This is a genomic window from Tenacibaculum retecalamus (assembly GCF_027941755.1).
GTDB lineage: Bacteria > Bacteroidota > Bacteroidia > Flavobacteriales > Flavobacteriaceae > Polaribacter > Polaribacter haliotis_B.
On sequence record NZ_CP115916.1, the window covers coordinates 2,563,187 to 2,793,872 of the forward strand.

The 230,686-nt window shown below is 30.8% G+C and carries 208 protein-coding genes, 1 tRNA gene and 4 pseudogenes (2 of these 213 cut by a window edge); 96 read left to right on the top strand and 117 right to left on the bottom strand.

The genetic code is table 11. The annotated features are described in order from the left end of the window. The 4 genes in view from nrfD to PG912_RS12130 are tightly spaced (at most 31 nt apart) and all read right to left on the bottom strand, a layout consistent with a single transcriptional unit that may run on beyond the window. On the bottom strand, window positions 1–795 hold the 5' portion of the coding sequence (nrfD, locus tag PG912_RS12120; RefSeq protein ID WP_260587065.1) for an NrfD/PsrC family molybdoenzyme membrane anchor subunit. It extends 606 nt beyond the left edge of the window; the window shows 795 of its 1,401 coding nt (coding positions 1–795); it begins with the start codon at window positions 793–795; its stop codon lies beyond the left edge, outside the window. 27 nt (window positions 796–822) lie between these two features. Continuing rightward, the gene (locus tag PG912_RS12125) at window positions 823–3,963 is read right to left on the bottom strand and encodes a TAT-variant-translocated molybdopterin oxidoreductase (RefSeq protein ID WP_275687737.1); all 3,141 of its coding nucleotides are present in this window, start codon (window positions 3,961–3,963) and stop codon (window positions 823–825) included. A 31-nt stretch (window positions 3,964–3,994) separates the two neighbouring features. After that, window positions 3,995–4,201, bottom strand: coding sequence for a hypothetical protein (locus PG912_RS13850; RefSeq protein WP_408648396.1), 207 nt, complete (start codon window positions 4,199–4,201; stop codon window positions 3,995–3,997). Then, window positions 4,191–5,273 carry a c-type cytochrome gene (locus PG912_RS12130; RefSeq protein WP_408648397.1) on the bottom strand — a complete coding sequence of 361 codons (1,083 nt, stop codon included), beginning with the start codon at window positions 5,271–5,273 and terminating at the stop codon, window positions 4,191–4,193. Before PG912_RS12130 ends, PG912_RS13850 begins: the two co-directional genes overlap by 11 nt. Window positions 5,274–5,497: 224 nt before the next feature. Here PG912_RS12130 and PG912_RS12135 point away from each other — a divergent pair, with 224 nt between their 5' ends. After that, complete coding sequence (locus tag PG912_RS12135) at window positions 5,498–5,860, top strand: SPOR domain-containing protein (RefSeq protein WP_260587068.1); 363 nt, start codon at window positions 5,498–5,500, stop codon at window positions 5,858–5,860. A 67-nt stretch (window positions 5,861–5,927) separates the two neighbouring features. On the opposite strand, the gene PG912_RS12140 is transcribed toward PG912_RS12135, so the two are convergent. Both PG912_RS12140 and PG912_RS12145 read right to left on the bottom strand, forming a co-directional pair. Next, complete coding sequence (locus PG912_RS12140) at window positions 5,928–7,826, bottom strand: amidophosphoribosyltransferase (protein WP_275687738.1); 1,899 nt, start codon at window positions 7,824–7,826, stop codon at window positions 5,928–5,930. Between the two features lie 72 nt (window positions 7,827–7,898). After that, window positions 7,899–8,825 (bottom strand): PfkB family carbohydrate kinase, encoded by a 927-nt coding sequence (locus tag PG912_RS12145; protein ID WP_275687739.1) that lies wholly within the window; start codon window positions 8,823–8,825, stop codon window positions 7,899–7,901. A 73-nt stretch (window positions 8,826–8,898) separates the two neighbouring features. Here PG912_RS12145 and PG912_RS12150 point away from each other — a divergent pair, with 73 nt between their 5' ends. The 6 genes from PG912_RS12150 (at window position 8,899) to PG912_RS12175 (ending at window position 13,085) form a co-directional block, all read left to right on the top strand. After that, window positions 8,899–9,324: a SufE family protein gene (locus PG912_RS12150; RefSeq protein ID WP_260587071.1), complete on the top strand. Its 426-nt coding sequence runs from the start codon at window positions 8,899–8,901 to the stop codon at window positions 9,322–9,324. Between the two features lie 12 nt (window positions 9,325–9,336). Further along, on the top strand, window positions 9,337–9,657 hold the full coding sequence (locus PG912_RS12155) for an iron-sulfur cluster assembly protein (RefSeq protein ID WP_260587072.1): 321 nt from the start codon (window positions 9,337–9,339) through the stop codon (window positions 9,655–9,657). A gap of 1 nt (window position 9,658) precedes the next feature. Then, window positions 9,659–10,165, top strand: a complete 507-nt coding sequence (locus tag PG912_RS12160) for a DUF2480 family protein (RefSeq protein WP_275687740.1) — start codon at window positions 9,659–9,661, stop codon at window positions 10,163–10,165. A gap of 25 nt (window positions 10,166–10,190) precedes the next feature. Continuing rightward, window positions 10,191–11,042, top strand: coding sequence for a DUF3078 domain-containing protein (locus PG912_RS12165; RefSeq protein WP_275687741.1), 852 nt, complete (start codon window positions 10,191–10,193; stop codon window positions 11,040–11,042). Window positions 11,043–11,117: 75 nt separating this feature from the next. Then, window positions 11,118–11,957: a DUF3078 domain-containing protein gene (locus PG912_RS12170; protein ID WP_275687742.1), complete on the top strand. Its 840-nt coding sequence runs from the start codon at window positions 11,118–11,120 to the stop codon at window positions 11,955–11,957. Between the two features lie 90 nt (window positions 11,958–12,047). Further along, window positions 12,048–13,085, top strand: a complete 1,038-nt coding sequence (locus PG912_RS12175) for a CNNM domain-containing protein (RefSeq protein ID WP_275687743.1) — start codon at window positions 12,048–12,050, stop codon at window positions 13,083–13,085. Between the two features lie 100 nt (window positions 13,086–13,185). Here the strand turns inward: PG912_RS12175 and PG912_RS12180 are convergent, their stop codons facing one another. The 18 genes and pseudogenes from PG912_RS12180 to PG912_RS12260 form a co-directional block, all read right to left on the bottom strand. Continuing rightward, a complete protein-coding gene (locus PG912_RS12180) occupies window positions 13,186–15,801 on the bottom strand; it encodes a TonB-dependent receptor (RefSeq protein WP_275687744.1) in 2,616 nt (871 codons plus the stop codon). Window positions 15,802–15,901: 100 nt separating this feature from the next. Further along, complete coding sequence (locus tag PG912_RS12185; protein WP_275687745.1) at window positions 15,902–16,630, bottom strand: energy transducer TonB; 729 nt, start codon at window positions 16,628–16,630, stop codon at window positions 15,902–15,904. A gap of 149 nt (window positions 16,631–16,779) precedes the next feature. Continuing rightward, window positions 16,780–17,412: an energy transducer TonB gene (locus PG912_RS12190; protein WP_275687746.1), complete on the bottom strand. Its 633-nt coding sequence runs from the start codon at window positions 17,410–17,412 to the stop codon at window positions 16,780–16,782. Window positions 17,413–17,722: 310 nt separating this feature from the next. Continuing rightward, window positions 17,723–18,418 (bottom strand): HflX GTPase family protein, encoded by a 696-nt coding sequence (locus PG912_RS13855; protein WP_408648419.1) that lies wholly within the window; start codon window positions 18,416–18,418, stop codon window positions 17,723–17,725. After that, window positions 18,398–18,924: pseudogene (locus PG912_RS13860) on the bottom strand (HflX GTPase family protein); the annotation flags it as partial. The pseudogene PG912_RS13860 and the gene PG912_RS13855, both read right to left, overlap by 21 nt. 36 nt (window positions 18,925–18,960) lie before the next feature. Then, window positions 18,961–19,524 (bottom strand): uracil-DNA glycosylase family protein, encoded by a 564-nt coding sequence (locus tag PG912_RS12200; RefSeq protein ID WP_275687747.1) that lies wholly within the window; start codon window positions 19,522–19,524, stop codon window positions 18,961–18,963. 466 nt (window positions 19,525–19,990) lie between these two features. Beyond that, window positions 19,991–20,353 carry a Na(+)-translocating NADH-quinone reductase subunit F gene (locus PG912_RS12205; protein WP_275687748.1) on the bottom strand — a complete coding sequence of 121 codons (363 nt, stop codon included), beginning with the start codon at window positions 20,351–20,353 and terminating at the stop codon, window positions 19,991–19,993. Then, entirely contained in the window at window positions 20,353–21,705 is a 1,353-nt protein-coding gene (locus PG912_RS12210) for a DEAD/DEAH box helicase (RefSeq protein ID WP_275689055.1), read from the bottom strand. Before PG912_RS12210 ends, PG912_RS12205 begins: the two co-directional genes overlap by 1 nt. A 383-nt stretch (window positions 21,706–22,088) precedes the next feature. Then, window positions 22,089–22,967 carry a PorP/SprF family type IX secretion system membrane protein gene (locus tag PG912_RS12215; protein ID WP_275687749.1) on the bottom strand — a complete coding sequence of 293 codons (879 nt, stop codon included), beginning with the start codon at window positions 22,965–22,967 and terminating at the stop codon, window positions 22,089–22,091. 45 nt (window positions 22,968–23,012) lie between these two features. Next, window positions 23,013–30,203 (bottom strand): MBG domain-containing protein, encoded by a 7,191-nt coding sequence (locus PG912_RS12220; protein ID WP_275687750.1) that lies wholly within the window; start codon window positions 30,201–30,203, stop codon window positions 23,013–23,015. Between the two features lie 102 nt (window positions 30,204–30,305). Then, a complete protein-coding gene (locus tag PG912_RS12225; RefSeq protein WP_275687751.1) occupies window positions 30,306–31,034 on the bottom strand; it encodes a LytR/AlgR family response regulator transcription factor in 729 nt (242 codons plus the stop codon). Next, window positions 31,035–32,945: a sensor histidine kinase gene (locus tag PG912_RS12230; protein WP_275687752.1), complete on the bottom strand. Its 1,911-nt coding sequence runs from the start codon at window positions 32,943–32,945 to the stop codon at window positions 31,035–31,037. It lies immediately after the preceding gene. A gap of 209 nt (window positions 32,946–33,154) precedes the next feature. Next, a pseudogene (nqrF, locus tag PG912_RS12235) lies at window positions 33,155–34,472 on the bottom strand (NADH:ubiquinone reductase (Na(+)-transporting) subunit F). Continuing rightward, window positions 34,472–35,230 carry an NADH:ubiquinone reductase (Na(+)-transporting) subunit E gene (gene nqrE / locus PG912_RS12240; RefSeq protein ID WP_260587084.1) on the bottom strand — a complete coding sequence of 253 codons (759 nt, stop codon included), beginning with the start codon at window positions 35,228–35,230 and terminating at the stop codon, window positions 34,472–34,474. Before nqrE ends, nqrF begins: the two are co-directional and overlap by 1 nt. Window positions 35,231–35,261: 31 nt before the next feature. After that, window positions 35,262–35,905, bottom strand: a pseudogene (locus PG912_RS12245) (NADH:ubiquinone reductase (Na(+)-transporting) subunit D). Window positions 35,906–35,907: 2 nt separating this feature from the next. Continuing rightward, entirely contained in the window at window positions 35,908–36,648 is a 741-nt protein-coding gene (locus PG912_RS12250) for a Na(+)-translocating NADH-quinone reductase subunit C (RefSeq protein ID WP_260587086.1), read from the bottom strand. 2 nt (window positions 36,649–36,650) lie between these two features. Beyond that, complete coding sequence (locus PG912_RS12255) at window positions 36,651–37,856, bottom strand: NADH:ubiquinone reductase (Na(+)-transporting) subunit B (protein ID WP_275687753.1); 1,206 nt, start codon at window positions 37,854–37,856, stop codon at window positions 36,651–36,653. A gap of 3 nt (window positions 37,857–37,859) precedes the next feature. Further along, window positions 37,860–39,212: a Na(+)-translocating NADH-quinone reductase subunit A gene (locus PG912_RS12260; RefSeq protein WP_275687754.1), complete on the bottom strand. Its 1,353-nt coding sequence runs from the start codon at window positions 39,210–39,212 to the stop codon at window positions 37,860–37,862. A gap of 157 nt (window positions 39,213–39,369) precedes the next feature. On the opposite strand from PG912_RS12260, the gene PG912_RS12265 reads away from it, so the two are divergent. Genes PG912_RS12265 through PG912_RS12275 form a run of 3 tightly spaced genes read left to right on the top strand, consistent with a single transcriptional unit; the run spans window position 39,370 to window position 42,135 of the window. Further along, on the top strand, window positions 39,370–40,593 hold the full coding sequence (locus PG912_RS12265; RefSeq protein WP_275687755.1) for a type IX secretion system plug protein: 1,224 nt from the start codon (window positions 39,370–39,372) through the stop codon (window positions 40,591–40,593). A 40-nt stretch (window positions 40,594–40,633) separates the two neighbouring features. Then, a complete protein-coding gene (gene apaG / locus PG912_RS12270; RefSeq protein ID WP_260587090.1) occupies window positions 40,634–41,020 on the top strand; it encodes a Co2+/Mg2+ efflux protein ApaG in 387 nt (128 codons plus the stop codon). Beyond that, the gene (locus PG912_RS12275; protein WP_275687756.1) at window positions 41,020–42,135 is read left to right on the top strand and encodes a DUF3667 domain-containing protein; all 1,116 of its coding nucleotides are present in this window, start codon (window positions 41,020–41,022) and stop codon (window positions 42,133–42,135) included. Before apaG ends, PG912_RS12275 begins: the two co-directional genes overlap by 1 nt. Here PG912_RS12275 and PG912_RS12280 read toward each other — a convergent pair. The 3 genes from PG912_RS12280 to PG912_RS12290 are packed head-to-tail and all read right to left on the bottom strand — an operon-like array spanning window position 42,113 to window position 45,886. After that, entirely contained in the window at window positions 42,113–43,486 is a 1,374-nt protein-coding gene (locus PG912_RS12280; RefSeq protein ID WP_275687757.1) for a hypothetical protein, read from the bottom strand. The two genes, PG912_RS12275 and PG912_RS12280, sit on opposite strands and share 23 nt — an antisense overlap. A gap of 4 nt (window positions 43,487–43,490) precedes the next feature. Further along, complete coding sequence (locus PG912_RS12285; RefSeq protein WP_275687758.1) at window positions 43,491–45,206, bottom strand: hypothetical protein; 1,716 nt, start codon at window positions 45,204–45,206, stop codon at window positions 43,491–43,493. An 8-nt stretch (window positions 45,207–45,214) separates the two neighbouring features. Further along, window positions 45,215–45,886, bottom strand: coding sequence for a hypothetical protein (locus PG912_RS12290; protein ID WP_275687759.1), 672 nt, complete (start codon window positions 45,884–45,886; stop codon window positions 45,215–45,217). A gap of 437 nt (window positions 45,887–46,323) precedes the next feature. Here PG912_RS12290 and pruA point away from each other — a divergent pair, with 437 nt between their 5' ends. Both pruA and PG912_RS12300 read left to right on the top strand, forming a co-directional pair. Next, the gene (gene pruA, locus PG912_RS12295; protein ID WP_275687760.1) at window positions 46,324–47,949 is read left to right on the top strand and encodes an L-glutamate gamma-semialdehyde dehydrogenase; all 1,626 of its coding nucleotides are present in this window, start codon (window positions 46,324–46,326) and stop codon (window positions 47,947–47,949) included. Between the two features lie 317 nt (window positions 47,950–48,266). Continuing rightward, the gene (locus PG912_RS12300; protein WP_275687761.1) at window positions 48,267–50,945 is read left to right on the top strand and encodes a M16 family metallopeptidase; all 2,679 of its coding nucleotides are present in this window, start codon (window positions 48,267–48,269) and stop codon (window positions 50,943–50,945) included. Between the two features lie 238 nt (window positions 50,946–51,183). On the opposite strand, the gene infB is transcribed toward PG912_RS12300, so the two are convergent. The 3 genes from infB to rimP form a co-directional block, all read right to left on the bottom strand. Beyond that, the gene (gene infB / locus PG912_RS12305; RefSeq protein ID WP_275687762.1) at window positions 51,184–54,051 is read right to left on the bottom strand and encodes a translation initiation factor IF-2; all 2,868 of its coding nucleotides are present in this window, start codon (window positions 54,049–54,051) and stop codon (window positions 51,184–51,186) included. A 131-nt stretch (window positions 54,052–54,182) separates the two neighbouring features. Continuing rightward, window positions 54,183–55,439 carry a transcription termination factor NusA gene (gene nusA, locus PG912_RS12310; protein WP_260587098.1) on the bottom strand — a complete coding sequence of 419 codons (1,257 nt, stop codon included), beginning with the start codon at window positions 55,437–55,439 and terminating at the stop codon, window positions 54,183–54,185. Between the two features lie 12 nt (window positions 55,440–55,451). After that, window positions 55,452–55,913 (bottom strand): ribosome assembly cofactor RimP, encoded by a 462-nt coding sequence (rimP, locus tag PG912_RS12315; protein WP_260587099.1) that lies wholly within the window; start codon window positions 55,911–55,913, stop codon window positions 55,452–55,454. Between the two features lie 158 nt (window positions 55,914–56,071). Here rimP and PG912_RS12320 point away from each other — a divergent pair, with 158 nt between their 5' ends. Beyond that, window positions 56,072–56,905, top strand: a complete 834-nt coding sequence (locus PG912_RS12320) for a universal stress protein (protein WP_275687763.1) — start codon at window positions 56,072–56,074, stop codon at window positions 56,903–56,905. A 7-nt stretch (window positions 56,906–56,912) separates the two neighbouring features. Here the strand turns inward: PG912_RS12320 and PG912_RS12325 are convergent, their stop codons facing one another. After that, a complete protein-coding gene (locus PG912_RS12325; protein ID WP_275687764.1) occupies window positions 56,913–57,926 on the bottom strand; it encodes a DUF3089 domain-containing protein in 1,014 nt (337 codons plus the stop codon). 67 nt (window positions 57,927–57,993) lie between these two features. After that, a complete protein-coding gene (locus tag PG912_RS12330) occupies window positions 57,994–58,803 on the bottom strand; it encodes a hypothetical protein (RefSeq protein ID WP_275687765.1) in 810 nt (269 codons plus the stop codon). Between the two features lie 101 nt (window positions 58,804–58,904). Here PG912_RS12330 and PG912_RS12335 point away from each other — a divergent pair, with 101 nt between their 5' ends. Genes PG912_RS12335 through mscL form a run of 3 tightly spaced genes read left to right on the top strand, consistent with a single transcriptional unit; the run spans window position 58,905 to window position 61,066 of the window. Continuing rightward, window positions 58,905–59,516 carry a thymidine kinase gene (locus PG912_RS12335; RefSeq protein WP_260587103.1) on the top strand — a complete coding sequence of 204 codons (612 nt, stop codon included), beginning with the start codon at window positions 58,905–58,907 and terminating at the stop codon, window positions 59,514–59,516. Beyond that, window positions 59,509–60,609 (top strand): alanine racemase, encoded by a 1,101-nt coding sequence (alr, locus tag PG912_RS12340; RefSeq protein WP_275687766.1) that lies wholly within the window; start codon window positions 59,509–59,511, stop codon window positions 60,607–60,609. Before PG912_RS12335 ends, alr begins: the two co-directional genes overlap by 8 nt. Before the next feature lie 52 nt (window positions 60,610–60,661). Beyond that, window positions 60,662–61,066, top strand: a complete 405-nt coding sequence (mscL, locus tag PG912_RS12345) for a large-conductance mechanosensitive channel protein MscL (RefSeq protein WP_275689056.1) — start codon at window positions 60,662–60,664, stop codon at window positions 61,064–61,066. Window positions 61,067–61,131: 65 nt separating this feature from the next. Here mscL and PG912_RS12350 read toward each other — a convergent pair whose 3' ends face one another. After that, entirely contained in the window at window positions 61,132–61,722 is a 591-nt protein-coding gene (locus PG912_RS12350) for a carboxymuconolactone decarboxylase family protein (protein ID WP_260587105.1), read from the bottom strand. Window positions 61,723–61,831: 109 nt separating this feature from the next. On the opposite strand from PG912_RS12350, the gene PG912_RS12355 reads away from it, so the two are divergent. The 3 genes from PG912_RS12355 to PG912_RS12365 all read left to right on the top strand — a co-directional run bounded on the left by PG912_RS12355 (window position 61,832) and on the right by PG912_RS12365 (window position 64,457). After that, on the top strand, window positions 61,832–62,257 hold the full coding sequence (locus tag PG912_RS12355; protein ID WP_275687767.1) for an OsmC family protein: 426 nt from the start codon (window positions 61,832–61,834) through the stop codon (window positions 62,255–62,257). 114 nt (window positions 62,258–62,371) lie between these two features. After that, a complete protein-coding gene (gene recJ, locus PG912_RS12360) occupies window positions 62,372–64,057 on the top strand; it encodes a single-stranded-DNA-specific exonuclease RecJ (protein WP_275687768.1) in 1,686 nt (561 codons plus the stop codon). Between the two features lie 55 nt (window positions 64,058–64,112). Continuing rightward, window positions 64,113–64,457: a hypothetical protein gene (locus tag PG912_RS12365; protein ID WP_260587108.1), complete on the top strand. Its 345-nt coding sequence runs from the start codon at window positions 64,113–64,115 to the stop codon at window positions 64,455–64,457. A 26-nt stretch (window positions 64,458–64,483) separates the two neighbouring features. On the opposite strand, the gene PG912_RS12370 is transcribed toward PG912_RS12365, so the two are convergent. Beyond that, the gene (locus PG912_RS12370) at window positions 64,484–65,533 is read right to left on the bottom strand and encodes an endonuclease/exonuclease/phosphatase family protein (RefSeq protein WP_260587109.1); all 1,050 of its coding nucleotides are present in this window, start codon (window positions 65,531–65,533) and stop codon (window positions 64,484–64,486) included. Between the two features lie 165 nt (window positions 65,534–65,698). On the opposite strand from PG912_RS12370, the gene PG912_RS12375 reads away from it, so the two are divergent. The 6 genes from PG912_RS12375 (at window position 65,699) to PG912_RS12400 (ending at window position 76,553) form a co-directional block, all read left to right on the top strand. Further along, a complete protein-coding gene (locus PG912_RS12375; RefSeq protein ID WP_275687769.1) occupies window positions 65,699–66,799 on the top strand; it encodes an acyltransferase family protein in 1,101 nt (366 codons plus the stop codon). Between the two features lie 277 nt (window positions 66,800–67,076). After that, entirely contained in the window at window positions 67,077–69,437 is a 2,361-nt protein-coding gene (locus PG912_RS12380) for a TonB-dependent receptor (RefSeq protein WP_333780663.1), read from the top strand. Window positions 69,438–69,874: 437 nt separating this feature from the next. Then, the gene (locus PG912_RS12385) at window positions 69,875–71,848 is read left to right on the top strand and encodes a DUF5689 domain-containing protein (RefSeq protein WP_275687770.1); all 1,974 of its coding nucleotides are present in this window, start codon (window positions 69,875–69,877) and stop codon (window positions 71,846–71,848) included. 59 nt (window positions 71,849–71,907) lie between these two features. Beyond that, window positions 71,908–72,801 carry a metallophosphoesterase gene (locus PG912_RS12390; RefSeq protein ID WP_275687771.1) on the top strand — a complete coding sequence of 298 codons (894 nt, stop codon included), beginning with the start codon at window positions 71,908–71,910 and terminating at the stop codon, window positions 72,799–72,801. Window positions 72,802–73,024: 223 nt separating this feature from the next. Next, complete coding sequence (locus PG912_RS12395) at window positions 73,025–74,227, top strand: porin (RefSeq protein ID WP_275687772.1); 1,203 nt, start codon at window positions 73,025–73,027, stop codon at window positions 74,225–74,227. 76 nt (window positions 74,228–74,303) lie between these two features. Beyond that, on the top strand, window positions 74,304–76,553 hold the full coding sequence (locus tag PG912_RS12400; RefSeq protein ID WP_275687773.1) for an inorganic phosphate transporter: 2,250 nt from the start codon (window positions 74,304–74,306) through the stop codon (window positions 76,551–76,553). Window positions 76,554–76,619: 66 nt separating this feature from the next. Here the strand turns inward: PG912_RS12400 and PG912_RS12405 are convergent, their stop codons facing one another. The 9 genes from PG912_RS12405 to tyrS all read right to left on the bottom strand — a co-directional run bounded on the left by PG912_RS12405 (window position 76,620) and on the right by tyrS (window position 87,067). Then, complete coding sequence (locus PG912_RS12405; RefSeq protein ID WP_275687774.1) at window positions 76,620–77,486, bottom strand: acyl-CoA thioesterase; 867 nt, start codon at window positions 77,484–77,486, stop codon at window positions 76,620–76,622. Between the two features lie 18 nt (window positions 77,487–77,504). Beyond that, on the bottom strand, window positions 77,505–78,689 hold the full coding sequence (locus tag PG912_RS12410) for a GNAT family N-acetyltransferase (RefSeq protein WP_275687775.1): 1,185 nt from the start codon (window positions 78,687–78,689) through the stop codon (window positions 77,505–77,507). A gap of 51 nt (window positions 78,690–78,740) precedes the next feature. Beyond that, the gene (locus tag PG912_RS12415; protein ID WP_275687776.1) at window positions 78,741–79,037 is read right to left on the bottom strand and encodes a hypothetical protein; all 297 of its coding nucleotides are present in this window, start codon (window positions 79,035–79,037) and stop codon (window positions 78,741–78,743) included. A gap of 5 nt (window positions 79,038–79,042) precedes the next feature. Next, complete coding sequence (locus PG912_RS12420; RefSeq protein ID WP_275687777.1) at window positions 79,043–79,699, bottom strand: hypothetical protein; 657 nt, start codon at window positions 79,697–79,699, stop codon at window positions 79,043–79,045. 107 nt (window positions 79,700–79,806) lie between these two features. Then, entirely contained in the window at window positions 79,807–83,127 is a 3,321-nt protein-coding gene (locus PG912_RS12425; RefSeq protein WP_275687778.1) for a leucine--tRNA ligase, read from the bottom strand. Between the two features lie 152 nt (window positions 83,128–83,279). Continuing rightward, the gene (locus PG912_RS12430) at window positions 83,280–83,822 is read right to left on the bottom strand and encodes a DUF2911 domain-containing protein (protein WP_275687779.1); all 543 of its coding nucleotides are present in this window, start codon (window positions 83,820–83,822) and stop codon (window positions 83,280–83,282) included. Window positions 83,823–83,954: 132 nt separating this feature from the next. After that, window positions 83,955–84,995, bottom strand: a complete 1,041-nt coding sequence (locus tag PG912_RS12435; RefSeq protein ID WP_275687780.1) for a transporter — start codon at window positions 84,993–84,995, stop codon at window positions 83,955–83,957. An 83-nt stretch (window positions 84,996–85,078) separates the two neighbouring features. Then, window positions 85,079–85,396, bottom strand: a complete 318-nt coding sequence (locus PG912_RS12440; protein WP_260587128.1) for a hypothetical protein — start codon at window positions 85,394–85,396, stop codon at window positions 85,079–85,081. Between the two features lie 366 nt (window positions 85,397–85,762). Further along, a complete protein-coding gene (tyrS, locus tag PG912_RS12445; protein WP_275687781.1) occupies window positions 85,763–87,067 on the bottom strand; it encodes a tyrosine--tRNA ligase in 1,305 nt (434 codons plus the stop codon). Between the two features lie 61 nt (window positions 87,068–87,128). On the opposite strand from tyrS, the gene PG912_RS12450 reads away from it, so the two are divergent. Continuing rightward, on the top strand, window positions 87,129–88,130 hold the full coding sequence (locus PG912_RS12450) for an SDR family oxidoreductase (protein ID WP_275687782.1): 1,002 nt from the start codon (window positions 87,129–87,131) through the stop codon (window positions 88,128–88,130). Here PG912_RS12450 and PG912_RS12455 read toward each other — a convergent pair. The 3 genes and pseudogenes from PG912_RS12455 to PG912_RS12465 all read right to left on the bottom strand — a co-directional run bounded on the left by PG912_RS12455 (window position 88,127) and on the right by PG912_RS12465 (window position 90,638). After that, a complete protein-coding gene (locus tag PG912_RS12455; protein ID WP_275687783.1) occupies window positions 88,127–88,576 on the bottom strand; it encodes a DUF4296 domain-containing protein in 450 nt (149 codons plus the stop codon). The two genes, PG912_RS12450 and PG912_RS12455, sit on opposite strands and share 4 nt — an antisense overlap. Continuing rightward, window positions 88,577–89,913, bottom strand: a pseudogene (locus PG912_RS12460) (dihydroorotase). Window positions 89,914–89,915: 2 nt separating this feature from the next. Beyond that, the gene (locus PG912_RS12465) at window positions 89,916–90,638 is read right to left on the bottom strand and encodes a polyprenol monophosphomannose synthase (protein ID WP_275687784.1); all 723 of its coding nucleotides are present in this window, start codon (window positions 90,636–90,638) and stop codon (window positions 89,916–89,918) included. Between the two features lie 62 nt (window positions 90,639–90,700). On the opposite strand from PG912_RS12465, the gene PG912_RS12470 reads away from it, so the two are divergent. The 4 genes from PG912_RS12470 (at window position 90,701) to PG912_RS12485 (ending at window position 94,167) form a co-directional block, all read left to right on the top strand. After that, window positions 90,701–91,360 (top strand): DUF4271 domain-containing protein, encoded by a 660-nt coding sequence (locus tag PG912_RS12470; RefSeq protein WP_275687785.1) that lies wholly within the window; start codon window positions 90,701–90,703, stop codon window positions 91,358–91,360. 12 nt (window positions 91,361–91,372) lie between these two features. Continuing rightward, complete coding sequence (locus tag PG912_RS12475) at window positions 91,373–92,119, top strand: uroporphyrinogen-III synthase (RefSeq protein ID WP_275687786.1); 747 nt, start codon at window positions 91,373–91,375, stop codon at window positions 92,117–92,119. 123 nt (window positions 92,120–92,242) lie between these two features. After that, window positions 92,243–93,238, top strand: a complete 996-nt coding sequence (locus tag PG912_RS12480) for an inorganic phosphate transporter (protein ID WP_275687787.1) — start codon at window positions 92,243–92,245, stop codon at window positions 93,236–93,238. Window positions 93,239–93,282: 44 nt separating this feature from the next. Continuing rightward, complete coding sequence (locus tag PG912_RS12485) at window positions 93,283–94,167, top strand: sterol desaturase family protein (RefSeq protein ID WP_275687788.1); 885 nt, start codon at window positions 93,283–93,285, stop codon at window positions 94,165–94,167. A gap of 18 nt (window positions 94,168–94,185) precedes the next feature. On the opposite strand, the gene PG912_RS12490 is transcribed toward PG912_RS12485, so the two are convergent. Genes PG912_RS12490 through PG912_RS12500 form a run of 3 tightly spaced genes read right to left on the bottom strand, consistent with a single transcriptional unit; the run spans window position 94,186 to window position 97,323 of the window. Further along, a complete protein-coding gene (locus PG912_RS12490) occupies window positions 94,186–95,448 on the bottom strand; it encodes a BamA/TamA family outer membrane protein (protein WP_275687789.1) in 1,263 nt (420 codons plus the stop codon). Continuing rightward, window positions 95,438–96,394 carry a glycoside hydrolase family 113 gene (locus PG912_RS12495; RefSeq protein WP_408648398.1) on the bottom strand — a complete coding sequence of 319 codons (957 nt, stop codon included), beginning with the start codon at window positions 96,392–96,394 and terminating at the stop codon, window positions 95,438–95,440. The genes PG912_RS12490 and PG912_RS12495 overlap by 11 nt, the downstream gene beginning before the upstream one ends. A gap of 59 nt (window positions 96,395–96,453) precedes the next feature. Continuing rightward, window positions 96,454–97,323, bottom strand: a complete 870-nt coding sequence (locus PG912_RS12500) for a transporter family protein (protein ID WP_275687791.1) — start codon at window positions 97,321–97,323, stop codon at window positions 96,454–96,456. Between the two features lie 139 nt (window positions 97,324–97,462). On the opposite strand from PG912_RS12500, the gene PG912_RS12505 reads away from it, so the two are divergent. From PG912_RS12505 to PG912_RS12530, 6 genes are read left to right on the top strand one after another with little or no spacing between them, the layout of a single operon-like run. Beyond that, window positions 97,463–98,809: an NAD(P)/FAD-dependent oxidoreductase gene (locus PG912_RS12505; protein WP_275687792.1), complete on the top strand. Its 1,347-nt coding sequence runs from the start codon at window positions 97,463–97,465 to the stop codon at window positions 98,807–98,809. A gap of 58 nt (window positions 98,810–98,867) precedes the next feature. Beyond that, window positions 98,868–100,490: a 4Fe-4S binding protein gene (locus PG912_RS12510; protein WP_275687793.1), complete on the top strand. Its 1,623-nt coding sequence runs from the start codon at window positions 98,868–98,870 to the stop codon at window positions 100,488–100,490. Beyond that, window positions 100,480–100,956 (top strand): toxin-antitoxin system YwqK family antitoxin, encoded by a 477-nt coding sequence (locus PG912_RS12515; RefSeq protein WP_260587143.1) that lies wholly within the window; start codon window positions 100,480–100,482, stop codon window positions 100,954–100,956. Before PG912_RS12510 ends, PG912_RS12515 begins: the two co-directional genes overlap by 11 nt. Continuing rightward, window positions 100,957–101,649: a glycosyltransferase family 2 protein gene (locus PG912_RS12520; RefSeq protein WP_275687794.1), complete on the top strand. Its 693-nt coding sequence runs from the start codon at window positions 100,957–100,959 to the stop codon at window positions 101,647–101,649. Beyond that, window positions 101,649–103,139 carry a cellulose synthase family protein gene (locus PG912_RS12525; protein WP_275687795.1) on the top strand — a complete coding sequence of 497 codons (1,491 nt, stop codon included), beginning with the start codon at window positions 101,649–101,651 and terminating at the stop codon, window positions 103,137–103,139. Before PG912_RS12520 ends, PG912_RS12525 begins: the two co-directional genes overlap by 1 nt. Beyond that, a complete protein-coding gene (locus PG912_RS12530; protein WP_275687796.1) occupies window positions 103,139–104,602 on the top strand; it encodes a mannosyltransferase in 1,464 nt (487 codons plus the stop codon). The genes PG912_RS12525 and PG912_RS12530 overlap by 1 nt, the downstream gene beginning before the upstream one ends. Window positions 104,603–104,637: 35 nt before the next feature. Here PG912_RS12530 and PG912_RS12535 read toward each other — a convergent pair whose 3' ends face one another. The 8 genes from PG912_RS12535 to PG912_RS12570 form a co-directional block, all read right to left on the bottom strand. Beyond that, the gene (locus tag PG912_RS12535; RefSeq protein ID WP_275687797.1) at window positions 104,638–105,219 is read right to left on the bottom strand and encodes an acyltransferase; all 582 of its coding nucleotides are present in this window, start codon (window positions 105,217–105,219) and stop codon (window positions 104,638–104,640) included. Between the two features lie 45 nt (window positions 105,220–105,264). Next, complete coding sequence (locus PG912_RS12540; protein ID WP_275687798.1) at window positions 105,265–106,002, bottom strand: energy transducer TonB; 738 nt, start codon at window positions 106,000–106,002, stop codon at window positions 105,265–105,267. Window positions 106,003–106,106: 104 nt separating this feature from the next. After that, a complete protein-coding gene (locus tag PG912_RS12545) occupies window positions 106,107–106,829 on the bottom strand; it encodes an energy transducer TonB (RefSeq protein ID WP_275687799.1) in 723 nt (240 codons plus the stop codon). 72 nt (window positions 106,830–106,901) lie between these two features. Beyond that, window positions 106,902–107,270 (bottom strand): VanZ family protein, encoded by a 369-nt coding sequence (locus PG912_RS12550; protein WP_260587150.1) that lies wholly within the window; start codon window positions 107,268–107,270, stop codon window positions 106,902–106,904. After that, window positions 107,236–107,616 carry a glycine cleavage system protein GcvH gene (gene gcvH, locus PG912_RS12555; RefSeq protein ID WP_260587151.1) on the bottom strand — a complete coding sequence of 127 codons (381 nt, stop codon included), beginning with the start codon at window positions 107,614–107,616 and terminating at the stop codon, window positions 107,236–107,238. Before gcvH ends, PG912_RS12550 begins: the two co-directional genes overlap by 35 nt. Window positions 107,617–107,640: 24 nt before the next feature. Continuing rightward, window positions 107,641–114,774 (bottom strand): T9SS outer membrane translocon Sov/SprA, encoded by a 7,134-nt coding sequence (sov, locus tag PG912_RS12560; protein WP_275687800.1) that lies wholly within the window; start codon window positions 114,772–114,774, stop codon window positions 107,641–107,643. A gap of 6 nt (window positions 114,775–114,780) precedes the next feature. Continuing rightward, window positions 114,781–115,362 (bottom strand): Holliday junction branch migration protein RuvA, encoded by a 582-nt coding sequence (ruvA, locus tag PG912_RS12565; RefSeq protein WP_275687801.1) that lies wholly within the window; start codon window positions 115,360–115,362, stop codon window positions 114,781–114,783. A 52-nt stretch (window positions 115,363–115,414) separates the two neighbouring features. Next, on the bottom strand, window positions 115,415–117,691 hold the full coding sequence (locus PG912_RS12570; RefSeq protein ID WP_275687802.1) for an NADP-dependent malic enzyme: 2,277 nt from the start codon (window positions 117,689–117,691) through the stop codon (window positions 115,415–115,417). A 133-nt stretch (window positions 117,692–117,824) separates the two neighbouring features. Between PG912_RS12570 and PG912_RS12575 the strand changes: the two genes are divergently transcribed. The 7 genes from PG912_RS12575 to PG912_RS12605 all read left to right on the top strand — a co-directional run bounded on the left by PG912_RS12575 (window position 117,825) and on the right by PG912_RS12605 (window position 124,672). Continuing rightward, on the top strand, window positions 117,825–118,427 hold the full coding sequence (locus PG912_RS12575; protein ID WP_275687803.1) for a PAS domain-containing protein: 603 nt from the start codon (window positions 117,825–117,827) through the stop codon (window positions 118,425–118,427). Window positions 118,428–118,489: 62 nt separating this feature from the next. Beyond that, window positions 118,490–119,113: a PAS domain-containing protein gene (locus PG912_RS12580; RefSeq protein ID WP_275687804.1), complete on the top strand. Its 624-nt coding sequence runs from the start codon at window positions 118,490–118,492 to the stop codon at window positions 119,111–119,113. 136 nt (window positions 119,114–119,249) lie between these two features. Further along, entirely contained in the window at window positions 119,250–121,178 is a 1,929-nt protein-coding gene (locus PG912_RS12585; protein ID WP_275687805.1) for an AsmA-like C-terminal region-containing protein, read from the top strand. Further along, window positions 121,175–121,906 (top strand): AsmA-like C-terminal region-containing protein, encoded by a 732-nt coding sequence (locus PG912_RS12590; protein WP_275687806.1) that lies wholly within the window; start codon window positions 121,175–121,177, stop codon window positions 121,904–121,906. The genes PG912_RS12585 and PG912_RS12590 overlap by 4 nt, the downstream gene beginning before the upstream one ends. 105 nt (window positions 121,907–122,011) lie before the next feature. Then, complete coding sequence (locus tag PG912_RS12595; RefSeq protein ID WP_275687807.1) at window positions 122,012–122,596, top strand: carboxypeptidase-like regulatory domain-containing protein; 585 nt, start codon at window positions 122,012–122,014, stop codon at window positions 122,594–122,596. After that, on the top strand, window positions 122,536–124,419 hold the full coding sequence (locus tag PG912_RS12600) for a DUF5686 family protein (protein ID WP_275689057.1): 1,884 nt from the start codon (window positions 122,536–122,538) through the stop codon (window positions 124,417–124,419). The genes PG912_RS12595 and PG912_RS12600 overlap by 61 nt, the downstream gene beginning before the upstream one ends. Window positions 124,420–124,429: 10 nt before the next feature. Continuing rightward, window positions 124,430–124,672: a MoaD/ThiS family protein gene (locus PG912_RS12605; protein ID WP_275687808.1), complete on the top strand. Its 243-nt coding sequence runs from the start codon at window positions 124,430–124,432 to the stop codon at window positions 124,670–124,672. Between the two features lie 9 nt (window positions 124,673–124,681). Here the strand turns inward: PG912_RS12605 and PG912_RS12610 are convergent, their stop codons facing one another. The 6 genes from PG912_RS12610 to PG912_RS12635 form a co-directional block, all read right to left on the bottom strand. Beyond that, window positions 124,682–127,345, bottom strand: a complete 2,664-nt coding sequence (locus PG912_RS12610; RefSeq protein ID WP_275687809.1) for a carboxypeptidase-like regulatory domain-containing protein — start codon at window positions 127,343–127,345, stop codon at window positions 124,682–124,684. 5 nt (window positions 127,346–127,350) lie between these two features. Beyond that, on the bottom strand, window positions 127,351–128,097 hold the full coding sequence (locus PG912_RS12615) for a GLPGLI family protein (protein WP_275687810.1): 747 nt from the start codon (window positions 128,095–128,097) through the stop codon (window positions 127,351–127,353). Window positions 128,098–128,108: 11 nt separating this feature from the next. Continuing rightward, on the bottom strand, window positions 128,109–128,780 hold the full coding sequence (locus tag PG912_RS12620; protein ID WP_275687811.1) for a GLPGLI family protein: 672 nt from the start codon (window positions 128,778–128,780) through the stop codon (window positions 128,109–128,111). 17 nt (window positions 128,781–128,797) lie between these two features. After that, window positions 128,798–129,238: a GLPGLI family protein gene (locus PG912_RS12625; protein WP_275689058.1), complete on the bottom strand. Its 441-nt coding sequence runs from the start codon at window positions 129,236–129,238 to the stop codon at window positions 128,798–128,800. After that, complete coding sequence (locus tag PG912_RS12630; RefSeq protein WP_275687812.1) at window positions 129,238–129,519, bottom strand: hypothetical protein; 282 nt, start codon at window positions 129,517–129,519, stop codon at window positions 129,238–129,240. Before PG912_RS12630 ends, PG912_RS12625 begins: the two co-directional genes overlap by 1 nt. Before the next feature lie 765 nt (window positions 129,520–130,284). Next, window positions 130,285–130,854: a DUF3109 family protein gene (locus PG912_RS12635; protein WP_260587168.1), complete on the bottom strand. Its 570-nt coding sequence runs from the start codon at window positions 130,852–130,854 to the stop codon at window positions 130,285–130,287. Between the two features lie 110 nt (window positions 130,855–130,964). Between PG912_RS12635 and PG912_RS12640 the strand changes: the two genes are divergently transcribed. Both PG912_RS12640 and PG912_RS12645 read left to right on the top strand, forming a co-directional pair. Continuing rightward, window positions 130,965–131,549: a MarC family protein gene (locus PG912_RS12640; RefSeq protein ID WP_275687813.1), complete on the top strand. Its 585-nt coding sequence runs from the start codon at window positions 130,965–130,967 to the stop codon at window positions 131,547–131,549. After that, window positions 131,550–132,164: an NAD(P)/FAD-dependent oxidoreductase gene (locus tag PG912_RS12645; protein WP_275687814.1), complete on the top strand. Its 615-nt coding sequence runs from the start codon at window positions 131,550–131,552 to the stop codon at window positions 132,162–132,164. Here PG912_RS12645 and PG912_RS12650 read toward each other — a convergent pair. Continuing rightward, window positions 132,154–132,840, bottom strand: coding sequence for a LytR/AlgR family response regulator transcription factor (locus PG912_RS12650; RefSeq protein WP_275687815.1), 687 nt, complete (start codon window positions 132,838–132,840; stop codon window positions 132,154–132,156). The two genes, PG912_RS12645 and PG912_RS12650, sit on opposite strands and share 11 nt — an antisense overlap. Before the next feature lie 6 nt (window positions 132,841–132,846). Next, entirely contained in the window at window positions 132,847–133,506 is a 660-nt protein-coding gene (locus PG912_RS12655; protein WP_275687816.1) for a sensor histidine kinase, read from the bottom strand. 495 nt (window positions 133,507–134,001) lie between these two features. Between PG912_RS12655 and PG912_RS12660 the strand changes: the two genes are divergently transcribed. Beyond that, window positions 134,002–134,886, top strand: coding sequence for a thioredoxin domain-containing protein (locus tag PG912_RS12660; protein ID WP_275687817.1), 885 nt, complete (start codon window positions 134,002–134,004; stop codon window positions 134,884–134,886). Between the two features lie 51 nt (window positions 134,887–134,937). After that, entirely contained in the window at window positions 134,938–135,321 is a 384-nt protein-coding gene (locus PG912_RS12665; protein WP_275687818.1) for a DUF1573 domain-containing protein, read from the top strand. Window positions 135,322–135,444: 123 nt separating this feature from the next. Here the strand turns inward: PG912_RS12665 and PG912_RS12670 are convergent, their stop codons facing one another. The 8 genes from PG912_RS12670 to PG912_RS12705 all read right to left on the bottom strand — a co-directional run bounded on the left by PG912_RS12670 (window position 135,445) and on the right by PG912_RS12705 (window position 144,742). Beyond that, on the bottom strand, window positions 135,445–136,377 hold the full coding sequence (locus PG912_RS12670; protein ID WP_275687819.1) for a M28 family peptidase: 933 nt from the start codon (window positions 136,375–136,377) through the stop codon (window positions 135,445–135,447). An 85-nt stretch (window positions 136,378–136,462) separates the two neighbouring features. Then, window positions 136,463–137,209, bottom strand: coding sequence for a succinate dehydrogenase/fumarate reductase iron-sulfur subunit (locus PG912_RS12675; RefSeq protein ID WP_275687820.1), 747 nt, complete (start codon window positions 137,207–137,209; stop codon window positions 136,463–136,465). A gap of 9 nt (window positions 137,210–137,218) precedes the next feature. After that, a complete protein-coding gene (locus PG912_RS12680) occupies window positions 137,219–139,231 on the bottom strand; it encodes a fumarate reductase/succinate dehydrogenase flavoprotein subunit (RefSeq protein ID WP_275687821.1) in 2,013 nt (670 codons plus the stop codon). A gap of 12 nt (window positions 139,232–139,243) precedes the next feature. After that, window positions 139,244–139,936, bottom strand: a complete 693-nt coding sequence (locus PG912_RS12685; RefSeq protein ID WP_260587362.1) for a succinate dehydrogenase cytochrome b subunit — start codon at window positions 139,934–139,936, stop codon at window positions 139,244–139,246. 134 nt (window positions 139,937–140,070) lie between these two features. Then, window positions 140,071–142,407 carry a TonB-dependent receptor gene (locus PG912_RS12690; RefSeq protein WP_275687822.1) on the bottom strand — a complete coding sequence of 779 codons (2,337 nt, stop codon included), beginning with the start codon at window positions 142,405–142,407 and terminating at the stop codon, window positions 140,071–140,073. A gap of 140 nt (window positions 142,408–142,547) precedes the next feature. Next, window positions 142,548–143,645 (bottom strand): helix-turn-helix domain-containing protein, encoded by a 1,098-nt coding sequence (locus PG912_RS12695; RefSeq protein ID WP_275687823.1) that lies wholly within the window; start codon window positions 143,643–143,645, stop codon window positions 142,548–142,550. A gap of 71 nt (window positions 143,646–143,716) precedes the next feature. After that, window positions 143,717–144,397 carry an alpha/beta fold hydrolase gene (locus PG912_RS12700; RefSeq protein ID WP_275687824.1) on the bottom strand — a complete coding sequence of 227 codons (681 nt, stop codon included), beginning with the start codon at window positions 144,395–144,397 and terminating at the stop codon, window positions 143,717–143,719. A 96-nt stretch (window positions 144,398–144,493) separates the two neighbouring features. Further along, window positions 144,494–144,742 (bottom strand): Lacal_2735 family protein, encoded by a 249-nt coding sequence (locus PG912_RS12705; RefSeq protein ID WP_275687825.1) that lies wholly within the window; start codon window positions 144,740–144,742, stop codon window positions 144,494–144,496. Between the two features lie 306 nt (window positions 144,743–145,048). Between PG912_RS12705 and PG912_RS12710 the strand changes: the two genes are divergently transcribed. The 7 genes from PG912_RS12710 (at window position 145,049) to PG912_RS12740 (ending at window position 153,001) form a co-directional block, all read left to right on the top strand. After that, on the top strand, window positions 145,049–146,308 hold the full coding sequence (locus PG912_RS12710) for a type 1 glutamine amidotransferase domain-containing protein (protein ID WP_275687826.1): 1,260 nt from the start codon (window positions 145,049–145,051) through the stop codon (window positions 146,306–146,308). A 12-nt stretch (window positions 146,309–146,320) separates the two neighbouring features. Further along, a complete protein-coding gene (locus tag PG912_RS12715) occupies window positions 146,321–147,883 on the top strand; it encodes an amidohydrolase family protein (protein WP_275687827.1) in 1,563 nt (520 codons plus the stop codon). 194 nt (window positions 147,884–148,077) lie between these two features. After that, the gene (locus PG912_RS12720) at window positions 148,078–149,043 is read left to right on the top strand and encodes a helix-turn-helix domain-containing protein (protein ID WP_275687828.1); all 966 of its coding nucleotides are present in this window, start codon (window positions 148,078–148,080) and stop codon (window positions 149,041–149,043) included. A 105-nt stretch (window positions 149,044–149,148) separates the two neighbouring features. Next, window positions 149,149–150,102 carry an MBL fold metallo-hydrolase gene (locus PG912_RS12725; protein ID WP_275687829.1) on the top strand — a complete coding sequence of 318 codons (954 nt, stop codon included), beginning with the start codon at window positions 149,149–149,151 and terminating at the stop codon, window positions 150,100–150,102. A 570-nt stretch (window positions 150,103–150,672) separates the two neighbouring features. Then, window positions 150,673–151,518 carry a helix-turn-helix domain-containing protein gene (locus tag PG912_RS12730; protein ID WP_275687830.1) on the top strand — a complete coding sequence of 282 codons (846 nt, stop codon included), beginning with the start codon at window positions 150,673–150,675 and terminating at the stop codon, window positions 151,516–151,518. Window positions 151,519–151,994: 476 nt separating this feature from the next. Continuing rightward, a complete protein-coding gene (locus tag PG912_RS12735) occupies window positions 151,995–152,552 on the top strand; it encodes a carboxymuconolactone decarboxylase family protein (RefSeq protein ID WP_275687831.1) in 558 nt (185 codons plus the stop codon). 86 nt (window positions 152,553–152,638) lie between these two features. Beyond that, the gene (locus PG912_RS12740; RefSeq protein WP_275687832.1) at window positions 152,639–153,001 is read left to right on the top strand and encodes a cupredoxin domain-containing protein; all 363 of its coding nucleotides are present in this window, start codon (window positions 152,639–152,641) and stop codon (window positions 152,999–153,001) included. Between the two features lie 729 nt (window positions 153,002–153,730). On the opposite strand, the gene PG912_RS12745 is transcribed toward PG912_RS12740, so the two are convergent. From PG912_RS12745 to PG912_RS12765, 5 genes are all read right to left on the bottom strand, one after another. Next, window positions 153,731–155,023, bottom strand: coding sequence for an aminopeptidase P family protein (locus PG912_RS12745; RefSeq protein WP_275687833.1), 1,293 nt, complete (start codon window positions 155,021–155,023; stop codon window positions 153,731–153,733). Window positions 155,024–155,097: 74 nt separating this feature from the next. Next, a complete protein-coding gene (locus PG912_RS12750; protein WP_275687834.1) occupies window positions 155,098–155,667 on the bottom strand; it encodes a Crp/Fnr family transcriptional regulator in 570 nt (189 codons plus the stop codon). 7 nt (window positions 155,668–155,674) lie between these two features. Next, window positions 155,675–156,985 (bottom strand): DEAD/DEAH box helicase, encoded by a 1,311-nt coding sequence (locus tag PG912_RS12755; protein ID WP_275687835.1) that lies wholly within the window; start codon window positions 156,983–156,985, stop codon window positions 155,675–155,677. A gap of 130 nt (window positions 156,986–157,115) precedes the next feature. Beyond that, window positions 157,116–157,367 (bottom strand): hypothetical protein, encoded by a 252-nt coding sequence (locus tag PG912_RS12760; protein ID WP_275687836.1) that lies wholly within the window; start codon window positions 157,365–157,367, stop codon window positions 157,116–157,118. A 172-nt stretch (window positions 157,368–157,539) separates the two neighbouring features. Next, a complete protein-coding gene (locus PG912_RS12765) occupies window positions 157,540–158,430 on the bottom strand; it encodes a RimK family alpha-L-glutamate ligase (protein WP_275687837.1) in 891 nt (296 codons plus the stop codon). A gap of 166 nt (window positions 158,431–158,596) precedes the next feature. Between PG912_RS12765 and PG912_RS12770 the strand changes: the two genes are divergently transcribed. The 4 genes from PG912_RS12770 to PG912_RS12785 all read left to right on the top strand — a co-directional run bounded on the left by PG912_RS12770 (window position 158,597) and on the right by PG912_RS12785 (window position 162,252). Continuing rightward, the gene (locus PG912_RS12770) at window positions 158,597–161,392 is read left to right on the top strand and encodes a VPS10 domain-containing protein (protein ID WP_408648399.1); all 2,796 of its coding nucleotides are present in this window, start codon (window positions 158,597–158,599) and stop codon (window positions 161,390–161,392) included. A 95-nt stretch (window positions 161,393–161,487) separates the two neighbouring features. Further along, window positions 161,488–161,850 (top strand): dihydroneopterin aldolase, encoded by a 363-nt coding sequence (gene folB, locus PG912_RS12775; protein WP_260587191.1) that lies wholly within the window; start codon window positions 161,488–161,490, stop codon window positions 161,848–161,850. Window positions 161,851–161,906: 56 nt separating this feature from the next. After that, a tRNA-Cys gene (locus tag PG912_RS12780) sits at window positions 161,907–161,977 on the top strand. A 149-nt stretch (window positions 161,978–162,126) separates the two neighbouring features. Continuing rightward, window positions 162,127–162,252, top strand: a complete 126-nt coding sequence (locus PG912_RS12785) for a hypothetical protein (protein WP_275687838.1) — start codon at window positions 162,127–162,129, stop codon at window positions 162,250–162,252. Between the two features lie 573 nt (window positions 162,253–162,825). Here the strand turns inward: PG912_RS12785 and PG912_RS12790 are convergent. From PG912_RS12790 to PG912_RS12820, 7 genes are all read right to left on the bottom strand, one after another. Next, a complete protein-coding gene (locus PG912_RS12790; RefSeq protein WP_275687839.1) occupies window positions 162,826–163,575 on the bottom strand; it encodes a nuclear transport factor 2 family protein in 750 nt (249 codons plus the stop codon). A gap of 114 nt (window positions 163,576–163,689) precedes the next feature. After that, window positions 163,690–164,190, bottom strand: a complete 501-nt coding sequence (locus PG912_RS12795) for a GNAT family N-acetyltransferase (RefSeq protein ID WP_275687840.1) — start codon at window positions 164,188–164,190, stop codon at window positions 163,690–163,692. A 23-nt stretch (window positions 164,191–164,213) separates the two neighbouring features. Beyond that, window positions 164,214–164,603 (bottom strand): tautomerase family protein, encoded by a 390-nt coding sequence (locus PG912_RS12800; RefSeq protein ID WP_275687841.1) that lies wholly within the window; start codon window positions 164,601–164,603, stop codon window positions 164,214–164,216. Between the two features lie 5 nt (window positions 164,604–164,608). Next, a complete protein-coding gene (locus PG912_RS12805; RefSeq protein ID WP_275687842.1) occupies window positions 164,609–165,463 on the bottom strand; it encodes a CPBP family intramembrane glutamic endopeptidase in 855 nt (284 codons plus the stop codon). A 291-nt stretch (window positions 165,464–165,754) separates the two neighbouring features. Then, a complete protein-coding gene (locus tag PG912_RS12810) occupies window positions 165,755–166,327 on the bottom strand; it encodes a hypothetical protein (RefSeq protein ID WP_275687843.1) in 573 nt (190 codons plus the stop codon). Between the two features lie 461 nt (window positions 166,328–166,788). Next, on the bottom strand, window positions 166,789–168,636 hold the full coding sequence (locus PG912_RS12815) for a helix-turn-helix domain-containing protein (protein WP_275687844.1): 1,848 nt from the start codon (window positions 168,634–168,636) through the stop codon (window positions 166,789–166,791). A gap of 388 nt (window positions 168,637–169,024) precedes the next feature. Continuing rightward, window positions 169,025–169,660, bottom strand: coding sequence for a TetR/AcrR family transcriptional regulator (locus PG912_RS12820; protein WP_275687845.1), 636 nt, complete (start codon window positions 169,658–169,660; stop codon window positions 169,025–169,027). A gap of 8 nt (window positions 169,661–169,668) precedes the next feature. On the opposite strand from PG912_RS12820, the gene PG912_RS12825 reads away from it, so the two are divergent. The 7 genes from PG912_RS12825 to PG912_RS12855 all read left to right on the top strand — a co-directional run bounded on the left by PG912_RS12825 (window position 169,669) and on the right by PG912_RS12855 (window position 175,703). Next, the gene (locus tag PG912_RS12825; RefSeq protein ID WP_275687846.1) at window positions 169,669–170,826 is read left to right on the top strand and encodes a DNA alkylation repair protein; all 1,158 of its coding nucleotides are present in this window, start codon (window positions 169,669–169,671) and stop codon (window positions 170,824–170,826) included. Window positions 170,827–170,871: 45 nt separating this feature from the next. Continuing rightward, on the top strand, window positions 170,872–171,918 hold the full coding sequence (locus PG912_RS12830) for a helix-turn-helix domain-containing protein (RefSeq protein WP_275687847.1): 1,047 nt from the start codon (window positions 170,872–170,874) through the stop codon (window positions 171,916–171,918). Window positions 171,919–172,018: 100 nt separating this feature from the next. Beyond that, window positions 172,019–173,131 (top strand): nuclear transport factor 2 family protein, encoded by a 1,113-nt coding sequence (locus tag PG912_RS12835; RefSeq protein WP_275687848.1) that lies wholly within the window; start codon window positions 172,019–172,021, stop codon window positions 173,129–173,131. A gap of 88 nt (window positions 173,132–173,219) precedes the next feature. Continuing rightward, window positions 173,220–173,822, top strand: coding sequence for a Crp/Fnr family transcriptional regulator (locus PG912_RS12840; protein ID WP_275687849.1), 603 nt, complete (start codon window positions 173,220–173,222; stop codon window positions 173,820–173,822). Between the two features lie 74 nt (window positions 173,823–173,896). Beyond that, a complete protein-coding gene (locus tag PG912_RS12845) occupies window positions 173,897–174,526 on the top strand; it encodes an NAD(P)H-dependent oxidoreductase (protein WP_275687850.1) in 630 nt (209 codons plus the stop codon). Next, window positions 174,523–174,972, top strand: coding sequence for a DMT family transporter (locus PG912_RS12850; RefSeq protein ID WP_275687851.1), 450 nt, complete (start codon window positions 174,523–174,525; stop codon window positions 174,970–174,972). Before PG912_RS12845 ends, PG912_RS12850 begins: the two co-directional genes overlap by 4 nt. After that, a complete protein-coding gene (locus PG912_RS12855) occupies window positions 174,969–175,703 on the top strand; it encodes a GNAT family N-acetyltransferase (RefSeq protein WP_275687852.1) in 735 nt (244 codons plus the stop codon). The genes PG912_RS12850 and PG912_RS12855 overlap by 4 nt, the downstream gene beginning before the upstream one ends. On the opposite strand, the gene PG912_RS12860 is transcribed toward PG912_RS12855, so the two are convergent. Beyond that, the gene (locus PG912_RS12860; protein WP_275687853.1) at window positions 175,691–176,092 is read right to left on the bottom strand and encodes a hypothetical protein; all 402 of its coding nucleotides are present in this window, start codon (window positions 176,090–176,092) and stop codon (window positions 175,691–175,693) included. The genes PG912_RS12855 and PG912_RS12860 overlap by 13 nt on opposite strands. A gap of 237 nt (window positions 176,093–176,329) precedes the next feature. Here PG912_RS12860 and PG912_RS12865 point away from each other — a divergent pair, with 237 nt between their 5' ends. The 21 genes from PG912_RS12865 (at window position 176,330) to PG912_RS12965 (ending at window position 190,903) form a co-directional block, all read left to right on the top strand. Beyond that, entirely contained in the window at window positions 176,330–177,217 is an 888-nt protein-coding gene (locus PG912_RS12865; protein ID WP_275687854.1) for an alpha/beta hydrolase fold domain-containing protein, read from the top strand. Window positions 177,218–177,222: 5 nt separating this feature from the next. Next, the gene (locus PG912_RS12870; RefSeq protein WP_275687855.1) at window positions 177,223–177,558 is read left to right on the top strand and encodes a hypothetical protein; all 336 of its coding nucleotides are present in this window, start codon (window positions 177,223–177,225) and stop codon (window positions 177,556–177,558) included. Between the two features lie 13 nt (window positions 177,559–177,571). Then, entirely contained in the window at window positions 177,572–178,333 is a 762-nt protein-coding gene (gene map, locus PG912_RS12875) for a type I methionyl aminopeptidase (RefSeq protein WP_275687856.1), read from the top strand. Next, window positions 178,320–179,168 (top strand): class D beta-lactamase, encoded by an 849-nt coding sequence (gene blaOXA, locus PG912_RS12880; protein ID WP_275687857.1) that lies wholly within the window; start codon window positions 178,320–178,322, stop codon window positions 179,166–179,168. The genes map and blaOXA overlap by 14 nt, the downstream gene beginning before the upstream one ends. Before the next feature lie 4 nt (window positions 179,169–179,172). Then, window positions 179,173–179,796 (top strand): CatB-related O-acetyltransferase, encoded by a 624-nt coding sequence (locus PG912_RS12885; RefSeq protein WP_275687858.1) that lies wholly within the window; start codon window positions 179,173–179,175, stop codon window positions 179,794–179,796. A gap of 5 nt (window positions 179,797–179,801) precedes the next feature. Further along, window positions 179,802–180,533 (top strand): NAD(P)-dependent oxidoreductase, encoded by a 732-nt coding sequence (locus PG912_RS12890; protein WP_275687859.1) that lies wholly within the window; start codon window positions 179,802–179,804, stop codon window positions 180,531–180,533. Window positions 180,534–180,537: 4 nt separating this feature from the next. Further along, a complete protein-coding gene (locus PG912_RS12895) occupies window positions 180,538–181,101 on the top strand; it encodes a Crp/Fnr family transcriptional regulator (RefSeq protein ID WP_275687860.1) in 564 nt (187 codons plus the stop codon). A gap of 62 nt (window positions 181,102–181,163) precedes the next feature. Further along, window positions 181,164–181,742: an NAD(P)H-dependent oxidoreductase gene (locus PG912_RS12900; RefSeq protein ID WP_275687861.1), complete on the top strand. Its 579-nt coding sequence runs from the start codon at window positions 181,164–181,166 to the stop codon at window positions 181,740–181,742. 2 nt (window positions 181,743–181,744) lie between these two features. Then, on the top strand, window positions 181,745–182,209 hold the full coding sequence (locus PG912_RS12905) for a RidA family protein (protein WP_275687862.1): 465 nt from the start codon (window positions 181,745–181,747) through the stop codon (window positions 182,207–182,209). 1 nt (window position 182,210) lies between these two features. Continuing rightward, on the top strand, window positions 182,211–182,600 hold the full coding sequence (locus PG912_RS12910) for a VOC family protein (protein ID WP_275687863.1): 390 nt from the start codon (window positions 182,211–182,213) through the stop codon (window positions 182,598–182,600). Next, complete coding sequence (locus PG912_RS12915) at window positions 182,597–183,436, top strand: leucine-rich repeat domain-containing protein (protein ID WP_275687864.1); 840 nt, start codon at window positions 182,597–182,599, stop codon at window positions 183,434–183,436. Before PG912_RS12910 ends, PG912_RS12915 begins: the two co-directional genes overlap by 4 nt. A gap of 98 nt (window positions 183,437–183,534) precedes the next feature. Continuing rightward, window positions 183,535–184,392 carry an alpha/beta fold hydrolase gene (locus tag PG912_RS12920; protein WP_275687865.1) on the top strand — a complete coding sequence of 286 codons (858 nt, stop codon included), beginning with the start codon at window positions 183,535–183,537 and terminating at the stop codon, window positions 184,390–184,392. Window positions 184,393–184,451: 59 nt separating this feature from the next. Next, a complete protein-coding gene (locus PG912_RS12925; protein WP_275687866.1) occupies window positions 184,452–185,339 on the top strand; it encodes a polysaccharide deacetylase family protein in 888 nt (295 codons plus the stop codon). A 2-nt stretch (window positions 185,340–185,341) separates the two neighbouring features. Further along, window positions 185,342–186,187, top strand: coding sequence for a nuclear transport factor 2 family protein (locus tag PG912_RS12930; protein WP_275687867.1), 846 nt, complete (start codon window positions 185,342–185,344; stop codon window positions 186,185–186,187). 29 nt (window positions 186,188–186,216) lie between these two features. Further along, complete coding sequence (locus PG912_RS12935; RefSeq protein WP_275687868.1) at window positions 186,217–186,687, top strand: DinB family protein; 471 nt, start codon at window positions 186,217–186,219, stop codon at window positions 186,685–186,687. Between the two features lie 31 nt (window positions 186,688–186,718). Then, entirely contained in the window at window positions 186,719–187,177 is a 459-nt protein-coding gene (locus PG912_RS12940) for a GyrI-like domain-containing protein (RefSeq protein ID WP_275687869.1), read from the top strand. A gap of 76 nt (window positions 187,178–187,253) precedes the next feature. Continuing rightward, on the top strand, window positions 187,254–187,574 hold the full coding sequence (locus PG912_RS12945; protein WP_275687870.1) for a hypothetical protein: 321 nt from the start codon (window positions 187,254–187,256) through the stop codon (window positions 187,572–187,574). After that, window positions 187,564–188,280: a DNA alkylation repair protein gene (locus tag PG912_RS12950; protein ID WP_275687871.1), complete on the top strand. Its 717-nt coding sequence runs from the start codon at window positions 187,564–187,566 to the stop codon at window positions 188,278–188,280. Before PG912_RS12945 ends, PG912_RS12950 begins: the two co-directional genes overlap by 11 nt. A 48-nt stretch (window positions 188,281–188,328) precedes the next feature. After that, window positions 188,329–189,222, top strand: coding sequence for a hypothetical protein (locus PG912_RS12955; protein ID WP_275687872.1), 894 nt, complete (start codon window positions 188,329–188,331; stop codon window positions 189,220–189,222). After that, window positions 189,219–190,061 (top strand): leucine-rich repeat domain-containing protein, encoded by an 843-nt coding sequence (locus tag PG912_RS12960; protein WP_275687873.1) that lies wholly within the window; start codon window positions 189,219–189,221, stop codon window positions 190,059–190,061. The genes PG912_RS12955 and PG912_RS12960 overlap by 4 nt, the downstream gene beginning before the upstream one ends. Window positions 190,062–190,093: 32 nt before the next feature. Next, entirely contained in the window at window positions 190,094–190,903 is an 810-nt protein-coding gene (locus PG912_RS12965) for a carboxypeptidase-like regulatory domain-containing protein (RefSeq protein ID WP_275687874.1), read from the top strand. Between the two features lie 183 nt (window positions 190,904–191,086). On the opposite strand, the gene PG912_RS12970 is transcribed toward PG912_RS12965, so the two are convergent. From PG912_RS12970 to recO, 3 genes are read right to left on the bottom strand one after another with little or no spacing between them, the layout of a single operon-like run. Further along, window positions 191,087–191,356 carry a DUF3817 domain-containing protein gene (locus tag PG912_RS12970; protein WP_260587216.1) on the bottom strand — a complete coding sequence of 90 codons (270 nt, stop codon included), beginning with the start codon at window positions 191,354–191,356 and terminating at the stop codon, window positions 191,087–191,089. A 10-nt stretch (window positions 191,357–191,366) separates the two neighbouring features. Continuing rightward, the gene (locus PG912_RS12975; RefSeq protein WP_275687875.1) at window positions 191,367–193,829 is read right to left on the bottom strand and encodes a TonB-dependent receptor; all 2,463 of its coding nucleotides are present in this window, start codon (window positions 193,827–193,829) and stop codon (window positions 191,367–191,369) included. A 3-nt stretch (window positions 193,830–193,832) separates the two neighbouring features. Beyond that, on the bottom strand, window positions 193,833–194,555 hold the full coding sequence (recO, locus tag PG912_RS12980) for a DNA repair protein RecO (protein WP_275687876.1): 723 nt from the start codon (window positions 194,553–194,555) through the stop codon (window positions 193,833–193,835). A gap of 91 nt (window positions 194,556–194,646) precedes the next feature. Here recO and PG912_RS12985 point away from each other — a divergent pair, with 91 nt between their 5' ends. After that, window positions 194,647–195,117 carry a CYTH domain-containing protein gene (locus tag PG912_RS12985; protein WP_260587219.1) on the top strand — a complete coding sequence of 157 codons (471 nt, stop codon included), beginning with the start codon at window positions 194,647–194,649 and terminating at the stop codon, window positions 195,115–195,117. 3 nt (window positions 195,118–195,120) lie between these two features. Here PG912_RS12985 and trhA read toward each other — a convergent pair whose 3' ends face one another. Then, window positions 195,121–195,762 carry a PAQR family membrane homeostasis protein TrhA gene (gene trhA / locus PG912_RS12990; protein ID WP_275687877.1) on the bottom strand — a complete coding sequence of 214 codons (642 nt, stop codon included), beginning with the start codon at window positions 195,760–195,762 and terminating at the stop codon, window positions 195,121–195,123. Continuing rightward, window positions 195,734–196,342 carry a lysophospholipid acyltransferase family protein gene (locus PG912_RS12995; protein ID WP_275687878.1) on the bottom strand — a complete coding sequence of 203 codons (609 nt, stop codon included), beginning with the start codon at window positions 196,340–196,342 and terminating at the stop codon, window positions 195,734–195,736. The genes trhA and PG912_RS12995 overlap by 29 nt, the downstream gene beginning before the upstream one ends. Window positions 196,343–196,631: 289 nt before the next feature. Here PG912_RS12995 and trpS point away from each other — a divergent pair, with 289 nt between their 5' ends. Beyond that, complete coding sequence (trpS, locus tag PG912_RS13000; protein WP_275687879.1) at window positions 196,632–197,600, top strand: tryptophan--tRNA ligase; 969 nt, start codon at window positions 196,632–196,634, stop codon at window positions 197,598–197,600. A 20-nt stretch (window positions 197,601–197,620) separates the two neighbouring features. Beyond that, window positions 197,621–197,923 (top strand): DUF6370 family protein, encoded by a 303-nt coding sequence (locus PG912_RS13005; protein ID WP_275687880.1) that lies wholly within the window; start codon window positions 197,621–197,623, stop codon window positions 197,921–197,923. 86 nt (window positions 197,924–198,009) lie between these two features. Here PG912_RS13005 and PG912_RS13010 read toward each other — a convergent pair whose 3' ends face one another. Both PG912_RS13010 and PG912_RS13015 read right to left on the bottom strand, forming a co-directional pair. Beyond that, window positions 198,010–199,050 carry an NADP(H)-dependent aldo-keto reductase gene (locus PG912_RS13010; protein WP_275687881.1) on the bottom strand — a complete coding sequence of 347 codons (1,041 nt, stop codon included), beginning with the start codon at window positions 199,048–199,050 and terminating at the stop codon, window positions 198,010–198,012. Window positions 199,051–199,100: 50 nt separating this feature from the next. After that, window positions 199,101–200,288, bottom strand: a complete 1,188-nt coding sequence (locus PG912_RS13015) for a phosphoglycerate kinase (protein ID WP_275687882.1) — start codon at window positions 200,286–200,288, stop codon at window positions 199,101–199,103. A gap of 118 nt (window positions 200,289–200,406) precedes the next feature. Here PG912_RS13015 and PG912_RS13020 point away from each other — a divergent pair, with 118 nt between their 5' ends. Then, complete coding sequence (locus PG912_RS13020) at window positions 200,407–200,829, top strand: molybdenum cofactor biosynthesis protein MoaE (RefSeq protein WP_275687883.1); 423 nt, start codon at window positions 200,407–200,409, stop codon at window positions 200,827–200,829. Between the two features lie 113 nt (window positions 200,830–200,942). On the opposite strand, the gene PG912_RS13025 is transcribed toward PG912_RS13020, so the two are convergent. After that, window positions 200,943–203,699 (bottom strand): PD-(D/E)XK nuclease family protein, encoded by a 2,757-nt coding sequence (locus PG912_RS13025; protein ID WP_275687884.1) that lies wholly within the window; start codon window positions 203,697–203,699, stop codon window positions 200,943–200,945. A 75-nt stretch (window positions 203,700–203,774) separates the two neighbouring features. Between PG912_RS13025 and PG912_RS13030 the strand changes: the two genes are divergently transcribed. Continuing rightward, on the top strand, window positions 203,775–204,296 hold the full coding sequence (locus PG912_RS13030; RefSeq protein ID WP_333780664.1) for a nitrilase-related carbon-nitrogen hydrolase: 522 nt from the start codon (window positions 203,775–203,777) through the stop codon (window positions 204,294–204,296). Beyond that, complete coding sequence (locus tag PG912_RS13735; RefSeq protein ID WP_333780665.1) at window positions 204,254–204,577, top strand: nitrilase-related carbon-nitrogen hydrolase; 324 nt, start codon at window positions 204,254–204,256, stop codon at window positions 204,575–204,577. The genes PG912_RS13030 and PG912_RS13735 overlap by 43 nt, the downstream gene beginning before the upstream one ends. 86 nt (window positions 204,578–204,663) lie before the next feature. Here PG912_RS13735 and PG912_RS13035 read toward each other — a convergent pair whose 3' ends face one another. From PG912_RS13035 to PG912_RS13120, 18 genes are all read right to left on the bottom strand, one after another. Next, window positions 204,664–205,644, bottom strand: a complete 981-nt coding sequence (locus tag PG912_RS13035; protein WP_260587230.1) for an acyl-ACP desaturase — start codon at window positions 205,642–205,644, stop codon at window positions 204,664–204,666. A 23-nt stretch (window positions 205,645–205,667) separates the two neighbouring features. Beyond that, window positions 205,668–206,396 (bottom strand): lysophospholipid acyltransferase family protein, encoded by a 729-nt coding sequence (locus PG912_RS13040; protein ID WP_260587231.1) that lies wholly within the window; start codon window positions 206,394–206,396, stop codon window positions 205,668–205,670. A gap of 63 nt (window positions 206,397–206,459) precedes the next feature. Then, complete coding sequence (locus PG912_RS13045) at window positions 206,460–206,870, bottom strand: hypothetical protein (protein ID WP_275687885.1); 411 nt, start codon at window positions 206,868–206,870, stop codon at window positions 206,460–206,462. Between the two features lie 101 nt (window positions 206,871–206,971). Further along, window positions 206,972–209,536 carry a TonB-dependent receptor gene (locus tag PG912_RS13050; RefSeq protein ID WP_275687886.1) on the bottom strand — a complete coding sequence of 855 codons (2,565 nt, stop codon included), beginning with the start codon at window positions 209,534–209,536 and terminating at the stop codon, window positions 206,972–206,974. A gap of 129 nt (window positions 209,537–209,665) precedes the next feature. Then, window positions 209,666–211,237, bottom strand: a complete 1,572-nt coding sequence (gene pgi / locus PG912_RS13055) for a glucose-6-phosphate isomerase (protein WP_275687887.1) — start codon at window positions 211,235–211,237, stop codon at window positions 209,666–209,668. 2 nt (window positions 211,238–211,239) lie between these two features. Continuing rightward, window positions 211,240–212,319 carry a peptidoglycan DD-metalloendopeptidase family protein gene (locus PG912_RS13060; RefSeq protein ID WP_275687888.1) on the bottom strand — a complete coding sequence of 360 codons (1,080 nt, stop codon included), beginning with the start codon at window positions 212,317–212,319 and terminating at the stop codon, window positions 211,240–211,242. A 300-nt stretch (window positions 212,320–212,619) separates the two neighbouring features. Continuing rightward, window positions 212,620–213,396 carry a DUF3108 domain-containing protein gene (locus PG912_RS13065; protein ID WP_275687889.1) on the bottom strand — a complete coding sequence of 259 codons (777 nt, stop codon included), beginning with the start codon at window positions 213,394–213,396 and terminating at the stop codon, window positions 212,620–212,622. A 103-nt stretch (window positions 213,397–213,499) separates the two neighbouring features. After that, entirely contained in the window at window positions 213,500–214,420 is a 921-nt protein-coding gene (locus PG912_RS13070) for a tryptophan 2,3-dioxygenase family protein (protein WP_275687890.1), read from the bottom strand. Window positions 214,421–214,523: 103 nt separating this feature from the next. Then, a complete protein-coding gene (hppD, locus tag PG912_RS13075) occupies window positions 214,524–215,687 on the bottom strand; it encodes a 4-hydroxyphenylpyruvate dioxygenase (RefSeq protein WP_275687891.1) in 1,164 nt (387 codons plus the stop codon). Between the two features lie 188 nt (window positions 215,688–215,875). Next, a complete protein-coding gene (locus PG912_RS13080; RefSeq protein ID WP_275687892.1) occupies window positions 215,876–217,045 on the bottom strand; it encodes a homogentisate 1,2-dioxygenase in 1,170 nt (389 codons plus the stop codon). A 197-nt stretch (window positions 217,046–217,242) separates the two neighbouring features. Then, on the bottom strand, window positions 217,243–217,575 hold the full coding sequence (locus tag PG912_RS13085) for a 2Fe-2S iron-sulfur cluster-binding family protein (protein ID WP_218771728.1): 333 nt from the start codon (window positions 217,573–217,575) through the stop codon (window positions 217,243–217,245). A 1-nt stretch (window position 217,576) separates the two neighbouring features. Continuing rightward, on the bottom strand, window positions 217,577–218,473 hold the full coding sequence (locus PG912_RS13090; protein ID WP_275687893.1) for a sterol desaturase family protein: 897 nt from the start codon (window positions 218,471–218,473) through the stop codon (window positions 217,577–217,579). A 41-nt stretch (window positions 218,474–218,514) separates the two neighbouring features. Beyond that, window positions 218,515–219,570, bottom strand: a complete 1,056-nt coding sequence (locus PG912_RS13095; RefSeq protein WP_275687894.1) for an NAD(P)/FAD-dependent oxidoreductase — start codon at window positions 219,568–219,570, stop codon at window positions 218,515–218,517. A 203-nt stretch (window positions 219,571–219,773) separates the two neighbouring features. Further along, complete coding sequence (locus tag PG912_RS13100; RefSeq protein WP_218771730.1) at window positions 219,774–220,010, bottom strand: NifU family protein; 237 nt, start codon at window positions 220,008–220,010, stop codon at window positions 219,774–219,776. 10 nt (window positions 220,011–220,020) lie between these two features. Beyond that, the gene (locus PG912_RS13105; protein WP_275687895.1) at window positions 220,021–221,151 is read right to left on the bottom strand and encodes an Mrp/NBP35 family ATP-binding protein; all 1,131 of its coding nucleotides are present in this window, start codon (window positions 221,149–221,151) and stop codon (window positions 220,021–220,023) included. A 159-nt stretch (window positions 221,152–221,310) separates the two neighbouring features. Then, window positions 221,311–221,655: an MGMT family protein gene (locus PG912_RS13110; RefSeq protein WP_260587244.1), complete on the bottom strand. Its 345-nt coding sequence runs from the start codon at window positions 221,653–221,655 to the stop codon at window positions 221,311–221,313. A gap of 9 nt (window positions 221,656–221,664) precedes the next feature. After that, on the bottom strand, window positions 221,665–222,336 hold the full coding sequence (trmB, locus tag PG912_RS13115) for a tRNA (guanosine(46)-N7)-methyltransferase TrmB (protein WP_275687896.1): 672 nt from the start codon (window positions 222,334–222,336) through the stop codon (window positions 221,665–221,667). An 18-nt stretch (window positions 222,337–222,354) separates the two neighbouring features. Next, window positions 222,355–222,567, bottom strand: a complete 213-nt coding sequence (locus tag PG912_RS13120; RefSeq protein ID WP_260587246.1) for a DUF6341 family protein — start codon at window positions 222,565–222,567, stop codon at window positions 222,355–222,357. 42 nt (window positions 222,568–222,609) lie between these two features. Here PG912_RS13120 and PG912_RS13125 point away from each other — a divergent pair, with 42 nt between their 5' ends. Next, window positions 222,610–223,512 carry a DUF6427 family protein gene (locus PG912_RS13125; RefSeq protein ID WP_275687897.1) on the top strand — a complete coding sequence of 301 codons (903 nt, stop codon included), beginning with the start codon at window positions 222,610–222,612 and terminating at the stop codon, window positions 223,510–223,512. A gap of 2 nt (window positions 223,513–223,514) precedes the next feature. Here the strand turns inward: PG912_RS13125 and upp are convergent, their stop codons facing one another. After that, a complete protein-coding gene (gene upp, locus PG912_RS13130) occupies window positions 223,515–224,168 on the bottom strand; it encodes a uracil phosphoribosyltransferase (RefSeq protein ID WP_275687898.1) in 654 nt (217 codons plus the stop codon). 38 nt (window positions 224,169–224,206) lie between these two features. Further along, complete coding sequence (locus PG912_RS13135; protein ID WP_333780666.1) at window positions 224,207–225,124, bottom strand: alpha/beta fold hydrolase; 918 nt, start codon at window positions 225,122–225,124, stop codon at window positions 224,207–224,209. Here PG912_RS13135 and PG912_RS13140 point away from each other — a divergent pair. Together PG912_RS13140 and brnQ are read left to right on the top strand one after the other, a co-directional pair. Then, window positions 225,123–225,476, top strand: a complete 354-nt coding sequence (locus PG912_RS13140) for a hypothetical protein (RefSeq protein WP_275687899.1) — start codon at window positions 225,123–225,125, stop codon at window positions 225,474–225,476. The two genes, PG912_RS13135 and PG912_RS13140, sit on opposite strands and share 2 nt — an antisense overlap. Before the next feature lie 105 nt (window positions 225,477–225,581). Next, the gene (gene brnQ / locus PG912_RS13145) at window positions 225,582–226,856 is read left to right on the top strand and encodes a branched-chain amino acid transport system II carrier protein (RefSeq protein ID WP_260587251.1); all 1,275 of its coding nucleotides are present in this window, start codon (window positions 225,582–225,584) and stop codon (window positions 226,854–226,856) included. A gap of 33 nt (window positions 226,857–226,889) precedes the next feature. On the opposite strand, the gene PG912_RS13150 is transcribed toward brnQ, so the two are convergent. The 3 genes from PG912_RS13150 to PG912_RS13165 form a co-directional block, all read right to left on the bottom strand. Further along, on the bottom strand, window positions 226,890–227,363 hold the full coding sequence (locus PG912_RS13150; protein ID WP_275687900.1) for a DUF3575 domain-containing protein: 474 nt from the start codon (window positions 227,361–227,363) through the stop codon (window positions 226,890–226,892). 223 nt (window positions 227,364–227,586) lie between these two features. Then, entirely contained in the window at window positions 227,587–229,692 is a 2,106-nt protein-coding gene (gene feoB / locus PG912_RS13160) for a ferrous iron transport protein B (RefSeq protein ID WP_275687902.1), read from the bottom strand. A 3-nt stretch (window positions 229,693–229,695) separates the two neighbouring features. Then, window positions 229,696–229,920, bottom strand: a complete 225-nt coding sequence (locus PG912_RS13165; RefSeq protein ID WP_275687903.1) for a FeoA family protein — start codon at window positions 229,918–229,920, stop codon at window positions 229,696–229,698. Between the two features lie 122 nt (window positions 229,921–230,042). Here PG912_RS13165 and PG912_RS13170 point away from each other — a divergent pair, with 122 nt between their 5' ends. Further along, window positions 230,043–230,686, top strand: the 5' portion of a protein-coding gene (locus PG912_RS13170) for a DNA polymerase III subunit (RefSeq protein ID WP_275687904.1). 508 nt of this gene lie beyond the right edge of the window; only the first 644 of its 1,152 coding nucleotides appear in the window; the start codon lies at window positions 230,043–230,045; the stop codon falls past the right edge of the window.

Below are 230,686 nucleotides of genomic sequence, written 5' to 3' on the forward strand. Positions count from 1 at the left end.
TGCTACGAAGTAAGGTGGAAATATTGTTGAGTGCCATCCTGGGTTAATAGAAGTAGCAAAATCCATCGATACAATTGTGTGCACAGAAAGTACTAATGGTGTTGCTAAACCTGCTAACACTAAAGACACTTCTTCAAAACGTTGCCAATCTTTTGCTCTACCAGACCATCCGAAAGATAATAAAGCGTAAATTTTCTTTTGAAAAGGCTTTACTGCTCTATCACGAATCATTGCAAAATCTGGTAATAAACCTGTCCACCAGAAAACTAATGATACCGATAAATAAGTTGAAATTGCAAATACATCCCATAATAATGGTGAGTTAAAGTTTACCCATAGCGAACCAAATTGGTTTGGCATTGGTAATACCCAATATCCATTCCATGGACGTCCCATGTGAATAATTGGAAATAATCCTGCTTGAAAAACCGCAAAGATTGTCATTGCTTCTGCCGAACGGTTAATTGCCATTCTCCATTTTTGGCGGAATAATAACAGTACTGCGGAAATAAGTGTTCCGGCGTGACCGATACCTACCCACCATACGAAGTTGGTAATATCCCATGCCCAACCGATGTTTTTACTTAATCCCCACACACCGATACCAGTACCGACTGTGTAGAAAATACATCCAAATCCCCATAGCATTGCTGCTAAAGAAATATAAAATGCGATATACCAATTTTGATTTGCTTTACCTTCAATAGGTTTTGCAATGTCTTCAGTGATATCATGGTAACTTTTGTTACCCAACACTAAAGGTTCTCTATAAGATGATTCGTAATGAGACGACATAAATCTATATACTTATTAATTATATTATTAAGCTTCGTTTGTATTTCTTACTTTCACTTGGTATACTACATTTGGTTTTGTACCAATATAGTCTAACACGTGGAAAGCTCTATTATCTTCTTTTAATGCTGCTACTGCATCTTCAGAATTGTTAACATCTCCAAACACCATTGCTCCTGTAGAACAAGCTGATGAACATGCTGTTTCAAATTCGTCTTTATTTACAGCTCTACCTTCTTTTTTAGCTTTTAAGATAGTTGCTTGAGTCATTTGAATACACATAGAACATTTTTCCATAACTCCACGAGAACGAACTACTACATCTGGATTTAACACCATTTTACCGTATTCGTTGTTCATGTTGAAATCGAATTCGTTGTTTTCAGCATAGTTAAACCAGTTGAAACGACGTACTCTATATGGACAGTTGTTTGCACAATATCTTGTACCTACACATCTGTTATATGCCATTTGATTTTGACCTTGACGACCGTGAGAAGTTGCTGCAACCGGACAAACTGTTTCACATGGTGCGTGATTACAGTGCTGACACATCATTGGTTGGAAAGCTACTTCTGGGTTTTCAGCAGAATTTTCTAAAGCGTCAAATAAATCACCTTTACTTAATTCTAAAACTCTTTCTGTATACTTTCTTTCAACGTCTTTATTCGCTAAGTTAGGATTCTCTGCTTTGAATTCTTCAATAGTCATTGAAGCTTCATGTTGCTTATCTGCAACTGTAGAAGAATAATAACGATCAATACGCAACCAGTGCATATCTCTACCTACACGCACTTCATCTTTACCTACAACTGGCACATTGTTTTCTGCATGACATGCTACTACACATGCCCCACATCCTGTACAAGATGTTAAATCGATAGATAAATTAAAGTGGTGACCAACTTCACGATTATGATCGTCCCATAAGTCTATTTTACTAGCCTCTGTTTCTTGGTGATCATAAGAAACCATTGCTGGCTTATTCCAAGTATGTTTTGGGTCTAAGTTTTTATTATTAACTTGTTGTAATGTAGCTTCTTTTAAGATATCATGACGACCTGCAAGTGTACTTTGTACCTGAGTACAAGCAAACTTATGCCATCCTGAAGTTTTCTCGATAGCAACATTGTATTGTACATTGTTACCATTCTTTAAGAAAGGATACGCGTTAATACCAACTTGCATCTCTTCTTTTAAACCTTCAGTTCTACCGTAACCTAATGCTAAACCAACCGATCCTTTTGCTTGACCTGGCTGAATCATTACAGGAACATTCTTAATTGTTACTCCGTTTACTGTTACGCTTGCGTAGTTACCGTTAATTGCTCCGTTATCTTTCACTGGGTTTTCAAAACCTAATTCTCTAGCATCAGCCATAGAAACAGTTAGGTAGTTATCCCAAGCTGCACGAGTAATAGGATCTGGTAATTCTTGTAACCAAGGGTTGTTGGCTTGCTTACCATCACCTAATGCAGTTGATGAATATAAGTTTAATTCGAATCCTGAAGAATTATGAGCAGCTCTTACTAATTCAACTGCAGCTGTATTTATAACTACTGTAGTTTCAAAAGCCTCTTCTGCTGATAATGTTTCTGGTTTAAAGAAACCATCATGTAATGCTTGATTCCAAGATGCGCCACCTAAAACAGTAGTGCTCCAAAATTCTTTTAAAGTATCGTAATAGTTTACAGAACTACCAGACCATTTTAACAACACATCTTGTAACTGACGTGTATTAAATAATGGAGAAATAGTTGGCTGCATTAAACTATAAGTACCTTTAGTTGCCATAACATCTCCCCAACTTTCTAAGTTATGAGGTGTAGGCAGTGTATATTGTGTAGCCTTAGCTGTTACATCATCTTGAGTAGATAAAGCAACAGATAATTTTAATTTTTTAATTCCTTCTGCTAATTCATTTGCATTTGCTAAAGTATATAAAGGGTTGGTGTTATAAGTAACTAAACCTTTAACCTTACCACTTTTAATATCTGCAACTAATTCAGCTACTTGAGTATCGTTACCTTGACGCGTTAAATTAACGGCTTGAGTATCGAAAATCTCACTATTTAATTTCTCATTAATTGCAAAGGCAATTAACTGAGCGTTTTTATCATTTAAACCTGTAACTACAACTCCTTTTGAACCTGCTTTCTTTAAATCACTAGCTAGCTTTTTAATTTCAGCATCAAGCTTTGTTGCTTTAGACGGAAGAGATTCTCCTGTTACAGCATTATATAAATTAACCAAAGCGTATACTTGATCGGAAGGCTTTACCACCATTCTTTTATCAGCATTTGCTCCTGCTAAAGACATATTACTTTCTATTTGAACATGGTAAGACATTTTACCAGACTCAGCTCTACGCCCATCTGCATAAGATTTCTCATATCCACCTTGCCAATCACCAATAAAATCAGCACCAACAGAAACAATTACTTCTGCTTTACTAAAATCGTAATTAGGCATAGCACGTTTACCATACATAGCTTCAAAAGCATCAGCAGTTGCACTTTCTGAAATTGCATCATAAACAACGTGTTTAACGTTTGGATATGCAGCAGTAAAATCAGCAATTACTTTTTCAGTAGAAGGACTCGCTAAAGTACCTGTTAATAAAACTACTGGTTCGTTTGCTTCTTTTAATTCATTAAGTTTAGCTACAATCTCTTTATCGGCATCAGCCCAAGAAATTTCAGCACCTCCTTTTTTAGGTTCTTTTAAACGTAAGTCACCATCATATAATGATAAGACAGATGCTTGCGTACGTGCGTTTGTTTCCCCTCCTGCTTGCTTATTAGGCATTACAAGAATAGGACGACCTTCGCGTGTTTTTACTAATACGTTTGCAAAATCAAAACCATCTGCAATTGTAGTTGCATACCAATCAGCAACGCCTGCAACGATATCATTAGGTTGTACTACATAAGGGATTGATTTTCTTACGGGACCTTCACAGGCAGCTAAAGAAGCGGCAGCTGTTGTAAATCCAACGTATTTCAAGAAATCTCTACGTGAAGTAGATGATGTTTCTAATGTTTCTTTATCACCTAAAAACTCATCTGTAGGAATATCTTGTACAAACTCATTATTACGTAGCGTTTCAACAACAGAACTACCTTTAAGTTCTTCAACACTTTGCCAGTATTTTTTGTTTGAAGCCATTTATATACGTGTTTTTCTACTTTCTAATTGATTAATAGTGGCACTTACCACACTCTTTTCCTCCTAATTGAGCAATTGTAACTTGGTCAACGTTATACTTTGCTGCTAATTCTTTATGAATTTTCGCATAATACTCGTTTCCTTTTAAGTCAACCTTAGTTTCTTTATGACAATCGATACACCAACCCATTGTTAATGGAGAGTACTGATATACTTCTTCCATTTCTTCAACTGGCATGACATTTCTGACATTTTAAACCTGCAACTGTTACGTGTTGTGAGTGATTAAAATATGCAAAATCTGGTAAATTATGAACTCTAACCCATTTTACAGGTTTCGTTTCACCAGTATATTCTAAGTTTTCAGCATCCCATCCGGCTGCATCATAAATCTTAGCAATTTCTTTATCTAAGTCAGACTTCACTAAAGTATGATCATCCATCACTACTTTCGTATCATCAGCAACTTCTGAAATATTTTTATGACAATTCATACAAACACTTACTGAAGGAATACCTGAAGTTTTACTGTGTTTTGCAGAAGAGTGACAGTATTGACAGTCAATCTTATTATCACCTGCGTGAATTTTATGTGAAAAAGCGATTGGTTGAATTGGTTGATACCCTTCATCAACACCTACCTGAAACAATGTTCCAAATAAAATATAAGCTCCAATTAAGGCTCCGAATATTACCGTTAACACGTGTAAAAAAGTGTTTTTCTTAATACCTGCCCACAACTCAGCTGTTTGCCCTAATAACCCAGGAGTTTTTGGCGCTCCTTTTAACTCACTAATTGTTTTTAACAAACTAGCAATAATTAAGAAAGCTGTAATAATAGCTGCTGCTAATAAGTATAACAACCATCTTGGAGCATCACCTTTTTCAGCCGCTCCAACTGTAGCAACTGCTTCACCTGCTTTTTTAATTTCTCCCACAGTTGTATAATACAGAATATCATCGATATTTTTATCTGTTAACTGAGGAAAAGCGGTCATGTTAGACTGCTTATATTCATCAAAAATTTCGTTAGCATCCTTATCCCCAGAAGCTCTTAATGCTGCGTTGTCTTTAATCCAAGACTTTAACCAGTCGTTTTCTCTTCTTTCCTCTATACTACCTAACTTAGGTCCCACAAGTTTTTTATCTAACTTGTGACAAGAAGCACATAAAGACTTAAATAATTTCTTTCCTTCTTTCTGACGCGCCTCGTCAATTTCTTGTGAAAACGCTGAAAAGCTTACGAATAAAACTAATAAGAAAGCTAAACTCTTTACGAGTGTTTGGGTTAATCTGCTGTGATGTTTCACACTTTTCATACTATTAAATATAAGTTTTGTATCTGTTTTGGTACAGTTTTTTCTATAATGCTAATATAAAATCAGCACATAGAAAGCTGGACAAAAGTACTACTTCTCTCTAAATTGTGAAATGTTAAGAGATTGCTAATTCTTAATTTATAACTATTCTAAATAATCCCCGCGGACAATCTATTAAATTACAAGTCGTTACTTTTGTAAAAAAATTTAATAAAATGAAAAAAAGAAGCATTATAGTAAGTTTAATTTTAACTCTTGCTTTTGGTATTTTTAGCACTAGTGCTCAAGATAATTATACTGACAATAAAGATATTAATTCCTTAATAGCAAAGAAAAGAGAGTATAATAAACACAATGGAACTGGCTTTAGAATCCAATTATATAACGGTTTGGAAAGAAGAGCTAAAAGCTTACGCTATCGATTTCAAGTTGAATTTCCTGGTGTTTATACAAAACTTAAATACGACCAACCAGATTGGAAAGCACAAGTAGGTAATTATAAAACAAAATTACAAGCCGACAGAGCTTTGAATGATATAAAAGAAAAATTTAATGGTGCCATTGTTGTTCCGTTATAAACCAAAATTTAAGAACAAAAAAAGCGAAATCAATTGATTTCGCTTTTTTTGTTTTGAATATCACCTTTTAATAGGCTCTTTCATCACTTCCTTCATAAAAGTTTATAAACGCTTGGTTTACTACTCGATTACCTCCATCTGTAGGATAATCTCCTGTAAAATACCAATCTCCTAAATTATCAGGACATGCTTTATGTAAATCTTCTACATTCTGAAAAATCACTTCAATATCTGATGTAATATCAGCAGTTTTTAACATTTGAGCAATTTTAGCTGAAATTTCTTTATCAGTAAAAGGAGCATACATTTCCTTTACATAATTAACTACGTCTTTATCTTCATTCGACGCCTGCTTTTTACACTTTTCGTAAACTGAATCAATGATATGATATTGATCCGTTTCTTTCAATAATTCTAAAGCTGCTTTAAAAGCGATAAAGTCATTAATTTTAGCCATATCGATACCATAACAATCTGGATAACGAATTTGTGGCGCTGAAGAAACTACAACTATTTTCTTCGGATTTAAACGATCTAATATTTTAATAATACTTTTCTTTAAAGTAGTACCACGCACAATACTATCATCAATAATCACCAAATTATCAGTTGATTTTACAACTCCGTACGTTACATCATATACATGCGCTACTAAATCATTACGACTACTATCATCAGTAATAAAAGTTCGGAGTTTTGCGTCTTTAATGGCTATTTTCTCAAAACGTGGTCTTTTAGAAAGAATCTCAACAACTCTTTCTTTTGATAATTTTCCATCACCTGCTAAAATAGCAGCAGTTTTTTGCTGATTCAACACATCCTCAGCAGCTTCCATCATTCCGAAAAATGACGTTTCAGCAGTATTAGGAATGTAAGAAAAAACTGCATTTTCAATATCATTATCAATAGATTTTAACACTTCTGGAAAAACATATTTCCCTAAATTTTTACGCTCTTCATAAATTGAAGCATCACTTCCTCTAGAAAAGTAGATACGCTCAAAAGAACATGCTTTTTTAACACGTTGTTCTAAAACCGATTTCATTGAAACTTCACCATCTTTTTTGATGATTAAAGCATGTCCTCTATCTATTTCTTTAATCTCATCAATAGGTACATTAAATACTGTTTGAATTGCAGGGCGCTCTGATGCTACCACAACAACTTCATCATCTTGATAATAAAATGCTGGACGAATTGCAGACGGATCTCTTAAAACAAAAGCATCACCATGTCCTAACAGCCCTGCCATTGCATAACCACCATCCCAATTTTTTGCTGATCGCTGTAAAATTCGCTGGATATCTAAATGTTCTTCTATAAACGGTGAAGCATCTTTTTTACTAAAACCTGCTTCTTTTGCTTTAATGTATAAATCTGAAACTTCATCTTCTAAAAAATGACCGATTTTTTCCATTACAGTAACCGTATCTGTAAACTCTTTTGGATGCTGACCTAAGTCAACTAAATCATTTAACAATTGCTTAGAGTTGGTCATATTAAAATTACCTGCAACTATTAAACTTTGATGTTTCCAATTACTTTGACGCAAAAATGGATGTACGCTTTCTATAGAGTTTTTACCAAAAGTACCATAACGTACGTGCCCTAAAAAAAGGTTTCCTAAATAAGGCACATTTTCTTCTTGCCACTTAGTATCGTCTACTTTATCAGGATTTTCTTCTAAAACACCGCTAATTCTTTCATTTACTTTTCCGAAGATATCTTGAATTGGTTGCGACTGATTAGATCGTATTCTACTAATATATCTTGTTCCTGGTGCTACATTAAATTTAATACTCGCCAAACCTGCACCGTCTTGACCACGATTGTGCTGTTTTTCCATTAACAAGTACATTTTATTTACACCATAAAATGCGGTTCCGTATTTGTCTTTATAATATTGTAATGGCTTTAATAATCTAACCATTGCAATACCACATTCATGTTTAATAGCGTCACTCATTTGATAAAATATTTAATTGTATTGTGTTGTTGTTATATAAAAAAATCCGCAGCAAAAAGCGCGGATTTTTATTTATGATAATTCTATATCAAATTGTGTTAACTCTTTAAAAGACTGCAAGCGCGTTTGCACTTCGTCTTTCGTTAGTTCTTCCATTCGCTGTGTTCCGAATTTCTCAACACAAAAAGAAGCTAAATTAGAACCATAGATAATTGCGTTTTTCATATTTTTAAACGAAACATCTTCTGTTTTTGCTAAATACCCGCAAAAACCTCCTGCAAAAGTATCTCCTGCTCCTGTTGGGTCAAAAACTTCTGCCAATGGCAATGCTGGTGCAAAGAACATCTTTCCTTCATTAAATAATAAAGCTCCGTGTTCTCCTTTTTTAATCACTACATATTTTGGTCCCATTTCATGGATTTTTTTCGCTGCATTCACCAACGAATATTCTCCACTTAACTGACGCGCTTCTTCATCATTAATTGTAATAACATCTACTCGTTTTAAAACGGTATGTAAATCTGCTAAAGCAATATCCATCCAAAAATTCATAGTATCTAATACTACTAATTTAGGGCGTTCGTTCATTTGATCTAAAACAGATGCTTGTGTTAACGGGTGTAAATTACCTAACATAACAATACCTGCATCCTTAAACTCTTCGGGTACTACTGGTGTAAAATGCTCTAACACATTTAACTCAGTAACTAAAGTATCACGAGAATTCATATCATTGTGATATTTCCCGCTCCAAAAGAACGTTTTACCTTCTTTTACAACTTCAATACCATCGGTATTAATTCCTTTGTTGTTCATCATATCTAAATATGACTTCGAAAAATCTCCTCCAACAACAGAAACTACGCCTGTTTTTACACCAAATTGAGAAGCTGCCAAACCAACAAAAGTTCCAGAACCTCCTAATATTTTATCTGTTTTACCAAAAGGTGTTTCAATAGCATCAAAAGCTACGGTACCAACTGCTAATAATTTACTCATTTCTTATTTTTTTACTGTAATTTTGCACTTTTAAATAAAGTGTCTTTTGAAGATGCAAAAATAGTTTTAAAAAATGACTATCAAAGAAATACAAGAAGAAATTATTGACGAGTTTTCTATGTTTGATGACTGGATGGAACGTTATGAATATATAATTGACTTAGGTAAATCGTTACCTTTAATAAATGACACTTATAAATTAGATGAGAATTTAATAAAAGGATGTCAATCGAAAGTGTGGTTATATTCTGAATTAAAAAATGATACTATTGAATTTACCGCAGATAGTGATGCTATTTTAACTAAAGGAATTGTAGCATTATTATTAAGAGTATATTCTAACCAAACTCCGCAAGAAATTATTGAAGCTAAAACCGATTTTATTGATCAAATAGGATTAAAAGAACATTTAAGTCCAACAAGAGCAAATGGGTTAGTTTCTATGGTAAAGCAAATAAAAATGTATGCGATTGCACAACAATCGAAATTAACGAATTAAAAGAACAACGAAATGACCGATAAAGAATTAGACGAATTAGGAGATAAAATAGTAGGTGTTTTAAAAACAATTTACGATCCAGAAATTCCTGTTGATATTTACGAGTTAGGCTTAATTTATGATGTATTTGTTTCTGAAGAATATAATGCTAAAATTTTAATGACCTTAACATCACCTAACTGCCCAGTTGCAGAAAGTTTACCTGTTGATATTGAAGAAAAAGTAAAATCACTGAAAGAAATTAATGCTTGTGAAGTAGAAATTACTTTCGATCCTACTTGGACGCAAGAAATGATGAGTGAAGAAGCAAAACTAGAACTAGGAATGCTATAAAATGGCTAAAGAAATTATAAATAGAATTGCAAACAGCAAATTAATAACCATAGATCTTGAAGATTACTACCCTCAAGGGAAAAGGGTAGTTTTTGATATTAAAAATTGGCTGTATGAAGAATTGATTCTTCGTGAAAAAGATTTTAGAGAGCTAGTGAAAAACCATGATTGGTCGCAATACAAAGACAATTATGTTTCACTCACCTGTTCTTCGGATGCTATTATTCCGTCTTGGGCATATTTGTTATTAACAGCGCAATTATCTGCATTTGCAAAAAAGACTGTAGTTGGAGGTTTAGAATTACTGGAAACCGTAATTTATCAAGAGGTAATTAATACGTTAGAAGTATCTCAGTTTAAAGATAAACCAATTATAATTAAAGGCTGTACGAATAAACCGATACCTGCATCTGCTTACACCTTATTAATTAGCAAAATTCAACCAATAGCAAAAACAATAATGTTTGGTGAAGCCTGCTCTACCGTTCCGCTTTATAAAAAAATGTAATAACCCCTATTAAATTATTTTCACAATGAAAAAGCTACTACTAATACTACTTGTATGTTGTTCTTTCAATATTTTTTCTCAAGAGATAAAAAAAGATAGTATTCCTAAAAGACTAACTGTCACAGGTAAATATACTTTTTTATTTAACCAATCTTCTTTTGCAAATTGGGCAGCAGGAGGTAACAATACCATTGCTGGGAATATGGGGCTTGAATACGGTTTTAACTACAAGAAAAATAAGTGGAACTGGGATAATAAATTAACTACAAGTTACGGATTAAGTCATATTGATGAAAAAGGATTAAGAAAAACAGATGACAATTTCGAATACAACTCTTTATTAGGTTTAAAAACTTCTAATTTTTGGTTTATTTCATTTTTCACAAATTTCAAAACACAATACAGTAAGGGTTACGAATATAAAGATGACATAAAAACACCTAAATCTGATTTTTTCTCTCCTGCTTATTGGAGTTTCGGCTCTGGTATGCTTTGGAAAAAATCTGACAACGCACGAATAAACATCGCTCCTGCCACTGCTCGCTACACTTTTGTTTCTTCTGAATTTTCTGGGAAATTCGGTGTAAAAGATGGTAAACAAACTAATTTTGGATTAGGGTTTAATTTATCTGCTTATTTTAAGCAAGAAATCATGAAAGACATTACCATGGAAAATATTGTAGCTATATATTCCGATTATTTAAAAAACCCTTTTAATATTGACATTAACCATCAATTAAATCTAGTTGTTAAAATTAACAAATACATATCTACAAATCTTGGGTTACATACAATTATAGATGACGATGCATCAAGTAAAATACAATTTAAAGAAGTATTTGGACTTGGAGTAAATTATATTTTTCATCAGAAGTGACTTTTTATAAATAATATTGTCTAAACCTAAAGGAGTGCGACTTCACTCTTTTTAAAAATAAAAACATACATTACAATGAAAAAATTATTAGCTATAACTATTTTATTCGGTGTTTTAACAATTAATGCACAAGAAAACAAAAAAGAAGAATTAAAGGAAGGCTGGAAAAGAGGCGGAAATATTTCTTTCTTATTCAATCAATCTGCATTTAACAACTGGTTAGCTGGTGGTGCAAATAACATATCTGGTACTTTAGGCATCAATTACGATTTTAACTACACCAAAGGAGATTGGACTTGGGATAACAAACTACTTGCTTCTTACGGATTAACAAAAATCAAAAAAGAAGATATTCAAAAAACGGATGACCGTTTAGAATTTAATTCTTTGGTTGGTAAAAAAGCTTCTGGATACTGGTATTACTCAGCTTTTTTAAACTTTAAAACACAAATGTCTTCAACTGATGTTGCTGGCGTACAAACATCTCATTTTTTCTCACCTGCTTATTTCCAATTTGGACCAGGTATGTTATGGAAAAAATCTGATGATTTAAAAGTAAACTTCGCTCCAGCAACTTCTAAATTAATTGTAGTTCACTCTCATTTAACTGATTTCGGATCTGCTTTTGGTGTTAAACAAGGAGAAAGCTCTCGTTACGAATTAGGTGCAGCAGTAAATGCGTATTATAAATTAGACATCATGAAAAACATTTCTGTTGAAAACATCTTAAATTTATACAGTAACTATTTAGAAGATTTTCAAAATGTTGATATTGATTACACTGTTAATGTAGTAATGAAAGTTAATAAATATATCTCTGCAAACCTTTCTATGCAAGCTATATACGACGACAATGCTTATGAAGGATTTCAAACAAAAGAAGTATTTGGTTTAGGAGTAAACTACGGTTTCTAATAAATTATTTTCACATAAAAAGAAAACCTCAAGGAATCATATCCTTGAGGTTTTCTTTTTTACCTATTTTAGCTCTAAATTTTAAAAAGAATGACTTTATTAATAATTTACGCAACAGTATCTATCTTTTTTTCATTCATCTGCTCAATACTAGAAGCTGTATTGCTAAGTGTAACACCTACATTTGTTAATGTAAAAAAGAAAGAAGGGAAAGTTTTTGCAACACAACTAGAAACATTAAAAAAGGATGTAGATAAGCCACTAATTGCTATCTTAACCTTAAACACACTTGCTCATACAGTAGGAGCTATTTTAGTTGGTACCGAAGCTAAGAAAATTTTTAATGATGATGGTTATGGTGTTTTTATCGTTTCTGCAACAATGACTATTTTAATTCTTGTTGCTTCAGAAATCATCCCTAAAACTGTGGGAGCTACTTACTGGAAACAACTTGCTGGTTTTACTACAAAAGCTTTAAACATAATGATTTTTCCTTTAAAATGGACAGGTGTTTTATGGGTACTACAACTAACAACAAAACTAATTGGAGGAAAAGGTGGGCATGGCGAAAGTGTGTTAAGCCGAGAAGATTTTTCTGTTATGACAGATATTGCTGAAAAAGAAGGTGTTTTTCAAGAAAATGAAAGCAATGTTATTAGAAACATGCTTAACTTTAAAGAAGTTCAAGCAAAGGATATCATGACACCGCGTACTGTTATTACGATTGCTGATGAAAACCAAACCATTCAATCTTTTTTTGATATTAATAAAAAACTACACTTTTCTAGAATCCCTGTATTTTCTGATAAAACAGATAATATAACAGGTTATTTTTTAAAAGACGAACTCTTACTAGCTATCATTGATGAAAAAGGCGACAATCCTTTAAAATCAATTAAAAGAGATATAATTATAGCGAATAGAGATTTATCTATCCCTGATTTGTTTGACAAGTTGATCAAACAACGTGAACATTTAGCGTTAGTGGTTGATGAATACGGATCGGTAAGTGGCTTAGTTACTCAAGAAGATGTTATTGAAACATTGTTAGGTTTCGAAATAATGGATGAAAGCGATAATGTTGCCGATTTACAGAGTTTAGCAAGAAAAAACTGGAAAAAAAACTAGGTGACCTAAACGATTTAGATAAAAAATAAGTTTTAAAATTAAGGTATAAAAAAAGGAGTGAATATAATTCACTCCTTTTTTTATGATTGATGAACTATAACTAATCGTTAATCGTCCAAGATACATAATACATAGAACCTATTAATCCAGATCCTGGTGCAACAGCATATTCTTTTTTGGTTAAATTAGTTCCACCAACTTTAATTCTTGATTTTAAAGAAGGAATTCTATAATTAATTTGTGCATCTAATACTGTTCTACTATCAACATTTCCACTTAAGAAACCAGACTGCCATAAGAATTCATTTTGCCACCTAGCATTTACATTAAATCCAAAATTATTAAATAAATTTTCATTTCCAAACATCACCTTTACTTGATGCTCTGGTGTATTAAACCCTGGTTCGAATTCTACATCTTCTTCTTGGTCGAAAACTAGCTTACTTAAAGTATAATTGGCTCCAAAGTTAAATGTTCTAAATAATTTTGTATTTAATCCAATACCAATACCATATGATTGAACATCTGCTGTTGTATTAGAGTTTAAGGCAAATTCTGTCGCATCGACTGGACTACCAAGAGGACCTGTAAGAATAGTGTTTCCATAATTAGGAACAATTACATTCTTAGTCGCCACAAAATTTTCATATTGATTATAATAACCATTTACGTCTAACTCTAAAATATTAGTATCTGTTATATTTACTATACTTCTATAACCTAATTCGTAAGATGATACTCTTTCTGGCTTAATAGCCGTAGGTGTTACATTTACATAAGCCCCATTATCTAATACAAATGCTTTTTCAAATACTTGCGCTCCTGTAATAGTATTTGTTGTACCATCATTGTTTAATACTTGCGCAGAAAAACGTTCGATATTGTCTAAAGATGTACCTAAAAGAAATTTATTAGGACCAGATCTCAATCCGAAATACTGCTCTATTGTACTAGGTGTTCTAAATCCTGTTTGGTATGAAATTCTTAGTATTTTATTTTCTTTAATTGAGTAGTTTAATGCTACCCTTGGAGAAAAATCCCCTTCAAAATTAGATGATTTATCATAACGAACAGAAGCTGTGAACTTTAAACGTTCATCTAAAAACTTCTTTTGTATCTGTGAATAAACACCATACATATCAAATTCAATAGGGCTATTCTCATCAGTAAATAAAGTACCTTGAGAGTTAATATTAAATTTACGGTATGAACCACCAATTTGTATTTCACCCCATTTAATTAAATCTCTAAAATTATAATTTGCGTCTGCATGGTAAAAACTTGTTTCATCTTTAACACCTGCTCCACCCTGTGATATAGGTGTTGTAACAGCTTCATCTAATGCTTGATTAAAAGCTGCGGTTCCTGGCTGTAACCTATTTCTATCTGCAAAAGCTCTTGCTGATGCATCATTACCAGGAGTTACTCCTGGAACACCTCCTGCAAAAGCAGTTCCATATTCACCGAACCAAGTTCTATTATCATTATATTTAGAGTTTAAAGCAAGACCTAAAAATCGAACATCATGTGTTCTGTCTCCTCCATCATTACCATTAAAATATCCACGGACAAAAAAGTTTTTACCCAATACTTCTAATTTGTGTTGCTCTACATAATAATCTTCTTGCGAAAATCTGTTTGCAGCCTGATACAAGTTATTTCCTTTTGAAAAACGAGAGTTATAAACTATTTCTAGCTTATCATTACCCATTGGTCTAAAATGTAATGATCCGTCAAATTTTAATCCGTAACCATCGTAATCGTATAAATCAGTTTCAGCATATCCTGTCCTACTTACTTTTCCAATACCAGGAAAAGTAAAAGTAGCCTCATCTCCATAAAAATTTACACCGTCATAATCGGGAGTATTATTTCTATTTCCTGCAATAATCTCACCTCCAACACCTGTTGTATTAGAATCATCATTTGCATGCCATTCTTCAGCTTTATAAACTGTTAAATTAACTTTTGCTGCGAAATAATCACTAAATTTATGAGCCATTCTAATACCTACATCATAAAACTGATCAGATCCTGATTGCTCTTGTTCAATAAAACCTGTTTTAAAATACGTACTAATTCCATCATATTTAAAAGGGTTTTTACTTCTCATTAATAAGATACCATTAAATGCATTTGCACCATATAAGGCAGAAGAAGCTCCTGGTAATATCTCAACATCTTTTACATCTAACTCAGATAAACCAACTATGTTACCTGCCGAGAAGTTAAGTGCTGGTATTGATGTTTCAACACCATCTACTAACTGTACAAATCTTGTATTATCAAAACTAGAAAAACCACGTGAGTTTACAGATTTAAATCCATAACTTGCTTCTCTAGAGGTTATCCCTTTTAAGTTAGTTACACCATCATAAAAAGAAATTGAAGTTCCTTTTTTAATATCATTAATACCTAATCTTTCAATAGTTACTGGCGATTCAATAACTCGTTCTGGAGATCTAGATGCTGAAATTACAACTTCATCCAAGCTTGTATTTTCTTTTAAAATAATATTTATTTCTTGATCTTCAGATGTAATCTCAAGAAGTTCTGTCTTATAACCAAAAGCAGATACTTGAATAGAGAATGGTAGTTTTGACTTTAATTTCAATGTAAAGTTACCGTCTATATCCGAAGTCGTTTTACCTTGCAACGAATTTATCAATGCATTCGGAAAAGGTTCAAGGTACTCGTCGTAAACTTTCCCTGACATTGTAACTTGTGATACTAAAACAGTACTAAAAGTCACAAAAAAAACTAACAGTAGTTTTTTAAGCATATTATATAATTTAAGTTGATTTTTGTTTATAAAATTATTCTTCTAAAGCAAAAGCAATAGGAAAACCATACTTTACTGAAATACGTCCACCATCTTTTTTTGCAGGAATAAACTGAGGAAGTTTAGAAACTACCCTGATTGCTTCTTGATTTAATATTTTACCGTTTTTAGGCTCTAAAGTTTTAATGTTTTTAACTTCTCCATTTTTATCAATAATAAAACGGATCCAAACCTCTCCTTGGATAGATTCTTTAATTGCATCACTTGGATACCTAAAGTATTTTGAGATATGATTTACCATTTGTTGATTAAAACAATCAACTCGCTCGCCTTTCTTGGCTTTTTTACACGAATTAAATAATGGTATTTTATCCACTGTACTAAACTTTGCCGCTTTTTTTAATTCTTCTGCAGACATCTTGTTTTTAATATCTTCGATATTATTTTTTAAAGATTCTACCGGCTTAACAACTGCTATTTGTTCTGTTGTTTTCTCAACTTTAGCAGTACTTAAAGTTCCAAGACCTGCTGCTTTTTGTTTTTTAATAGGTTCTCTTTTTTTAAGGTATCTTCTACTTGCCGAAACCTTTACTGTAATTTGTCTCGTCTTTTTATTTTTCTTGTCTTTTTCTTTAATAGTACATTTAGTAACACTTATACTATTCAAATCTAACTCAGCTTCATCTGGAGACTCACAAACTTCTTGCGAAATCATATCCAAAGAAAAAGAACACATCAATATCAATAATAATATTTTTTTCATAAACAGGGGTATTATTCTATAAAACAGACACTTAAATAAAATTAATTATTAGTTTTAAGAGCCTACAAATATATTTATTTTTTTTCAATAAAATTGTTAAATATAAAAAAAACAGGGAAAACCCTTTTAAATTAAACTTTTGGATCGCTTTATTCTAAAGTAAAACTCATTGGAAAAGAGTATGAAACTTTTGTTTTAACACCCTTTTCTTCACCCGGTATAAATCTAGGCAGCAACATAACAATTCTCTTTGCTTCATTTTTTAAAAGCTGATTATTATTAGCACCATTTATTTTCACATCACCAACTTTACCGCTTATACCTATAACAAAACTCACTTTTAAATCTCCTTCAACTCCTCTTTCTAAAGCTTTCGCTGGGTAAACAAAATGTTTTACTATGTGTTTTTGCATTTCATAGTTAAAACAATCCGTCTTATCTAAGGCATTACCTTCGCAAGAAGCAAATAAAGGTATTGTCTCTACTGTATCAAAAGACACTCCTCTATCTTCTTCTAATAAAACACTAACTTTTAATTCATTATTCGTTTCTAAATTTGAAATAGCATTTGTTTTTAAACTACTACCTAACGCAACCATTTTATTTAAGTAAATACGTTTTTTTAAATATCTTTTACTCGATACAATAATAGTTTTAACATTATCATTTTCGCCTTTTTCTACAGCGCACTTATTAATCATATTAACGTCAATAAGTTTTTCAGTTTTTGAGGCACAAACTTCTTGAGAATACACTTGCAGTACACTAAAAAAAGTAGCCAATATTATTAGTAGATTTTTCATTACAATTTCTTTTTAATTTTAAATAAGTCATTAAATAGCTAAAACTATTTATTGCTCTTTAAAAATCATGAATATGTAATTAACTCTATTTAGATGGATGCTACTTATCTTTAACAATCCGGGGCGAGTAGTGTTATTATTTTTCATTTCTAGGGGGAATAAAATGTTTAAATTACTGTCTTACTATCACTTAACTTTTAAGTTAAGCGTTATTAAAAATACTAAAAAAGTACTTAAATACAAAATATTTAAATGCTTTTTTAATTTTACAATGCTGTTTTTATGGTATTTACTCGTAATTTTGATACAAGAAATTGTTATAAGGAAATCGTTGAATGTGTATTTTTTTCACTTCCTCATACACTTTTTCTTTAAAATTCTCTAAATTATCTTTATTAAGTGCTGATATAAAAAGACTCTCTTTACCCAAATCATTCATCCAAGTTTTTTTCCAATCTTCCAATGTATAGTGAATTTTTGATTTCTCGGTAATTAAATCATCTTCTGCAATTGTTTCATGTGTATAAGCATCTATTTTATTAAACACCATTACAACAGGTTTATTTGCGCTTCCTATTTCATCTAAAATTTTATTTACTGATGCTATATGATCTTCAAAATTAGGATGACAAATATCAACAACATGTAATAATAAATCAGATTCACGAACTTCATCTAAAGTTGATTTAAAAGACTCTACCAATTGGGTTGGCAATTTTCTAATAAAACCTACTGTATCCGTCATTAAAAAAGGAATGTTTTTTATGACCACTTTTCTTACTGTAGTGTCAAGTGTTGCGAATAATTTATTTTCAGCAAACACATCACTTTTACTAATTACGTTCATTAATGTTGATTTACCAACATTCGTGTATCCTACTAATGATACACGCACCATTTTTCCTCTATTTTTTCTTTGCACAGCCATCTGCTTATCAATAGTGGCTAGTTTTTTCTTTAATAAAGTAATTTTTTCTCTAATAATACGACGATCCGTTTCAATTTCTGTTTCTCCAGGCCACGCATACCAATTCCACCTTTTTGTTTATCAAGGTGTGTCCATAATCTTGTTAATCGCGGTAGTAAATATTGACATTGTGCTAATTCTACTTGTGCTTTTGCCGAACTAGTTTGTGCTCTACCTGCAAAAATATCAAGAATTAAATTTGTTCTATCTAACACTTTACACTCTAATTCGTTCTCTATATTTCTTAACTGTGCAGGCGATAGTTCATCATCAAAAATTGCAGTACCGATACCATGAGATTCAATATATGCTTTAACTTCTTCTAACTTCCCAGTTCCTAAAAAAGTTTTAGGATTCGGTTTTTCCATCTTTTGCACAAAGCGCTTTACAGCAACACCTCCGGCAGTTAAAGTTAAAAACTCTAACTCATCTAAATATTCTTCAGATTGTTTTTCATTTTGATGTTGGGTTATAATACCAATTAAAACCGCTTTTTCTGATATTGCTTCACGTGTTTCTACCATAGGTTGCAAAAGTACAATTTTATCAACACAAGAAATCTAAATTATCTCTCTTACTTTTCTTTTTAACTGCGGAAGTATGTCCTTTTCGAACCAAGGATTATTTGTAAACCAAAATCGGTTTCTTGGAGATGGATGTGGTAATGTAAAATATCTAGGCAAGTATTCTTCGAAATGACTTACTGTTGCTGTTAATGTTCTTTTAGCTGCTTTTTTTAAATAGAAGTTTTGTGCGTACATTCCTATTAAAATTACCAGTTTTACATTTGGCATTTCATCTAATACTGATTCGTGCCATTTAGGAGCACATTCTTTTCTTGGTGGTAGATCTCCCGATTTCCCTTTTCCGGGATAACAAAATCCCATAGGGATAATTGCAAAATTTTTAACATCATAAAATTCATCATCTGTAACTCCTAACCACTTTCTTAGTTGCTTGCCACTAGCATCATCCCAAGGAACACCAGAGTTATGTACTTTCATTCCCGGTGCCTGTCCAATAATTATAATTTTTGATGTTTTATCAGCAAATACAACAGGCCGTGGATTTATAAAATCTCCACATAATTTACAATTCCTTATCTCTAATATTAAATTATCCATTCTATAAAGTTAAGAATAAAACACAAAAAAACACTCGCTTTTCTTAAAGCGAGTGTTTTGTCTCAAAACTTGTATTTAATTAATGATTTATAGCGTAACCAGCTGCTTTACCAAACTCAGCTAATTGTTCTAAAATGTTTCTGAAAAAGTTTTGAATCCCCTTAAATAATTGTGTTTTCATAATTATAAATATTATTATTTCCCCTACACAAATATACAAAACATAAGAGACTGTAATACAGTAAAATAACTGTTCTGTATAATTGGTAACTAAACATGTATAATTGGTTATTTCTTTTTGTTTTTTAACCTAAAACAATAATAGATCTGCTAAAAAAGCATTAACGGCTGAAAATCAACACCTTACAGTTGAACTATTAAAATCATAATACAAGTGATAATTCTTAAACAAAAAGACACTTATTTCCTATGAAACAAGTGTCTTTTTATATGGTGAAATTTTATTTTATAAAATTTTTATAAAATCATCAAAGGCTATATAATATGGTTGATCTTTAAAAACGGGTAACTCAATACTTTCAGAATTTGCAATTCCAATACCAGCAAACCAAATTTTTGCATTTTGTTTTTTGGCATGTTCTTTAAAAGTTTCCATCCATAAAACATCGTATTCTTCTGGTGACTGAATGTTATTTGTAGTTTTTACTAAAACAAAAATGGTAGGTTCCCCTTTTTTAAACAAAACAAACTGCGGATGTTTTTTAAGCTCGCTATTAATAGCAACAAACTCATAACCCATATTTTGTAGTTTTTTACCTACAATATTCATTCCTAAATTATGCAATTCTTGCTTAGTAAGTGCCTGCATTATTTTCTCTTTCGTCGTAGGTTAAAGTTTTTATCTCCTTTTGTTTTAGGCTTCTTATATTTTTTGGCAATCTCTCTACGATAAGATCCTCCTTGGTTTGTTTTACTGTTTTTTTCGCTTTTTTCATGAAAAGCAGGATCAGGAACATACTCTAAAGAAGTTCTGTTCTTATTGCGTTCTCCTTCTTCTTTAGGGCGCTCTTCTTCTGTTAATTGTTTGGTTATTTCAACCTGCTCAGGAATTTCAGCTTTCGGAATTACATAATTCATTAATTCCTCTATTCTAACTTTTGCTTCCTGTTCCTTTTCGGTTGTAAAAAGAATTGTTTTCCCTTCATGTTCTGCACGACCGGTACGACCAATTCTGTGCATATAATTCTCAGGAAAATGTGGTGTATTGAAGTTTATTACGTGTGTAACCTCTTCTAAATCTAATCCACGAGCAATAACATCAGTAGCTATTAAAATTCGCTTTTCTCCTTTATTAAATTGCTCGATAGAACGCATACGATAGTTTTGCGTTTTATTTGAGTGAATTACACAAGTCTCTGAAGGAAACTCTTCTTTTATACATTCAAATAATCGGTCTGCATTTCTTTTATTTGGTGCAAAAACTAATACTTTACTATATTCATCTTTATTATATAGTAATTCTTTTAGTAAATTAACCTTTGTATAAAAGTTTGGTACATCGTAACTAATTTGCTGAATATTATCTAGCGGAGTTCCACTTACTGCAATAAAAATCTTTTTAGGAGCTGTAAAGAAATCATCAATCAATGCTTCAACATCTTCTGTCATGGTTGCAGAAAACATGATGTTTTGACGACGTTCTGGTAATAAATCAAAAATATTTAAGAGTTGAAATCTAAATCCTAAATCTAACATTACATCAACTTCATCAATTACTAATTTCTGAATTGACCTAAGTTTTAACATATTACTAACCGCTAAATCATACAAACGCCCTGGAGTAGCTACAATAATATCTGCACCTTGCGCAACGGCTTCTTTATGTCTGCTTAAAGGAATACCTCCAAACACACCAACGGTATGTAAGCTCATGAATTCTGAAAGCTTTTCAATTTCATTAACCACCTGCACTACTAATTCTCGAGTTGGTACCAAAACTAAAACTCTAGGGTGTACTTGCTTCGAAAATTTTAAATCACGAAGTATTGGTAACATATAGGCAAAGGTTTTACCAGTACCTGTCTGTGCAATACCTACAACATCTTTACCCGATCGAATAATCGGAAAAGCTTCTTCTTGAATTGGTGTTGGGTTTACGAAACCTAATTCTTCAATTGAATTTCGTAATGGATTTGATAAATCTAAATCTTGAAAAGTAATCATTTACAGTAATTTGCCGCAAAGGTACGCTTTCTATACTCAAATACCATAAGTATATTACTTAGACAGAATGTAAAAGTTTTTAAGAATACTTGTTTGTATAAATATGCATTTACAATCATAGCATTTATACTTTTTACCAAAGAAAAATATTTTTTGAATTACAGATCTATGCCTTCTTCCTATAATTTTTGACTTACATCTCGGACAGTTCATATTATTATTTTTAAGTAATTTTAGTAAAAATAAATAACTTTTATACCCCAAAAATTACTGAGTAGATAAAATAAACACCTAAGCGATACCTTTTTAAGTATAAAAAACCGATACAGTAATGTATCGGTTTACAAGTCATTACAACCTCCTTAGTTTAATAATGATCTTTAAAATTGATATCTAATCAACATTTCGATAGATCCATTATTGTTTATCTCACTAATATCAGATGTCGTAAAATCGTAAGCAGCACCAAACCGTATATTTTTTGTGATATTGAATAGTGAGAAAATTGAATACGCTTCATCTATTCTGTAATTTATACCTGCTTTAATATTTTTATAATCAACCGTTGCATTAACATCTGTAGAAGACGGAGCACCCTCTGTACTTCTATACATAAAACCAGGTGTTAGCTTTACATTATCAGAAACGTTAAAATGATACCCTGCTCCGTAATACATATGCAAATTATCTACAGCTGCTCTTGGTGTATTTCCTTGTTTTTCATATCGTTTTCCTTTTAAAAAATTAGGTGTAGAGATTGTTACATAATAATTTGTGTGTTTTAAATATAAACCCGCACCTAAATGCGCATTAAAAAAACTTTGATTATTAGCAAATAAGGGATCATTTCCTGGAGCGCCTGCATCATTTAAATCTACATTAACAAATCCCCCTCCGAATTTTGTTCCAAAAAACAAATTGTGTGTTTCAGACATTTTTAATTTGTAAGATATATCTATAGCAACATCTGTTTCACTTAAAACAAACACTTTATCGTTTGTTATAGAAATACCAAGTCCTAAATTATTTTTTAAAGGGGTAGAATAAGATAATGTTTGTGTACTTGGTGCATTATCTATTCCTATCCATTGGCTTCTGTGAGATAAATTTATCTCTCCCGTATCATTAGATCCTGCATAAGCAGGGTTAACGATATTCATGTTAAAATTATATAATGTAAAATTAGGATCTTGTTGTGCAACTAGTAAATTAATAGTAAAAAGAGCCGCAAGTAAGCTAATTCTTGAAATTGATTTCATTTTATTTTTTTTAAAATTTATTGGAATGATCATTTTAACTACTTATTAATAATTAATATATAACCAACCCTGAATTGGTTTTTTTCCAGCTTCATTTAATTCTATGATAAACAAATAAGAGCCTACAGGTAATCTCTGACCGCTGTTTATTTTATTAGAAACACCATTCCATGTATTTTTATAGGCCTTTTGTTGAAAAACCATTTTTCCTGACCTATTAAATACTTTTACCGTGTTATTAGCGTGTAAGTAAATATTATCTATCGTCCAAGTATCATTAATACCATCTCCGTTTGGTGAGAATCCATATTTTTTCTTTTGGGTAATGGCATCTGTACATTTGGTAGTATCAGTATCAAAATAATTAATTACACCATCATTATCACAATCCTCTTCTACATCAGGTGTTCCATCACCATCAGTATCTTGTTGATCTGAGTTTGGAATTTCAGGACTATTATCATCCACATCTAATACTCCATCGTTATCGTCATCTTCATCTGTTATATCTGGATCTCCATCTCCATCGGTATCAATTAAAATGGTTAATGTTCCATTTATATTTGTAATTGTATAATTAGTATCTACTCCTGCACTCAAACTAATACTTACTGTTCCGGCAGGTGTGCTATTTGTTGCCGTTGTACTTGCTACTGGAGCTGTATCTAAATCAGTTGCTGTATCTGTATTTACAAAACCATTATAAGTAATCGTAAATGTAGGATTGGCTTTTCCAAATACTTTACTCTTATCATCTGCGCTAGCTATTAATGTTGCTTTACCGATAGTTAAGGTTCCATTTACATTTGAAATAGTGTAATTATTATCTGTTCCTTCTGTAAGTGTTATTGCTTCTGAACCAACATTTGTAGTTACACTTGCTGTTGATGTAGCCGTTGGTGTTGTATCAATATCTGCTACACTATCCGATCCTTTGAAACCGCTATACGAAATTGTAAAGGCTGGATTTGCGTCTCCATATTCTTTATTCTTATCATCAGCGGTAGCTGTTAATGTTGCTTTTCCAATCGTTAAGGTTCCGTTTACAGTTGAAATAGTATAATTATTATCTGTTCCTCCTATTGTTGTTATTCCTACTGAACCAACAGATGTAGTTGTAGTTGCGGTTGATGCAGCGGTTGGTGCGGTATCAATATCTGCTACACTATCCGATCCTTTGAAACCACTATATAAAATTGTAAAGGCTGGGTTTGCATCGCCATATTCTTTACTCTTGTCATCTGCTGTTGCTGTTAGTATTACCTTATTTACTGTAAGAGTACCGTTAATATAACTTGGCGTGTAGTTATTATCACTAACAGCATCTGGTTTAATTACATATGTACCAACGTTGTATGGCGCTACCCCAACAATATAAACATAAGCTCCTGTATCTAATACTGATGCATCTTCACCATTTTTAAATGCTCCGTAGTCAAAGCCAATTGAAAAATTATCTCCATAATTAATTGTTTGATTTTTAGCTGTTACTATTAAGGTTGCTTTAGAAATTGTTAACTTTCCACTAATCGATGTAATTGTATAATTATCATCTGTTCCTGCAGACAATGAAATAATTTCTGAACCAACATTAGATCCTACTACTGCAGTTGTTGTTGCTATTGGTGCTGTATCAAGATTACTTGCGTCATCAGAATTTTTAAATCCTAAATAATCAATAATAAGCGCTGGATTCGCATCACCATATTCACGTGTTATATCTCGTGCTGTTGCTGTCAATGCTGCTTTGGTAATTGTTAAATTACTCGAAGTGTATGAAAAATCATAATTATCCGCTTCTCCACCCGTAAGTGTAATTGGTACCATTCCAACATTTGTTGAAGTTGTTGCTATTGAGCTTGCAACAGGGTATTTACTTAATGCGGTATATGTTTCTCCATTTTTAAATGAAGTAGAAAGGTAGTTAAATGTAAAAACAGGATTCACATCACCATACACTTTAGTTTTATTTGCGGCACTTACAAGTAATGTTGCTTTATTTATTGTTAATAGCATGTCCTTTGTACTCGCTGTATACATACCGCTAGTTACTTGTGTAGCTCTAATAGTTACAGTTCCTGCATTACCTATGTTAACAGTTTTATTATTTGCTCCAGATAAAACTGCTGTTCCTGTTCCACCACTAATAACAGCATAACTAATTGCTCCTCCTGAATTTGAAGTTGCTGCTAAATTAAAGTTAGCATCTCCATAGGTTTTATTAACATTTGCAAATGTAATGGTTGGTGCTATTCTTAATTCTGTAGCAAAACGCCATGTTGTTTTATCTGTTATACCTGCAAAATTATTATTGGCTGCATCTTTAAATGCTGTTGCTGCTACCTTAACATAATAATTTTTATTATATGCCAAAGCAACTGTTGGGTTTATGGTTGCTACTTTATTCGTAGTAGTTACATTACCACTTGTTACACTAACTGTTTCTATAAGGCTATCATCGCTAGCATCATGTATTGTAATGTTCCCTGTATTGGTAACTATGTTTTCGTTAAAGGTAAGTACCAAGTTACTATTTACAGTAATCCCTGTTGCATTGTCTAACGGACTAAGTTTCGTAATTGTTGGTGCTGTAATGTCGTTTACTATAATGGTAAAATTTTGTGTGGTTATACCTCCGTTACCATCAACTGCTTTTAATACTACATTATGACTTCCTTCATTACCAAAAGTATCTCCGGTTAATACTGAACCATTATTTACTTTCGTTTTTATTTGATGATTACTCCTATCTGCTGCATATACATTTCCAGATGTGCTGACATCTACACCCCAGGTTTGCCCTATTCCTGACATTACAGTCGTCTCGACTCCATTTAAAATATCTAGCTTATTTACTACTCCATTTGCTGTATAATAAAAATCACCATTTGCATCATGAGCTAATCCTCCATTGATTGTAAGTCCTGAAAATTCTTCTGTTACCACGGCAGCAGGTGTTACTTTAAATATTTTACCTCCTCTACTGCTTATATAAACATTATTAGAATCGTCAATTGACAAACCTGCGACTTGAGAACCTCCAGTAGCACTGGGCGCAAAAAGAACTGCTGCTGAACCTGGTACAATTTTATACAAATGTCCTGTATTATATTCTGCTCCATATACATTTCCTTCACTATCAACCACAACATCTACTACCTGATTAATAGTCCCTAAAGTAGTTACAACTCTTTCTGGTGTAATTTTTCTAACACTATTTCCATCGGCTACATATACATTTCCCGCATCGTCAATATCCATTCCATAGATACTACTAAAAGTAGCATTGGTTCCAATACCGTCTAAACTACCCGAACTACCGGCCCCTGCAAATGTAGATACGATTCCATCAGGTGTAATTTTCCTGATTTGAATATGAGTTCCAGTATAATTACCGTTAGTTCCAACGTACATATTACCACTTGCATCTACTGCAACACTAGCAGGATCATGGAATTGAGCTATTGCCTTATCTCCATCTGTATTTCCAATTGCACCGGTTCCTATTGCACTCAATGTATTTACTTTAATCAATCCTAACCAGCTAGGTAATGTAGCGGCTGTAATAGTTACAACATCGCCATCTACATCATTGGTTGTAATATTGTAGTTATACGCATCCCCTTCGTCAACAGCGGTTACTGCTGTTGAAGTAAAGGCTGGTGCTGTGTTTATCGTTGTAAAAGTTTTTATTGAAGACTCTGTAGTGCCCACACTATTGGTTGCAAAAGCAATAACACTATAACCACTATTTACTTGTAAACCTGTAAGTGCTTTGGTAAATGCTCCTGTTGTACCTGTAACAACAACTTTAAAAACAGTTGTGTTGTTTACCTCTGCTAATGTTGGTGAACTATCGTTAGTTGTTAATGCGTACACAAAACCTCTTTCGGTAATTGTTGCTCCACCATTTGCAGTTACGTTTCCGTTTACGGTAGCTCCACTTGCTGTAATTATTGTTGCGGCAGTTGTAGTTACAGTAGGTTTTCCTTTTACCGTAATTGTAAAACTTTGCTGTGTAACTCCACCATTTCCATCAGCTGCTTTAAGCGTTATATTATGATCACCAACCTTTCCTGTCGTATCACCTGAAAGCACAGAGCCTTGTGTAATTTTTCTTATTTTTTGACTACCAGTATCCGCAACATAGATATTCCCTAAAGCATCTATTCCAATTCCATTAGGATTACCAAATTGAGCAGCAGTGCCTAAACCATCAGCAGAACCAAAGGTTCCACTTCCTGCAAAGGTACTCACTACACCAGTAGCTGTTATCTTTCTTATTCTTCGATTATTTCGATCTGCTACATAAACATTCCCTAAAGCATCAGCGGTTACTCCAGAAGGATTGTTAAATTGCGCAGCAGTACCTGAACCATTTGTAAAACCAGAGGTGCCATTTCCTGCTAAAGTGCTAACTACACCAGCAGTAGTTATCTTTCTTATTCTATGATCAGTTCCTACTACATAAACATTCCCTAAAGCATCTACTCCAATTCCATTAGGTTGATAAAATTTAGCAGCTACGCCTGTACCGTCTAGAAAACCTGCTGTACCATCTCCTGCAAAAGTACTCACTACACCTGCAACAGTTATCTTTCTTATTCTGTGGTCATCTTGATCTGCTACATAGACATTCCCTGAAACATCTACTGCAACTCCTGTAGGAAATTTAAATTGAGCAGCAGTGCCTGAACCGTTAGCAGAACCAGAGGCTCCACTTCCTGCTAAAGTACTCACTTCTCCTGCTGCAGTTATCTTTCTTATTCTTCTATTAGAACCTTCTGCTACATAGACATTCCCTAAAATATCTACTGCAACTCCATTAGGATAATTAAATTGTGCTAAAGCTCCTGTACCGTCTAGAAAACCTGCTGTACCACTTCCTGCTAGAGTACTCACCACACCAGCAGCTGTTATTTTTCTTATTCTATGATTATATCGATCTGCTACATAAACATTATCTGAAGCATCTACAGCAATTCCATTAGGAACCAAAAATTTAGAAATAACTCCCGTACCATCTAGAAAACCTCCTGTACCATCCCCTGCAATTGTACTTACTATTGTTCCTGATGTTAAATTTAACCAACTAGGTTTCGTAGTTGCGCTAACTGTTACAGCATCGCCATCTACATCATTGATTATAATGTTGTATCCATAAGTATCACCTTCACCAACAGAAGTTATTGCTGTTGATGTAAAAATTGGTGGGGTATTAATCGTTGTAAAAGTTTCTTTGGTTGTTTCTGTTGTACCTGCACTGTTGGTTGCAAAAGCAATAACACTATAATTACTATTTGCTTTTAAACTTGTAAGTGCTTTGGTAAAAGCTCCTGTTGTTCCAGTAACTATCACTTTAAAAACAGTTGTGTTGTTTACCTCTGCTAATGTTGGTGAGCTATCGTCTGACGTTAATGCATATACAAAACCTCTTTCGGTAATTGTTGCTCCTCCGTCAGCTGTAACATTTCCGTTTACTGTAGCGCCATTTGCTGTAATTATTGTTGCGGCATCGGTAGTAACCGAAGGTAGTTGGTGTAGTTTAATACATAAACTTCCTGTTGAACTCCCATAACAATCATTATTTTTAATCATAATACCGTTTGCATCAGTAACAGTAACATGGTAATTTCCTGCTACTAAACCAGTAGCAGTAGCGGTAACCTGTCCATCATTCCATGCATAAAAATATGGCGTTACTCCGCCTGTGACGGCTACTGTAATTGCTCCATCACTAGCTCCATTTACTGATATATTTGTTTGTGAAGCAACTGTAACTACTAATTTATCTGGTTGTGTTATTGTTATTGTATTACTTGTTTTTGAATTACCATTACCATTGTCGTCTCTGACAGTTACTGTATAATTACCTGCTATTAGTCCCGTTGCCGTTGCCGTAGTTTGTCCATCACTCCATAGAAATTGGTATGCCGGCACACCTCCTGAAGCTACTACAGTAGCTGTTCCATCACTTAATCCATTACCTGTAATATTTGTTTGCGAAATTGATAAAACTACTTTAGTGGTGGTTACATCTATTTTGGTTGGTATAGCTTGTAAGTTTGGAGTTGCTTCATCATCTTGTGCAACCACATACACATCATATGCTGTGCCTTCTATTAAACCTGTAACAGAAAATACATTAGTGAAACCACCAGAACTAACCGTAGCTTTGGCACTCTTAATTGCAGCTCCTCCACCTGATGCAGTTCCTGCTTTTACCTCAGCTGAGGTAGGTACTGTTGCTCCATCTGCTACTGCTACATAATATATTTTTCCTGTTTCGTTTATATCTGTATTTAAAGTAAAACTCGTTCCGGCGATACTTGCCGCAGAAGGTGTGCTGTTTTCGAATATTGGTGGTGTTGTATCTACAACCGTAACTTTAATTTCTGATCGTACACTTTCACATCCATTCACATCTACCTGACTAACCCAGTAACTAACTATACCGACAATAGAAGTATTAGGTGTGGGAGCTATATTACTTGGCATACCCCCTGTTTCAAAAGCGTACCACTTTAACCGAACTCCTGAATCTGATAGTGTTCCTAATAAAGGAGTTGCCATTTCTCCTTGTTCATGCTCTACATTACTTACAATAGGTCCAGAAACAGGCATAGATGCTGTAGGTGATTTTACTGTTAAATCTACAGAATAAGTTACGATAGAACCGGAGGCACCTAAACTTCCATAATATTGGTTAACTCGAATTTTTTTAAAAGGAATATAAGCTGCTAAATCTAATACCTGCCCATATCGATTACCTAAAGAGATAGTGACATTGTCTATTATTATATCATATTTAGATATGCTGTTTGTTGATGCTACATTTACAATGTTGTTATCAATTTGTATTTTAATAGAAGCAGCGTTCTGACATTCAGAGATGTCATTAAAATCAAAAAAGAAATTACTGTTTGCTTTTCCTGTTATTGCATGATTGTATATATGATCTGTTTCAATCAAGTAGTCATTTAAACCTACAGATACATCAAGGGCTTTATTAGTACTTTTTACTGCCTCTGAATCTCCTGATGTATTAGGTAAAACTATGTCTTCAATAAAAATATTATTATATATTTCTAATAAGTTAAATTTAACTATAGGGTTAACTGCTGCTGCTGTATTAAATGTTGCGGCTATTAAAAAAAAAGAAATAATCTCCTCAAAAGGTCTAGTTTTATAAACATTGTTGTTATTTTCAGCAAAAGTGATGAGAAATAAATACAAATAAAAAAAAATGGGAAGTTTGGGGCTTTTTATGGGAAGTATGGTGAATAGTTAATTGTAGGCTATAAATTAATATGGGAAGTGATCTGTACTTAACTTGTATTAAAGCGCAGAACTAGCTTCTTCTATAGCTCTTTTATATTTTAAAGAAAGTGGTATTTCTTCATTTTTAATAATCACAATATCTTTTTTTAACGCTTCAATTTTAGCAACATTGATTACATACCGTTGATGACTCTGAAAAAACAAAGTATTAGGTAATTCTTCTTTAAACGTTAATAGTTTATCTCTTACAACGTGCATTTTTTCTTTTAATGTAATTTCTATATAATTTCCATCAGATTTTACATAATAAATATCATTAATATTTATTTTAATTTTTGTGTGTCCGTCTTTTATAAATACGAAATCATTATGGTTTGCTTCGGTACCAGAAGTAGTAGATACTTTTTGATTCTCGAAATTAGTCAACGCTATATTAATTGTAGTTAATAATGTTGGTTCTTGATAGGGTTTCATTAAATACCCATTAGGTTTGGTTTCTAATACTTCTTTTAATGTTTGTTGATCACTAAAAGCTGTTAAATAGACAATAGCTATGTTTAAATGCTTACGAACTTGTTGCGCCAACCAAACTCCATTTTTTTCTCCTGCTAAATTAATATCTAACAAAATTAAATCTACAGATAAACGCTGAATCTCTTTCCATGCTATTTCTGCTTTTGCGGCAGAGCCAGAAACTTCATATTTATTTTCTAACAACATGGTTTCTAAAGATATTCTAGAAATAGCAATGTCTTCTACTATGTAAATTCTTTTTGGTTTTCCCATTTATTTTAATCTCGTTTTAAAATTAAAAATATACTTCAAACCATTTTCACTGATAACTGTTAAATCTGCCTCTATTTCTTCAGCTAGCATTTTTATTAGTCTTTGACCTAATGTGTTTTTTGTGCTAGTGTCAGAATCAAATCCTTTTCCGTTATCAGCATACGTAAAGATATATTCATTCTCATTAATCTCTTTTAAAGACACAGAAACAATTCCTTGCTTTGTGGTAAACGCATATTTTAATGAGTTTATAACCAATTCATTAATAATAAGACCTAAGGTTGTTGCATAATTAATAGGTAAATCAACGTTTATTATACTTAACTTATATTCAATATTTTCTTGTGATGAAACTTGTAATAAGCTAGTACCTAAACCTCTTAAATATTTTTCCATAGAAACTAAAGATAACGTGTCGTCTTTATATAACATCTCATGAACAAGCGCGATAGAACTTATGTGTTTTTGAGATTCATTTATCATTGTGGTTACTTCTTTATTTTTATGCTTAATAGATTGTAAATACAAAAGCCCTGAAATTAATTGCAGGTTATTTTTTACTCGATGATGAATTTCTTTAAGTAATATTTTTTTTTGATTTAAAGACTTCTCTGCTATAATTTTTTGCCTTTTAATAATCTTAGATTTTTCATTGAATTTTTTATAAACATAAAGCATACTTAAAATAATAAACAAAAGCAAACCAATGCCTACTTTTTGATAAAAACCAATTTTCTCTTTCTTGATTATTACTTTTCTACTTTCTAATAATTGATTTGTTTTGTTTTCTACATCTAATTTTATTGTTTCCTCTGTATATATTTTGTTTGTTTTCTCTTGTTCTAAAGAATCAATCAGTCTTTTATGTTTTGTGAAAACAACATTTGCATCGTTAATGTTTCCTAGTAACATTAAGTTTTTTGCTTTTAGATGGAGTGCCTTTACCATCATTTTGTTATTTTTAGACAGCCTTATTATTTTAAAAATACTATCTAAATATTTTAAAGAATGTGGTGAGTTTTCTTTGTAATAAGATATTCTAGCAAGGTCGTAATAGGCGCTTAATTGAATATGTGTTTCTTTTGTTTCTTTACTCGATTTTAAAACTTTGTGTAAAATAGGCAATGCTATATCGTACTCCTTCTTATCAATATCGATAGTTGCTTTATTCGCGTTTATTACATTTATAAAGTGGTTTAAATAAGCTGTATCTATATTTTTGACCCCTACTATTTTAGTGTGTATTGTTTTCAAAGAACTATTAAAATAAAACAAGGCGCTATCATTTTTTTTTTCATTTAAAAATGATAATCCAATGTTATTTTCACAACTAGACCTCGTGTAAGAAATACTATAATGTGACTCTATAGATTTTAAGTATTTTAACTGTAACTTAAAATATTTTTGAGCTTGCTTGTAATTTTTTATGTTATAATATAAATGAGCATATGCATCAATTAATCCTTGCTCTGCTTCTACAATTTTGTCCTCCTTTGTTTCACCAAATGGCTTTCCAAATTTTTTCTGTTGATCGTAATATAATGGTAGTAATTTTAATAATTTATCATACTGTTTCGAATCATTATAAGCTAATTTTAAAACAAACAAAACAAACATAGATTCTTCCATTGCTAAAAACTTCTTAAAAGTTAATAACTCTTTGGCTCTGTAAATAGTTTCCGGAATTGCTTTATATTGATTGTTATAATAATGAAAAATATAGTATTTTACTCTTAGTATAACCTCTTCTTTCTTTGTATACTTTTGACTCCATTTTAAACAGTTTTCTGCTAATTTTAAATACCTTTTAGTAAAATTATATTCAGACCTTCTATTCTTAATAGTTTTTTCAAAATAGCCTATTGCTTTTTTAAATTCTGCATTATTTTTTATTGAAATAGATTTTGGCATAAGAGAATCCAACGACTTTATTTGCCCGTAGGATGTAAATACACTTATAAAAAAAAAGGCAAGAGCACATTTTTTTATCAACAATTTCATAAGTAACATTTTATTATGCAAAATAAAACTTTAATATTCAAAAAAAGGGAAATTTACATATAAAACAAAAACCGACACATTGCTGTATCGGTTTTATATAATTTATTTTGATTATTGGTTTATCCTCCAAAATCATCAAATCGGATATTCTCGTCTGCAAGACCAAAATCTTCTCCCATTTTCTGAACTGCGTTGTTCATTAATGGTGAATGCACAGAAATATAATTCTAAATCTTCTGGTGCTTCGTGTTTCGATAAATATTCGTTGATTACTACTTGGTGAATGAATCCTGTAAATCCGTCTCCTGCTTCATCACTAACATCCGTTTTAACTTTCCAGTTATCTGCTTCTGTTGGATCTGATAAGGCAATAAAGAATTTAAAGTTCGGGAAATCTTTTTCTAAAGCTCTAAAATGATCTACATAAAATAATTCTGCTTTAGATCGACCACCGTACCAATATGTTACTGTTCTACCTGTTTTTAATGTTCTGAATAATTGATATAAGTGAGAACGCATTGGTGCCATACCTGCTCCACCACCTACATATAACATTTCAGAATCAGACTCATTAATAAAGAATTCTCCATAAGGTCCTGAAATAGTACACTTATCTCCTTTCTTTAAGTTAAAAATGTATGAAGATGCGATACCAGGATTTACATCCATCCATCCGCCTTTCACTCTATCGAATGGTGGCGTTGCAATACGTACGTTTAACATAATTTCTCTTCCTTCAGCAGGATAAGAAGCCATAGAATAGGCACGCTCTACAATCTCTTCATTTTTCATTACCAATGGCCACAATCCAAATTTCTCCCAGTCTCCTTTAAACTTATCAGGTTCACCTGGGTGTTCTTGTGGATGCGCTGTAACGTCCATATCAGCATACTTTACAACAGTATTAGGAATTTCAATTTGAATATAACCTCCTGCTTTGTAGCCCATATCTTCAGGAATTTCAACTACAAATTCCTTAATAAAAGTAGCTACGTTATAGTTTCTTACAACTACTGCTTCCCACTTCTTAATTCCGAAAATTTCTTCTGGAATAGAAATATCCATGTCTTGTTTTACTTTTACCTGACAAGATAAACGCACTCCTGCTGCTAATTCTTTACGCGTAAAATGTGGTGTTTCTGTTGGTAAAGCTTCACCTCCACCAGAGTTTACATGACATTCACACTGCACACAAGATCCACCTCCACCACAAGCTGATGGTAAGAAAATTTTCTCTGCTCCTAAAGTAGATAATAATGTACCTCCTGAGGCAACTTCGATTGTTTTATCTCCGTTAATTGTAATTTTTACGGGTCCTGATGGTGCTAGTTTTTGTTTTACAAATAATAACAATCCTACTAAAATTAATAAGATTATTAAAAAAGATATAACTGTTACAGCTACTGTACCTCCTGTACTTACTTCTAAAAATACCATTATTCTATAATTTTTTTAGTGTTATCAGCTAATTTTTCAGCTTTCTCTTTTACCTCTTCTTTTTGCTCAGCTTTCTTCTCAATAGTACTTGGAGTAACTACAGATGTTTTTGGTGCCTCTTCAGTTTTCACTTCTTCGTCACCACCTGTTAACATACCTCCAAAGCTCATAAATCCGATTGCCATTAAACCTGTAATGATAAAAGTGATTCCTAATCCTCTTAAAGCTGGTGGTACAGATGAGTATCTAATTTTTTCACGAATTGCTGCAATAGCAACAATTGCCAAAAACCAGCCGATTCCTGAACCAATACCATAAGTTAATGATAAACCTAAAGTAGGAATTTCACGAGATTGCATGAATAATGACCCTCCTAAAATTGCACAGTTTACTGCGATTAATGGTAAGAAAATACCTAATGAGTTATACAATGCTGGTGCAAATTTCTCTACAATAATTTCTACCAATTGTACCATGGTTGCAATCGTTGCAATAAACATAATAAATGATAAGAAACTTAAATCGTAATCGGCATATTCTGCTCCTAACCAAGACAATGCTCCTGGTTGCAATAAATATTGATCTAATAACCAGTTGATAGGTACTGTTACAGCTAATACAAAAATAACTGCAGCTCCTAAACCTACTGCTGTTGCTACTTTTTTAGATACTGCTAGGTAAGAACACATTCCTAAGAATGTAGCAAATACCATATTATCAATAAATATCGACTTGAAAAATAATTCTAAATGTTCCATTTTTCTATATTTTTAATGATTCCTAACTGGGTTAGTCTTCAATTAGTGCTTTGTTTCTACTACGTTGTATCCAAATAATGATACCAACAACTATTAATGCCATTGGTGATAATAACATAAATCCGTTATTTTCATATCCGAAAGCATACAATCCTGTTAGTTCAATAGGATCTCCTAATACTTTAAATCCTAATAAAGTACCAGAACCTAACAACTCTCTAAAGAAACCTACTGCTATTAAAATAGCACCGTAACCTAATGCATTTCCTATTCCGTCTAAGAATGCTCTCCATAGCCATTTCCTAAAGCAAAGGCTTCAAAACGTCCCATAATAATACAGTTGGTAATAATTAATCCAACAAATACCGAAAGTGTTTTACTTAACTCGTAAGCAAATGCTTTTAATACTTGATCTACAATAATTACTAAAGCAGCAACTACGATTAACTGTACAATAATTCTAATTTTTGATGGAATGATGTTTCTCATTAAAGAGATTACAACGTTTCCAATACCTAATACAAATAATACAGAAACTGCCATTACTATAGAAGCTTTAAGCTCTGCTGTAATTGCTAATGCTGAACAGATACCTAATACTTGAATCGTAATTGGGTTGTTATCCAATAACGGATCTGTAATTAATACTGCGTCTTTTTTTGATAAAAGTCCCATATTTATTTCAATGTTTTAAAGTAAGGCACGTATAAACCTAATTCAGATTTAATCATTGCTGCAACTCCATCACCTGTAATGGTTGCTCCTGCAATTGCATCTACCTCGTTATCATTTTTATCTTCGTTCTTCGGATCATTGTTTGATTTAGAAACTGTGATTCCTTTAAAAGAACCGTTGTTCATTAAATCTTCACCAATAAAATCATCCATAAAGTAACGTTGCTTAATGTTAGCTCCTAAACCTGGTGTTTCTCCTTTGTGATCGAAAAATGCACCTTGTACTACCATATTCTTATCCATTGCAACATATGCCCAAATAGCATCCCAAAGACCTTTACCTCTAATTGGTGCTATGTAAAACGTTTTACCGTCTTTTTCGCCCACAAATAATGGTAATTTTCTTACTTGTCCTGCTTTTGCAGCTGTTTGTTGCTTTTTTACATCAATTAAATATGCATTAGCATCTTCAGTAATTTTATCACCTTCAATAACTAATTGTTTTTTGATGTTTTTTGAAAACGCGTCAGCTACTTTGTCTTTAGATACAAAAACTGCACTGCTTTCATCATTATCATTTACCCCCATAGCATACAAAATGTTTTGTTGCTTTTCGATACGTTTGTTTGCATCAATCATTGGGCGAAGCGATGAAGCTGTAAAAGCTAACAACGCACCTACTACTAATACCATACCAATGGCAAAAAGTAGCGTATATCCATTACTATCTGTTCTCTTACTCATAATTAGGCAGTTTTAACTTTAGCACGTTTTAATCTTCTCTTTACATTTCCTTGAACCACATAATGGTCAATTGTTGGAGCAAAAACGTTCATTAATAAAATAGCTAACATTACTCCTTCTGGATAGGCTGGATTGAATACACGAATCATAATCGAAATAAATCCGATAAAGAAACCATAAATCCATTTTCCTTTGTTGGTTTGTGATGCTGATACAGGATCAGTTGCCATATAAACGGCACCAAAAGCAAAACCTCCAATTAATAAATGTTTCCAGAAATCTAAACTCATTAATCCGTAAAACTTACTTGTTTCACCAATCCATCCTAAATCAACTACTTGATTAAAAATGAATCCCATTACTAAAGCTCCGATTACTGCAGATAACATAATTCTCCAGCTTCCAATCTTTGTTAAGATTAAGAAAAGCCCTCCTAATAAAATTAAGAATGTTGATGTTTCTCCTACTGAACCCGGAATAAATCCGAAGAACATATCAGAAACCGAATGTGTTAATGGTTGTGATTGCGCTAAGCTTCCTAAAACTGTTTCACCAGAAATAGCATCAGCAGTTCCTGCTAATTCTCTAGCATCTGCCACCCACACTTTATCTCCAGACATCCAAGTTGGATATGCGAAGAATAAAAATGCACGTATTGTTAATGCTGGGTTAAGAATATTCATTCCTGTACCACCAAAAACTTCTTTACCGATTACCACACCAAATATAACTGCAACAGCTAACATCCATAATGGTAAATCGATTGGTACAATTAAAGGAACTAACATTCCTGTAACTAAATACCCTTCTTCAATTTCGTGTCCTTTTATGATACAAAATATAAATTCTATTGCTAAACCAACTACGTATGATACAATTACTAATGGTAAAATTTTTACTGCTCCAACTAATAAGTTGTCAAAGTTCCAAAAATCGCCACTAAAGAAAGACATTCCTTCAGTAAAACCATTAATTGCTGCATAATGTTGATATCCTGCATTAAACATACCGAAAATTAAACATGGTACTAAAGCCATGATTACAATATTCATTGTACGTTTTAAATCATCTGCTGCCTTAATATGAGTTCCTCCGTGAGTTGTCTCATTTGGCAAATATAAGAAAGTATGAAAACCATTAAATAGCGGTGCCATTTTGGATCCTTTATACTTTTCTTTTAAATTATGTAAGTTTTGTTTTAAGCCCATATCTTATCCTAATTCTTCTCTCATTAAATCTAATCCTTCACGAATTATTTTCTGGTGAGGTTGTTTAGACACACAAATAAATTCTGTTACTGCAAAATCTTCTGGTGCAATTTCGTAAGCTCCTAATCCTTCCATTTCGTCAAGATCTTTATACATACAAGCTTTTAATAATTGCATCGGATAGATATCTAACGGAAATACTTCTTCATACGATCCTGTAACCACAAATGCTCTGTGCTCACCGTTTGTATTAGTATTTAAGTCATATTTTTTCTTCGGATTTAACCAAGAGAACGTAAATGCTCTTGAGGTAGAAACCTTGTTAAAAACAGGTTTATTCCAACCGAACAATTCATAATCGTCTCCTTCAGGAATTGCAGTTACTATATTCTCATAGTATCCTAAATATCCTTCTTCGCCAACCTGAGTACCACTTAATACGTTTCCGCTTATTACACGTGCATTATCAGCTTCTAAATTTCCTTTTACAAGTTCAGCAATACTTGCTCCTGCTATAGCAGTAACGTATTGTGGCTTGCTAAATTTAGATCCTGCTAAAGCAATTGTACGCTTCGCATTAAATTTTCCGGTTAACAACAACTCACCAATTACCACTAAATCTTGCGGAGTAACTACCCACACAACTTCTCCTTTATTAATAGGATCTATTTGTGCTATTTGAGTACTTACATTACCCACAGGGTGTGATTCTGATACGTTGTGTAACTCAACTCCTTTCATCTCTTTAAATGGAGATAATGTTGAGTCTTTTGCAATTGAAACGTGTACTTTACCTGCTGTTAGTTTTGTTAATGCAGTTAAGGCAGCCTGTAATTCAGCTTCTTTACCTTTTAATGCATAATCATAATCTGCTGCTAAAGGTGCACTTGCATACGCTGACACAAAAATGGCTTTCGGAGCTTGATTTGGATTTGCAACCACGTCGTACGGACGTTGTTTTACAAATGGCCAACAACCTGAAGCAAATAAGTGAGTTTTCACTTCTTCTCCAGACATTGCATCAATATCTTTTTTACCAAAGTCGGTATATTGCTGCTGTGCATCAGCAGTGATTTTTATTGCTAAAACTTTTCTTCTGTCTCCACGAACGATTTCTGTAACTTTACCACTTACCGGACTAGGAAATAAAATACGCTCATCACTTTTTGAATAAAAAAGTGCTTGACCTGCTTTTACTTCGGTACCTTCTTTTGCTAAAATTTTTGGAATAACGCCATGAAAATCGCTTGGCTGAATTGCAAATGTATTACCTAACGGAAGTTCGGTAATTACTTGCTCTGCGTCGCCAACGAGCTTGATGTCCAAGCCTTTCTTAATACGGATGTCTTTTGACATAGGAACTGATTAAATTGATTTTCTAAAAACAAGCAAATTTACAGATTTTGATTTTTTCGGGTAAGTATTTATATTTATATCTTTTCAATAGCTCTTTATTTATATCTATTCTAAATAAATATTTGTCTTTGGTCTACATTTTGATACATTTGCATTTATGATAAAACACTTTCTAATCTTCTTATTCCTTGCGTGCTACCAAACTGGGAATGCTCAAAATATTAAAACAATTCAATTACGACCAAAACACAACACCAATCAATTTTCGGCAATTGTTAGGTTAGGTGATGTTTTAAAACTGTCTTTTGATGATTTAGATGGTGATAATAAAGAATATCAATATAAAATTGAACACATGACCCATGATTGGAAGCCGAGTAGCCTAACTTCTAATCAATACATCAACGGTTTTAATGAAAACGAGATAATTAATAGCAGTAATTCTTTTAATACATTACAACTCTACACACATTATTCAGTCGAAATCCCAAATAAAAATACGATTATTACCAAAAGCGGAAACTATTTACTTTCTGTTTTAGACGACGATTATGAAGTAGTCTTTTCGAGACGCTGTGTTTTTTATGAAGATATTACTACTGTTGGAGTTGCTGTTTTTAGAAGTAGAGATGCGCAATCAAATCAAAAAAAGCAAACCGTTCAATTTACCGTGAATCATCAAAATTTGGTAATTAACAACCCTAGTCAAGAAATTAATACTGTTTTATTTCAAAATCATAACTGGAAAACGGTTATTAACAATATTCAACCACAGTTTATAAAACCTCAACAATTAGTATATAATCATACTTTTAAAACAAATTTTTGGGGAGGGAATGAATTTTTAAATTTCGACAGCAAACATCTGCGAAACACAAGTTTAAATATTGCAAAAACCGAAAGAAAAGAACTCTACCATAGTTATTTATACACCGATGAACAACGAATAAATAAAATTTACACCTACAACCCAGATATTAATGGGCAGTTTGTTGTGAGAACTTTAGAGGCCAATGATCCAAATACCGAAGCAGATTATTCAATCGTTCATTTTTCTTTGGATGCCTACGAACCATATGACAACAAAGAAGTTTTTGTATACGGAGCTTTTAATAATTATCAATTATCAGATGAAAACAAGTTAAAATACAATGCGATTGATGAAATTTACGAAGGTTCAATTAAATTTAAGCAAGGTTTTTACAACTACAATTACGCAACGTTAAACAAAAACAATAGCCTTGTTGATCTAAACGAAATAGACGGATCCTTCTATCAGACTGAAAATAAATACACTGTAGTTGTATATTACAAACCATTTGGTGGAACTTACGACAGAGTTATTGGTGTTGGAAACGGCTACTTTAACCAAAACAGGTAATATAGTTGACAAAAAACCTAAAAAAGTTTATATTTATAAAATGTTTCAACAAGTAACCAAAGGCATAAAAATAGCAATTAAGACCACCTTTAACGGTGTAATTTATCGTGGCTACCAACAATTTTACTCTTTTAGTTACTATGTTTCCATCGAAAACAACTCAAAAGACACCGTAAAACTTTTAGAACGTTTTTGGAAAATTTTTGATGCCCTTAATACTACTGAATTTGTAGAAGGAGAAGGCGTTGTAGGTGAAACTCCTATTCTTAACCCAGGAGCTACCTATAATTACAGATCTAATTGCTTTTTACTATCAACAACCGGCGCTATGAAGGGAAGTTACAAAATGATTAATTTTGAAACTTCAGAAGAGTTCATGGCCATTATTCCAACATTTCAACTAACCACTACTCCGACTTTAAACTAATGGCTAAAAAAACTAAACTTGCAATTATAAAAGAACCTAATTGCTTAAATTGTGGTTATCCATTTTCTCAAGATGAAAAATTTTGCCCCGAATGTGGTCAAAAAAATAAAGGTAAAAAAATTACGCTAGGTAGTTTTATTCGAGAAGTTTTTGCTGGTTTCTTTTCTTGGGATGCACGTTTTTGGAGAACACTTCTTCCTTTATTAATAAAACCAGGAAAAGTATCTAAAGATTATATTGATGGTAAAAGAAATCGCTATTCTAATCCGTTTCGTTTCTACTTAACTGTATCTGTTATTTTCTTTTTAATTATAGGAATGACAAAAAGCTATGATAAATTTAACGAATTACAATACGGTAAATCTTCTAACAAAGTTACATCACAAATAAAAATTGACGAGAATGGCGTAAAAGCACTTGAAGTAGATTTAGATTCCATTCAAGATGCCGTTTTTAAAGAACTTGACAAGAAAGATTCTGTTAACGCTAAGTTGATTAATCAAAAAATTGACTCTTTAAAAGTAGGTGGCAATTCAAAACAGTCAATGATGAATATTGGTTTTGATGAATCTGACAGTCTCATTAAACTGATGAAGTTTCAGAAAGAGCACCCAAAAGTTTCTATAGACAATGCGTTGGATAGCTTGCAAATGAAGAAAACTTTTGGAAACCGTTTTTTATACTCAAGAACTGGAGTTTTCAATACTTTTATTTCTAAAGAAAGTGAAACTCAAAAATTCTACCGTCAAATATTATCTTATGCATCAATAGCGCTTTTTATTCTATTACCTATTTTTACGCTGTTTTTACGAATTCTATACATCCGAAGAAAATTTACCTATGTAGAACATCTTGTTTTTGTTTTTCACACGCAAACAGTTTTCTTTTTGCTATTATCTATTTTTTATTTAATCGGCTATTTTAAAGATGCTGAATATTTACTGGGTATTTTCTTAATATTATTTACACTATACTTATTTATGGCCATGAAAAAGTTTTATGGACAAGGGTATTTTAAAACATTCTTTAAGTTTATAATGGCAAATTTTGTATTTTTCTTTTTAGCTCTTTTAGGTTCGTTCGCAATTTCATTTATTGCTTTTGCTTTGTATTAGATTCTCTTAACAATTGATACATATAACTTTGAAAAGATTCTTTAAAATTAATCTTTACTACCATTTTATTTGTACTTGTAACAAAAGCGTTAATCGTTTTTATAGGAAGTAAATATTTATTAGCAGTACGATAAGTTCCTTTTTCAGTTTCAAAATATTTTTCTGCATTAAAAAAAAACGAAAACTTATGCTTTTCATCTTGTTTAAAATTCGAAGCGATTTTATCTTTTGTTGAATATAAAAATAAGCTGTTTTTTTGCTTACTAACATACGTTTTAAAAAAGGGGTTTAAAACCAATAAACTATCAGTTTCTATATTTTTGATAGCCTCTTTAGAATATAAGTACTCCGAAAAAGTAGCCCCTCCTATTCTAAAACTCCCCTTAGGAATTACATTTTCTTGAATGATTGTTTTCGCTACTTTATTAAAATCATCATCGTATTCATAAGTTACTATGGTGTCTTTTTTATTAATAAAAGAGGCTAAATCCAGATCAAACTCACCATTCCATTTATTACGAATACTATCTAACGATAAAGTTGTTAATTTTTTTAAATTATCCTTTTGTTTCTCCCCTAGAAAATCGAATAAAAAGTGCTTGTTAATTTTCCCCGAAGCCTGCACCAAAGAAGTCGCACTACTTTTTGCTTTATATGGCAAAAAAAGACTGTTTTTTTCAGCTAACTCGGCATTTACAACTACTGTTTTCCCGTTGATTCCTAATTCAAAAAAAACACCTTTTGAAGTTGCCATTGCAATAAGATTCGTACTTTTTTTTATGTTATCAATAATTTTATCACTTGTTGATAAATAACCCTTCTCTTGCGATATAAAGCTCAATTTATCAGCTATATTTTTAATTTTTTTAAAACTAAATAACAACCTTACTTCATTATTTATGATAAAAAAAACACGTTGTTTATATGTAAAATATACAACCTTTTGTTGGGTATTTTTCTTAACTATCTTTTCTTGCTTAAAAAAAGCCTGTAAATTATTCTTGCTTTTCATCTTAAGTGCGCTACTAACCCAAGTATCTTTTAAATTACGCTCGTTTGTGTAAAAGAATACATCCGCAGGAATTTCTATAGCATCAAATAAAGATATTTTATTTTTAGGGTTCTCCTTATTTTTAGTTGTTTTTTCATTTGATTTAAAATACAAAAAAGGATGTCTTACGACATCCTTTAGTATATTATATTCGATCTCTCGTAAATTAACACGAATAACCGCATCTGCATAAGCAGGTATTGTATTGGTTATATTTACCGTTGGATTGTATCTAAAATATCCAACCGTAAACACGATCCCTAGTATAATTAAAATAGTAAATCCTATCTTTTTAAGCATCTAACTATTTTGCTATTTCGTTAATTACCTTAAATAATAATTTTAAAGTATTTTCTTCTTTACCTTTCGTATTTAATCGTAATTCAGACGAAATTTTATTTCCCTTTACTTTTGAAACTCTAAAACTAATATCTTTAACATTCTCTTTAGAGATACTTGCCATTTTACGTTCATTTCTACCAAACCATTCTGTTGGCATATTTTTAATTAAAGCATTAATATCTGTATAAACTACACTTGAGTTTCTTTTTATTAATTTACTATGTTTTGTTGCTTTATAATTTGCTCTGCCTGCTTCAATATTTATAGCTCTTACTTTTGATGTAGTTATATATAAAACATCATTTTTAATTACTGCATATATATTAAAAGGAAGTTCTTTACTTTTTTTAATAAACTCATAAACATTATTAGAAGCTATTATTGTTTTGTGCTTTTGACCTAATCTGAAGATTTTGTTTAACAACTCTTTTTCTTCAGAGCCAATCATCAAAGTGAAATCAGGCACTACTGTTTTTTTAGTTTTAGTTACTTCTTTACGTTTGTAATCAGCATCATATTTGTAAGTCGTGTAAGTAACATCTTTTTCTGAAAATCCATTTAAAACAAATAACGCATCGCCAGTAACTAATTTAGCAATCGCCGCTTCATCTACAAGTAATGATAATAAATCTCCAGCAACATCTACTTCTTCTTTAAACTTTGGTACAATACCACCGTACATTTTATTTATCATTTCTGGGTACTGCTTTAATAATTCTTCCGTATCCATCGAAACACTCCAAAAAGCCAATGCTTTATTATGATCGAAACTATTTATTAAAGTACTGCTCATTTTTTTGTTATAAATCTTTTTAAAAGATTTCGACATATCATCACTCACAGCCATATCTAACAAAATACTTGCATTATTTTCATTAAAAAACAAGTTTGCAGTAACCTCTTCTACGCCATAAATATTTTTACCTTCTTGTGGTATAAAATAATTCATTGAAGAACTTAAATTTCTACTAAAAGAACCAATTAAATCAGACATTAACATTCCATAATTACGAACCCAAAGCGTAGCAACTGAACCTTTTTTCTTTCCTTTTTGAAAACTTGAATTAGTAGCAATTCCGTTAGATGTTGAATTTTCTAAGATTGAAAAAGCATGTTTTTTAGTCCACAATTGTGCAAACCTTTTTCTAACCGAATATATAGATTCTCCTTCTTCTTTTAATTTTTCAAAACGGTCGTTATGTTTTTTTAAATAACTACGCGATTTATCTCCGTTGATAATTAAAAGAACATCATCATTCCAAATTCTTAATTCGCTATAACCTTGAATATAACTGTAGTCATTTTCTTTTTTAATCTTCTTAAGGTCTCTTTCCGATAACATAGATTCAAACAGTGCTTTGTCGTTTAATTCTACTAAGAAAGTATGATATGAAATACTATCATTTTTCTGAAAAAAGTAGTAAGCATTAGATGCAGTATCAAACCCTGCTTTACTTACCGAAGTAATTTTTTCTTCTCTTTTTCTATTGATATTTTTCAGTATCTCTTTTCCCATAATGCTTTCATTTACATCAGAAACACTTATTAAATCAAATAAATTAGTTGCATTTGCCATAATAACAACATCTGCATTATTAGGTATTTTGTTTTCTAATTTTTGGGCTTGTAAAACAACAAAACTGTTTACAAATAATAGGGTAGCAATAATCTTTTTCATGGTTAATTTTAATTAGTAAGTTGTATTTTATTTTTGATTGTTTGTTTGTTTGTTATAATATCCTGCGCATTAACTCGCAACATCACTGCTTTTTTACTTTTGGCAATTTTTGCTTGCTGGTTCGTACATGATTTTACTGCTGATTCAAATCGATAAACACTTGTATAACTAGCTGTTTCAAATACTTTACGATCTTTCATTTTTGCTTTCTGAAATGCTTTACCAATATTAAAATGATGACTACGAACAAATGTTTTATTAATATTGTCGTATTTAAAATGTTTGTGCTTTTTTATTGCCAATGCATCTCTTTTAGAACTAAAGGTTGATAAAATAGTGTTAAGAGCATCCACAGTATCAAAATTACAAGATATCGTAACAATAAATTCCTCAAAATTCAACGTGTTTTTTACAGTATGAATTCCTTTGGTGGTTTTAATTTTCTCAACAATTTTATTCAATTCCTTTCTAATAGTATTCTTCGATGGCACTTTATAACCGTTAACACTATCCAATAGCATTATTGATGCTATTTTAGTTTTACTCTTACTTAAGTTTATCGTGAAGGTAGCCGATCCTGAACCGTCTTTATTAAAAGATATTTCTTCTACAAATTCAAAACAACTTGTAAATAAAAAAAGGGAAATTAGTAACGAAAACAACAGTCGTTTTTTATGCATAGTTTTTTCTTGCAAAAATAATAAAAAACTTTGTTTCGCTATCCCTACATATAGCCATAATTAAATTTACAATACTTTACTTGTTTTGTTTATAACGACAATAACACCTATCATTTCTACAAGATAAAATTTCAATTTCACTTCGTTTTTATCCTGCTTTTTTTGGTTTTCGTCCTTCATATCTACTCGAAACAACTACAAAACCCTCATCTCCTAAAGGCAAATAAGTTACCGCACACATAATCTGTTTTATTTTGATAAACACCTCTTAAAAACACCTTAGTAATTACTAAAATAAATGGTAACTTTGTACTATCAAACAATTACAAATTGTTTATTAAAAGTAGCTACTTAATCAATGTAAATAAATAGCATTAGATTTTGTTTTTCACTTTTTAAATTAAAAATATTTTTAAACACACAAACAACATACTAAAATGGCAAGAGGATTTTTTAATGTTCCAAAAGCAGTAAACGAACCTGTAAAAGGGTATGCTCCTGGATCTCCAGAAAAAGAAGAATTATTAGCAACATACAAATCAATGTTTAACAGTAACGTTGATGTACCAATGCATATCAATGGTGAGGAAGTAAGGACTGGAAATACCAGAAATATTACACCACCACACGATCATAAACATGTAGTTGGTCAATACCACACCGCAGACAAATCTCACGTAGATGCTGCAATTTCTACAGCATTAGCTGCAAGAGAAGCATGGTCTAACGTTAGTTGGATGGAAAGAGCCTCTATTTTTTTAAAGGCTGCTGAATTATTAGCAGAGCCTTATAGAGCTAGAATGAATGCTGCAACAATGATTGCACAATCTAAAAACGTGTTTCAAGCAGAAATTGATGCTGCTTGTGAAATGATAGATTTCTTCCGTTTTAACGTAGAATATATGACTGATATTTTTAAAGATCAGCCAACATCTTCACCAGGCGTTTGGAACAGAGTTGAATACAGACCTTTAGAAGGTTTTATCTATGCAATTTCTCCATTTAACTTTACATCTATTGCTGCAAATTTACCTGCATCAGCTGCCTTAATGGGTAACGTTGTTGTTTGGAAACCATCAGATCACCAAGCATATTCTGCACAAGTAATTGTAGATTTATTTAAAGAAGCTGGTTTACCTGATGGTATAATTAACGTAGTGTACGGAGATCCTGTTATGATTTCTGATACTGTTTTAGCTTCTCCAGATTTCTCTGGATTACACTTTACAGGTTCTACACATGTTTTTAAAGAATTATGGAAACAAATTGGTAACAATATTCATACCTATAAAACATACCCAAGAATTGTTGGAGAAACTGGTGGAAAAGATTTCATTTGGGTTCACAACTCTTCTAATCCATTACAAGTTGCAACAGCAATGACAAGAGGTGCTTTTGAATACCAAGGTCAAAAATGTTCTGCTGCTTCACGTTCTTACATTCCTGCTTCACTTTGGCCAGAAGTTAAAAAACATTTAACGGCACAAGTAGGTGAGTTAAAAATGGGCTCTCCAGAAGACACGTCTAACTTTGTAAATGCAGTTATTCACGAAGGTTCTTTTGATAAAATTGCAAGTTATATAGATGCCGCTAAAGCAGATAAAGATGCAGAAATTATTATTGGTGGAAACCACGATAAATCTGTAGGTTACTTTATTGAGCCAACGGTAATTGTTACTACATCTCCTAAATACGCAACTATGCATACAGAGTTATTTGGCTCTGTTATGACAGTTTATGTTTACGAAGATGCTGAATGGGAAGCTTCATTAAAATTAGTTGATGAAACATCTGAATACGCATTAACAGGAGCTATATTTTCTAGAGATAGATACATTGTTGAAGAAGCATCTAAAGCATTAGAAAATGCTGCAGGAAACTTTTATATTAACGATAAACCTTCAGGAGCAGTTGTTGGTCAGCAACCATTTGGTGGCGCAAGAGCTTCTGGTACAAATGATAAAGCAGGTTCGGCACAAAACTTATTACGTTGGACATCTGTACGCTTGATTAAAGAGACTTTAGTAAGTCCTGAAGATTATAAATATCCTTTCTTAGGATAAAAATTATCTTAAATCATATTTTAAAACCTCATCAAATTTTGATGGGGTTTTTCTTTACAATAAATTCTAGCATCTATTTAACACTATTAAAAATCAATATTATGTATATTTATCAGCATCAAAAAACAATTCACACAAACAACAGTAATCATGTTTAAAAAAATTTTATTATTTACAGTGGTAACTTTATTTATCGCCTGCAATAAAAATCAAAAAGAAGAAAAAAAGAGAAAGAAACATCCTTAAATGTTCCTTTTGAAAAATTTGAATTAGAAAACGGACTTCAAGTTGTTTTACATACTGATAAATCGGATCCTGTGGTTGCAGTAGAATTGATGGTTCACGTAGGTTCGGCAAGAGAAATTGAAGGAAGAACTGGTTTTGCTCATTTATTTGAACACTTATTATTTTTAGAATCTGAAAACCTTGGTAAAGGTGGATTAGATAAAATGAGTGCACGTATTGGTGGTTCTGGAGCTAACGGATCTACATCAAGAGATAGAACAAACTATTTACAAACCGTACCAAATGATGCCTTAGAAAAAATGATTTGGGCAGAAGCCGATAAATTAGGTTGGTTTATAAATACAGTGACAGAACCTGTTTTAGCAAAAGAAAAACAAGTAGTTAAAAACGAAAAAAGACAAGCTGTTGACAATCGTCCGTACGGATTTAATCAACAAATTATCGATCGTAACTTATATCCGAAAGATCATCCGTATAACTGGCAAGTAATTGGATCTTTAGAACATTTACAAAACGCAACTTTAAGCGATGTAAAAGCATTCTTTAAAAAATGGTATGTTCCTAACAACGCTACTTTAGTTTTATCTGGTGATTTTGATCCTGCGAAAGCAAAAGAATGGGTTCGTAAATATTTTGAAGAAATTCCAAGAGGTGAAGAAATTACTCCGTTAGTTAAAAAACCAGGTAAAGTTGATGAATCGAAATTTTTATATTTTGAAGATAATTTTGCACGATTACCAATGTTAACAATGGCTTGGCCAACAGTTGAGTTATACCATAAAGATTCGTACGCCTTAGATATATTAACAGAATATTTATCTCAAGGAAAAAAAGCACCTTTAAATAAAGTTTTAGTAGATGATTTAAAACTTACCGCAAATGCTGGTATGTGGAACTGGTCTTCTGAACTAGCTGGTCAAACTCAATTAGGTATTCGTGGATTTAATAATGTTGATTTAAATGAAATTAATAAAGGAGTTACTACCGCTTTTAACAAGTTTGAAAAAGAAGGTATTTCTGACAAAGACTTAAACAGAATTAAAGCCGGATTAGAAACTGATTTTTACAATAGCTTATCTAGCGTTTTAGGAAAAGGAACAAATTTAGCTTCTTATAATACCTATGCAGGTGACCCTGGTTTTATCAATAAAGAAATAGATTTAACCTTAAACGTTACCAAAGAAGACGTAATGCGCGTTTACAATACGTATATTAAAGGTAAAAACTTTATAGCAACTAGTTTTGTGCCAAAAGGAATGAAAAACCTTGCGTTAACAAATTCTGAAGAAGCAATTATAAAGGAAGAAAAAATTATTACTGGAGCCGAAGAAAAATTCGACCCAAAGATTGCTGCTCAATATGAAAAAACACCTTCTAAAATAGCAAGAGCTACAGAGCCTGTTTATGGAAAATCGCCTGTTTTAAGTGTACCAAATGTTTGGAATGATGAATTAGCAAACGGAATTAAAGTATTCGGAATTGAAAATAGCGAAGTTCCTTTAGTTCGTTTCAACTTAGTAATTGATGGTGGTCAGTTATTAGAGAAAATGGATAAGTTAGGCGTTGCAAACCTTACTGCTCGTTTAATGAACCGAGGAACAAAAAATAAAACAGTTGCACAATTAGAAGAAGCTATTCAAGAATTAGGAGCATCTATTAGAATATCTGCATCAAAAGAAAACATTACTATAAGCGGTACTACTTTAGCAAAAAACTATACCAATACAATAGTATTAGTTGAAGAAATGTTACTAGACCCACGTTGGGATGCAACAGAATTTGAATTGATTAAAAAATCGGTTGCTGGTAATTTACGTCAGCAAGAAGCGAGTCCGACTACCGTAACGCAAAACGTATATAACGAATTGATTTACGGAAAAGATAATATCAGATCTAAAAACACCTTAGGTACCATTGCCTCTGTAGATAAAATTACTTTAGATGATTTAAAATCATTTTATAATAATTACCTATCTCCTGCTGTTACTAAAATGCATATTGTTGGTGATATTAATCAAGAAAAAGCAGTAGCTTCTTTAAATAGTTTATCTACAAAATGGGCTTCAAAAGAAGTTACTATTCCAGTCTATAAAACTCCAGAAGCACCTAACAAACCAACGGTATATTTTTACGATATACCAAAAGCAAAACAATCGGTAATTAGTTTTGGTGCACCTGCATTGGCTGTTACAGATAAAGATTATTATCCGGCTACAGTAATGAACTACATCCTTGGTGGCGGCGGATTTGCCTCTCAATTAACACAAGAGTTAAGAGAAGGTAAAGGATATACTTATGGAATTGGCTCTCGTTTTACAGGATCTAAAGCTGTTGGAGCATTTACAATTTCGAGTAGAGTTAGAACTAACGTTACGTTGGAATCTGCGCAATTAGTTAAAAAAATAATTACAGAATATCCAACCAATTTTTCTGCTAAAGATTTAGCTACTACAAAAGGTTTTTTAATTAAGAGTAATGCTAGACGTTTTGAAACCATGGGTGCTAAATTAAACATGTTAGAGAACATTAGTACTTACAACTTAAGTGCTGACTATGTTAAAGACAGAGAGAAAATTGTAAATGAAATGACCATTGAAAAAGTACAAGCGTTATCAAAAAGATATGTAAATCCTAATAAAATGATTTGGTTGTTTGTAGGAGATGCAGAAACGCAATTAGACCGTTTAAATGATTTAGGTTTCGGCAAACCTGTTTTACTGAACAAAACCAAAGAAGAAATTAAACTTTAATTATTATACTGATATGTAAAAACAACCTCTTCGGAGGTTGTTTTTTTTTGCTATTAACTGGGGCAAACCTAATTGTATAATCAATTGATTTTACCTATAAAACTCTTGTGTTATTTAATCTAAAAATACAGTATCAAAAACTCTTTTAACTTAAATAAAGATTATATTCATGAAACTAAATTGCATAAAAAAAGACGCTTTAAATAAAGCGTCTTTTAAATTTATTTTAAAGTAAGGATTACTTTAATTTCTTCTTAACTGCTACTTCAGTATAAGCTTCAATTACATCTCCTTCAATAATATCATTGTATCCTTTAATCTGAAGACCACAATCGTATCCTTTGGTAACTTCTTTAACATCGTCTTTGAAACGTTTTAATGAAGTTAATAATCCATCGTGAACAACAATTCCATCTCTAATAATACGGATTTTAGAATCTCTTGTAATCTTACCACTCATTACCATACATCCTGCAATGTTACCAACTTTCGAAATTTTATAAACTTCTCTAATCTCAACATTACCAAGAATCTCTTCTTTCATATCAGGAGATAACATTCCTTCCATGGCATCTTTAAGATCGTTAATAGCATCATAAATAATAGAGTATGTTCTAATATCTACTTCTTCTCTATCAGCTACAACACGTGCATTTCCTTGCGGACGTACATTAAACCCAACGATAATGGCATCTGAAGCTGTTGCTAGTAACACATCAGATTCTGTAATTGCTCCAACTCCTTTATGTAAAATATTTACTTGAATTTCTTCAGTAGATAGTTTCTGGAATGAATCTGTTAAGGCTTCTACCGAACCATCTACATCTCCTTTTAAGATAATGTTTAATTCTTTGAAATCTCCTAACGCAATACGACGACCAATTTCTGCTAATGTTAATGTTTTTTGTGTTCTTACAGATTGCTCTCTTTGTAATTGAGAACGTTTTGCTGCAATTTGTTTTGCTTCACGTTCGTCTTCAAACACATTAAACTTATCACCTGCTTGTGGTGCACCGTCTAATCCTAATATTGATACAGGTGTAGATGGTCCGGCAACTAAAACTTTGTTTCCTTTATCATCAAACATGGCTCTTACTTTACCACTATGCTTACCTGCTAAAATATAATCTCCAATTTTTAATGAACCTGTTTGTACTAAAATTGTAGATACATATCCTCTACCTTTATCTAGTAATGCTTCAACAACTGCTCCTGTTGCAGTTCTATCTGGATTTGCTTTTAATTCTAAAATTTCAGCTTCAAGTAATACTTTTTCTAATAACTCAGGAATTCCTTCCCCTGTTTTAGCTGAAATATCTTGTGATTGAATGTTTCCACCCCATTCTTCAATTAACAAATTCATCTGAGATAATTGCGTTTTCACATTATCTGGATTTGCATTTGGTTTGTCAATCTTGTTGATTGCAAAAATAATTGGAACACCTGCTGCCTGAGCATGAGAAATAGCCTCTTTTGTTTGTGGCATTACATCATCATCTGCTGCAGCTACAATAATTACTAAATCTGTTACTTGAGCTCCACGTGCACGCATTGCTGTAAAGGCCTCGTGACCTGGTGTATCTAAAAATGCTATTTGTTGATCTCCAACGTTCACAGAATATGCACCAATATGTTGTGTAATTCCTCCTGATTCACCTTCAATTACATTTGCTTTACGGATGTAATCTAATAAAGATGTTTTACCATGATCTACGTGACCCATTACCGTAATAATTGGTGCACGAGTTATTAAATCTTCCGGCTTGTCTATAACTTCTTCAATAGATTCCTCTACCTCAGCACCAACAAACTCTACTTTATGGTTAAATTCTTCAGCAACAATAACTAATGTTTCAGCATCTAAACGCTGATTCATTGTTACCATCATTCCTAACATCATACATGAAGAAATAATGTTTGTTACAGGAACATCCATCATCGTAGCAACTTCACTAACAGTAACAAACTCTGTTACTTTTAATATTTTACTATCTAATGCTTGAGCTTCTAATTCAGCTTCAGTATGTTCTCTGTGTGCTTCTCTTTTATTTCTACGGTATTTAGCTCCTTTTCCTCTTTTAGATTTACCTTGAAGTCTTTCTAAAGTTTCACGTACTTGTTTTTGTACTTCTGCTTCTGTTGGTTCTTCTTTTTTAACAGCTGCCGGTCTTTGCCCTGGTCTTCCTCTACCACCGCTTGGACGGCCTACACCACCACCTCTATTTGCTCCGCCTCTTGCACCACCTCTTGCTGGTGGTCTTGCAGTAGATCCTGGTTTAGCTGTTCCTGGTTTACTAATTCTTTTACGCTTCTTTTTATCAGCGTCAGATTTAGCATCTGGTTTTTTCTTTTTTGGTCTTTCGAATTGTTTTAAGTCAATTTTTTGACCTGTAATTCTTGGACCATCAAGTTTTTTATATTGTGTTTTAAGTTTCTCTGCATTTTCAGCAGTTACTTCTACAGGTTTTTCTTCCTTCACCTCTTCTTGTTTAGCTTCTACCACCTTTTCAGTTGGCTTTTCTTCAACTTTCTTCGGTGCTTCCTTAACTATTTTAAATTTAGCTTTGGCTGGCTTCGCCTTTATAACCTTAGGCGTTTCAGCTTCCTTTTCCGCAACCTTCTCTGTTGGATTTGGTGCTTCTTTTGTAGGTTCTTGAATAGAAACTTCCTCTTTAGGAGTTGATGCTTCTATTTCCTTCTTTGGTGCTTCTTTAACAGCTTCAGGCTTTTCTTCAACAGCCTTACCTGTTTTCACATCAATTTTACCTACTGTTTTAAGCTCTAATTTTTTAGCTTTGGCTTTTAAAACTTCTTGCTTTTTAGCTTCGTCTTCTACCCTCTTCTTCTCTTGCTCTTCTTCTACTTGTAGACGAATAGCTTCCTTCTCTTTACGCTTTTCTTCGCTTACTTCTTTAGAGGCTACTTTCTTAGATTTATCTGTTTGAAAACCATCAAACAATATTTGATATTCCTTATCAGAAATTTTAGTAGTAGGACGAGCTTCTATTTCATGACCACTTTTAGCTAAGTGTTCTACAGCTCTATCTAAAGAAATGTTTAATTCTCTTAATACTTTATTGAGTCTTAATTTGTTGCCTTCAGCCATAAATTATTTTATACTTTGATATTCAAAAAACACACTTTACGCTTTCGCATAGTTATGTTCTTTTTCTTTGATTGTCAGATTTCGTATTGATTCTCATCAATTTTGCAGGAGACTGACTTCCTTTGTATTTTTTATTCTTCGAATTCTTCTCTTAAAACTCGTTGAACATCTAAAATTGTTTCTTCTTCTAAATCGGTTCTTTGCACTAACATAGAAACGTCTTTTTCAAGAACACTCTTTGCAGTATCTAAACCTATTTTCTTGAATTCTGCAATTACCCAAGCTTCAATTTCATCAGAAAATTCTGTTAACTCAACATCTTCTTCTTCTAAACCTTCACGTTGTACATCTATTTCGTAACCTGTTAATTCACTTGCTAAACGAATGTTAACTCCTGATCGACCAATTGCTTTAGATACTTCTTCTGGCTTTAATAAAACGCTTACACGTCCTTTTTTACCATTTTTCTCTTCTTCGTAAGGTTTAATATCTACAGATGTTACTTTTGCAGGGCTTAATGCTCTTGCTATAAATAACGGTTCATTTTTAGTGTAATTGATTACATCGATATTTTCGTTTCCTAATTCACGAACAATACCGTGAATACGAGATCCTTTTACACCAACACAAGCTCCTACAGGATCAATTCTATCATCATAAGAATCTACCGCTACTTTTGCTTTATCACCAGGTATTCTTGCAACACCTTCAATGGTAATTAATCCGTCAAAAACTTCCGGTATTTCTTGTTCAAATAACTTTACTAAAAAAGCTGGTGAAGTTCTTGATAAAATAATAGCTGGTTTATTACCTCTTAATTCTACCGTTTTTATAACTCCACGAACTGCATCTCCTTTTCTAAAGAAATCTGAACGAATTTGCTCACTTTTTGGCAAAACGATTTCGTTTCCTTCATCGTCTAACAAAATTACTGCATTATGTCGAATATGGTGCACTTCTGCACTATAAATTTCACCTTCTAACTCTTTAAATTGCTTAAAGATGTTTGTACTATCGTGCTCGTGTATCTTAGAAATTAAGTTTTGGCGTAATGCTAAAATAGCACGTCTTCCTAAATCGATTAACTTTACTTCTTCTGATACATCTTCACCAATTTCGAAATCTGGCTCAATTCTTCTTGCTTCTTCAAGCTCTATCTCTTCATTATCATCCTCTGAAAAACCATCTGCAACTACTACACGGTTTCTCCAAATCTCTAAATCCCCTTTATCTGGGTTAATAATTATATCAAAGTTTTCATCAGATCCAAACCTACGTTTTAATGCTGCACGAAATACTTCTTCTAAGATAGACATTAATGTTACTCTGTCTATACTTTTATTATCTTTAAACTCTGAAAATGATTCAATTAACGCAATATTTTCCATTTCATTCTCTTATTAAAATATTATCTTCACTTTTGCTTCTTTGATATCTTCATACGATAAAACCATTGTTTTTTCTACCGTATGCTTTCCCTTACCAATTGGCTTAGGCTCTCTCGCTTTCCAATACAACGTAATATTATCATCTGTTGTTTCAGTTAACGTTCCTTCAAATTCTTCAGTTGCTGTTTTAACTTTTAGAATTCTGCTGATATTCTTTTTATACTGACGCTTTACTGTAAGCGGATGTGCAATATCTGGTGTTGTTACCTCTAAAGAAAAATCTTCTTCTTCTCTATCTAAATTATGCTCTATTTTTCTACTAATACGCATGCATTCATTTAAAGGCACTCCTGAATCACCATCAACAATCACTTTTATTTTACTGTTCGCTAAAAATTGCAAATCGATTAAATATAACGACTCGTTCTCTTGTAAAGCTTCCTGTAATAATTCTTTTACTTTTTCTTGATTCATCCTGAGGTATAAAAAGAGGGGACTCTCGTCCCCTTCCATCCATCTAATTAATAAATTTGCTGCAAAGATAGTAAGTTATTCATTAACACGCAAATATCTTCTTCTTCAAAATATTTTTCGTAATTTAAGGAACTATCTACTTCTAAATCTTTTTTATTATGAAAAAAATATTAGTTCCTACGGATTTTTCAAAACCATCAGAATACGCTTCAAAACTAGCGGCAGCCATTGCAAAAAAACCAAATAGCGAAGTGCATTTACTCCACATGATCGAAATACCAACCGGTGTTGTTGACATGACTGGTTCTCGTTCTTTTAGCATTCCAGAAAGCATGTTATACATTAGAAAAGTACGTGACAAGCTACTTAGCTACAAACAACAGTTTTTCTCTGAAAACGACAATATTAAACATGCAATTCGTTTTCAAACTCCTTATAATGGCATACAGGATTATTCTAAAAAAATAAATGCTGATTTAATCATCATGGGATCAAAAGGGCATACCGAATTAGAGGAAATAATTATAGGATCTAATACCGAAAAAGTAGTAAGAAATTCCGAAATACCTGTCTTAGTAACCAAAAAAGATGGTAGTAACTTTTCTCCTAAAAATTTAATTTTCGCATCTAGTTTTAAACCCAACAAAAATCAGGTTTTCAATCGTTTTTTAGATTTTGCTAGTAATTTTGACAGTAAAATTCATCTTTTAAAAATTAACACCCCACAAAAATTCGAAAACACTAAAGAAACCAAACAAAAAATTGAAAATTTTATTACAAAATATAACCTAAAAAACTACTCTATAAATGTTTATAATGATTCCTCTATCGAAGAAGGTATTTTAAATTTTTCGAATGACATAAATGCCGACATCATTGCAATAGCAACCCACGGAAGAAGTGGTTTAGCTCATATTTTTAACGGAAGCATCACCAAAAATCTTTCTAAGACTTCAATAAAACCAATGCTTACTTTTAAAACACTTCGATAAAAAATAACTATCTGTTTTTTTCTAGCCAGCTTCTTACCCTCAGCTCGCTATTTTCTTTTATATCAAGCCAAAATAAATTGATATCACCGGCATGGTAATTTTTAAGAAATGACATAAAAAATCGCAGTGGAAACTTCGGATTTGTAGCCCATACTAATCCATCTGTAATTTCAATTTTTAGTGCTTTAGAATACATTTTCCCGTTACTATACAAAAACCCTTTATGCTGATCTAACTCTGTTGTCATTGACGTGTTCCAAGTTATTGGATTTGTAGTAACACCGCCTTTGTACCAGTTTTTGTTTTCAGGAAAATGCCCCTTTTTAAACGTATTCCAAGAGAGAAAACCCCCTACCTGATTGGGTGAATTCATTGGTTTGATCGTTTTAAACTCATTTTCCACAACTCGCATTCCCGGAATAAAAGCTGCTATCAGCCTTTTTTGTAGTGGTTTTTCATCAAAAAAATCTTTTAATAACTGAATTGCATGCTTAGCACCTTGGCTATGCCCTGCAATAATTATTGGACGATTTTTATTATACTTTTTCAGGTACACTTCAAAAGCATTTTTTACATCTTGATACGCTAAATTTAATGCCTTATCGCCACCTACTTTATATTTTTGATTAAATGATCGGTAATGTGCTTGTCGGTAATAAGGCACGTATATTTTACCAGCTGTTGCGAAAGCAGAAGTTTGATACAAGACTACTTTATCTAGTACTTTCTCATTTTGTTCTTTATCATTTAAACCAACGTTCCAACGGCTATCTTTTTTACTGGTATTTAAAGTCGGGTAGATATAAAAAACATCTGCTTGTAAAGTGTCTTTTTTTGCAGGTGCGTATTCTTTAAAACTCTTAGGGTATTTTGATGGTAAAACCGCCCAAGAACTTTCTAACTCATAATTTGGTTTTGAAGGACTGTTTTCCGAGCTAAAAACCTGTGTATTATATGTTGATTTACAACTACCAAGAACTGCTAAAAAAAGTATACCTATTATAATCTTTATGTTTCTCATTTCCTATAATTCTTCGTAGACTTTCTTAGATTATCTATTTTTCCCCATTCAGTTTTTAATAATATCTTTAAGCAAATCTTCTTTCAATAATTTCAAACAATCGGGTTTCGTACACTTCTTTGTCTGACCAATCATAATCGGGCTTGATCATTTTATTGATAAATTTCTTTGCTTCTTTTTCTGTTTTAAATGTATTTAACTGAGATACAACTCTATTAAAATCACCTTGACTCCCATCGAACAAGTGTTTTACAAAGACAATTCTATCATTTAAATCTACTTGAATCGCGTTTTGCAGATGTTCGTTTAATGATTTCTTTGAATCTGCCTTTTCAAATAAATCTGCCATAACATCTACCGAAATAGTTCCCGCTAACTCATCTTCAAGCGTCGGGCTTTTTCTTTCTTCTACCTCTTCTACAACGATATCTTCTTCAAATAACAAACTCTCTATTTCATCAAAAGGTTGTTCAGTAATCTCTTCCAATTCTTCTATACCTACTCTTACCTCATCAATCTGCTCATCTACAATTACAGTAACATCAGCTTCTTTTTCTTCCTCCTTTACAACTTCAACTATCTGCTCTTCATCAACATTATCAAGCTCTTCTTTTAATTGATGAACAATTTTATCCTCAACTACAACAACTGTTTTATTTTTATTTTCTTCAGCCAATAAAATATCTTGTAATAACGCTTCTTTTGTTTTTGCAGGATTCGGAGTATTATTAATATACTCTTCTACATACGCTAAAACCGAAAGTTTTTCATAAACCTCATATGCTTTCTGCTTTAACTCAAACACATCTTCTTTATTTTTCATCTGTAAAATACTGTGTGCTATACTGGTTAAATCTGATGCTAGTTTTTTGTGCATAAGTTGTTGTTTGATTTTATTTTTTGCTGTTAAATTTTAATAAATTTGTTCCTTATTCGAAAGTAACACAAATATCAATAATTAGCGCTTAAAATTACAAAATGTTTCTTGAAAACACAGTAAATCATACAGAACAATTTGGTTGGATCGAAGTAATTTGCGGCTCAATGTTTTCGGGTAAAACCGAAGAATTAATTCGCAGACTTAAACGTGCGCAGTTTGCAAAGCAACGCGTAGAGATTTTTAAACCATCGGTAGATACTCGTTACGACGATGAAGAAGTGGTATCTCATAATGCAACCAGAATTAGATCAACACCTGTTCCTGCCTCTTCAAATATTCGGTTATTAGCGAATAATGTTGATGTTGTTGGAATTGATGAAGCGCAATTTTTCGATGACGAAATTGTAGCTGTTTGTAACGACCTCGCTAACAGAGGAGTTCGTGTAATTGTTGCTGGTTTAGATATGGATTTTAAAGGGAATCCCTTTGGACCAATGCCCGCATTAATGGCTACTGCAGAATATGTAACCAAAGTACACGCAGTTTGTACTCATACTGGAAACTTAGCACATTATAGTTATAGAAAAGCACTAAACGACGATTTAGTTTTACTAGGTGAAACGCAAGAATACGAACCTTTAAGTAGGGCTGCTTATTACAAAGCGATGCAAGCGCAAAACAAAAAGAAAGAAAACTTACCCAATGAATAACAACGTTACTGTTTTAGAAATTGATGCGAAATCTGTAGCACATAATTTTGCTTATTTTAAGCAAAAATTAAACCCTAACACTAAAATTTTAGCAGTTGTAAAAGCTTTTGGTTATGGTAGTGAAGCCACAGAAATAGCAAAACTACTTCAAAATAAGGTAGATTATTTTGCGGTTGCTTATTCAAACGAAGGAATTATTTTGCGTGAAGCAGGTATTAAAACACCTATTTTAGTTTTGCATCCGCAAATTCAAAACTTAAAGGATATTGTAAAACATCGATTAGAACCCAATTTATATAACTTTAAAATATTTGATGCTTTTTTACAATTAGCTGACGAAACTATTTTAATGAATTACCCTGTGCACATTAAATTTAATACAGGTTTAAATAGGTTAGGTTTTTGGCATACCGATGTTCCTAATATTATTACGGCTGTTAAAAAATCTAATAACATAAAAGTTGAATCTATTTTTTCTCATTTAGCTGCCAGTGAAGATCCTAATGAACAAGAATTTACAATTGGTCAAATAAATAACTTTGCTTATATCGTAAAACAATTTTATGAGCATTTAGGCTACAAGCCTATGATTCATATTCTAAATACTTCGGGTGTTATAAATTATCCGCAAGCTCAGTTCGATATGGTTCGTTTAGGTATTGGTTTATACGGCTTTGGAAACAACCAACAAGAAACTGCTCAACTAAAAAACACGCACACTTTAAAATCAATCATCTCACAAATACATATAATTCAACCAGGTGAAACTGTTGGATATAACAGAGCATTTGTTGCTAGTAAACCAACACGAAGTGCTACCATTCCTATTGGGCATGCAGATGGTATTTCACGAAAACTAGGAAATAAAGAAGGCTTTGTATTTATCAATAATCAACCAGCTCCTATCATTGGAAATGTTTGTATGGATATGATTATGGTTGATGTAACAAAAATTGAATGTAAAGAAGGTGATGAAGTTATTATTTTCAACCATCAACAACACATCGAATACATTGCTCACAAGTGCGAAACCATCCCGTATGAAATACTTACAGCAATATCACAACGCGTAAAAAGATTGGTAAAGCGCTAATTTTTTTATATATTTTCAACTCAATTAACTATTAAAAACAAAAATCATGGGAATGCTTAAAGAATTTAAAGAGTTTGCAATGAAGGGTAACTTAGTCGACATTGCTGTTGGTTTTGTTATGGGTGCAGCTTTTAAACAAGTAGTTACTTCTTTTACGGGTGGAATTGTATCGCCTTTAATTGGTTTACTATTCAATGCCGATTTTAAAGATTTAAAATACATAGCAAAACAAGGGATAGCTGATGAAACTGGAAAAATAACAGGTGAAGTTGCTATTCTTTATGGTGAATTTTTAACCAATATTATCGATTTTATTATTGTTGCTTTTGTAATGTTTATGGTTGTAAAAGCTATAAACGCAATGAAGAAAAAAGAAGAACCAGCTCCTGAAGCTCCAAAAGGACCAAGTCAAGAAGATTTGTTAGGAGAAATTAGAGATTTACTTAAAAATAAATAACAACTAATTTCAAATAAAAAAGGCGGTAAAATTAATTTTTACCGCCTTTTTTATTTTATCCTATTTTAAATATGCTTTCCTTTTTCCCAACCATGTTTTCCTAAATATTGATCTCCGCTTTCTACAGCACCATCTTCAATAGAAGTTCCCATAGAATCGTTCCATCTATTTAAATATCCGAATAAAGAAATTACCCCTAACATTTCTACAATTTCCCCTTCATCCCAATACTTATATAATTCGGTTTTTATCTTATCATCAACCATATTCGGAACCATAGAAGCAGCTAATGAAAAATCTAGCGCAGCACGCTCAGCATCCGAAAAAGCAGCATGTGTTTTGTACTCCCAAATATTATCTAATTGCTCTTGTTCTGCTCCGTAACGCTCCGCAGCTCTAATCGCATGTGCTTGGCAATATCTACAACCAGTAGCATTACTCGAAACCCAAGCTATCATTCTTTTTAAGGCTGATGTTACTTTTCCCTCATTTGCCATCACTGCTTTATTTAAATTGATAAAAGCTTTTGAAATGGCAGGTCTTCGTTGCATTGTTAAAACCGAATTCGGACAAAACCCAAGTGTTTCGTTAAAAAATTCAGCTAATTCTTTGGTTTCTTTATCATGCTCTGCAGATAATGGTGTTACTAATGGCATATGTTATATTTTTATTAATAAATTTTTACTGTAAGTTTGTGTAAAGATTCAACAAGCTTAGTTGACGCTTTATTAAATTTGCTTACGCAAGAAACAAAAAAATTAGATTATGGCATCGCACACAGTTACAACAGTTTGGAAAGAAAACATGCAATTTGAAACCGACAACCCTAGTGGTCACAAAACATTTATAGATGTAGGTGAAGAAAATGGTGGTAAAGGAGATGGATTACGACCTAAAGCGATGATGTTATCTGCCTTAGCAGGATGCTCGGGTGTTGATGTTATTCCGCTATTAGAAAAAATGCGCGTTGCTGTTGATGATTTTAAAATAGAAATTACAGGTAAATTAACCGAAGAACATCCTAAATATTACGATAAAGTATTTGTTGATTATCATTTTTATGGAACCGATTTAAACGAAGATAAAATTAACAAAGCAGTAAAATTATCAGTTGATAAATATTGTGGTGTTATGGAAATGTTTAGAAAATTTGCTGAAGTAAAAACAACCAATCATTTTCATAATAAATAAATATTCGACTTAATTCATAATCTGTACGTCATTCTGAATTTATTTCAGAAGCACATACTTACAATAAACAGCTGAGGATTAACCTACCTAACCCTTTCGTTTTAAATTAAAAATATGCGTTGGACTTTAAAACAGGAACCCGATTCTAAAAAAGTAAAGCAATTAGCTGAAGAATTATCAATAGAAAAAACTTTGGCTAAAATTTTGGTGCAACGTAATATTGATACTTTTGATAAAGCAAAACAATTTTTCCGACCTTCATTAAACGATTTACACGATCCGTTTTTAATGAAAGATATGGAAATAGCGGTTGAACGAATTGAAAAAGCAATTGCCAACAACGAGAATATTTTAGTTTTTGGCGATTATGATGTTGACGGAACTACTGCCGTTTCTTTAATGTCGTCTTATTTAAAAACAATTCACCCAAATATTGCCACTTATATTCCCGATAGATACGCCGAAGGTTACGGAGTTTCTTATATGGGAATTGACTTTGCAGAAGACAATGGTTTTTCTTTAATTATTGCTTTAGATTGCGGTATAAAAGCCATCGATAAGGTTGCTTACGCATCACAAAAAAACATCGATTTTATTATTTGTGATCACCATAAACCAGGAGCAGAAATACCAAAAGCTATTGCTATTTTAAATCCGAAGCAAATAGATTGTTCGTATCCGTATGATGAATTATGTGGTTGTGGTGTTGGTTTTAAATTAATTCAAGCACTAGCATCTAAAAGAAATCAGACTATTGATGATTTGGTCGGTTATTTAGATTTGGTAGCCACTGCAATTGCCGCAGATATCGTTCCGATGACAGGCGAAAACAGAACGTTAGCTTATTGGGGTTTACAGGTAATTAATTCGCAGCCAAGAAACGGAATTAAAGCAATTATTCATCAATTAGACAAAAAGGTCTTAACTATAACCGATGTTGTTTTTATTATCGCTCCGCGGATAAATGCTGCAGGAAGAATGAAACACGGTAATCATGCCGTTGAACTCTTAACAGAAATGGATTTTGAAGCTGCGGTTGATTTTGCTGCATCCATAGAAAAATATAATTCAGACAGAAAAGAACTCGATAAAAAAATTACGCAAGAAGCCTTGCTTCAAATTGAAGAAAATGAAGAAACTGAAAAATTTACTTCTGTTGTTTTTAATAAAAACTGGCACAAAGGTGTAATCGGAATTGTAGCTTCTCGTTTAATAGAAACTTATTACAGACCTACATTAGTTTTTACTAAAAGTGGTGATAAGTTAGCTGCTTCTGCACGATCAGTAAAAGGGTTTGATGTGTATAATGCCCTAGAACAATGTACTGAGTTTATTGAGCAATTTGGTGGCCATAAATATGCCGCAGGCTTAACTTTACTGCCTGAACAATATGAAGGTTTTAAAAATAAATTTGAAGAAGTAGTTGCAACAACTATCGATAAAAATTTATTGATTCCAGAAATTAGTATCGATGCTGAATTAGATTTGTCTGAAATTTCTCCAAAATTTTATAGAATATTACAGCAAATGGCACCTTTTGATCCGTTAAATATGAAACCTACTTTTTCTACCTCATCGGTTAGAGATAATGGTTACGGAAAACAGGTTGGAGCTGATAAAACACACTTAAAGCTAAATGTTATTTACGGTTCAGATAAAAGAACATACAATGCTATTGGTTTTAATTTAGGTAAAAAACTATCTTCTGTTCAAAATGAATTCGATATTGTGTATGCGCTAGATGAGAATACTTGGAACGGTAATACTACAATTCAATTAATGCTAAAAGATTTAAAATAATTTATTTAGAATAATTCTAAATAAATTATATATTTGTTTCCGTAATAAATTACTTATGGAAGAAATTATTAAAATTTACGACAATAAAATTGGCATTTCGTTTTACTGGAAAGACAAAAGTGCACATTTAATCCAATTAATATTTTGCGATACAGGCTTTCATTTAACCGTAAATGAAATTGAAGTTTTTTTAGAAAAAGTACTCGACTCAAAAAATCAAAAAAACTGTGCTACTTGTGTAAAAGGAGAAAATTGTAAATCTATCTTATTACAAACTCCCTCCGAAAAAGTAAGCATGGCTGTTTCACAAGTTGAACTTGCTCAAATAGATGACTTACTTAAAGGAACTTTATTTCAAATGCGCATGAACAACTATTTAGATGATTTATGTAAAAATTAATTCAGTTGTAATTTTAACAAAGCTTGTTAATTTTCTTTTATCAAATACATGTAAACAGGATAATGATCACTGTAACCGCCAGTATATTTTCCGTACGAAAAACTTCTAAAAGGATATCCTTTATAACGTCCTTTTTTTTCGGTTAAAAACTGTTTATTAAAAATTGCAGCTTTAAACATTTTAAAAGAAGAATACTCTTTTTTTCCTTTATCTAACAGCGATGAAGTTATTACAATTTGATCAAATAAATTGATATTATCTCGATACATTAAAGTATTAAATCCGCGGCGAAACATATTTTCATATGGATTGTAAAGAGCGTCTTTTGTAACATTTTTCTTTTTCGACTTTGTTTTTAAAACCGTTTTAAAACTAGAGTTTATTGGGTCGTCATTAAAATCACCAAGAATTAATATTTTCGGGTTCGGATCGTTTTCTTTGATACTTTTAATAATCTGAGTTACTTTATAAGCTGCTTTTTCTCGTAATGGTCTACTCTTTTTTTCTCCTCCTCTTCGTGATGGCCAATGGTTTACAAGCACATGAATTAATTCATCGTCTAAATAACCAGAAACCCATAATATATCTCGCGTATAAACCTTTTTATTTTCCTTATAAATATTCGGATTAAACACTTCGAAATGAATTGGTTTAAAATATTTTTTTTGATACAATAAAGCAACATCAATACCTCGTTTATCAGGAGAATCGAAATGAACAATTCCGTAATCTTTGCTTTTTAATTTATCCGTATCAATTAAATCTTCTAGTACTTTTTTATTCTCAACCTCAGCAACACCTATAATAGCCGGACTCGTTTTGGTTTTTTCGGAACCCATTTGTGAAATAACATCTGATAATTTATCTAATTTATCGCGATATACTTTTTCTCTATCACCTTTAATTTCCATCATAGGGCTGGCTTCATCATTCTTTTCAACATCATCAACAGTGTCAAAAAGGTTCTCTAGGTTATAAAAACCAATCGTTCTTATTTTATATGCTTTACTTGTTTGTTGCGCATAAGAAAACGAGGCTATAAAGACAATAACGATACATATTATTCTTTTAATCATGTTGTAAATTTTGCTTAAAAATAATATAAAAGTGATTGGATATAAACAACTATTAAAAATAAATTTCATAAAATCAAAAAAATACTACTATTTCTACGAAAAAAGTTTCTTACTTTTTCTTTTTAAGAATGAAACATGTTCTGTACTTTTAAAAAAACTAGATAAGTGAATAAGAGATTATTATCGATAGATATCCTAAGAGGATTGACTATATTTTTTATGATTATAGTGAACACTCCTGGATCATGGAGCTATGTATATCCGCCTTTATTACATGCTAAATGGAACGGCTGTACCCCTGCTGATCTTGTTTTCCCTTCCTTTCTTTTTGTTATAGGTATGTCTTTATTTATATCTTTTAAAAAGATGTTTAAATTACCCACTGCAATAGTTGTGAAGAAAATAACTAAAAGAGCTTTCTTAATCTTTTTAATCGGGCTACTTCTTAATTGGTTTCCTTTTTACAACACACCTTTTACTGAATTAAGATATTTTGGTGTACTACAAAGAATAGCATTGGCTTTCTTTTTTGCAGGATTACTTATCATTTTACTAAAACGAATAAATACCATTTTACTTGCTAGTATTTCTTTACTGTTAGTTCATTGGGGAATATTATTCTTTTTTGGCGAAGCAGATAACTATTTAACTTTAAAAGGCAACATTGGTGGATACTTAGATATTGCAATTTTTGGTGAAGCGCATCTTTACAAAGGGTATGGATTAGCTTTTGATCCTGAAGGATTGTTAGGAACATTATCTAGTATTTCACAAATTCTTCTTGGCTATTTCATAACATCACTTGCTTTATCTAAAGAAAGAAACCCTTTACAAAAGATGAAATACTTGTTATTAATTGCATCAGTAATGTTAATCTTAGCACTTATGTGGGATAATTATTATCCTATCAACAAATCACTTTGGACAGGTTCTTATGTTTTATTCACTTCAAGTATTTTACTTTTTCTATGGACTATATTGATGTATATTATCGATTATAAAAAAATTACTAGTTGGACATTCACTTTTAATGTTTTCGGCATAAATCCTCTAATAAGTTATATCTTATCAATCCTTTTTATAAAAATATTTGCGAGCGTTATATTATTTAAAAATACGAACCTTTATGCTTACTTATATAATGCTGTTTTTCAACCAATTTTTGGCAACAAGTTAGGTAGTTTACTTTTTGCTTTTGCATTTACATTTTTCATCTGGTTATTTGCTTATTGGTTATTTAAGAAAAATAAAATAATTAAAATATAATACTAACAAAAACAGTAAACACTTGATATAAAAATCATGTATTTGCAAAACTTATTGTTGTTTTAAAAAAACGAAACCTGAATTAAAATTACATTAATTTTTTCAGGTTTTTTTTGATTCTAAAATCCACTTTTCACCAACAACAAAACCATAAACAACTGTAACAAAGACAACTACAAAAAACATCAAAATACAAAAAATGTTAAAGTTATCTTAAAATTACATATCTTTAGGTAAAAAATTAGCGCGATTAATTAACGTAATTAAACAAGCACCTATGAAAAAGCTCACAATAACAATGTTATTGATGCTTTGTAGTTTATTTACTATAAATGCTCAAAACGCTGTAAAAGGAATCGTAATTAATAGTGATTCTGAAGAACCATTAAAAAATGTTTTAGTAAGTGTAAAAGGGATTAACATTCAAAAATCAACGAATATTAATGGTTCTTTTCTACTAAAAAACTTACCCGAAGGGAAACATGTAATAACAATTTCTTTAAAAGGGTTTGAAACTCAAAATTTTCCTGTTACGGTACCTGGATTCATCATAGATTTAGGCACCATTTTAATCTACGAAACTATTTCTGAATATCAAGATTTAAGTATTATTACGCTTACTGATGATGAATTAAATGATGAATCTAACAGTGCCGATAATATTTCTGGATTACTACAATCATCGAAAGACACTTATTTACGTGCGGCTGCTTTTGAGTGGAGTTCCTCCTTTTACAGAATTAAAGGTTTGGATTCTGATAACGGAAAAATATTAATTAACGGAATTGAAATGAACAAGCTTTACAACGGTCGCCCACAATGGAGTAATTGGGGTGGTTTAAATGATGCTTTAAGAAATCAAGAGTTTAGTAATGGCTTAGCTCCCTCTAGCTTTACTTTTGGAGGAGTTTTAGGAGCTACAAATATGAATACACGCGCTTCTGAATATCAAAAAGGAGCAAGAGTATCCTATGCTTCATCTAACAGAAGTTACTCTCACCGTTTAATGGCAATGTATGCTACAGGACTCATAAAAAACGGATGGGCGTTCACAGGTTCTGTAAGTAAAAGGTATGCCGATGAAGGTTTTACCGAGGGATCTTCTTATGATGCATTCTCGATGTTTCTCTCTATAGAAAAACAACTTAACGAAAAACACAGTTTAAATATTACCGCTATTAAAGCCGAAAACAACAGAGGGAAATCTGCCGCTAATACGCAAGAGGTTTATGATATTAAAGGGATTAAATACAACCCTTATTGGGGATATCAAAATGGAAAAATCAGAAATTCTCGCATAAAAAGAGTTGACGAACCCATAATTATGTTAAATCATTATTGGAATATAAATGATAAAACCACATTAAATACGGGTATTGCTTATCAGTTTGGTGAAATAGGTAATAGTAGAATAGATTTTAATGGCGGTAACGATCCTAACCCAACTTATTACAGAAAATTGCCTAATTTTTTTCTAAACGACTCCTATGGTCCAGATTATGAAAATGCGTATAAAGCCTTAACCAATTTTAAAAACGACGGGCAATTGAATTGGCTTGATTTATATATAGCCAATGAAAATAGGGATGACAATGGTTTGTTTGTTTTATACGAAGATCGTAATGACGATAAGCAAATAAGTATGAACACTATTTTAAATTCTCAGTTAACCGAAAACATTACTTTAAGTGGTAATTTAGAGTATAAAACATTGGCTTCAGAAAATTTTGCTAGTGTAATAGATTTATTGGGCGCTACTGGTTACTTAGATATTAATAAGTTTGGTAATCCGCTTGAGGATGATTTTCAAAACGATTTATTAAACCCTAATAGGATCGCAAAAAAAGGAGACCGATTTAAATATAATTACAAGCTAACATCGAGTGTTTACGGTGGTTTTGCACAATTATTATTTAAGTATAATAAAATAGATTACCATATTAGTACTTCTGTAAATAACACCACACACCAAAGAGAAGGTTTCTATAAAAACGGAATTTTCCCTGGTGATGACTCTAATTCTGAAATACCTAATTCTTTTGGGAAATCTAAAAAATTATCATTTTTAGGTTATGGTGTTAAAGGAGGACTAACCTATAAAGTTACCGGTCGGCATTTAATCGATTTTAACGCAGGCTATATTAGCAAAGCACCTTTTATTCGTAATTCTTTTGCCAACTCAAGGTCTAATAACTTAACAGTTGCTGATGTAAGTACTTTATTGAATGAAAAACTGATGTCTTTTGATGCTAGCTATATTTTAAGAACACCTTTTGTAATGGCGAAATTATCAGGTTATTTCACAAAAATACAAGATGCTACAGATATTGCTTTTTATTTTACAGGTGCTGATAATCTTTTTATTCAAGAAATTGTAACTGGAATCGATAAAAAACACTTCGGTGCAGAATTAGGTATCGAAGCACAAGTATTATCAACATTTAAATTAAAAGCTGCGGCTAACATCGGGCAATATACGTATGATAATAATCCGAATATATCCTTGGCTTCAGAAATTAGTACCGAATCTAAAAATGCTGGTTTTGATGAAAGAGGAATAAAAGATTACGGCACAGCAAATCTTAAAAATTATAAAATAGCTTCAGGATGCACAAACAGCCTATTCTTTTGGTTTTGAATATCGAGATCCTGATTATTGGTTTGTAAGTGTAACTGGTAATTATTTAGACAATGCTTATGTTGATCCTTCCCCTATAAAAAGAACTACCTCTTTTATTTCTGATGATGGACAACTTTTTCCAAATTTCGATCCCGATGTAGCAAGACAGTTATTAACACAAGAAAAATTTGATGGTTATTTTACCTTAAATGCTATTGGCGGTAAAACCTGGCGGATTGGTAAAAACAAATACATAGGCTTCTTTGCAAGTGCAAGTAATTTACTTAATAAAGAATATAAAACAGGAGGTTACGAACAAGGACGAACTGCTAATTACGGATTAGAAAGTGAAGATAACGCAAATGGAACTCCAAATTTTGGCAGTAAATATTGGTACGGCAGAGGCGCTACCTATTTCTTAAATGTGAATTTTAGATTCTAAAAAAAAATTGAAAATGAAAACAAAAAATATATTTAAATTCGGAACAATACTTTTTATCCTCTTCTCTTTTTCTGCTTGTGTAGAGGATGGCGATTTTACGATTCCTACTTTAGGAGACGATAAAGAATATGCAACTATAAAACCGTTAACAGAAATTGCTGATTTATACCAAGGCAGCTTAGTTGATTTTGAAGAAGACATTACAACCTTCGGATATGTGGTTTCTAATGATAAAGAAGGTAACTTTTATAAAAGTATTATTATTCAGGACTCGCCAGAAAATCCATCTATAGGGTTTGAAGTTTTAATAGACGATTTTAACTTAAACGAAAGATATATTGTCGGTAGAAAAATTTTTATCAAATTAAAAGGTTTGTTTTTAAATAGAAAGAACGGAGCGTATCAAATCGGCGTTGAAAACACTTTTAGAAACGGTGTTACGCAAATTAGTCCGAATGATTATGTTTATTTTATTGATAGAGCTTCTGAAATCGCAACTATAATTCCCACCGAATTAGAAACAACTGAATTAACAGACGCACATATTAATACCTTAATAAAAATTAACAACCTACAATCAGAAACACAAGGATTAACCTATGCAAATTCTTCTAATACCGATTCTGTAGATAGAATTTTTACTAGCTGTGATTCTTTCGAAACAATAACGTTAACAACAAGTGGTTTTGCTGATTTTAAAGCGTTACCTATTCCTGATAAAAAAGGGAGCATAACTGCTATTTTAAATAAATTCGAAAATGATTATCAACTATTTATTAGAGGTATAAATGATGTTGATTTAACCGAAGAATATGGTTGTTATCAAAACCCAACAGAAACACTTTTAGCTGATATTAAAGGATTGTTTACAGGAACTGAAACTACGATTACTCAAAATTCAAAAATAAAAGTAATTGTTACTTCCGATCTCTCTAAAGGAAACATTTCTAATCAAAATGCTTTTGTTCAAGACAATTCGGCCGGCATATCATTAAACTTTAGCGACACACATAATTTAAACTTAGGTGATGAAATAGAAATTGCTATAGGCGGATTAAAACTAAATGAAAACAACGGATTACTACAATTAAACTTAGCTACTTCAAATATAATAAGCGCAACAACTGTCACCTTACCTACACCAGAAATAATTTCTATTTCACAAGCATTATCGGGAAACTTTGAAAGTAAATTAGTACAAATTGAAAACGTTCAATTTAAAAACATCACGAAAACATATGCTGGTGTAAATACGTTAACCTCTGACTGCCTTAATGAACTAAAAATGCTTTCCGTTATATCAAATGCTACATTTGCAAACAATCAAGTAAGTGATAAAAAAGGAACCATTACAGGTGTTCTGACAGAGGCAAACGGAGTATATTTATATATTAGAGATGAAACCGATGTAAACTTTACTGAAACCTATGCTTGTACTCCTACCGGTGGAAGCGGTAATAATTTGTTTTTCTCTGAATATGCTGAAGGTTCTAGTAACAATAAATACTTAGAAATTTACAATCCTACTACGCAAGAAATAGACTTAACAAACTACGCTTTAGCTAGTGTATCAAATGAACCTACTACTATTGGCGAACACGAACATTGGAATAAATTTCCTGAAAATGCAAAAATACCAGCAGGCGAAGTATATGTTGTTTCGCACACCTCTGCAAATTCAACAATTTTAGCAAGGGCAAATCATTCTTTCGGGACTTTAAGTAATGGTGATGATGGTTTTGCTTTAGTATACGGAACAGAAACTAATTTTACAATACTAGATTGGTTAGGCGATTGGAATGGTGATCCCGGAACTGGGTGGGATGTTGCTGGAATTACCGAAGCAACTAAAGACCATACATTAGTAAGAAAATTAGCAATTACAAAAGGAAATATAGATTGGACAGTGAGTGCAGGAACAAATACTTCTAATACTGAATGGATCGTGAAAAGTATAGATGATTTTTCATCCATAGGAAATAGATAATAAATATTCCGTTTTATAAACTCAGTATTTTTACGCATATTTATCTCATAATACTATTTATGTCATCAAATAAAAGAATTACGCGCGCTTTTAATCAAGCTAAAAAATTACCTTTAAATAAAGAATCTAAATATATATTGTTTTCAGATTGCCATAGAGGTGATAATAGTTTTGCTGATGATTTTTCCCACAATCGAAAAGTATTTCATCATGCTTTGTCGCAATATTTACAAAAAAAATTTACTTATATCGAATTAGGTGATGGCGATGAATTATGGGAAAATAAGTTTGTTAATATTTTTAATGCAAACAAAGATGTATATCTACTTTTAAAAGAATTTCATGACAAAAATCGATTGCATTTAATATGGGGAAATCATGATATGGATTATCGGAATCCGAAAAAAGTAAGCAAAAATTTAAACTATTATTATGATGTTACTGACAGCAAAGAAAAAGAGTTGATGATAAACATCTCTTTTTCTGAAGCAATTAAATTAGAACAAGAAAACGGACAATCGATTTTTCTTTTACATGGCCATCAAGCAGATTGGTTTAATTACACTTTTTGGAAGTTAAGTAGGTTTTTAGTACAAATTTTATGGCGCCCATTACAATTAATTGGTATCGATGATCCAACAAGTCCCGCTCAAAACTTTAAAGAACTTATAAAAGTAGAAAGTCGTCTTGAAAAATGGATTAAAAACAACAACAATCAAATGATAATCACCGGTCATACCCATCGACCTCGTTTTCCTTCTCAAAACGAAGTACCACATTTTAATGATGGTAGCTGCGTACATCCACGATGCATAACTGGTCTTGAAATAGAAAATAATGAGGTTACATTAATTAAGTGGCATGTGGTTACAAAAGAAAATGGTACAATGCAGATTATAAGAACTCTTTTAGAAGGCCCTCACCAATATCTCATTACATTTAAGTTTAAATAACAGTTTATTAAAACGTTCTTAATATTAAGATAAAAGTGAATGAATACATTTGATGCATCTTATCATGAGAAGTAAATTCGTTTAGTAAATGTTAGTTTTTGTCGACTATTTTATTAGGCTAACTGCCTTTGGCCGAGGCAGTTTTTTTTATTTAATATCAAATTAACAATAAGTTTACATTAGGGTTAGTTATTTGCAGCGACAAAAACTAACAACAACACTAATGAATTTTAAAACAGCACTTACAATCGTAAGTATGTTTGTGTTATCATACACACATGCACAACAAACAAACGCTCCTAAATTCGGAAAAGGATTATTTAATTTGGTAGGAAAAGACAGTACTTGGACTATGAATATTGGTGCAAGAATGCAATTTCTTGGAACCCATAAATGGGATTCTAATAGCGACGGATTATCTAATCCCGAAACATCATTTTTAGTAAGAAGAGCGCGTTTAAAATTTAGTGGATTCGCTTATTCTCCGAAGTTAAAATATAAATTAGAGCTAGGGCTTTCTAATAGAGATATTAGTGGTGCATCAGAATTTACGAGCAATGCTCCTAGATATATTTTAGATGCTGTTTTAAAATGGAATTTCCATGAAAACTTCGAGTTATGGGTAGGACAAACTAAACTACCTGGAAACAGAGAACGTGTAATTTCTTCAGGAAATCTTCAAATGGTAGACAGATCTTTATTAAATAGCAGGTTTAATATCGACAGAGATATGGGGCTACAATTAAGACATCATTTTAATATATCTGATAAATTTATTGTTCGTGAAGCTTTATCAATAGCACAAGGAGAAGGTAGAAATGTAACTACTGGGAATCTTGGTGGACATGAATACACAGCCCGAATAGAATTTTTACCTTTTGGTAACTTTACAAGTAAAGGTGATTATATGGGAAGTGACTTAAAAAAGGAACAGGCACCAAAATTAGCCATTGGTAGTAGTTATGATTTTAACAACAACGCTGTTAAAATCAGAAGTAACCAAGGATCGTATATGAAAAATGATACTGGCTTTTATCAAACAAATATTTCTACCTTTTTTGTAGATGCAATGTTTAAATACAAAGGTTTTTCTTTCATGGGTGAATATGCCTATAGAGATGCTAAAGATCCAATCGCAAAAAATTCTGATGGAACTTTAACAGGTGATGTTGTACATGTTGGTAATGGTTTAAATTTACAAACGGGTTACTTATTAGGTAAAAACTGGGAAGTTTCTGGACGTTATACTAATATAAACTTAGATGAAGATATTACGGGTAAAGGAACGGAAAATCAATATACTTTAGGTTTGTCAAAATATATTGTTGGTCATAAATTAAAAGTACAAACCGATGTAAGTTACTTAAGCTTAACTGGTGGGACTAATGAGTTAATGTATCGCTTACAAGTAGATATTCATTTTTAACAAACAATAACATAACGTAAACCTAACATAAGCACTAGAATAGTGTTTGTAAATTTGCAAAAAAAATAAATCTAAAATGGGAGATCCATATATTTTAATGCTTGTTGCCTTAGCTATTTTAGCTGTTGTCGACTTAATTGTAGGAGTTAGTAACGATGCTGTTAATTTTTTAAATTCAGCAATTGGCTCTAAAGCTATAAAAGTTAGAAACATAATGATAATTGCCAGTGTAGGGGTGTTCTTTGGAGCCATTACCTCTAGTGGAATGATGGAAGTTGCACGTAAGGGTATTTTTAACCCAAACATGTTTATGTTTCAAGACATCATGTTTATTTTCATGGCGGTAATGATTACTGATATTTTATTATTAGATATCTTTAATTCATTAGGTATGCCTACCTCTACAACAGTATCAATTGTATTTGAATTGTTAGGAGCAGCTGTATGTATCTCTTTAATTAAGATTTCTTCTAGTGATACACAATCAATTTCAGATATCTGGAATTATATCAATCATAAAAAAGCAGTTCAAATTATAAACGGAATACTACTCTCTGTAGTAGTAGCCTTTTCTGTAGGGGCAATTGTTCAATTTATCTCTAGGTTAATATACTCTTTCAATTTCGAAAAAAGAGCAAACTATATTAGTGCTTTGTTTGGTGGTTTTGCAATTACTGCAATTACTTATTTCATTATTATAAAGGGAATGAAAGGAACTCCTTTTTATAAAGACATAAAACATTTAATTGAAGGAAATACCTTATTAATTATCACAGGAAGTTTTATCGCTTGGAGTTTAATTTCTCAAGTTTTAATTAGTGTGTTTAAAATTAATATTTTAAAGTTGATTATAGGTATTGGTACATTTTCTTTAGCAATGGCCTTCTCTGGTAACGATTTAGTAAATTTTGTTGGAGTACCAATTGCAGCATGGAATTCGTACCAAGCATGGGAAGTATCAGGGGTTTCTGCGGATGCCTTTTCAATGGGTATTTTAGCTAAAAAAGTACCATCTAATGTATGGTTATTATTAATTGCTGGTGCCATTATGGTAGTTACATTATGGACTTCTAGTAAAGCACAAAATGTAATTAAAACAGGTATTGATTTATCTAGACAAGGAGAAGGTCATGAAAAATTTAAACCAAATCCTTTATCAAGAATAGTAGTAAGAGCTGCTATGGGTATTAATATTGGTATTTCTAAAATATTCCCAGCTAAAACATTAGCTTTCGTTGATGCTAAATTTCAGAGACCTGTAATTGAATTACCTAAAGATAAAACTTATGAAATGCCAGCTTTCGATTTAGTAAGAGCTGCTGTTAACTTAATTGTTGCGGGTATTTTAATATCTATTGCAACATCTATGAAATTACCATTATCTACAACCTACGTAACATTTATGGTTGCAATGGGTACTTCTTTAGCCGATAGAGCTTGGGGACGTGAAAGCGCTGTTTATAGAGTTGCTGGTGTAATTAATGTTATTGGAGGATGGTTTTTAACTGCTTTAACTGCATTTTTAGCAGCAGCAGTGGTTGCCTACTTAATTAGCTTTAACATGGTTATGATTCCTGTTTTATTATTAGTAGTAGCACTTTTAATAGGAAGAAATACATTAATCCACAGAAAAAAATCGAAAGAAGTTAAAAAGCAAATGCATTTCGAAAGAGCTGAATTAATTACTATTAATGGAGTAATTGAAGAAAGTGCAGATCATATTGCTGAAGTTGCAACTCGTGTAAACAAATTATACACAAGTGTTGTAAATGATTTAGCTAACCACGATTTAAACAAACTACGTAAAACCGATAAACACGTAGGGAAGTTAAATGATGAAATTGACGGATTAAAAGATGGTGTTTTCTACTTTATTAAATCGTTAGACGATACTTCGGTACAAGCAAGTAGGTTCTATATCTTAGTATTAGGATACTTACAAGATGTAGCACAATCTATTAGTTATATTTCTAGAGCTAGTTTTAAGCATGTTAATAACAATCACAAAAATTTAAAGAAAGGTCAATTAAAAGATTTAAAACATATTGACAATACCCTTTCTAAATTGTTAGATGATATTAGTGCTACTTTCGAAAATAGAAGCTTTGATAACTTAACAACTATCATTAACGAAAAGAAAGAATTATTAAAAGACGTTGCTGCTTCTATCGAAAAACAAGTTGCTCGTATTAGAACTGACGAAACAAGTCCTAAAAACACTACTTTATACTTTAGTGTTTTAATTGAAACACAAGATTTAGTTGCTGCTCTTATGAGTTTATTAGAAACTTACGAAGAGTTTCATATAAGTAGTAAAAATGTATAGAATTACTTAACAAAGCAAAACCCCGAGTGAATTTCACTCGGGGTTTTTTATTTATCAAAAAATAATTTACTTTTTCATTGGGCGCATTAACCCTTCTTGTGCAACAGAAGCTATTAACTTACCTTCCCTTGTATAAATATTACCACAAGCAAAGCCACGTGCTCCAAAGGTATTAGGGCTCTCGATTGAGAACAACATCCAATCGTTAAAATCAAAATCACGATAAAACCACATTGAGTGATCTAAACTTGCCATTTGAGTATTACCAAAATTAGCAACGCTCGCATTCGGATTTAAACAGGCTGTTAAAATATTGTAATCAGAAATATAGGTAAGAATTTGTTGTTTTAACGCTAAAGATAAATCAACAGGATCTCCTTTTAACTTAAACCACACATCAACAAATGGTGGTAAATCTTTCATATCAAGAGGGTTTACAATTTCTACAGGTTTAAACTCAATTGGTCTCTCAACACTTAAAAATGCTTTTAACTTTTTAGGTAAAAAATCACCAAATTGCGCTAACATATCTGTCCAACTAAATAACTCTTCGGGTTTTTTTATCCCTTTTTTAATTGGCATTTGATGCTCATACCCTTCTTCTTTTTTATGAAAAGAACACGATAAAATAAAAATTGTTTTATCATTTTGATGTGCAGTTACGCGTCGGGTAGAAAAACTACCTCCATCACGAATAACCTGCACATTATAAGTTATTGGTAATTCTAAATTCCCTGCTTCTAAAAAATAAGAATGTAAGGAATGTAAAACACGACTTTCTTTAACCGTTCTATAAGCTGCATTTAATGATTGCGCTAAAACCTGACCTCCAAATACATTTGGACTACCAATATCTTTGCTGATTCCGTTAAAGTTATTATTACCTATATCTTTTAAGGTTAGTATTTTTAATAGTTCTTGAGTGTTTTTCATTATTGAAAATTAACTTTGCTATTGTTTTATTTTAAATGGATGTTTTTGTTTAAATTCTGATGGTTGAATTCGTTTTAAAAACAGACTTAAAATACGATTTGTAATTGTTTTTTTGTGTCGCAAATAAATAGTTAAATCTTGCGGAACTGCTCCTACCGAGCTTTTTATTTCACTTGCCGTTCTTCCGAAGTTTATAGTTTTAACTTTTCTTTGTATTCCTAAAGAAATGTAATCATATAACATGCGTTGATATATAGCGTATTCTTTATTATTGGTGTAATCTATTCCAACAAAATGAGCATCTAATGAATCTTTATTAAAAATTCCTGATAAAAAACCTACTAACTTATCTTCTAACCAATAAGCTCTTAAAAAATAAGCATCCCCTAAATTATCTTTTAATGATTTATAAGTTTTGATATTAAAATCACCTAAATTAAAACTCGATTTAGTAGAAACCGTTTTATATAACGCTTTCATTTCTGGCAATAAATCTTTAAGTCTACCCGAAGTAACATCTTCAGTTTTTAATGATGCACTCAATTTTAGTGCTTTTCTTGCTTTTACTCTAAACTTAGTTTTTAAAGCTGTTAAATAATCATCTAAACTATGCCAATCATTTTCTAAATGCAATACCATATTCGGTTCTACATTAAACGAATTATAACCTTCTTCATGCAAATCATCAGTAATAAACAACGATTCTTTTTCAAAATCTTTTAGCATAAAGAAATCAACTTTATTCTGAGGTTTTAAATTAGTAAAATCGATAACTGCTTTCGCTATTTTTAAAATGATTTCATTTTTATTCTGATCATCTTTAATAAACGTTCCATGTTCACCGCTTACAAATGTATTTCCGCAGGTAAGTATTTTAAAAGGTTTTTCTGGAGATAGTATTCTTAATTTTCTTCCAGTACATTTTATCCATTCTACGACAGATTGCATATCGTTTTGAACACTATCTAAATAAAAATCTACTATTTGAATAGTTGCTATTGCAACTGCTTTATCTTCATCAAATAAAACAATATAACCAAACTGTATTTTTGGATTGTTTTGTTGTAATGCTTCTAAATATTTCGGGTGATAATATAAGTTTTCTGTACAGTTTAATTGTTGCCAAACATCGTTTGATATTTCATTAACTGCATAAAAGTATTTAACATTTAAAGCATGCTTTGTACAAGATAAAAAATTCACAGACCCCTTTATATTTTGGGTGTAAATTACTAAAAGTTTATGTAAACGTAATTATACAACTCCGTTATTCCAAACTGGCACTTTTAATAATTTACTTATTTTCATCATATCACTTAAAATATACATCTTATCACCGTGGTTTAGTAAATTAAATCGATCTCCTTTATTGGTTATCAAATTTAACTCATATGAAAAATAACCGCCTGAAGAACTACCTCCCGACGAAAATTTTTCTAATACCTGCAAAGCATATACTTCCTGATATTGCAATGTTTCACCACCAAAAATAATTTTTCTTTTTCGAGTATGTATAAATACTTTTGGAGAAAACATAAATAGTAAAATCAATCCTATTAATAAAAAGAGCCGCCAGAAGTAAAAAACAATTTTCCTCCTTTCATAAAAGTAAGTGGAATATCATAAACTTGATAGTACTCATAGAATGAAATTGCTACATAATTTAAACCCATTAAGAAAAAACCCCAAGCAAATACTTTAGTAAATGAGCTAGCGGTTATTTTGTAACCTTGTGCTGTTTTTTTATATACTTCACTTGCAAAATTACTAGCAGAACTCTCTAGAGCATTCCAAGATATTTGTTGCCCTATTACATCAGCTGTAGGGTCTTCAAAAACAAAATCTACTTGTTTATTTTTAGACGAAGTTTTCTTTTTATTAGAAATATAATTTGTCGCAACCATACCTACTCCCATAAATACAAAAACAAGTAACATTCCCCCTATTTTATAAAACATAAACTTCTCACCACCATAAATCTTTGTATGAATTGGTACGGTGATTTCTAATTTTTGAAGTAAATGTTTATCTTTTTTAGTTGGGTTTTTTAACTGTTGTAATGAATCTAAAGTATAAATATCATTTTTAAGTGTTGTTTGGTGATTTTCATATTGTTCATATTTCTTTTCAAATTCTGGGATAACTACAAAAAAAACAACACCAATGGGAATTAATAAAAAAAGCCAAAAACTTTTAAAAGGTAATTTATTCATAGAATTTTTTTAGTTACAAATTTGCGTTTTTTTTTGAATTTTAACCAAAAAAACACCCTTATTTATTTGTAATAAATAAGGGTGTTAATTATATAATTGACAAAAAACTATCCTACAATATTAATTATTTTACCTGGCACAATAATTACTTTCTTAGGCGTTCTATCTCCTAATTGAGCTTTTGTTCTCTCTTCTGCCATTACTATTTTTTCAATTTCATCTTTACTTAAATCTAAAGACAACTCAAGAGTAAAACGCATTTTTCCGTTAAAAGAAACCGGATACGTTTTAGAACTTTCTACTAAGTGAGAAGCTTCAAACTTAGGGAAATCAATAGTTGCTATTGAACCCTCATGCCCAAGCTGACTCCATAATTCTTCTGCAATATGCGGAGCATACGGTGAAATTAATGCTAATAAAGGTTCTAAAATAGCACGTTTATTACATTTTAAAGCAGTTAATTCATTTACAGCAATCATAAAGGTAGAAACCGAGGTATTGAATGAAAAATTCTCAATATCTTCTTCTACTTTTTTAATTGTTTTATGTAAAACTTTTAACTCTTCTTTTGTTGGTTCAGCAGCAGTAACAAGCACTCCTTCTTCGCCAATATATAATTTCCATAATTTCTTTAAGAAAGAATACACACCTGAAATACCTGAAGTTTTCCAAGGTTTTGTTTGCTCTAAAGGCTCTAAAAACATTTCGAATAAACGCAATGCATCTGCACCAAATTCTTCACAAATTAAATCTGGATTAACAACATTGTATTTAGATTTCGACATTTTCTCAACCTCTCTATGACACACAAATTGTTTGTCTCTTCCAAAAACAAATTCTGCTGTTTCAAATTCGCTTCTCCAAGCTTTTAACTTATCAATATTTACGTTTACATCTCCTTCAAGCGTGCTTACATCAATATGAATAGGTCTGTATGTTAACGATTTTTCAGCTTCAGCAGTTAAACCTGCTTCTTTTAATTTTTTATCTAAACGAGTCCATAATTTATCATCTGCTGCTATTTCTTGTATTTGATTTTCTCCTTGGAAATAATCAGATGAAATATATAAATTATTCTTTTTTCCGTCAAATAATGCTTCATAAACAAGTGCTGATGTTCCTAAAATCATTCCTTGGTTGATTAGTTTTTTTGCAAACTCATCAACAGGAACAACTCCTTTATCAAACAAGAATTTTTGCCAAAAACGAGCATATAATAAATGCCCTGTTGCATGCTCAGAACCACCAATATATAAATCTACTTCTTTCCAATAATCAGCAGCTTCTTTGCTTACAAATTCACCATCGTTAGTAGAATCCATATAACGGTTAAAATACCACGAGCTACCTGCCCAACCTGGCATTGTATTCAGTTCTAACGGATATACTGTTTTATTTTTTAACTTATCATTCGATACAACTTTCTTTGCACGAGAATCCCAAGCCCATTCTGTAGCATTTCCTAAAGGTGGTTTCCCATCTTCTGTAGGTAAATATTTTTCTACTTCTGGTAAAACGATTGGCAAGTGTTTAGCATCAATCATCTGTGGCATTCCGTCTTTATAATATACAGGAAAAGGTTCTCCCCAATAACGCTGACGGCTAAATACTGCGTCGCGTAAACGATAGTTTATTTTACCAAAACCAAAACCTTTTTGTTCCATTTCGTAAATCGCTAATTTCATCGCTTTTTTATACGACAAACCATTTAAGAAATCAGAATTTGCAATTTTAGTTCCTTCTTTATCTGCATGTGCAGCTTCAGAAATATCTACATTTTCAAAAACATTAGGAATCTCTAATCCGAATTTCTTTGCGAAATCATAATCACGTTGATCACCACAAGGAACCGCCATAACAGCACCTGTACCGTAGTTTGCTAACACGTAATCTCCAATCCAAATTGGTATTTGTTTTCCCGTAAACGGATGTAAAGCATACGCGCCTGTAAAAACTCCTGAAATTGTTTTTACATCTGCCATTCGTTCTCTTTCAGAACGCTTTGCTGTTGCTTTAATATAATCGTAAACGGCTTTTTGTTGCCCTTCGGATGTAATTTTAGCTACTAATTCGTGCTCTGGAGCTAAGGTCATAAATGAGACTCCGTAAATAGTATCAGGTCTGGTAGTAAAAACATCGATTTTATAATCGTTTGCTATTGCTGTTTCTACAACCTCAACAGTTGTTTTTTCAATAGGTTTTGCAAACTGAATTGTGTTGTTAATTTTAGATACAGCACCTAAAACATTTTCTAACACCTCATCATTTGTAAAACGCACTACATGAAATCCTTCACTTGCAAAATAAGCATCTCTTTTTGCTTCGTCTTCTTTACCAGAAAACTCCACTATTATATTTTTTGCTAAGCATACATAATCTACTAAAAATGTACCAATGGTATATTTTTTCCTGAATTTTGCTGCTCCTTTTTTATTTTTTAATTCATTCCAAAGTACTTCTTCAGCCTTCGATAGATTTAAACGCATTTCTTTTAACGCCTCTAACTCTTTATAAGATAATCTTACACCTGCTTCTGGTGCTTCTAAAGCATCTACCTTAAAAGTTACCATTGCTCCTTGCGAACGACCAATCCAATTTGTTTGGCTATCTTTTAAAGGCTGTGGCCAATCGATTGTTTCTAAACCATCTAATAAACGTTGTGCATATGCAGAAATTCGCATAGACCATTGTGTCATTTTCTTACGCTCTACAGGATGACCACCACGCTCTGAAACACCATTTATTATTTCGTCGTTTGCTAATACCGTTCCTAATTCAGGACACCAGTTTACTTCAGTATCCGACAAATATGTTAAACGATATTGCAACAAAATTGCTTCTTGTTCTGTAGTTGAAAATGCTTTCCATTCATCCGCAGAAAAAATAGTAATATCTTCTTCTGAAACAGCATTTACTGTTGCATTTCCTGATTTTTTAAATACCGAAATTAATGTTTTAACATCTTCTGCTTTATCGGTATCTTTATTATACCAAGAGTTAAAAAGCTGAATAAAAATCCACTGTGTCCACTTATAATATTCTGGATTAGAAGTACGTACTTCACGAGACCAATCGAAAGAAAAACCAATAGTATCTAACTGTCTTCTATATGTTGTAATATTTTCTTCTGTAGTTTTTGCAGGGTGTTGCCCTGTTTGAATTGCATATTGTTCTGCTGGTAAACCAAAAGAATCATACCCTTGCGGATGCAATACATTAAATCCTTTATGACGCTTGTAACGTGCATAAATATCTGATGCAATATATCCTAAAGGATGTCCAACATGTAAACCTGCTCCTGACGGATAAGGGAACATATCTAAGACATAGTATTTAGGTTTCTCCGATTCATTACTGGCTTTAAATGTTTGGTTGTCTGCCCAAAATTGTTGCCATTTCTTTTCTATCTCTTGATGATTATATTGCATTTTGTATCTTTTTAAGAAGTTGCAAATTTACGGTTATTTTAAATACTATTTTTATTTCTTTTTTTCTTCGGAAATTGAACTTATCAAAAACAAAACAGGCTTAAAAATCATATGATTTTTAAGCCTGTTTATTATAATTGTAACGATTATTTTTATCCTTTAACAGGTACAGAAACAATTACGTTACCCCAACCTAAATACATAGTTGCATTATTGTTTTCTCCTTCGAAAATAATAGAGAAAGCTTCAGTAGATTTAGTTGCTTTAGAAACTGTTCCTTTTACACGTACAACATCTTCATTTTCATTATAAAAATAAGAACCCCAAACATTTTTAGCAGTACTTAAAATTACTGTCCATTCAGTTGTTCCCGGAATTGTAAATAATGTATAAGTTCCAGCCTTTACGTCTTTACCTCCAAAATTAACATCTTTATAAAACGTAATTTCAGCCGCTTCATTAGCACCTGTTCTCCATACTTTCTCTGCGGGAGCTAGCTTAGACAAAGCTCTTCCTTTTAACTTAGGACGGCTATAAATAACTTTTACTAACTTATCTGAAACTCTATAATTATCAGGATATGCTGCTGCATCCATAGGACTTTTATCTAATCCTTTAAAATTTTGAGCTGTTGCTTCTGTAGAAAACAATACAGCTATCATTAACATTGCCAATACTACTATTCTTTTTTTCATTTTAAAATATTTTAAATTTAATTTATTAATGTTTCGTCTTCAAAATTACAAATCCTTACAGAAATTTACTATTAATAATAGTACATAAATTCAAAAAAACAACAAAGACATTCGTAGTTCTCATATCTAAAACTACATTGAATATTGTAAACCTAAAGTTATTGTTTCTTTTTGTTCTAACTGAATTCCATTTAATTTTTGATAAACAGGTAATGCATATTCAAAACCAAAACGAACATTTTCTAAAGTACCTTTAAATGCGTATACATTAAATCCTAATCCAGTATTTATATAATTACCCCCTGAATTTTCAGTATTTGCAGTAGTAACCATCATAGGTGTTAAATTTGGATTTTCACCATTTGTTTTAGCTACAGATAAGATTTCCATTCGTGCCGAAATACTAAGCCAATCGGTTGTTTTTACAGCAAACCAAGAATTTAAGCTGTAACGGTTCCCTAAAGAATAATCATATTTATTTCTTCCAAAACGATAAGTAGCTTTTAATTGAGAACCCCAAGAGACTTGACTCATTTGACCTAAATATGTCAACCCTAAATCAAGATCATAAGTTCCGCTACCAACCTGCATTGGATAAGGCAATACTATTTCATTTGGAGAAGACATTGGTGTTTCATCTGTAGCTTCTATACTTCCTGTAGGAATAGATATATTTACCAAACTATGTAAAGATTGACGGTTCTTATTAATGAATTTATATAAGATTCCTAATTTTAAATCTCCAAAACCAGATGATGCTGTTGAAAATTTAGTTTTCATTCCCATCATTCTCATCTGCAAATCCATATCATTAGTAATATAGTTTGCCATCGCCATTAAAGTTATTTTATCTGTTGGCGCATACATAATACCTAACATATGCATGTTCATTGGCATGCTTAAAGGCGTTACCATATAACCAGCATTGTGAGCTGCATCATTAGTAATAGCAGTACCTTTTTGCTGTAATCCTTTCATATACATATTCATGTATCGGTAAGAAAACATTAAACCTCCTTTTTTATGGTAATGATCTCCCATTACACTGATTGGAGCATGCCCATCTGGCCTACTAGATTTCCATTCGTTATTCTGTGATGTTATTTTTTGTGCGTTTACTACTTGAAATAAGAACATAAAAGTTCCTATAAAAATGATTTTTGATAATTTCATCAGTTTATTTTTTTTTAAATTTTACACTATTGTTTTGTACAGTTTAATTTTAAACTATACTCTTAATTATTTGTATGTAAAACTTAAAAATTTGGTGGGTGAAAAATGGTTGCTAAAAACAGAAAGGAATAATTTTTTGCATAAGAGTATGTTTTTTTTACGCACCTATTAAAACTGTTTTTTGCACGTACAGAGAGTAACTCCACAAAGCCTATTGGATAGTCTTTTATGACAATGCTTAATGATTTAAAATCATCTTCTTGTTGCTGTTCTATCTTTTGCATTAATTGACATTTACCATTACATTGAAGTGCTGGCTTATCTTTATTAATACATAATACTTTTGATATATAATCATAATTTACTGCATACTCAACAAACGGTGCAATTGGCCTAAGCATAGCAACCATGTAGAGTAGAATAAAAAAATAAACGCTTATTTTTTGCAGCAAAACTTATTTTTAAAATAGATTAGGCAAAGATAGTTTAACTATCTTTTTTTAGAAAAAAAATCACATTAAATATTATTTTAATTTATTCTAAATAAAGTATTATATTTGCACCGAATTACACCAATCATGATCATATTTTATACTCAAAATAAAAAGGCTATTCCTGTTGTATCAATGCAACAAGAAACTGTATGCTCTTCTGTTTGCACATCAAATTGTATAAAACCAAAAAATAAGTGTTGTAATAAATACCAAAAAAAAGGCATCAACTGTAAGCGATGCCCTTTAACTTTTGATATTAAAATAGCTTCTTAATTACGCTACTTTTAATAAGAAATAACTCTTTTTTCCGCGTTGTAATAACACGTATTTATCAGCAATTAAATCTTTTACTGTAATTGTAAAATCTTCTTTTACCTTTTCTTTATTTACCGAAATGGCATTTTCTTTTAACGCTCTTTTTGCATCTCCATTAGATTTTAAAAAGCTAGTTTTTCCTGATAAAGCATCTATCATTGATAAACCTTCTGAAATATCTTCTTTAGAAACTTCCGCTTGCGGTACACCATCAAAAACATCTAAAAATGTTTGTTCATCTAATCCTTTTAAATCATCTGAAGTTGATTTCCCGAATAAAATATTAGAAGCCGCAATTGCTTTTTCTAATTCATCTTTAGAGTGAACGAATGTTGTAACCTCTTCTGCTAATTTTCTTTGAAGTGCTCTTTCATGAGGGGCTTCTTTATGTGTTGCTATTAATTCTTTAACACTTGCTTCATCTAAAAATGTAAATATTTTAATATACTTTTCTGCATCTTCATCCGAAGTATTTAACCAAAATTGGTAGAATTTATATACCGATGTTTTAGCTGCATCTAACCATATATTTCCTCCTTCTGATTTTCCAAACTTCGATCCGTCTGCTTTTGTAATTAACGGACAAGTCATTGCATACGCCTTTGCTTCTTCGCCTACATTCATTCTACGTACCAACTCGGTACCAGTAGTTATGTTACCCCATTGATCTGAACCACCCATTTGTAATAAACAGTTGTGATTTTTATACAAATGGTAAAAATCGTATCCTTGAATTAATTGATATGTAAATTCTGTAAAACTCATTCCGCTATTAGAATCTCCAGAAATACGTTTCTTTACAGAGTCTTTAGCCATCATATAATTTACCGTAATACGTTTACCAACATCTCTTGCAAATTCTATGAATGAAAAATCTTTCATCCAATCGTAATTATTTACCAATAAAGGAGCATTTGTTTTATCGCTATCAAAATTTAAAAAACGTGCTAAAGTTCTTTTAATTCCGTCTACATTTTTTGCTAACGCCTCTTCATTTAGTAAATTACGTTCGTCTGATTTTCCTGATGGATCACCAATCATTCCTGTAGCTCCTCCTACCAATGCAACTGGCTTATGCCCTGCTTTTTCAAGATGTACAAGTAATATAATAGGTACTAAACTACCAATATGTAATGAATCAGAGGTTGGATCAAAACCAATATATGCCGCCGTCATTTCTTTTTGTAATTGCTCTTCTGTTCCTGGCATCATGTCGTGAATCATTCCACGCCAACGTAATTCTTCTACTAAATTTTTGGTCATTTTTATGAGTTTTAAAGAGACAAAGATACATTTATCGTTCAAAAAATTCTATTTTCGTTATATGATTTTAGTTACAGGAGGAACAGGATTGGTAGGATCACATTTATTATATCATTTAACTCAAAAAAATGATACAATACGTGCTATTTATAGAACGGAAAAAAAGAAAGAACACGTCAAAAAAATATTTTCTTATTATACAGATGATATTGAGCTCTTCTTTGCTAAAATAGAATGGATTAAGGCTGATATTACCGAAGTACCTTCTCTAATTCCCGTTTTTAAAAACATAACGAGCGTTTATCATTGTGCAGCTTTGGTTTCTTTTAACCCGAAAGATTATAGACAAATGCGTCAAGTAAATATTGAAGGTACTGCAAATATGATTAATTTTTCTATTGATGCTAAAGTTGATAAGTTTTGTTTTGTAAGTTCAATTGCTGCTGTTGGAAATTCTATAAACGGTAAACCTATTGACGAAGAAAATGAATGGTCTGATGAAGACAATAACAACGGATATTCTATTACAAAGTATGGAGCTGAAATGGAAGTTTGGCGAGGCAGTCAAGAAGGATTAAATGTTGTAATTCTGAATCCGGGAGTAATATTAGGAAGTGGCTTTTGGAATGAAGGATCTGGTAAATTATTCACGCAAATAAATAATGGATTAAAGTTTTATACTGAAGGAATAACTGGTTTTGTAGGCGTACAAGACGTGGTGAAATCAATGATTTTATTGATGAACTCTGATATTAAAAACGAACGTTTTGTTTTGGTGTCAGAAAACAAATCATTTAAAGATATTTTAGTTGCTATCGCAGATGGATTAGATAAAAAAAGACCATCAGTAAAAGTAGGAAAACTAATAACTTCTTTTTTATGGAGGATTGATTTGGTAGTAACTTTTTTAACAAAAAAAGAACCTTTGCTAACTAAAAATTCAGCAAAGGCCTCTCATAATAAATCTTACTATTCATCAGAAAAAATAAAAAGAGAATTAAATTTTAAATTCGAATTAATCAATAAAACTATCACTCAAATTTGTGAAAATTTAAACACTTAATTACTTTTTTTATACAATATCAGTTTCCCTTCTATTGATTTTGTTTTGTTTTTTATCAATTTTAATGGTATTTTTTTTATTGACTTACCACTTTTTTTATCTAATGAATCGTTTTTTAAATAAAACAATTCTATAGAGTCTATATTCGATTTTACTTTTTTAATCAAATCGGTATATTCTTCTGTTTTAGAAACATAGTATTTATTACTAATATCAAATCGTGTACTATCTATTTTATACTTTTCGTACACCAATATCATATAGTTTTTTTCTTTCTTTAAAAACTTATTCTTAACATTATTAGCAGATGATGCAATAAACATATCAGTTAATAACGCAACCATAGAATCTTTAGGAATTAAAGTTTTTGGTTCTTTATAAATCGTATTACTTGAGGTACAAGAAATACTAATCGAAGCAATAAGTATGTAAATAAGTTTTTTCATCTATATTTTAAACTCTAATCGTTTTCCTTTCGTATTCTCATCAAAAACTCCGTTAGCAAACATTAAATTTCCATTCACAAAAGTATGCGTTATCTTACTTGAAAATGCTACATTTTCAAAAGGAGACCATCCACATTTGTATAAAATATTTTCTTTTGTAACTGTCCAATTATCATCTGTATCTATCAATACTAAATCAGCAAAATATCCTTCTTTAATAAATCCGCGGTTTTCTACTTTAAATAATTTTGCTGGATTATGGCACATCTTCTCAACTGCTTTTTCAATTGACAAAACACCTTCTTTTACTTTTTCTAAAATTGCAGGTATTGCATGTTGCACTAATGGCCGCCACTTGGTGCTTTCAGATACACATTATCTTTTTCCTCTAGCGTATGCGGAGCATGGTCGGTTGCGATTACATCGATTCTGTCATCTAGTAAAGCCTTCCATAAACCATCTTTATCTTTTTGAGATTTAACAGCAGGATTCCATTTAATATGTGTTCCTTTTGTATCGTAATCTTTATCTGTAAACCATAAATGATGTACACAAACTTCTGCCGTAATCTTCTTTTCTTCTAACGGAATATCATTTCTAAATAGGTGTGTTTCTTTTGCTGTTGATAAATGAAAGACATGTAACCTTGCTCCTGTTTTTTTTGCCAATTCAATAGCTCTTGATGAAGACAAATAACACGCCTCTTCACTCCTTATAACTGGGTGGTATTTTAACGGAATATCATCGCCATATTTTGCTTTGTATACTTCCGTGTTTTTTCTGATCGTTGCTTCGTCTTCACAATGTACAGAAATTAACATATCTGTTGATGAGAATATCTTCTCTAAAACTTCTTCATTATCAACCAACATATTTCCTGTTGATGAACCTAAGAATAACTTGATTCCTGCTACATTTCTAGGATTTGTTTTTAATAATTCATCCAAATTATCATTCGTTCCACCAAACATAAACGAATAATTTGCATACGATGTTTTAGAAGCTGTTTTAAATTTATCTTCTAATAATTTTTGAGTGGTTGCTTGTGGCACCGTATTTGGCATTTCAATAAAAGATGTAATTCCACCCGCAATTGCCGCTTTACTTTCGGTTGCTATATTTGCTTTATGAGTTAAACCTGGCTCACGAAAATGTACTTGATCATCGATCATACCAGGAATTAAATATTTTCCTTCAGCATCGATAACCTCAACATTTGAAGATACTGAAATTTCTGTTGAAATTTCTTTAATATAATTTCCTTCAATTAAAACATCGCCTTTAAAAACCTTGTTTTCGTTAACGATATTTGCATTTTTTATTAAATATGACTTCATAATTATTTTGGTAAACCTTTTAATCTCATTTTTATAACTCCGAATACTGCTTCTTTTATAATACCAGAACTCAGCTTTGATTCTCCTAAAATTCTATCAGTAAATATAACAGAAACCTCTTTTATAGTAAATTGATGTTTCCACGCTTTAAATTTCATTTCTATCTGAAAAGCATATCCTATAAATTTAATTTTATCTAATTTAATAGTTTCTAAGACTTCTCTTTTATAACATACGAAACCAGCTGTGGTATCGTGTATTGGCATTCCTGTAATTAATCGCACGTATTTTGATGCAAAATATGATAATAGCACTCTGCTCATAGGCCAATTAACCACATTTACTCCTACAGAATAACGAGATCCTATAGCAACGTCAGCGCCATTATTTTTACATGCCTCATATAATTTTATTAAATCGTTTGGATTATGAGAAAAATCAGCATCCATTTCTATTATAAAATCATACCCTTTGTTTATTGCCCATTTAAATCCATGGATATAAGCAGTTCCTAAACCATTTTTACCAGTTCTTTTTTCTATATAAAGTTTATTAGGGTATTCTTTTTGTAACTTTTCTACGATGGTTGCTGTTCCGTCGGGAGAGTTATCATCAACAACTAAAATATCAAACTCTTTTTCTTGACTAAAAGTTGCTTGTATGATAGCCGCTATGTTTTCTTTTTCGTTATAAGTAGGAATTATAACTAAAGCGTCTGATTTCATGTAATTTTCATCTAAAACTAGGCAAATATACACTAAATAATCACTAATTTTGTGTTAAATAAATGCATAAAAAGGTACAATTGCAAGCAATAGAACGTGTTATAACTGATAATAATTGGATTACTTTAGTAATTATATTTGCTATTGTTTTATTAGCAACCCTAAAATTACTGAAACCAAATAGGTTATTAGGATATCTTATCGCTTTTCTTACCCCTGGTTTTTTCAAAAAGAAAGTTGAAGATAACACCTCTTTTTATGAACCTTTTAATTTATTATTGTTTTTATTTTCTTCAATAATAATTTCATTGTTTTTGTTCTTGGTTGTAAACTTTACACCATATGAATATCACTTTATAAACTATTTAATTGTATTTTCTGCTGTTATTTTATACCTCTCTATTAAACATTTCATAAAAGTAACTATAGCTAATACACTAGGTCTTTCAACTATTTTAAAGTATTTTTTGGTTGTAAAATCAGGTTACTTAAAAAGCCTTAGTTTATGGCTATTTCCTGCAATAATTATACATCAATACACATTTAACAGTAATACATTTTTACTAACTATTTTTGGTATCTTATTTGTTTTCAGGGCTTTTTTAATTTTAAAGAATAACAAAAGAATAGTTATGCGCAAGTTCTTTTATTTTATTTTGTACTTTTGCACCCTTGAAATAGCACCGCTATTGATTGCTTATAAAATAACAATGACTACGTAAAGAGAAAAACACATGAAAGTAAAAACTATTTTAGTTTCTCAACCAGCTCCTAAGACGGAAACTTCTCCTTATTTTGATTTAGCTGAAAAACAAAAAGTAAAAATTGATTTCCGCTCTTTTATTCATGTTGAAGGTATTGATGGAAAAGAAGTTAGGTCTCAAAAAATTGACTTAAACAACTACACCGCAATTATCTTAACAAGCAGAAATGCTGTTGACCATTTTTTTAGAATTGCTGAAGAAATGCGTTTTACAGTTCCTGATTCTATGAAATATTTTTGTCAATCCGAAGCCGTGGCTTTTTATTTACAAAAATATGTTGTGTACAGAAAACGAAAGATTTATGTTGGTACCAGAACTTTTCCAGAGCTAATAAAATCAATAAAGAAACACAAAGACGAGAAATTCTTATTACCGTCTTCGGATAAATTAAAACCATTAATTCCTGCTGAGCTAGATAAGTTAGGTGTTGATTGGAAACGTGCAGATTTATATAAAACTGTGGTAAGTGATTTATCTGACTTAGAAGATGTTTTTTATGATGTTTTAGTATTCTTTAGCCCTTCTGGAATTGATAGTTTATTTAAAAACTTTCCTGATTTCAAACAAAACGAGACAAGAATAGCTGTTTTCGGAAATTCAACCATTAAAGCTGTTGAAGATAGAGGCTTACGTGTAGATATCGCTGCGCCAACTCCTGAAACACCTTCTATGACTATGGCTTTAGACAAATATATTAAAGACCTTAATAAAAAGTAAGTTTCACTTTTTAACACATACATAAAAACCGTCAAATGAAATTTTTGACGGTTTTTTCTATTTAAATCTGTAAGTAAAAAATAAGTTCATCGTCAAAATTAGAATACTAAAAATTCTTATTAAATGATCTTATCTCTTCTTTTTATTACTGCTTGCTTTTTAGCTTATAGTAATGGCGCTAATGACAACTTTAAAGGTGTTGCTACTTTATTTGGCGCAGGAATTACTAATTATAAAAAAGCAATTAATTGGGCAACAATTACCACTTTTTCGGGTGCTGTTGCTGCAATTTTCTTAGCAGAAGAATTAGTAAAGAATTTTTCAGGAAAAGGATTAGTTCCAAATGAATTAATACAAACTCCAATTTTTGCAATTGCAATTGCCTTAGGAGCAGCAATTACTGTTTTTGGAGCAACCAAAATAGGAATGCCAATATCAACTACACATAGTTTAGTTGGAGGATTATTTGGAGCTGGAGTTATCGCTGTTGGCTCTGAGTTTAATTTTGAAAAACTAGGAAATACTTTTTTAATCCCTTTAGTTGTTAGCCCATTAATGGCAGCCGTTTTAAGTTTGATTGCGTATTTATTATTTAAGTTTTTTAGAAAAAGAATATTCTCTTTAAATAAAGAAAAACCAGCTTTACTAGGAATAAGCTCTCCAAAAGTTTTAGACTTTTTACACTATATAAGTTCTGGAATTGTAAGTTTTGCTAGAGGCCTAAATGATACGCCTAAAATTGTAGGGTTATTAATCATCATCAATACAATTAATATAAAATGGAGTATGATTTCTGTGGCCATTATTATGTCTTTAGGCGGATTGCTAAATGCTAAAAAAGTAGGAGAAACTATGAGTAAAAAAATTACAAAAATGAATTCAGGTCAAGGATTTACTGCCAATATGATTACTGGTTTATTAGTAACTACAGCAAGTATTCATGGATTACCAGTATCTACAACTCACGTTTCTGTTGGTGCTCTTTTTGGAATTGGAACTGTTACCAAAAAAGCAGATTATAAAATAATTGGAAAAATTATCTTATCCTGGATACTTACCTTACCTGTTGCGGCATTTATGAGCGCGATTATTTTTAAAATATTAGAAACAATCGTATAAAATTATTACATTTATTTCGTCCTTTTCAACAACACTACTATCTAATGAATAAATACTTTGATATCATAAAAAATTCTTATTCTGATTATTGGAACTATTTAAAGCAAACTGTTTTAATGCAACTGAATTGGGAGAATTATTTTTACGGATTAATTGTTATTTCTTTAGTTGTTTGGGCGTTAGAAATAGTTTTTCCTTGGCGAAAAAATCAATCAATATTTAGAAAAGATTTTTGGTTAGATGTTTTTTATATGTTTTTTAATTTTTTTTTATTAAATCTATTTATTTTAATAGCTTTATCAAACACAACTGCACAACTTTTTAATGATCTTTTAAGTGTCTTTGATCTATCAATAGCCAACTTTCAATTGTTTAACATTAATGAATTTCCTTTTTGGTCACGAATTTTCACCTTTTTTATTATTATAGATTTCGTGCAATGGTTTACGCACACATTATTACACAAATATGAGTTCTTATGGAAATTTCACAAGGTACATCACTCTGTAAAAGAAATGGGATTTGCAGCGCATTTACGATACCACTGGATGGAACCTGTACTCTATAATTCTATGAAATATATTCCGTTAGCAATCATGGGCGGATTCACAGCACAGGATGTTGCTGCTGTTCATTTTTTCAACATTACTATCGGGCATTTAAACCATGCTAATATTAATTGGGATTATGGTTTTTTAAAGTACATTTTAAACAATCCGAAAATGCATATTTGGCACCATGCAAAAGAATTACCCAAAAATAGAAAAACAGGTGTAAATTTCGGAATTACCTTAAGTATTTGGGACTACATTTTTAAAACCAATTATATTCCGAATTCTGGTAGAGATATTGAAATTGGTTTTGAAGGAGATGAAAAATTCCCATCAACTTTTATTAAACAAGAAGCTTACCCATTAAATGAAAAGTAATTTCAAAAAAAATATTTATTAAAAATATTGCCCTATTCCGAATACAAATCCTTTAGAGGCATTTTTGGTTAAACCGTAACCATAATCAATTCTAAATATAGCGTTAAATATTTTTTTATTGATAAATCGCAATCCAACTCCCGAATAAATTTGCATATTTTTTTCTTTTACAAAATCACTTAAACTCCCTCCTGGATTTCTCCAAGTACCTGCATCAACAAATGTGTTTCCTTGTATTGCTAACCAGTTATTTTCATACATTGTATGTCTATATTCTGTATTTAAAACAATACTTCCTGTACCTCGGTCTACCAAAATACCAACACCTCTTAAATTCACATTATTATCTAATGCAAAAGGTGCAAATGGGCTTTTTATATTTGAAGATAATCCTATTCGCAATCGATTCGCCCAATTTCCGTTTTCACCAACCCGTTTATAATACAAAAAATCATTCCAAAAAATTAAAAAATCATTCTGATATTCGTTTTCAGAAATTACATACTGACCATATAATTCGTTCTTAAATCCGTTTACATATTGATACTGATAATTTAAATTATCAAATGTATAAATTGTTTTAAATAACCACTTATTTACATCTAATTTCAATGGAACTTCAGCCGAAATACTTCCTGATAAATAATCATATTTTTCTTTAAAATAATTCACTCCAAATTGGAGATTATTTTTAAAATTTATTTGATACAAAGCAAGCGCTTCATATGACGTATTTTGATATTTATAATTTGCTGTTTTTTTATCAAAATATAAAGGCTCTTCACTTATCCATTTTTGATGATTTAAAGCCAATCCCCATTTGCTAGAAAATAATGTTGGTGCTCTAAAATTAATACCATAAGAATTAAAGCCATTATTTTGATAAAACCCACCTAAAGTAATATTTTGCCCTAAAAAATTGTAATCAGAAACTCCAATCTTATATGCTGTTTTATCACCAGTAACTGTCCAGAGATTAAACTCCGGTATTAAGGTATGGTTTTCTACAACATTTATTAAAACGTTGTATTCGTTTTCGTGTGAATGAAACACCTGAAAAGAAGCATGAGAAATTGCAGGCAAACGTTTTAAACGAATAATATCTTTACTTAATAAAGTAGAGTCTAAAAGTGTATTTTTTTTAGTTTCTAGGATTTTTTTTATGAATGAAATTTTAGTTTTTTTTAACCCTTTAATTTTTAAATCAAGAATATTGTTTTCTTGCGAAAACAAACTAAAATTAACACCTATAATTAAAATGAATATTATTTTATTTCGCATATAGTTTTTTAATTAACGCTTCCGTTGGTTTATTTTGTGGAGTAAATCTGTTATTATTTTTTCCGCCAACCTTTTGGTGTTTATGAAACCATTTCCAAATAAAACCACCTGCAAACCAATCTTCTTTCCAAAATTGATTATAAATAGCTTGCATTGCATTTTTCTGGTTTTGATGATTCACCTTTTCTATAACCCTATCTGAATTCCACGGTTCTTTTCCTGTAAAATCGACACTTCTGTAACCGTATTCGGTAAACAAAACAGGTTTATTTACTTTCTTTCTAACTTTTTGTATTTCGTTTTTATGAATTTGCCAACCTTTCTCAAAATCTGCTATAGTTGGTGTTTTTTTATCACTTAAAGGAAAATAAGCATCAATCCCTATATAATCTAAATCGTTCCAAAAAGATACTCTTTTGTATTCGTCCCAATTGGCAGCATAGGTAAGTTTTCCTGTATAAATTTTTCTGATTTCTTTTATTAGTTCTCCCCAAAAATCAGGTCTATTTTTAACAAATTGTTCTAATTCGGTACCAATACAAAAAATATCTACTTTTAGTTTTTGTGCTGTTTTTGCGTATGTTAATATAAAATCTTCATATGAATCTTCTAAAACCTTCCAATTTTCTTCTGATTTCATGGCTATGTTACCTGTAAATTCTCCTTTCCAAACCCATATATGAGGTTTTATCATCAGTTTAATATTTCTTTTTTTAAACTCTTCTCCATATTGAATAATTCCGTTTTCAGTTTCGCCAAACCATTGTCGGTTTGTATTATGAATTATTGTTGGAGATGCTAAATCTTTAATAAAACCAAAAGGCATTAACGCAACATAATTAGCAGAAACTTTTACAACAGGAGAAATATGTTTTTCTGTTATCTTATCCGAAGAGGCCACGAAACTAATTCCGTTTATTTTTTTTGTTTGACTTTTACAAGACAAACATATGAGGCAAATCAAAAGAATTTTAGGTATTTTCATAACTCCTAAATTAGTCTTTTTTAAAACAATGCGCGTACACCAATATTAAAACTCTGTCCTAATCCGTTATTTGTTCCTCTTACAAAATTACTATAAAGCGCTTCTAAGTTTAATGTTTTAGTTATTTGATATTTTCCACCAAAACCTAAAGCAGTATAATCTTGTGTAAAATCTCCAAAACGTTCTGAATGCTGAACAAAACCTAAAACAGTTGATTTATTCGTTGGGAAATAACTCATAAAAATACTTGGTACAAATAAGTAAGTGTTGTTTGCGTAACTTTTAGTATCTCCAAAACTATACTCTGTATTAAGTTCTGTGAAAAGCTGCCATTTATCTCCTTCAAAAGTATAATCATAGAAAAAACGATTTTGAAAAATCCACGAAGATTGATCTAAATAAACACCATTTGCATCTTGCTCAACAGCAACTAAAGGGATGTGAACTGCTGATTGAACAGAAAAATTTCCTATACTTTTAAATGGTTGAAATTTAACTGCTGGTGCTATAGAAGTAATCCCTTTTCTTTCTGTTATTCCGTTTTCTAAACTAAAAACAGACAAGGCTTGTCTGCCTCCAATTGTATTGGATCTAAATTCTGCTAAAAAACCAACATTAAAACGGTTGTTGTTTGAAACTCCTGTAAAAACTTCAACAGACGAAGTAAAAAAGTTTTCTCTTAATTTTGATTTTGAACTTCCATTCTCATCAGCAAATTTTGTTTCCGTATATAAGTTATTCCCCCATTTAATATCCCATTGCCCTTTATTTAACAATTTTGATGGTGTATACGTTTGAATATTACTCTTCTCATTTTCTTTATCTTGAGAAACTCCTTGCGCAATGCTAAACAACACAACTGCAACAAAATATATCATTTTATTCTTCATCCTTCTTATTTTATAATTAAATATAAAGACGATTTATTTTACCACTACTTACGATTTTACACTATTTAAAATGATTCTAAATTTATTTGTATTATTAAGTTCTTAACTTTAACAACGACCTAACTGCAAATCAACTTTTATGGAACACGTTGTTATTATTGGTAATGGAATTTCTGGTGTTACGGCTGCAAGGCATATCAGAAAATTATCTGATAAAAAAATTACTATTATTTCTTTTGAAACCGACTACTTTTTTTCAAGAACAGCTTTAATGTATGTATACATGGGGCATATGAAGTTTGCACACACACAACCTTATGAGTCTTGGTTTTGGAAAAAAAACCGAATAGACCTTAAAAAAGGTTTTGTTGCTAATATAAATTCATCAGATAAAAAATTAGATTTCAGCAATGGAGAAACTTTATCTTATGATAAATTGATTATAGCAACAGGTTCTAAACCCAATAAATTTGGTTGGCCAGGTCAAGATTTAAAAGGCGTTATGGGAATGTACCATAAACAAGATTTAGAAAATCTAGAAAAATATGCTCCTGATAATAAAACTTGTAAAAGAGCTGTAATTGTTGGTGGTGGATTAATAGGCATAGAGTTAGCAGAAATGTTAAGAAGTCGAAAAATTCCTGTTACTTTTTTAGTCCGTGAAACTAGTTTTTGGAATGGTGTTTTGCCTGCGCAAGAATCTGTGATGATTAATGAGCACATAAAAGAGCACCATATAGATTTACGTTTAAATACTAATTTAAAAGAAATTAAGTCTGATGAAAACGGAAACGTAAAATCTATTATCATTGAAGAAACTGGTGAAGAAATTTTTTGTGATATCGTTGGTTTAACGGCTGGTGTTACGCCAAATATCAATTTTATAAAAAATTCTGGAATTGATACAAATCGCGGAGTTTTAGTGAATCGTTTTTTAGAGACGAATATAAAAGATGTTTATTCAATTGGCGATTGCGCAGAACAACATGAAGCTATTGGTCAGCGCAGAAACATAGAAGCAGTTTGGTACACAGGAAGAATGATGGGAGAAACTGTTGCACAAACTATTTGTGATAATAAAACAGCTTACAAACCTGGGCATTGGTTTAACTCTGCAAAATTTTTAGATATCGAATACCAAACCTATGGTTGGGTTTTTAGTGAACGAAGTAAAAAAGAGAACGAAACTTATTTTCAGTGGCAGCATCCAAAAGAGAACAAATGTATTACCATTTCTTTTGATAAAAACACACAGTTATTCTTAGGGATAAATACTTTTGGTATTAGAATGCGTCATGAAATTTTTGATAAATGGTTAACGGAAAAAAGAGCTATCAAGCACGTACTAGAATATTTAGCTGATGCCAATTTCGACCCTGAATTTTACAATTTATATGAACATGAAATTGTAACTAAGTTTAACTTAGAAAACAACACTAATATTCAATCAAAAAAGAGAAGTTGGAAAAGAATATTTAGTCGCTAACTGATGTTTAACGTCTAGCTATTTTTTGAATTAAAAACTATAATACCTTATCATTATTTTGAAACATCTAAAACAAACAGGATTAATTATCTTTTTAGTAGGATTAACCTTCTTTATAGCAACTATTTTCACGGGATCTTTCAGCTTAAAACAAGCGGCATTAGATACTTTTTTAAAAGAACAAAATTATAAAAGTACTATCATAAAAGGCGAGTTAGAGAAAGCCGTTGTAACTTCAGAAAATTTAAACATTTTCAAATTTTCGAATCGCGTTATAAAAGCATACAAGAATTCTAATGATTATTATGATAATCTTATAACCAAGTATGATGCTGAAAAAAACTGGGACAAAAAAGGAAAACAATTTCAATATAAAATCTTTGGAAAACCACATAGCTTAAGTTTTGCACTTGCTAAAAAAGCTGGTAAAGGATTTGCCATTGAAAACACAGGTTTAGCATGGTTTTTAACTTTTGGCTTAGGTATTCTTGGTGCATTACTATTTATTGTTCCTGATGTTATTTTATTAGGAAAACCAGGTATAAAAAATGATGGAATATTTTTAAACGCAGCTACTAATCGTGGTTGGATTGGTTGGTTTGCTTTTATCTTTTTAGTTACTTTTTATATACTCCTTTATTTTTATCCAGATTTTATTGTAAACTGGGTGTATTTGGTCGATCCGATTAGCAAATTTATTAGCGGTAATCCGGCAAGTCAATGGTTTCTATATGGTTTTTTATATTGTGTAGTTATGACTGTTATGGCGGTAAGAATGTATATAAAATATCGTCATAATAAGTATCAAGTTTTAAGAACTACTTCTGTTTTATTCTTTCAAATTGTGTTTGCTTTTTTAATTCCAGAAATTTTAGTGCGTTTCGAAAAACCTTGGTATGATTTTAAAAATGCATTTCCTTTAGATTATGATTTCTTTTTTAAATGGAATTTAGATGAATTGTTAGCTAGTGGTGGTTTTGGATTATTTATTTTAGTTTGGGGTGTTGTTTTAACAATCGTAGTTGTACCAGTAATGGTTTATTTCTTCGGAAAAAGATGGTATTGCTCTTGGGTTTGTGGTTGTGGTGGTTTAGCTGAAACCTTAGGAGATCCTTACAGACAAAATTCCAGTAAAACATTACTTTCTTGGAGAGTAGAGCGTATTGTAATTCACTCTGTACTTGTTTTTGTTTTAGTAATGACAGGTTTTGCCTTATACACCTTCTTTTATGGTGCGGATCAAGTTTTAGGTATTAAAACACAAACAATTCAAGATATTTATGGTTTTCTTATAGGTTCTATTTTCGCTGGAGTTATTGGAACAGGATTTTATCCGATTTTTGGTAACAGAGTTTGGTGTCGTTTCGGTTGTCCGCTTGCAGCATATTTAGGTTTCATACAACGTTTTAAATCTCGATTCAGAATTACCACAAACGGTGGTCAATGTATTTCTTGCGGAAACTGTTCTACTTATTGTGAACAAGGAATTGATGTAAGAGCTTACGCTCAAAAGGGAGAGAACATTGTACGTTCTAGCTGTGTAGGTTGCGGAATTTGTTCTGCTGTTTGTCCTAGAGGTGTTTTAAAATTAGAAAACGGACCAGAAGAAGGAAGAATAAATCCTACAGAAATATTATTAGGAAATGATGTTGATTTAATGGAATTAGTGAATGAAAAATAAACTATTTCTTCTCTGTTTTTTTATATCAATTGTCGTTTTTTCACAGAAAACATATCAAAAAAAATATTTTGATAACGGTAATTTAAAAGAAGAGGGCTGGATAAAAAACTCCTTTAAAACTAACTATTGGAAGTTTTATTATAAAAACGGACACTTAAAGAAAGAAGGGAATTTTAAAGAGAATCGCTCCACAAAATATTGGTATTTTTACCGCAAGAATGGAACGCTAGAAAAAGAAGGTCATTTTGTTCTCGGTAAAAAAAGTAAATGGTGGTTATTTTATGATATTGATGGATTTATAAATCACAAATGTCAATTAAAAGACAATCAGAAAAACGGATATTGTTTACGCTACAATCAACAAGAATTGGTAAAAGCAGAAAAATATCAACAAGGAAAAAAAATAAAAGAATGGACAGATTTAGCTTCTTTTAAAAAAGAAAATAATTTGTTCGATTTAAGATAAATGAATCAATCAATTAAAGTTATTATCCCTGCTTATAACGAGCAAGATTCTATCGCCAGTGTTATCAACGATATTCCATCAATTGTAGATGAAATAATTGTTATCAGCAACAATTCTACAGATGCTACAGAACTGAATGCTAAGAATGCAGGTGCTACCGTTTTAAAAGAAACCAGAAAAGGATACGGCTATGCGTGCCTAAAAGGGATGGATTATATTGCTAAACAAAAAAACAAACCCGATATTATTGTTTTTTTAGATGGTGATTATTCTGATTATCCTGAGCAATTAACCGAACTTGTTCATCCTATTATAAACGATAATATCGATTTTGTAATCGGATCTCGTGTAAAAGAATTAAGAGAAAATGGTGCCATGACACCGCAACAAATATTTGGTAACTGGTTGGCTACTTTCTTAATGTCTTTGTTTTTTGGCGCAAAATTTACCGACTTAGGGCCATTTAGAGCTATTAAATATGATAAATTATTAGCTTTAAACATGAAAGATAAAACCTATGGATGGACGGTAGAAATGCAATTAAAAGCATTAAAACAAAAATTTACCTATACTGAAATTCCTATGAGATACAGAAACAGAATTGGTGTTTCAAAAGTTTCAGGGACTGTAAAAGGTAGTATATTAGCGGGCGTTAAAATATTAAGTTGGATATTTAAATACAGTTTTAAATAATGATAGTAGAGTATATTATAATAGTGGTTTATGCTATTTCGTTGATTTTAATTTTTATGTATGCTTTGGCACAATTAAACTTATTGTTTAATTACCTAAAGGCGCAAAAAAAAGAAGATAACTCTCCTAAATTCGATTTCTCTAAACCAGCAGAAATTCCTTTTGTAACTATTCAATTGCCTGTTTTTAACGAATTATATGTAATGGAACGTTTGTTAACCAACATTGCAAAAATTAAATATCCGAATGATAAATTAGAAATTCAGGTTTTAGATGATTCTACAGATGAATCAGTAATTTCCACTGCAAAACATATTGCTCAACTTCAAAAAACAGGATTAGACATTGTACACATCCGAAGAGAAAATCGTCAAGGATTTAAAGCTGGAGCTTTAAAAGAAGGATTAGCTATTGCTAAAGGAGAATTCATAGTTATTTTTGATGCTGATTTTTTACCACAAGAAGATTGGTTAGAAAAAACGATTCCATATTTTAAAAACCCTAAAATTGGCGTTGTACAAACACGTTGGGGGCATATTAATAGAAATTACTCAACCTTAACTAAAATTCAAGCATTTGCCTTAGATGCTCATTTTTCTTTAGAACAAGTTGGAAGAAATAGTAAAGGTCATTTCATTAACTTTAACGGAACAGCAGGTGCATGGCGTAAAGAATGTATTATAGATGCCGGAAACTGGGAAGGAGATACTTTAACCGAAGATATTGATTTAAGTTATAGAGCACAGCTTAAAAACTGGAAGTTTAAATATTTAGAAGATGTTGAAACTCCTGCAGAATTGCCTGTTGTGATAAGTGCTGCACGAACCCAACAATTTCGTTGGAATAAAGGTGGTGCTGAGAATTTTCAGAAAATGGGGAAGCGGATCATTACAAATAAAAACGTTTCTGCAAAAACTAAAATTCACGGACTTTTACACCTATTAAACAGCTCTATGTTTACTTGTATTTTTTTAGTTGCTGTTTTAAGTATTCCGATGTTGTACATCAAAAATGAATACGCCCATTTAAGACCTTTTTTTTATGTAATGAGCTTTTTCGTTTTAAGCTCTATCATATTTTTTATCTGTTATTGGTTTATGTATAAAAAAAATAATGGCGGAGGATTTAAAAATTTCATTAAATACATAGGTGCTTTCTTTACTTTTTTCACCATTGTAATGGGCTTTTCTTTACACAATACCATTGCTGTTTTAGAAGGTCATTTTGGCAAGAAAAGTGAATTTGTTCGTACGCCAAAGTTTAATATAAAAAGCCTTAAAGACGGTTGGAAAAACAATAAATATGTGAGAACAAAAGTTTCTTTAAATGTTATTATTGAAGGGTTCTTAACTTTATATTTTATTTTCGGAATGTACAGTGCTTTCGTTGTTGGTAAGCAAGATGGAGATTTCGGATTATTTCCTTTTCACTTGATGTTAACAATCGGATTTGGATACGTTTTCTTTAAATCACTTTTTTCTAAAGCCTAATGTTTTATTGGAAAAAATACAGTTCGTTACTACTAACTTTTATTGGTAGTGTTCTTTATTTTTGCTTTGCTTATTTTTTAGACAGAACTGAATTTTCGAATTTACTTTTTTTGTGGTTTTCTTTATTTCTGATCACTTACTTTTTATGGAAAAGCAATAAAAATAATTTTATACTTTTAGCTAGTCTTTCAATTTTGTTTCGATTGATTTTTCTTGTTGCAACTCCAAATTTATCACAAGATTTTTATAGATTTATTTGGGATGGTAGAATGGTTTTAGAAGGCTTAAATCCGTATTTATCATTACCTAAAACATTTATAGAGCAACAAACATACCCTGTAAACCAAGCTATTGATTTATACAAAGGAATGGGTGCAATGAACGGAAGTCATTACACCAATTATCCTCCTATAAATCAGTTCTGTTTTTTAATTGCTGCCATTTTTGCAAACAAAAGTATTTTAGGTAGTGTACTTGTAATGCGTATAATTATAATTTTTGCTGATGTAGGAATTCTTTACTTCGGAAAAAAATTACTCGAAAAACTTAATTTACCAGTTCAAAATATCTTTTTGTATGCTTTAAATCCGTTTATAATAATCGAGATGACTGGTAACCTACATTTCGAACCTGTAATGTTATTCTTTTTAGTGTGGAGTTTATATAAACTACTACAACGAAAATGGATTTGGGCAGCACTACTATTAGCTTGTTCTGTATCTGTAAAATTAGTTCCTTTACTATTTTTACCATTATTTTTGCAATGGTTTATAAGACCTTTACAAACAAATAACAAAAAAATTATTACATGGATTGGGTTTAAGTTTCGTCCAAAAGAATTATTCAAATTAATCAGTTTTTATCTGGTAGTTATAATAGTTACACTTTTATTATTTCTTCCTTTTTACTCACCAGAATTAATTACTAACTATTCTAATTCTGTAGGATTATGGTTTCGAAATTTTGAATTTAACGCTAGTTTTTATTATGTTGCTCGAGAAATTGGTTATTTATTTAGAGGCTATAATGAAATTGCTGTAATCGGTAAAATAATGCCGTTTTTAACCATTTTATTTTTAATTGCTATCACTTTTATCAGAAGTAACAAATCGTTTACACAATTACTAACAGCCATGCTCTTTGGCTTATCATTTTATTATTTTACGACAACAACAATGCATCCTTGGTATATTGCTACACTTTTAATTTTATCACTATTTACAAAATATCGATTCCCTGTAATTTGGAGTATCGTAATTATTTTTAGTTATCAAGCATACGCAAATCAACCTTGGAAAGAAAACCTTTGGTTTGTTGCTTTAGAATATGTAATCGTTTACGGTTTTTTAATTTGGGAGCTGTTCATAAAAAACCCACTTAATAAAAATCAAGTGGGAAAAATTGCTATGAAAAAGAATGTGGTCTTGCAACCACTTCTCAAATATAGAGAAGTTACTTCTTAAAAACAAATTAATCTTTTAAAAGAAACAAGGGTTAGCTACATTTTTACTACTTTATTATTTTCTAACCTGTATTTTTGGTTGCTTTCAACACATATAGCCTCACCAATTTCATTAAAATTTAATCGATGACCATATTCACTAACCCAACCTATTTGCTTGGATGGATTACCAACAACTAATGCATAAGGAAACACTTCTTTGGTTACTACTGCTCCTGCACCTACAAAGGCATACTCTCCAATATCATTACCACAAACTATGGTGGCGTTTGCACCAATACTAGCGCCTTTTCTAACAACGGTTTTCAAATACTGATCTTGTCTCTTTATAGCGCTTCTAGGGTTTATTACATTTGTAAAAACCATTGATGAGCCTAAAAAAACATCATCTTCGCAAATAACGCCTGTATAAATAGATACGTTATTTTGAACTTTTACATTATTCCCTAAAATTACTTCTGGAGAAACCACAACATTTTGGCCAATATTACAATAGTCCCCAATATTGCAATTAGGCATTATATGGCTAAAGTGCCAAATTTTGGTTCCTGCACCTATTTTACTGTTATTATCTATTACTGCTGTTTCGTGTGCAAAATAAGGTTTCGTTGTGTTCATAAAACAAAAATAAAAAACTCAACTTAAATAGTTGAGTTTTTAAATTTATTCTACATTAAAAGTAATTGGCAAAGTATATTTTACTTTTACAGTTTTATCATTTTGCTTACCTGGTGTAAATTTTGGAATTTTATTTACTACTTTGTTTGTTTCTTTTTCTAATCGTTTATGTGGTGCTCTAATTTTTATATCAGACACAACTCCAGATTTGTCAATTATAAATTGAGTGAAAATTTTATATTTTCCAGATCTTAATCCTAAATCTTGCGCTATTTCTCCATTAAAATAACGTTGAACGTGTTGTTTAATTTTACGTTCAAAACATTTCCTATTCTCTACTTCAGATAATCCTTCACATCCTTTAAAAACAGGTGCAGTTTGAACACTATTGATAGACATCGTGTTTTCTACCGGCTTATCTATCACTTTTTTTGTTATTGGTTCACTAACAATTATTTTGTTTTCTTCTGCTGGTTTAACTACTATTTCAATTGCTATATCTGTGTTTTTTACAATTTTTGGAAGTGCAATTGCTTTTAAAACTTGTTTTTTAGTTACTGTTTTTACTTTTTTTTCTACCTTTTTCACTACAATAGGGTGTGAAAATGTAAAAACAGTTTCCACCGAATTATTATATGGAATAGATATATCTCCTATTTTTTTTTCTGTTTCATGTTCTAAGGAAACAAAAACAATAAATAAGGTAAGTACTAAACCTAGCTGTGTAAAAATTGATGAAAATTTTTCTAATTGTTTTCTTGGATTTTTCTTTTGAGCTTTCATAGTTATTAAGATTTAAGTTAATACTATGTTAAAACCAAGAAGTGTGCCAATAAAAAAAGCAATCCAAAATGGATTGCTTTTTTAAAATATATTTTTATATAAAATTACTCTACATTAAAAGTAATAGGTAATGTATATCCTACTCTTACTGCTCTACCTCTTTGTCTACCTGGTTTCATTTTAGGTATTTTTTTAGCTACACGAATAGCTTCTTTTTTTAATCTTGGGTGAGGAGCTCTTGCATTTACACTTATAATAGAACCATCTTTATCAATTTTAAATTGAACATAGATTCTCTTTTTACCTGGTGCTAAACCTAACTCGTTTGCCAAATCAGAATCAAAATAACGCTGAACGTGCTTTTGTAACTTTTTATTTAAACAAGCTTTCTTTTGTGATTTTGTTCCTGTACATCCTGGAAAAATAGGCACTTCTTCAATAATAGCGAAAGGTACATCTTCATTAAAAACTTCTTCTTCTACAGCTTCTTCAATATCTTCAACTTCAACAGCTTCAGATTCATCAGTTTCAGTAGATTCAATAATAGTTTCCTCTACTTCTTTTTCATCCTCTACAACTTCAATTTTTTCAGGTGCTGGTGGTGGTGGTGTATTTGGTTTTGGCTTTGGTGGCTCAATTTGAAGCTCGATAGTTTCTTCTTCAATTTCTGAAGCCATGTTAGCCATTCCTAAATCTCCATACTCCTTATCGTATGTCTTATTTTCAATTGCAATATACGTTACAAATAAAGCTAAAACCAAACCTAACTGCATAAACAGTTTACTATAGTTCTCTAAGTTTGACTTTGGATTTTTCTTAATTTCCATCCTAAATATTTTTTAATAGTTCGCTAATTTAATTAAATTATTTTAACTTTTACAAGCTAATTCTTTAAATAGTTACATTTTTCTTAAAAAAAGAAAGTAAATAATGTAAGCTATTAAAATACCCGTCGTGTTTGCTACAATATCTAAAACATCACCTGATCGGTAGGATGTTATTGTAACTTGAAGAGCTTCAATAATTATGCCGTAAAAAAAGCAACAAAAAACAATAAGAAATTCATTGATCTTTGTTTTTTTTAAAGCCAACAACCAAATTAAATTTAAAACAAAATAAGCAAAGACATGCTCGTATTTATCTAAATTATTTAGTTGAATTGGTTGTTTTCCTATTTTTACTAAGCTTAAAATAGCAATACTAATGGTAATAAGTATTGCTATTCCTTTTAAATTACGCTTTAATAAGTTCTTGATATCCTTCAGCACTTAATAAATCTGCTATTTGTGAATCATCTGATAGCTTAATTTTTATCATCCAACCTTTTCCGTAAGGATCAGAATTTACCAGTTCTGGTTCGTCTTCTAACGCTTCATTAAAAGCAATTACTTCTCCTGATAAAGGCATAAAAAGATCTGATACCGTTTTTACTGCTTCTACTGAACCAAAAACTTCTTCAATATCTAAAGTTTCATCTAAAGTATCAACATCTACATACACGATATCACCTAATTCTCCTTGTGCAAAAGCGGTAATACCAATGGTAGCTACACCTTCTTCTATCTTAACCCATTCGTGGTCTTTTGTATATTTTAATTCTGATGGAATGTTCATTGTACTATTTTTATTGTGTTTATTTTAATTTCCTAAATTGTATATTATATTGATTCCGGCATTGATAGATTGTCTCGGAAACGTAGTTGACACCGCATATTGAAACGTTTGATGGTTATAATAAAACGACGCTGTTAAATTACTACTTAAATTATAATCTGCTATAAATTTTAATCCAAATAAATTTTCCCCTCCTGTTATCTGACTATTTTCTTTATCAACACTTCGTATTAAAGTCAAATTATCTCTTAATGAAATATCTGCTCTTAAATTAATGTCTCCTTTTAACGTTTCTTTTTTACCAGTAAATCGGGTTACAAATTTAACATCTCTAATTTTATATCCAAATCCAACAACATATTCTGTTCCTTTAATGTCTGTTAACGTATTATTATTAAAATTTAACGTTAAACTTCTATCTCTTCTTACTTCTCCTTTAAATGAAAATGAATTTTTCATTCTAAAGTCAACTTTTATCAATGGTGAAAATTCATCAATTAAAGTTGCCGACGAAAGTAATAGTTCTGGCTGATAATTACCAGAAGTATTTGTATTTGTTGTAGGTGTTGTTGAATCGTATTGTAAATTATTAGTGTAATTTCCTATCGTATAAGACGATTTGTACCCGTGAGACAATGTAAAAGAAGAAAATGTCTTCTTAAACCATTTATTTTTCATGAACCCATTAAAACGCAATGTCCAGTTAGGGATTGGAATATTTTTAAAAATATTGGTACTTACCGAACTTGCACTATTACCCGAATACGCAGCAATAAATGCTGGCAACATTGCTTGTTGTCCGCTTTCTTTAAATCCACCGACAGGTTGGTTTGTCGTTGCCAATCTATTAGCTATTATGCTTCTATTAGCTAAAAACGTTTCATATAATTCTTCACTATCTGTAAAAGCAGTACCTAACATAAAGTGACTGATACTATAATTACCTGTTTCAAAGGCTTTAATATTCGGATCTTGTTCAAAACCTCCATTTCCATCTGAAATAACATCTAATTGTTGATTTAGATTACTTGTTTTAATGCGGGTTCCTATTAAACCAATTGTTAAGGTTTTAAAAGGTTTTACAGAAATATTATAATCTAATTTTTTATATTTTGTTTTACCGTAATTCTTACTATAATAAGGTTGATTATCGTCTGTTTGACTTGTTCTTGTTACCAACCATCCGTTTTCAATAGCTCTATTTAAAATATCTGTTTGGCTACCAAATACAAATCCTAAAGTTGGTGCCGAACCTCCTCCGTAATTATTTCTCCCTAAGAAACCTACTGATGGTTTATATCCTTGTAACAACGTTCCGTTATTTTCAGTATAACTAATTTTAGCTCTTTTTACTGATGTTAATACGTCGTACATTCCTTTCATCACTTTATGACCAAAAGAAGCATTTCTTTTTAATTTTGCTTTTTGTTTTGATGCTTTCGCTCCTAAAGTGGCTGCTCCTTTTTTCGTAACTTTCTTTTTAGTTCCTTTTAACAACAACTTATCTAGTTTTAACGTTTTGTAAAAACGTCCAAAATCTATATTTGCATTAAGATTATGTGTGTTTGCATTCTGTATCATATTACCAACAACATCTACATAACTTATGTTTTGTCCGTTTGGTAATTCCAAGCTACTTTGTGAACTAGCTTTCCAATCAAAATCAGCATTATATCCATAATCCGCACTTAAAAAGCTTAAATATGGCAACTTGCTAAGAGGTAATTTATAAGTTGCATTTAATTTTTGATGATAATTATCGGGTCTACCAATCGTAAAAAATTGATCGTATATTTCTAAATCTTCATCATTTCCAAAACTATCATATATATGATTATTTGTAGCATTGAAATTTAACTGCAATGATTTTGTTAAGTCGAAACCAATCGTATAGTCCCAATTAAACATAAATCTACGTTGAATTAATTCTGGCTGAGCTGTTAACCCTTCAATTAAGTTTCTTGATTGTTGCGAATTATAATTTCTATTAATTCTAGAATTAAGTGCAATCGTTTTTGGTACCGGGTTAAAATTAAGATCTTTTATAAATCGTAAGTATTTACTACTAAAAGTTTTCGATTTTTTAAAAGGTTCGATAACAAAAGGCTTAAAGTTAAAATTATAACTCGCCCCTGCCATTACATTCTTATTTTCAAACTTTTCAATATTATAATCTTTATGAAATTCTTCATTATGCGCATACGAAACTGATAAATTTTCTACATCGTAAAATTTCGGTTTCTTCTTGCTTTCAGGATTCTTATTCTTTTTTACATTGATAAAACTAATGCTTTTTCTACGTGTATAATCTTGTGCGTTTTTACTATTCGGGTTTTTACCTAAGGCATCTTCTAATGCGACATCCTGAAACTGAGGGTCATATTTAGGATCTCTAAATTCCTCACCATAAGTATAACTCATCGGCACTTGCATGCTCCATTTTTTAGGCATCATTTTACCTAACTGAACATTAGTTGCAACGCTATATTGTTTAATTTCTTCTATACTTCTTTGCTGTACTCTATCTTCAACATTACCAAAACCAATGGTAGACATTCTTCCTGCTAAAGAAAGATCCATAACATCTGCTAAATTTGCATCTGCATTTACTACAGCTGCCCAACCGCCTTTATTATCAAAACCTACGGCGCGTAACTCATTAAACCAAATTTCTGCTGTTTTATCTGAATTCGATACGTTTTTCATTCCTAACATTACAGTTCTTACTTGCGCTAATGTAGGATTTCCTTTTACTGATATTTTTAATCCATTAGAACTTGTTGCTGAAAAAATATCAGTAATATTTGTTCCGGCACCCGTTGGTCTTTCAATTTTTAAATTTGCTAATTCTTGTAACGGAACCTCTAAATTATTTGCTTCTGGCCAAACATCTAATGAAGTAGCTCTTGATGTTGATAAAATTAACGGTTTTTCAATTTCGTAATAATTATCATTTAAATCTGTTCCAAAACGAATAACAGCTACCATGTCTCCATCTTGGGTACTTGCTGTCGTTGGCTTTTCTGCATGTAAAAACATACGTAGTTTTTTATACCTACGCATATCAATATTTATATTTTTAAAAATAGTTCGCGCTTCATCAGCAGGTAAATCTGTAGCTTTTAAAGTAACAGACTGTTCATTTTGTCGCTGAATTCTGTTTGTTCCCTGTAATTGTTCTCGTTGAATACCTGGAGGCAGTTTGTAAATTTCTTGATTTTGCTCAATACTAACCACACCTACTTCAAAATTATTAAGCTGTGTATTGTCTAAACTTACAGGCACTCCTGTTTGTGGTAACGTTTTTGTATACCTACGCCAATCTCCTCTTACCAATTCTAATTCTCCGAATCTTAAAACAACTGGCATTTTAAATTGCGAAAGAAACATTCTTATAAAACGGATGCTATTAAAATCGGTAATTCCGTTAATTCTCTGAGCATCAACAACATTTCTTACCGGAATTCTAAATTGATACCAAGTTGTATTTCTAGATGTTCCGTTTGCTAACGTAATTGGCTCACTTTTTACATCTATAATATGATTCTGCCCTAACTGTAAATCGTTTTTATTTAATGAAACCTCGTATTCAAAATAACTACTTACGGGATTCATTGTTTGATCTTTATTAATATCTTCTACATCGGGGTATGTTGTTGATGAAGTAGGATAAGATTCGTTTGATTGACTTGCTGTTGGTGAGTTTCCTTGCGTACCGTTAAAGTTTTTATATCTTGATAAAACCGACGGATTTGAATTTTCTAAAGCGCCTCCTCTAAAATACTGAAAGTTATCTCCTGCCGGATCATCTAAAGATGCAAACGCCGGAAATTTTATTTTTTCATCTTCATCCGTCAATCCATCTAAACCAATATCTTGATTTATTCTAGCGCCAGGACTTGAATCAAAAGCATATAAAATTGATGGATTTATTGGTGTATTACCCCAAGCGGTTTCATTTACATTTGTTCCGTCTATTTTATTTCCATCAATAGGTAAACCATTTTCATACTGTTTTCTACCATCCTTTAAAATATCTTCAGATATATTTCCTAAGTTAATAAATAACTTACCTACTTGGTTACTTAAATCTTGAGGATTTACTCCTGCTGATAATCCTTCTGCTTGTGTGATTGAGTAATTTTCATAAGGATCCATCAACCAAAATTGAATATACTCTACATTGGCTTGTTCAAAATTATTAGTTGTTAATGGTCGCATAATTCCTCCCCAACGTTCTTCTGGAGTTACTGAACTTCCGTTTGGATTATAATTATAAGGTCCTCTTTCCGATGGATAATATGCTAAATCTAAAGTACGTACTAAATTTTGCTGTGTAATATCTAAATCGGTATTTGGAAATAATTCATTGTAACGTATTTGACGAACTTCATTTCTTGACAACTCATTTTCATCAATATTACTAGGTCTATTTCCACTACCATAAAATAATTGATCTACATTATACCATGCTATTTTTCCTCTCGAAAAATTATATGATAAAGGATCTGGATTATTATTTACAATAACATCATTATAATTATCCGGTGTACTTGCTAAAAACCATTGTTGTGGTGAACTTAGGTTTATTGGAATTTGAGAAGCTTCAAAATCATCTAAATATGAAGTTGCGGTACCATCAACATTAATTCCGCTTGGCGATCCTGGTAATAAATATGCCATATCAGCTCTTACAGATACATTAGATGGAGCGTCAGTTTCTACAAAAGGTAATTTATTGGCTAATTTTGTTAAATAAGGAACCTCAGCTGAGTAATCTAGATTTAAACCTAACATTACATTATCAATAGGTTCTCCGCCAAAATTCACTTTTGGTGTAATTGGTTTTTCACTTACGTTTAAATAAGTTCCTCCTAAAGTAAATTTATCAGAAAAACGATGTTCTACATCAATACCTATAAACGTTTTTCTCTGTTGACTAAACAAGTTATTACTCTCTGTAGTTGCGCTAATTGGCACGCCAGAAGCCTCTAATCCTGGGTCTAAAATCTGTACACGTCCTAACTGGTAATCTACCACATAATCAATACCTTCTACCAACTGCCTTCCTCCAGCAGTTACTCGTACCGAACCTCTTGGTATATTAAACCCTCCTAAAGAAATACCTCTGCTTGTTTCTGATTTAAAATATCCCTTTAAAAAGAATTTATCTTTATTCTGATATTCATTTTTTGCCTGAATTTTAGTGGTTAAATACAGTTCTTCAAAAAGGTATTTATCTTGATCTGAAGGATCGGTAAGTTCATCTCTTAAATCAACTCCAAAAGGTTCTGGTTCTGGAAACAACACATAACCTCTTTCAGAATTCACTGTAATTCCGTCTACATAATCGAAAAAACCATCACCGTTTGGCACTGTATATTGACTTTGATCGAGTTTATCTAAATTTAAAATACGCAATAACGGCTTGTCTGTTATTCCTGGTGTTAAGGCTTTTTGTAAGGTATTCTGTAACGTTCCTGTTTCATCGTCACGGTACAATAATTCAAAACGAAACCCCTCACGTTGTAAAGGAAAAGCGCCTAAGGCATATACGTTCTTCATCATTAAACGCCATGTAGGAAACGCTTCTGCTGGTGTACCAGAAGTACCTCCCGTTCCTGGGCGTACTGTATTTAAAATTTCACTACGTAATAACTTTACTACCAAATTATCTGGAGCAACTACACCATCATTAGAAAATTCACCTACTTTAAATACTGATTCTCCATTAGATGCTCCAACGACTGTATACTCGTAAGCAACTGCTAAAACTTCTCCGTCATTTAATCTTCTATTTAAAGAGATAAATCCTAATTGTGGGTGCACTCTAAACTCATTTGATTGTAGTTTTCGTGCATTTTGCAAGTATGAATAGTTAAACCCCTGACGTGCTTGTGTAACAATACTTCCAATCGCATTATCCACCGAAGCAACATCTCTAATACCACCTGTAGTTGTAGTTAATAATGAGCTTAAATTGTTAACGCCGTTATATGGTAATATTTTAGAATTTACTGAAATTGCTCCAGGTATTGTAGTAATATCTGTAGGATCAACCTTGTTTGCATCTTTAGATTCTCCTAAATCGGCAAGTCCTACAATACTACGATAATCTGTTACATTTTGAGTTCTATTGGTAATCCAAACCTCTACTCTTGTTATATTGATTGGGCTGTTTACCAAAGGATAATTATCTAATGCTTTTTTATAGTTTTCTCTAAAGTATTGTCCTAAAAAAAAGTGACGATCGTTATCATAATCAGAAGCACGGAATTCAAATTGTTCTATCGTTGCTCCTCCTTCTGAAATAACTGTTTTAGATTGTGAGTTTTGTTGTGAAAATGCAGCCGTTATATATGTTTTACCAAACTGTAATTCCGTTTTTATACCAAATAACGTTTGTGCCCCATTTATCAATGAGTTTTTAATTGGCATACTAATATTACCCGCTTCAATATTTCTTATAATATCATCTTCGGTGGGCGTATATTCTAATTTGATAATATTCTGAAAATCGAAAGTAGATTGCGTGTCGTAATTTGCCGTTACCTTTAATCGTTTACCTACTTTTGCTTGTAAGCTTGTACTTATTTGCTGATCGAAATCAAACGTAAAACTACTTTGATTTTCTATAGATATCTGAGGGTTTTCATTTTTTTGATAAATCCCTCCAAGCTTTATATTTACCTGACCAGTAGGGTTTACATCAACTTCATTTCCACCAAAAACAGATTCAAAAAACTTAGAGTTTACATAATATTTTGGAAGTAAATTTTTTCTAGCACTTTTATTTCCCTTTTTCTTAGAGTTTGTTGCATCAATTTTTTCTTTAAAATAATCTTTTACATCATTTTTTAATCGATACTTATTATACTCCTCAGGAGTCATAAAAATAGGGGTACCAATATAGTAATCACCAATTTTCTCTACCAACACAAACTTGTTTATCGTTTTATCATATCTTATGATTTTTTCCGTTGGATTATTTAAGAAAAGACTCCCTTTTTGATTGCTATTAAAATTATACTTTAAAGGTATAATAGTATCTTTCTTAACAGTATTTCCGTTATTATTAGAAGTACTTTGCGAAAACGAAACAACACTTACCAGTAAAGTAAGTGTTGTAAGTAATGTATTGATAATTGTTTTTTTCAACCCCTTTTATAAATTTTTTAACGCCTGTTTTATGAGTGTTTCAACACTAGCATCAGGTGTTTCTTTTAATATATTTCCGATAACTTTATCTGCCTGCTTGCGGGCAAATCCAAGAACCTCTAATGCAGATAACGCTTCTTCTTTACTTGTATTGTTTTGAGCAATTGAAACTTCATCTAAATCAAAAATCTTTAAAACTTTATCTTTTAAATCAACAATAACACGTTGTGCCGTTTTTGCGCCAATTCCTTTTACAGATTGTATTGTTTTTACATCTTCTGAAGCAATTGCTTGTTGTATTTCTTCAGATGTCATTGATGATAACATTGTTCTTGCAATACTTGGATCGACTCCTGAAACAGAGGTAAGTAATCTAAAAATTTCCCGTTCTACTTTAGTAAAAAAACCATACAATGTATGTGCATCTTCTCTTACAGATAAATGCGTGTACAACAACACATTTTCATCATCTGGTAACGAAGAATACGTATGTAAAGAAATGTGTAATAAATATCCTACTCCATTACAGTCTATTACTGCATAAGTAGGGTTTTTCTCCACAAGTTTCCCCTTAATTTGTGTGATCATTCTATTAAATTTCTACTTGTCTAATGTAGACAAATTATTTAGTACTAAAAACTTAGTTTTTATTTCCCTTATTTTGAGCATCTACAACTGCTACTGCTGCCATATTTACCATCTCATCTACACTTGCTCCTAATTGTAAAATATGTACAGGTTTGCTCATTCCTAATAAAATAGGCCCAATAGACTCAACGCCATCAACCTGTTTCATTAACTTATAAGTAATGTTTGCTGATTCTAAATTTGGGAATATTAAAATATTTGCTCTTTTACCATTCAGTTTAGAAAAAGGAAATTCTTTTGCTAACAACTCCGGGTTTAAAGCAAAATCTGCCTGTAACTCTCCATCAACAATTACATTCGGATGATTACGATGTATGTACGAAACTGCTTCTCTTATTTTTACTGAACTTTCAGCTTTTGATGAACCAAAATTTGAAAAACCTAGCATAGCAATATGTGGTTTCATTCCAAACATTTTTGCTAAGCCCGATGTTAATTGACTAATCTTTGCTAATTCTTTAGCCGTTGGGTTGATATTAATAGTTGTATCAGCTAAAAACATTGGCTCTTGCTTGGTCAACATCATATTTGTTGCTGCAACTCTAGTAACACCTTTTTCTTTTTCTATTAACTCTAACATTGGTTTTACAACCGATGGATACGACCTGGAATATCCTGTAATTAAAGCATCTGCTTCACCAGTATTTACCATCATCGCGGCAAAATAATTACGCTCACGCATCCATTTTTGGGCTTCTAAAAAAGAAATACCTTTACGTTGCCTTGTTTTCCAAAAAGTCTCAGCATACCTGTTTCTTCTATCGGTTTCTTCATCTGTTTTAGGATCAATAATAACAACTTCGGCATCAAAACCTAGCTCTTCTTTTAATTCTAAAATAACATCTTTTCGCCCTAATAAAATAGGAATTCCGATTTTCTCATCATAAACTCGCTGTGCTGCTTTTAACACATCTAAATGATCTGCTTCTGCAAAAACCACTCGTTTTGGGGCTTTTTTTGCTCTGTTATGAAGTAAACGAATTTCTTTACTTCCGGTACCAGAGCGATCCATTAATTCTTCACGGTACGCATTCCAATCTGTAATTGGTTCTTGGGCTACGCCAGAATCCATTGCTGCTTTCGCAATTGCAGGCGGAATCTCATATATTAATCTTGGATCAAATGGTTTTGGTATAATATATTCTTTACCAAATGAAAGACTTACTTCGTCGTATACAATGTTTACTTGCTCAGGCACCGATTTTTTTGCCAAATCTGCTAAAGCATGTACCGCTGCCATTTTCATTTCTTCATTAATCTTGGTCGCTCTAACATCTAAAGCACCTCTGAAAATAAATGGAAAACCAAGTACATTGTTTACCTGATTAGGATGATCTGATCTTCCTGTTGCCATGATAATATCATCACGCGTATCAACTGCTAATTGATATTCAATTTCAGGGTCTGGATTAGCCATTGCAAAAACAATAGGGTCTTTAGCCATCGACAATAACATCTCAGGATTCACGACATTTCCTTTTGATAAACCTATAAAAACATCGGCATTATGCATTGCTTCTTCTAAAGTGTTGATGTCTTTATCGGTAGCAAATTCTTCTTTTTGTGATGTTAAATTATCGCGATCTTTTCTGATAACTCCCTTACTATCACACATCACTACATTTTCTCTTTTTGCGCCTAATTTTAAATACAATCGTGTGCAAGAAATTGCAGCTGCTCCTGCTCCGTTTACTACAATTTTAACAGTAGTAATATCTTTACCTATAATTTCTATTGCATTTTTTAATGCTGCTGCTGAAATTATTGCTGTACCATGCTGGTCGTCATGCATTACAGGAATATCTAACTCCTCTTTTAACCTTCGTTCAATTTCAAAAGCTTCTGGAGCTTTAATATCTTCTAAGTTAATCCCTCCAAAAGTAGGAGCTATTGCTTTAACTGTTTCTACAAATTTATCAACATCCGTAGCATCAACCTCAATATCAAAAACATCAATATCAGCAAAAATTTTAAACAATAATCCTTTCCCCTCCATTACAGGTTTCGAGGCTTCAGGCTCAATATCTCCTAAACCCAATACTGCTGTTCCGTTGGTGATAACAGCTACTAGATTACCTTTGGCTGTATATTTATAAACATTATCTTTATCTTTTGCTATTTCTAAACAAGGCTCTGCTACCCCAGGAGAATACGCTAACGATAAATCGTGTTGTGTAGTATATTTTTTAGTAGGTACTACTGCTATTTTACCTGGCTTTGGCTTGGCATGATATAGTAAAGCTTCACGCCTTTTTCTAGAGTCACTCATAGGTTCGTTGTTGTTTGTTTGAACTTACAAATATACGTTTTTGTTATTTAGTTAAAACTTTAAAACATGACTAAAATCATTTTTTGAAAATAATAGCTTTCATAATTTTGCTATGATTTTAAACTAAAAAGATATGAAAACTCCTCCAACAAAAATTATCAACGAAGAAGTAAAATGGGATAAAACGCAAACAATTGTTAGTAAGACAGACATTCATGGAACAATTATTTATGCCAATAGTGCATTTACAGAAGCTTGTGAATATAGTGCTATTGAACTAATAGGCGAACCACATAATATTATTCGACATCCTGACATGCCAAAAGCTGCTTTTAAAGCCTTATGGGATGCACTTAAAAAAGGAGAAAACTACCATGCAATTGTTAAAAACTTAACAAGAACTGGTAGATACTATTGGGTGATTACCGATTTTACCATTGATAAAGATGAAAACGGAAAAGTTACAGGATATACAGGTCGAAGAAAATCGATACCAAAAAGTATTATTGAGAAAATTGAACCCTTATACAAAACACTCTTAGATATTGAAAATTTAAAAGGTGAAAAAGCAAGTGAATTATATTTTGAAGGCTACTTAAATGAAGAAATTGGCAAAAGTTATGATGAATTTGTTCTTGATTTATTTGTAGAAGAATCTTTGAACCAAAAAAAGGAAGGAAGTGCGTTTAAAAAAGGGTTAAACTGGTTCTTTTTTGGAGATACAGACCCCCAATAATTAACATGTGTTAATTCAATAAAACATGTTAATTATTATTTTTGTACTTAAATAAATAAACTATGTCAAGCCACCCATTACGCCCCCAGCAAATTCTTAACGAAGAAATTAAGTGGGATAAAACACAAATTATCAGCAGTAAAACTGATGCAAACGGAACTATATTGTACATGAACGATGCTTTTGAAGCAGCTTCTGAATACAATAAAATAGAATTAATAGGAGAACCTCACAATATTATTAGGCATCCTGATATGCCGAAAGTAATTTTTAAAGTATTGTGGGAAAACCTAAAACAAGGAAAAAATTTCCATGCTATCGTTAAAAACCTTACTCGTAGCGGTAGATATTACTGGGTTATTACCGATTTTACGATCGATAAAGATGAAAAAGGAAAAATCGTAGGATATACAGGTCGAAGAAAGGCATTACCAAAAAGTGTTGTTGATAAGATTGAACCTTTATACAAAACACTTTTAAATATTGAACAAGCAAAAAGCGAAGTAGCTAGTGAACTTTATTTTAAAGCTTACTTAAAAGAAGAAGTTGGTAAAAGTTACGACGATTTTGTTGTTGATTTATTTGAAGATGAATCTAAGAAAGAACAACCAACAGCAGGTGATTCACCTACAAAACTGAAAAAAGGTGTAAATTGGTTCTTCTTCGGAGATACTAATCCTAAATAAAATATTAAAAACAGACTTCTTGTAAGTCTGTTTTTTTTTGCGCTAAATCTTCAAAAAGTTTCTTTTTCCTTTCTGTTTTTATTTACAAATAAATACAGACCTTTGTTTTCTATATTATTAACTCCAATTTACGCATATGAAAAAGATTTATAAAATACTATTAGGTGTAGTACTTGTTTTTTTTATCCTATTAATTAGCATCCCTCTTTTATTTCAAGGTAAAATAATCGACTTAGTAAAAACCACCGTTAACAACAACGTAAATGCTCAGGTAGATTTTAGTGATGCCAACCTAAGTTTAATTAGAAATTTCCCAAATGCATCCGTACAACTATCTAACGTAACAGTTATAAATAATGCGCCGTTTAAAGGAGATACTTTAGTTTTTGCAAAAGACATTTTATTAAAATTAAAAATTACCGACTTACTTAAAAGTTCGTCAGGGCAATTAAGTATTCATTCTTTTACGATTGATAATGCTTTAGTAAACGTACTTGTTGATGAAAAAGGAAATGCTAATTACGATATTACCATTCCGTCTGAAACAACTACAGATACAACTAATGAAGCGCCTTCTACTTTTGGGTTATCTATCAATTCATACGCAATTACCAATGCAGCTATAAAATACAATGACAAACAAGGTAAGATTGCGCTTGAATTAACCAATTTCAATCATGCTGGAAGTGGTGATTTCTCACAATTAAATACAGAGTTAGACACCCAAACAACTACCGATATTTCATTTGCTATGGATGGAAATTCATACGCTAAAAATCAAAAATTACAACTCGATGCTATTTTAGGAATGGATTTAGTTAACAATAAATTTTCGTTCTTAAAAAATGAATTAAAACTAAATGAGTTGCCCTTAATTTTTGATGGTTATGTACAATTAAACGACACCAATCAAGAAATTGACCTTAGCTTTAAAACACCTTCATCAGATTTTAAAAACTTTTTAGGTTTAATTCCGCAAGCTTACACAAAAAGTATTGCCAATGTTACTACGAAAGGGAGTTTTAGTGTAAAAGGAAAAGTTAACGGAATTTTAGATGCAACGCATATTCCGAAGTTAGATATTGTTGTGCAGTCTGAAAACGCTTCATTTAAATATCCTGATTTACCTAAAACTGTTAGAAACATTAACATTAATGCCCAGGTAAAAAACACCACAGGTAAACTAGAAAACACTTTTGCGAGCATTAACAATCTTTCATTTAAAATTGATGAAGATACTTTTTCTGGTAAAGCCACAGCTCACAACATAACAACCAACCCTAAACTAGATGCAACCATAAAAGGAACTTTAAATCTTGCCAAAATTAACCAAGCATATCCTGTTAATTTAGAACAAAAATTAAGCGGTATTTTAAAGGCAAATTTACGCACTCAGTTCGATATGAATGCTATTAAAAATAGTGCTGTAAATCGCATAAAAAATAATGGAACAATACAAGTTAACGATTTTGTATTTTCTTCAGATGATCTTATAAATGCTTTTCATATTAAAGAAGCAGCTGTAGATTTTAAACCAAGTGTAATTACCTTAACTAAATTTAACGCAACTACAGGTAAGAGTGATTTAAATGCCAATGGTACTCTTAAAAATTTACTCGGTTTTTTACTTTCTGATAAAAAATTACAAGGAAAATTAAATGTAAATTCAACCAATTTACATATCAACGACTTTATGCAAGATACTTCAGTAATAACTGAAGAAAAAGAAGAAGACACTACCACAAAAGAAGATACATCTGGAACCTCATTAAAAATTCCGGCTTTTTTAGATTGTACTCTTTTAGCCGATGCAAAAACGGTACATTACGATAATTTAGCTTTAAAAAATGTAAAAGGTACCTTATTTATAAAAGATCAAAAAGCAATTTTACAAAACGTTACGGTAGGTATTTTTAACGGTCAAATTGCTTTAAACGGAGAGGTGAATACTCAAAACAAAAAACCTATTTTCGATATGAAATTAGGCATAAAATCGTTTGATATTGCTGAATCTTTTTCTAGCTTAGAATTACTACAATCACTAGGCCTATTGTGGGCGCTATGAATGGTAAATTAAATTCAGATATTAATTTATCAGGCGCTTTAAATTCTGACTTTACACCAAACTTAACTTCTCTTACAGGTAAAGCTTTTGCCGAATTATTAACCACTAAGATAAATCCGAAGAAAACAAAATCATTGAGTTTATTAACCGATAAATTATCGTTTCTTAATTTAAATGATCTCGATTTATCTGATGTTAAAACTCATTTATCATTTGACAAAGGAAACGTAGTTGTAAAACCTTTTAAGTTAAAATATAAAGACATCGACATAAACGTTGGCGGAAGTCATAGTTTTGACCAAAATATGAATTACAATTTAACTTTAGATGTGCCTGCCAAATATTTGGGGAATGATGTACAAGGTTTACTATCAAAATTAAGTACCGATGACCAAAATGTTACCGTACCAATAACGGCTAATATTACAGGTAACATGTCTAATCCATCTGTAAAAACAGATTTATCTTCTTCGGTAACAAAACTAAGTCAGACCTTAATTAAACAACAAAAAGATAAATTAGTTTCTAATACGTTAAGTAAATTTTTACCTAGCAAAAAGAAAGATACTACAAAAGCAGCTAGCGATAAAAACAAAAAAATACGTGATGTTTTAGGTGGGTTATTTAGTAAAAAGAAAAAAAAGGTAATTAAATTCACAGGCAACCTTTTTACTATTTGCCCTGTCTATAATTTAAGAAGACTTTGTAAGTTATTTAACATTCTTTAAATACACTTTACATAAGTCTTCTTTTATGTTTGCATTAAAAAACTAACTATGAGGAAAATAACTACTCTTTTACTTTTAATAAGCACCACCTTTTCATTTGCTCAAATGAAAGGAAAAGTAACAAATACCAATAAGCAACCACTATCTTTTGTTAGTATTTATCTAGAAAATTCTATTACCGGAACTACTACAAACGATAATGGAGACTATGAATTAACCTTAACTAAAAAAGGAAAACACACTGTTGTTTATCAAATTTTAGGGTATAAAACAGTAAAAAAAACAGTTACTATTTCTTCTTTTCCTTTTGTTTTAGACGTTATACTTACTGAAGAAAAAGTTACATTAGATGAAGTTTTAATTTCTTCGGATGAAAACCCAGCTAATAAAATTATTAGGAATGTTATTGCCAACAAAAGTAAAAACACCGATAAATTTTCCGAGTACAAAGCTGATTTTTATTCTCGTGGATTATTTAAAGTAAAAGATTTACCAAAAAAATTCTTAGGGCAAGAAATTGGTGATATGGGTGGTGGTTTAGATTCAACAAGAAGCGGAATTGTATATCTTTCTGAAACAATTTCTAAAATTTCGTTTCAAAAAAACCTAGCAATTTTAAAGAACATATTATCGCTTCAAAAGTTTCTGGTAGCGATAACGGAATTAGCTTTAATCAAGCAAAAGAAGTGAATTTTAACCTTTACGAAAATTCTTTTGATTTAGCAGATGCTCAAATGATTTCGCCAATTGCTAACGGTGCTTTTGGTTATTATAATTATAAACTAGTTGGAACTTTTTATGATAAAAATAGCAAGCTAATCAGTAAAATAAAATTACTCCCAAAAAGAAAAAACGATCGTGTTTTTAGCGGATTTATTTATATTGTAGAAGATGATTGGGCAATTTATGGTGCTGATGTTGTTGTTACAGGAGCACAAGTAAGCATGCCAATGATAGATTCTCTTCGTATTAAACAAAATTATAATTACTCACTTAAAAACAACGCTTGGATACCCGTTACGCAAACAATCGACTTTAAGGCTGGTATGTTTGGTTTTAATTTTAATGGTCGTTTTTCTGCGGCTTATTCAAACTATAATTTCACCCCAAATTACACTAAAAAATATTTTGGTAGCGAAATTTTATCTTTTGCAGAAAATGCTACTGAAAAAGATAGTTTGTATTGGACTAAAATTCGCCCTGTTACCTTAACTAATGAAGAAGTTTCTGACTATAAATTAAAAGACAGCATTAAAACAAAACGAAAATCTAAAAAATATTTAGATTCTATTGATGTAAAACAAAATAAGTTTAAACCTTTAAATATTCTTTCTGGTTATTCTTACAACGATACTTATAATAAATGGGGCCTTAGCTTTTCATCGCCTATAACAAGTATAAATTTTAATACCGTACAAGGATGGAACTCTTCCGTAGGACTAAACTATTATAAATCTATCAATAAAAAAGGAGAGCGTTTTAATATTGGTACGAATTTTAATTATGGTTTTTCTGATAAAAAAATAAGACCAACTGGATATTTTTCTTACAAATGGAACAATATTACCAATCCTGTTTTAACAATTAATGGAGGTATTACGACCACTCAATTTAATGCAAAACAACCTATTTCAAAATTCTGGAATACTATTAGCTCTGTGCTATTTGAAAGAAATTACATGAAAATTTACGAAAAATCATTTGCGAAAGTTTCTTTTTCAAGAGAAATAACCAACGGTGTTCACATTTCATCTGCTTTAGAATATGCAGATAGAAAACCATTATTCAATACTACAGATTATGTAATGTTTCCGAAAAAAGATGCTGATTATACATCTAACAATCCACAAAATCCTGCTAATTTCACTACTGCTTTTACACCGCATAAAATGTGGTCGTTTACCTTAGGAACTACCATTAATTTTGATCAAAAATACTTATCATATCCTAACGGAAAGTACAATGTGAGCAGTAATAAATATCCATCTTTATTTATCGGTTATAAAAAGAATTTTGGGTCAGGTAATTCTGAATGGAATTCAGATGTAGTGTATTCACAATTATCTCAAAAAATAGCATTAAGCAACTGGGGAGAGTTTAAGTATAAAGCAAAAGGAGGTTTATTTTTACAGAAAAAAGATATTCCGTTTATAGATTATGCCCATTTTAACGGAAATCGCTTATTAATTGCGCCTAATGATAATTATTTAAACAACTTTTACATGTTGCCTTATTATCAGTTAAGCACCAATGACAAATACGGAGAGTTACATGGAGAATACAATTTTAAAGGTGCTCTATTAAGTAAGATTCCATTGTTAAATAAATTAAACTTTCATTTAGTAACTGGAGCAAAAGGATTGTTTACAGCGGGTAACAAACCATATTCTGAATTTGCGGTTGGTTTAGATAATATTGGCTTTGGAAAATGGCGTTTTTTACGTGTAGATTTTGCCCGATCTAACTTTAACGGAAAAAACGAAAACAGAGTGCTATTCGGAATTAAATTGTAATTTTACGTTTATGAAGATAAACGTATTACTTTTTGGTATTGCTACAGACTTAACAGGAAGTACTTCTTTAGAGGTCGTACTTCCTGTTAATTGTAATGTAACAGCTTTTAAAGAACTACTTGTAACACAACATCCAAAGTTAAAAAACATGAGTGCTTATGCCGTTGCTATTAACGAAAGTTATGCAATTGATGAAACTATTATTACAGAAAACGATGTAATTGCTATTATTCCGCCAGTAAGCGGTGGATAATTGTATGTTTTACAATTTATACCCAACACTAAATAATACAACTCTTGGCATTATATAGGTTTTAGAATCGGTTATTAAATAATCTAAAAAGCTATTATTTTGTTTAAAAGTAGTGTCGAATAAATTCTGAGTCGTTAATTTAAACATCCAAGGACTATCTTCTTTTTGATACGATAACACTGCATTAGCAACGTTGTATTTATTATCAATATTTTGGGTTTTATTTTGATAATTATAATGTGTGTAATCAAAATTAAAAACAAATCCGTCTAAAAAATCGTAATCTATATTTACATACGGTTCATTGGTTACAAATTTAGATGTTGAATTACTTGAAGTATATTTACCAATACTTTTTCTAAAACCGGTTTCTATAGTTGGAAAATTATCAAACAAGGTTTCAATACCAACATCAAAACCGTAATCGTTACTTTTATTGGTTACAAAATTATTATTGATGCTTTGTTTAAAATTAGAAGCCTTATAATTACCTTCTAAATTATATCGTATTTTTTTAATTTTCTTTCGTAACGAACTTCTAACGCTCCAACTTTCATTCGGATTGTCTAACATATTAATGGTTAAAAAACGATTTACACCATCAAAATTTACAGCACTTCTAAATCCTTTTACTCTTTTGGTGTAATTTGCATTTGCAAACAACATTAATCCGCGATATAAACTAAAACGATTATAACGAATACGTGCCGAATGATACAATTCGTTTTCTAAATTAGGGTTTCCTTTAAATACCGAATTATAGGATTGTAAATAAAAGCGACTTGCCAATTTAGAAGCGTTTGAAAAATTAGTTTTTAAATTATAATTCAACTGAATTTTCTTTGACTTATTAAACTCTATCTTCATTAAAAAATCTGGCAAAACCACCCATTTATTTTTTTTGATTGATATTGATTGGTTTACGCGCCAATTATAATTGTGTGCATATGCACCTTGCTTAAAAGTAAATATTCCGGTTCTGAATTTATAATGCACTCCTGTAAAAAAGTCGTTGTGCTTTAAAACCGTGGTATTGTTAAATCCGTTTGATGAAAAATCGTTTTCGGTACCATCATCCAACAATTGAAAATCATTACTGATAAATTTTTCTTGCTGATGTGTATTTCCAATCGTTGTATAAATATGATTGTCATTATTTAACACCCAAAAATCTTTAAAAACTGTATATAAATGATGCTTTTCATTTTCATTCAACTGATTAATTCTTAAAGAAGCTTGATTAACATCTAAAGATTGAATAATTGGTTTAATTCTATCTAAAAATGATTGTGAAGCGTTCCAAAAAGTAGTTGGATTATTTTTATCAAACGTATAATTTGCTGTTGATGAAAACGTATGTTTTTCAGACTGATCTTTGTGCCATTCTATATTCTGATTTACATACCAAATATCGTTTTCTTTATTTGTATTGATATTATCTAGTTGATTATTTATAGCCGTAGTGGTTAAATTACCTCTTTCTACAGCCGATTTTTTAACCTGCGTTCTTACATACCATTGTTCTTTGTTATTGGGCGCATACTCAATATTAAACTTACCAATAGCTAATATGTTTTTTGAGAATGTTTTACTTTCTTTTTCTTCTAAAAAAGTAGTGTACTCATTAGTTGCTTGGTTAAAACTTTGGGTATTACTATGAGAAAAAATAGCATACCCAGAAATATCTAACTTACTAGCTATCGTTTTTGTAATATTTAAAGCACCAAAACGCTGTACACTTTGCAAAACATCTTTGTTTTCTAAAAACTGTGAAAAATCACCGCCTCGCCAATTAAAATTACCGTTAAAAACTGCGTTAACGCCACCCTGAAAATTCATATAATCTTTAAACGTAAAAGTTTTTTCGCCAATATTATTTAAGTTACTTATAAAGTTTACATTCGTTTTTGGCGAATAATAAAATAAGTTTGCATTGGTTTTATAAAAATTCTCGTTTCCCTTACCGGCTTCAACATCACCAAAAAGAAAACGTTTTTTATCTTCTTTTAATTTAATATTCATTGCCATTTCATCAGAATCTGATACATTTTTTAAAAAAGCAACTTCATTGTAATTGTCAATCACCTCTACTTTATCAACCGCATCTGCAGGAATATTTTCTACCCCTAATTTAGTTCCACCACCAAAAAACTTTTTACCATCTACCAATAACTTGGTTACTTTTTTTCCTTGTACCGTTACACCTCCGTTTTTATCAACCTCAACACCTGGTAGTTTTTTAAGTACATTTTTAAGCTTGCGTTCGCTACCATTTACAAACTTATCCGTATTGTAAATAATGGTGTCTTGCTTTACCGTTACGGGGAGTTCAATAACCACTTCATCTAACTGATTTTTAGCTTCTTTTAGTACAAAATCTTTTGTAATGTTTGTTATTGGTGTTATCTCAAAATCAACTTTTTCATAGCCCAAATAACTTATACTTATGGTGTATGCATTATTTTTAGTAAGTTCTAAACGGTAACGACCTTGCTCGTCTGTAATAGCAAAACTCATGTTTTTAGTAACATCTTTGGGCTTTGCTATAATATTGGCATACGATAACGGATTTTGTAAACTATCTTTTACAGTACCTTTAAATACCACAGTTTGCGCACTACAAAAACTACTAGCAATAAAAACTAGTAACGGAAATACAATTCTTTTTAGCATTTTTTTTATCTTTTTCTTTCTAAATCTTTAAAGAATTTTCTATTCATTTCTACATACTCAGCATTCGTCATTCGTTTTCCTTTCGTAGGTTTTTTTACAACAATTTTCTCTTTAGGATTTAAAACAATTTTTGTTGCTTTTATATTTATCCTGTTATAAGAAACCTCTAAAATTAACCCTGGTAAACCAAAATAATCGATAGGACCAAAGCTTACAGGTATGGTTGGTGTAAACCATGCAGCTATTTTTAAAAGTGGTTTACCTTCTCTCATTTTCTCAACTGCAAGTGCTTTAAAACACAAGTAATTACCAATTTTTTTTGTTTCTTGCGTTATTGTCCATTTAATTGGCAATAAATCTACACGTAAAGGTTCTGCATAATTAAGCTGTTTATAATAATCTTTTTCAGTACTGTTTGTATAGTATATCGTATTACCTCCAGCTATCATCGATGCCATACTTAAACCTTTATTTTTCTTGGCTCCATTCTTCATCTTTTTTTCAGCTTGGTATAAAGATTCGTTTTTAGAAAACGCTAAAACACCAGTAGCTTTTTCATTATTCATCAACATTTTTCTTATCGTTGAATGTGTTGATCTTGGTCTATTTCCTTTTTCTAATATCGAATCTACTTGTTGCTTAGTAAATGCCTTGAATGAAATAGTGTAAAACACCTTGCCTTGTAAAGTGTTTTGCGCTGATAGTATTGTTGTAAATACAATACATAAAAATAATAGAAAGTGTTTTTTCATAGTTTTTTATATTAAAACCCTATACTTTTGGCTATTTCTTTTAATTTTTTTGAATATTCTTTTTCAGTTATAGGTGTTCCTTTTGTTGGTTTTTTAATTTGCTTATCAGAAATTTCTTTAAATACAATTTCAGATGCTACAATACTTATTTTGCCTATTTCTACTTCTAAAATTAAACCTGGTAATCCGTTAAGGTCTTTAAAGCCAAAACTTAAAGGTATGTTAGGTGTAAACCATACTACCCTATTATTTTTAGAAATCGCCTTGTAACATACATAACCCCCTATTTTTTTATGCTCTTGTGTAATTTGCCATTGTTTTGGTACATATGTTACTAAAAAATCTTCATCATATTCATTAACTGACTTTATGGTTTTTTCTTTTTCATTGTAAAAAACACCATCACTACCACCAACAATTTCAAAAAAATTAATTTTTTCTCTTTCGTCTTCTTTATTAAACTTAACCTTTCTTTTATACAGTGATTTATCCTCTTTAAATACTAATTCAAACGCTGCACTACCTTTAAAAAAAGAAGTTAACCTCCCTTTTTTAATTATTTTTTTATAGTTTACTTCTTTTTTTGAAACTACTTTGTACAAAACAGCACCACTGTTTTTTTGACTAAAGAGTGGTATGGTAATGATGGCTATAAATAAAGTTAAGAGTGCTTTTTTAATCATAAGTAAAGGTTATTTTCTTATCTCTTATCTATTTTAACTAGAAGATTATTAAATTCTTCTTCGGTTATCAAATTTCCTTCTTTTGGTTTCTTTATTACAATTTCTTCCATAGAATTAAGTTCTATTTTGGACGCTACATAATTTATAGGACCAATACGAAGTGCTAAAATTAAACCAGGTAAATTTCCATATCCTTTATGGCCAAACATTAATGGTGTTTTTGGACAATACCATGCTGTTATTTCGGGTAATTTTATTTTATTTTTTTGCTGTTTATTTGTTTGATCTAATATCGCTTTATAACAAGTATAATCTCCAATATTTTTGGTTGTTTGGGTTAAAATCCACTTATCGTTAACCATACTTTTCACAATAAATTTTTCTCCAATGAATTCAACTTTCTTTAACCTTTCTTTACGCTCTTTATTTAAATAAAACTCTTCAGCCCCACCTGTTATTAAAGCTGCATAAGTAAAAAAAAATCATTCTCAGAAACTAGATATTTAACTATTTTATAAGATGACTCATTATTATTAAAAAGTAATTGATAACTAATTTTATCGCTACTTTTCTTTAGGCTATTTTTAAATTTATTTAAAACTGCTTGGTTTTTGGTTTTACCTATATCTTTATCATTAACGCTATATTTGTATAAAACCTTCCCTTTTAATGTATTTTGAGCACCAATATTTATACAGCTTAAAAAAAACATCATTAATGTTATAATACTATGTTTCATATTTAATTTTTTGATAACCATCAAGCATTATTATACCTGATGGTTATTTAATTAATCAGTATTTATCCAATATACTCTAACTCTTCTTCTCTTTTAAGACATGTTTCTTCAGTGGCAATCGCTACAGTTATTCCTATATAAAGACTTCCTGTCATTCCATGTACAAATCACATTCAATTAACTGTTCTAATTCCTCACATGCCTTTTTATTATCCTAACTCGAATTCGCATTCACTAAACCACTTGAAGCAAATACCATTGCTACCATTAAAATTACTTTTTATTTTTTTAAAAAATTGAATTTGTTAATTAATTTTTACGGCTTCTTTATATACAAAGAAGCTTATTTTTACAAATAAGACAGTTTTAACGTTAAAAAATTAAAAAGAAAAATGCGCGCAATTTATAAACATCCTTCTTCTTTTTACTAGCTAGCAAATAATAAAAAGTGATTAACTATTTTATTACATCTCAAACATAATACTTAATTATTTAAAAAAGGGTAATGCTTTAAGAGTTAACCCTATTCCGCTTTAGAGTTAACCCTGATTTTTATCAATAAAACACTAAAAAATTCCCTAACTACTGACTTATAGCGTGTTTACTAAAGTTTATTGATTTCATGTTAAAAACAAACAATTAAACATATTTAATTTTTTTGTTTGTTTTTAAACTTTATACTACTAAATAACACAAGGAAGCCTGCAATTAAAAAGTGCAGGCTTGATTATAAAATAAATATTTACTCCGCTGTTAAAGCTATGTTTAGCTATTTCTTTTTTCTGCTACTTGTTCTAATTCATCATACCAATTTTGTCCAAATTTTCTAACCAGTGCTTGCTTTACAAATTTGTAAACAGGTACCTGTAATTCTTTTCCTAAAGAACAAGCATCATCGCAAATTTCCCATTTGTCGTAGTTAACAGCCGAAAACTCACTGTAATCTTTAACCCTAACTGGGTATAAGTGACAAGAAACAGGCTTTTTCCAATCTACAATCCCCTGGTTGTAAGCTTCTTCAATAGCACATAATGCAGTGTTTTTATCATCAAAAATAACATAGGCACAATCTGCATCATTAATTAATGGCGTTTCTAATTCTCCAAAATCACTAGTAATCCATACGCCCTGTTTTTCAATTGCCTCAATACCTTCCTTACGAAGAAAAGGTTTAATTTTAGGATATATCTCTTCTAAAATTTTTGTTTCCTCCTTTTCTAATGGCGCACCAGCATCTCCATCAATACAACAAGCTCCTTTACAGGCTGATAAATTACAAACAAAATCCTTATCGATAAGGTCTTCTGAAACGATGGTTTTTCCTAATTGAAACATAAAATATATTTAAAGTTGGAAGTTAACAATAACTTCACATAAAATTTAGATGCAAAAATACTAGATTGTAACATTACTTGTATAATTTTGCAGCTGAAAAACAAAATATTATGAATTTTAACTTCAAAGAAATTTTTACTGCCTTTATGGTATTGTTTGCGGTGATTGATATTATTGGAAATATTCCTATTATTATTGACTTACGTAAAAAAGTTGGACATATACAGTCTGAGAAAGCATCTGTTATTGCTGGTTTTATTATGATTTTATTTCTATTTGTAGGAAAACAATTATTAAGTGTAATTGGTGTTGACGTGCATTCTTTTGCTGTTGCGGGTTCGTTTATTTTATTTTTTATTGCTTTAGAAATGATTTTAGGAATCACTTTATATAAAGATGATGACGATGAAGAAACATTAACCGCAACTGTTTTTCCGCTTGCATTTCCATTAATTGCAGATCCTGGTAGTTTAACAACATTACTTTCTTTACGTGCAGAGTTTCATATAACAAATATAATTATTGCTGTTTTACTAAATGTAATAGTTATATATATAGTATTAAAAACATCTCCAAAAATTGAAAAATTTATTGGTAATAACGGAATTAAAATTATCAGAAAGATTTTTGGAGTTATCTTATTAGCCATAGCTGTAAGGTTATTTGCAGAAAACATAAAAGTTTTATTAGCATAAATGGTTTTTGATTGCTTAATTATTGGCGGTGGAGTTTCGGGTATGCAATGTGCATTGGTTTTAGGTTCTGCTCATAAAAAAGAGTATGCTAAAGATAAAAAAATTGGTATTTTAATGCACCAACGTGCTTCTCATTTACAAGATGCCTTATTTAATAATGTTTTAGGTTTACCTGAAGCTACTTTAGGAAGTGATATTTTAACTCAAGGAAAAGAACAATTAAAAAATCAATATCCTCAAGTATCTCAAATTGAAAACGAAAAAGTTATTACCGTTTTAGATGCTGACAAAGGCTATAAAATAATCACCAATAAAAACGAATATTATAGCACATCGGTTGTTATAGCATTAAATTACGCTAAGCCGTTTGAAATTGCTGGATTAGAGCAATATATAGAGCCACATATGAGGGCTAATGTGATGAAAGACAGAATACAATTACGCAATTTTAATCACGTAATTAAAAAAGGTTTATATGTTTGTGGAACTTTAGCCGGTTGGCGAAGTCAATTTGCAATTGCAGCCGGTAGCGGAGCGAGTGTAGCTACTGATATATTAACCGAATGGAATAATAACATTCCAACCAAAGTACATGATAAAAGAACTATTGGTTAGCTTTTAAGCTAATCAATAGTTCTTTTTTATAAGTTCTGCCAATAGGCAGAATTTTGTTTTTAATAAATAAGTTAGTTCCTGTAAACTTCTCTATCTTTTTTAAATTTACAACATACGACTTGTGAATTTGTAAAAATAAACGGGCGTCTAAAGTATCTTTCCAATTTTTTAAAGAATCTATAATTGTTAGTTTTCTATCAATAGTAAAAAAAGTAACATAATTTCTATCAGATTCTAAATACAATATCTCTTCTAAATATACTTTATGGATGGTTTTATCTATATTTAAGTATATAACTTCCCTATCCTTAACTTTTATATTGCTTACTTGATTTTCAGCTTTTGTTACTGCTTTTAAAAAGCGATCAAAAGAAAAAGGTTTTACTAAATAATCTACAATTGTATCTAATTCAAAACTAGATACTGCATAATCAGGATAGGCAGTTGTAATAATTATTTTCGGTGGATTTTTAATTGTTTTTATAAAATCTAATCCTGATATATCAGGTAAATTAATATCTAAAAAAATAATATCAACTGTATTGCTTTTTAAAAACTCATTCGCACTAATTGCTGTTTGAAAAGCAGCTATTAATTCTAAATCCGGAATTTTACGTATATAACTCTTCACAATATTTTGTGCCGGAAGCTCGTCTTCTATAATAATACAATTCATACCTAATTAATTTAAGTTTACAACTAGCAACACCTTAAAAACACCAGTATCATTAATACTTAATTTATACTTATTTTTGTATAATAAATCTAAACGTTTTTTAAGATTATCTAGGCCAATTGCAGCTGTGCTTTGTATAGATTTTTCATTGTAATGATTTTCGCAACTACAGGTTAGTTTATTTTCTTCAGCCTTAATATTTATATCAATAACACTATTAAAAATACTGTGCTTAAAAGCATTTTCTATAATGGTTATTAACAATAACGGTGCTATTTCATAACGTGCATTATCTGTTGAGGTTTGGTAATTAATTTGTTTGATTCCTTCTGTTCTAATTTTATGAAAAGCGATGTAATTGTCTATAAACTTAATTTCTTTCTCAAGATTTACCTTTTCAGCATTGCTTTCGTACAGCACATGTTTTAAGTTGTCTGACAATTTTAAAATCAAATCAGGTGCTTTGTCTGGTTTCTCAATCGCATACGAATAAATTGTATTTAGATTGTTAAATAATACATGCGGATTTATCTGTGATTTTAAGAATTTTAATTCCATTTCAGTTCTTTCCTGCTCTATTTTCAATACTTTTTCTGATTGATCTATGTATCGAAATAACATCCATATAAAAGAGAAAAACAAAAGTGGTGTTAAAGTCTGCCACAAATAATCACTTAAACATTTCATAATCGAACATCCGCAGCGCGCAAAAACATAACAATACAGTTGTGTTGCTAAAAACGAGATGAGTATAAAAATGAGGCTATAGAATAGATACCATTTCTTTTTCACGAAAAAAGGTAACAAAATTTGATTGTTTACATAAACGATAACAACAAGGATGAAAAAATACTGTAAAAACGGATTTTCAGCCCAGTAATAAGGTGTAAAAACAAATAGTGATACAAATACAAATAACACCCAAAAAAGTACGTGTATTAAGAGCTCTGCGCTGTGCTTTCTATTTAGTTTGATCATAGTTGATTGTAAGTAACTAAAATTAAGCCATTCGACAAAATTATAGGTACCAAAGGTTATTTACAAAGTACATACTGCCGCTTTTTAATGCGCTATTGCAGTTGATACCCTTTTTTTAGATGTATATACTTCTGATTTTTTTTAGATGTAAGAAATAAAGACTTTTGAGTAAAACTTAAAGAAATGAAAAAATCAACTATAATACTATTCTTGTTAATTATTAATGTTGCTTTCGGACAACAGATTAATAGCACAACAAAAGACAGTAAAGGCACATTGATGTTATTAGGTAAAACTGATAAAAATGCTTTTAATATTGATGATTTTTCTTGGTTTCAAGAAAATTACAATCAATATTTAACGAACGATAAAGTAGTTCGTCAATTAAAAAAATCTCTTTCAAATTATACAATTAAAGCTTTTTACGGAAGCTGGTGTGGCGATAGTAAAAGAGAAATTCCGAAATTTTATAAAGTAATAGATGAAGTTGGTTTTAATACTAATAAGTTGTCGATGATTGCTGTTGATAAAAAACCAGAAGCTTATAAAGCATCACCAAATGGTGAAGAAAAAGGATTAAATATTCACCGTGTTCCTACTTTTATTTTTTATAAAAATGATAAAGAAATTGGTAGAATTGTTGAATCACCAAAACAAGATTTCGAACGTGATATACTTACTATTATTAACGGTAAAAATTACACACCTAATTATATTGTTGTTGAGCGATTACACGCTTTAATGAAAGTAAAAACCATAAAAGAGCTACAAAAAGATGAAAATAACGTAGTGATTTCATTTTCTGAATTTACTAAAGGAAGTAGAGAATTAAATACATATGGCTATAAATTACTTAGATCTAAAAACACAGAAAAAGCATTGTTTGTTTTTCAACTAAACACTAAAATGTATCCATACAAATACAGTGTTTTCGATAGTTTGGGAGAAGCTTATTTTACTATTAAAAATTATGAGCAGTCATTAAAGAATTATAATAAGGTTTTACAATTAAAACCAAATGACGTCAATGCGCTATCAATGATTGAAAAGATTAAAAAAGTAATCTAATTTCATGCATGAAATTTAGAGATAAGAATATAACACTAAAATCCAAAATAGATGAAATCAATTTTAACATTAATCGCTGTTTGTTTAGTAACAATGGCTGCCAACGCACAAGAATTTAAATTTGTAAATACTACCATAGATTATGGAAAAATAACACAAGGATCAGAAAAGAAACGAGTTTTTGAGTTTACTAATACTGGCAACGCTCCTTTAATTATAAAACAAGTTGTATCCACTTGTGGTTGTGCTGTGCCAAAGAAACCAGAAAAGCCAATTATGCCAGGTAAAAATGGGAGTATAGAGGTTACTTATGATACTAATAGAATAGGCGGGTTTTCAAAAATGTTTACCATCATATCAAATGCAAAAATAAAAAGAACACGAGTAAAAATTAAAGGGTTTGTTGCAGGAAAAAATGCAATTGCTTCCAAATAAAAAAATCCCGAGTGAAAACTCGGGATTTTTTTATCTTGTTTTGATGAACTTATAGTATGATCTTAAAATAAATCTAATAATTTTAATTTACCTTTTACTAAGTGAAATAATAGATTGCTAAAATTACAACTGCTTAGCATCTAATTTAGTGAAAACGGTTATTAAAGTTTGTACTGCATCTAATGTAAATTGTTGATCTATGTTTTCATAAACATCGGTAGATTTATGATAATCTTGGTGATCTGGTACACCAAAATATATAAATGGAATGTCTTTTTTATAAAACGCTGCATGATCGCTAGAGTTTGTCCAATTTTCTGAATTATCTAAACCTTCATGTCCTATGAGTAGTTTAACTTCTCCTATATTATCAAATGAAGAGATTGTTTCTTTTAATACTGGAGAATAACGAGTTCCTACTGCGAATAATTCTTTACTATCACTTCTGGAAATCATATCAAAATTTAAATTTAAAACTATTTTATCTAAATCAATTACAGGATTATCGGCATAGTAGTAAGCACCCTTTAAACCTAGCTCTTCTGCATCAAAAGAAGCTAAAATAACATTATGTTTAGGAGGATTGTTTTTAAAATACTCAGCAAATGCAAATAAGGTGGCAACTCCCGAAGCATTATCATCAGCACCATTAAAAATTTCACCGTTTACTGTACCTAAATGATCGTAATGTGCAGATAATATAATGTATTTTTCCGTATGCTCAGTACCATTTATAAGGCCTAAAATATTAACAGCTTCATAACTTGTTCCTCCATCGAAAGTAAAAGTTTGCTCGAAATCTTCAAGAAGCGGTAACACATTTAAGTTTTCGAAGCGTTCTTTTATATAATCTTGGGTTTTTTTTGCTCCTTGAGTAGCTGTTTTCCTACCTTCAAATTCATCTGAAGACAAAACTTTAATATCATTTAATATTAAATCGGTTGTAAATTCATGTTTTATAGTAGGTGTAGAAAGGGTTTCTCCTTGACTTTCTGACTTACAAGAAACTACAAATACAACTAAAATACCTATAATTAAAAATTGGGCTTTTTTCATAATTGTTGAAATAAATTCAATGCTAAATTAAACAAAAAAATCCCGAGTGAAAACTCGGGATTTTTAATTTTATATAAAAAAGGGTTTATCCTTTTAAACTAGCTTTCATAAACTCGGTATTCATACGAGCAATGTTTTCTAATGAAATTCCTTTCGGGCATTCAACTTCACAAGCTCCTGTATTTGTACAGTTACCAAAACCTTCAGCATCCATTTGAGCTACCATGTTTAAAACACGATCTGTAGCTTCAACTTGTCCTTGTGGTAATAATGCATATTGACTTACTTTAGCTCCAACAAATAACATTGCCGATGAGTTTTTACAAGTTGCAACACAAGCACCACAACCAATACAAGTTGCTGCATCCATTGCGTCGTCGGCATCTTTTTTAGGAATTGGAATTGAATTTGCATCTTGGGTATTTCCTGAAGTGTTTACAGAAATATATCCACCAGATTGCTGAATACGTTCAAAAGAACTTCTATCAACAACTAAATCTTTAATTACAGGAAATGCAGCTGCTCTAAATGGCTCGATCGTAATGGTATCACCATCTTTAAACATACGCATGTGTAATTGACAGGTAGTTACACCTCTATCAGGACCATGTGCTTCACCATTGATATACATTGAGCACATACCGCAAATACCTTCACGACAATCATGATCAAAAGCAACAGGCTCATCACCTTTGTTGATTATTTGCTCGTTAAGTACATCCATCATTTCTAAGAAAGACATATGCTCAGAAATATCGGTTACTTGGTAATCGACCATCTTTCCCTTATCACTTGCGTTTTTCTGACGCCAAACTTTAAGTGTTAAATTCATAATATCTTCTTATTTGTATGAACGTTGTTTTAGTTCAATATCGTTAAACTCTAATTCTTCTTTGTGTAAAACTGCCTCTGCAGGTTCTCCTTTATATTCCCATGCAGCAACGTAAGCATAATCACTATCGTTACGTTTTGCCTCTCCTTTTTGTAATCCGTCTAATTCAACAGATTCTTCTCTAAAGTGACCACCACAAGATTCGTTTCTATTTAAAGCATCTTTTGCAAACAATTCTCCTAATTCTAAGAAATCAGCCACACGACCAGCTTTCTCTAATTCAGGGTTCATTTCGTTAGCATCTCCAGGAACTGTTACGTTTTTCCAGAAATCTTCACGTAAAGCTTTAATTTCTGCCATTGCTTCTTTTAAACCTTGTTCGTTACGAGCCATTCCACATTTTTCCCACATAATTTTTCCTAATTTTTTGTGGTAATAATCTACTGAATGTTCTCCTTTATTGTTGATAAAGAAATCTACACGTTCTTTAACTTCTTTTTCAGCTTGTTCAAACTCTTCTGAATCTGTTGATATTTTTCCGGTACGGATATCATCAGATAAATAATCTCCAATAGTATAAGGTAACACGAAATAACCATCAGCCAAACCTTGCATTAAAGCAGAAGCTCCTAAACGGTTAGCACCGTGATCAGAGAAGTTTGCTTCACCAATACAATACAATCCGTCAACGGTTGTCATTAAGTTATAATCAACCCAAACACCACCCATTGTATAGTGGGTTGCAGGGTAAATCATCATTGGAGTTTCATATGGATTTTCATCTACAATCTTCTCGTACATCTGGAATAAGTTTCCATATTTAGCTTCAACAATCGCTTGTCCTAATTCGTATACTTTTGCATCCGAAGGATTTGTAATATGCTGTAATTTAGCTTGTTCTTTTCCGTAACGGTCAATTGCCGATTTAAAATCTAAATAAACAGCTTCACCAGTAGCATTTACACCGTAACCAGCATCACAACGTTCTTTTGCTGCACGAGAGGCAACATCACGAGGTACTAAGTTACCAAATGCAGGGTATCTTCTTTCTAAATAATAATCTCTTTCATCTTCGGTTAATTGAGTTGGTTTTTTACGACCTTCTCTAATAGCCAATACATCTTCCATGTTTTTAGGAACCCAAATACGACCATCGTTACGTAATGATTCAGACATTAACGTTAACTTTGATTGATAATCACCTGAACGAGGAATACAAGTTGGGTGAATTTGTGTATAACAAGGGTTTGCGAAAAATGCTCCTTTTTTATGAATCTTCCAAGCTGCAGTTGCGTTTGATCCCATTGCGTTGGTTGATAAGAAATATACATTTCCGTATCCACCAGTAGCAATTACAACAGCATGTGCAGAATGGCGTTCAATTTCACCAGTAACTAAGTTACGAGCAATGATTCCACGAGCTTTTCCATCAACTAAAACAACATCTAACATTTCATGACGATTGAACATTTCAATCTTACCACGAGCAATTTGACGGTTCATTGCAGAATAAGCACCTAATAATAATTGTTGACCCGTTTGTCCTTTTGCATAAAAAGTACGAGAAACTAATACTCCACCAAATGAACGGTTATCTAACAAACCACCATAATCACGTGCAAAAGGAACTCCTTGCGCTACACATTGATCAATAATATTTGCCGAAACTTCTGCCAAACGGTGTACGTTTGCTTCACGAGAACGGTAATCTCCTCCTTTTACAGTATCGTAAAATAAACGGTAAAAAGAATCTCCATCACCTTGGTAATTTTTTGCTGCATTAATTCCTCCTTGTGCTGCAATTGAATGCGCTCTACGAGGAGAATCTTGATAAGCAAATGCTTTTACGTTGTAGCCTAATTCAGCCAAAGTTGCTGAAGCAGAACCACCTGCTAAACCTGTACCAACTACAATAACATCAATGTTACGTTTGTTAGCCGGATTTACTAAATCGATATGATTTTTATAATCTGTCCATTTATCTTTTAATGGACCTTTTGGTATTTTTGAATCTAAAGCCATACTTGTTTCGTATTAATGATTGAAATGATGAAATAAAGCAATGATGATAAATCCTACAGGAATACCAATTGCATACACTTTACAAAATGTTTTCAATCCTTTAGTGTATTTGTTATTTGCTCCAACCGATTGGAAAGCTGAAGTAAAACCGTGTAATAAATGCATCGATAAAAATACAAATGCTAAGATATAAGCTCCTACTCTAATAGGGTTTACAAATTTGTGTTGTAATTCTTCAAAGTATCTAAGTCCGCTATCAGCAACATTAGGGTCGATAAGACCAGACATATCTCCTTGAATAAATTTGGTGTTTAATTCTGGAAACCAGAAATCAATAAAGTGTAATACTACAAATGCTAAGATTGCGATACCAGACCAAATCATATTTCTACTCATCCAAGTAGAATTTGCTGCACCGTTATTTTTCGCATAACTAATTTTACGAGCACTGTTATTTTTTAATTCTAAGATGAATCCCATTACAAAGTGAAACACTACACCAATAATCAAGACTGGTTGCATAACATATTGAATTAACGGGTTGGTTCCCATAAAATGAGATAACTTGTTAAATGTTGCTCCGTTGTCAGGAAAAATTGAGGTGATGTTTATTGCAAAATGTTGTAATAAAAAGAACATCAAGAAGAACGCCGAAAGTGCCATGGCAAATTTTCTTCCAATAGAAGATTTTAATAATCCCATTATTTTGTTTGTTATATTAAATATATAACACAAATTTAAGGGGTACGTACTACTTGCACAAATTTTGCGAATTGTTTTATTAAATATTTAGAATGGGTTTAAATAGTTTTATTCTTTTTTAGTTTTTATTAATTAATTTAAAATGATATTTTATAACTGATATTTGGAATCATCAACGCTTCTCTGTGTTCTTCTACTTTATTACTTTTAAGATTATAACGATATCCTTGGTATTCTTTAAAGTTTGTTGCATTAAGAATTTTTAGCGATAGTCTTTGTGTTGTTTTCTTTTTGTACCATTCATAATTAACAGTAAAATGTGATATGAATCCAGCGCTAGTTTGTTCAGTAAATGGTGTTGTTTCATTGTAAATGGCATCTTTTTTATCTAAAGAAGCGGCATTATCAATAATAGAATGTCTATCACCACCTTGATAACTTAATTTAAAATTTACACCAAGTAAATTTTGTTTATGCTTTCCGATTCTAAACTCTTTACCAACCAAAGCATTAAATAAGTAGTTTTTATTGTAGCGAGTATTGTACCATTTTTCAGAATCTGTTTTGTATTTAGAATTAAAAACAGAACCAGATATTAAATAATAAAAACCATTGTTAATGTATTGTTCTAGCGTTAAATCTAGCCCGTAATTCTTTCCTTTTCCTGAATTAATGTAAGCATTATTAATAAACCAGTCACTTTGCAAGTTTAAAAGTGAAGTAGTACTATTCTTAATAATAGGAATGTTATAGAGATGTTGATAATATGGTTCGATTTTTAAATGTAACTTTTCTGTAATGTTCCAATCGTATGCCAATACAAAATGATGTGCTTTTGAAAAATCTAAGTCCTTGTTAGCTTGTAAAGAGGTTGAGTTTATTGTATTTGCAAAATAGATATTCAAGGCTTCAATTCTACTGTGTAGTCCGTAACCAAAACTTAATTTATTATTTTCGTTTAATTGATAACTTAAACCAAGGCGAGGTTCAATTGTAAAATTATTATTTAACGTAAATAATTGCGTATTTATACCAGCGTTTATTTTCCATTTTTTTAAGGAAAAAGAAGAGTTTGTATAGGCAGAGGCTAAAGAGGTAAAACCATTTTCTGAAACTATGGATTTTAGATTATTTGTGCTATCATCAGTTTCTTTTAAATCTATATTATAACCTAAGCCTCTTATGGTAACACCTGTTTTGTTTGTGTGTTTTGAGCTAAATTTTTTATTAAGGAAAGATTTAAAAGTAATATTATAATTACTATTATCTATTTTGTTTTTTGGTTGTAATATTGATGCATTGTCAAGTCTATCGGTTTTTAAGTTTAGACCATTTGTAGATACTGCTAAAGTCGTATTTAAATAAGCCAAGTTTTTAAATACCATTTTATGATTTATTCCAAACGCACCCATGTATTGTTTTGCTTTTTGTTTTTCAATATCAGTATAATAGTTACGTTCATTTACTTTAGTTTTTGGTGAACTTCCCGATTTATCTAGTAAACCAATTCCCCAAACAGAAAATTTACCAGATTTTCTGGTGTGAAAGTTTAATTTAAAAGACAAGTCTTGGTAGTTTGTTCCTTTAGCATCTTCTGGAAGTAGCGATGACATTAACGCTAGTGTAGAATATCTGTAATTTACTAAATAAGAAGAATTATTGTTTTTTGTTAAAGGACCTTCTGATGCAAAATCGATTCCAATGGCACCAACGTCTATACTGTGTTCATGTTTTGAATTATTCCCTTTTCGCATTCTAATATCAAAAACACCAGATAACGCATTGTTGTATTCTGCAGGAAAAGCACCTGTGTAAAAATCAGAATTTGCTAATAAATTACTACTTAAAGCTGTTAGTCCACCACCACCAAAAACACCTAAGTTTGCAAAATGATTAGGGTTTGGTATTTCTATTCCTTCAATTTTCCATTGTAAAAATTTTGGAGCATTACCTCTTATTACAATAGCGTTATTATCAACGCTACTAGAAACACCCGGAAAAGAAGAGGCTAAGCGAGCAGGGTCGTCAAACCCTCCTGCGTATCTATTTGCTTCTTCAACACTTAGCATTCGAGCACTAACTGTTGCCATTTTATTAATTGGTTTTTCTTTAACAACTCTTGGTTTTAAGACTACCTCATCTAATGAGTAGGCGTTTTCGGTAAGCCCAATTGATAATATAACCTCTTTAGATGATGTAACAACAACCTCTGGTTTTATAATTGCTTCATAGCCTATGTGAGATATTTCTAAATCATATCGACCAATGGGAACTTTTTTAATAGTAAAAGCTCCATCAAAATCAGAAACAACTCCTATGGCTGGATCTGTATTAAGAAGTACTATTGATACACCTGGAATTGGTTGTTGAGAGGAAGTGTCTACTATTTTTCCTTTAATACTTTGTGTTAAACTTTGGGCATTTAAAATAAGTGATAAAAATAAAAAGAAGGGTACTGAAATATACTTATGCATTCTGAGTCGTAATTTATGTGAGTTATAAAATTAGTACGACTGCTAGTTTTTTATGTTCTGAGTTATCTAATCGAACCAATTTTTAACCCGATTGTAATCAGTTGTTTTTTAAGTTGTTGATGTGTTTTTTTGGTGCGTGTTTATAAAGAAGAACTACTTTTTTTGAATTCAGAAGGTGTTTGAGCGCTAATTTTTTTAAAGGTAGTATTGAATGAAGTTTTAGAGTTGAAACCAGATTCATAAGCAATGCCAAGAATAGATATATGGTTGTAGTCTTTGTTTAAAAGTAGTTCTTTTACTCTTTGAACTCTGTATCTATTAACGAACCAAAAGAAATTTTCATTGAACCCTACGTTAATTACATATGAAAGTTGATGAGGAGTAATTTTTATCAATTTAGCTAAGCTTACCAGCGTTAATTCCGTATCGAGATAAGGTTTTTTATTTTCCATAACATCAATAAGTTTAGATTTGGTAAGTACTAAATTTTCATCTGAAATAATTTTCCTTTTTTTGGGTGTGGGTTGTTGTTCGGTTTTAATAATAAGATTCCTTTCTTTTTCATTTAAAAGAAAAATTTCTTTTTGCTTAAGTGTATTAGAGGCAACAAAAAATATAATTAGTATCGATACAATATTGGCCATTACATTTAAATATTCTCCATTAAAAGCTAAATTGTAAATCCCGATAAAAATACTAAGTAAAAATATAGCAATAATAATATACTCTATCCATTTAAGATCTACTTCGTTTGTATTAGATGAGAATAAGCGAATACTCTTTTTGTGATGTTGAATCTTTATGTAAGAATATATAGTGAAATATAGTGCCTGAATAATAATGAGTATACTTAATAAAGAAGGTATTAAGGTATTGTGTTTGTTGTAACTTTGAAAAATTAAACCAATAAGGAATGTGAAAGGTAAGATAGTGTATATGAGTTCCTTTTTTTTGAATTTAAAATCTGGATTTGAATAATATTCGATGCTAAAATAAAAGACCAAAGGTGTTAGAAATTGAAAGAATCGAAGCGGTATTAAGGGTATATTATTAAGTGGATTAAAACTTGTTAGAATAAATATTTCCTCAAGCCAAAAAGTAGACCATAAAAAAAGAAATACGCCGAACCATAAATTTGCTTTTTTATTAACTTTTAATGGATTTATGATTAATAGAAATGAAAGCAAAATTAGAGCACCGTATATAATAATTAGTATGAATGAATTTATTCCGCTCATTAATATCTTTTGTTAGCTATGTTCTATGGTTTATGTAAGCAATAACGAAGTTATTAGAAAAAAATTGAAAATCAAATTAAACTTAGCAAGGTGGCAAGCTCTTTTGGTTTTTCTAGAGGAATCATATGTCCACAATTTTTAATAAAAAGATACTTTCCTTTGTGTATTTTATTAGCGAATTCTTTTAAAATTGTAGCAGAAGCAAATAGATCGTTTTCAGCAGCAATGAATACTATAGGTGTATGTAGTTCAGAAACTTGTTTAGCTATGTTTAGCCTAGAAGATGTGGTTTTTAATTGACGAATTAAAACGGATTTACCTAAATCAGTATCCATTTTTTTTATAACTGATATAATTGTTTCGTTTTTGTGATTACGAGGGTGTAAAAATTGTTGAATTCTTTGTTTTGATATTCCTTTATAGGTGTGTTTTTCTAAAAAATCAATAGTGCTTTTTCGTAATTGAATTTCCTTTTCATTTAATCCGTATACATTCGCGGCAATAATTACTAGTCTTTTTATCTTTTCGGGATAATGAACTGCAAAGTTTAATGCAGAAAACCCACCTAAAGAAAACCCTACAATTATAGCAGGGGCATTAATTTTGGAAAGAATTGTTTTATTTATTTCATCAAAAGATGTTGCAGAAGTAATATCAATATGAACAGGTGTTACATTTTTTAAATTAGGAAAAACGAATTGCCATAAATCAATAGTGCACATCGTACCAGAAATAAAATATACTTTTTGCATTATAAATTAGGAACTCTTTTTTCTTTAAAACTAACATTCAATATTAAACAACAAATCAAACTAATTAAAACACCTAATTTTATATTGAGTTAAGCACTAAAAATGTCTCAATTCGTTGAAATTACTAACCAATAATTTTAGTGAAGAACCAGCAGATATTCTAAGTGTAGTGCCAACACCATACTTTATTTTATTTATCTGTTCTAGTAAGCGCGTTGCTTTTAATGACGCTAAGTTACTTATGTCTCTATTGGTTTGTTTGAAATTAGAAGATTTTTCAATAAGTTTTTTATAACGTAACTCTAATCTAGTGGTGCTTTTATCGTTTTCAAATCTAGTTGTCATAAATTATGAATTTATATATTCTACTAAAGATAGTAAAAATATTATATTCTACAATTAACTAATAGGGCTTATGTTGTTAAAGAACTCTTTAATAACTGTTCTTTACCTCAATAACTCGTCTAAGTATAAATCAACTGTACACATGGGTACCCAAAATGAAGTATACTTTTTATAATTTGTCTATGTAAACATAAGGTGATTTTATGTGTTTAAGGTACTTAAATCATCAATTACTCTAACGGAATTACCATTTCTTCAGCTTTTGCAGGCAATATTTCAGTAATTCGTTGTATAATAATAAACACAATGAAGTCAGAAAAAAAACACGGAATAGGAATAGCGCTCGGAGCAGCAATAGGAGTAGCACTTGGAACAGTTATAATTTTAGTTACAAATAATTTGAAAATTGGTATTGGTGTTGGAACAATTTTAGGAATAGCGATTGGAGTTATTTTTAAATTAAAAAGATATCCTAAATTAAAATGGACGTTAATTTCAATTACAAGTTTACTGGTAATATTTGTTGTTTTCGGAATATGGTTTTTGAGTTTACTTCCCAGAGAAGAAATGAGAAAAAGAGTAAGAGTATCAGAAACAGGTTCATTTGAAAATCTTTCTTACTTATCTAAGAATGTTATCCCAAAACGCGGAAAAATATTAGCAATAGTTACCAGTAGTAATACTATGGGAAGCAGCAGGAAAAGTACAGGTTATGAATTAACAGAGTTATCAAGAGCTTATTATGTATTTGAAGCCAATGGTTTTGAGGTTGATATTGCAAGCCCTTTAGGTGGTGAACCACCTGTAGTTATTGATGATGACGATATGGGAAAATTTGATTATGCATTTTTAAAGGATTCCATTGCGCAATATAAAACAAGCCATACAATTGCCATGAATGATGTTGTTCCTGATGATTATGAAGCCGTATTTTTTGTTGGAGGAAAAGGTGCTATGTTCGATTTTCCAAACAATAAAGCAATCCAATCTTTAATTCGTAATTATTATCAATCAGATAAAGTTGTTGGTGCAGTTTGTCACGATCCAGCAGCATTGGTAAATGTAACTTTAGATAATGGGCGACCTCTAATAGAGAATAAAAAAATAAGTAGTTTCACGAATAAAGAAGAGTTGCTTTTAATTCCTGATGCAAAAACAATATTCCCTTTTCTTTTACAAGATAAATTGACTGCTCAAGGAGCACAATTTAATGAAGGCGGAATGTATTTGGAGAAAATTAGTCATGATAAAAACTTGGTAACTGGCCAAAACCCTTGGTCTACATGGTTATTAGCAGAAACTATGATCAAACAATTAGGTTACACACCAAAATATAGACGAATTACTGCTGAAGAAAATGCTGTAAAAGTATTACAAGTTTATGAAAGCCAAGGGGCTGAAAAAGCGAAAGCTTTAATTAAATCAATGGCATCTCAAGAGAATATGCCAATGGCTAGAGATTTTATTGTATCTCATAGTATAATTGCTGCGATGGAAGTGCGAATGGGACATTTTTTTGGTTTACTGGGTTTAATTTCTTACGCAAAAAAAGTATCAAAAAATTAATACTAATTTAAGATGAAAAGAAGATTTGTAAAAATATTCAAAGGATTTTCCCTTTTTATAGGAATACTATTAATCATAATTACAGCTGCCGTTTTATGGCCTATGCCAACAATAGAAGCTCCAAAAAAAAATGCAGAAATCTTAATAAAATCAATAGATATAATTGATGTTAGAACTGGAGAAGTCTTAAGAAATAGAGATGTGTTAATTGAAGGAAACCTCATTAAGTCAATAGATACAATAGGAATCATAAAAGTAGCCAAATCAATTTTTACAATTAACGGTAAAGGGAAGTATATGATTCCAGGGTTATGGGATATGCATACGCATTCTAATCATCATTCTCCTTGGTTACATCACCCATTGTACATTGCAAATGGTGTTACAGGTGTAAGAGAAATGTCTGGAACTTTAGATAAAAAAGATAGTTATTGGGTTGGTAGTAACGAACGTTTGAAATGGAATAATGACTTACTGGATAATAAAAGAATTACACCGAGATATGTTTTACAAAGTAGTTATCAAATAGATGGAAAGTCATCTGTTCCATGCGGTTTTCCATCATTTTTTAGATTAGAAAATACAAATGATATTCCCAAGATTTTAGATTTTTATAGAAAAGAGAATGTTGATTTTATTAAGGTGTATCAGCAAATAAAACCAGATTCATATAGGAAATTAGCAGCTGAAGCACCAAAATACGGAATACATTTAGCAGGACATAAACCCATGTTTTTAAGTTTAAAAGAAGCAATACACCTTGGTCAAAAAAGCTTTGAACATGGAAGGATTTTTATGTTTGAGTCTTTTCCGAAAGCCGACAGTTTAAAAAATCCTGATAACTGGAAAGAGTTCTATTCTAAATCAAAAAAATCTATAACATCAGGCTATGATGAAAGCATAGCAATACAATTGATGGAATTAATGAAAGAAAAAAATGCGTATTGGACACCAACTTTACAAACCTTAAAGTTCGAGGCGAATGCTCACAAAGAACAATTCTTATACAATCCGAATCTTAAATATGTAACACAAGTAAGAAAGAAGTTATGGTGGGGAATTGACGCGAATAACAATAAAAAAAGAAATGTATCGGCTGAAGGTAAAAATGTAAGCAAAGACTTTTATAAGGCTTTAAAAATACAAGTGAAAAAAGCAAGTGATATTGGAGTTCCAATAATGACAGGTACAGATGTAACCGATAGTTATACGTTTGCGGGTTTTAGTGTGCATGACGAATTATATGACTTAACAGAAAGCGGACTGTCTAATTTAGATGCATTGCAAACTGCAACAATAGTGCCTGCTCAATATGCAAATTTACAAACTAGTTACGGTTCTATTGAAGTAGGAAAAATGGCTGATTTAATTATCCTAAATGACAATCCGTTAGAAAATATAAAGAACTCAAAGAAGATAAATGCTGTCTTGTTAAATGGTGTTTTATACGATTCTAAAAAGATTCGTGAATTAAAAGAGTTTACAGAATCTATTGCATCAAGTTTTCACATCAATGTAAAAGCGTTTAAAAGTCTTATCGGTAGTCCGTTAATTAGAGTTCAGTTTGCAGATTAAAAACATTTATTTTTGGTTGATATAGAAAGTGAAAATCCTTAGTGATTTGTGCTTTATTTTTGGTTAAAAAACTTAAATTTGATAAAAATATTTTATTGAGTTTTCTAGAGATACTTCTTGTTATTGTTAGTAGTGCAGGGCTTTTACATGGTGTATTATTTGCTTTTTATTTGTGCTTTTTTAAAAAGAAAAAGATGCTAACCAACCTTTTATTGGGGTTAATTTTAATTTTTATGGCTTTCAGAATAGGGAAGTCTGTAATGATGAATTTTGGCGATGATTTAGAGCCGATATTTATTGTTGCAGGATTAGCAACTATGCTTTTTATTGATCCCTTATTAAGGTGGTATGTGTTAGGAATGATACAACCTGGTTTTAAGCTGTTAAAAAGTTTTGTTGCCGAATTAATCCCTTTTCTTTTAATTTTTATTTCAAGTTTTTTTATAACAAAGGAATGGTTTGATGACAATAATAAAACAGCAATAATCTTATTTGGTAGTGTTCTTGTCTTTATTTACCTGCATTTTGCTTTTTATATATTTTTATCGTGGAACACTCTAAAGAGAGCAAAGAAAAACTATCTTAAAGAGAAATCAACTAAATCACAAAAAGCAATATTTGATTGGTTGCAATTCTTGATTATTGGCTTTGTTATTATTTGGTTTTCATATGTACTTAATGTTTTAGATAATGAAGTCCCTTATATTATTGATCCTATAACGTATTCTTTAGCCATTTATTTTTTAAGCTATAAAGCATTCCGATTAAAAACTACTGAGATTGATGGAGAATCTTTTAAAGAGAATGATAATACAGAATTATTTAATAAAATTTCCAAATTAATTGTTGATGAAAAATTATACCAAGAATCTGATTTATCACTTTCGAAATTAAGTAAATTGATTGGGCAAAGCACACAAAAAACCTCTTCAGTAATTAATCAGTATGCGAAAAGGAATTTTAATGATTTCATCAATTATTATCGAATTCAAGATGCTAAAAAAATCCTTTCTAATCCAGAAAGTAAAAAATACACAATTTCCTCAATAGCTTTTGACACAGGTTTTAGTAGCTTATCTTCTTTTAATAGTGCTTTTAAAAAGTTTGAAAAAACAACACCATCTTCATATAAAAAAGTATTCTTTAACGAGGAGGAATAGACTATAAAGATTCACAAACTATTAACAATAAATGCATATTGCTTTTAATTAAATAATGATAGTTTCGCAATAACTATAAAATTATAATAAAGCGAATTTTAAACGATGAAAACATTATTTAAATCTATCATTTGTATTTGTCTGAGTGCAATTAGTTACGGGCAAACCCAAAAAACTATAAAGCATACTACTACCTCTAATTTTAAGGTTACTCGCATTACAGAAAATGTATATAGCATTGTTTCACCATCATTTGGTTTACCTACGCCAGGAAACAAAGGTTGGAATTCTAATAGTCACTTTGTAATTACTAAAAAAGGAGTGCTACTTTTTGATACTGGATCTTCTGAATTAATAGGTAACAAAATTAAAAAGGCTATTAAATCTGTAACCGACAAACCTGTTCGTTGGGTGATTAATTCGCACAGTCATGCAGATCATTGGTTCGGTAATGCTGCGTTTATTAATGAAGATGTTGAAATTATTGCAAGTAACCAAGCAATGACAACAATGAAAAAACATGGACAACCGTCTTTAGAATTTTACACTAAAGTAACTAAAGGTACAATCGGATCTACCAAACTTGTATATCCAACTTTGTTGTTGACGCAAGGGGAAAAACGTAACTTTGGAGGAATAGATGTTGAGTTCATTTTTTCTAACGATGGACATTCTCCAGGAGATATTTTAATGTGGTTGCCGAAACAGAAAATCATATTTGGCGGAGATGTATTAAGTTCAGATTGGATGCCGGTTATTACGGGGCATGGAAATGTTCCAAATTTAATTAAAATCCTTTATACCATTGCAAAGTTAAACCCAAATATTGTTTTAACAGGGCATGGAGAAGCTACCACTGTTAAGTCTGTAAAACGAGATGCAGATTTATTATCAAGCGTTTGGAAACAAGTAAAGGAGGACTATAAAAATGATAAAAAATTTAATGAAACTTTGTTAGATATTAGAGTTAAATTGGAATCAAAATATAGACTCCTGTATAAAGATTTTGTCTCAGAAATTGAGCGACATATCAAATTAATGTATAAGTTTCAGGAGTAGAACACTTCTATTTTAATAAAAATTTTAAAATATCGCCAACGCTAGTTTTAAAAAAAATATAATAAATATTATTTTGCAGAATTTACCAAGCATTTATTATTTTCTCATTTCCTTTTTAAGGATTCTTTAGTAGTCAACTTACCATCACAAGATATAAAACGTTCTTGGAACCTTTTTTAATCACTTTTAGTATAGAGTTGATAAACTTTACAAATCAATCCTTTTTAGAAGTTTCACTACCTTTTCTAGTTAAAGAAAGTACTATTTCATTATTGAATAAATCCATATAATGAATAACACCGTCTTCTAATTTGTTCTTCCTGAAAATAGAGCTGCGTTTTTATCTATTTTTTGACGTAAACTAGCTATCCAAAAAGCATCTACTTGTCCGCCTGAAGCATCGCCATCTAATGATGGTGTTTTATTCTCGAATCACTAATTCTATTAGCTTCTATAGAAATAATTTGTATCTTTTTTCTTTAAAAGGATGAAAATAATACCAAGCTTTTTTAGAAGGATCTCTGTTAGCTAATTGTATTTTTTCGACCAAGAATAAAACTATGTAAAACAATGGCCATTCAAGATATAAGGACTTATAAATATCAAGATATTTTTTCATTGCAAACTGTAGCATTTGAAAAAGCTTGTGTGGTAAATAAACCACAACAAATAAGTGTATATAAAATTTTTTGGATTAAAGAAGGAACAGGAACGTATAATATTGATTTCGAATCGTATTCTTTTGATGGTGGAGTTTTGTTTTTTTTATCACCAGGGCAAGTTTTTTCGGTAGATTCTGAAAAGATTAGTGAAGCCTATCAATTAAGTTTTATTCAAGATTTTTATTGTATTCAAACGCACGATTCAGAAATTGCCTGTAATGGGGTATTATTTAATAATGTGTATGAAACCCCATTTGTAAAACCAAATGAGAAGGATATTTTAAAATTAAGTTTGATAATTGACAATTTGATAGATGAATTCGAGAATACAGAAACTGCCCAATATGATATGTTACAAGCCTATTTAAAGCAGTTTATTATACATTCCGTTCGCATACGAAAAGAATATCATGTTGTAAAAGAAGATATAGAAACTAAGTTATTTAAAGATTTTAGTTTGTTAGTAGAGCAGAATTTTAAAAAATTACATAGTGTAACTGATTATGCAAATCGTTTAGGAATTTCTCCAAAGTCATTAACAAAGCACTTTCAAAAAACAAAAACTGATACTCCGAGTGACTTTATTAAAAATAGAATTATAATTGAAGCAAAACGTCAATTACTCTACTCTACAAAAGCCATTAAAAATATTGCTTTCGATTTAGGTTTTAATGATCCAGCTTATTTTTCACGTTTTTTTACCAAAGCGACAGGGCAATCTCCAAAACAATTTCAGCAAGATCAAAAAACATAAACACCTTTAAAAATAAAACAAAAAAACTCGTAACACACAAGGGCTACGAGTAAGAATTTTTTCATTAAGGGGATGTTATTATTTATGGGGGTGCAATATATAGGGTGTACATTACATGTAATAACATTACAAATATATAGGCATTTTATAATTCCCACATTAACATGTGTTTATAATTATTAAAAAGCTCACAACACAACTGAGTTCCAATTAGCCTAGTGTTTACATGTGTTTTCCTTGATGTCCAAGTTATAAGAACCTTTGTCCATTTTTAAAACCTTCTTCTCGTCGCATCTTTGTACCATAATTATTAGCCAATGGTTTTTACGGTTAATTTAAAAGATAAAATTATGAAAACAACAGAAAATAATCAATGCCCAAATTGTTGGGGATATCAAGAATACAATGAGCAATTTCCTGAAAGAGAAATGTGTAATTGTGAAGAAACAAAATAATAATTTTAAAAACATACAAAGATGAATACGAGAATTAAAACATTAAATCCAGAAACAACAACAGGTAAATCCAAAGAATTATTTGATGCCGTTCAAAACAAATTAGGATTTATTCCTAACCTAATTAAAGTATTTGGTAATTCACCAGCAACATTACAAACCTATTTAAGTTTAGGAGAATTAACTGCAAGTGGAAATTTCTCAAATAAATTTAGAGAGCAGTTAGCATTAGCAATTGCTGAAGAAAACGAATGTAACTATTGTTTATCTGCACATACTGCAATTGGTAAAATGAATGGTTTAACCGATGCTGAAACGGAACAAAACAGACAAGGTTTAGCTACTGATGAAAAAGTACAAGCGGGTTTAAATTTTGCACAAAGTATTACTAAGAATAGAGGTGTTGTAAGTTCTGATGAAATAGCAGCAGCAAAAATAGCTGGATATAATGATAGTGATATTTTAGAAATCGTATTAAACGTAGTTTCTAATACATTAACAAACTATGTAAACCATATCGCAAATACAGAAGTTGATTTTCCAAGTGTAGAAGCTGGTAAGTTTACAGTAAAAGCTTAATAAAAATTTGAAAAGTTTATTTATGACAAATTAGTTATAGTAAATCTCATTCCTTAAATAAATATATAATTATAAAACCCAATCAAATGAAACGTATTATCGCAATTTTAGTATTAGTATTAAGTGTTAGTTTTCAAGCAAACGCTCAAGAAGCAAAAAAAATATCTTTAGAACAAATAAAGGGTGAGTTCACTAAAAAATCATTAACATTAAGTGAAGGAACTTACATTTTTGAAATCTCTAATAATAATGTAGGTCACGATGTTGGTTTTGTGTTAGCACCTAAAGGAAAAGTAGAAGCAGAAAACCACATTAAAGATGCCTATGTTACTTCTTTGGTAAAAAACAATGCAAAATCTACTTCAAAAAAAGTAACCTTAAAAAAAGGTGAATATGTGTATTTTTGCCCTTTAAATCCAACACCTCAATATACTTTAACAGTTAAATAATTTTCTATTTAACTGTTAGTTCATAAAAAACCTCACAATTATAAACTGCCCCCAAAAAGTTAGACACTATTTGGGGGTGTTTTTATGAGGAGAAAACTGCCTTTCTTTAGGATAGGAGAAACTTAAGTTGAGGAATTTTATTTTCTATTATTTTTTTCATTATTTACCTGACAAAGTTAAAACAGCTTGTTCTTCTAACGTGGATAACACTTCTATCATCTTGAAAAACATGACGAAAGACAGCTATTTGTCCACTAAAATCGTCGCTATTTAATAAAGGTTATTTTAATTGAATCGGCTACTCTATAGACTTCTTTAGAAATCATTAGTTTAAAAGGGTGGAATAAAACCCGTTTTTTGATACGAAAGTTTTTTAAATTATTTCTAATTAGATTGTGAGACTGTAATAGCACTAAAAAAATACATAAATAACTGCTACGCAAAACTGATTTAATTTTAAGTCAAAAATATTCTTGTATTTGGTTAAAACTAAGATCAAAGAATTATTATTTAAAAAACAGGCATAAAAAAAACCCGTAACACACAAGTTAAGGGTTGTTTTTTAAGGGGATGTTATTATTTTAGGGGGTTATAACATATAGGGGTATGTTATACATAACAACACTACAAATATAGTGCGATATTACAACTAAAACGTTTACATAGGTTAATAAATCGTTTTTTAATAAAGAAAAATCCCTTAGTAATTCACTAAAGGATTTTAAACTATTACTTATTCATTATATCTTCAATTTCATCTGCATCAATAGGTATATTACGCATTAAGTTAAAAGGATCTCCTTTTTCTTGAATAACTATATCATCTTCTAAACGAATACCAAAACCTTCGTTAGGTATGTAAATACCAGGTTCAACAGTAAAAACCATATTTGCTTCCATAGGTTGGTGTAATAATCCGTAATCATGCGTATCTAAGCCCATATGGTGCGAAGTACCGTGCATAAAGTATTTTTTATACGCTGGCCAATTTTTATCTTCATTTTGTACATCAGCTTTATCTAATAAGCCTAAACCTAACAATTCTGAAGTCATTAATTTACCCACTTCAACATGATAATCAGCCCAAATAGTTCCTGGAACTAATAATTTTGTTGCATCGTTCTTTACACGATTTACAGCGTTATATACTGCTTTTTGTCTGTCAGAAAAACGACCAGAAACAGGAATAGTTCTTGACATATCAGAAGAATAATTTGCATATTCTGCACCAACATCCATCAAAATTAAATCACCTGCTTTACACTGTTGATTGTTTTCGATATAATGCAATACATTGGCATTGTTACCAGAAGCAATAATTGGTGTGTACGCGAATTTTTTAGAGCGATTTCTAATAAACTCATGAATAAACTCAGCTTCAATTTCATATTCCCAAACACCTGGCTTTACAAAATCTAACACGCGTCTAAAACCTTTTTCGGTAATATCACAGGCTTTTTGTAGCAAGTCTAGTTCTATTGGGTCTTTTAATGAGCGTAAACGTTGTAAAATAGGATTACTTTTAGCTACCGAATGTGCTGGATATTTTGTTAGTAACCATTTTGTAAAACGAGCTTCTCTTGTTTCTGTTTCTACAGTAGCACGATAATGTTCATTCGTATTTATATAAACAGTTTCAGCAAGTGCCATCATTTCTGCGACTACTTTTTCTAAATCTTGCAACCAAAAAACAGTTTTAATACCTGTTGTTGCTAATGCTTTTTCTTTCGTTAATTTTTCACCTTCCCAAACTGCAATATGCTCATTTGTTTCGCGTAAAAATAACACTTCGCGTAAGTTTTCTTTCGGACAATTAGGAAACAGTATTAAGATACTTTCTTCCTGATCTACACCACTTAAAAAAAAGATATCGCGATGTTGTTCAAACGGAAGCATACTATCAGCACTTACCGGATATACATCATTAGAATTAAAAACAGCTAAACTATTTGGCTTCATTTGCGCCATAAAGTTTTTACGGTTTTTTATAAATAAGTCACGATTTATTGTATTGTATTTCATAATAAGTTTAATTAAAGTGATAAACGTGCTTCAAAAATAAGAAAAGATACTATGCAAATATTAGCCATTTGGCGCTATTTTATATTCTTTCGAATTCTACTCATGTGCCTGGTAGAAATTCCTAAAAAAGAAGCTAAGTAATGTAGCGGAACTTCTTGTAATAGCTTAGGTTCGTTTGTTAATAGTTTATTGTAGCGTTCTTCTGGACTAAGTGTAAGTAAATCGATGCGATAATCATCAATTAAAAAAATCTGATTTTCAATTAAATTATAATAGAATTGATGAAAAGCAGTGTTATTCTCTAACAAATATTTAAAATCATCTACCAAAAGTATTTGCAAATTACAATCGCTTAAAGCTTTAATATTTTTGCGTGATGGTGTTTTTTGCAAGTAACTTTTTAAGGCAGAAGTACACGAGTTTTTTAAAGCTAAATAGGTGGTTTTTTCTTCTTCGGATATTTCGATAGCGTGTTGTAAAATTCCACTTTCTATGAAACAAAAGTATTTGCAAACATTCCCTTTTTTAACTAAAAAACTATTTTTAGTTAATGTTAGTGGTTTAAAAAAACTCAAAATCTCAGAAACTTGACTTTCAAGCTTCTGAGATTTTAATATACTTTCTATGTAAGAAGAAAAATTCATTTAAATTTTATCTTCTTCTATTTTTCTTTGGAGCTCCGTCACTTCTTCTTGAAGGATCGCTAGGACGAATTCTTTTAGGCTTCCTAGCTCCTTCAGTAGCACCTCTATGAGTAGCGCCTACCCCTTTTTTCTTTCCGTTTCCAGATTTTTTCTTTTGAGTAGCAGCTCTTTTAGGTCCCGCAGTATCGGTAGGTTCATAACCTTCAATAACTTCGGTCTTTAATTTTTGCTTTAGTATTTTCTCTATTTCTTTTTGATATTCAGTTTCTTCACTACAAACTAAAGAAATAGCCTCCCCTTTAGCTCCTGCTCTACCAGTTCTACCAATTCTATGTACATAATCTTCAGGTACATTTGGCAATTCAAAATTTATAACGTGTGGTAATAACGGAATGTCAATACCACGAGCAGCAATATCAGTAGCTACTAAAACACGAATAGAGTTACTTTTAAAGTTTGCCAATGCTTTTGTACGTGCACCTTGACTTTTATTTCCATGAATTGCAGCAGCAGAAACCCCTGCTTTTACTAACTTTTCGGTTAATTTATTAGCTCCGTGTTTGGTTCTTGTAAAAATTAAAACCTGACTCCAATTACCATCTTTTATTAAATTAATAACAACTTCAGTCTTTTTACCTTTATCTACCGCGTAAGCTTTTTGAGAAACTTTATCGGCAGTTGAGTTTTGCGGAGCAGCTTCAACAGAAACGGGATTTCTTAAAATACCTTCTGCTAATCTTTTAATTTCTTTAGAAAAAGTTGCAGAAAACAGTAAGTTTTGACGCTTTGTAGGCATAAAACTGATGATTTTGTTAATATCTCTAACAAAACCCATATCTAGCATTCTATCTGCTTCATCTAAAATAAGTACTTCTATTCTTTTAAATGATACTGCTTTTTGATCGTGTAAATCTAATAATCTACCAGGTGTTGCTACTAAAATATCAACGCCTTGACGCAATGTTTTTATTTGACTTGCCGCTTTTACACCTCCAAAAACTACGGTAGATCTTATATCTAAATATGTACTATATTCTCTTACATTATCGTAAACCTGAGCTGCTAATTCTCTAGTTGGTGTTAAAACTAAAGCTCTTACAGGTCTGTATTTTGGGTGTTTTGTTTCTGATAAATATTGTAAAACAGGTAATGTAAAACCAGCGGTTTTTCCAGTTCCTGTTTGTGCTGAAGCCAATACATCTTTTCCGTCTAAAATATGTGGTATTGCTTTTGCTTGTATTGGTGATGGAGTATCGTATCCTTTTTCTTTGATGGCTTTTAATAACGCATCAGATAATCCTAAAGATTTAAATGTCATATATATTATTTTAGAAACACTGTTAAAAAGAGTGTTTCTATGAAGATGCAAAGGTACTGCTATTTATTAGGAAGTATCTAAATTAAAAAGACGCCTATTAAGACGTCTTAATTTGTTTAATAATTCAAAATTATTTTTTCATTGCACCTTTAATAAGTCCAACAATAACTAGCAATACTACACCACCAACACCACTCGCAGCAATGTTTCCAATAATGCCCGAAATATCAATACCTAACATGCCTAATAATTGAGCTCCAAGACCTCCTCCTAAAATTCCTACAACAGAATTCCATAAAGTACCTAATGAGAATTTTTTTAATAAAATACCCGCAAGATTACCTCCAATAGCACCACTTAATAAGCTAATAATTAATCCCATGTTTTTTAGTTTTTAATAGTTAATAGAAACTAAAGAAAGTGAAAAGATATCAATAAAGCAAATATAATCAATAAGTTAAAGTATCTTTAAGAGATAAACACCCAGTCATTAATAACAGTTTACAGCACTAAATTTATTCAATAGCTAGGTATAATACCTAGCTTAATAAGTTTCATGAGTTCTTTAATGAAAAAACATTTTCTAAATATTTAATAATTGCTTTGGCAATATTATCTTTCGTATATGCTTCAATTCCTTGCAAACCGGGTGTCGAATTAACTTCAATTAGTAAAGAGCCTCTTTTTGAACGTATTAAATCAACTCCTGCAATCGGTAAGCTTAAATATTCTGCAGCTTTTATAGCTATTGATCTTTCTTCTTCAGATAAAGTTACTTTAAAACCACTTCCGCCTTGATGAATATTAGATCGAAAATCATCATCTAATCCTTTTCGCTTCATAGACGAAACTACTTTATTGCCAACCACAAATGCACGAATATCCTCGCTATTACTTTCTTGTATAAATTCTTGTAGCAAAATGTTTGCATTGGTACTATACATTGTGTCAATAATCGATTTTGCTGATTTTTTACTTTCGGCTAAAATAACGCCTGAGCCATGTGTACCTTCTTGTAATTTTATAATTATTGGTGCTCCACCTAATAAATCTATTTGTTCACCTATGTTTTCTGGATTTACAGAAAATAAAGTATCAGGAATCGGAATATTTTTTCGGTTCATAATTTGTAATGTGCGAACCTTATTCTGAGACTGTAAAATACCTAAAGATGTAGCTGTACTATAAACCTCGTTTAATTCAAACTCCTTAACAACTGCTGCCCCATGACGTGTAGAAGAAGCACCTATTCTAGGAATTATTACATCAGGAATATCAATAATATTTTCACCTTCGTAAATTATTTCGGGCTTTCCATCAGATAATTTAATAGAACATTTTAAGTGATTTATAATTTTAACGGTATGTCCACGGCGATTAGCTTCTTTAAATATTCTTTGGGTTGAATATATTTGATCACTAACAGAAAGAATAAAAATAGTCATAGCATTGGTGTTCTTAACATTACAAATCTAACCTTTTTTTTGAATGAAAAAAGAGGGTTTTAAAAAGCTAAAAACCAATATTTTGTTAATTTTTTTGATTTCGAATTTACTTGCAGTAATTTCATCACTTCTAAACAAACAATAATGAAAACTATACTTACCGTTTTTGTGGCTACTTTTTACATTGGTTACAGTAGCACAAGAGCCTACCAAGGCTCAACAAACACAGCAAGCATTAATCCAAAAAGAAGCTTTAACAGAAGCGTCTATTGTTAAAAACATTGCTTTTAAAAATATTGGCTATACCGTTATGAGTGGTCGTGTTGTTGATATTGATGTAAACCCTAAAAATACTACTGAATTTTATGTGGGTTACGCCTCTGGCGGATTGTGGTACACGAACAATAACGGAACAACATTTACACCAGTTTTAGATAGTTCGCCAACACAAAATATCGGTGATATTGCTGTTGATTGGAAAAACGGAACACTTTGGGTAGGAACCGGAGAAAATAATTCTTCTCGCTCTAGTTATGCCGGAATCGGAATTTTAAAATCGACAGATAAAGGTAAAACTTGGACAAATGTTGGCTTAACAGACTCGCATCATATAGGTAGAATATTAATCAATCCAAATAATTCAGATGAAGTTATTATTGGTGTAATAGGTCATTTATATTCTTCAAATAATGAACGTGGAATTTTTAAAACTACGGATGGTGGAAAAACATGGAATAAAACCTTATTTATTAATGAAAACACTGGAATTATAGATGTGCAACCGGCACCGAATAATTTTAATGTTTTATATGCCGCTGCTTGGGAACGCGAACGTAAAGCTTGGAATTTTGATGGCGACGGAAAAAATTCTGCTATTTATAAATCTACAGATGCAGGTAATTCTTGGACAAAAATTTCTGATAATAATGGTTTTCCGAAAGGAGACAACGTTGGGAGAATTGGTTTAGCGGTTTTTAATGAAAATACCGTATATGCTTTTCACGATAGTCAACTCCGAAGAAAAAAAGATACCAAGAAAAAGAAAACATCAAACGCTTTAACAAAAGACGATTTTAAAACCATGACAGTGGATGCGTTTTTGAATTTAAAGGATAAAAAATTGAATTCGTATTTGAAAATGAATGGTTTTCAAGAAAAATATCGTGCCGAAAATGTAAAGCAAATGGTACGTGCAGGATCAGTAAAACCAATTGATTTAGCAAAATATTTAGAAAATGCGAATACCTTGTTATTTGACACGCCAGTAATTGGAGCTGAAGTTTTTAAAACAACTAACGGCGGAAAATCATGGAAAAAAACACACGAAGGTTATTTAGATGATTTATATTATTCTTACGGATATTATTTTGGTGAAGTTCGTGTAGATCCGCAAGATGAAAACGGAATTTATGTATTGGGTGTGCCAATTTTAAAATCGAAAGATGGTGGAAAAACATTTACATCTATCAGTAAAGAAAACGTACATGCCGATCATCAAGCATTGTGGGTAAACCCTAATAAACAAGGGCATTTAGTAGAAGGAAATGATGGTGGATTAAATATTTCATACGATGATGGTGAAAGCTGGATAAAAGCAAATCAACCTGCTGTTGGGCAATTTTATACCGTATATGCTGATAATCAGAAAAACTATAAAGTTTACGGAGGTTTGCAAGACAACGGAGTTTGGGTTGCAAATAACAACGCAAAAATGGATAAACGCTGGAAACAAACAGGTAAAAATCCGTACGAAAGTTTAATGGGTGGCGATGGAATGCAAGTTGCAGTTGATGATCGTAATCCGAATATTGTATATACAGGATATCAGTTTGGAAATTATTACCGTATTGATAGAGCATCAGGAAGTCAGAAATATATTCAGCCAAAACATACGTTGGGCGAGGCACCTTATCGATTTAACTGGCAAACTCCAATTCAGTTATCAAAACACAATCAAGATATTTTATATTTAGGAGGAAATAAATTACATCGATCATTAGATAAAGGTGATACTTGGGAAACAATTTCAGGTGATTTAACGCAAGGCGGAAAAAAAGGAAATGTTGCTTACGGAACATTAACATCAATTTCTGAAAGTCCGTTTCAATTCGGATTGTTATATGTGGGTTCTGATGACGGATTTGTGCATGTTAGTAAAAACGCTGGCGGAAGTTGGGAAAAAATATCAAACACATTGCCACAAAATTTATGGGTAAGTCGTGTAATTGCATCAAAGCATAAAAAAGAACGTGTGTATGTAACGTTAAATGGATATCGATTTGATGATTTTACAAGCTATGTATATATGTCTGATGATTTTGGAAAAACATGGAAAAACATTGGAAAAAACATTCCAACATCACCAGTAAACGTGGTAAAAGAAGATCCGAAGAAAGAAAACATTTTGTATTTAGGTACTGATAACGGATTATATGTGTCGTTTAATAACGGAACAAAATGGCATCCTTTTAACAACGGATTACCAAATGTTGCGGTGCATGATTTAGTAATACAACCAACAGCAAAACATTTAATTGTAGGAACACACGGGCGTAGTTTGTACAAAGCTGATGTAACTTCTTTACAAGATTTTGAGAGTAAAGAAGCGATATTTGCTATTAAAAGCATCAGAAAAAGAGGTTCTTGGGGAAGCTCTTGGAGCAAGTGGTTACAACCAAACACTCCAGAAGTAACGATTCCGTTTTATAGTAATTCATCAGGAAAAACTGTGGTGAAAATTTATGCGAAAGATATTTTAGTAAATTCGATGGAAGTAACTATTGATAAAGGATTTAATGAAGTGGTGTACGATGTTTCTTTTTCTAAAAAAGGAAGAAAATCATACACTAAAAAACATGAAAACGCAGTAATTAAAAAAGCTAAAAACGAGGTTTATTATTTACCAAAAGGAACTTATAAAGTTGTAATTAATAATAGCGAACAAACTTTTAAAATAAAGTAAAAAGAGTATTTTTGTTATTGATAATACTTGGTTTTTATTCGTCAATCTGAACTTGTTTCAGATTGATGAATAAATAATCATTAATAAATTTTAAAGTGGGAATTATACGCGTAAACAACATCCGATTATTTACAAATCACGGATGTTTAGAAGAAGAAGCTAAAATTGGCTCGGAATATAGAGTTGATATAGAAGTGAAAGCAGATTTACAAAAATCAGCAAAAACTGACGAACTTACTGATACTGTTGATTATGTGCACTTAAATCATATTGTAAAAGAAGAAATGGCAATTCGATCTAAATTATTAGAGCATGTTGCACAAAGAATTATTGATAGAATTTTTAACGAGATACAATTGGTTGAAGAAGCGGAAGTTAGCGTAGCTAAAATCAATCCGCCAATTGGTGGTAATGTTGCCGAAGTCGTAATTGTATTAAAAGATGTGCGTAAAAGTTAAAAAAAGCTTGCGTTAAAAAATAAAAACTGTAAATTTGCAGTCTTAATTAATAAAAAGGTGTCTTGGCCGAGTGGCTAGGCAATGGTTTGCAAAACCATGTACAGCGGTTCGAATCCGCTAGACACCTCAAAAAAACCTCAACTTCTTTATTGAAATTGAGGTTTTATTTTATTACCCACGTTATTAAAAAGGCGTATTTTCTTTAATCTTGAAAATTTTCATGAATAAAAGAAAAAAATGAAAGTATAACAACAGATAATATTGATATGGAAATTTATGCGCAATTCAATTGATAGAGATTGTAAAAAAGTTGCTGTTACAAATGAATCTAAAGCAGCATTAAAAGAGCAAACTTTAGAGCTTGGAAATATTGCTATCAAGATTGCAAAGAAAATTCGCTAGTTTAGCGAGTATAATTACATAAAAAAGATAAGAATTAAAAAGACATCAAATACTAGGTGTTTTTACATAGTAATCTTTTATTTAAGAGCTTTTACACCCATTAATTCCTTACGTTAAGAGATTAGTTCTACTTGTAAAAAGCATTAGTCTACTATTTTTTTATTGCTATTGGGTGCTTATCTTCAAAATCAAACAACTCCGAGCCATGTATCTCAAGAGCTTTTGATATAGCCTTAATAGTAGATAATATGGCATTTACTTGAACTCTTTAAATACTTCCTACTTAATTGATAGTATATCAGCATCTATAACTAGTTATTCTTGTTACACCCGTTTTTATTTCTTAATTTCTTCAAGTTAAAATCAAATAATTTTATATATAAATCCTCTTAAAACTTCACGGGTCTAAAGTCAGAATTCAAACCGAGAATAATACTGAAAAGTATATTTTGGGAAGTGATAATGAATCATTTTTGTACAGATTTTGTACAGAAATACAGCTAGCAATTAATTGCACAAATCTTAAATTAGTAGTTTTTTAACTCAGTTCTTTGTTGGCAAATGTTATTGTAATCAAAAAAAATCTTGATGCGAAATTTTGCTTACAATTTTCCATCCCTTTTTAGTTTTAAGTATATTCATATAATCAACATACCTATATGTCTCATATTTTGTAGTAAGCTTTACATTTGCCGCTGACCCTGAAATATCTATATAATATATTTTGCTTACAAATGACCTAGTTTTAGTGTTTGTAAAATAAGAGAAAAATTTTTGTATTGTTCTCATTTTATATGAACCTTCTTTATCTATAAACTTCAAAGTTGCATCTGGGTGAAATGCTTTTCTTAACAGATTTGGGTTGTCGCTTCGTGTTCCATCTAAATAGTAATTAATTATACGGGCTATTGCCTCTTTGTCGTTTTCTTTTTTTAAGCTGCTTAGCTTGCCATTCTCATTATAGTGCTTCCACTCACCAATATTTTCGCCATTTTCTTTTTCTCCGATTTTATTTAGTTCCCCATTATTGTGATAGTATTTCCAAAGACCTGTCATTTTACCATTTTCATAATTCCCAATTGCTCTTAATGTACCATTTTGGTGATAATACTTCCTTTTCCCAATATCTTTTCCATCCTTATATTTTCCAACAATTCTTAAAGCTCCACTATTGTAATAATATTTCCATTCTCCCGTCTTCTTATCATTTTTTTTTGTTCCAAATGTTTTTAATTTCCCGTTATCGTAGTACTCTTTGTATTCTTGAGCATTGCTAGTTAAAACTAATAGAACTAAAGCAATAAATAATGTTTTTTTTTTCATATACCTCATTATTATCAAATAGATGTGATTATTTTTTTTACCGTTTACTGATGGTATAGTGTATGATTTGTTTACGTGGATTAACTAACTTTATACTGTTGTTGTAAGTAGTTTTTAATTATAATTTTTCCAATCATTACTTGCTAAAACTATAGAAGTTTCTACTTGTCGTTCAGGAATATTCCAATAAATTTTCAAAAGTTTATTTTTTTCAGTTTCTGGCAATACTTTGAATCCATTTTTTTCATAAAAATTAATAGCCCAAGAAGCATCAGCCCATGTGCCTATAAGAATTGGTGCATCAGACATATTGATGAGTTGATTAAGTAGTTTTCCTCCTATTCCTTTTTGCCTTGCTAAGGTTCGGACATAAGCATGACGAATTAAAGTAACATCTTTTTTAAACTGAATCCCCATTACTCCTAATACTCTATTATCTTCTACGAAATTCCAAAACTCTACACCTTCAATTATTTGTTTTTTCAATTCTTCTTTAGACATATATGGTTCTTGCCATCTATCAGAAGGAATTATGCCTTTGTAGGCTATTGAAGCATCATTAATGATTTCATAGATTGTTTCAAAATCTTTTTTTAGGTCACTTTTAATAATCATACTATTTCTTAATTCTATTTAATTTAGATTTCAATTTTATAATTTAACGAAACTTCATCGCCTGTCATTCCTCTAAAACCCCAATTTGATGCAGGGCTTTCAATTATTGAAATTTCTATATCAGTTGTTGAAATATTTAATTGTTCATGGATTTCTTTAAATAACATTTTAATTAATTTTTTCTTAGTTTTAACTGTTCTCCCCGAAATCATCATTATCTCAATTATAATGTATGCATCTGTTCTCCCTTCGGGATAATAAAAATCTTCTTTTTCAAGATTAATAAACCTATGCGCTCGTTTTTTTACAGGGAAACTTAATGATTCAACTACACAGTTATGAATAATATCAGATAATTTAGATTTTATATCTTTTAAATTTATTCGTAATCCGTAAATTTTTATTTGTGACATTTTATTTATAATTGTTCTTTAATTGCTTTTCTCCAAAAATAAATTCCAAAAACACAAGTCACAATCGTAAACATAACTCCATTTTCTCCAAGCCAAAGTTCTGCTCCTTCATTTTTAATTGTTAATTCAGGCATTATTTTTTGAATATACACATTGCTTACTGCGTGAAATATTACTGCTGGCCATAGACTTTTAGATTTAAAAGTGTAGTATGTCATAGTGAAAGACATAAAAGTACAAGTAATAAAAAAAGTTGTAAATTCCAACAGAATATTATTACTATAATAAACAAGTAAAGGCCAATGCCAAGCTGCCCAAGTGATTCCACTAAAAATTGAAACACCAGTAAAAGAAAGCACCTTTCTTAATTCATAAATAAAAAAACCTCTCCATCCAATTTCTTCCCCTAAAGTTGTTGCGGCGGCTCTAATAACTCCAACAGTTCCTAGTAATACAATAGCTATTATTACAATAGATATGGTATTTAAAGTACCTATTCCCATTAATTTAAGTTCATTAGCCCATTCCGTAATTACTTCTACATTTGCTAAATTTCCAAATCCAAAAATCCAAATGAATATATAGGCGATTGTACCAGATAAAGCTGGAATAAAATAAGATAACCGAATGTATTTCCAGTTTCCCCAATTCCAATTTAATGAAGAAATAGAACGTCCTCTTAATTTAAGTGTTATTATTGTAGCTATTGCAGGACACCACATTATTGCTCCAACATATATCCTAGATGGATACAAATTTACGATGGCATAATGGAAAGGAGAAGTAAGAGCAACAACAAGTATAAGAAATAGAAAGATTGTTTTCCAAGCTTCTTTTTGTTCAGATATATTTTTTAACATTTACTTTTTTTATTGATTTATTTAAAGACGACTACGAGTTAGTTTTGTAACATTATGCTTAACGTGTGAGATTTATTTAAAAAAACTTTTCTAAATCCAGAATGGTGCACGGTAACAAAAGCCATGCACCAAAACTAAGGGGGATAATTATTATTTCCAATAGTAATAACAGTAGTATCACCAAAAACTTGTTTCAATAGTATTTAATTCTTATTCTAAAGTCAAATGTTTTAACTTTTGAAAGTACAGATTTAACATTTGTTTTCTACAATTCTAAGGTTTTATATGATATTAAAACCAGTTAAAACCTACACTTAATCCAAAAGAAACTGCATCTCTATGCTGTCTATTTGTAATATTAACACGCCCCATTAGTAATTTACTTTGAATATTCATTGCAAAATTTTCTTTTTGATAAAATTCATATCCAATTCCTGCTGACACTAATTTTCCATAATTCCAATCGTCATTCCCATCATCAATATCATATAATGCAGGTGAATCTATAGCTAATCCAACTCCTCCATTTACCCACCATCTACTAGAAAACCAGTACTGAACTCCTGGTAGAATACCTCCAAAATGCCTGTCATTTCCTTCAAAACTATAAATTGTACCAGGTAAAGATGCTGTTATTGCCAAATTTTCTTTTACCATATATCCAACTTTTAAGTCAGGAAAAATCATAGCTCCTTGAGATTTATCGAAAGTTTGTGTACCATTACTATTTTCTAAACTAATTACTTTACCTCCAATACCAAACTCGAAAATGAATTTTTCTCTATTTGGTGTTTCTTGTGCTTGTTGTTTTGTTGACATAAGAGAGAATAAAATAAATGCCATTAAACTTAATTTACTTTTCATTTGTTTTTTTTAGTACGATTGTTTATCGTAGAATTAATTAAAAATTTATTTTATTGCAAAGATGAAATAGAATTAAAAGTGTGTCGTCCTAATTTATATTTTAGTACTTCTTTATAGGTTTGATATTTTTTTGATACTCCTTGAATAAATAGAGTCAAATCATTCTATATGATTTGCAATTAAATTGGATCAATATGATTAGAAATAATAGAATAATTACAAATACTTTAAAACTAACCTGTTGTCAAAAAAGAATTGTGCTATTGTAGATATTAAATTGCTTTCAGCTATTGTTAGAGCATAACCGATATACATTTCACCTACATAAAAACCTGATTCTATGTGAAATAAAAATCTTCAAGATAAAAATGAAACCTGTTTGGAGTATTATGCTTTCTTATTGTATTTATTATTCCACAAACTGGTAAGTAATAGGTTTTTTTTGAAAGGTTAATTAAAAATTAGTTAGTGTTGGATTTTACCCATTGGCTAGGTGTAAGCCCTTCTGTTTTTTTGAAGTAAGTATTAAAAACACTTTTAGAATTAAAACCACTATCATAAGCTAACCCTAAAATAGTTATGTGCTTCATTTTCGGGTTTAATGCAAGAGTTTTAAAATAGTTTAAACGATAATGATTCGTAAATTCATTAAAGTTAATCCCCATAATTTCATTTATTAAAAAAGACAATTTATTTGGATGTATTTCTATTTCTTCTGCTAAAAGATGTAAAGTTAATTGTGGGTTTAAGTAGGGTTTATCTTTACTAAAATAGTTTTTTAATTTTACCTTAAAATTCTCTTGTTCACCTTTAGCAATAATACTTTTATCTTTTATTTTTTCTTTAGTTGTTAATTTTATATCGGAATAAAAGAGATTTGATTGGTGTAGGTTTTTAAAATCAGGAAATTCTTGTAAAGTTTCTAATAATGGCTCTTGTCTGTAATTTATTAACTGACCACGTTTCTGGTTGATGTACTTTTCTAAAAGAGCAAATGCTTTTTCCTGATAATTTTTTGAATTTGCCAGAATAAATAATTCTAAAGGTGATAATAATTTATGATCGTCTTTTGGATTTATCAAATCATTTATTAAATGATCAGGAATTGCAAAATTTACTTCATTTATTACCCCATAAAGAATTTTTAGTAATTCAGAAAGTTCTTGATTATTAACAGCTTCATTAAACTCTTGTTTTCTATTTAACCAAATTAAACAGAATATGTATAGATGATTTGCCAATTCTAAATTTGATTTTATCTGAATGGCTTGTTTAATAATTTCTAAAGCTTTTTTATATTGTTTTTTATAATAATATATATGAGCTAAAGTATAAAGGTTATTTGCAGATAATGGATCAACTTCTAATAATTTTTTTGCATAAATAAGGGCTTCATCAAAGAAACCATTAGCAATAAACAATTCAACCATTGCTTCTAAACCATCTATATGATTTGGATTTATTGCCAACACTTTATGGATATATTCGTATGCTATTTTAAAATCCCATTCCCCCCAAAAAGCACGTCCCACGAAAGATAAAGGATATTCAGGTAATTGAGTGTCTAATTCTTTTGCTTTTAAAAAATTAGAAATTGCAAATTCCATCGCTTCGTTTTGTGGCATATAACCCCACATAGCTAATAAGCCATAACATTGTAAATTTGCATAATAGGCTTTGGCATAGTTTGCATCTGTAGCAATAGCTTTATTATAATTTTCTATTGCTATAAGTAAGGAGTTTGGAGTCCATTGTAGTTGATGAAAACGACCTTTTAAATAAAATTCATAAGCTTTTATACTATTCGTAGTCTTAGTAACTAAATGATCTTGAATCTCAAAATGGCCAAAATTATTTCTTACCTCATTAGCTATTAACAGACTTATTTCATCTTGTAATTGAAAAATGTCTAATAGCTCTCTATCAAAATTTTTAGACCAATAATGCGTTCCTACTTTTGCATCAATTAATTGAGCTGTAATTCTAACTTTATTATTTGATTTTCTAATACTTCCTTCAAGTAAAGTTGCTACATTTAGTTGCTTTCCTACTTTTCTAACATCTATATTTTTACCTTTAAATGAAAATGAAGAAGTTCTTGCAATTACTTTTAATCCTTCAATTTTTGTAAGTGCATTTATGATTTCTTCAGTTACACCATCACTAAAATATTCGTTATCAATATCGTTACTCATATTAACAAAAGGTAACACCGCTATAGATTTTGGCTGTATCATAACTAATTCTTTTTTCTTTGGTAATTCTTTTAAAAAATAAGTCAATTTGAAATTGTAACCAATTCTTATCACATTTTAGACAAATCAATGGTTAAATTATTTAGTATTTCTTGCTCTAAGTTTTCTAAAGTAATTATTTTCTATAGATAGAGAAAACTTCTTTTTTTAGTTGTTACTTTTTTCCAATCATCATTTGTACTGTCCTTATAGTATAGTTTTGTGTAACTGTGTTAAAGTACGAGTTGCTTTTAATTGGTAATTAATCGTTACCATAAATAATTAGAATTGAACATATCTAAGATATTCAAATTTCTCACTTCTATGCGATATTATGCTATTTTGTTAAATATTAAAAACGCATAAGCTCTTTCTTCTGTTAAAGGAATGTTGTTTTTGCAGATTCAAACAAGTAGATAAATACATATCCGCTAGACACCTCAAAAAAAGAGTTGGTAAAAATTCATTTATCCAAAAAAGTTGGTACAAGTAATTGAAACTCTTTTTTACCTTTATTGGTTAAGTACGGATATAATAAAGCCATTAAACTATTTGTTTGTTTATTAATATACTTGTTTGTAAATGCTTCTTTTTTATATATAGATGAAGCATATAACCAAGTATTTCCGAAATTAATCATTCTTTCAACTAAAAATTCACGTTCTTTTTTAAACTCAAAAGGTTTTAAAATTTGTATATCAATAAAATGATTAAATACAAAATCAAGTCCGTTTTTTCTTTGGATGTAAACGGTATTGAAATGTATTTTTATCTTTTCATTTAATGAAAGTAAATTATACAAATCGCTCCAAAAAAAAGTATAATCAACCATTCTTTCCATACTCAACTTAATATCAATTTGCATTTTATTTAAAGTGGGTATTTGTTGCTCTAAATTGGCAATACGTTCATCAAAAGTGACAACCATTTCAAAATAAAGCGCTTCTAAAATGTCTTCACGTTTTTTAAAATGATAATTTAAATTACCTGAACTCATATTTAGTTTTAAAGCAATCATTCTAATAGTAACATTGCTATATCCTAATTCATTAAATAAAATTCTAGAGGTGTTTAATATTTTTTCTTTGGTTTTACTCATTTTAAAGTGTGGTATACATCAATGTATTTGGTAGTTTTGCTTCAAAATTACAAAAATTAATGGCGGAATTATTTAAGAACATTTATAATCAAGATTTTTTTAATCAATTTACTAAGGTTATTGAACAAGTAATTCCTGATTTTGATACGCAATCATTTCTTCAACATATTTTTGATATTGATTGGGATAACAAAGAATTAAAACAACGAATGCGACATATTTCTGTTGTTTTAAAAAATCATTTATTCGAAGATTATGAGAAAAATGTTAGCTTAATTTTAAAAATAATTGATCAATTAGAAAAAAATAATATCAGCGAAAAAAGTATTGAGTATATGTTTTTTCCTGATTTTATTGAAGTTTACGGATTGGATAATTATACCATTTCAGTAAAAGCTTTTGAGAGAATAACGCAATTTACAAGTTGTGAGTTTGCTGTTAGACCTTTCATAATTAATTATTCATCTACTATGATTCCACAGTTATTTGAATGGTCTAACCATAAGCATGCAATGGTCAGAAGGCTTGCTACTGAAGGTTGTAGACCAAGGCTTCCTTGGGCAATGGCGATTCCTGTTTTAAAAGAAAATCCATCAGAAACTCTTCCAATTCTTGAAAACTTAAAAAACGATGTTTCAGAATCTGTACGCAGAAGTGTGGCGAATAATTTAAACGATATATCAAAAGATAATCCAGCAATTGTAATTGATATTGTTAAAAACTGGCAGGGAAAAACGGTTGAGGTTGACAAACTTTTAAAACATGCAAGTAGAACTTTGTTAAAACAAGGAAATCAAGAAATAATGACCTTATTTGGTTTCGGAGCTATTGATAAAATAAAGATTAACAATTTTCAAATTCAAACTCCAGATGTAAAAATTGGAGAAGCTTTAGCGTTTTCATTTGATCTTTTAAATACTGATATTATTGCTGCTAAAATTCGTTTAGAATATGGTTTGTATTATCAAAAAGCAAACGGAACCTTAGCTAAAAAAGTATTTAAAATTAGTGAAAAAGTATATGCCGAAAACTCGGCTACATCAATAATCAGAAAACAGTCTTTTAAAATAATTACTACGCGTAAATTTCATATTGGTGAGCATCAAGTATCCATTATTGTAAATGGAATTGAATTTGAAAAATTGAGTTTTAATTTGGTAACATAAAAACACTAGGTTTATAAAATAAATTAAAATATTACATTTGAACCTATGAATATGGACAATCAGTTATTGTTTTTTTTTAGTGCTTTAGGTGCTTTTAATAGTTCTCTATTAAGTTTGTATTATTTGTTTTTTGCAAAACAAAAACATGTTTCAAATTATTTTTTAGGAACACTTTTACTAGTGCTTAGTATTAGAATTTGGAAATCTATCTTTTTTTATTTCAATCCAGAATTATCAAAAACCTACTTGCAAATTGGTTTAATGGCTTGTTTTCTTATTGATCCATTATTATATTTTTATGTAAAATCAAAACTTAAATATTCTAAAACAGTAGCAATACAATCGCAAGTTGTATTAATTCCTTTAGTATTGTTACTTATTGTCATAGGTTTATTATTTCCTTATAAAGATTTCCCAAATTTATGGGGCGATTATTTTTACCCAATAATTAATTATAGTTGGTTCTTTTTTGTTGTTTTAACGGGGATTTTATGCAAATATTTGTTTAGAAAATTAATTCAGAAAAAGGAAAAATTAACCTATGATGACATTTGGGTTTTAAGCATCTTCTTTGGAGTTAGCATAATTTGGTTGGCATATTTTACAGCATCATATACTTCTTATATATTAGGTGCATTATCGTTTTCTTTTGCCTTGTATTTGTCATTATTACTTATTTATTATAAGCAAAAAAAAACATTTAATGTTGCGGTTAAAAAAGAAAAGTACGCTAGTAAAAAAATTAATGAACAAGAAGCAGGTTTACTGTTAAAGAAAATAGAAAAGCTGATGGAGTCTGAACTGTTATATAAAAACGCGAATTTAACAGTGTCAGAATTATCAAAAAAAATAGGCGTAAGATCAGATATTGTTTCACAATTGTTGAATGATAATTTAAATAAAAATTTTCCGAATTTTATTAATGAGTATCGTATTTTAGAAGCTAAAAAGCTGTTAAAAACCCAACAGCACTTAAAAATGGAAATTATTGCAGAAGCATGTGGTTTTAACTCTACCAGTACATTTTATTCAGCTTTTAAGAATGTAACTGGCACAACTCCTGCAAAATACGCTAAAAATGTAAATTCTTAAATTTTCCTGATTTATAAATTAGGAATCCGAATACCTATATCTTTAAAAGAAATAGCATACATCGATTGTACTATTGTCGAATAATTAATTTAACAATAATATGAAACAGTATCTATTTTTAATAATAGCATCAATTTTTAGTCAAACGTTATTTGCCCAATCTGAAACAGAACAAATAACAAATACCTTAATAAATTATATTGAAGGAACCTCATACACTAAACCCAATCAAATAAAAAAGGCTTTTTATACTGATGCTAATTTGTATTTAGATAAAAAAGATGAAGATGTTTGGATAGTTCCTATTAAAGAATATACTAGCTGGTTTAAAAAAGGAAAAAAAGGGCTATTTACAGGAAGAATTGGAAATATACTTTCTATCGATTTTTCAAATGGTATTGCCACCGCAAAAGCTGAAATTATTATTGCTAGTAAAGGTATAAAGTACATTGATATGTTTCTTTTAAAAAACATCAATAATCAGTGGAAAATTATTAGCAAAACCGCAAGTAGCTCCAAAAGTAATGCAAATGGTGATCGCATTTTATTTATTGTATCAAATGCACATCATTACGGCGATACAAAACTAGCCACAGGTAATAGTTATTCAGAAATTGTAAATGCGTACGATACTTTTGTAAAAGCTGGCTATACGGTAGATTTTGTAAGTCCGAAAGGAGGAAGCATTCCGCTTGCGTATATTAATACATCAGATGATTTGCAAAAACATTATTTATATAATGTAAATTTTATGCATGCTTTAAAGCATACTAAATCGCCAAAAGAGGTAAGTGCTAAAAATTACAAAGCAGTACATTATATTGGTGGCGGAAGCGCTATGTTTGGAGTGCCAGAAAACAAAGCAATTCAAAAAACGGTAATGTCTGTTTACGAAGATTATAATGGAATTATATCTTCTGTTTGTCACGGAACAGCAGGTATTGTGCACTTAAAAACAAAGGATGGAAAATACTTGGTAACAGGAAAGGCAGTAAATGGCTACCCAGATGCTTTTGAGCATAAAGATGCAGCATATTTTAAACAATTTCCGTTTTTAATTACAAAAACTATTGAAGAACGAGGCGGAATTTTTAAATACTCACCTAGAAATTCAATACATATTGAAGAAGACGGAAACTTAATTACAGGACAAAATTATTTATCGTCAGCAACAGTTGTAAAAAGAATAATTGAGCGTTTAAAAAATAAGTAATATTTTTTATAACATTCTAAGTACAAACATCTCGTTTCTTTAACAAAAAAACGAGATGTTTGTACTTATAATGATAAAAAATTAGCGAGTGTCAATTTATAAAAAACAATATACAGCAGCACTTTTTAATAAAATAGCTAGCTATGCCTCTATTTCAGAAAACTCAAAATCACTCATAGCTTCTATTGTTACCTTTCAAGAACTTTCAAAAGGAGAAATGTTATTACGTAACGGGCAAATTGCATCACAAATTCATTTTATTTGTAAAGGTGCTTTAAGAGCTTATGTAACCGATTATGATGGTAATATTTACAATAAAAATATTTTTTTAGAAAATGATTTTGCAGGATCAACGGTTTCGTATTTAAAAAAAACACCTTCAAATTTCACATTAGAAGCATTGGAAAAAACTGTTTTAATCAGTTTAAATTATAAAAAATACCGTCATTTTATTGACACAAATACTGATCTTAGAGAGTTTTATATTGCTTATTTAGAAAAAAATTGGATCGTAGATAAAGAACAACGAGAAGTAGCATTGGTTATGGAAAATGCTACGGATAGGTATTTAACATTACTAGAAAACCACCCAAATATCGATCAAAGAATACCACAATTACATATTGCAGCTCATTTAGGAATTACACCTACACAGTTAAGCCGAATTAGAAAAGATTTAAAAAATAAATAGCACATCAACATATGTTGATGTGCACAATTTAACTTCCTCTTAATTTTGTCTTATCATTATAAAACAAGATTATTATGGAACTTATAAAACATTTAAATTGGCGCTATGCTACCAAAATTTTTGATTCGACAAAAAAAGTCTCTCTTACAGATATAGAAAAAATAAAACAAGCAGTACAACTCTCCGTTTCTTCATACGGATTACAACTGTATAAAGTGTTAATTATTGAAAACAAAGCAATAAGAGAAGAATTAAAACCGGCCTCTTGGGATCAAAACCAAATTACAGATGCTTCTCACTTATTTGTATTTTGTAACTATACAAACCCTAAAAATGAAGATGTAGATGCATTTTTAGAATTAACAGCAAATACACAACAAATAGCTGTTAAAAACTTAGAAGGGTATGGCGATTTTATGAAAAGTAAAATTGATGAAATGAGTTCAGATGAGAAAATCAATTGGACTAAAAGACAAACGTATTTAGCGCTTGGAAACCTTTTAAACGCCTGTGCCGAATTACAGATTGATGCTTGCCCGATGGAAGGCTTTGAAGTTGAAAAATATAATGAAATTTTAGGATTAGACGCACAAAACTTATCTGCGGCTGTTATTGCACCAATAGGATATAGAGCTGAAAATGATCATACACAGCATCGTACAAAAATTAGAAAACCATTAACAGAATTATTTCAAGAAATATGAATCAATACAGCTTATCATTACTCGCTGTAATTGGTGGTGTTTTTTTGGCAGCTCAAGGAGGTTTAAATTCTAATTTAGGAGTGTTATTAAAAAATCCATTAATGGCATCTGTAGCAGCTTTTTTTAGTAGTACAGTTTTTGCGATTGCTTTTATTATGATAAGTTCCAAAAATTTACCTACAACAGAAATAATCAAACAAATTCCAATTTATTTATGGTTTACAGGTGGTTTGCTTAGCGTAATCGGTATCAGTTTGTATTATTATACCATTCCTAAATTAGGCATTTCAACAATGATATCGTTGGGCTTATTTGGTCAATTGGCATTTTCTGTAATTGCAGGTCATTTTGGATGGTTAAATTTACCGACAGAACCAATAACAATTAAAAGAATTGTGGGGGTACTTATAATGTTATCAGGAATATTATTAATTAATTTGAAATGAAAGAAAAAGAAAATATACAACAAAAAAATATTGAAAATTTAACTGAGTTGTGGAAAACAGTTGGCACCTATTTTAATGGGTATCATCAATTCTCCGAATTTGAATATGCTGAAGTTAAAGATACACAATGGCCAAATAGATTATGGTTTCATAAAAAAATGAGCCAAGAAAACATGATTGAAATTAAAGAAAAACTGGCTACCATTTCTTCGGATATTACCATTCCTATTTGGCATTATTATCCGAATAATAATACACAGCTTTTTGTAGCCAATGGTTTCAAATTAAAGTTCGAACAAGTAGGCATGTCTTTAAAATTAGAAACATCTTATGAGTTAAACGAGAATTTTAAACTATTACTTGTTTCAAACGAAAAAGAAGCAATAATTTGGGCTGAATTATTTCAAAAATCTTTCGGGTATGTAATTGGTGATAAAACGGTAATTAACACCTTAAAAGAGGTAAACTATTACATAGCTTTTGATGGAAATAAACCTGTAGGAACTGCGTTAACTTATGAAACTGATAAAATTATAGGAGCACATTCAGTAGGGATTCCTTCAGAAAATCGGAGAAAAGGATATGCTAATGAAATTATGAAGGCATTGATTAATAAAGGTATTGAAAACAACAACAAATTTATGGTTTTACAAGCTTCAGAAATGGGAAAAGGTTTGTATTTAAAATTAGGGTTCCAAGCTGATTTTTCAATTAAGAATTACGTTTTATAGATGGCTATTTGATTTTTTTTTAATAAAAATAAACCAATAGCAACTTCGATTATTTCAAATACTAAAAAACTAATTTGAGTATTTGTAAAATTACCAATCATTAAGCTGCCAACAATTCTAAATACAATAAACGAACTAATAATAATTACTGATAATATTGCCGAATAAACCCAAGATTTACTAATAAATTGAAATATAACATTAGCAATGCCAATTCCAACCATAAGGCTTGTATAAATTAGAATAAAAGCTATTTCACCATCAACATTCAAGGCCTGTAAATCAATTCTTTTTAATTTTCCTGGTACGTCAAATAAAACCGATAAGCCAGAAACTAAAAAGTAAACAGCCATTATTGTGGCATAAAAGTATCCAAATTTTCGGTTCATAATTGTTGTTTTTTAAGAAACGAAAATAAATGCTACCTACATATAAACAGTATATAATTATAATGTTTAACAGAACTTTAATAGATTGCAATTTCATTTTAGAGTTTAAAAATAGGCTTCATCATCAATATTTAACGATTTGTGGTATTTAAACAACTGTTCGTCACAAAATTTTATATAACTCTGTAATAAGTTTTATTTTTATAGCACTAACTGTATAAATTTGTTAAAGAAATAATGAATAAAAGCATTACTTATTACATTACCTTATTCGTTTTAAAATTAAAAGGCATTAAAAAAACGTTTAATACCGAGCCTATAGATTATAAAAAAATTAGGAGAGAAAATGTGTATCATCCTAAAACAAGTTCTTTTAAAAATAAAAAAATAAGAAGTTTTAAAATCAGTAAAACTTCAATTACCGAAATAAAATCAAAACAATCGTCAGGTAAATTAGTGCTATTTATTCACGGAGGTGCTTTTATTTCTGGGCCAGCAAAACATCATTGGGATACTTTACATGAAATATCAAAACATACAAATTTAACCATTTGGATGTGTAATTATCCGAAAGCACCAGAACATAAAATTACAGAAATATCAAAAAATATTGATGCAATATATGAAAAAGCATTAGAGAGTTATAAAGGTACTCAAATAACGTTAATTGGCGATTCGGTAGGAGGCACTTTAGTAACAGCAGTAACTCAACGTTTAATTAAAGAAAATAAAGATTTACCTAATAAAATTATTCTGATTTCTCCAGTAATGGATGCAACAATGTCTAATAAAACAATTGCTATTATTGATAAAAAAGACCCAATGTTATCAAAAAAAGGAGTGTTAAGCGCCAAGAAAATGTGTGCTGGAAATACCGATTTAAAAAATGAAATAATTTCTCCAATCTATGGAAGTTTTGATAAGTTTCCGAAGACAATATTGTTTTTAGCTGAAAACGACATTACCTATCCAGATCAACTATTAGCAGTTAAAAAAATTAAGAAATCAAAAATAGCAGTTGATATAATTATAGGAAAAAAAATGCCTCATATTTGGCCATTATTACCAGTTATGAAAGAGGCTAAAGAAGCGTTAAAATTAATTATTGATACTATAAATAATTAAGAAAATTGAATTTAAATAACAAGAGGTTTATAGCTGTTGAAAATAAAAAAGGACTGTCTTCTAGCGAAACAGTTTTTTACTATTCTCAATATCAAAATATTATAAGAGGAACTTATAAAGGTGGAGAAATAGAAGAAGGTTTTATAGTTGGTAAGCAAGTAGGTGATTCGAGAGTAGAACTTTTATTTCAATGCTTAACTAAAGATGGTAACCTTAAGGCTGGTGAATCAAAAGGAATTATTTCACAGAATCAGTCAGGTAAATTAGAGTTAAAATTTGAATGGAATTGGCTCAATGAAGATTTATCAGGCGGAACATCAGCATATATTGAATTAGTTTAAAAAAGAAAAAGAAATGTCAATTACAAAAGAAGAAGAATTAGTAGGAATGCAAAAAGTTAGCGAAGCTGTAGGAACTACGCTTAAAAAGATGAAAACTTATGCAAAAGCGGGTATGTCTACCAAAGAATTAGATGATTATGGTGCTCAAATATTAAAAAGTTACGGCGCAAAATCAGCTCCTTACGAAACTTACGGATTTCCAGGGTATACTTGTATCAGTGTAAATGAGGTTGCAGCGCACGGAATTCCATCGAAAAAAATTACTTTAAAAGAAGGTGATTTAATAAATATTGATGTTTCTGCCGAGTTAAATGGTTTTTGGTCTGACAACGGAAGTTCTTTTGTTTTAGGAAAAGATATTCATAAACATCAACCTTTAGTTAACGCATCAAAAGAAATCTTAATGAAAGCTATTAATAGTACAAAAGATGGCGTTAAAATTGCTGACATTGGTCATATAATCGAAACAGAAGCTAAAAAAAGAGGCTTTAAAGTAATTGAAAATTTAGCAGGTCATGGTGTTGGAAGAAGTTTACATGAAGCGCCAGAAAATATTTTAAATTACCGAGTTAAAAGTAACAGAGAGCGCTTCAAAAAAAATTCTACTGTTGCCATTGAAACCTTTATCGCTACAAAATCTTCAGTAGCTATTGAACTTAATGATGGTTGGACTTTAGTTGGTAATAAAGGTGGTTACGTAGCACAGCACGAACACACTATTTTAATTACAGATAAAAAACCAATTATTTTAACGGCAGCTAATGGAAGTATTTAAAATAAGAAGCATTGCATATTTATTAATAGTATTTTTAGTAATAAGTGCTTGTAAAAATAAAATTGAAGACAAAAGAAAAGAAATTGTTAATGTTGAAATTAAGAAAATAGTACACCCTGAATTTCAAAAAATTATAAACGATAAAAATGTAACAGGAGCTGTACTAATTTATGATTTTAAAAAGGATACTTATTATTCAAATGATTTTGATTGGGCAACAATTGGTCGTTTACCAGCCTCTACTTTTAAAATTCCGAACTCTATTATTGCCTTAGAGTTAGGGATTGTTAAAAATGACAGCACATTATTTGCTTGGAATGGAGAGAAGAGAGCGTATAAAGTTTGGGAACAAAATTTAGTTTTAAAACAAGCATTTCATTATTCGTGTGTGCCTTGTTATCAAGAAATAGCAAGAAAAGTAGGTGTAAAAAGAATGCAAAACCTTCTTGATAAATTAGAATTTGGTAACATGGATTTTAATGCAACTACCATTGATAATTTTTGGTTAGAAGGAAATTCTAAAATCAATCAATTTCAACAAATTGATTTTTTAAAACAACTTTATGAATCGAAACTTCCTATTTCTAAAAGAACGGAGGTTATTATGAAAAAAATGATGCTTATAGATGATAAAGAAAATTTTAAGCTAAGAGGAAAAACGGGTTTATCTGTTAGAAGTGATAAAAGAAACGGATGGTTTGTTGGATATCTTGAAAAGAATAAAAAAGTATATTTTTTTGCAACAAACATTGAGCCTAATAAAAGTACAGATCCAAATTTATTTATAAAAGCTAGAAAAGAAATTACCTTTAAAGTACTTCAAACACTAAAATAAAATTATGACAGGATCAGATACAAATACAAAATTTCCATTACATAATTACGATAGACTCTGTTTTCTAAAAAACATCATTAAAAACCCGAATATCATTGTTGGCGATTATACCTATTACGATGATTTTGAAAACGTAGAAAACTTTGAGAAGAACGTAAAATATCATTTCGATTTTACGGGAGATAAACTAATTATAGGTAAGTTTTGTATGATCGCTTCTGATGTAAAATTTATTATGAACGGAGCAAATCATTTAACTGATAGTATTTCTACCTATCCGTTCGCAATTTTTGGAAATGGATGGGAAAATGCTATGGAAGGAAAAACATATCCTCAAAAAGGAAATATTAATATAGGTAACGATGTTTGGATTGGTTATAACGCAACAATTATGGCCGGTGTAACTATTGGAGATGGCGCAATTATAGCAACCAATGCAACGGTTGTTAAGGATGTAGCACCGTATACAATTGTTGGTGGTAATCCTGCAAAAGAAATTAAAAAACGATTTTCTGATGAAAAAATAGCACAACTTTTAACATTAGAATGGTGGAACTGGGATATTGAAAGAATCACAAAAAATGTTAAGAATTTAACTGACTGTGAAGTTAATAAACTACATAAATAATAGTTATGAAAATATTAGTAGTAGGCGCAAGTGGCGCAACAGGATCAAAGTTAGTAGCACAACTTTTAGCGCAAAAACACAAGGTAAAAGTAATTGTAAGATCGCCAGAAAAATTGCCGGAATCGTGGAAAAATAACCGTGATTTAGAAATTATTAACGCAAGTGTTTTAGAGTTAAATGATGAGAAAATGAGTCTAATCGTTGCCGATTGTAGTGCAATTGCTTCGTGTTTAGGACACACATTGAGTTGGAAAGGAATTTACGGAAAACCAAGAAGGTTGGTTACAGATGCGGTAAAAAAACTTTGTGATGCGGTAAAAAATAACAACCCAAATCAGCCAGTAAAATTTGTTTTAATGAATACAACAGGGAATAGAAACCGCGACTTAAACGAGCCTATTTCTGTTGCCCAAAGATTGGTGATTTCTTTGCTCCGGTTATTATTGCCTCCACATGTTGATAATGAAAAAGCGGCAGATTATTTACGTACCCAAGTTGGTCAAAATGATACATACATTGAATGGACTGCTGTTAGACCCGATGGATTGATTAATGAAAATGAAGTTACCGATTATGAAATTCACCCTTCACCAACAAGAAGTGCTATTTTTAATGCAGGTAAAGTTAGTAGAATTAACGTAGCTCATTTTATGGCGAGTTTAATTAACAAAAATGAACTTTGGGAAAAATGGAGAGGTAAAATGCCTGTAATTTATAGTACATCATCTTTAAGTTAAAACCATGAAAGAATATCTAAAATCATTTAACATTTTATCAGACAATGAAATCGATTTATTTGAAAGTAAAGTCGTTTCTAAGAAGGTACATAAAGGTGATTTTTTTATAAAAGAAGGTAAAATATGCAACGAAATAGCCTTCGTAGTTTCTGGTATGTTTAGATCGTATTATTATTCCTCTTTAGAAGAAGAAGTAACGTATTGTTTTACTTTTTCTGACTCTTTTGTGAGTGCTTATTCTTCTTTTTTATCTCAAACTAAAACAGCAGAAAACATTCAGGCATTAACCGATGTTGAATTGTATACCATTTCAAGAAAAGAGATTTTAGAATTAGAAAATTCGAGTACTAATTGGCTTAAGTTTTTTAAGTTTATAGCTGAACAAGAGTATATAAAAATGGAGAAAAGAATTTTTATCTTACAAAAAGAAACAGCCGAAAAAAGATATAGAGATTTACTAACAAACGATCCTGAATACTTACAGATAATTCCTCTAAGTTATTTGTCTTCTTATTTAGGGATAACACAACGGCATTTAAGTCGCATAAGAAAATCGATATCGAATTAGACAAATGTCCTTTTTAAAAAACAGTATTGTAATGTTCTTTGTATAAAAATAAAGAACAAATCATGAAACAAGTTTTAATAATTAATGGACATCCAGATAAGCAAAGTTATAATTATGCATTGTCAAAAGCATATAAAGAAGGATTAAATAAAACAAAAATTACTATTTCTGAAATCAATATTTCAGAGCTAAATTTTAATCCAAATTTAGAGTATGGTTATCGTAAAAGAACGGAGCTAGAGAGTGATTTAAAAGAAGCTATTGACAAAATAAAAAATGCAAATCATATTGTATGGTTTTTTCCTGTATGGTGGGCTGGCTTACCAGCTTTAATGAAAGGTTTTATTGATAGAACTTTTCTGCCCGGAATTATGTTTGAATTTGAAGAAGGTAAAGAAATGCCTGTAGGATTATTAAAAGGTAAATCGGCAAGTGTTTATATTACTTCTGATACACCAGAAAAATACGATATAGAAGTGATGAAACAACCAGTATTACATCAGTTTAAAACAGGTGTGTTAGAATATTGTGGAGTAAGCCCTGTTGAGGTCATCTATATTTCAACAATTACAGGCTCTAGTGATAGCTTCAGAAAAGAGTGGTTAAATAAAATGAGTGAATTTAGTGAAAAATTAAAATAAGTATGAATTTAAAAGAAAAATTAGCAAAAATGAATTTAAAATTACCCGAAATTTCAACACCAGGTGGAAGTTACGTTTCGGTTAATATTAGAGGGAAAATTGCTTATATAGCAATTCAATTTCCTATTATAAACGAAAAATACCTTTACCAAGGTCGTTTAGGGAATGAAATTTCAACAGCAGAAGGATACAAGGCAATGGAATTATGTGCCTTAAATGTGTTAGCACAAGTTGATGCAAAAGTTGGTTTTGATAATATAGAAGGTCTTAACCATATAGATGCATATTTTCAATCGGGAGATAATTGGGATGACTCACCTGCTGTGGTAAATGGAGCTTCAGATTTATTTGTTGATATTTTAGAAGAAAAAGGACAACATTCAAGAGCTATTTTTGGAGTAGAAAAACTTCCACGAAATTTTTGTGTAGGGTTAACAACCAGTTTTACTTTAAAAAAAGATAGTTAAAATGAAATATGCATACACCATTTTATATGTTAATGATGTTTTAAAAACAGTTAATTTTTATGAGAAATGTTTCGGATTTAAACGCAAATTTATTGCTCCTGAAAAAGATTATGGAGAATTAATTTCGGGAGAAACAACAATAGCTTTTGCATCCATAATACTCGGAGAATCTAATTTAAAAAAAGGATTTATAAAGAGTACTCCTTCAGGAAAACCATTTGGAATAGAACTCGTTTTTACAACCGAAAATATTGAAGTTGATTTTAAAAAAGCAATTGATAATGGAGCGTTAGTTTACGAGAATATACAAGAAAAACCATGGAAGCAACACGTAGGATATTTAAAAGATAATAATGGTTTTTTAATAGAAATTTGCACACCAATAAAATGAAAAGAAAAGTTATTTATACACTTAGTGTATGCGTTTTAGGGCTATTAATTTTAGCATGTTCAGAAAATAGTATTGATGAAAATACTGAAAGTATTTACGTTGATATTCCAGACGCTAGATTTGAAGAAAAATTAATTGAAAAAGGAATTGATTCTGACGGAATTATCAATCAAAAAATACTTAGAAGTGATGTTATAAATGTTGAAAAATTAAACTTAAATAATTCAAGCGCTAAGGTAATTGCAAATTTAAAAGGAATAGAAGCTTTTACAGCTTTAAAAAGATTTTACGTAGCTGGTAATAAGCTAACTTCGGTTGATTTAAGTACTAATGTTTTACTTGATACGATAAATTTATCGGTTAATGAATTAACATCAATAAAAGGTTTATCAGTAGCTAAAAATTTAAAATGGCTAAGCTTATCATACAATTATTTTACCGAATTTTCAATTGATAATACTAGCGTGAAAAATATTTTAATGAGTGATAATGATTTGGTTTTTTTTAATGTAGATAAAGCTCCTAATTTAGAAACAGCTTTGTTAACATTAAATAAAATTGAAGCTTTAGATTTTAGTAAAAACCCTTTATTAGAAGTGTTAATATTCTCGTCAAATAAGTTAAAAACAATAAACTTAGAGAATAATCAAAAGTTAAAATATATATACTGCTCAAGTAATTTATTAACAGATTTTGATGTGAGTAATTTAAACAAATTGGTTGATTTAAGAATAGATAGAAATCCTGATTTAAACTGTATTAAAATAGCTACAGGACAAACAATACTTACTGTAAACCTATCATCATATCAACAACTTTCAACAAATTGTAATTAGCCATTACAATCTTTAAAATAAAAAAATTAACATTTCTTTTACATCGTTAAAAAAGAGGTGTTCGTTATTTTTTAGTAAACTTGTCCTAAATTTTAAAAATGAGCTCACTTTATAAATCCATAAAAGGAAAAATAGCAGTATTAAACTTATATAATGAAAAATTAAGAAGTTTAAATATTAAGCATCAGTATAAAGAAGTTGTTACTTCTTATGGTAAAACAAACCTTATTGTTGTAGGTGAAAATACGAACCCCCCGATGTTAATTGTGCATGGCTCTAATGGCTGTGCACCAATTAGCTTAGAAACCTACAAAGGGTTAGAATCAAGCTTCCAGATTTTTGCAATTGATGTACTAGCGCAACCTAATAAAAGTGCCGAAACTAAGTTGTCGATGAAAAACGATGATTACGGAAAATGGATGCACGAAGTAATTGATGCCTTACATTTAAAAAATGTATCGCTTGCCGGATTTTCCTTTGGCGGATTGGTTATTTTAAAAACTTTAGCGTTTAAACAAGAAAATATAAAAGAAGTTTTTTTAACAGCCCCTGCGTATATTGTAAATGGAAATCCATTAAAAGCGCTGTTTAAAGTTTTTATTCCGATGAAACGTTATATGAAAACAAAAAAAGAGAAGTATGTACAGCGTTTTTTAAAAGAATTATTTACCGAGCAAGACAATTTTGCAATACAGTTTTTATCAGAAGTGTTTTTACATTTTACAATGGATTTTACACCCGTTCCTGTAATCAGTACAAAAGCTGCACAAGTAATTACAACACCAATAACACTTTTTGCAGCTAAAAATGACTTAATGTTTCCTGGTGAAAAAATGATAAAACGAGCCAAAAAAATATTTCCATCATTAAAAAAAGTGATTTTATTAGAGCAGTCTAAACACGTACAGAGTTCGGTTGATAATACTCTAATTGTTAATACTATTAAAAATTCTTAATTAGATTATAAATGAACCGATTTTCATTATTATATAGTTTTTTGATTTGTAGTTTTTTGATGCTATCAGCATGCAAAAATCAACATAAAATAGAAAAACCTAAAATTTCATTTTCTTTTGATGATGGTGCTACACAAAATTTCCCTGGATATAAAAATGCTGATTGGAATCAATTATTGATAGATAAACTTACAGCAGAAAATGTACAAACGATATTATTTGTTAAAGGAAAAAACTTAGATAATGAAGCCGGAAGAACGATTATAAAAAGCTGGAATGATGCGGGTCATTTAATCGCAAACCACACGTATTCACATCCTTATTTTAATAGTAAAAAAGTAAGTTTAAACCGCTTTAAACAAGAACTAGTAAAAAACGATTCTTTAATTAACAACTATTCTAATTTTACAAAATTATTCCGATTTCCGTATTTAAAAGAAGGCAATACTATTGAAAAAAGAGATGGGTTTAGAGTTTTTTTAAAAGAAAAAGAATATAAAATAGGCCATGTAACTGTTGATGCTTCTGATTGGTACATTAATCAACGATTAGTAAAACGTTTAAAAGAAAATCCGCAAAGCGATATTTCAGGATATAGAAATTACTATTTAAAACACCTTTATAATCGCGCTGAATATTATAATTCTTTAGGAAAAAAGTTAACAGGTAGACAAATTCATCACAATATATTATTGCATCATAATTTAACATCAGCATTGTTTATTGATGATTTAATCAAACACTTTAAAAAAAATGGCTGGGAGATTGTTAATGCAGAAAAAGCTTACAAAGATCCTATTTATACTAAAACTCCTGTAACAATTCCAGCAGGCGAAAGTCTTTTATGGGCATTAGCAAAGCAAACAAAAAAATACGACTCAATTTTACGTTACCCAGCAGAAGACAGCCGTTATGAAAAAGAAGCAATGGATTTTTTAGGGCTATAAAAATGCATAGAAAATCAAAAGAAATGAAAAAAAGCATCTTATTTATTGTATTAACATTACTCGTTTTAACAAGCAATGCTCAAGAATATAAAGAACATTATAATAATGGTAAAACTAAAGTAATAGGGACTAAAAAAAACAAGCTAGAAACTGGAAACTGGAAATACTATTTTAAGAATGGTAAAATTAGTAAAACCGGTAATTATTTAGAAGGAAAGTTACATGGAGAATGGAAATATTATTATGACAGTGGTGTTTTAAGAATTATTGGAAAATACAAAAAAGGAAAAGATAAAGGGTTGTGGAAATATTATCATGATAATGGAGCTTTAAGAGCAATTGGAAAGTATAAAAACGGAAAGTTTACAGGAGAGTGGAAGTATTATTATAAGAATTCTACCTTAAGTAAAACCGGTAAGAGAAAACAAGGAATTGATGTAGGGTCATGGAAGTATTTTAATGAGGATGGAACATTAAATAAAATTGAAGAGAAAGAAAACGATAAGAAACAAATTGAAAGAATATTAAGTTATTATTTTGAAGGCACAAAAACTGATAATCCAGATTTACTTAAAAAAGCATTTCAACCAGATGCAACTTTAAAATTTATCAATAAAAAAGGGGAACATACAAAAGTAGCGATTCAAACGTTTTTTTCGTATTTCAAAAATATGAAAACAAGGTTATTTAAAAGTAAGATCTATTATATAGATGTTACTGGAACTACTGCAAACGTAAAACTCTCAACTAAATATAAAACGTATCAGTACATGGATTATATGAATATACTTAAAACTAAAGAGGGATGGAAAATTGTAAATAAAATTTCACATCAAGAGTTTTTTTAAGTAGATAAAATTTGAATAAACACAATTATATGAACTCAATAGAAAATATACTTTTAAACTTTTCTGAAATAAGAAGAAGAAGTTTAAAACTTTGGAACGGAATTCCGAGTGAATATTTGAATTGGAAACCAGATGAAAAAGCATTTACAATTATTGAAATGATAAGACACGTATTAGAGGGTGAGCATCTTTTTCATAAAATAATAGAAAACAGAGGTGATTTAGGAACTTATCAATCACCTTGGAATAATTTAGAATACGCTGATTTAAAAGATGAAATTATGTTTTCTGAAAAATATAGAACCCATTTTTTAAATATGATAAAAGGTTTACAAGAGTCCGATTTAATCAATATAAAAATTGAAAGAAAAGAAGTTGGACAGAGTAAAATTCTTGGAGATTATTTAAATAGAATTGCATATCATGAAGCTGTTCATACAGGCCAAATGTTAGCCTATTTAAGAACTATAGGAATTGATAGACCTCAAATATGGGATTAATATAATAGTGAAATAGAATAAATAACAAACTATGAAACAAGAATTAGAAGCATTTAAGATAATTGGCATTGCAGTAAGAACAACCAATGAAAATAACCAAGCAGCCAAAGATATTGGCGCATTATGGAATACTTTTATGACTGAAGGTATTTTAGAAAAAATCCCGAATAAAACAACATCTGATGTATATTCAGTATATACCGATTATGAAAGTGATTATACCAAGCCGTATACTACAATTTTAGGGTGCCGAGTAAATAATATTGATGAAATTCCTGAAGGTTTCGTGGCAATAACTATAGAAGCTTCATCATATAAAAAATTTACAGCAAAAGGAGATTTAACAAAAGGAGCTGTTTACGAGAAATGGAATACTATTTGGAACACAGATGTAGACAGGAGTTATACCGCCGATTTTGAAGTGTACGGAGAAGCAGCACAAAACCCATTAAATGCTGAAGTAGACATCTTTATTTCGCTAAATTCTTAATTCTACAATAAATAGCAAGATTAGCACATAAATTAAAAATGATAAAGTATAATTTTAACTTTCTAAAGTTAAAGCAATGCAATACGATAAGGATCTAAAGTCAGAACACAAAAAACTTTTTTTAAAAGCACGAGTATTTCTTTTGTCTTTTAAAGGAATTACAGAAACAAAAAAAGAGCGTATTACAACGTATGCTAATAAAAATGGTGGAATTTGCCATTTAAGAACCATGCCTTATGGTATTGATTTTGGGTTTTTAAAAGGCGCAAAAATGAAGGATGAATTAGGTTTTCTTACAGGAAAAGGAAAAGCAATTCGGGTTTTACCAGTAAAAGAGTTTGATAAGAATGTAGTTACTTATTATCTAAAACAAGCCATAGAAATAAATGGATTATAACGAAGTTATACAATGTTTATACGATTTACAAGATCCTGAAAAAATCATTTTTAAAGAGCAGAAATTCGGAATTGTAGCAAATAATTCTTTAGGAATTTATCACAAAGAATTAAAGATGATTGCCAAAGAAATTGGAACAAATAATGAATTAGCATTACAGTTATTTGATAGCGGAATTTACGAAGCACGCCTTTTATGTAGTAAAATTTTCAATCCAAAAGATATTACTGAAACGTTAATGGAAAAATGGGTGGTAACGTTTGAAAACTGGGAAATTTGCGACAGTTTTTCTATGGGATTATTTGCTAAAAGTGATTTTTCATTGGCTAAAATATTAGAATGGACTAACCGAAAAGCTGAATTTGAAAAAAGAGCTGGTTTTGCAATTTTGGCATCCTATTGTATGGCTGATAAAAAATCGGGTAATGAGCTTTTTGAGCAATTTTTTCCGATTATTATTCAACAAGCAACTGATGATAGATTGTATGTTAAAAAAGCGGTGAACTGGGCGTTAAGAAATATTGGAAAACGAAATATCGATTTAAATGAAATGGCGATAGAAGTTGCCAATGATATTTTAAAACTAGAAAGTAAATCTGCAAAGTGGATTGCAAAAAATGCTTTAAATGAATTGCAAAAAGATACCGTTAGAATGTCTGATTATCCTAGAGAAATTTATAGAAAAAATACAAAATTGAACGAATAAGTGTAATAATTAATATGATTGGGCAACTAATTAAAGAATAACTAGAAAATGAAAAAAACACATATATTAATATCAGTATTAATATTTACATTAATTATTTCCTGTTCTAAAAACGAATCTGAAATTGAAGAGATTTGTACTAGCGATAATTATACAATTGAAATTGATCGATTTTTAACAAAATTAAAAACAACTCATCCTGAGGTTGTATCTACAAGTAATAATTATGAATATTCTTATAATGATTATAATTTGTTAGTACAAAATAATGAACATACTTTTAAATTATACAGAAACTATAATTATTGCAACAATAATTTAATTAAGGTAGATAATAACATTAACAATTTTAAATATAGTTTTGATTACGATATTTCTAATAGAATAATAGCATACTCAACTACAGATTCTTATTTACATGATTATATTTTAACTTATAATGACAATAAGATTATAGTTTCTGGAATTATTAATACAAAAGCAAACACAACAATTATTTTAGAAACGAATGTTGATGGTTTAGTAAAGAAGATTGCTCGTAAAAATGGGTGTTCAACTTTTAAATATGATGCTAATGGAAACTTAATTATAGCAAAAGATTTTGATATGGCAGGCATACTTTTAAAAGAGTATAAAATTACATACGATGCAAACCCAAACCCATTTTACGGGCAATTGAAATCTATATATATAGAGCGATTTATTAATTATTTTTCTGATTCTGTTTTTAATGGAATTGATGTTTTTTTTAGAGATGATCAATTTAGATTTCCATATTTAAAAAACAATCCCGTTTTATTAGAACTTACAAGTTGTCCAGAGTGTTATACAATTATAAAAAGAACTTATGAGTATGACACACAAAATTACCCAACAAGGATGGAGGAAAGCTATGTTGGTGCTCCTGTAATTATTTATGAATATCAATATTTAGAATTATGAAAATAAAAAATCTTTTAATAATAGTAATATTTACAGGAATATCAATTATTTCTTGTTCAAAAAACGATGATATAGAAGAAACTCCAATAAGTAAATTTATACACATACCTGATGTAAATTTTGAAACAGAATTAATAAAACAAGGTATTGATTCTGATGGTGTTGTAAATCAGCAAGTTCTTCAATCTGATATTAAAGAAATAGAGTATCTAGATTTATCATACCCAAGCTCGTCAGAAATGATCGAAAACTTATCTGGTATTGAGGGATTTACAAAATTAAAGAGACTTTACGCCATAGGTAATAGACTTGAAAATATTGATTTAAGTAGCAATACAATGCTAGATACTTTGCATTTAATGGCTAACGATTTAAAAAACATTACAGGTTTATCCGAAGCTAAAAATTTAAAATGGGTAAACTTATCAGAAAATCTATTTGAAGAATTTACTCTTGATAATTCAAGCGTAACAAACATATTAATGAGTAATAATAATTTGGTTTATTTTGATGTAAGTAAAGCACCTAATTTAGAAACTGTTCTTTTATTGACTAATAAAATGGAAAACATTGATTTTTCGAACAATTTAAAATTAGAAGCTATAAATGTTTCAAACAACAAGTTAACAAGTATCATTTTAGGAGAAAAAGAAGAGCTGTACTATTTATCTCTTTTCGAAAATTTTTTAACAGATTTAGATGTAAGTAATTTTGATAATCTTGATTATTTATTAACCGACAGAAATCCTAATTTACCTTGTATAAAAATTAAAAGCGATCAAAATATACCAACGCTACAACTGTCAGACTATCAACAAGTAAATGTAAGTTGTGATTAAAATTTAACTAAAAAAAAATAACTCAAATTAAAATGAAAAAACTAGTCCCTCTATTCTCAATTTGTCTTTTATTATTCGCATCATGTAGTTCAAGTGATGATGATACTCCTCCTACTGTTACAACAAAAAACTTTAAAGGTACAGTAGTAGATGATTTAAATACACCTATAAAAAACGCAACTATAATTATAGGTGATGATACAACAATCACAGATACTAATGGAAATTTTGTATTGAATAACGTTAACTTAATAACAGATTACGCATACATTAAATCAAGAAAAGACGATTATATAAATGGAATGAAAATGATTGTTGATTTAGAAGAAAGTAACACCGTTAATTTTACACTATTAAAAGATCATTTAGCCACTATATTAGGTAGTGGAGGCGATAGTGAGGTGCACTTTCCTACAGGTTTTACTTTAAAGATAAATGGAAATATTAGTTATGAGGATGGAAACTCGTTTACTGGGTTTATGTATCCTGTAATTCATCATATAGCTCCTTTTAATTTAGCAATTGAGAGCATTGCTCCTGGGCATAATAATACATTTGATGATGGTAATACTTACGGTTTTGTTTATGTTAAATTAGAGGATGCTGAAAAAAATAGGCTTGATATAAAAGAAGGGCATACAGCTACAATGGAATTTGATATTAGCGCGGATTTATTACCGATGTCTCCAGAAACAGTTAAGGTACTTAATTTTAATGAAGAAACTGGTTTATGGGTAAATTATGGAGAAGCAACTAAAGAAGAAGTTTTAGAAAAATGGGTTTATAAGACAGAAGTAGCATCGTTTGCAAGTTCTTGGTTTAAACTTGTTGCTGTGGAGTAATTAATAGCTTACATTTTATTTTTAAAACAAGAGTATATAAATAAGAAAGCACTTCATTTGAAGTGTGTAAGTTTAGAAAAAAACCTCAGAATTGATATTCAATTCTGAGGTTTTTATTTAAATCGCTTATAACGATTCTTTATTCTATTTAAAAATGAATACTACAGACACCATTTTTTGTGTTTATTTTAAATACTTCCCAACAAAAAAAGTTCCGAAAGGTAAGATTGATAATAAACAAACAATACCGAATGTTTTACTACTCCATTTCAGTTCAAATTTTAACATAATTGCTATAATTATATAAGCTACAAATAACAATCCATGAGGCATTCCTAGCATTTTTACATATTCGGGGTTTCCTTGTAAGTATTTAATTGGTGTTGCTATAAAAAGCAATAACAAGTAAGAAACTCCCTCTAATAAACTTACTATTTTAAATAAATTAATCATCTGTGTGTTTTTAAAAATTAGTTAGTATTGAAACTGAAATATTTCGCCCTGGCGCAGAAACACCACTAGCAAATTCTTTATAATGCTCATCCAATAAATTGGTAAGCTGTGTTTGTATTGTTATGTTATCGTTTACAGAATATTTGGCATGTAAACCAACTGTCATCCAACTAGGCGTACCGTAATATTTATCAACATCTTCAGTTGCAACTTCATTTACAATTGGTGTTTGCTGTTGGTTATCAATTCCCTCATCTAAATTATAATCCGTGATATCTTTTTTCGCATTAAACACAAAATTGGCTCCTCCTTCAAACTTATTGTTTGAATAATTCAATTCGAAACGACCAAATAATGGCGGAATTGATGACATTGGTAAATTTGTATCGTACGCTTTTCCTTTTGTATAGGTTAAAAATCCTGAAGTACTCCAGTTTTCAAGTAATTTTCCTTGATAACTTACTGTTGCTCCCGTAATGTAAGCTGTTCCCTTATTTACGTTTGCTACAATATCACCATTTTCTCCATCGTACGAAACAGTAGGGCTTCCGTTTAACTCAAAGGCTTCGCGATAAATATAATTGTTTAACAATGTATAATATACGTTTGCACCAATTCTAAATTTCCTATCATTAAAATACTTCTGAAATCCAACTTCTGCACTATAAGCATGCTCAGGTTTCAGCGTAATGTTTGGTACAGTAACCTTTCCATTTTTTTCTCTTACCTTACCTACATCATCAATATTTGGCGAGCGAAATCCTGATGACAACACCGCATTTAATTGCCAAGTTCTAACAGGTTTATACACATAACCAATGGTTGCGGTAAGTGCTGTATTATTTAAATTAATAGTACTGCTCGGTAACTTTATAAATGTTTCATCTATCCATTTAGCATCTAACTGAGTATTCGTTAATCGTATACCTGTGTTTAAGGTTGATTTTGGCGTAACATCTTGGCGATAATCCAAATACATTGCCGAACTAAAATAACTACTTCCGCCATCTGGGTATCGAGATTGCACCGAAAAATCACCTTCAAAATCTACAATTTCGTTATTATTTATTCTTAATGTTTTACCATAAGAATCTGATTTTACATCATTATAAGCAACTTCAAAACCATATCCTAAATCACGTTTTTCTGCTAACGGAACCGTAAAATCTCCATTTACACTAAAAACATTTACATTTTCTCTTCTATATGATCTTTCTAAACTTCCGAATTTTCTTTGAATACGACTTTCTTCAATATTCTGATAAGCAGCAGTAATTGTTCCTCTATCTAACCATTTTTTATTCGGATTGATTTCTAATTGAGAAGAAGCTAAAAAACGACTTTGAGGTCCGTAATGCCATTCTGCAAACTTTAATTCTCCGCTTTTAAGCTCACTTAACTTATCAAACCTTGGCACATCTGATGATGTAGAATATTGAATATTTACTTTTAAATCGGTTTTTTTTGATAGCGGAATAAAAAATTTCTGTAAAAAATCTGTTTGACTAAAACCTGTATTTCTCTGCAGATTCACATCTTCATTTTTCGTTGGATTTTCAGTATAATTTCCTTTTAAATTATCAGAATAAAAAAACGTTTTTCCCCAATCATCAAAACCATGAGAACGATTTTTACCCATTTTTAAATCACCAAAATTACTATGTGTTATGCTAGTAAGCGATGCCCAATTTTTAAGTTGTAATTCTGCCGATACCGAATTGGTAACTTCATTATTTACTGAACTGTATCTTAAAAAACTACTTCCTTTAATTTTATTTTCTTCAGACAGTTTTGGAGTTTTTGTATAATAATGAATCACACCACCTAGTGCATCAGAACCATAAATAACCGATGATGGTCCAAAAACAACCTCTGTTCTATCTAATAAAGTAGGATTTACAGTTATCGAGTTTTGTAAATGCCCTTTTCTATAAATTGCATTGTTCATTCTAACACCATCAACAACCAATAAAACACGGTTACTTTCCATTCCTCTTAAAACAGGGCTTCCGCCACCAAATTGCGATTTCTGAACTTTAATTCCCGGAATGGTAGCTAATAAATCTGCTGATGTTTGTGGAGATACTTTTTGAATATCTTTTAATGAAACTACTGCTATTTGTTCTGCAATACGATTCGCTTTTGCTTTACTCTTAAAAACAGACACAACTATTTCATCTAATTGCTCTGATTGTTTTGATAAAAAAACTTGATATTCGTTTTGTTTTAAAGCCAATTTTGTCTCTTGGAAATCCGCATATCCAACATGCGAAAAAACAAGAATTTCTTTGTCTTTAAATTCAGAAACATTTACAATTCCGTTAATATTACTAATTGCTGATGTTGTTTTGTTTTTATTAAACACTGCAACTCCATCGATTGTTTTACCTGTTTCGGCATCAATTATCGTAAGGTTTTGTGAAAAAATAGTGGTGATTGTCAGTAAAAAAAATAGGGTAATAACTTGCTTCATCTGTTAACTAAACACGGTTTCTAAAATATCTAATGATTTTGGCTTTTTAAAACCCTCCAAATGTAATTCAAAATATCGAATTATAACTCTAAGGATTACTTGCCTTTCGTTTTTATTGTACGAAATTGTATTTATTGCTTCAAAATTTATGCCTAACAGTCTTTTAAAAAGAATTAATTCGTTGCCAGTAACCACAAGTTTTTCATAAGATGCATCAGTAAATCGTCCTTCTTGTAAATTAAAGGTCATTTTAGTTGGTTCTGAAACATCTGGATAAAAACCTAAAAACTTAGATAAATTTAATAAAAAAAGTAAATGAAAATTAGCAATGGCATCATGAGTATCTAACCAAATTAAGCTAGTTTCAATAAACTCATATAACACTTCATTTTTTTCTTCTTCTTTAATAATATTCGAAAGTATTTCTGATAAAAACAATACAATCGATTGCTTTATTACCGAAGTGTAAATACTCTCATAAGGATGAATAACTTGCGCTTCTCTTATCGAATTTAATGAGTTTTTATTATTGTGATTTGCTTCAATTATCAATTGCGTTAATGGTTGAAAATAGGCTTTTTTTAATTTTCCTTTTCTTGATTTTAACACACCTCTTATCATGTATGATCGAATGCCATCTTCTAATGTAAAACACTTAACAATTAAACTTGTATCGCTGTACTTAATAGCACTAATAACAATTGCTTTGGTTGTAATTAACGCCATTAAATTGAAGTTTTATATAATTAATAGTATCAAAGATATTTAATAATAACTACAAAAATGATACATTCGTACAAATTTGATTTAACTTCTTATGACTTTTGAAATAGAACGAAAATTCTTGGTAATTTCTGATCAGTACAAACAAGTAGCTTATAAAAAAAGTTACATCAAGCAAGGTTTCTTAAACTCTAAAAAAGAACGCGTAGTAAGGGTTCGTATAAAAGATGACACCGGTTTTTTAACTATTAAAGGAGCTTCTAACAAAAGCGGAACTACCCGATTTGAATGGGAAAAAGAAATAGATTTAAAGGAAGCACAAGATTTATTTAATTTATGTGAAGAAGGAATTATTGAAAAATACCGTTATTTAATAAAAGAAAACAACCATACTTATGAAGTTGATGATTTTTTAGGTGAAAATAAAGGTTTGGTTGTTGCCGAAATAGAATTAGAAAATGAAAACGAACAGTTTTCTAAGCCAAATTGGTTAGGAAAAGAAGTTACAGGAATCGTTAAATATTACAATTCAAACTTAAGTAAACTTCCTTTTTCTAAATGGTAAAAACTATATGTATTTATAAATTGCCCAAAAATGACTAAAGCTTCCTAAGAGCACAAAAACATGAAAAATAGCGTGGTTGTATGGCACTTTTTTAATCGAATATAAGATTGCGCCAATGGTATAAAAAACACCTCCAGCTATTAAATAAAATAATCCGTCGTACGACAAATTATTCATTAACGGTTTTATTAAAAAAACTACTTGCCATCCCATTATTAAATATAATGCCGTTGATAATTTATCGAACCTACCTGTAAAAAAAAGCTTAAGTATAACTCCTGCTAGCGCAAATAACCAAACAAAAATGAACATATACCAACCTGTTTGTTCTGGTAAAACTACTAAACAAAAAGGCGTATAACTTCCTGCTATTAAAACATAAATAGCAGCATGGTCAAAAATATTAAGTTTGCGTCGAAGTTTAGGTTTTTTTGCAGCGTGGTAAAAAGTAGATGCTGCATATAAGATGATTAAACTTAATCCGTAAATAACAAAGCTAATTGTTTGCCAAAACTCTTGATATGTTAATGATTTTAAAACTAAAAAAGGTAAAACTATTATACCTAGCAATAAGCCAAAACCATGTGTTAACACATTTAATTTTTCCTCAGTATTACTATAAAGGTGATTTAAATTCTCGCTCATTGTTTGGTCGGTTTGTGTCTTTCATATATAAATCATCATTTACTAATTCATTATATATTAAGTCAAAAGATTGTTTTTTTAAAGCATCTTTATCTTCCATTGTTAAACCCTTTGTCTCAATAAACTTTAATTGTTTTGCTCTAAAAACACCAGGGCGTCCCTTAAAGAAATCCCAAGAAAAAAAGCGTTTCGCATCAAAATATAATTGCGGCACAATTGGCATTTGATATTGTATTGCTAAACTAAATGCTCCGTTATTAAAAGGTGCTAAAACCACATTTTCTGTTGGCACTAATCCTTCGGGAAATATTGCAATACTTAATCCTTTATCTAATCGTTTTTTTATGCGAGCGTATACCTTTTTTCTACTCTCAGGATCTTTTCTATCAACCATAACAACGGATTTTTTATAGAAAAATCCGAAAACTGGTAATTTTACCAATTCCTTTTTACCAACAAATAAAATCGGATTTTTACTCGATGCTATCATAATCCATGGATCTAGTAAAGATGCGTGATTTGCTATAAATACGTAACTTTTTTCACGATCAAGTTCTTGTTCTCTATCGATTTTTAACATGAAACCCATCCCGTAAATTAAAAAATACGACCATCCTCTCATTAGCTTCCAAAAGAGTCATAATATTTTTCATCAGACAAAAGCACCAATATAAAAGGAGACATAACTAGTATCGAAGTAATCATCAATAAATAAAACCAAATACGCCAAATTAATCGAAGGGGGGAAAATAGGTATTTCATAACTGCTAATGTACTAATTTCTTTTGTTTGAGCAATTTTAAGCTTATTTTTGCTACTTATCAAGTAGTCGTAGGTATTTACTTACATAATTTTTTCAAAACAGACATATGTCAAGAATTTTAACAGGAGTGCAAAGTACTGGAACTCCACACTTAGGTAATTTATTAGGAGCAATTTTACCTGCCATTGCAATGGCAAATGACTCTAAAAATGAAGCTTTTATCTTTATTGCAGATATGCATTCTTTAACACAAATTAAAGATGGTAACGAATTAAGAGAAAACACCTACAGTGTTGCAGCTACTTGGCTTGCTTGTGGAATTGACATTAACAAAACTGTTTTTTATCGCCAAAGTGATATTCCCCAAGTGGCAGAATTATCATGGTATTTAAGTTGTTATTTTCCGTACCAACGTTTAACATTAGCACACGGATTTAAAGATAAAGCAGATCGTTTGGCAGATGTTAACAGTGGCTTATTTTCATACCCGATGTTAATGGCTGCCGATATTTTATTATACGACGCAGAAATTGTTCCCGTAGGAAAAGATCAATTACAACATTTAGAAATGTCTCGTGATGTAGCGAGTAGATTAAATAATGTTGTGGGCGATACTTTAATTTTACCGCAAGCTAAGATTAGCGAAAACACCAAATTGGTTCCTGGAACTGATGGTGAAAAAATGAGTAAATCTAGAAATAATTTTATCAATATTTTCTTGTCTGATAAAAAACTACGCAAGCAAATAATGGGAATCCAAACGGATAGTAAAGCACTTGAAGATCCTAAAAACCCGGATACAGATAATGTTTTTGCTTTATATAAATTATTAGCTTCGGATGCTCAAATTGCTGAAATGCGTGCAAATTACGAAGGTGGTAATTATGGTTACGGTCATGCTAAACAAGCTTTATACGAACTAATTATCGATAAATTTGCTGACGTTCGTACAAAGTACAATCATTATATGGAAAACCGTAATGAAATTGACGAAGCACTTGCTATTGGCGCCGAAAAAGCTCGTACAGTTGCTACTGATGTTTTACTAAGAGTACGTAAAAAAATAGGATATTAATCTCAAAATTTAAAAATCATATGAAAAATTTACTTTTTATATTTTTATTAGGAATAGTAGCTTGCTCACAACCAAAAGAAAAAACGTTTATAGCTGATGCTTCTTGCGGACAATGTAAATTTGGTTTAGAAAGCCAGAACGGATGTGATTTAGCCATTAAAATTGATGATAAAGCCTATTTTGTAGACGGTGCTCATATTGATGATTTTGGTGATGCGCATGACAAGAAAATTGGTTTTTGTAATGTTGTCAGGAAAGTAGAGATAACTGGTAAATTAGAAAATGATAGGTTTAAAGCTACCGCTCTTAAAATAGTTGAGTAGTTTTCACTATAAATAATTAGCACAAAAAAATCCGAAGTAATATTTACTTCGGATTTTTTTTATTTTAATACACTACACTGTTAAATTTATGGTGCAGGATTCGGAATTAAATTATGAACTGCTTCTATTTCTGCTAAAATTTCTTCTGATAAATCAATATTAATAGAATTGATATTCTCCTTTAACTGACCCATTTTTGTAGCTCCAATAATATTACTCGTTACAAATGGCAACTGATTTATGTATGCTAATGATAACTCAGCAAGTGATAAGCCATGCTTCTCTGCTATTTTTAAATATTCTCTAACAGCTTTTAAAGAAGCTTCGCTCATATAACGAGCTATAAACCTCGGAAACAAAGTTCCTCTTGCTCCTTCAGGCGTTTTGCCATCTAAATATTTACCTGATAAAACTCCTTGTGCTAAAGGCGAATATGCTAACAAACCAATGTTTTCTCTCATAGAAACTTCGCTCATTCCTACCTCATAACCCCTGTGAATTAAAGAATATGAGTTCTGAATAGTACTCATTCTTGGCAAATTATGTTGCTCAGCTGTTTGCAAGTATTTCATAGTTCCCCAAGGCGTTTCGTTAGATAAACCAATGTGTTTTATCTTTCCTTGTTGTACTAAAGCATTCATTGTTTCTAAAATCTCTAAATGATTTTCAGCCTCTTTGGTTGCTGTTTTATACGGATAATCACGAACACCAAAACAATTTACTCCACGTGAAGGCCAATGAAACTGATATAAATCGATATAATCGGTTTGCAAACGTTTTAAACTTCCTTCAACCGCATCAATAATATTTTGTTTTGTAAAGCCACCAGTACGAATGTGTTTTGTATAATCGCCACCACCAGCAATTTTACTTGCCAACACTACTTTATCACGATTTCCGGTTTTTTTAAACCAAGAACCAATTATTTTCTCTGTTGCTCCATAAGTTTCTGGCGTTGCTGGCACTGAATATAATTCGGCTGTATCCCAAAAATTTACGCCTTGCTCTAACGCATAATCCATTTGTTCGTGTCCATCAACTTCAGTATTCTGATTTCCCCATGTCATGGTTCCTAAACAAATTTTAGAAACTTTTATATCGGTATTTGGTAGTTTAGTGTACTTCATTTTATCAATTTAATTAACAACTATTTCTCGACTGCGCTAGAAATGACATTTTATTTTAAAACCGCTTCGATTCCTGGTAATGTTTTTCCTTCTAACATTTCTAACATCGCTCCACCACCGGTAGATACATAACTTACTTTATCTCCAAATCCGAATTGCTTTACTGCTGCTACAGAATCTCCTCCTCCGACTAAAGAAAATGCTCCGTTTTCGGTTGCCTTAGAAATTGCATTTCCAAGCTCAATAGTACCTGTTGCAAAGTTTTCTAATTCAAAAACTCCTAAAGGTCCGTTCCATAAAATAGTTTTAGATTTTGCTATTACTGCTGCAAATTTCTCTGAAGTTTTTGATCCGCAATCAAGTCCCATCCATCCATCAGGAATTTTAGTGGTATCAACTGTTTGCGTATTAGCATCATTTGAAAAAGCATCTGCAATAACAACATCTACTGGTAAATGTATTTCGGTATTTTTCTCTTTTGCTAATTTTAAAATTGACAGTGCCAACTCTAATTTATCATCTTCTACTAACGAATTACCTATCATTCCGCCTAAAGCTTTTATAAAAGTAAAAGTCATTCCTCCACCAACAATAATATGGTCTACTTTTTCAATAATATTTTCTATTACACCTATTTTAGACGATACTTTTGCGCCTCCTAAAATTGCGGTTACTGGTTTTTCAGAATCATTTAAAACCTTATTGATACTTTCAATTTCGGTTGCCAATAAATTTCCAAAACATTTATTTTCAGCAAAAAATTGTGCAATAACTGCTGTAGAAGCATGCGCTCTGTGTGCAGTACCAAAAGCATCATTTACATAAACATCACCTAATTTTGACAATTTTTCAGCAAAAGCTACATCTCCTGCTTTTTCTTCTGGATAAAAACGTAAGTTTTCTAATAATAAAATCTCTCCGCTTTTTAAATTTGCAATTGCTTCGGTAACTTTATCACCAATACAATCTTCTACAAACTTAACCTGAACTCCTATAACTTCTGTTACTTTAGCTATAATATGACGCAATGAAAATTGATCTTCTTTTCCTTTCGGGCGTCCTAAATGCGACATTAACACACAACTACCACCATCTTCTAATACTTTAATTATTGTTGACTTTGCTGCTTGAATTCGAGTAGTATCCGTAACTTCAAAACTATCGTTTAAAGGCACATTAAAATCTACTCGTATTAATGCTTTTTTATTTTCGAAATTAAAATCGTTGAGTGTTTTCATATGTTTTGTTAAAAGGTGTGTTCTTATATGTTGTCAACAAAAATAAATATTTAAATCCGATTCGTTTATACTATTTACATTTTCAAACTTATATCTTTGTTAAAGTTTATTATTCAACATGGAAACAACTTCAATAAAAGTAACTTCAGAGAAGCTAAACCTACAAGAATGCTATGATTTTGTAGTAGATACTGCTTGTGGCGGAATATCTGTTTTTGTTGGCACCGTTAGAGATGCTACTCAGAATAAAAATGTTACGCAATTAGATTTTTCTACATACAAACCAATGGCTATTAAAGAAATGCAAAAAATTGCTGAGTTAGCTTTAAAAAAATTCAGCATTAAAAAAATTGCCATCCATCATGCTGAAGGTTTATTGCAAATAAAAGATGTCCCTGTAATTATTACGGTTTCTTCTCCGCATAGAAAAGCTGCTTTCGATGCTTGTCAATTTGCGATTGATACTTTAAAAGAAACTGTTCCTATTTGGAAAAAAGAATATTTTGAAGACGGTGAAGTTTGGGTAAATGCGCATCCTTAAACTTTAGTTTGTGTTATTTGAGAGCCTCAGCTAATAGAAATTCTGCTAATTATTATGAGAACCTGAAACAAGTTTAGGTTGACGAGCTTAATTATATAGCTAATAACTTCTAGTTAATAAGGCAAATCTGCTGGTTCAATAAAACCAACTTCAGGATTGTATAATTCTTTTAAAAACGCTGTTATTTCATTCATAAACTCTTCTAATTTTTCTTCTGTTACTTCATTATCTGGAGTTCGGTAATTAGACGAGAAATTCATTTTTAAAAATCCGCTTTTTAAGTTTTTAAACGAAATAATACCTGCTTCAAAACCATTTTTTATAGTCGCTTTTTCAGTTTGCCAATAAATAAATGCATACAACATTACCTGAATTGCTTTATGATGTTTTAAATCTCGAATGTTAGTAAAATCTGTTACCTTTAGTTTGGTTGCGTCTACCATTCCTGTTTTATAATCTATAATTCTGGTAACACCATTTAATTCGTCTATTCTATCTACTTCACCATGTATTCTTATCGGAAAATCGATACCTTCAACAATTATCTCTGTGAATATTTTTTTCTCGGTTTCAATAATTTTAAGTTGATTACTTTCATCCTTTAACAACTCTATTTCTTTATTCAAAAAATTTTCAACAAACCTGTTTGCAACTTCAAAAACCAATCTATTTTTCCCGGTAGATACATCTCCGTTTTTAAAATGTTCAGAGAAATAAAAAGATACCAACTCTTTTGATTGTTCTTGCATTTTACGAACATCATTCAGTTTTAAAAATTTACCAAAATAAGGTTGGTATAATTTATCTAAAGTATCATGAACTACAGTACCCATTGTGTTTGCAGCAACTGTTTCTTCAACATTATCAAATTCGTTTATTTTTAAAATTTTCTGTTTATAAAACGCAATCGGATTGTATAAATAATTGGTTAATGCTGATGGTGAAATTCCTTTTTTAGCCAATTCTTCTAAGCGTTTTAAAACTTTATCATCTTTTTGAATCTCTTTTAGTTTTATTGCTGATGTTACTACCTTAGGGCTAATTATTTTCTCAGTAATGTCGCCTCGCATCATTTCTAACTGCGTAACAAAACGGCTTTTTTCTCCGCTTCCAAAAACATCATGTTCTGTATTATATAAGATAAAAATATTTTTGGCTCTTTGTAATAATCTAAAAAAATGATATGAAAAAAGCGCATCTTTTTCTTTATATGTAGGCAATCCGAATTCAATTTTTACATCAAAAGGAATAAAAGTGTTTTGTTGGCTACTTGCGGGTAATACTCCTTCATTTACTGAAGTTATAATTACGTTTTCAAAATCTAACATTCGTGTTTCTAAAACACCCATCAACTGCAAACCTTGCAACGGTTCTCCTTGAAAAGACAAACTTTCAGACTGTATTAATTGCCTAAAAAATTGGTGTAATGTTTTTAAATCCTGCACGTAGTTAAACTCAATATGTAAGTTTTGTAATTGTGTAAACGCCGTGTAAAAACGGAATAAATATTCCTTTTCTAAATCGTTTGCATTGTCTTTTAAAACATCAATTAATCGTAATATTCTTGATAAAAACTCCCCTATTGTAGAAAACTGATTAAAAATTGAGCTAACAATATCTTTAATTTCTGCTTCTAAAGGAGAGAAAAATACATTAATATACTCTTGACTTACAAATGTATTATTCTCTTTAACAACAGTTTCTGAGATAGTATCAGCTATGTTTTTACCTTCATCTAATTGCAATAATTTATAAATTGCTGCATCTTTTAAAAACCGAATAATATCTTTATGATAAAACTGATTTACATCTTGTTTTTGTAATTTTTCTTGATTGTTGAATAACTGAAAAATAGCCAATACTAAACTCGTTGTAGGAATATCTTTTAAAGGATATCCCATTGTAATATTTATAGCTTCTACACTTTTTGGCAACGAATTTAAGGTTATTGGCAACAATGTTTCATCTGCTAATACCAAGGCTGTATTATTGTGGTTTGGTAATTTTGATAAAATTTCTCCTGCATGTTTTATTTGTGTAATATTTTTTGATGCTCCTATAACCTGAATATTCTTAGATTCAGAGAAATAATTTTTTATCGTTTGAATTGAGTTTTTTTCATAATATTTCCACTGCTTTTTATACTTTCTAAGAAAACTACCCGCTTGATGATTTCCTTCGTAAAAAGTTTTATCAATATCCCAATAAACCTCACTATTTCCTGCGGATAAAAATTTTTGAAACAAAAACTCTTCCGCTGTGTTTAGAGCATTAAATCCGATGAAGTAGTATTTCTTGTTCTGATTTTTATTGATAAAAGCTTCAACCTTCTTAGTTGCTTCTCGGTATAAAACACCTTGATATCCTATTTTTTTATCAACCAAAAATTGATAAAAAACAGCATAAAACTCCTCTAATTTCTCCATAAAAGAGAAATGATCTTTCATTAGTTCCGTTTCTTTAAACTCTCCTTTTACCGACCATTTTTGTAAACGATGAATATCTCGTAAATACACAAAAATATCCTTCGGATTAATTAAATGTTGGTCTATTTCGTTAAAATCTTGCAAGACAGTAAAAGCCCATGAAGAGAAAACATCAAACGTATCTGGGTTTTCTTCTACTTCTTTATAAATAGTATAAAAATGGAATAGCAGTTGTACTGAATCCGCTTTATTAATTTCAGAAATTTCTTCAACAAAATCGCCAATATTTAAAATTTGAGGTAAAAAACCTGCTAAAATTTTATTTTTAAATGTTTGCTTTACAAACACTCCTGCTCTTTGTGATGGTAAGACAAATACAACATTTTCAAACGATTTGGTGGTTTGTAAAATAGTATCTAAAGTTTCTGAAATAAAAGAATTCATAGCGGTTTTTTAATCAACCCAAAGTACAATATTTATCTTATTTTTGAGAGGATAAATAACTTCATTTCTTTACTAATGAATACGACAAACAAACTTAAAGCTGCACTTATTCAGGCTAATTTAATTTGGGAAAACCCGATTGAAAATAAAAATTATTTTGAAGAAAAAATAAACAAACTTCCTTTAGATATCGACTTAATTATTTTGCCCGAAATGTTTACCACTGGTTTTACTATGAATGCGCAACATTTAGCTGAAACGATGACTGGTGATACTATTATTTGGATGCAAGATGTAGCTAACAAAAAACAAGCAGCAATTGTTGGTAGTATTATTATTAAAGACCCGTGTTTAGATGCTAATAAAGAATACAATTATTACAATCGATTACTTTTTGTACATCCTTCAGGTAAAATTAATTTTTACGACAAGAAACATTTATTTACACTTGCTAACGAACATAAAACATTCACGCCTGGTAATAAAAATAGTCTAATTGATTATAAAGGATGGAAGATTTGTCCGCTAATTTGTTATGACTTACGCTTTCCTGCTTGGCTAGAAACACTCTTAATTACGATTTACTATTGTATGTAGCTAGTTGGCCTATACCAAGAATTGAAGCTTGGAATGCGCTCTTAAAAGCCCGTGCGATAGAAAATATGAGTTACACAATTGGTGTAAACAGAATTGGTACGGATGCTAACGGTTATGAATACAACGGTAATTCTGCTACATATGACATGTTAGGAAAGTGTTTAGCTAAAAATACAGCAGAAGATGTCTCTTTAATTATTGAATTAGATAAAGAAACGCAACATAAAACTCGTGCTAAGTTTCGGTTTTTAGATGATAAAGACGAATTTACTTTTCAATAAATAACGTCATTGCGAAGAACATATAATAAGGCAGTTTATAAAAAAAAGCTTCATTTTATTCGCAATGACGTTACTCAACTATATTTTTATGATGGAATCATCCATTTAAATTCAAATTTAGTATCAGGAACTACAATACGTTCTGTAATACGATACATTCTGTCTGGTAATTTCATTAAATAATCACGCGCTTTTTCTGCTTCTGGAGTTAAGTTTGTAATCTTATCAATCTCCCAAGTTTCGTTTAATTTTTTAAGAATATCAACATAATCAAAACCAGTGTATACACCTACTCTTTGGGCTACCGTAGAGAAATCATCAAACAAACTTCCTTTTGCACCAAAAGATTCTCTTAAGTGCATTGCAGGCATTACTATTTTGTGTTTCATCATGTATTGAAACGCTAACATCATTTCGCTAGGATCAATTTTAAATATCTGCCTCACAAATTCAGTATATGCTTGGTGATGACGCATTTCATCTCCTGCAATAATTCTTGACATTTTTGCTAACGCTTTATGTCCTTTTTTCTTTGCAATTTTTGCCACATTTAAATGTGAAACGTATGTTGCTAATTCTTGAAAACTGGTATATACAAAGTTTTTATATGGATCGCTTGCTGTACCAATATCAAAACCATCAGTAATTAAATGTTGCGTAGTAATTTCTACTTCACGCATATTTACACGTCCTGAAAGGTATAAATACTTATTTAAAGTATCACCATGACGGTTTTCTTCTGCTGTCCAAGCACGGATCCATTTTGCCCAACCATTATCTGGGTGCTGTGTAATACCGTCTAAATCTAATAACCAAGATTCATACGTTGGTAATGCTTCTTCGGTAATTGTATCGCCCACTAATACCACCCAAAAATCATCATCTAATTCTTTAGATAACTCTCTAATTTCTTCCACTTCTGTAATAAAAGTATCTTTTTGTGAGTTTGGCAAAAAATCGGTTGGTTGCCAAATTTTTTCAGCAGGTATTAAAAACTTGTCTACGAAACTATCGATATTCTTTTCGAGAGTTTTCATTACTTCCTTTCGGATATTTTGTAATGACATAATATATTATTTAGTGTTGTTTGTTAGTATATCGCGTCTTTTATTGTTTTTTCAACAGTAAGCGCTAATTCATTAAACGGTAAACTATCTATCTTTATTGGTTGATGGGTCTTAATTTTTATTGGACTTCCCAATCCTAACGGAAATTTACCATACTTAAAAACTTTCCACGAATTGTTAATTGTTAACGGAACAATATAAGCTTCTGGATTGTATTTAGTTATCATTTTTAGGCCATTTATTGAGAATGACTTTGGTTTACCTGTTCTACTTCTCGTCCCTTCAGGAAAAATAACGGCAGACCATTTGTTTTTATTTATTTTTTTTGAAAAACTAGCCAATTCGGTTAACGCTTGTCTTGCATCTTTTCTATCAATTAAAGCTGCGCCTCCATGTCGTAAATTAAACGATATACTTGGTATACCTTTTGCTAGTTCTTTTTTAGATACAAATTTCGGAAAGTGTTTTCTAAAGTGCCAAATAATAGGTGGTATATCAAAAGTACTTTGGTGGTTCGTTACAAATATTAAACTAGTATTTTCCGGTAGCTCCTGTTCATTTTCAACCTGAACACGAACTCCTAAAATTAATAATGATTTGATTAAAAACCAATTCATAATATCTACTACATGCTGATGTCCATTCTGGCCAAACATTTTTAGCCCCAACCACTGTAAAGGATGAAAGATTACTAGTAGTGAAAAAAACACCAATGCGAATATTGATGATATAATATAACTTAAAAATTTCATTATTATATATTTAATAGTCAACAAAAATAAAAAATCCCGCGAAAGCGGGACTATATTTTCTAATTAAAACCAATTACTCCAAGGAATTCTTGATAAGATTAGTAGTAATGCGATTCCGTAAAAAATTGTAAACGTTTTAAACTTCGTTTCACTCTTTACTTGTTTCTTGTGTTTCGACCATCCTATCGTTATTAATACAATGGCTAAAATCATCATTAATGGATGTTCTAAAGCTAAAAGTCTTACAGGAGCATCTTTCATGTCTCCTAGTCCTTTTTGAAAACCTCCTACGAAATACACTAAGAAACCTAACAATAACTGAATATGAGTTGTTATTAAACTAAATAAACCTAATCGGAATTCTTTATGGGTAAATTCTTTTTTCTGTAGTAAACCGATAACCGCATTTAGTACCGTAAAAATCAATACTGCTACGACAAGGTATGCCCAGTAAGAGTGTAATGTTTTTATCATGATTTGTTCGTTTTTAACTTGGGTAAATGTACTAATTTTTATGCATAAAAAAACCACCTCGATTGAGGTGGTTTTTAGAAATATTATTTATTTCTAAAAAATTAGAAATTAAATTTAAGAGATGCATTCCATGTTCTTCCGTAACCAAAACGTCCTCTGTTATTCGTATTAACTCCATTCCATGAATTAGAAGGGTCATTATCTGGTCTACTCTCTTGTAATCTCTCAATATATAAAGTATCAAATACATTATCTACACCAACTCTAAATTCTAAAGATTTGATATAAGTACCTTTTTTTAATTTAGGCTTAAATGACATACCTATATCTGTTAAATTATAACTAGGTACTTCCACTGGCGCATCAGTAAATTGTCCGTCAGAAAATAATCTATCATAAAAATTCCAGTTAGCATCAACTGTAAATCTTGGTAAAACAGTATAAATAGCTGAAACACCAGCAGTAGTTTGAGCACCACCACCAACTTCGTATCCATCAACATCTACTTCTGAAGTACCTAATAAAGTTCCCACATTATTATACTCTCTTTGAGTACCTGTTCCTTCATATTTCCAATCTCCGTAAGATATGAATCCATTTAATCTTAACCCTGTTAATGGTTTTGTAAATAATTCTAATTCAGCTCCTCTGTGAACTTGCTTAACACCTTGTGTTTTATAAGATCTAAATAATGGAGTATCAAATATCTCTCTGTTAGCACCACTAATCGTTCTGTTATCCCATTGAGTGTTGTAAACATTTAAGTTAGCAGAAACAAATTCACTTTTAAATTGATAACCTAACTCTAATCCTATAATTTCTTGATTATCTACATTAGGAGCAAAGTCATTAGCTTTTCTATCTTGTAAAAACAAATCGTCATGATATGGTTGACGTGAATAATAACCTGCATTAAAAAACACTTTGTTATTTTCATTAAGATCATAAGCAACACCTGCTTTTACATTATACCCTAAGTTAGATAACTTTTTAGACTTTTCAGATACACCAACGTTTTGAGTATACATGAATTCCTCTCTTTGATGATCTTGATTAGATACTGCTCCTTGAAAAAATGCTGATAAAGCATCTTTAGAATACTCTATTTGACCGAAAAGACCATAATATGTAATAACCTCTTCATAATCATAACCTAAACGTTGTCTATGGTCATCATTAGAGTTAAATAATAAACTCCAAGGGTTAACTCCACCATAAGTATCTGTTAAATCATAAGCTTCACCAATATATGTACTATACTCGTCATCCGAAGGATCATCATTTACAGTAACAGAGTTAACTCCGATAAACTCATTTGCACTTCTATAATGAATACCATTATAAGTTCTTACATCAACACCAACATTTAACTTAAAGTTTTCATTCAACTCATTGTTATAATTTGAAACTAATCCAAACCAATTGTGGTTATTATTAGAACCTCTACCATAACCTTCTCCATCATTATTAAGATATGTAGAAACAAAAGCTCCTCTACCCATTGACCCGTATAACACAGAAGATAAAGATGATTTTTCATTAATTGTCAAATCCCATGAAAGGTTAGCTACCGGTTTGTGATAGATATTACGACCTCTTGGATAAACATTTGAGTTTCCTAATGTATTAGGACTATCAACATTATCATAATTATAATCATTAAAGCGAATACCTTTATCTAAAAAATCTTTAATATCTCCTCTACCAGCAGTAGCATGCGATTGTGGCGCTCCTGTTAACATGAAGTTAAATGTATTGTTTTCATTTGGTTGGTAACCTAATGATAAAAAGTATGTTTGACCTGCTCCATGAGTATTATCTACATAACCATCACCTTGCCAGTGACCAAATAAACCTGTAAAAGACCATCCTTTTTCACTAACACCTGTTGAATAAGAAACAGTAGATTTAGTATATCCATTGTTACCTACCATCTGACGAACATAACCACCTTCTTTTTTATCAATCGTTTTTGTTACAATATTTACAGTACCTCCTACAGAAGAAATTGCTAATTTAGAAGACCCTAAACCACGTTGTACTTGTACAGCGTTCGCTACATCCATAACTCCTGCCCAGTTAGACCAATACATTTTACCATCTTCCATACCATTAATTGGTTGTCCGTTTAATAAAAATGCAGTATTTGTTTGATCAAAACCACGTAAATACATTTGCCCTTCACCAAAACCACCACCTTTAACAGCTTGTACTGATGGAGTTGATTTTAAAACTTCTGGTAAATCCCAAGCACCTGCTTTGGCTTGAATTTCAGTTGCTCTAATTGTAGATACAGCAACCGGTGTTTTTCTACCTTCAGCTAAATCAATAACACCTGAACCAACTACAACTATTTCATCTAAAACATTAGATGGCTCTAATTCAATAGTTCCTAATTTAGTTTTTCCTGCTAAATAAGCTACTTCTTTCTTAATGTACCCAATAAAAGATACGATTACAGTTCCTGAATTTAATTTTGCGTCTAGTATAAACTTTCCGTTAAAATCTGTTGCTGCTCCATTTGTAGTTCCTTTTACTACAAGGTTAGCTCCTGGCAATGGTTCACCCATTTCATCAACCACTGTACCAGTAAGTTTTGTTTGCCCTAAAACTGTAGCTGTTACAAAGAACAAAGCTATCAGTAAAACATTTTTAAAATTTTTCATTGTTTAATTTAATTGTTATTAAATGCGGTGCAAAGGTCTTATTTTTCTTCCCTGTTAATATTAACTTAATGTTAAGGTTTTTAACAGTGATTTAACAAAAAAAGAAAAAGCCGCATAAAAAAAACACATTTATTGAGTGATTAATATTTTTTTAGCAAGTTCTTTACCTAATTCAACACCAAATTGATCAAAAGAATAAATATTCCAAATAACACCTTGTGTGAAAATTTTATGCTCATAAGCAGAAATCAACATTCCTAAAGACTTTGGTGTTAGTTTTTTAAAGAGAAGTGAATTACTTGTTCGGTTACCTTTAAAGGATTTATAAGGTAGTAATTGGTTTATTTGAGCTAATTTATCTTCAGTTTTTAACTCTAAATGTATTTCTTCTTTCGTTTTACCATAAGCTAAAGCTTCCATTTGAGCGTAATAATTAGCCATTAATTTTTTATGATGTGCCGTTAATCCATGTAAAGACTCTTCAAAACCAATAAAATCTGTTGGTATTGATTTTGTTCCTTGATGTACTAATTGCATAAAAGCATGTTGCATATCCGTGCCTGCTCCACCCCAAATAATTGTTCCTGTTTGATAATTTATTTCTTTACCATTTCTATCAACACCTTTACCATTACTTTCCATAATCGCCTGCTGTAAGTATGCTGGAAATTTCGTTAAATAGCTACTATATGGTAGAATTGCTTCAGTTTCACATCCAAAAAAGTTATTCGTCCAAACACTTAACAACCCTAATATTACGGGAATATTTTTATCAAAATCAGCTGTTTTAAAATGCTCGTCAACTTCTTCGGCTCCGTTTAATAATTCCTTAAAATTATCATATCCAATAGATAAGCTAATAGACAGGCCTACTGCTGACCACAAGGAAAATCTACCACCTACCCAATTCCACATTGGGAAAATATTTTTTTTATCTATTCCGAAATTAATCGCTTCTTCAATATTAGAGGATACGGCTACAAAATGTTTAGCTACATCAAAAACAATTGCGGATTTTAAAAACCAGTTTCTAATCGTATTTGCATTCGTTATCGTTTCATCTGTTGTAAATGATTTTGAAACTATTACAAATAAAGTCGTTTCAGGATTCAACTTACTTAAGATCTCTGACAAATGATCTCCATCAATATTAGATACAAAGTGTGAGGTTAATTTATTTTTATAAAAACGTAGTCCTTCAGCTACCATACTAGGCTCTAAATCTGATCCTCCTACACCGATATTAACAATATCTGTAATTGGTTTACCAGTAAAGCCCTTCCATTTCCCTGAAATCACCTTATTACTAAAGCTTTTCATTTTTCTTAAAGCAGCTTGTATTTTAGGTTTTACATCTTTTCCATCAACAAGAATAGGTTCGTTTGAATTACTTCTCAAAGCAGTATGCAACACCGCTCTATCTTCAGTTACATTAATTTTATCTCCTGAAAAATATTTATCAATAGCATCTTTTAACTTCGTTTCTTCTGCTAAGGAAATCAGTAAATCAATGGTTTTTTGAGTGATATGGTTTTTCGAATAATCAACTTTTAACTCCTCTAAACAAATAGAAAACCGTTCTTTTCTTTTTTTATCTTCCCGAAAAAGAGTTTTTAATTCATACTCCTTTGCTTCACTATAGTGGTCTGTTAATTTTTTCCACGCTTCGGTTTGAATTGGATTTATGTTTTGTAAAGGCATAATTAATGTGTAGGTAATAGTTCTTTTTCGACTACAGGAATATAAAGAGTGGCCTTTTTAGGTGATTTAATACTATCTAATTGTTTTTTTAATGGCTTTATAAATTCAAAATATGCCGGTTTAATTTTTGGGTCTAAAGGTTCTGCCGAAGGAAGTTTCTCTCGAAAAGGATCAACTTGTTTTCCGTTTTTCCAAAAACGATAACACACATGATTTCCAGAACTGCTACCTGTTGAACCAACCCAACCTATAACATCTCCTTGTTTTACAAAGTCTCCAACCTTTGCTTTCCTTCTCCTCATGTGAAAATATTTCGTGGTAAAAGTACTATTATGCTTCACCGTTACATAATTACCATTACCTCTTTTTCTTGTAGATTCGGTAACTGTTCCACTAGCAGTTGTCATAATTTCCGTTCCATTTTTCGCAGCAAAATCGGTTCCTCTATGAGCTTTAACTCTATAACCATAATGTGCTATTCTTCTTTTTAAATTATATCTTGATGAAATACGGTATTGGAATTTAATTGGTGATTTTAAAAAAGCTCTACGAAGCATATTTCCTTTCTCATCATAAAATTCTGGAATCATTCTAATAGAATCACCTACAAATTTATAAGCATATAAATCTTCACCTCCATGATTAAAAACAGCTGCTTTTACCTCTCCATAACCAACAAAAGTAGTGTCGTTAATAAACTTTTCTTCATAAATTAACTTGAATTTATCTCCTTTTTGAAGGCGGTAAAAATCCAGTGTCCATGCATAAATATCGGCAACAGTATTTGTTAACGTTGGTTTTAAACCTAAACTATCCATCGTAACAGATAAGCTTGAAAAAATTTCTCCAGCAATTTCTTTTTCTATTACTTTAATTTTTTTCTTAACCTTATAGGCTTCAATAATAGAATCTTTAAAATTGATAATTGTTGCATCAACTTTATTGTGTTTATAAATAAATACTTGCGCTTTTTGAAGTGAATCTTTTGAAGTAAGAATTGTATATTTTTTACCTGACCGAACTCGCCTTACATCAAAAGTGTCTTTAATTTTTGTAGCTATTTCATTAATCTTCGGATACATGACGTGGTGCCTATCTAAAATAACTCCAAAACTTTCTCCGCTTTTAATGGTATCATTTACTACCTTATAATTATCTAAATTAAAACCAAAAACATAAACAGGTTTTGGTTTTTCAATCTTTACAGGTGTTTTTACGATCTCTTTTTTTCTTCTTTACATGAATATATAAAACAAAAAACAAGGAGTAAAAGGACTATTTTTTTCAAGAAAAAATTATTTAAAATTGAGTTTACTGGCAAAAATACAAATAAAAACAATGGCTTATTATACTTTAACAATAAGTAAACAACTTATTCTATTTTAATTAAAAATTATTTCAAAAGGGTTTGCCAATCCTTTATAAGATTCTAACTCCGCACGAAGAGACCCCACAGATAAAGAGGCTTTAATTTTTATAGGTATTTTATTATCGTCTGCAGTAATCCAAACAGTTACACTTTCTTTTGCTTTAAAAATTCTTCCTGCCTGTACAAAAGGTCTAAATTTTTGAGTTTTTATTTTACCAAACTTTGTTTTTAGTGTTTCATAACCTAAAAACCGCAATTTAAACGGATTACTTTCTCCATCAACAAACATATTCATTTTTATTTCTTCTCCTTTTTTCATTTTTTTTAAGTCGTGTTTTCTTAAAAAATAGAAGGCAGAAATCATATCCTGTACATTTACCGCTTCAACAGTTTTGTTTTTATTTTTTAGAAAGTCTTGAATGTAGGCGGTGTTTTTCTGTTGATTAAAAGCTATTTGCTTATTTTTTTTATAACCTCCTTCATTAATTTTTCTTTTAAATAAATATGGCTTACCGGTTTCTTTATCAAAATATGATTGGTAATCATCATTTACTTTAAAAAACCACTTAATCATTCCTGTAGTCCACCCTTTAGCTTTAGCATGCAATACTTTTTTACCATTTAATTCTTTCTCTTTTAATGATAAAGTAGCATTACCTGCTTTTAAAAAACCACTGTAACTCATCTTAAATTTTAACCACTCTCCATCTTTAAAAACGGGTGATTTCTCTTGACCAAAAGCAATTGTGGTAAAAAATAATACGGAAATAAAAAAAAGCTGTTTCTTCATAGTATTCAAACTTATGAAAAAAGTAAGACAATTATTGTTCCAAACTAAAAAAAGCTGTTTGATTTTAAAATCAAACAGCTTTTTTTAGTATTATTAATTAAGGTTAAAATGTTCCCCAATTTTTTAATTCCTCTTCGCTCCATAAATATGGAAAGAATATTCTGCGTTGATATTTTGGGTGCATATATTTACGCCAATTACTTCCGCCTGTTGCTTCTAAATCTTTATCGCCACCACCTAAATATTTACCCGCAGCGTTATAATGTGCCATTACCCATTTTACGTTTACAGTATAATCATAATGACGCATTGCTTCGATTAGTTCTTTATTTTGTTGAACTTCTTCTGGCAATTGTTTAAATTTAGTTGACAAATTACAGTCGTTATAATCTTCCATAAAATCGATAAAATCTCCCATATACTTTTTCTCGAAAAGCTGGATTAAGATCGATTTTTCTCCTGTTTTATGATTTTTTCCTGCTGCTTGCCAGTACAAATGCTCAAAAGCATTTTTAAAAGACGAACTTCTATCAATTGTATCTCTGTAACGAGCGTCAATTAAATTAATTAGTTCTGTTGATGCAAATTCAATTTTTCGATACTGAGCACTTTGAAATCCGCTTGCAGGAGCTAATGTGTTTCTAAACTTTAAATACTGCTCTACATCCATTCCGTCTTGCATTACGGTGAATGAATTACATAACATATCAAAATATCTACTAACACGCATTAAATGTTTAGAAAATTTATTTGCAGTTATTAGTTCTTTAGAAAGTGAAATTTGATCTATTTCCCACAAAATCATTTTAAACAACAACTCATTTACTTGATGATACATGATAAAAACCATTTCATCTTTTTCTGTTGTTCTAGGAATTTGCAATCCTAACAAAGCATCGGTTTGAATATAATCCCAATACGTTATAGGTGTGCTATGAAGCAATCCTTCTAACATTGTTTCTAACGGAACACCTAGTTTTTTAGACTTATTTTCTATTGCTTGTAAAAGCTCTTCTTTATTCATTATTATATTTTATATAAACATTCGTATTAAAAATCACCATTTCTATAAATCTTTCGACTTATGAAAATGGTGATTTAATGTTTCTATAATTATTCATTAGGAATTATAAAGTTCCTCTTTTTAATTGTTCTCTTTCGATAGACTCAAATAAGGCTTTAAAGTTTCCTGCTCCAAACCCACGAGCTCCCATTCTTTGAATAATTTCAAAAAATAATGTTGGTCTATCTTCAACTGGTTTTGTAAAAATTTGTAATAAGTATCCTTCTTCATCAGCATCAATCATTATAGATAGTTCTTGTAATTTAGAAATATCTTCTTTCATCATGCTCATGTGCTCTCCTAAACGCTCAGGAATTCCGTCATAATACGCTTGTGGTGGTGGTGGTAAAAACTCAATTCCGTTTGCTTTTAACTGAGATACTGTTTTAATAATATCGTCGGTTGCAACGGCTATATGTTGTACACCTTCACCTTCGTAGAAGTCTAAATATTCTTCTATCTGAGAACGTTTAGCTGCTTTTGCTGGCTCGTTTATAGGAAATTTAATACGCCCATTTCCGTTAGACATTACCTTACTCATTAAGGCTGAATATTCGGTATGAATTTGTTTGTCGTCAAATGATAAAAAGTTAACGAATCCCATAACGTCTTCGTACCATTTTACCCATTTATTCATTTGTCCCCAACCTACATTACCAACCATATGGTCTATGTATTTTAAGCCTGCACTTGGTGGGTTATAATCTGATTTCCATTCTTGAAAACCTGGTAAAAAGGTACCCTTATAGTTTTTACGCTCTACAAACATGTGTACTGTTTCTCCGTAAGTATAAATTCCTGCACGAACTACTTCTCCGTTTTCGTCAGATTCTACAGTTGGTTCCATGTACGATTTTGCACCACGTGAAATTGTTTCTTCATATGCTTTTCTAGCATCTTCTACCCAAAGTGCCACAATTTTCACACCGTCACCATGTTTTACAATATGGTCGTTAATAGGTGATTTACTGTTTAATGGCGTCGTTAAAATTAACTTGATTTTATCTTGAGTTAATACATAACTTACTGAGTCTTTTGATCCTGTTTCTAAGCCTTTATAGGCAAATGATTGAAACCCAAATGCGGTTTTATAAAAGTGTGCAGATTGCTTTGCGTTACCTACATAAAACTCTACATAATCTGTACCTAGTAATGGAAGGAAATCTTGTGCTCCTTCAAATATTTTTTCTAAACCGTAGTTTACTGATTTTATTTCTTTTTTACTCATTGTGTTTATTCTTTTCTAGACCTCACAGGTTTTAAAAACTTGTGAGGTCTTATATTTATAAATTAGCGATTCCTTTGATAAAGCATTATTTATTCAAACAAATTTAGCCCTGATTGAAGCATTTGTTTGAGCTCTTTTTTATTTTTTTCTAAATAAAAAAAGCGAGTGCGAAAAGCAGGAAATAGCTTCTAATGTTTATTTTCTTCTAACCAAGATTTATAATAGTCTTCATCGGCAATTTTCATTGCTTCTTCTGTAACTTGCAATGGTTTAAATGTATCTACCATTACCGCTAATTCTTCTGTTTTTGTATGCCCGATACTTCTTTCTGCTGCTCCTGGGTGGGAATCATGTGGTATTCCTGCTGGGTGTAACGAAATATGACCTTGATCGATATCGTTTCTACTCATAAAATCACCATCTACATAATATAAAACTTCATCAGAATCGATATTACTGTGATTGTATGGCGCTGGAATAGAATCTGGATGATAATCGTACAAACGAGGTACAAAACTACAAATTACAAAGGTGTTTGTTTCGAATGTTTGATGCACTGGTGGCGGTTGATGAATACGACCTGTTATTGGCTCGAAATCGTGAATTGAAAAGGCATACGGAAAATTATATCCATCATAACCTACTACATCAAAAGGATGTGAGGCATAGACCATTTCAATAATTTCGCCTTGCTTTTTTACTTTAATTAAGAAATCTCCTAATTCGTTATACGTTTCTAGTTCTTCTGGTCTTCTTAAATCACGTTCACAAAATGGTGAGTGTTCTAATAATTGACCAAAGTAGTTTCTATAACGTTTTGGTGTGTATACTGGCGAGTATGATTCAACAATAAACAATCTATTGTTTTCATCATCAAAATCTAATTTGTAAATAATTCCACGTGGAATTACTAAATAATCTCCATATTTAAAATCTAAATTACCAAGATGGGTTCTTAATTTTCCTGTTCCTTTATGAATGAAAATTACCTCATCAGCATCGGTATTTTTGTAAAAATAGTCTGTAGTAGATTTTTTTGGTGCTGATAATATGATATTACAATCAGTATTTGTTAAAACTACTTTTCTACTTTCTAGATAATCGTTTTCTGGCTTTACTTGAAATCCACGAAAACGATACGATTGAATATTATTGGCTTTGGCTATTTTTGGCGCAACAGAATATTGTTTGCGAATTTCTTTGACCATTGTAGGCCTGTGTTCGTGATATGAATTGGTAGACATTCCGTCGAAACCAATCGTACCAAACAATTGTTCGTAATACAAACTTCCGTCTTCTTTACGAAATTGTGTATGTCTTTTGGGTGGAATATTTCCTAACTTATGATAAAAAGGCATATTGCTTAATAGTTTAATAAATTAATATAATAATGTAACAAATAAATATTGCTACATTTTAACATTGATAGATTATTCTATTAATTATTCGGGATTCCGTTTTATCAAAAATTTTAAATGTGATAGTAAGTCTAAATACATTGTTAGAACTTTTAGTTGCTTGTTCTACAAATATACAGAAAAGAATGTTAGATTTTTTAACTCTCAGGAGCTAATTCAACCTCTAAACCATCGAGTGCTGGAGTTATTGCTAATTGACAACCTAATCGACTATTATCTTCTACATAAAAAGCTTCCGCTAACATTGCATCTTCATCATCACCCATTTCTGGTAACTCATGGGCAGATTTTATATAACATTGGCAAGAAGCGCACATTGCCATACCACCACAAATACCAATTGTACCCTCTGGCGCTAATTCGTATGAACGTACAACTTCCATTAAATTCATTGCCATATCGGTTGGCGCTTGAATTTCGTGTAAAACACCTTCTCTATCAGTTATTTTTAGGGTGATATCTTGTTCCATATTACAGATTCATTTTTTTACGTAATGTTTTTGCTCGTTTATCTTCCCCATCATGCGTCCAACCCGGTGAGTTGAAAATATAATTCAATTTATCAGAAAATTTACGAGCTCTTTTTACATCTTTTAAAATTGCCGAATATTCGTGTGTTGCTACTTTTATCGGATTATACGTTTCAATATTTACTGTTAAACCGTAAACGGGATGTTCTATATCTTTTAATTCTTCTGAAAAAGTACCAAAAATACGATCCCAAATAATTAAAATCCCTGCATGATTACAATCTAAATAACGAATATTTGATGCGTGATGTACTCTATGGTGCGATGGCGTATTAAAAATATATTCAATTGGTTTTGGTAGTTTATTTATCAATTCGGTATGCACAAAAAACTGATAAATTAAGCTTACAGACATCATTACAAACATCATTAATGGATCGATACCTAATAAAGGAATCCATATCCAAAAGAAAAATTTATGAATACGCTCACCAACTCCTTGGCGTAAAGCGGTGCCTAAATTCATGTGTATTGATGAATGATGCGGTACGTGACCAGCCCAAAATAACCGAACTTCGTGGTTTAAACGATGAAACCAATAGTATGCAAAATCATCTGCAAAAAAAAGTAATATCCACACCCACCATTGTCGCCCTACAATATCTTTTAACGGACTTAACTCGTGTAAATAGAAGAAAACAACGAAAGCTATTACCTTAGGAAAAAACTCAACAATTGCAGAGAAAACCATCATTAAGATTGATATTCCTGTATCTTTTGCATTGTACTTTTCTTTTGATATTTGATACTCTACCAACATCGAAATTAAGAATATTGGCAATGCAAAGTACAAGAGTTTATCTTGTGATAATTGTTCTATGTAATCTATTAACGTCAAAATTTTATCTATTTATAAGCCAGCTAAAGTTAACTAAAATATTATTCTATTTTTTTAACCACTGCTTTCGGAGCTTCTTTTCGTGTACCATCAAAACCGTCTATTCCACCAACAGTGGTATATTTCATTACGTATTTTTTATCTGGAAAAATACGCTGAAAAGCACTTTGACACATTAACGTTGCTTCATGAAAACCACAAAGAATCAACTTTAATTTTCCTGGATACGTGTTTACATCTCCAATGGCATAAATACCAGGAATATTTGTTTGATAATCTAACGCATTATTTACTTTAATAGCATTTTTTTCAATTTCTAATCCCCAATTTGCAATAGGTCCTAATTTTGGCGATAATCCAAAAAGCGGAATAAAATGATCACACTTTAAAATATACTCTTCTTGATCTTTTGGTGCTATTAAAACACCTTCAACTTTATTTTCACCAACAATTCCTTTAACCTCAGCAGGTGTAACTAAATTAATTTTACCTGCATCTTTTAATTCTTGTACTTTATCAACAGAATCTAAGGCTCCACGAAACTCATTTCTGCGGTGTACTAAAGTTACCGATTTAGCTACATCTGTTAAGAAAATAGACCAATCTAAAGCTGAATCTCCACCTCCTGCAATAACCACATCTTTATCTCGGTAAAGCTCTGGCTCTTTAATCATGTATTCAACTCCCTTATCTTCATAATCTGCAATACTAGGAATTGGTGGTTTACGTGGCTCAAAACTTCCTAAACCACCTGCTATTGCTACAATTGGAGCTTTATGTTTTGTTCCTTTATTGGTGCTTACTATAAAACTACCATCTTCTTGTTTTTCGATTGTCTCAGCGCGTTCTCCTAAGGTAAATCCTGGTTCAAATTGTTTAATTTGTTCCATTAATTTATCGGTTAAATCGCCTGCTAAAATCTCTGGATACGCTGGTATATCGTAAATAGGTTTTTTAGGATAAATTTCTGAACATTGCCCTCCTTGTTGTGGTAATGCATCAATTAAATGACAACGTAATTTTAATAATCCTGCTTCAAATACGGTGAACAATCCTGTTGGACCTGCTCCTATAATTAGTATATCTGTTTGTATCATTTTAATGACAAGAATTTTCTTTTTTATACTGATATTCCTGTCTTTAAAAAAAAGACAGGAATATATGCGTTAGTGATTGAGCGGTTTGTTTAAGCTCTTTTTAAAAATATTTTTCTATTTTTAAAAAAGCGAGTAGCGAAAGCGCGCTCGAACGCCCAAAAATAATAAGTTTACAGTTATTAAAACCTGATAAAAATCAAGTTTTAAGCTACGTTAATTACTTCTTCTATTGATGGAACATATTTTTTTATGGTTGCTTCAACGCCGTTTTTTAACGTCATTTGATTTACTGTACAGCCACTACAAGCTCCTTCTAACTGAACTTTTACTTTATTATTTTCGATAGATAATAACTTAATGTTTCCACCGTCACTTATTAAAAAAGGACGAATTTCTTCTAAAGCTTTTTCTACGTTATCTTTTATTTCTGTTGCTGTCATAATTTTTTAACTATTTAGTACTACAACCGCTCATTGTAGTAATACGAACTACTTCGGTAGCTGGCAAATTAGCATTTCTTTTTAATAATTGAGAAACCATTTCTTTGGTTACCTCTGTAAATGCTTTTTGTAAAGGAGTGTTTTCTTGTAATGCCACTGGGTGACCTACATCACCTGCTTCACGAATACTTTGCACTAATGGTATTTCACCTAAGAAACTAGTTTCGATATCTTCCGCTAAATTTTTAGCACCTCCTTTACCAAAAATGTAATATTTATTTTCTGGCAATTCTTCTGGTGTAAAATACGCCATGTTTTCTACGATACCTAATACTGGTACATTAATACTTTCTTGTTTAAACATTGCAACACCTTTTTTAGCATCAGCTAAAGCAATGTTTTGCGGTGTACTTACCACTACGGCTCCGTTAATTGGAACTGCTTGTACGATTGATAAATGCACATCTCCTGTTCCTGGAGGTAAATCGATTAATAAGAAATCTAATTCTCCCCAATCTGCATCAAAAATTAATTGATTTAATGCTTTTGAAGCCATTGGTCCACGCCAAATTACTGCTTGATTAGGATCTGTAAAGAAACCTAGTGATAATAATTTTACGCCGTAATTTTCAACAGGTTTCATTTTAGAACGCCCGTCTACCTTTACCGCTAAAGGCTTTTCTTTTTCAACATCAAACATTATGTGTTGAGATGGCTCATAAACATCAGCATCTAAAACACCTACTTTAAAGCCCATTTTAGCTAAAGATACTGCCATGTTAGAGGTAATTGTAGATTTACCTACACCTCCTTTACCTGACGCTATTGCAATAATATTTTGGATATTAGGAATTGATTTTCCTTTTATTTCATTCGGATTTTCTTTCTCCTTAACCTCAACTTTTACATTCACCTTTACATCGATTGCTTTATCAACATTTTCGTGAATAGCTTTGGTAATTTCTACTTCTGCCTTCTTTTTAGCTTGTAAAGATGGGTTTGAAATTGTTACATCAACAATTACTTCGTTACCAAAAGTAACGATGTTTTTTATGTTTTCGTTTTCAACTAAACTCTTACCTTCTCCTGGTGCAGTAATAGTTTCTAACGCTTTGTATATATCTTGTTTTTTAAAACTCATTAGAGTGTTTAATTAAATTAATTAATACCTAACTGCAAAGATACGTTTTAGACGTCAGAAAATAAAGGGAGTTAGATTGTGATTATTTATGAAGTGATAATTCTATTTTATGACATATTTTAATCAGAAAAACGAATATAATACGCATTCATTTACACGCTAAAGTTCTTCTTCAGGCAGAAGTTCGCTTATCGGATTCCAAAAAACGGTTTCGAAATTTTGGATTTGATTTTCAATTACAACAATTCCTTCATTTTCTAAAAGTTGCTGCATTAAATTAGTTCCGTCAAAATGTTGTTTTCCTGTAAGCAACCCAATTCTATTTACAACTCTGTGCGCAGGTACATCTTGCAGGCCTGATTTATTCATTGCCCAACCAACCATTCTTGCAGATTTTGCAGCACCTAAATAAGTTGCGATAGCTCCGTAGCTTGTTACTCTTCCGTATGGAATTAGCTTTGCTACCTTGTAAACTCTTTCGAAAAAATTTTGATTTTTACTCACCGAGTAAAATTAGTAATTTAATTTAAAACGAATATAAGTAATTGGTTTCCCTACCTCTAAATACTGTTTTTCGTAGAAAGTTTGGGTAGAAGTTACTTCTTCTGGAGCTCCTTCATTTGTATATACATTATGATTGGCGTGTATAATTTCATGCCCTTCACCATGTATTAAACCTAACGTATAACCGTGCATAAATTCGCTATCGGTTTTTAGGTTCATAATTCCGTCTTCTTTTAAAATATGGTGATACTTTTTTAAGAATACTGAATTGGTCATTCTATGCTTTGTACGTTGGAATTTTATTTGTGGATCTGGGAATGTTATCCAAATTTCATCAACTTCATTTTCGGCAAAAATATAATCTACCAATTCTATTTGTGTTCTAATAAAGGCAACATTTTGCATGTCGTTTTCTATTGCGGTTTTTGCACCACGCCAAAAACGAGCTCCTTTAATATCAATACCAATAAAATTTTTATTTGGATTTTTCTCTGCCAAAGCAATCGTATACTCTCCCTTACCACAACCCAGCTCTAAAACAATAGGGTTGTCGTTTTTAAAAAAAGTACGCCATTTTCCTTTTAAAGAAAAATCACCAACCACTTCTTCTCTTGTAGGCTGAAGTACGTTAGCAAACGTTTCATTTTCTTTGAAACGTTTTAATTTATTTTTGCTTCCCAATGTGTATCTAAATTAAGCTTAATCCTCAGTTCCTTCTTTTAAGAAAGTTGCCGATTGCCACATCCAGTACCCAAATAAAACGATTAACACCAATACAAATAGCCAGTTTACAGCATTTGATGTCCACCATCCATAATCTCCTTTAGCAACTTCTAGTCGCAACCATTTGAATGGAATTAAAATGTACTCAAATAATTCTCCAATTAATCTAAAAATATTTAATCCTAACATAACTTGATTATCTTTACGTTTGCAAAAGTATAAAAAGAAAGTATGTTAGCCAATTTTTTCGGTAAATCAAAACCTGTTAATTTCATAGTGCTATTCGCACTGTTTTTAAGCTACTTTTTTATCAGCTCTCTTTCTAAAGAATTATCTTTTAATATCTTTAAAGAATTGCTTGGCTTTGCGGTTATTTTTGCTGTTTTCAATTTTATTATTGCAAAAAATCAATTGACTTTCGATAATTCTTTTGCCTTTTTATTTTTTGTAATACTTATTGGATTTTTCACTGATGTTATTGCTATTAATAAAACATTTTACGCCTGCTTAACAGTATTGCTTTTTTTGCGTAAAGTATATAGTTTACAATCATCAAAAAATGCTTTTCATAAATTATTTGATGGTGGTTTATGGCTTGGTATTTCTTTTTTAATTGAACCTTATACCGCACTATTTGGGGTGTTGCTTTATGTTTCAATTTATTTACACCACCACTTTACGTATCAAACATTATTAATTCCTGTAATTGGCTTTGGAAGTGTTATTTTCTTGTTTTTTACGTATTGTTTTTGGTATGATAAAATAGCTGATTTCTACCTTCTTTTTGATTGGAACTTCGCCTACAACACAGAATTATATTTAAATATTAACTATATACTACCAATTATATTCATGGCTATTTTTGTCTTTTTTTCAATTATATTAAAAAGCCCAAAAGCATTAGCTGTTTTGAATACATTTAGGAAAAACTGGATTTTAGTGGTAATTCATTTTGTTATTTCAGTGTTTATTGTGCTCTTAATAAATGATAAAACTGGAAGTGAATTGTTATTCTTATTTTTTCCTACAGCAATAATATTAGCAAATGGCTTAGAGTTATTTCAAAAAAAATGGATTTCTGATGCCATATTATTTTTACTATTGATTGGTTCGGTGCTAATAAAACTTATATAACATTACATTTTGGATCCGTAAGCCAAATCACCTGCATCACCTAAACCAGGAACAATATATCCTTTATCATTTAACCCTTCATCAATATCAGCAATCCATAAATCAGTATTTTCTGGAAAAAATCCTTTGATATATTTAACCCCTTCTGCGGAACCTATAACTGATACTATTTCGATTTTTTTTGGTGTTCCATATTTCTTAATTGCTTCATAAACGGCCACTAAAGATCTACCTGTAGCCAACATAGGATCAACTAATAATAACGTTTTACCATCTATTGAAGGCGATGCAAAATACTCAACAACAATTTCAAATTCTTCATCGTTATTCGGATGGTGACGATATGCCGATATAAAAGCATTTTCTGCATCATCAAAATAATTTAACAATCCGTTATGCAAAGGTAATCCTGCTCTAAGAATTGAACATAAAATTACATCTTTAACCGGAGTTTCAATAGCTTTTACTCCTAAAGGTGTTTTAATATCTTTGTTTTTAAAAGATAATTTTTTACTTAATTCATATCCTAAAACCTCGCCAATTCGTTCAATATTTCTACGAAAACGCATCGAATCTTTTTGAACAGCTACATTTCTTATTTCTGCTAAAAATTTATTTAAAATAGATTTTTCCTTAGCTAGGTGGTGAATTTTCATAAGTGTCTTTTTTTATACTACAAAGAAACAGAAAATATTTAGCCTTTAATAAATTTCTTTAAAGAGACTATCAATTTATCACTGTCTTCAACATGACTCATATGACCACTAGAAAGTTCTTGTAAAGGGGTATTTGTTCGTTTTGACTCGTCTATAATCGATTGATAACTTACTATCGGATCGTGAATTCCTGCAATAATCAATCGTTTATCAATAGTTTGTAAAACAGCTTCTTTATTTTCTCTTAACTGCATTCCTTTTGTTGCTGCAATATAACCTTGAACGCTAGTTTTTAAAGCTGCTGCTTTTATTTGCACTATTTCTTTCGGGAATTTTGCTCGTGCTTTAGTTGTAAATAAATTTGAAATAGACATCTTTACTAAATTATCATAATTAGTTTGTGCCATTTCACAGGCTCTTAAACGCAGTTTTTTTCGTTCTTCAGAATCTGCTTGTGCTGTTGAATTTAACAAACACAAACCTTTTATGTTTTCTAAATGTTTTTCTGCAAACGCTAAGGAAACGTATCCACCCATTGAATGGCCAATCATATAAAATTTTCTTAGTCGAAGTGAATTAAGTACTTCTTTTACCGCTTCACTCATTTCGGTCATCGAATGTACATAACCAATGCAAGCGGTATTTCCATGCCCTAATAAATCAATACAAATCACACGATTTTTTTTAGACAATTCTTCAGTGATTTCTTTCCACATTGTCGAATTCTCTAAAAAACCATGTAACAACACCACAGCACTTCCTTTTCCTACGTCTGAATATGCTATTTTACTATTTTTATAAGTGATAACCTTTTGCATATTGCAAAAATATGTATCTTTCGCTAGTATTTTTTGTAAAAGCATGCTAACATCACCTTTTTCTTTACTATCAACAAAAGCAGAAAAAAACCTTACTTTTTTTCTTGCTATTGCTACCACTAGTATATTATTTAGCATGTTAAACATCGATTATTATTTAATAAATGATGTTTGTAAAAACGGAATATTATCTTTCGAACTAGCGAAAGACATGCAAGTATCAGAAGCTATTTTAAACTCTTGGAATACACAAGCAAAAATTAATGCAGGGATTAGTTTGGGATTAGACTTTTTATTTCTGATGATTTACCCACCATTGATAGCCTTGTTAATTCACAAACTTAATAAAATACTTTGGACAGGGAAACCGGTTTATCAAGTGGGACTTATCTTACTGTTTTCACAATTTTTTACGGCTATTTTTGATGCTATCGAAAATATCTGTTTGATACAATTGTTATTGGGTAGCACAAATAAACTATGGCCTTAGCCGCCTACTATTTTGCTTTTATGAAATTTACTCTAATTTCGATTGCGCTTATATACCTAGCTATAAATTTTATCCTTCTTATCATTAAAAACACCACCAACACAAATGAATAAAACAAAAGATATATGTATTACTGGTTTTGCCTTGTTTTCTATGTTTTTTGGCGCTGGAAATTTAATTCTACCGCCTTTTTTAGGTAAAAATGCTGGAGATTTATGGAGTTGGGTAACAATTGGTTTTTTTATTACCGCTGTATTCATACCTATTTTAGGAATTTTAGCACACGCAAAATTACAAGGAACTTTATATGATTTTGGTAAAAAAGTATCGCCCCTTTTTAGTACTGTTTATTGCCTTATCATATACACAATTTCAATTGCTTTACCAGCACCAAGAACAGCTTCGGTTACCCACGAAATGGCTATTGCACCTTATTTTAATGTTAACTCATTAATAACAAGTAGTATTTATTTTGGATTGGTTTTTATTTTTGTAATCAATAGATCGAAAATATTAAATTTACTAGGAAAATTTCTAACCCCATTAATTATCTTAATTCTACTAGCAATTATTTTTATTGGAATATTCTCTACTCCTGGAACAATGATTCCGTCTACCATTAAAACACCTTTCATTAGCGGGTTATTAGAAGGATATCAAACCTTTGATGCTATTGGAGCTATTGTTGTTGGTGGTATTTTAGTCGTTTCGTTAAATTTTAATAAAAAAACTTCTTTTAAAGTTAAAAAAGACCTGATTACCAAAGCAGGATTTATCGCAGGATTAGGGCTTTTAATTATTTACGCAGGACTTATTTACAACGGTGCATTGTTCAACTCAGTTTTTAACAATGAAGCCACTCGGTCAGAAGTTTTAACTACCTTAAGTACTCAAACTCTTGGTAATATTGGTACCACTTTTTTAAGTCTGTTAGTTAGCTTAGCATGCTTTACAACAGCCGTAGGTATTATTACAGGAACAGCAGATTATATAAAAGGCATTACAAATAATTTGCGAGAAACCTACATAACAACAGCTATTATTGGTTGTGTATTAGGTGTTATAGTTGGGCAGTTTGATGTACGTGATATTATAAACATTGCCTTACCTGTATTAATGTTTATCTACCCGATTACCATCGTTTTAATTATTTTAAATGTTATTCCTAACAAATACGCTTCTGCGCTAGTTTTTAAAGTAGTTGTTATAACTACATTTATTTTTAGCATTCCAGATTTTTTAGAATTTTTTATTGATAAAAATTATTTAACCGAAATTAAGAATCTAATTCCCTTAGCAAATCAGCATTTAGGATGGGTATTACCCGCAGTTATAGTTTATATTTTAACGAATATGTTAGCATCAAAAAAGCTTGCATAATGCAAGCTTTTGAAATATTTTATGTTGTGGCGATTAAAATCGATATCCTAAATTAATTCCCACTCTTGGTACTACTGAACGAGACTCTGAAGTAAACATATTTCTTCCTAAACCACCATATACATCAATAACAAAACCACCACCAGAAATATATTTAGAACCTAAAGCAATACCTAAAGCACCATCTGTATATTCATTATTGTTTCTAATTCCGTTATTAATACCTAAAAAAACTTCTCCAAAATAATTCCAATTATTATTGTCGGTAAAATAATGACGAAAATATGGCGTAATCATCCATTCTTCATTGTATCTAAAATCAGATGATTTTTTTTCAAAATTAAATAATGCTGAAATTCCTATCGATGAACGACTAGCTGTGTAATGTTCATAAGATACTTCTATCGTTTTTAACGCTAATGCATCTAAAATATCAACTTTAACTTCTTTTTGGGCTTGTGCTAATGCGCTGATAAAAACAACAGCTATTAAAAGTATTTTTTTCATATTTAAATTTTAAATCAATTATAGTTTTAACTAACTATCAATTACAATACCACAAAAATACATTAAATGTATAATGTGCTGCAAAAAATAAAATATTGTTTTTTTTATTAAGAACAATTGCAATCAGCACTGCAACCCTGACTTTTTTTAGTTTTAATAAAGAATTTTTTCACTAAAAAAAACACCGCCAAACCTACTATTATATATGTAATAATTTCTTGCATTAACTTAGTATTTGATATGCTGCAAATGCCGATAAATATGCCAATATTCCCATACCAAACAATTGTACAAGTGGCCATTTCCAGCTTTTAGTTTCTCTTTTTACAATTGCCAAAGTAGCCATACATTGCATAGCAAAGGCATAAAACAATAGTAACGACATTCCGGTGGCAAAATTGAATCGTTTTTCACCAGTTTCTATATTTATTTCTGATGCCATCTTCTCTTTAATTGTTGAAATATCTTCATCATCATTTTCAACACTATAAATTGTAGCTAAAGTACCTATAAACACTTCTCTTGCTGCAAACGAAGCTATTAACCCTATTCCAATTTTCCAATCATACCCTAATGGTTTTACAACTGGTTCTATTGCTTTTCCTGCGATTCCTATATAAGAGTTTTCTAATTTTGCTGATGCTATTTTTTGCGATAATTCTGCTTCAGGTAGTTGTTGATTTGCAATATTTTCAATTACATTTTTTTCTGCATTTTCAAACGATAAAGGTCCGTTTGATGCTAAAAACCACAATACAATTGATATTGCCAAAATTATTTTACCTGCTCCAAAAACAAAAGCTTTTGTTTTTTCTAATACATCAAAAAACACATTTTTCGCCGACGGAAGCTTATAATTAGGCATTTCCATCACAAAAAATGAAGTGTTTTTTATTTTTAATGTTTTATGTAAAATATAAGCTCCTATAATTGCCGCGCCAAAACCAAGAACATACAATCCTAACAAAGTGAATCCTTGTAAGCTTAAAATTCCAAATATTTTTGTATCTGGTATTATTAAAGCAATTAAGATAGCGTATACAGGTAAACGTGCAGAACAAGTTGTAAATGGTACTACCAGAATTGTAATTAAACGTTCTTTCCAACTAGAAATAGTTCGTGTTGCCATTATTGCAGGAATTGAACAAGCTGTTCCTGAAATTAACGGAATTACACTTTTACCACTCATACCAAAACGTCGCATAATTTTATCCATCAAAAACACAACTCTACTCATATAACCTGTTTCTTCAAGAATAGCAATGAAGAAAAATAAAATTGCTATCTGCGGAATAAAAATAATAACACCTCCAATTCCAGGAATAATTCCTTCAGTTAATAAATCGGTAAACATTCCTGTTGGCAAATTCGCTTTTGTAAATTCTGCAATATTTGCAAATAAACCATCTATCAAATCCATTGGAGTAGATGCCCAATCAAAAACAGATTGAAAAATCAGCAATAATAATCCGAAGAAAATAACGTAACCAAATATTTTGTGTGTAAAAACTTTATCTAACTTCGATCGTAAATCTGTTGCTTTAGAAGCATCAACTTTATATGCTTTCTTTAAAATTGAATTGATTTTTTGATATCGATAAATTGTTTCCTTATGTTGATACTTTTTTTGTTTAGAATCATCATCATTAAATGCCTCTAATTGTTTTTTTTCATATTCAGAAAGTATAGATGTATCTTTCTTTGTAAGCATCATCCATAATTCGTAAGATGAAAAATTAGTACTCTTTTTTGATAATTCATTAAAATATTCTGCATCAATTTTATTGGAAATTTCATTAAAATTTGAATATTTTTTTAAAGCTTTATAGTTTGTAATTTCTTCTTTTAGGCCTACTATTCCTTCATTATTTCTAGCCGAAATTAAAACCACTTTTGTTTGTAGCTCTCTCTCTAAACTATCAATATCAATCGAAATCCCTTTACGTTTCAATTGATCTGCCATATTTATGGCTAAAATGGTAGGTGTTTCTAAATCTTGTATTTGAGAAAATAGTAATAAATTTCGTTTTAAATTCTCTACATCTGCGACTACAACAATTACATCTGGTTGCTCACTTTCTTGAGAATTTAATAAGGTTTTTAAAACGATACTTTCGTCTATAGAAGTTGGGTTTATACTGTAAGTCCCAGGTAAATCTGTTATAATTGCCGATTTATTTTCTGACAATTTACAAACTCCCTGTTTTTTATCGACTGTTACTCCTGGATAATTACCTACTTTTTGACTTAACCCCGTTAATTGATTAAATAATGACGTTTTTCCGGTGTTCGGATTTCCAATTAAAGCTACTTTAATACGATTACCCATCAGTTATATTTTGGTAATTATAATTTGACAAGCAGTTTCTTTTCGAATTGCTAAATGACTTCCGTTTACACATATATACATAGGGTCTTTAAAAGGAGCAACCTGTAATAGTTCTACTTCGGTTCCAGGCAAACAACCCATTTCCAATAATTTTAATGGAATTATATCTAAACATTCTTCAGATATAATTCCTCTCTCTCCGATTTGTAAAGTTGCTATTGAATTCAAAGTAAATGTATAAATTGGCTAGCAAAGATACTAAAATAGAACCATTCTAAACAATAGAAGCTTAACAATCTCAAGTTTCTTTTATTGGTTGTTCAATGTATTTGAAATCTTATATTTGTTGCATGACTTTCGATCAAATCATAGGACAAGAACATATTAAAAAACATTTACAGCAATCGGCTGAAAACAATCGAATACCACATGCGCAACTTTTTGTTGGTAAAGAAGGTAGTGGTACTTTACCCATGGCTATTGCTTATGCTCAATATTTATTATGTAATTTTTCAAGTAATACTGAAGCATGTAATATAAAATGTAATAAGTTACAACATCCAGATTTGCATTTTGCTTTTCCTGTTACTACTAACGATTCGGTAAAAAAACACCCAGTTAGTAATTTGTTTTTAGGTGATTGGAGACGTTTTATTGAAGAACAACCTTATGGTAGTTTATTTAACTGGTCTCAGCACATTGGAGTAGAAAATAAACAAGGTCAAATTGGTGTAGATGAAGCTCAAGACATTGTTAAAAAGCTACAATTAAAATCATATGAAGGCGGTTTTAAAGTAATGATTATTTGGATGGCTGAAAAAATGAATATTGCAGCTTCTAATAAATTACTAAAACTAATTGAAGAGCCACCAAATAAAACTATTTTCTTACTAATTACAGAAGATGAAGAACAAATTATAAATACCATAAAATCTCGCTGTCAGGCCTTATATTTACCTTCCTTAAGTGATGCCGATATAAAAAATACTTTAGT

Bases quoted from the DNA above. Each gene is read 5' to 3' on its own strand.
- PG912_RS12380 (WP_333780663.1), top strand. From the start codon at position 67,077: ATGAAAAAGCTCACAATAACAATGTTATTGATGCTTTGTAGTTTATTT.
- PG912_RS12320 (WP_275687763.1), top strand. From the start codon at position 56,072: ATGAAAAAAATATTAGTTCCTACGGATTTTTCAAAACCATCAGAATAC.
- PG912_RS12595 (WP_275687807.1), top strand. From the start codon at position 122,012: ATGAAAGGAAAAGTAACAAATACCAATAAGCAACCACTATCTTTTGTT.
- PG912_RS13850 (WP_408648396.1), bottom strand. From the start codon at position 4,201: ATGCCAGTTGAAGAAATGGAAGAAGTATATCAGTACTCTCCATTAACA.
- PG912_RS12755 (WP_275687835.1), bottom strand. From the start codon at position 156,985: ATGACATTTAAATCTTTAGGATTATCTGATGCGTTATTAAAAGCCATC.
- PG912_RS12930 (WP_275687867.1), top strand. From the start codon at position 185,342: ATGCATAGAAAATCAAAAGAAATGAAAAAAAGCATCTTATTTATTGTA.
- PG912_RS12855 (WP_275687852.1), top strand. From the start codon at position 174,969: ATGAAAGAAAAAGAAAATATACAACAAAAAAATATTGAAAATTTAACT.
- PG912_RS12680 (WP_275687821.1), bottom strand. From the start codon at position 139,231: ATGGCTTTAGATTCAAAAATACCAAAAGGTCCATTAAAAGATAAATGG.
- PG912_RS12750 (WP_275687834.1), bottom strand. From the start codon at position 155,667: ATGAATTTTTCTTCTTACATAGAAAGTATATTAAAATCTCAGAAGCTT.
- PG912_RS12125 (WP_275687737.1), bottom strand. From the start codon at position 3,963: ATGGCTTCAAACAAAAAATACTGGCAAAGTGTTGAAGAACTTAAAGGT.
- ruvA (WP_275687801.1), bottom strand. From the start codon at position 115,362: ATGATCACACAAATTAAGGGGAAACTTGTGGAGAAAAACCCTACTTAT.
- PG912_RS12370 (WP_260587109.1), bottom strand. From the start codon at position 65,533: ATGATTAAAAGAATAATATGTATCGTTATTGTCTTTATAGCCTCGTTT.
- PG912_RS12745 (WP_275687833.1), bottom strand. From the start codon at position 155,023: ATGAAATACAATACAATAAATCGTGACTTATTTATAAAAAACCGTAAA.
- PG912_RS12850 (WP_275687851.1), top strand. From the start codon at position 174,523: ATGAATCAATACAGCTTATCATTACTCGCTGTAATTGGTGGTGTTTTT.
- PG912_RS12260 (WP_275687754.1), bottom strand. From the start codon at position 39,212: ATGTCAAAAGACATCCGTATTAAGAAAGGCTTGGACATCAAGCTCGTT.
- PG912_RS12500 (WP_275687791.1), bottom strand. From the start codon at position 97,323: ATGAAGAATAAAATGATATATTTTGTTGCAGTTGTGTTGTTTAGCATT.
- PG912_RS12330 (WP_275687765.1), bottom strand. From the start codon at position 58,803: ATGCACAAAAAACTAGCATCAGATTTAACCAGTATAGCACACAGTATT.
- PG912_RS12215 (WP_275687749.1), bottom strand. From the start codon at position 22,967: ATGAAATCAATTTCAAGAATTAGCTTACTTGCGGCTCTTTTTACTATT.
- PG912_RS13120 (WP_260587246.1), bottom strand. From the start codon at position 222,567: ATGTTAGGATTAAATATTTTTAGATTAATTGGAGAATTATTTGAGTAC.
- PG912_RS12970 (WP_260587216.1), bottom strand. From the start codon at position 191,356: ATGATTAATTTATTTAAAATAGTAAGTTTATTAGAGGGAGTTTCTTAC.
- PG912_RS12590 (WP_275687806.1), top strand. From the start codon at position 121,175: ATGAATGGTAAATTAAATTCAGATATTAATTTATCAGGCGCTTTAAAT.
- apaG (WP_260587090.1), top strand. From the start codon at position 40,634: ATGTTTCAACAAGTAACCAAAGGCATAAAAATAGCAATTAAGACCACC.
- alr (WP_275687766.1), top strand. From the start codon at position 59,509: ATGAATAACAACGTTACTGTTTTAGAAATTGATGCGAAATCTGTAGCA.
- PG912_RS12805 (WP_275687842.1), bottom strand. From the start codon at position 165,463: ATGTTAAAAAATATATCTGAACAAAAAGAAGCTTGGAAAACAATCTTT.
- PG912_RS12705 (WP_275687825.1), bottom strand. From the start codon at position 144,742: ATGACAACTAGATTTGAAAACGATAAAAGCACCACTAGATTAGAGTTA.
- PG912_RS12905 (WP_275687862.1), top strand. From the start codon at position 181,745: ATGAATTTAAAAGAAAAATTAGCAAAAATGAATTTAAAATTACCCGAA.
- pruA (WP_275687760.1), top strand. From the start codon at position 46,324: ATGGCAAGAGGATTTTTTAATGTTCCAAAAGCAGTAAACGAACCTGTA.
- PG912_RS12835 (WP_275687848.1), top strand. From the start codon at position 172,019: ATGAAACAGTATCTATTTTTAATAATAGCATCAATTTTTAGTCAAACG.
- PG912_RS12255 (WP_275687753.1), bottom strand. From the start codon at position 37,856: ATGGGCTTAAAACAAAACTTACATAATTTAAAAGAAAAGTATAAAGGA.
- PG912_RS12955 (WP_275687872.1), top strand. From the start codon at position 188,329: ATGAAAAAAACACATATATTAATATCAGTATTAATATTTACATTAATT.
- PG912_RS13140 (WP_275687899.1), top strand. From the start codon at position 225,123: ATGTTAAACATCGATTATTATTTAATAAATGATGTTTGTAAAAACGGA.
- PG912_RS12720 (WP_275687828.1), top strand. From the start codon at position 148,078: ATGCTAACCAACCTTTTATTGGGGTTAATTTTAATTTTTATGGCTTTC.
- PG912_RS12645 (WP_275687814.1), top strand. From the start codon at position 131,550: ATGGTTTTTGATTGCTTAATTATTGGCGGTGGAGTTTCGGGTATGCAA.
- PG912_RS12800 (WP_275687841.1), bottom strand. From the start codon at position 164,603: ATGTCACAAATAAAAATTTACGGATTACGAATAAATTTAAAAGATATA.
- PG912_RS12520 (WP_275687794.1), top strand. From the start codon at position 100,957: ATGAATCAATCAATTAAAGTTATTATCCCTGCTTATAACGAGCAAGAT.
- PG912_RS12465 (WP_275687784.1), bottom strand. From the start codon at position 90,638: ATGAAATCAGACGCTTTAGTTATAATTCCTACTTATAACGAAAAAGAA.
- PG912_RS12335 (WP_260587103.1), top strand. From the start codon at position 58,905: ATGTTTCTTGAAAACACAGTAAATCATACAGAACAATTTGGTTGGATC.
- recJ (WP_275687768.1), top strand. From the start codon at position 62,372: ATGCGTTGGACTTTAAAACAGGAACCCGATTCTAAAAAAGTAAAGCAA.
- PG912_RS12640 (WP_275687813.1), top strand. From the start codon at position 130,965: ATGAATTTTAACTTCAAAGAAATTTTTACTGCCTTTATGGTATTGTTT.
- PG912_RS12890 (WP_275687859.1), top strand. From the start codon at position 179,802: ATGAAAATATTAGTAGTAGGCGCAAGTGGCGCAACAGGATCAAAGTTA.
- PG912_RS13135 (WP_333780666.1), bottom strand. From the start codon at position 225,124: ATGCTAAATAATATACTAGTGGTAGCAATAGCAAGAAAAAAAGTAAGG.
- tyrS (WP_275687781.1), bottom strand. From the start codon at position 87,067: ATGACCAAAAATTTAGTAGAAGAATTACGTTGGCGTGGAATGATTCAC.
- PG912_RS12470 (WP_275687785.1), top strand. From the start codon at position 90,701: ATGCATAAAAAGGTACAATTGCAAGCAATAGAACGTGTTATAACTGAT.
- PG912_RS12790 (WP_275687839.1), bottom strand. From the start codon at position 163,575: ATGAAAAAAAAAACATTATTTATTGCTTTAGTTCTATTAGTTTTAACT.
- PG912_RS12490 (WP_275687789.1), bottom strand. From the start codon at position 95,448: ATGCGAAATAAAATAATATTCATTTTAATTATAGGTGTTAATTTTAGT.
- PG912_RS13070 (WP_275687890.1), bottom strand. From the start codon at position 214,420: ATGAATAAAGAAGAGCTTTTACAAGCAATAGAAAATAAGTCTAAAAAA.
- brnQ (WP_260587251.1), top strand. From the start codon at position 225,582: ATGAATAAAACAAAAGATATATGTATTACTGGTTTTGCCTTGTTTTCT.
- PG912_RS12145 (WP_275687739.1), bottom strand. From the start codon at position 8,825: ATGAGTAAATTATTAGCAGTTGGTACCGTAGCTTTTGATGCTATTGAA.
- PG912_RS12530 (WP_275687796.1), top strand. From the start codon at position 103,139: ATGTTTTATTGGAAAAAATACAGTTCGTTACTACTAACTTTTATTGGT.
- PG912_RS12860 (WP_275687853.1), bottom strand. From the start codon at position 176,092: ATGAACCGAAAATTTGGATACTTTTATGCCACAATAATGGCTGTTTAC.
- PG912_RS13015 (WP_275687882.1), bottom strand. From the start codon at position 200,288: ATGAAAACACTCAACGATTTTAATTTCGAAAATAAAAAAGCATTAATA.
- PG912_RS12525 (WP_275687795.1), top strand. From the start codon at position 101,649: ATGATAGTAGAGTATATTATAATAGTGGTTTATGCTATTTCGTTGATT.
- PG912_RS12690 (WP_275687822.1), bottom strand. From the start codon at position 142,407: ATGCATAAGTATATTTCAGTACCCTTCTTTTTATTTTTATCACTTATT.
- PG912_RS12960 (WP_275687873.1), top strand. From the start codon at position 189,219: ATGAAAATAAAAAATCTTTTAATAATAGTAATATTTACAGGAATATCA.
- PG912_RS12785 (WP_275687838.1), top strand. From the start codon at position 162,127: ATGCGCAATTCAATTGATAGAGATTGTAAAAAAGTTGCTGTTACAAAT.
- nusA (WP_260587098.1), bottom strand. From the start codon at position 55,439: ATGGAAAATATTGCGTTAATTGAATCATTTTCAGAGTTTAAAGATAAT.
- PG912_RS13065 (WP_275687889.1), bottom strand. From the start codon at position 213,396: ATGAAGAAACAGCTTTTTTTTATTTCCGTATTATTTTTTACCACAATT.
- PG912_RS12175 (WP_275687743.1), top strand. From the start codon at position 12,048: ATGACTTTATTAATAATTTACGCAACAGTATCTATCTTTTTTTCATTC.
- PG912_RS12285 (WP_275687758.1), bottom strand. From the start codon at position 45,206: ATGAAAAAGATTATTGCTACCCTATTATTTGTAAACAGTTTTGTTGTT.
- feoB (WP_275687902.1), bottom strand. From the start codon at position 229,692: ATGGGTAATCGTATTAAAGTAGCTTTAATTGGAAATCCGAACACCGGA.
- PG912_RS12485 (WP_275687788.1), top strand. From the start codon at position 93,283: ATGAATAAATACTTTGATATCATAAAAAATTCTTATTCTGATTATTGG.
- PG912_RS12885 (WP_275687858.1), top strand. From the start codon at position 179,173: ATGACAGGATCAGATACAAATACAAAATTTCCATTACATAATTACGAT.
- PG912_RS12765 (WP_275687837.1), bottom strand. From the start codon at position 158,430: ATGACTATTTTTATTCTTTCTGTTAGTGATCAAATATATTCAACCCAA.
- nqrE (WP_260587084.1), bottom strand. From the start codon at position 35,230: ATGGAACATTTAGAATTATTTTTCAAGTCGATATTTATTGATAATATG.
- trhA (WP_275687877.1), bottom strand. From the start codon at position 195,762: ATGAGCGAGAATTTAAATCACCTTTATAGTAATACTGAGGAAAAATTA.
- PG912_RS13040 (WP_260587231.1), bottom strand. From the start codon at position 206,396: ATGAAATTTTTAAGTTATATTATATCATCAATATTCGCATTGGTGTTT.
- PG912_RS12180 (WP_275687744.1), bottom strand. From the start codon at position 15,801: ATGTCAGGGAAAGTTTACGACGAGTACCTTGAACCTTTTCCGAATGCA.
- PG912_RS12185 (WP_275687745.1), bottom strand. From the start codon at position 16,630: ATGAAAAAAATATTATTATTGATATTGATGTGTTCTTTTTCTTTGGAT.
- PG912_RS12700 (WP_275687824.1), bottom strand. From the start codon at position 144,397: ATGCAAAAAGTATATTTTATTTCTGGTACGATGTGCACTATTGATTTA.
- PG912_RS12935 (WP_275687868.1), top strand. From the start codon at position 186,217: ATGAACTCAATAGAAAATATACTTTTAAACTTTTCTGAAATAAGAAGA.
- PG912_RS13025 (WP_275687884.1), bottom strand. From the start codon at position 203,699: ATGAATTCTTTTATTTCAGAAACTTTAGATACTATTTTACAAACCACC.
- PG912_RS12385 (WP_275687770.1), top strand. From the start codon at position 69,875: ATGAAAACAAAAAATATATTTAAATTCGGAACAATACTTTTTATCCTC.
- PG912_RS12920 (WP_275687865.1), top strand. From the start codon at position 183,535: ATGAGCTCACTTTATAAATCCATAAAAGGAAAAATAGCAGTATTAAAC.
- PG912_RS12620 (WP_275687811.1), bottom strand. From the start codon at position 128,780: ATGATTAAAAAAGCACTCTTAACTTTATTTATAGCCATCATTACCATA.
- PG912_RS12725 (WP_275687829.1), top strand. From the start codon at position 149,149: ATGAAAACATTATTTAAATCTATCATTTGTATTTGTCTGAGTGCAATT.
- PG912_RS12710 (WP_275687826.1), top strand. From the start codon at position 145,049: ATGAAGTCAGAAAAAAAACACGGAATAGGAATAGCGCTCGGAGCAGCA.
- PG912_RS12670 (WP_275687819.1), bottom strand. From the start codon at position 136,377: ATGAAAAAAGCCCAATTTTTAATTATAGGTATTTTAGTTGTATTTGTA.
- PG912_RS12630 (WP_275687812.1), bottom strand. From the start codon at position 129,519: ATGAAACATAGTATTATAACATTAATGATGTTTTTTTTAAGCTGTATA.
- PG912_RS12965 (WP_275687874.1), top strand. From the start codon at position 190,094: ATGAAAAAACTAGTCCCTCTATTCTCAATTTGTCTTTTATTATTCGCA.
- hppD (WP_275687891.1), bottom strand. From the start codon at position 215,687: ATGAGTAAAAAAGAAATAAAATCAGTAAACTACGGTTTAGAAAAAATA.
- trpS (WP_275687879.1), top strand. From the start codon at position 196,632: ATGTCAAGAATTTTAACAGGAGTGCAAAGTACTGGAACTCCACACTTA.
- gcvH (WP_260587151.1), bottom strand. From the start codon at position 107,616: ATGAACATTCCATCAGAATTAAAATATACAAAAGACCACGAATGGGTT.
- PG912_RS12540 (WP_275687798.1), bottom strand. From the start codon at position 106,002: ATGAAAGCTCAAAAGAAAAATCCAAGAAAACAATTAGAAAAATTTTCA.
- PG912_RS12400 (WP_275687773.1), top strand. From the start codon at position 74,304: ATGGGAGATCCATATATTTTAATGCTTGTTGCCTTAGCTATTTTAGCT.
- PG912_RS12450 (WP_275687782.1), top strand. From the start codon at position 87,129: ATGATTTTAGTTACAGGAGGAACAGGATTGGTAGGATCACATTTATTA.
- PG912_RS12580 (WP_275687804.1), top strand. From the start codon at position 118,490: ATGTCAAGCCACCCATTACGCCCCCAGCAAATTCTTAACGAAGAAATT.
- PG912_RS12280 (WP_275687757.1), bottom strand. From the start codon at position 43,486: ATGCTTAAAAAGATAGGATTTACTATTTTAATTATACTAGGGATCGTG.
- PG912_RS13105 (WP_275687895.1), bottom strand. From the start codon at position 221,151: ATGAGTTTTAAAAAACAAGATATATACAAAGCGTTAGAAACTATTACT.
- PG912_RS12250 (WP_260587086.1), bottom strand. From the start codon at position 36,648: ATGAGTAAGAGAACAGATAGTAATGGATATACGCTACTTTTTGCCATT.
- PG912_RS12475 (WP_275687786.1), top strand. From the start codon at position 91,373: ATGAAAGTAAAAACTATTTTAGTTTCTCAACCAGCTCCTAAGACGGAA.
- PG912_RS12200 (WP_275687747.1), bottom strand. From the start codon at position 19,524: ATGGATAATTTAATATTAGAGATAAGGAATTGTAAATTATGTGGAGAT.
- PG912_RS12660 (WP_275687817.1), top strand. From the start codon at position 134,002: ATGAAAAAATCAACTATAATACTATTCTTGTTAATTATTAATGTTGCT.
- PG912_RS12405 (WP_275687774.1), bottom strand. From the start codon at position 77,486: ATGAAAAACACTCAAGAACTATTAAAAATACTAACCTTAAAAGATATA.
- PG912_RS12760 (WP_275687836.1), bottom strand. From the start codon at position 157,367: ATGGGATTAATTATTAGCTTATTAAGTGGTGCTATTGGAGGTAATCTT.
- upp (WP_275687898.1), bottom strand. From the start codon at position 224,168: ATGAAAATTCACCACCTAGCTAAGGAAAAATCTATTTTAAATAAATTT.
- PG912_RS13095 (WP_275687894.1), bottom strand. From the start codon at position 219,570: ATGATACAAACAGATATACTAATTATAGGAGCAGGTCCAACAGGATTG.
- PG912_RS12170 (WP_275687742.1), top strand. From the start codon at position 11,118: ATGAAAAAATTATTAGCTATAACTATTTTATTCGGTGTTTTAACAATT.
- PG912_RS12265 (WP_275687755.1), top strand. From the start codon at position 39,370: ATGATAAAACACTTTCTAATCTTCTTATTCCTTGCGTGCTACCAAACT.
- PG912_RS12535 (WP_275687797.1), bottom strand. From the start codon at position 105,219: ATGAACACAACGAAACCTTATTTTGCACACGAAACAGCAGTAATAGAT.
- PG912_RS12635 (WP_260587168.1), bottom strand. From the start codon at position 130,854: ATGTTTCAATTAGGAAAAACCATCGTTTCAGAAGACCTTATCGATAAG.
- PG912_RS12480 (WP_275687787.1), top strand. From the start codon at position 92,243: ATGATCTTATCTCTTCTTTTTATTACTGCTTGCTTTTTAGCTTATAGT.
- PG912_RS12845 (WP_275687850.1), top strand. From the start codon at position 173,897: ATGGAACTTATAAAACATTTAAATTGGCGCTATGCTACCAAAATTTTT.
- pgi (WP_275687887.1), bottom strand. From the start codon at position 211,237: ATGCCTTTACAAAACATAAATCCAATTCAAACCGAAGCGTGGAAAAAA.
- PG912_RS12390 (WP_275687771.1), top strand. From the start codon at position 71,908: ATGTCATCAAATAAAAGAATTACGCGCGCTTTTAATCAAGCTAAAAAA.
- PG912_RS12575 (WP_275687803.1), top strand. From the start codon at position 117,825: ATGAAAACTCCTCCAACAAAAATTATCAACGAAGAAGTAAAATGGGAT.
- PG912_RS12425 (WP_275687778.1), bottom strand. From the start codon at position 83,127: ATGCAATATAATCATCAAGAGATAGAAAAGAAATGGCAACAATTTTGG.
- PG912_RS12695 (WP_275687823.1), bottom strand. From the start codon at position 143,645: ATGAGCGGAATAAATTCATTCATACTAATTATTATATACGGTGCTCTA.
- PG912_RS12455 (WP_275687783.1), bottom strand. From the start codon at position 88,576: ATGAAAAAACTTATTTACATACTTATTGCTTCGATTAGTATTTCTTGT.
- PG912_RS12605 (WP_275687808.1), top strand. From the start codon at position 124,430: ATGAAGATAAACGTATTACTTTTTGGTATTGCTACAGACTTAACAGGA.
- PG912_RS13100 (WP_218771730.1), bottom strand. From the start codon at position 220,010: ATGACAGCAACAGAAATAAAAGATAACGTAGAAAAAGCTTTAGAAGAA.
- PG912_RS12915 (WP_275687864.1), top strand. From the start codon at position 182,597: ATGAAAAGAAAAGTTATTTATACACTTAGTGTATGCGTTTTAGGGCTA.
- PG912_RS13060 (WP_275687888.1), bottom strand. From the start codon at position 212,319: ATGTATCCGAAGATTAATGAAATAGCTACAAAAATTAAAGACACTTTT.
- PG912_RS12160 (WP_275687740.1), top strand. From the start codon at position 9,659: ATGGCTAAAGAAATTATAAATAGAATTGCAAACAGCAAATTAATAACC.
- PG912_RS12420 (WP_275687777.1), bottom strand. From the start codon at position 79,699: ATGAATAAATTACCTTTTAAAAGTTTTTGGCTTTTTTTATTAATTCCC.
- PG912_RS12715 (WP_275687827.1), top strand. From the start codon at position 146,321: ATGAAAAGAAGATTTGTAAAAATATTCAAAGGATTTTCCCTTTTTATA.
- PG912_RS12290 (WP_275687759.1), bottom strand. From the start codon at position 45,886: ATGCATAAAAAACGACTGTTGTTTTCGTTACTAATTTCCCTTTTTTTA.
- PG912_RS12985 (WP_260587219.1), top strand. From the start codon at position 194,647: ATGACTTTTGAAATAGAACGAAAATTCTTGGTAATTTCTGATCAGTAC.
- PG912_RS12355 (WP_275687767.1), top strand. From the start codon at position 61,832: ATGGCATCGCACACAGTTACAACAGTTTGGAAAGAAAACATGCAATTT.
- PG912_RS12910 (WP_275687863.1), top strand. From the start codon at position 182,211: ATGAAATATGCATACACCATTTTATATGTTAATGATGTTTTAAAAACA.
- PG912_RS12155 (WP_260587072.1), top strand. From the start codon at position 9,337: ATGACCGATAAAGAATTAGACGAATTAGGAGATAAAATAGTAGGTGTT.
- blaOXA (WP_275687857.1), top strand. From the start codon at position 178,320: ATGGAAGTATTTAAAATAAGAAGCATTGCATATTTATTAATAGTATTT.
- PG912_RS12615 (WP_275687810.1), bottom strand. From the start codon at position 128,097: ATGAAAAAACACTTTCTATTATTTTTATGTATTGTATTTACAACAATA.
- PG912_RS12865 (WP_275687854.1), top strand. From the start codon at position 176,330: ATGAATAAAAGCATTACTTATTACATTACCTTATTCGTTTTAAAATTA.
- mscL (WP_275689056.1), top strand. From the start codon at position 60,662: ATGCTTAAAGAATTTAAAGAGTTTGCAATGAAGGGTAACTTAGTCGAC.
- PG912_RS12665 (WP_275687818.1), top strand. From the start codon at position 134,938: ATGAAATCAATTTTAACATTAATCGCTGTTTGTTTAGTAACAATGGCT.
- PG912_RS12945 (WP_275687870.1), top strand. From the start codon at position 187,254: ATGCAATACGATAAGGATCTAAAGTCAGAACACAAAAAACTTTTTTTA.
- PG912_RS12900 (WP_275687861.1), top strand. From the start codon at position 181,164: ATGAAACAAGTTTTAATAATTAATGGACATCCAGATAAGCAAAGTTAT.
- PG912_RS12925 (WP_275687866.1), top strand. From the start codon at position 184,452: ATGCTATCAGCATGCAAAAATCAACATAAAATAGAAAAACCTAAAATT.
- PG912_RS12225 (WP_275687751.1), bottom strand. From the start codon at position 31,034: ATGGGAAAACCAAAAAGAATTTACATAGTAGAAGACATTGCTATTTCT.
- PG912_RS13020 (WP_275687883.1), top strand. From the start codon at position 200,407: ATGGAAACAACTTCAATAAAAGTAACTTCAGAGAAGCTAAACCTACAA.
- PG912_RS12830 (WP_275687847.1), top strand. From the start codon at position 170,872: ATGAATATGGACAATCAGTTATTGTTTTTTTTTAGTGCTTTAGGTGCT.
- PG912_RS12365 (WP_260587108.1), top strand. From the start codon at position 64,113: ATGGAAGAAATTATTAAAATTTACGACAATAAAATTGGCATTTCGTTT.
- PG912_RS12975 (WP_275687875.1), bottom strand. From the start codon at position 193,829: ATGAAGCAAGTTATTACCCTATTTTTTTTACTGACAATCACCACTATT.
- rimP (WP_260587099.1), bottom strand. From the start codon at position 55,913: ATGAATCAAGAAAAAGTAAAAGAATTATTACAGGAAGCTTTACAAGAG.
- PG912_RS12940 (WP_275687869.1), top strand. From the start codon at position 186,719: ATGAAACAAGAATTAGAAGCATTTAAGATAATTGGCATTGCAGTAAGA.
- PG912_RS12275 (WP_275687756.1), top strand. From the start codon at position 41,020: ATGGCTAAAAAAACTAAACTTGCAATTATAAAAGAACCTAATTGCTTA.
- PG912_RS12950 (WP_275687871.1), top strand. From the start codon at position 187,564: ATGGATTATAACGAAGTTATACAATGTTTATACGATTTACAAGATCCT.
- PG912_RS13125 (WP_275687897.1), top strand. From the start codon at position 222,610: ATGTTAGCCAATTTTTTCGGTAAATCAAAACCTGTTAATTTCATAGTG.
- PG912_RS12795 (WP_275687840.1), bottom strand. From the start codon at position 164,190: ATGATTATTAAAAGTGACCTAAAAAAAGATTTTGAAACAATCTATGAA.
- PG912_RS13005 (WP_275687880.1), top strand. From the start codon at position 197,621: ATGAAAAATTTACTTTTTATATTTTTATTAGGAATAGTAGCTTGCTCA.
- PG912_RS12810 (WP_275687843.1), bottom strand. From the start codon at position 166,327: ATGAAAAGTAAATTAAGTTTAATGGCATTTATTTTATTCTCTCTTATG.
- PG912_RS13045 (WP_275687885.1), bottom strand. From the start codon at position 206,870: ATGATAAAAACATTACACTCTTACTGGGCATACCTTGTCGTAGCAGTA.
- PG912_RS12440 (WP_260587128.1), bottom strand. From the start codon at position 85,396: ATGCTTAGGCCAATTGCACCGTTTGTTGAGTATGCAGTAAATTATGAT.
- PG912_RS12505 (WP_275687792.1), top strand. From the start codon at position 97,463: ATGGAACACGTTGTTATTATTGGTAATGGAATTTCTGGTGTTACGGCT.
- PG912_RS12205 (WP_275687748.1), bottom strand. From the start codon at position 20,353: ATGCAGGCACTTACTAAGCAAGAATTGCATAATTTAGGAATGAATATT.
- PG912_RS12230 (WP_275687752.1), bottom strand. From the start codon at position 32,945: ATGCCAAAATCTATTTCAATAAAAAATAATGCAGAATTTAAAAAAGCA.
- PG912_RS13030 (WP_333780664.1), top strand. From the start codon at position 203,775: ATGAATACGACAAACAAACTTAAAGCTGCACTTATTCAGGCTAATTTA.
- PG912_RS12730 (WP_275687830.1), top strand. From the start codon at position 150,673: ATGGCCATTCAAGATATAAGGACTTATAAATATCAAGATATTTTTTCA.
- PG912_RS13150 (WP_275687900.1), bottom strand. From the start codon at position 227,363: ATGAAAAAAATACTTTTAATAGCTGTTGTTTTTATCAGCGCATTAGCA.
- PG912_RS12820 (WP_275687845.1), bottom strand. From the start codon at position 169,660: ATGAGTAAAACCAAAGAAAAAATATTAAACACCTCTAGAATTTTATTT.
- PG912_RS12545 (WP_275687799.1), bottom strand. From the start codon at position 106,829: ATGGAAATTAAGAAAAATCCAAAGTCAAACTTAGAGAACTATAGTAAA.
- PG912_RS12430 (WP_275687779.1), bottom strand. From the start codon at position 83,822: ATGAAAAAAAGAATAGTAGTATTGGCAATGTTAATGATAGCTGTATTG.
- PG912_RS12325 (WP_275687764.1), bottom strand. From the start codon at position 57,926: ATGAGAAACATAAAGATTATAATAGGTATACTTTTTTTAGCAGTTCTT.
- PG912_RS13080 (WP_275687892.1), bottom strand. From the start codon at position 217,045: ATGCCTTTTTATCATAAGTTAGGAAATATTCCACCCAAAAGACATACA.
- PG912_RS13035 (WP_260587230.1), bottom strand. From the start codon at position 205,644: ATGTCATTACAAAATATCCGAAAGGAAGTAATGAAAACTCTCGAAAAG.
- PG912_RS12740 (WP_275687832.1), top strand. From the start codon at position 152,639: ATGAAACGTATTATCGCAATTTTAGTATTAGTATTAAGTGTTAGTTTT.
- PG912_RS12165 (WP_275687741.1), top strand. From the start codon at position 10,191: ATGAAAAAGCTACTACTAATACTACTTGTATGTTGTTCTTTCAATATT.
- PG912_RS12395 (WP_275687772.1), top strand. From the start codon at position 73,025: ATGAATTTTAAAACAGCACTTACAATCGTAAGTATGTTTGTGTTATCA.
- PG912_RS12610 (WP_275687809.1), bottom strand. From the start codon at position 127,345: ATGCTAAAAAGAATTGTATTTCCGTTACTAGTTTTTATTGCTAGTAGT.
- PG912_RS12735 (WP_275687831.1), top strand. From the start codon at position 151,995: ATGAATACGAGAATTAAAACATTAAATCCAGAAACAACAACAGGTAAA.
- recO (WP_275687876.1), bottom strand. From the start codon at position 194,555: ATGGCGTTAATTACAACCAAAGCAATTGTTATTAGTGCTATTAAGTAC.
- PG912_RS12435 (WP_275687780.1), bottom strand. From the start codon at position 84,995: ATGAAATTATCAAAAATCATTTTTATAGGAACTTTTATGTTCTTATTT.
- PG912_RS13010 (WP_275687881.1), bottom strand. From the start codon at position 199,050: ATGAAGTACACTAAACTACCAAATACCGATATAAAAGTTTCTAAAATT.
- PG912_RS12150 (WP_260587071.1), top strand. From the start codon at position 8,899: ATGACTATCAAAGAAATACAAGAAGAAATTATTGACGAGTTTTCTATG.
- PG912_RS12350 (WP_260587105.1), bottom strand. From the start codon at position 61,722: ATGCCATTAGTAACACCATTATCTGCAGAGCATGATAAAGAAACCAAA.
- PG912_RS12570 (WP_275687802.1), bottom strand. From the start codon at position 117,691: ATGAGTGACTCTAGAAAAAGGCGTGAAGCTTTACTATATCATGCCAAG.
- PG912_RS12995 (WP_275687878.1), bottom strand. From the start codon at position 196,342: ATGTTAAAAATCGATAGAGAACAAGAACTTGATCGTGAAAAAAGTTAC.
- PG912_RS12650 (WP_275687815.1), bottom strand. From the start codon at position 132,840: ATGAATTGTATTATTATAGAAGACGAGCTTCCGGCACAAAATATTGTG.
- PG912_RS12140 (WP_275687738.1), bottom strand. From the start codon at position 7,826: ATGAGTGACGCTATTAAACATGAATGTGGTATTGCAATGGTTAGATTA.
- PG912_RS12895 (WP_275687860.1), top strand. From the start codon at position 180,538: ATGAAAGAATATCTAAAATCATTTAACATTTTATCAGACAATGAAATC.
- map (WP_275687856.1), top strand. From the start codon at position 177,572: ATGTCAATTACAAAAGAAGAAGAATTAGTAGGAATGCAAAAAGTTAGC.
- PG912_RS12135 (WP_260587068.1), top strand. From the start codon at position 5,498: ATGAAAAAAAGAAGCATTATAGTAAGTTTAATTTTAACTCTTGCTTTT.
- PG912_RS13050 (WP_275687886.1), bottom strand. From the start codon at position 209,536: ATGAAAAATTTTAAAAATGTTTTACTGATAGCTTTGTTCTTTGTAACA.
- PG912_RS12515 (WP_260587143.1), top strand. From the start codon at position 100,480: ATGAAAAATAAACTATTTCTTCTCTGTTTTTTTATATCAATTGTCGTT.
- PG912_RS13085 (WP_218771728.1), bottom strand. From the start codon at position 217,575: ATGGAACAAGATATCACCCTAAAAATAACTGATAGAGAAGGTGTTTTA.
- PG912_RS12585 (WP_275687805.1), top strand. From the start codon at position 119,250: ATGAAAAAGATTTATAAAATACTATTAGGTGTAGTACTTGTTTTTTTT.
- infB (WP_275687762.1), bottom strand. From the start codon at position 54,051: ATGGCTGAAGGCAACAAATTAAGACTCAATAAAGTATTAAGAGAATTA.
- PG912_RS12675 (WP_275687820.1), bottom strand. From the start codon at position 137,209: ATGAATTTAACACTTAAAGTTTGGCGTCAGAAAAACGCAAGTGATAAG.